The sequence below is a fragment of the Acinetobacter sp. ESL0695 genome (assembly GCF_029392135.1).
In the GTDB taxonomy this organism is placed as follows: domain Bacteria; phylum Pseudomonadota; class Gammaproteobacteria; order Pseudomonadales; family Moraxellaceae; genus Acinetobacter; species Acinetobacter pollinis.
Genome location: NZ_CP113932.1, coordinates 749,729 through 980,414 on the forward strand (window position 1 = coordinate 749,729; position 230,686 = coordinate 980,414).

The following is a 230,686-nucleotide window of genomic DNA, read 5'->3' on the forward strand; positions in this document are numbered from 1 at the left end:
ATGTACGTAAAAAACCAACCAAAGAATTTCAAGCCTCTGGTGGAATAAGTTATGGCTCATGGGATACTCAACGCTATGAAGCTGATATTTCTGGGCCACTTACCCAAGATGGTCGTGTACGTGCGCGTTTGGTCGGGTATGAAAAAGCAGGAAATTCGTATTTAGATAAATACTCAGAAGAAAAAAATGGCGTACAACTGATTGTAGATGCTGATCTTACAGATTCAACAACTGCTTCTGTAGGTTATTCAAGAACAAATCAATTAACCAATGGTTCACAGTGGGGTGCGCTACCACTGACTAACTCTGCGGGGCAACAATTAAGCTATGCACGTAGCTATAACTATGCTCCTTCATGGACTTATTATGATTGGTCAATTAACAACTATTTTGCCAGTATAGAACAAAAAATTGCTGGAGATTGGGTTGCTAAGTTTAATTATGATGAGCGTATTTCTAACCTTCAAAACCAAATGCTGTATTTGAGTGGCAATCCAAGTTCAACAGACAATACATCTGGTATTTATCTTTATCCTGAAATTTATAATCAGAAGTTTAGAGATCGCACTTTTAATTTAAATACCACGGGTACATATAGTTTGTTTGGTCGTAGACATGAAGCCAATATTGGTTATTCATGGTCGCAAAACGTCACGCAAAGCAATTATGCTTATGGCAGTAGTTTAGGTGAATATACGACAGATCTTGCAAGTTGGTCACCATCTGCGCAGACATGGGGCAATAGCTTTACTGCACCAACAACGGCTTTAATTTTACGCTCTTTATATGGTGCAACACGTTTACATTTAACGGATGATCTCAAAGTTCTATTAGGTGTGAATTATGCCGAAATTAATTCCCGAGGTAATTATACAAAAAATAAAACACTTCCTTATGCAGGTATTACTTATAACTTTACACCAACTTATACAGGATACGTAAGCTATAGCTCTATTTTTAGACCACAAACGGTCATCGATTCTTCTACAGGAAAAACAGCTGTACCTGTAGAAGGAAAAAGCTATGAAATGGGAGTTAAAAGTGCATGGTTAAACAATAAACTGACGGGTTATTTATCTATTTTTAGAACCGAGCAGACCAATTTTGCTCTTTCACCAACATTTGATTTGTCAGACAATTTGTACCATTCACAACTTGGTACGGTGCGTTCTCAGGGTGTAGATATAGGGCTAGCAGGGAAAGTCACGGATGCACTTGAACTATCTGGCGGTTACACCAAATTTAGTTTGAAAAATCTAGCGAATGGAGTGAATCCACGTCAATATAATCCGACACAAACCTTTAATATTTTAGCAACTTATACTATTCCGCAGTATCCAAAACTCAAAGTTGGTGGCAGTGTAAAATGGCAAAGTGCGATTCATGATCCTGAATCGGTTTCACATGCAGGCTTAATTACGCAAGATGCTTATGCACTGATTGGGTTAATGACCAGCTATGACGTCAATAAAAATCTCAGACTGCAATTAAATGTGAATAACATTACCAATGAAAAGTACCTGACGGGCTTGAAAGATGGCCAAGGCTATTATGGTGAACCGACGAATTATAACTTGTCGGTGAACTTCAAGTTTTAATGTGAGGTAAGTGGGTATGAAGGAACATGCAATGATGTATAGGCTAAGTATCACATGTCGTATATTTATTGCATGTATCTTGGGTTATGTGTGTACACGTTACGCCACATTACTTATTACAGTCGCTTTGGTTAATGTTATGCCACGTGCTGAGTCTATTTTTTTAGCTGCAATGTTTGGCATTTTATTTTTTATTATTTTTTTTCTAAGTATTTTCATTTTTCAGTCAGTTAAGAAGACCATATTATGTAGTGTTGTTATTACATGCATACTCTATGGGCTTGCTCAAATTATTGTGTGATGCAGTATGTATAAATCAGTACGTCAATCAATGGCTTGGTTACACTCTTGGGTTGGATTACTCCTCGGTTGGTTGCTTTTTACAATTTTTCTTTTAGGAACATTGTCATATTATAAAGATAATATAAATTTATGGATGCAACCTGAGTTTAATCAGGCTCAGTTTACGCAAGAGCAAGCCATATATACAGGATTACAATATGCCATAGCACAGGGTAGCGAAAACCAGTCTTGGTATATTCAAGTGGCATCGGATGATCATCCTGTTAACCAAATATTTATTCGAAAAAAAGTAGATGGTTTTATCTTTAAAACACTTCATCCCAAGACAGGTGAGGAAGCACAACTTGCATCTACACAAGGTGGCGAGTTTCTCTATAATTTTCATTTTCAGTTATTTGGTATTCCCATTATTATTGGGCGATTTATTGTCTGTTTTGCCGCATTTATTATGCTTATTGCCCTTATTTCAGGTGTAATTACGCATAAGAAAATATTTACCGACTTCTTTACATTACGTACCTTCAAATCTCAGCGTTCTTGGTTAGATTTTCATAATGTGGTTTCCGTCATTGCGTTACCATTTTTCCTTATGATTACTTTTACAGGGTTAGCGATATTTTTCTATTTATACTTACCATCAGGTATTGAAAAATATTATGGAAAGAAAAAGTTAGATTTCTTTAATGAATTGAATACACCGACAAGTCTCATTGTAAGTAAGGAAAATCCTAAGCCTTCAAATATGATAGGTATAGAAGAGATTCAGTCTAAAATTAATCAGATCTGGCCTGAGCATCCTCCTATTGCAAGTATTGAAGTAAAGCAACCTTACACGACAGTCAGTCAGATTATTATTAAGCAAAAAGAAGATAAAAGTATTACTTTAACACCTGCACAAATCGTTTTATCTGGTGTGAACGGTGACGTACTTTCACAGACGATCCAAAAGAGTAGCGTACAAAAAATTTATGGTGGTATCTATAGTTTACATATGGCGCCTTTTGCTCAGCCCTTGGTACGTATTGCATTATTTATTTCAGGAATCTTGGGTTGTCTGATGATTGCATCGGGCTTATTACTTTGGAGTTTAAAACGCCAGTTAAAAAATAAGCACAATACCTTTCATTTTGGACACTACATGGTAAATCGTTTCAATGTGAGTGCGTTGGTTGGTTTGCCTGTTGCCATACTGGCTTATTTTTATAGTAATCGTCTTTATACATTGTCTCATATGAGTGCTCCAAATTTAGAAATATCTACGTTCTTTTATGTCTGGGCAATAACGTTGATCAGTGCATGTATTGTATCTGAGAAATATTTGTGGCAGGTATACCTCACTGTTTTTATCGTCCTTGCCATGTTTCTTCCTATTGTAAATATTGCATCATTAGTGCATGCAAGTTATATCAGTGGATGGTCTGATTATAGTCATTACGTTGGACTAGATTTAGTGGTGGTATTGATAGGATTTTTTGCATTATTTCTTTTAATGAAAATTAAATTAATTAAGCATCAAGTTTTTAAAAAGTACGCAAAATAGGAAAGAAAATTATATGACTATACTTATTGTATTTTTAGGAATATATATTGGTTTTTATTTTCTCTTTTTATTAAATCATAAAAAACAAAAACCATCATTTGCTTGGGTATATAAGTATCCTAAGGGATTTAAACTTATTTCGATTACCTTATTTCTTCTCTCTTTTTATTTACTTGTATTACGGTATGGTATTTCTGTGGCTTTTGTGAGTTGGTGGGTTTTTGCGACACCCACCATACTTTTACTTATTTTGCTTAACAATCCAATGCGAGCGAAATCACCAAAATAGTTTAGGTGTACTTCAGATATTGAGCGAGATATTGTCCTGTTAAAGATTTCGCTGTACGAATAAGATCTTTAGGATATCCTGAGAAAATGAGCTCTCCACCTTCACGGCCAGCAAATGGGCCAATATCTATAATCCAGTCTGCTTGTGTCATAATATCTAAATTATGTTCAATCGTAATTACGGTATTGCCCTGATCGACCATATAGTTAAGAAGTTCAATAAGCTTAAACGTATCTGAAGGGTGAAGCCCCGTACTTGGTTCATCGAGAATAATAATATGACCATTTTGTTTTAACTCTTTGGTAAGCTTTAAACGTTGTCTTTCACCACCAGATAATGTACTCAGACGTTGCCCAAGTGAAAGGTAATCTAGACCTAAATCAATTAAAAGCTGTAGTTTGTCTTGAATTTTTGTTTCTTGGAAAAAATGGGATGCTTCTTCAACAGTCATTTTCATAACTTCAGTAATATTCTTATTTTGATACTGGTATTTGAACACCTCAGGTTTGTAACCTGTTCCATGGCAAACTTCACAAACAATTTCGATGTCATCTAAAAAAGCGAGTTCAACTTTTTCTATACCTAGACCTTTACAATGAGGGCATGCACCTTCGCTATTATAACTAAAGAGTTTCATGCTTACATGGTTGGCTTGTGCAAACTGATGTCTAATATGATCGGATAAATCGAGATAGGTGAGTAAATTTGAACGAATACTTGCCATGATCGCGGATTGATTAATTAATTTTGCTTCGGGATATTGTGCCAAGAGGACTTTACCAATAAGTGTACTTTTCCCTGAACCTGCAACACCTGTAACAACAGTCAGTACATTTTTAGGGATATTGACGGAAATATCTTTTAAATTAAACATATTGGCATGTTGAATAGAAATGACATCTTTAGAAACTCTTGGATGTGCTTTTAAAGCTTTCTCTTGTGCAAAAAATTGACCAGTGAGTGTATTGGCATATTTGAGTTTTTTAAAACTACCTTCATAAACAATTTCTCCACCATGTATTCCAGATTTTGGCCCTACATCAATAATATGGTCAGCAATTTTAATTAAATCTGGATCATGTTCTACCAGTAAAATTGTATTTCCTTTATCTCTTAACTGCTTAATAATCTGAATAATATTTTCTAAGTCGTGGGGGTGAAGTCCAACACTTGGCTCGTCAAAAATATACATGAGATCGACCAAGCTATTTCCTAAATGTTTGACCATTTTAATGCGCTGGCTTTCACCACCTGACAAAGTTGTGGTGACTCGATCTAGACTGAGATAACTTAAGCCCACCAAAAGTAAATGCTGAAGTTTTTGTTTAATTTCATGAAGTAAAACATCGTATTTAGGTGCGTGAATATCATCTATAAATTGAATTAACTCTTGAATTGAAAGCGAGGTACATTCGGCAATATTTTTATGATGAATTTTACATTTTAAAGTCTGTTGTTTTAATCTTTGGCCATGACACAATGAGCAGGTTTTAGTGTCTATAATTTTATCGAGTCTTGCCTTATATCTGTTTTTTTCTTGTGCTTGACCCCTCATAAAGTTACGTTCAAAACGCGTGACTAACCCTTCATAAAGTGCCGTTTTTTTCCAGTCTTTTGTCGGGTCTTTGGGTTTGTGTTGTGGCGCATATAAAAGTAAATCCCATTCATTTTTTGTATAATCTTTAAGTTTTTTATTTAAGTCAAAATAACCAGAATAGGCATATCTTTGCCACCGCCAAGCTTGAGGTTGATAGGTTGGAAACAAGATGGCATGTTCATTGAGTGATTTTTCTTGGTCTAAAATTTTATAGATATCTAGGGTATTTTCTAAACCAGTTCCTTCGCATTCAGGACACATTCCATCTGGATGATTAAAAGAAAACACTTGAGAGTAACCAACAAATGGCTCTCCCAAACGAGAAAAAAGTAATCTTAAACTGGCATAAATATCTGTTGCAGTTCCTACTGTTGAACGGATACTTCCAGAGAGAGGCTTCTGATCAATAATGACAGGAACATTTAGATTTTCAATTTTATCGACATCGGCATGTCCCATATGCTTTAAACGATTTCTAGTAAAACTGTCTTGTGTCTCGTTAATCTGACGCTGTGCCTCGGCACCAATTGTTTCAAAAACAAGTGAAGACTTTCCTGAACCAGAAACACCTGTAAAAACAACAATTTGATGTTTAGGAATATTAAGTGAAATATTTTTTAAGTTATTTTGGCGAGCACCAAAGATATGAATCATTTTTTTCATAGTTCTATACGGCCAGCAAATTTATTATGATCGGTTTTTAAATATGTATTGTCGATTTTATATAAACATATTTGAGGCGTATTTTTATACAACGAATCTGTTAATTTATGCAAAATAGGTCATACTTACAACTAATTTATAGGTTGTATTACTATAAGTTAGTTGTAAGGATTGAATGTAAACTAAGCAATATAACGAGAAGGTTTATGATTCATTGCAATGATAAAGTTCAAAACAATTGCACCAATAATTGAAATTCCAAGAAGATGCCAGTCTACGAAGAAAGCTGATGCAACAAGAATAGAAATATCGATACCCATTTGTACTTTGCCTGCTGCAATTTTATACTGATTTTGTATAAAAAGAGCCAAAAGATTAATTCCTCCTAAGCTAGAGCGATGGCGAAATAGCATCAGAAAGCTAATACCCATAAGAATATTTGCAACGATTGTGGCATAAAATGGATTTAAGTCTTTAATATGAAAAAACTGAGGAGTAACTTCAGAGAATAAAGAGAGTAGACCTACGGCAATAAATGTTTTAACAACAAGAGCCACTCCCATTTTTTTATATGCAAAATAATAAAATGGAATATTAATTAAGAAAAATACGGTTCCAAATTTTAAACCCGTAATATAGTGAATGAGTAGAGACAAACCCGCTGTACCACCTGTCATAATTCCTGAAAACTGTAATAGGTTTAAAGCAAATGATAAAACAAATGTTCCCATAAGCATGGCAAGAATATCTTCAAACTTTGTATGCTCATCAATGGTTGATAATGGTGCATCTGTAGATGGAATATTTTGATTTGGATGAATTTCATTACTCATAATCAGCCCACTTTGAATAATAGGTAAATATAATTTTGCATATTTCATGCAAAAGTAATGCCATTTAGGGATAGTTATTCATTTTATAATAGTATTTGATTAAGTGTCCTTAGAGCTGGAAATCTGTAAATTTTATAGAAAATATTAAAATTAAGCGATGATTATGATTTATTTTGGTGCATATTAGATTATTTTGAACTATTATGGTGCAATATGGTGGTTTTTAACTTATGCATTGTGATTGTGCATAGTTTCATAGCGAATAGAATTTTCTTTTAATTTTTCTAATACAATAGATGTATTTAGATCGCAAACACAGAACTCATTCGAAGAGAGTTTTGCGATTAATTGACTCATTTCATTAAAGTCTTTAACAGCAACTTTAAAAATAAAATCGTAGTGACCTGTTAATTTGTATATATCTTTGATGCTAGATGTTTTTTGTGCAAAATTAATGAAATTTTCATAATTCTCATGGTTATAGTTTGTAATTTTGACTTCAATAATACCCGTAATAGGCGTTGGATCTGCTACTGGGGATATTTGTGCATAGTATCCTGCAATAATATTTTTTTGTTCTAGTAATATTCGTCTACGAGAGCATTGAGATGTAGATAGACCAATAAGCTCAGCTAATTCTTGATTGGTTAGTCGGCCATTTTTTTGTAGATGGTGGACTATTTTACAATCATATTGGTCAAGATTGATGCTCATCGAAAACCTATTTGTAATATAGCGAAAAATTGCATTCTAGAAGATTTAAAAACCTCTTAGCAAATGATTTGATCTAAAAAGATATACTTATTTACGATTCTGTTTGTAAAATAATCAAAAAATGCTTTTTAATCCTATTTTTTAGCCACTTCAAGCAATAAATGATCATTTTTTGTCATTTTTGGCATGGTTATTGTATTTGTTAAGTAAATTAAATATGTGGGCGAATATGATGAAAAGTACTGAACATCATTTAAAAAAACGGCTAGCTAATCGGCATATTCAACTAATTGCTTTAGGTGGTGCAATTGGTACTGGTCTTTTTCTTGGAATTGGTCAAACCATTCAATTGGCAGGCCCATCTGTCATTCTTGGTTATGCCATTGCAGGCTTCATTGCTTTTTTAATCATGCGCCAACTGGGTGAAATGATAGTAGAAAATCCTGTGAGTGGATCTTTTAGTCAGTTTGCTTTTGACTATTGGGGTAAACTTCCTGGATTTATTTCGGGTTGGAATTATTGGATTTTATATATTCTGGTTGGAATGGCCGAGTTAAGTGCCATTGGCGTATTTATGAATTTCTGGTGGCCAGATTTTCCTAAATGGGCTTCTGCACTTATTTTCTTTACACTCATTAATGTCATTAATTTTGTGAGCGTTAAATTCTTCGGTGAGATGGAGTTTATTTTTTCTCTCATTAAAATTGTTGCTATTCTTTGTATGATTGTCTTTGGAATCTACTTATTGGTAAGTGGTGCAGGAGGCGAGCACGCAACAGTAACAAACTTGTGGGCATTGGGTGGGTTCTTCCCAAATGGTATGCATGGTCTGATTATGGCAATGGCAGCCATTATGTTCGCATTTGGTGGGTTAGAGTTATTAGGTATTTCAGCAGCAGAAACGGCTTCACCTGAAAAGACATTACCAAAAGCAATTAATCAAATTGTCTATCGTGTACTTATTTTTTACGTTGGTTCTATCGCTGTTTTATTAAGCTTGTACCCTTGGAATAAAGTTGCAGAGGGTGGTAGTCCGTTTGTTATGATCTTCCATTCACTAAATAGTGATTTAGTGGCAGGCATATTAAATTTTGTCGTACTTACAGCAGCAGTATCTGTTTACAACAGCTGTGTATATAGCAATAGCCGTATGCTGTTAGGATTGGCGAAACAAGGAAATGCTCCTAAAATATTAGGAAAGATTAATCGTCGTGGTATTCCAGTACAAGCCTTGGTTTTCTCATCGCTATGTACAGTGGGCTGTGTTGCAATTAATTATTTTGTTCCTGATCAGGCTTTTTCTTTACTGATGCTATTGGTTGTGGTTGCGATTATGATTAATTGGATGATGATTTCTCTAATTCATATTAAATTTCGTAAAGCAAAGGCTGCACAAAACTATACATGTAAGTTTCAGAGCTGGGGTTATCCATTTACGAACTATTTAACAATTGCTTTTATGGTAGGAATATTAGCCATTATGCTATTTTCTGATGGAATGCGTACAGCAGTAATTATGCTACCAATATGGCTGGTTGTATTATCTATTGCATATATAATAAAAGAGAAAAAGCAGAAAAGCGTTTCAAAAGAAGCAATTATTCATACAACGAATCATGACTAAAACACAAAAAAGACCAATCTAGAGATTGGTCTTTTTATATTTAAATTAAAGCTGAATGTAGCGTTGCATTGCTGTACGTATTTGTTTTAGATAGCCTGTAAAAAAGTGGTTGGCACCTGGGAAAATCGTAATCGCATGTTTTTGCGGTTTCGCCCATACAATTGCATCTGAAAGTAAGGTTACTTCATCTGCCTCACCATGAATGAGCAGAATATCTCCACTAATTTCTGGTGTTTTATAATGTCTTAAGCCTTGAACGGTTGCTGTTGGTAGACCGCATAAAATAAGCTGTTCAGGTTTTAGAGGTAATTCTAATGCATGGTATGCTTTTGCCATAACATGTGCGCCAAAACTAAATCCACCCGCAAAGAAGCGTAGATTAGAGTGTTGTTGGCGAGCATATTCAATCACTGACAAAATATCTTCTGTTTCACCAAACCCTTCATTGTGAGTGCCTTCACTTTGTCCTGAACCTCGAAAGCTTGGACGATAGACAACACAACCACGTTCTTTTAAAATTTGTGCCATAAGGGCAGGAACTTTGTGATGTGGTGTACCACCTTGTAAAGGGTGAGGATGACATACAACGGCAAATCCTTTTGCAGTACCTTCTGGATAGTCTACAAATACTTCGATTTTACCTACGGGGCCATCTAAAAAGATTGTATCTGTCATAAACTTTGTATGTGTGTTTGAAAGTAAACGCTTATGATACCGATAATTGTCATTAAAAACACAAATTAGCTTTCAAAATAACGTACTGTTATAGTTATATAAGAGAAAATAATCATTAAGGTATACTATGTTAGCGCTCGTTTCACCTGCAAAAACATTAGACTATGAAACTCCATTACCAACAGATCAGTTCACTCAACCTAGATTAATAGATCAGTCTGAGCAATTGATTGAAGTATGTCGTCAGCTTTCTGCATCGCAAATTGCAAGTTTAATGGGAGTGAGTGAGAAAATTGCTCAATTAAATGTTGCACGTTTTAATGATTGGCAAACTCACTTCGATTTTTCAAATGCACGTCAGGCTATTTTTGCATTTAAGGGTGATGTTTATACTGGGTTAGATGCTTATCATTTATCTGAAGCCGATCTTAACTTTGCACAAACGAATTTTAGAATGCTTTCGGGGCTATATGGCTTATTACGTCCATTTGATTTAATGATGCCTTATCGCTTAGAAATGGGGACACGACTCAAAAATACACGTGGTTCTAACTTGTATCAATTTTGGGGCGATCATATTACGCAATTGATTAATCACGATCTTGAAGAATCTAATTCAAAGCTTTTATTAAATGCTGCATCGGATGAGTATTTTAAAGCAGTAAAAACAGAAAAAATAAATGCAGAAATTATTAAACCTGTATTTCTAGATCAAAAAAATGGTCAATATAAAGTAATTAGCTTTTATGCTAAAAAAGCCAGAGGTTTAATTACACGTTTTATGTTAGAGAATAAAATAGATCAAGCAGAAGGTTTAAAATCATTTAATGTCGATGGTTATTATTTCGATGCAGTGAACTCGAATCGGCATGAACTTGTCTTTAAAAGAGATGAGCAGAAATAGTAAAGTGCGTGAGTAGGGTAAACGCTTTACTCACGCAATACTTTAAATATTTTTAAATGCAGCGAGTGCACGTGCTCGACTAGACTTTAAATCTACGATAGGTCGCGGATAATTTTCTATATGTTCTTTTGGCGCATGAATTTGTTTATGATCTAGCTGTTTTAGCTCAGGTACCCATGTTCGAATATATTCACCTTGAGGATCAAAGCGTTGTGATTGGGTAACAGGGTTAAATATTCTGAAATAAGGAACAGCATCTGTTCCTGTGGAAGCTGACCACTGCCATCCACCATTGTTTGCTGCCAGATCTCCATCCAATAGGTGTTGCATAAACCACTTTTCACCAAGCCGCCAGTCAATCAGTAGGTTTTTACTGAGAAACATCGCACAAATCATGCGGACGCGATTATGCATCCAACCTGTCTGTTGCAATTGGCGCATACCAGCATCCACAATAGGAATACCAGTTTGTCCAGTTTGCCACTTCTTAAGGTCTTCTTCACTATTACGCCATTGAATCTTTTGCGTTTCTTTTTTAAAAGGAAGATGTTTGCAAATATGTGGAAAATCGACCATCACGTGTTGATAAAACTCTCTCCAGAGTAATTCATCTATCCATGTTTGTTGTCCTTTACTCTGAATAGAAAAGATATAGTCATTGTCTTTGAGTACTTCCTCTAAACATTGACGTACTGAAATGATACCGATATTTAAATAAGGCGAGAGTTGGCTTGTTCCATCTATATTTGGTATATCTCTTGTTTGATCATAGTTGTTCATTTTAGATTTAACAAAATCTTTGAGTTTGTCCTGAGCAGTTTTTTCACCCACTTCAATTTTGAAGGCCGAACTTGATGTGTCATATTCAAACTGAGAAATAAGATCGTTCAGAGATTCGTTTTCTATATCTTTGATCACAATTGATTTTTGTTTTGATGGAGAAGGGTAAGCTCTAGGAATAGATATACTCAAGCGTTCGTAACATGTTTTTTTAAACGCAGTAAATACTTTGTATGCCTCACCTGATTTATTACGAATGCTTTGTGTTGGAAAAAGTGTGCGATCTTCGAAAAGATGAATATTTTTTTTATATTTAGAGAGAGCTTCTTTGACTTGATCGTCTCTACGTTTCTCATTCGTTGCTAATTCTACATTTGCATAAATATCTTCAATTTCGAGCTTTTTACATAGTGAAGTTATATATTCAGGAACATTACTCCAAGACTGAATCGTTTTTATAATAAGTGGAATATTTAGGTGCTTTAGATCTTCTTGAATTTCTTGAAGCTGTCTTAAATAAAAAAATATTTTACTAGGTGCATCATGGTGATGTTTCCACTGTTCTGGAGAGATAATAACTAAAGCAACACACTCTTCATTGTGTTGGGTGGCATGCCATAGCCCCACATTATCTTCTAATCTTAAGTCCTGACGAAACCAAAATAAATTTCTAGCCATTTGAGTATAATTATTTTTAAAAAGAATGCTGTCAGTTTATGCCTACTCATAAAAAAAAAGCAAAGCTTTCGCTTTGCTTTTTAACAAGAAACCAACTTAGTGTTGGTGACCGCCTGCACCGTGTACATGGCCGTGGTCAATTTCTTCTTGAGTTGCGTCACGTACGTCTGCAACTTCAACATCAAAAGTAAGATCTTGACCTGCTAGAGGGAAGTTTGCATCTACAAGTACTGTATCGCCTTCAACACCTTTTACAGTTACGATTTGTACGCCGTCATCTGTTTGTGCTTGGAATTGCATACCTGGCTCGATGTTTTCTACACCTTGGAACATTTGAGCAGGAACTTGTTGTACTAAATCTGGGTTGTATTCGCCATAACCTTCAGAAGCAGGAACAGTAATTTTGAATTTATCGCCAGCTGTTTTGCCTTCTAAAGCTTTTTCTAGACCAGGAATGATGTTACCTGCACCGTGCAAATATGTAAGTGGCTCACCTTGAGATTTATCAAGTGTTTCACCCTCAGCATTTGTTAGTGTGTAGTGGAATGAAACCACGTGGTTATTTGCAATAGCAGTCATATTGTCTATCCAATTTGTGTTTTAAGTAAATACTTCATCATAAAAAGTGAGACAGTACAAGGTTTGTCTGCCTTTTCTTTGATGAGTTTGTATTGCTCATTTAATATAATAGTATGGGGCTGATTCATAAAAAATCAATGAAACAATGCTTTAAAAGTGTACAACCTATGTTTTTTAAAGCAATATTAAGAGCATAGGTTGCTTTTTCATCAATTATTTTAGTAAAGCTTAATCTTAGGACCTACGCGGCGCGTCACAAAATCTTTAGTCATCATTAATCCAGCTTGCGTATAGCCATGAATATTGGCTTGATGGATACGGTATAAAGAAGCATACATTGAACGTGCAAGCGCACCATGTACTTTAACCTGTCCTAAAATTTGACCAATTGCTTTATGGCGACTTAATGAAACTAAAGAACCTTTGTCGGTAAAAGTGAACATGGGCAATTGAGAGCCACGTAATCGTGCAGCAAGGGCTTGGGTTAGAAAAGTCGCCTGTTGACTTGCAACTTGTGCTCTTGGCCCTAACGGTGGTTCTTTTGCATCGGGTTGGCAATGCGCACAATCACCAAAAGCAAAAATATTAGGATCAGTCATGGTTTGTAATGTTGCATAGACTTTCAGACGATTAATACGATCTTTTTCAAAGTCTGTAAACTGCTCAAGTACCTCTGGTGCTTTCACGCCAGCAGCCCATACTTTCATTGTTGCAGGGATAATTTTACCATCTGCAAAAACAATAGAATCGGAGGTAACTTCACTTACTTTATGATTGGTTAGTACTTCAATCCCCATTTTTTCTAATGTTTTTTGGGTTTGTGCAGAAATAGATTCTGAAAGTGCAGGAAGTATGCGTGGTGTAGCTTCAATGAGTGTAATTTTAACCAATTTAGGGTCTATTTTATTTAAACCATATTGATGAAAATTCTCTTTGGCATCAATAAGTTCTGCGGCAAGCTCTACACCTGTTGCTCCAGCACCAATAATGGCAATATTTAAAGCAGAGACGGTTTGATTATTTTGTGCATTTAAATAAAGATGGAAGAGGTCTTGTTGAAAAACTTCAGCTTGTTCTCTGTTATCTAAGAAGTAACAGTTATCTCTGACACCTTTAGTATTGAAGTCATTACAGCGAGATCCGATTGCCATAACGAGAGTATCGTACTGAATATCTGTATAGCCATCTTTGCAGTATTTTTCAGAAAGTTGTGGCGTGCTTATTTGAATATTTTTCTTTTCCCGATCAATTGTTTCAAATTGACCTAGAATGAATTGATAATGATGTTTTTTTGCATGAGCGAAATAGTTCGTTTCTTCAGCATGTGGATTGAGCGTACCCGCCGCAATTTCATGAAGAAGAGGCTTCCAAATATGAGATAAAGATCGATCAATTAAAGTGATCTGTGCTTTTTGGTGTTTACCAAGAGTATTTCCGAGTTGTGTTGCTAACTCTAAGCCCCCAGCTCCGCCACCAACGATAACAATACGGTGTAGCGACTTACTCATAACTTACGTTCGCCTTTATGCTTGAATGATAAAAGATGACATCTCATGTTTATTAATATGTCATCTTTTAATAAATGTAAACGATTACCGTTTATTTTATTGGATAAACGATAGCTTCCGTCGCATTATCAGAGAAAAATGGCAAAATATGCTTTAACCAATGAATAAAACGTTCAAATAAACTTGCACGTTCTAGCTCAACTTTTGCTGACAATGAAAAATCTTCAATTAGTTGATTATTTTGGAAAACTTTAACATTTGCAAGGTTCATTTCCTGATTTAATGGCGCAGTGAGTTGTTTTTGATCAAGTTGGACAGATAACTGAGTTTTTGTTTCTTGTGAAGGTGTAATTGTCTGACCATCAATTGTAATTAAACCACTGGTATTGCTAAAGTTTTTCATATTAATAGGTGTGTTTGAGTCATATAATGATGTCGTGATAATCCTCGATTGATTGGCTTTAAGATTAAAAACATTTTGCTTGCCATTAATGACAGGGAGCTGAGCGATCATTTGATTCGCTTTAATAGCCACTTCATCACGTGTGTAGTTAAAAGCCATGTTCATGAGTTCGTAAGCGACTTGGGCACGTTTGTAAGCACTTTTTGTACCCATGACAACGACAATAAGGCGACGCTCAGGGAAATCTGGATTCATTGCTGGTCTATTTGCGGTGAGGGCAAGATTATAACCTGCTGCTGCGGTATAGCCTGTTTTTAGTCCATCTACGGTAGGATCTTGTTTTAGTAGAATATTCGTTGCATGGTGCGTACGACCATTCCATGAATAACTCGTTTGTTTAGAGTAAGAAAGGTACTGTGGGTATTGTTGAATGAGTGTGTTGGCAAGTTTGGCAAGATCTGCAGCTGACGCATAATGGCCATCCATAGTGATTCCTGCTGGATTCATAAAATGAGTATCTGTCATACCGAGTGCTTTGGCTTCGCTATTCATCATTTCTACAAAATGAGGGATATCTCCACCAAGTTTTTGTGCAAGTGTAACAGCAGCATCATTGGCGGACATGACAATAAGCCCGCTTAAAAGTTGATCTACAGTAATTTGCTGACCTTGTCTAAGAAACATCTGAGATTCATCGGGTTGTACTACATGTACAATATCGGATGCGGTAATGGTATCTGTTGTTTTAAGCTTACCTTCTTGAATGGCTTTTAATGTGAGATAGGCGACCATCATTTTTGTTAATGATGCTGGAGCACGCTGAGCATGACTATTATATTCTGCGATGGTTTGTTTGGACTGAGGATCGTAAATGATCCATGAAGCGGCCTCAACAGAGTCTGGATTAATTGTTAGGACACTGGCATGTGTAATTGTTGTACATAGTAATGCCAAGAAACTTGTGAGGACTAGGGTGAAACGTTTCAAAAGAGCCGCCTTAAGGATAAGCTAGAGGTCGAAAAATACTATATAAAACTTAAAATGAACTAAAATTTAAGGATGTATATAGAATCGGAGCGAAGTATGCGATCTTAGAATAAAAAAGTGCTAAGCTAAACCCTTGCTAAGCGAGATTAGGATTAGAATTCTGACTTATGTTGCACTATCAAATAGAGTTTGACGATTATCAACAGCACCTTATTCATGTAACCTTACGTTTTCTTGCGAATCCTTCACAAGTACTATGGTTGCCGACTTGGATTCCGGGAAGTTATTTGGTTCGCGAGTTTGCAAAGCATATCGAGTCGGTAAAAGCATATGATGAAGCGGGTCGTCTTCTAACAATAACAAAATTTGAAAAAAATAAATGGCGTTTACACAATACAGATCATGAACTTATTACAGTTGAATACGATGTCTATGCCTATGATTTATCTGTGCGTGGTGCATATGTAGATCAGCAACGTTTGTATGTGAATCCTGCGTGTGTATGTTTAGGTCTAGAGCAACAAGAAAATATTGCTTGTGAAGCTGAAATTTTTGTGCCTGAAGCATTACAGCATTTTTCAATAGCGACGGGCTTGAAAACCAAAAGTCTAGTGGCAGGGCGGTATACGCTCTATGCAAAAGATTATATGCAGTTTATTGATAGTCCTTTTGAACTTGCAGTGCAAGATCGTTTTACATTTAATGTCGAGAATATTCCACATGAGTTTGTAATTTCAGGAAAGCACACAACCAATTTAACTCGCTTGCAACAAGATATTGAAAAAATTTGTCGAACTGAAATTCAAATGTTCGGTTCAGCACCATTTTCAAATTATGTATTTATGACGATTGCAACAGGTAGTAGTTATGGTGGATTAGAGCATCCTAATTCAACCAGTTTAATTACACCGCGAGATGATTTGCCCCAACTCAATGAACCTGAAGAACCATCGTCAGCATATCAACGCTTTTTAGGGCTGTGTAGTCATGAGTATTTTCACTCGTGGTTAGTTAAATATATTCGACCTGAAAATTTTGCTCATTACGATTTGAATAAAGAAGGTTATACGTCACTACTTTGGGTTTTTGAGGGCTTTACCTCGTATTATGACGACCTAATTTTGTTACGTAGTGGTGTTATCTCTAAGGCAAGTTATCTTAGTCTGCTTAAAGCACAGATTGATCGATATTTACAAAATCCAGGTCGCCGTATTCAATCGGTAACTGAATCAAGCTTTGATACATGGATTAAATTTTATAGACCTGATGAAAATACAAACAATGCAGGCACGAGTTACTATAACAAAGGTGCTTTGGTTGCACTGTGTTTGGACTTAAGTTTGAGAAATCATGGTTCTAGTTTAGATGCTTTAATGCGCTGTCTTTATGAAAATGCGCAACAAGGTAAACAAGTCAATGAAAAAACAATTTTTGAGTTATGTCAGAAATTGACAGGAGAGGACTGGACTGAGCGCTTAAGTTTTCTAATTCATACGACTGAAGAGCTGCCTATAGAGGAATTACTCTCTAGTATGGGGGTTTCTTATCAATTAAAGTCAGAGAAAAACTTACCTTTTGGTCTGAAAACAGTCGAGAAACCTGAAGGACTACTCATTCAGCAAGTTCGTCGAGAAAGCGCTGCTGCTCAAGCGGGTTTGTCTGCACATGATGTGATTATTGCGATTGATGGTATTAAAGCGACGGATCAGCAATTAACACGTTATGCTCAGAAAGAGAGTGATGTAGACATACATCTATTTAGAAGAGATGAGCTTCTTACATTTTCTTTAAAAAGTATAAATGTTGCACTCGATACGGTAGAGCTTAAAGTTATAGATGAACAAAAAATAAAGAATTGGCTGTCATAAGGAAAAAGAGGCATGAATATGCCTCTTTTTTTAATCTATAGCTTTATACGTTGAATAGCCATATTGGCTAATATTTAATGGAATTTGATAGTGGTCTGTACTGCCATCAATCACAAATATAACAGGAATTTCTGCATAAAAAGCACGCTGATTTTTGTTTTTAAACCAATCACCTGTTTTAAAGGTAACTTTATAAATTCCTTTATCTAAACTTGGTTTTGTATTCGGATAAAGTGTATCTAAACGTCCTTTTTCATCTGTTGTTCCTTCTCCAATTTTAACCCATGCGTTGTTTTGTTGTGCTTCTAATTCAACACTCATTTGGGTTGCAGGTGTACCTGTCTCGAGATTTGTAACTTGAACGCCAATAGGTGCAATAGCAAAGGCAATATGAGAACAGATTAATCCTGTAACTAAAGTAATTTGTTTTTTCATTGTTATCCTCTTTATTGTACGACTTGATCCGTTACATATTTTGAAGAAAATATACAGAGATTCAAGTCGCTTATATGATGGTGCCAAGAGAAACTATTTTCTTGATCTACCTTTTTTTAGATTAGGTCGAGTGGTTCCATTGGTAATACGACGTGGTCTTTGTGCATCTGTTTTAAAAATTGCAACAAGAACTTCTTCACGTTTTTTATTTTGTTTTCTCTTTTTAGGATCTTCACGTTTACCTGAGGTTTTTTTAGGTGCCTTGAGCTTCTCTACGACTGCCTTATATTCAGGATAGAACAGTGGTTCTATAGCACGTTTTTCGCCCGGCATTAAGCCCAATTGAATGAGATCAATCGAACCAATTTGAGTGCGAATAAGGCGTAATGTTGGAAATCCAACAGCGGCAGTCATTCGACGTACTTGTCGATTACGCCCTTCAGAAATTTTAATTTCTACCCATGTAGTTGGAATACTTGCACGATAGCGAATAGGTGGATTTCTTTCCCATAACCATGTTGGCTCTTCGACTACCCTAACCTCGGCAGGTCGTGTAGGACCATCTTTAAGGACAACACCTGCTTTTAGTTTTTCAATAGCTTCTTGGCTTATTTCACCTTCAACTTGTGCTAAATATGTTTTATGTTGTTTATTTTTTGGATGTGTAATTAGCTGATTTAGGCCACCTTGGTCAGTAAGTAATAGTAGACCTTCTGAGTCATGATCGAGACGGCCAGATACACGTAAATCAGGATCCGTAATAAACTCAGCTAATGTAGGGTGTTTTTCATCCTCTCTAAACTGCGAGAGAACATTAAATGGTTTATTTAATACAGTAAGTTTCATGGGAAGATCTGCTTTAACAAATGTGACGTATTGTATTGATTTCTTAAATGTAGATTATTTCTAAGCTAAATAACATATAGTGTATATTTACTTTAGAATAGCTACACATTTAAAAAAATGAAAAATTGTCTGAAAGACAATAACGTAGTTCGCCAAATATAAAAGGGAGCCTGGCAAATGGGTTATGAAAAGATTGTTGTACCAACCAGTGGTGACAAGATTACCGTAAATGCAGACCGTTCATGGAATGTTCCGAATCATCCAATCATTCCCTTTATTGAAGGTGATGGTATTGGTGTAGATATTACACCTGCCATGAAAGAGGTAGTCGATGCCGCGGTAGAAAAGGCTTATGGTGGCGAACGCTCTATTGAATGGATGGAAGTATACTGTGGCGAGAAAGCAAATGCTAGCTACGGCACGTATATGCCAGAAGAAACCTTCGATGCAATTCGTGATTTTGTTGTTGCAATTAAAGGCCCATTAACTACACCAGTCGGTGGTGGTATTCGTTCATTAAACGTTGCATTACGCCAAGAACTTGATTTATATGTTTGTTCTCGTCCAGTACGTTGGTTTGAAGGTGTTCCTTCACCAGTGAAGCATCCAGAACAAACAGATATGGTTATTTTCCGTGAGAACTCTGAAGATATTTATGCAGGGATTGAATGGAAAGCAGATTCTGACGAAGCAAAAAAAGTAATTAAGTTCCTACAAGAAGAAATGGGTGTGAAAAAAATCCGTTTCCCAGAGGATTGTGGTATTGGTGTTAAACCTGTATCAAAAGAAGGTACGCAACGCCTTGTACGTAAAGCAATCCAATTTGCAATTGATAATGATAAGCCATCTGTGACATTAGTACACAAAGGCAATATCATGAAATATACAGAAGGTGCTTTCAAAGAGTGGGGTTATGAGCTTGCACAACAAGAGTTTGGTGGTGAGCTGATTGACGGTGGCCCATGGGTAAGCATTAAAAACCCAAAAACTGGAAAAGAGATCATCATTAAAGATGTAATTGCAGATGCTTTCTTACAACAGATTTTAATGCGTCCTGCAGAGTATTCAGTGATCGCAACATTAAATCTAAATGGTGACTATGTTTCAGATGCATTGGCTGCACAAGTAGGCGGTATTGGTATTGCACCAGGTGCAAACATTGGCGATGCAGTATCTGTGTATGAAGCAACACACGGCACAGCACCAAAATATGCAGGTCAAGATAAAGTAAACCCAGGTTCAATTATTTTATCTGCTGAAATGATGTTACGTGATATGGGATGGACAGAAGCCGCTGATTTAATTATTAAAGGTGTATCTGGTGCGATTTCTCATAAGACAGTGACATATGACTTTGAACGTTTGATGGACGGAGCAGAACTTCTTAGTTGCTCAGCGTTTGGTAAAGCGATTGTAAAGAATATGGACGCTTAAATAAGTTATAAATAGTTGAAAAGCCTCATCATATGATGGGGCTTTTTATTGCTTTATTAGAATTTAAACTAAGCTTATTCAGAAAAAAGAATACACTATATTTTTTTAGTAATTATATGATTTTTATTGTAAAAATAACAATATGAAAAGCAGTGCTATGGTTATCGAAAAAATGAAGAAGAGAATGGGTCTTGTTGGTTATCTATTTACTTTATAATAAACGTTAATTATATCTTATTTTTAGAATAGCCTTTGGGCTAGGAGTTGCAATGAGCATGCCACTTATCATAAACATTATCGTGTTTGTGGTTCTACTACTTGTACTTGCACAAACTCGTAAAACAAATTGGAGCCTATCCAAAAAAGTACTTTCTGGTTTGGTTCTTGGTGTGGTGTTTGGGCTAGGTTTGCACTTAGTATACAACACAGGCGATCAAGTTCTGAATGATTCAATTAGCTGGTTTAATATTGTCGGAAATGGTTATGTAAAACTTTTACAAATGGTTGTTATGCCATTGGTTTTTATTTCTATTTTAAGTGCAGTGGCAAAACTGCATTCGGCAACTTCGTCGTTAGGAAAAATTAGCTTTCTGAGCATAGGAACGTTATTGGTTACTACATTTATTGCAGCTTTAGTTGCAGTTTTTGTAACACGACTTTTTGGTTTGACTGCAGATGGTCTGGTGCAAGGTGCTGCTGAAACGGCTAGATTGAGTGCACTTCAGTCTGATTATGTAGGAAAAGTCACAGATTTAAGTGTTCCTCAATTTATTTTGTCTTTCATTCCAACGAATCCTTTTGCTGATTTAACTGGTGCAAAACCAACGGCAATTATTAGTGTGGTTATCTTTGCAGCATTTTTGGGTGTTGCTGCACTTAAATTGCTTAAAGATGATGAAGTAAAAGGGAAGTATGTTTTAACTGCAATTGATACTGCTCAGTTATGGGTAATGAAACTTGTCCGCCTTGTAATGACATTGACGCCGTATGGTGTTTTTGCCTTAATGACAAAAGTCGTTGCAAGCTCGAATATGGCAGATATTCTAAAGTTAGGTGGTTTTTTGGCGGCTTCCTATGTAGGTATTGCGATTATGTTTATTGTTCATGCCATTATTTTGGCAGGTTCAGGTATTAATCCAATACGCTTCTTTAAAAAAGTATGGCCTGTTATTACCTTTGCTTTCACGAGTCGATCTAGTGCGGCAAGTATTCCTATGAATATTGAAGCACAAACAAATCGTATTGGTGTACCAGAATCAATTGCAAGTTTTTCAGCTTCTTTTGGTACAACAATTGGACAAAATGGCTGTGCAGGTTTGTATCCTGCTATGCTTGCGGTAATGGTTGCACCAACAATGGGGGTAAATCCTCTAGATCCTCTATGGATTTTAACATTAGCTGGCATTGTCACAATGAGTTCTATTGGTGTCGCTGGTGTAGGTGGTGGTGCAACGTTTGCAGCATTAATTGTACTACCTGCTTTAGGTTTTCCAATTACATTAGCTGCACTTCTTATTTCTATTGAGCCTTTAATTGATATGGGAAGAACCGCACTAAATGTAAATGGCTCTATGACAGCAGGAACATTTACTAGTCAGGTCATGGGTCTTACCGACAAAAGTAAATTTGAGCAAGAAAATGACAAAGATCTCGTAAATAGCTGATCAATTGAAGTATATTAAAAGAGCATATGCTAAAGCATGTGCTCTTTTTTTTGAGGAAATAATAATGAAGATGTACCAAGTTGATGCATTCACAACACAATTATTTAAAGGAAATCCTGCTGCAGTTATTATTTTAGAAGACTGGTTAGATGAAGCGCTAATGCAACATATTGCATTAGAAAATAATCTTTCTGAAACTGCCTTTGTAAAGAAAAATACACTCAATAATTATGATATTCGTTGGTTTACACCAACAGATGAAGTGCCATTTTGTGGGCATGCAACGCTAGCGAGTGCGTTTATTTTATTTCAGCAGATTGAAGGCTTGGAATATATTGAATTTGAAACACAGCAATTGGGTACATTTTATATTCGACAAAAAAATGAAAAGATTGTCATGAATTTCCCAATATTAAAAGCATATCCTCTTTTAGATTATCCTAAAACATTGGAAAGTGCCTTTAATATTCCATTTAAAGCGGTTTATTTAAATGATCAGGCTTATGTCGTTGAATATGAAAACGCACAACAGGTTTTAGATGTACAACCTGATTTTTTTAAGCTGAAAGAAGTGAGTATTGATTCAAAAAGAATCTATGGCAAAACCCGAGATATTGTGATTACTGCGCCAGGAAAAGATCACTACGATTGTATTAGTCGTTATTTTGCCCCTGCTATTGGTGTAAATGAGGATCCTGTAACAGGCTCTATTCATACAGCAGTGATTCCACTTTGGTCAGAAAGACTAGAGAAGGATCTGATTACGGCTTATCAGGCTTCTTCAAGAGGTGGTTGGTTATACGGTGAAATATTACCGAATGATCGTATAGAAATTTCAGGCCAAGCTAAACTCTATATGGTTGCAGATATTCATATATAACAAAAAGGTAAAATTCTAATGGAAGATGTGGTGTTGCCAGTTGCTCAGAAAGGTGAAGAAGTTTTAAATTTAGTCGCTACGAAAGTCAGTCCAAGAGAATTTGGCTCTTTATGGCTACATCAGCTTTCTCAAGCGATGCAAACGACGATGAAATATCATCATGGTGTAGGCATTGCAGCACCACAAGTTTATGTTTCTAAAAGAATTATTATTGTTGCATCTCGTCCTAATCCACGATACCCAGATGCCCCAGATATGCCTGAGATTGTCATGGTCAACCCAGAAATTTTAACGGCATCTAGTGAAAAATGTTTGGGTGAAGAAGGCTGTTTGAGTGTAAAAGGTGAGCGAGGACGAGTGCTGCGTGCACAAAAAATTGTTGTAGAGTACTACACAGTGATGGGAGAGCGAATTCAGCAAACGTTTTTTGGTTTTCCTGCCAGAATTGTTCAACATGAAATAGACCATTTAAACGGAATCCTATTTGTGAGTTATTTATAGTTTTTTAATGATTCTGAAATATTTCTCATGCAAATTAAGCGATATGTTTTAAATAAGTGGAATGAATTGGTCTAGCTAAAATATTTTATTTAAATAAATGAATGTTAAATTTTAAAGCTGTACTTATTGTAGTGCACTTTTTGCTCTAAAAAGAAGCAAAAGGTGGGCTTTTTTTCGCATAATAAATGTTGTGTCATATAACTGTCATAATTAAATTAAACAATATGGACACCTAAAAGTATCATCATAGATGGCAGCATGAAAATGAATACATCTTCTAAACAAGAGCCAATACCTCCTGGTGCCGTAGAAGGTAAAAATGTAAATGTTCCTACACCGAAATTTTTTATGCCGGTGTTTCTTACAATTATTATTTCTACACTTGTTTATATTGGATTGCAGCTAAATGCTGATCTTGCGAATGTTCCACCTTTAAGCCTTTATTCAGTAATTTTGCTTTCTACAGCACTATTCATTGCTTTAGGTTTTGAATTTGTGAATGGTTTCCATGACACAGCAAATGCAGTTGCAACGGTTATTTATACCAATGCACTTCCAGCACCTATTGCAGTCATGTGGGCAGGTTTTTGTAATTTTCTCGGTGTACTGCTAGCAAGTGGTGCTGTTGCATACGGCATTATTGCATTATTACCTGTAGAAATGATTATGAATGTAGGAAGCAGTGCAGGTTTTGCAATGGTATTTGCATTACTCATTGCAGCCATTCTATGGAACTTAGGCACATGGTTCTTTGGTATTCCTGCTTCAAGTTCACATACTATGATTGGTTCTATTTTAGGTATTGGTATTATGAACCATATCTTAAATACTGCTGCTGAAGCGGGAACTAGTGGTATTGATATGGAGCAAGTCATTAAAGTTGGTAAAGCATTACTGTTTTCCCCACTTATTGGTTTTGCATTTGCTGCCGTTGTATTCTTATTGGTGAAATTTTTATTTAGAAAGCAACTCGAGCTCTTTAAAGCACCTGAAGGAAATAAACCACCGCCATTGGTGATTCGTGCCTTGCTTATTTTTACATGTACAGGTGTAAGCTTTGCACATGGTTCGAATGATGGTCAAAAAGGAATGGGGCTAATTATGCTTATTCTGATTGGTCTTGTTCCTTTAGCATATTCACTTAACAAGAATATAGACAGTAATCAATTACAGTCTTTCAAAGGTTTGTCCGAAGAAGCAGCTGTAGTAATTTCTGCAGAAAATACACAAAAATATAATCGTGTAGAAGCTAAAGAGATTTTAACGCGTTACATTCAAGAGAAGAAAGTAACCCCAGAAGTACTTCCTGCATTAGCTAGTATGACATATGGTTTAAGCCAAGAATTGGCACCGTATTCTTCTTTGAAAAATATTCCTGAACAAAGTGTTAGTGATATTCGAAATGAAATGTATTTAAGTACAGCGACATTTAAAGCATTAGGTAAGCAAAAAGCATTACCGACTTGGAATGAAGCTGAACAAAAAACGATTAAATCTTATCAAAAAGGTTTAGATGGTTTCTTACAATATATTCCAAACTGGGTGAAAGTTGCTGTTGCATTGGCACTAGGCCTAGGTACTATGGTTGGTTGGAAGCGTATTGTTGTGACTGTAGGCGAACGAATTGGTAAAGATCATATGACGTATGGTCAAGGCTTATCTGCCGAGCTTGTTGCAATGACAACCATTGCTGCAGCCGATGGACTTGGAATGCCAGTATCAACTACACATGTTTTAAATAGTGCAGTGGCAGGGACAATGGTTGCCAATAAGTCTGGGTTACAGTGGTCAACAATTAAAAGTATTATCTCGGCTTGGGTGCTCACACTTCCAGTGACAATTGCACTTTCGGGTGGTTTGTATTGGCTGTTCTTACATATATTTTAATTATGAATTAAACAAAAAAGGGCTTAAGAAATAGCCCTTTTTTTATTTTTGAAATTGCCATAAAGAGCAGCCATAGGTAATACGGTACGTGTTGTATAGTTAGTACGCCATAACCCACCATGATTTGCTCCTGATGAGATTAAATCTAATGGATGAGTCAGTGTAATATTTGGTTGAGAGACAGCCTTAGGGTAGCGTAAATCATGTACCCACATTGCTGCCATAATTGCATTTGTTGTTTCTGGTGCAAAAGCTTCTACGCCAAATAAAGAAGCACCATTGAAAGCAGATTGGAGTAGGGGATTTTTAATTACAGATTGTGTTGTCGTTGATGGAGAAACATTAATAGAAACACATTGCCCTTGGTGTCTTGCCACCAAAGCACGCCATTGTTGAAGCCTTTTTGCCAAGGCGTAGTTAGGGCCTTGCTGTAGTACTAATCCGTCATAAATCGTATATTTTTCTGAATAATCTGTAAAAATTGTCTTGTGTAGTATTTTTTTACATGAAAATTGACTAATGAGTTGAGTCATTGATTTTTCTAACAATGAGCGTTGGCGTTGTTGTTGTTCTATTTCTTTTTTAAATGATATAGGCAGTGCGTATATATCTGTTGGTGTGCTCATAAACATGAGAGATGTATTTTTATTCTTCTCGCTGACGGATTGCATGATTGCATCCATGGCAAGTGCAACTCGTACATGCTTTTCTCCATCTAAATAAGCCAGTGCAGCAATATCTAGGTTTTGATTAAACTGATTTAGCCACTTCACAATTTCTGGTGTTTGCGTTAGTAAGTCTGCACCTAATTCTTTATTATTTTCTAAAAAGGGTGCATATAACGTCGCATTACCTTTTTCAATGGTTTGACGAATCAGTGTCCATTTAGGTAGATGAGCGATATCGATGGCAATAATGTTTGCCTTCCACTTGGCAAGCCAAGAAAGTGGTCCAATCTCTGCACCCGCACCTAAAAGCACCATTGTTCTATCTGAGAGATCAAGCCATTCTGGGTGCTCATAAACCTTCCGTAAAGCCTCGGCATGCGAAGGTTCTATAATCTTTTTTTCTTGCCATAGCTGAATTTGGTTAAGTAAGCTTTGGCCTTTTAATTGTTTACCTTTATAAGGGATATACCACTCTGGAAGGCTATTACTTTTCCCAATAATTTGATGGGTTTGTAGCTTCTCAAAAGGCTGTGAAATTGCATTTTTAAAAGAAGTACTTAAACCATGACGATAAAATCTAAAATGTTCATGGGCAGTTTTAAGACCACTTTGGGCGATAGTAATCGTATCCTTTGTATTTTTTAAACTTAACTCAAGTGTCTTTTTAATATGGATAGGGTAGTTTTTTCGCCAAGTGGTTTCATTACGCATGGTCTCTGCACAATGAGGGTCTATCGATTGAATGGCAGTGCTTAAGATATACTTCGCACTTGCTGTGGTACTTATTTTTTTTGTAGATGCTACGATCGGAAACTGTATACCTTTAATGATATCTGACATAGAGAATATCCTTTCGTGGTTTTAAACTGAAATAGATATAATCTCTATGACAGATGTAATGTATTTACTAAGAGTGAATAAAATTAAAAAGGTAATTTAGTTAACTGATTTAAAAAGTGAGGAATAATTTTAGGTTCCACAATAATAGTCATTAAAATACCATAAGCTGCACCCCACAGATGGGCACTATGATTAATATTGCCTACGCTACGTTTATTTGACCAAATAGTGTATCCAATATAGAGAATTGCAAAAATAATGGCAGGTACGGGTATAAAGAAAACGAAGATAAGATTCCACGGTTTAAAGAGAATATAAGCAAATAGCACAGCCGATACAGCACCGGACGCGCCTAGGCTTGCCCATTGAAAGTCATTTTTATGTTTTAGATAACTTGGTAAAATAGAAATAATGAGGCCGCCTAAGTAAAATAGAACAAATCCCATATTGAACGCATATTGTCTATAAAAAGTCTCAATCGCACTCCCGAAGAAGAACAACGTGATCATATTAAATAGAAGATGAGCACCATCTGCATGCACAAATCCGTGGGTGATAAAACGGTCGAATTGCCCTTTTTGCATGGCTGGTGGCCAAAAGATTAAGCGATTCATCACTTTTTGATTTGAAAAAGCAATGAGTGAAACAATAACAGTAATAATAATAAGTGTAATACTATGATTAAATGGCAGGTCTAGCATAATATGACAAAGTAATAAAAAATAAACTTTATCATGACATAAAATGAAGAAGATAGAAAAATAAATAAATCTGACAAAATAAGTTGATTTTTGGCAATTACCCCATATCTTCAGTTAAACTAGGTACTTCAGGTTGAGGAAAGATACGATGTCTATGGAAAACGACAACATGACTCAGACAGCAAATGAAGAGATGCCGAATCTCTTAATCACTCCGTCTGCGCAAGAGTACTTGGGTGAATTATTGGCTAAGCAAAATACGCCTGGTATTGGGGTTCGTGTATTTGTAGAAAATGCAGGAACACCGCGTGCTGAATGTTGTATGGCATATAGTGCTCCTGATGAAGTTGTAGAAACGGATTATCGACAAGAATACCCAGATTTTCCAGCATTTATTGATTCGCCATCTATTCCATATTTAAGAGATGCGGTCATTGACTATAATAAAGACCGTTTTGGTGGGCAACTTACCTTTCGCGCACCGAACTCTAAAGTGCCTCGTGTTGGGCCAGATGCTTCAATGGAAGAGCGTATTACTTACGTACTACAATCGGAAATTAATCCAGGTTTGGCAAGTCATGGGGGTAATTGTAGTCTCGTAGCTGTTAAAGACGATGAAACACATGGTCTAACTGCAATCTTGAAATTTGGTGGCGGTTGTCAAGGATGTTCGGCAATTGATGTCACTTTGAAGCAAGGTGTTGAAACGACACTACGTGAATATATTCCAGAATTGCAACGTGTGATTGATGAGACTGACCATTCACAAGCTGAAGGTGCATACTATAAATAAGAAAAAGGCGCATAAAGCGCCTTTTTTATTGAATTTGTTTTAGACATGCTTGTACATCATCTTGTGCATAAAAAGCCTCCAAAATAGGGTAGAGGCGTGATTTTAAATAGCCATCGTTAATTAATTTTTTGACGACTGGTGTAATAATCATGATTATTTCGGTCTGTATCGCTTGATGGTTTAACCCTAAAAGGTTAAAAAAATACTCTAATTTTTGTGTTTTATGTAGTTCATACCATTGGTAGATATGATCAGAGATGACTGTATTGAAATAGTTTGTTTCGCGTAGACCATTCCAAAAATCATTGATGATAGAAATCAGTTCAGGATAATCGTTCGAATTTAAGAATTCATTTAACTCAACTAATTTTTTTTCTTTTATTTGGTGCCATAATTCAGCTTGTAAATGATAAACACGTTCATTCGTCAAGTGGTTAGCAAGTACGTATTCACTTAATTGCCTAATTTTAGGAATATTTTTTTCTATGTATTGCATAATCGTTTTTTCGAAAGTTGCATCTGTCATATTTTCAAACATAGATTTCCCCATTTTCATAAACCGATTCACATGAGAAGGGGTTTTTGAAGCCAATGTTTCTTCAAAATAATTTTGAATGGCATGGTTGAGAAGCTCAGACATAATTGTTGAAAATGACTGATGATGAACCATAAAGTGAATAATGGATGATCTTAGGTGTGTTTGTTCTGAAATAAAAGACGCTAAACGGTCAATAGCCATGACTTGAATAACTTCTTGGATTTGAGACTCTTCATTGAGTGTATGTGTTGCACATAATTGCATTTGCTTTGCAAAATGCATTAACAGATCATGAGGAATAGGATTTTTTAAAAAACACTCTCGAATATAACGAATAATTTGCTCATCAGTTAAAAAATCTTGCAGTTGCTTTTGTGACAACCATTGATATAAGTGTTCACCTTCTGTTTGAATTGAACTGTGATTTTTACAGAATTGCTCTAAAAAAAGAATTTGCGATTGAATAAGCTGTTCAATCATAGGATGTTTAGGAGATTGCTTCATATCGCTATTTTGTTGTAAAGACCATGTATAGAAGTATACATGAGGCAAGAAAATATTTTTTTAATTGAATTTACTATGGCGACGTTTTTAGTCAGTGACAAGTTTCATAGTGCGCCCTAGAATACAAATCATTAATTATTTTGATAACGAAATAGGAAAAATCATGCTTACAGCTCAAGAAGCATTGGACCGTTTAAAACAAGGGAATCAGCGTTTTGCAAATGGTAAGTCATCTATTCCAGATTTAATTTCTCAAGAACATCGCTCTCAATTAACAGCAGACCAAAATCCATTTGCGATTGTACTTGGCTGTTCTGACTCACGAGTACCTGCAGAAATCATTTTTGACCAAGGGTTAGGAGATCTTTTTGTAATTCGTGTTGCAGGAAATATTGTAGCGCCATCTCAGGTAGGCAGCGTAGAGTTTGCAGCAGAACGTTACGACTGTGCAGTGGTTGTTGTTTTAGGTCATAGTCATTGTGGTGCAATTAAAGCAACGATTGATACTTTGCGTAATCCAAATCAGCCACCATCTAATAACTTAATGTCTATTGTAAATCGTGTTCGTCCATCTGTTGAAATTTTGATGCAAACAGAATTAAAAGATGATTTACCAAAGCTATGCGAACATGCCGTGCGTTCTAATGTATTTGCATCGGTTAATCAATTGCGTCATGGTTCTTCAGTACTAGAGCATTTAATTGCCCAAGGTAAATTAAAAGTTATTGGTGCAGAGTATTCTTTAGAGACAGGTGAAGTCACATTCTTTGATTTTTAGTAAATTAAATCACTAAATTTTATAATTTATTGAAATGGGTGGTTATTTAAAATATCCATCCATAATAAATAGATATCCTTTAACTTATATTCACAATATAAATAAATCATTAAATTAAGTAATATTCCAAATATAATACCTATAATAAGTTTTAATGAGGTGTTTTTTCTCTGAGAAAAATACCAGATGAGACTGAGTATAACCCCCATAAGAATTCCACCAATATGTGCCATGTTGTTAATATTTGGGGTAATAAAACCTACCGATAAATTAATGAGCATGACCCAAAGTAATACTTTTTTACTCAGAATAAATGGTTGCTGAGGAGCAGGAGGAAAAAAAGAAAGAATAGTAAGTGCGCCTCCAAGACCCATAATTGCACCCGATGCACCACCATTAACTGTAGGTAATAAATCGACAGAGAACACATGTAGCAGATGGTAGCTATTTTCTATAGTTATCCAGTTACTTAGTAAACTGCCTGTCAGCCCAGCAAGAAGATATAAACAAATATAATAAAAACGACCATAAATTTGTTCTGCAATTTTTCCAAAAATATAAAGAGACCACATGTTTAAAGCCAAATGGATGAAGCCAAAATGAAAAAACATGCATGTAAATAAGCGATAGGGTTCATAAATTAAGGTTAGCGGTGGATAATCAGCACCCCATCTAATCGCATCTAACAAACTTGGGTTGCTACTATTTACACCTGCTGTAATTTGTAGAAGATATAAACCAACATTGACGATAATGATAAATGCAGTTGCCCACCAAAGTTGTAGATCTAATTTACTTTTGTAAAATAAAGGTTGTTGCATTTTAGACGTGCTATTCTTGGAAAATTTTTCAATATCAGCTTAACAGAACCTGTGGTTTGGAGAAAGTTACATTCATGAAACGTATCTTATCGCGTATGCTTAAACTCTTGTTTGTTCTTTTCTTTTTAATACAGATTTGTGTGTTTGCTGCATTATTTTGGTGGAAATTCAATCCTGTAGAAACCACGATGTTAATGATTGTAAATTCTTGGCAAAATACTGAAGAAGCACAACATGAATGGGTGAATTATAAAAATATGAGCCCTTATATAAAGCAAGCTGTCATCGCGGGTGAAGATGGTAAATTTCTTGAACATCATGGTTTTGATTGGGACGGTATGCAATATGCGCTTGAGCGCAATGAAAAGAATGAAACTATTGTTGCAGGTGGTTCAACGATTTCTCAGCAGTTGGCAAAGAATTTATTTTTATTTAATCAGCGTTCTTATGTGAGAAAATTTGAAGAAGCTATTATTACAGTAATGATGGAAAGCCTTTGGTCAAAGCAACGTATATTAGAAGTATATTTGAACTCTGTAGAGTTTGGTGAAAATATATATGGTATTGAAGCTGCATCACAATATTATTTTCATAAAAACAGTCGTAATTTAACGAAACAGCAAGCGATTTTTCTAGCAGCTTTATTACCTAATCCAAAATATTTTCAAAATCATCCAAACCATCCAAGACTACATTTTAGAGAACGTTTTATTCGAAAATATATTGACTCAAGTCCAATACCATAATAAATAAAATAGATGTATTATTTGTTTAGGAATTATGCATTTATTTATCAAATTGCCATAATTATAAAGGACAATTGAATAAGAACATCGCATAATGTTTGTTATGGAATAATGTATGAATATAGAGGCGCATGCAGTGGACGGTCACGCAGAAGATACGAATCTCCCTGAATATACGTATAATGAACGATATATTAATCGTGAGTTATCCATTTTAGATTTTCATTTACGGGTCTTAGAACAGGCTGTTGATCCGCTTCATCCGCTTTTAGAAAGATTAAATTTCTTACTTATTTTTTCTCGCAATATGGATGAATTTTTCGAAATTCGTGTTGCAGGTGTGATGGAGCAGTTAACCTTAGGAAATGACAGCTATACACCAGATGGTCTTACACCAAAACAAGTCTTAGAACAAATTTCTAAGACAGCGCATGAAGCGATTGAGCGTCAGTATAGAATTCTAAATCAGGAAATCTTACCTAAACTTAGAGAAGAGGATATTTGTTTTTTACGCCGTGGAGAGTTGTCACCTGCACAAACTGCATGGGTAAAGAAATATTTCCATGATCAAGTTGCACCTGTTTTAACACCGATTAGTTTAGATCCTGCACATCCATTTCCACGATTGGTGAACAAAAGCTTAAACTTTATTGTGACATTAGAAGGCAAAGATGCTTTTGGTCGCCAAATTGATTTAGCTGTTGTCCCTGCACCAAGGTCTTTACCACGTGTCGTGCGATTACCTGATGAATTGACAGATGGAAAAGAGCATCATGTGATGCTGTCTGCGATTATTCATGAGCATGTTTCTGATTTATTTCCTGGTATGACGGCAACTGGTTGCTATCAATTCAGAGTTACACGAAATGCCGATTTAGAGCTTAATGAAGATGTTGAAGACCTCGCAATTGCATTAAAAGGCGAGCTTAGTTCTCGTCGCTTTGGTCGTGCTGTACGTTTAGAAGTAACACAAAGCTGTCCAAAGCATATTTATCAGTATTTACTGAATGAATTTGAGCTACATGAAGAGCAATTATATAAAGTTGATGGTCCTGTAAACTTAGCACGCTTGGTTTCAAACTTTAAACGCCCTCATTTGAAATATGCGGCATATACACCAGTGATACCAAAAGTTCTTCGCAAGTCAGAAAATATTTTTTCTGCTATGAAGAAGCAAGATATTTTACTTCATCATCCTTTTGAGTCTTTTGCACCAGTAATTACATTGCTTCGAGAAGCTGCACGTGATCCAAAAGTATTGGCTATTAAGCAAACATTATATCGAAGTGGTCCTGATTCTGAAATTGTACAGTTGCTTGCTGAAGCCGCTAGAAATGGTAAGGAAGTAACGGCTGTTATTGAGTTAAGAGCACGCTTTGACGAAGAGTCGAATATTGCGGTAGCAAATGTTTTACAAGAAGCGGGTGCTGTGGTGGTGTATGGTATTGTGGGTTATAAGACACATGCCAAAATGATTTTAGTGATCCGCCGTGAGAATAATAAACTTGCACGTTATGCACACTTAGGTACGGGAAATTACCATGCAGGTAATGCACGTATGTATACAGACTATGGTCTGTTAACAACAGGCAAAGAGTTATGTGAAGATGTACATCGTATATTCCAAGAGCTGACAGGTATGGGGAAAATGGCAAAGCTTAAAAAGTTATTGCATGCACCGTTTACCTTGCACAGTCATTTGCTTGGCTTTATTGACGATGAAATTGCACATGCTCGAGCAGGCAAAGATGCACATATTATTGTTAAAGTGAATGCACTGACCGAAGTTCAACTTATTAATAAATTATATGAAGCATCTCAAGCAGGTGTAAAAATTGATTTAATTATTCGTTCGATCTGTTGCTTACGCCCAGGATTACCAGGTTTATCTGAAAATATTCACGTACGTTCTATTGTTGGTCGTTTCTTGGAGCATACACGTGTATTTTATTTCAGCAACGACGGTCATCCACGGGTATATGGGTCTAGTGCGGACTGGATGAATCGTAATCTATTTAATCGTGTTGAGGCATGTTTTCCAATTGAAGACCCGACTTTAAGAAAATATATTTATCAACAAGGTCTGTTAAATTATCTCAAGGACAATGAGCGTGCTTGGGTGTTAAGTGGGGATGGATCTTGGACACGTGTACAGAGACCTGAAAATGAGCTTCCACATAATGCTCAGCAAGTCCTAATTGAATCATTTCGTTAAATAGTTCAGCTCTATGCATCAACTGCTTTTTAAAAAGCAGTTGATTTTATTCAATGTCCCAGTCTATCAGTTTTATAAAATTCCAAAAATTTTCTAGCTCTATATTTAGTCTCGTATTATGCCGATAGAGGTAAATCTCTACAGGAAGTACAGCATTTTTTAGTGGAAGAATTGAGAGGGTCTGATGTTTTAATTCCTCTTGAATACTATAATTGGGTAACCAACCTACGCCGTATCCATGTTTTATCATGTCTTTGAGTAAGGTACTCATGGACGATACAAAATTGGTGTCGAAGTGATGAGTTTGCTGTGTTTGTAAAAACTGATTAACTTGCTTGCCCATGTAACTCTCATCTGTATAACTCATGAAAGGAAAACTTTCGTCTTCTAAAGAAAATTTGGGAAAACCAGATGTATCTGTACCTGTAACGAGGTAGAGCTTTGCAGAAAATAATTGATGACATAAAAAGTTTGAGTTCATTAAACTCGGGTCATAAAATGACATAATAAAATCACACGTTCCATTTTTTAAATAATCCACCGTTTGATTCACATCAATCGCTTCTACATAAAATGTTTTATCTGTATAGTTCTTTAAATTTTTCAATATCTTGGGAAACAAATGACCCGATAACGAATGTGCTGAAGCAATTTTAATTTTACTTCGAAGGTCACTGGTTCCTTTAATTTTCTCAATATTGTATTCAAAATCACTGAGTAAATTTCTTACATTTAAAATAAATAATTTACCTTCTTCAGTAAGTTGTAGTGGAGAAGTCTGCCTATCAAAGATATGAAAACCCAACGATTTTTCTAATGTCTGAATTCGTCTACTTAGCGATGATTGTGAGACATGTCTAAGATCTGCTGCAAGCGTAAAGTTGCGATGTTTTTCTAGCGTCAATACGTCATATAACCACTTTAATTCAATATTTTGTATCATGTTTTAACCATTAAGGATTATTGATTTTGATAGAATTGAATTGCATTTTTAACTAATATGTCCGTAGTGTCGACAAAAGATTTTGGTTTTTCTAACATGATTTCTTCTAATATAAGAGGTATCTCTGTGCAAGCCAGTAAAAACTTTTCACCTTCTGATATTGCGTAATGCTGGATAATTTCCTTCATATTTTGCTTAACGAGATCATGCTGTCCTGACTTATATTGGTAAATATTTTTCATAATTTTTTGCTGAACTTCTTCCGAAGGAACTTCATATTCAATGTGCTGTTCGGCCAATTTTTTTTGATAGAGCTGCGCGTGAATGGTTGCTGAAGTTGCCAAAATATATACTTTCTTGGTGTTGGTATTTTTCAAATGAGTAATCGTGGCTTCTATAATACTAATCATTTTAATAAGTGTTTGTTTTTGAAGATCGTCAAACCAAAAGTGTGCAGTATTACACGGAATAATAATACAACCTACATGCGTGGCTTCTAAAATTTTTAGATAAGAAATCATTTTTTCCAAAGGCTTATTGTTTTTTAAAAAGATAGATTCTGTACGATCTGGAATATCGGGAATTGATACTGTAATTGTAGGAATATGCTCTTGGTCACAATGAGCAGAAGTATTTTTAATGATTTTATTGATTGTATCGACAGTCGCTTGAGGGCCCATACCGCCAAGAATTCCAATAGCTGGTTTCATTACTAAACCCTCTAAACTGTAAAAGATGATTTAGTATGGGTAAGTTTTAAGTCTATGAAATGCAAAAAATAGATAACATATTTGTATTAGGCATAGCTAAAAATAGTTTATGCACCGAAATACTATAGAGGAATGCTTTAGCGTTATTTTTCTGCATCATTTATGCAATTTTTGCATCGTATATTATCTTTTATGCAGTCTAATATAGGCCAGTATTAATAATAAAACACTCGTTACACTTAAAAATAAAAGCTTAGGGATTACAATTGCAACAGGTACCCCCATTTGATTGAGTTGAACAAACATTTGAATTGCATGTGTTGAAGGTAGGCAAAGACTAAACCATTGCAAAAAGAGTGGCATAGATTGAAGTGGCCAAGATGTACCACTTAATAAAAAAAGTACAATAGATGTAGGAACAAGCACATGACCAACACGCTCAGGCATATCGAAAAACGTGGCAATAAACATGCTTAACCCAATGACACACGTTATAAATATAGGTACAGCAATCAGCATACCTAAAAAATTACCACCTCTTGGATAGTCGTATAGCCAAAATATAAAACCAAATAAATAAAAGCATGCCAAACAACCAATCGTGAAAATTGCTGTAAAGAAACCAAAAAACTCACTTGGTCGGGGTTTCCAAATAAACTTTTCTCTGTAGCCTGCTATAAGCATACCTACACCGAGTAAAATAGTTTGATGGATAATTAAAGGCGCTACCGAAGGAAAAATATAACTTCCATAACCTGAAAGTGTATTAAATAACGGAATTTGATGGATAGGCAATTCAGGGCGGAAATGACTAATTTTGCCAAACTGTTCTATATGGTTTTGTATGACATCTTCTAAAGAGACAGCTAATCCTGATGCAATTTGCTTTACACGAATTAAATATGCCGAACTAAGATAGAGGCCGATGCCAGTACTTTTAGGATTTGCCAATAAATCGGAAGATAGCTTTTCTGGAAGAAGTAAAATTGCATCTGCTTTTTGAGCTTGAACATGTTGCTGTGCTTCTAAAAAGTTGGAGGTCACTTCAGTAATTTGAATATTAGGATTAGAGCGGATCGTACTAATAATTTGATTTGTTAAGACACTCTGATCTTGATCTACAACGATAATCGGTAAATTTTCAGCCTGTTGTGCTTTATATGCTGTTGGATAAAAGAAACCGTATAATATCGAACCAAGCACCAATGTTGTAAACACGGCAGAGAAGCCTTTTATATCTTTAAACGTTTTAAAAAAGTAAAAAATAAATGACTTCATATTTCAGCCTGCTTGCTTATTTTTTTTAAGCAGAATAAAGAGAGTATATAGCCGATAAGACAAAAAAGAATAAGTAGTAAAAAGGGAGGGATGGACACTTGTATAGGGCTACCAACAACCCATTGTTCGGTTTGTAATTTTACGTATGGTGTATAGGGAATTAAGTTTGACCAAAATTGCGTAAAGAGTGGTGCATTATTTAGAGGGAGGGTAACACCAGCAAAACTTAAAGAAGATCCTCCATAAATTGCAATCGCGCCAAATGTGCGTGTTAAATCTTTTAAGATGAGTGTTACTGCAGTAATAACGAGTGCATAACTCAAATAAAGCAAAAATAAAGCACATAATAAAAGTAATACATTACCAGCAATAAACCAGCCACGAATAACGGTAAGCCAGAATAACCAAACGAGTGACCAAGCAAATAAAATGGTGGTATGGACAAGAGATTTAGCAAAAATGGCTTGGCTCAGTGAGGTTTGATCTAACCATTGTTTTATGGTTTTAAACTTCATCTCTTGTCCTACAGAAAATGCAATAGAGCAACAGATAATAAGGTGAAGAAGTGCAGGAATAAGAAAAGGTTCTAAAAACAATTCATAATTTAATGTTGGGTTAAATAGTGGAGAAATTTTAATATGAGGTGCAGAAATATCTAAGTAAGGAATATTATTTCTAAGATGATTATTTTTAAGAAAATCTAGGCTTGCCTCAGCTGTAGATTGAAGCATTGCCGATGATATAGTATTTCCAATACTAAAAAAAGACTGATTATAAGTGATGGCAATCTGGGCATCTTGTCCTTGTACTAAACGCTTTTCTGCACCATCTGGAATAAGAACATAGCCCCACACCTGTGTTTTATTTAGTGCATCTTCAGCTTCATTTTGGTCGTTTGTTTCTAGTTGTATATGCAGTGAATGATTTAATGCTAAATAATCTGTAATTTTTCTGCTCAGTTGACTATGATCTTGATCAATAATTGCAATAGGGAGGTGCTCTGGCTTACCTTCCATAAGCATACTGCTAAAAATGATAATAATAAGCAGGGGTGCAATGGTTAGCATTGAGAGATCCCACGGGTGGGTCTTTAGATAAAACAGCTCTCTCCAAATTGCTTTAAACATTAGTGACCCTCTTGTACTTTAAAAATTACACTCATACCTTCTTTGAGAGGAATATCACGATTTTCAGGGATGAGATGAAGTTTAAAGCTACGAATATCGTACCCACCTGTTTGGCGCGTTGTCTTAATCGTTGCAAAGTTACCTTGAGGATCTATATTTTCAATTTTAAAGCTCATGTTTTGGTTAAGGGCAGGTACATATCCTTCAATATTATTTTTTTTATAAATATTTGAATATTGATCTTCACGGATGTTTAAACTTACCCAAAGGTGAGCAGTATCTATGATATCAATGACAGGGACACCTGTAGCAACAAGTTCAGAGGCATTGCCATAAATATTTGAAATTGTTCCACGAATGGGAGAGCGTAACTGAGTTTCAGATTCTAAGGCATTAACTTCATTGACAGCAGCTTGAGCAATTTCAACTTGTGCATCTGCCATTGATTTCTGTTCAGTTGTACTGCCGTCTTTTGCACGTTTATATTGTTGATAGGCAGCTTCAGTCATTTGTGCAGATGATTGCTGTGCAGCATACATTTCATCTCGACGCTGTCTAGAAATAACACCTTCTTTATAAAGGTTTGCACCACGTTCATAAGTCGTGTGTGCAAGTTGTTGTTGAGCTTTTAAACTTTGCCAGTTTGCATATAGGCTAGCTAGATTTTCTTCGCGTGTGCCACGATTTGTAGTGGCCTGTAAGGCCAAAGCAGATTGTAAAGATGCCATTGCTTGCTGTTTTTTTGCATCAATTTCTGGACTATGTAAACGGGCAAGAGGTTGGTCTTTTTCTACGACTTGACCTTCAGAAACATAAATCTCATCAATACGGCTAATTAATTTTGTACTGACATGAATCACTTCTGCTTGTACACGACCTTGAACGGAAACCTGTTCAGGTTGATAAGCTTTCCATAAACCAAAGCCAATAAGTATTAAAAGGAGTAAGATAATAATAATTAAAATAAATATCTTGAGTAATTTTTTAGATTGCTTTGTTTCTTTTGCAGGTTTCTCTTCTGATCTGTGCTCAGTCGGAGCATTCTTCTCATTGTATTGTTGGCTCATGAAATTCTCTTAAATATATTAATGAATAAATATCGTATTTGATTGATTGATATATTGGGGAAACTGCTGAATAGAGCCATTCGCTTGTAAAAGTGCCGCAAGTGCTAAAATATATTTATAAGCATTCATTGCAGATTCTGCTTGCATGGCATGATAGATATTTTCTGCATCGACCACTTGAGTGGCGGTTCCCATATTTTCTTTAAAAGATAGTGTTTGAATACGCAGATTTTCTTGAGCGGCCTGCATGTTTTCTTGTATTAAACGGTGCGTATGTTGTGCACCTTCCATGGTAGTATATGCTTTAAAAATTAAATTCTGTAATTCTTGCTTAGCGCGTTCTGTTGCAAGTGTGCTTGAATCTCTTTGCAGCGCTGCTGCTTGAACTTGTTTTTTATGGTCTATGCCTGAAAAGAGATTATATTTTGCTGCAATACCAACGACCCAGTTTTCTTTATTGTCAATAACGTACTCTCCAAAAGCATAAAGGGTTGGTTTTTGTGAGGCACGTTGAATTTTAATATTTTGATCAGCCAGTTGGGTATCCATTTGCATTTTTTTGAGTAAAGTAGATTTCTGTTCAAGTTGATTATATAAAACGGTTAATGGTTGACTCATTGAACTATTGATAAAAAGTGGTGTAGTTAAATGAAAAGATTGTGTATTTTGAAGAAGTTGTTGTAATGCAAAATGACTTTGTTTAAGTTGAATTTCTAAATTATCTAATGTTCTTAATGAATTATTATATGCCACTTCAAATTGCATGCGTTGTCCTTTACTAATAAACCCTTGCTGCTCAAGTTTTATTGCATTGTTAACGTGTTTTTGCATCGCATCTGCATTAAATTGTGCAATATCGACTAATTTTTCTTGTAATTGAACATTAAAATAATTTTGTATAATTTCGAATCGTTGATTGTCTTCTTGCTGTTGTACAGTAATCTCCCCACGTGTTGCTTGCAAAGCCGCTAAATTCTTAGTGGCTGAGATGAGGCCACCTGTATACAGTGGCATAATGATAGAAATGGTTGGGCGAATATCATGATCTTTTACCACAAGGTTGGTTTGATCAGGAATGAGGTTATTTATTCCATCGGAGATATTCTGGTCTGCAGTTTGGCTAATTTGTGCAATCGCGTCTTGATTTATTCCAAGTTGTGAGCCAACTGTCGAAATTTGGCTATTTAAATTTTGAGAAATACTTTGATTAATATTGTTTTTAAGCGTCGTCAAAGGAATATTTTGTTCAGCACGAAAAGCATAAGCGCGTACGTTGAAGTTAATATTTGGTAGTCCAGCATGTTTAACTGCTTCAGCATTTAGTTGCGAAGCGTGCTGTAAATTCTGGCTTGCTTGTGTAGTATAACTTTCATGCAATATTTGTTGTTCAGCTTGTTGATAGCTTAAGTCATAAGCAAAACCATGCTGTAAATACGTTACTCCTAAAGCAAATAAAAAATATTTAGAAATCTTGTGGCCTAAGTCTGTTTTATTTTTTGGCATAAATTTTAAGAAATAGAAATTTTGCATAGGGTCATAGGTCTTTAGTTTTGATCGTTATTTTCCTGTTGTAGCAGAGAGTATAGTACATTCACTTATGAAGTGAACAAAGTTTATTATGGTAAGTGAGAATATTGGAAATTTAAAATTGAAGTGCGTAAAATCGAACTTCGTTACCATTTGCACCTGAGGCATGTATGCGAGGACTTTATCTCATTACCAATGATGATCCTTTTCCTATTCTTTTTGAAAAACTAAAAGTTGCTTTAGCAACAGGTCAAATTGCAATTTTACAATATCGACGTAAAAAAGTAAGTTTTGAAATACAACTTGAAGAAGTTGAAAGAATTAAAATATTGTGTGAGCAGTATCAAACCCCATTTGTTATTAATGATAATCTTGCCCTCGCTGTAAAATTTGATTTAGGCGTACATTTAGGGCAAGGAGATGGAGAAATTGTTGATGCTGTTCGACAGTTACCAAAGCATCAAATTATCGGTAGAACGTGCAAAAACTCTTTAGATTTTGCAGAATCTGCAATTGCTGAAGGTGCTACCTATGTGGCTTTTGGCGCTATTTTTGCGACAGCGACAAAACCCGAAGCAGGGAATTTTGGTATTGAGACTGTAAGACAAGCACGAAAAATATTTGATGTACCTATTTGTGCAATTGGTGGTTTGACTGTAGAAAATGCACAACCTGTGATTGATGCAGGTGCGGATCTATGCGCTGTCATTAGCGATGTATTGGGAAGAAATATTCAAGATATTCCTGCACGTATTGATACATGGACAAAACGATTTCATATTGAGGAAAAGTGAGCAAAAAATGGGACTTTCTACGAAACAAGTACAACTCTTTGAACAAGCAAGTAAACATATTCCAGGTGGTGTAAATTCGCCTGTACGTGCTTTTAATGGTGTGGGTGGTACACCTGTATTTATTGAGAAAGCAAAAGGTGCATATCTTTGGGATGTCGATGGTAAAAAATATGTCGACTATATCGGTTCTTGGGGACCAATGATTTTAGGGCATGCACATCCAGACATTATTCATGCTGTACAAACAGCAGCAGAAGATGGTTTAAGTTTTGGTGCACCGACAGTGCATGAAACAACACTTGCAGACATCATTTGTGAAGTCGTACCTTCAATTGAAATGGTACGTATGACAAACTCTGGTACAGAAGCAACAATGTCTGCAATTCGTCTTGCACGTGGCTATACTGGGCGCGACAAAATCGTAAAATTTGAAGGTTGCTATCATGGTCACTCAGACTCATTATTGGTGAAAGCAGGCTCAGGCTTACTAACATTGGGCGAGCCAACATCGAAAGGCGTGCCAGCCGACTTTGCAAAGCACACAATTACACTACCTTATAATGATATTGAAGCACTTCATGCATGTTTTAAGGAATATGGTTCAGAAATTGCTGGGGTTATTGTTGAGCCTGTTGCAGGAAACATGAACTTAGTTAAGCCGATTGCGGGCTTCTTAGAAGCCATTCGTGAAGTATGTGATACATATCATTCAGTATTTATTATTGATGAAGTCATGACAGGTTTTCGTGTCTCTTTAGGAGGTGCACAGGCATATTATGGTGTAACACCAGATTTAACCACACTTGGAAAAATTATTGGTGCAGGCCTGCCTGTGGGAGCGTTTGGTGGTAAACGTGAAATTATGGAGTGTATTGCACCTTTAGGTGGTGTATACCAAGCAGGTACGCTTTCTGGAAACCCGCTTGCAATGCGTGCAGGAATTACCATGTTTAAGCATCTACGTGAACCTAACTTTTATAAAAATTTGACTGAAAAACTCACTCAGTTATTAAAAGGTTTACAGCAAGTTGCAGATGAAGTAGGCATACCGTTTAAGACTGAACAGGCGGGTGCAATGTTTGGACTTTACTTCACCAATCAATCTGAAATTACAAGTTTTGATGATATTCTGAAATGTGATGCTGAAGCATTCAAAGTATTTTTCCATGGCATGCTAGATCGTGGTGTAAATCTTGCGCCGTCGGCATTTGAAGCTGGTTTTATTTCTGCTGCCCACACAGATGAAGATATCGACTTTACAGTAAAAATGGCGAAAGAAGTCTTTTTAGAAATGAATAAATAAGTGGGATATAGTTAGGTGAGGGTAGTCTAGCTATCCTCACCTATAAAAAAGAATTTAAAACTCTTTAAGTAGTTTTGCATGAATTGTTGCGAAATACTCTCTAAACCAAAGGTTATATCTTGTAAGTAAGGGGGTTGAGGCACTGACCATATACATGTTCGTATAACCTTGTTTTTCTCCAATTGCTTTTGAGCGAGGTACATGAAACTCGCTAGTCACTACAGCTAAAGACATTTCTTTTGTAATATGGTGTTTTTCCATCACAATCGCACTATTTTTAAAATTTGTAAAAGTACTCGTACTCTCATTTTCTAAGATCATACGATTATCTGGAATATGATAATTCTCTTTTAAGTACGCAGCCATCACTTGTGCTTCACTATAACTTGGATCTGTTGTGTATCCACCTGTGAGGATAATATGTGTATGAGGCTGTTGTATGGCAATCGCTGCTGCACGGTCTAACCGTTGTTGTAATGTTGGGGTGGGTTTACCATTCATAGCGCCACAGCCCAAAATCATAATGTTTTCTACATGTGGTACATGTTTTGTTGCCGATACATTTTGCTGTATTTTCCAAAAAAATATACCTAATGTAATAAGCCAAACGAAAAAGAAAAGCCATGCAAGTCGCCATGCTCTTTTTGCATAAGGGTGCTTTGCAAGAAAGGTTTGTATGGGCTCCCAGACAATACTTAATATAATAAATACCACTCCTAAAATGAATGGTGCAAGAATACTTAGATCTCGTTTCTGTAGAGAAAGGAGATAGCTATTTGCTGTAACCAATACAACACCTGCAAGCATTAGAGGAATTTGGCTATAGATTAGGTTTGATTGTTTTTTGAAAATTTTCATTAGTTTGAACAATTTTGTAAAGAAAAAGAATAAACATAAAACGGTGAAAACAGTAGAATACTTTATCAAATTTTTTAAAGAATGTTCTGTAGTTATTTTATATGAAAATATGGATGCTGATATCGACGTACTTATTGCTATTTTCTACAGTGGCTTATACTCAAGTGGTGCCTACAGATCATACTCAACAGATTGAAAATGCTGAAGATCGACCGAGTTTTTACAATTTCTTTGATGAAAAAGAGAAGACGCATAAGCCAGTTGTTGCCCTTGTTTTGGGAAGTGGTGGGGCTAGAGGCTATGCACATATTGGTGCAATTGAAGCTTTAGAACATCAGGGAATTCGACCTGATTTTATTGTGGGCACCAGTGCAGGGAGTATAGTTGGTGCAATGTATGCAAGTGGCAAAAGTCCTGAAGAAATTAAAAATATTGCGTTAAATATGAAGGTGAATGATGTACGTGAAATTACCTTCACGAAAAAGGGTTTTTTAGATGGTGAGAAAATTTCCAATTTTGTAAATAAGCAAATAGATAACTTACCTTTAGAGCAAATGAAAATTCCCTTATATATTGTTGCAACCGAGTTGAAAACAGGTCAAAAAACAGTATTTAATTACGGAAATGTAGGTCAGGCAGTTCAAGCATCAATTGCTATTCCTAGTATGTTTATCCCTGCTAAAATTGCAGGCAAAGAATATGTAGATGGGGGGTTAGTGAGTCCTGTACCGGTTGAGGTTGCACGCCATTTAGGTGCAGATGTAATTATTGCAGTGGATATTTTGCAACAACCCCAATATACGGAAACAACAAATATGTGGGGGCTTTTTAATCAAAATATTAACATCATGCAACAGCACTTATCTCAGAATGAATTAAAAAATGCAGATGTTGTTATACAGCCTGATATTCGTGAAAAAGCACATATTTTTGATGTTAAAGCACGTGATAGCACTATCTATGCGGGTTTAATTGCTGCCCAAGCTAAGATGAATTTGCTTAAAAATATCATTCAAGAAAAGACATTGATGTTAAAATAATAAACCAATTGGAGAAATTAAAAGCAAGGGCTGAGCGAAAACAATAATTCGTTCAATAATATAATGATGAGAGTTGCTGTAATTACGCCGTATTACAAAGAGCCATTGGAACAATTGATACGCTGCCATCAAAGTGTATTAATTCAAAAGGCAAATGTTACACACTTTTTAGTTTCAGATGGTTATCCAAACGCTGTATTAGATCAATGGGATTGCGAACATATTCGATTGAGTCATCATAATGATTATGGGGATACACCTAGAGGTATTGGTGCAGCATCTGCATCTGCTCAAGGTTTTGATGCAATTTGCTTTTTAGATGCAGATAATTGGTATGAACCTCATCATTTAGAAACAATGATTTCAACTTTCAAGCGTTATAGAGTACCTGTGGTGACAACATCACGAGCTTTATATACAAACGATGGCCAATATTTAGGTCAATGTAAAGAGTCTGACGGCATACACTTTGTCGATACCAATTGTTATTTTTTTCATAAATCAGCTTTTGAATTATGTTCAGCATGGTTATTTAAACCTAAAGGTCAAAGCATTGTTGGAGATAGAATACTTTGGAAAAGAATTAAAGATGCTAAAGTTCCGTATGTACATCATAGGGGTATAACTGTAAATTATGTCACTGACTTTGCAGTGCACTATCAAATGTTTAATTTAACTCCTCCTTCGCAGAGTCGAGTATATTGTAAAAATCAGTGTAAATTTATCTCCTATAAGAGGTTTGTAGAGCAATCCTATTCTACTGAATACTAGTTTGCTCTACATGAACAGGTTCTACTTATAATTTGATGGTAGCTGAATAATTAACTCAGCACCCTTTTTTAAATTGTAATAAGGGGCAGCGCCTTGACCAAATACTTGTACAGGTGGTTTATTTACTTTGATAATAATTTGATTTGCTTTCTTAATAAAAGGTAGTTCGATATCTAGACCAAGATAGTTGTTAAATATATTGGCCATTTGGCGTTTGGTATCAATAGTTATTGCAGTGGTACTTATGGCTTTTTGCTGTTTATGTGTTACCTTATCATAGATGTTTATCTTGGTATTTCTTAGAAGAATTTCCTTATCACCTGTATTTTTTATAGTGCAACTTTTTGCATTAACAGCAGTTAAAGCAGCTTTGTTAACAGGATATCCACCTGGTTCACGATCAACTATAAAGTTATGAAAAGTTGCTTTACAATGTTGAGTAGGAGCAGCGAGAACCAAAGATGGTAGAAATAATGCTGTGAATGCAATAGATTTTAGGCTGAGCATATTTTTTCCTTAAGACGTAGTGTGTGAATATTCTATATTCTCTATATAAATAATATTTTCTATTGGATGAAACTACATATATTTTGTAGTGGCTTAGTTAGTCATCTTTAAGTTACTGGCTGACAAAGTGATCGAACCTGTGACAGAGTAAGAATTATTTATATATCTAAACGTATAGAAGAAATTTTCTATAAAATAAAAAAATGAAAGACTTAGATTGAATCTGTATTTTTTGCACTGATCTGTAGGTTAAGCGATCTATGGTTAGGCATTTAATTATGTAAAAGATCATATATAATAAAAGCGAAGCTACTTTAGTCAAGGATGGAGAGCATGCCCCAATTAGATGAGAAAATTGTACCTTCATCAGAAGATCAGTCTGAACTGACAATGACCGTTTTAATGACGCCAGATATGGCTAACTTTTCTGGAAACGTTCATGGTGGAACAATTTTAAAGCTATTGGACCAAGTTGCTTATGCATGTGCAAGCAGATACTCAGGAAGCTACGTGGTTACTCTTTCAGTAGACCAAGTAACATTTAAAGAACCTATACACGTTGGTGAGTTGGTCACTTTCCTTGCTTCCGTAAATCATGTGGGTAGAACCTCTATGGAAATAGGTATTAGGGTTGAAGCTCAAAATATTCGTACGCGTGCACAGCGACATACAAACAGCTGTTATTTTACAATGGTTGCTGTAGATGAGGCTGGAAAACCTCAAATTGTGCCTCAATTAAATATTGAGAATGATTGGCAGCGTTGTCGATTTGAGGCGGCTCAAGAACGCAAGAAAATGCGTTTGCACCATCATAAAAAGAAATCATGTAGCTTGACATACAAAGATAAAGACTAGTATGACAGAGGCTATTTATTAAGGAGCGTATAAATAGCCTGAATTATGCGATGCATCAATAATGAATTGTTTGAGTTTTGGGTAAATAACCTCTTGGATCTATTCCATGCGAAGCACCATTTAGATGATATTGTATTGCTTTGGGATCTGGCGTAATGACATGCGGAAAATCGATCGATGAATCATGATCATGAGCGGTTGTAGATATAATTGGATGAGGTACTTCTGTACGATATGTTAAGTATTGATGTGCGAGTGCATTCATGGCTGAAAATGTTGAAGGAGTTGCAAATATATCTTTTACTTGTTTCATATGATCTCTCCAAAACTATTCGGACAAATACGTGCTTTAAGGCCGTAATCTATAGTTCATACTAATCATTAAAATGAATTTTTTTGAATTTCTGACAAAAGAAAACGGTTAATTAACCTTCAATGTACGTAGTGGATTCTTTTGTACTGCTGCTGTGAAAGAAGATATCTTCGATGTAAGAGAGCATATCTGGTGTGTTAATATTTAGTATATATTTTAACCAATTGGTTTACATTTAATTTACACTCCATAGACTGAAGTAGAAATTTACTTGTATGAGATATCTAAAATATCTGAATTCCTTTATCATATAGCAACTTGAAAAGCAGTTGAGTAAATTTGTAAATGCTTGAAATTATAGATATTAAGTTGGGAAGTGGTAAAGAAGCTGTGAAAGGCGCTTTAATTACAACACATTATACTGGTTGGTTAGCAGATGGAACAAAATTCGATTCCTCTATCGATCGTGGTCAATATTTTGAATGTGTGATTGGAACAGGTCGCGTCATTAAAGGATGGGATCAAGGAATAATGGGAATGAGAGTAGGCGGGAAAAGGAAATTGGTTGTACCTGCTCATTTAGCTTATGGGGAAAGGAAAATTGGAAAGATTATTCCTGCTCATGCAGATCTAACGTTTGAAATAGAATTATTTGATGTAAAAACAAGAGATGATTGAAAAAATACGTTTGTATAATGTAAGTCTCTATACAATTTTCACTACTTTAGTGAAGCAAAGTAGTGGAGTCGTGTAATCTCATATTGTAAGTTATTTTAATCGCAAATATATTATCTAACGGTAGATTAATTTATGTACTTTTAATCGATATTAAAGATAAAAAAAGTATAGATAAAGTTTATATTTTCCTAGCTTATTCACATAAATTCGTTACAATCTCGCCTACCATACGATCATGAACTGGAGATGGAGGTTATCGCCATTTTAAGCTCAAATTCAGTTTAGCTTTTGACAATATATTAAGATGGCTGATTAAAAAAACATGTCCAATCCTGACATTATAGATAAACGCATTTTTGTGCGTATCTCCTCATCAGTATTATGAAAATTTTCAATGGAACTCATATGCTTACTCGTTTTTTAGGTTCAGTCGTTGCCGGCTGTGTTAGTTTAGCCATGTTAGGCATTTCTCCGTCGTTGTATGCAGCGAAGAAACCTCACATTCAGCCAACAACCCTCACGGTCATTGGATATCATGAGGTAACCAACCAAGCAAATGATGCATTAATTCCATTTTATGCGGTAACCACAGAAAACTTTGAAAAACAAGTTAAATGGTTACAACAAAACGGCTTTCACTTTATATCAGTAAATGACTTGCTTAAAGCCCATGCAGGTAAATATACCTTACCTGCAAAACCAGTTTTATTAACGGTAGATGATGGCTATGAATCGTTTTATAGCAATATCTATCCGTTTGTTAAAGAAAATAAGATTCCTGTCGTTTTGGCCGTCGTTGGTGCATGGGTAGATACACCTGCAAACCAAGAAGTCCACTTCGGTGATGAGCTTGTAGTACGTAACAAGATTCTAACGTGGCCACAAATTAAAGAAATGAGTGACAGTGGTTATGTTGAGATTGCCAGTCATAGTTATGACTTACACCATGGTGTAATTGGTAATCCACAAGGCAACTCAGAGCCTGCAGCAACAACACGTATTTATAACCCCAAGACTAAGAAGTACGAAGGGGATGGTGAGTATAACCGACGTATCTATAACGACTTAAAGAAAAACAACGAAGCGTTTAAGGCCAATGGTGTACCTGTACCTCGAGTAATGGTGTGGCCTTATGGTCGTTATAATATGGAAACTGTACGTATAGCCAAACAATTGGGTATGCCTGTGACCATTACGCTTGATGATGGCCCTGCTTATTTGAAGAAATCGTTAGGTGCGCTTAACCGTATATTGGTTGAGCATGACATGACTTTGGATGATTTAGGACGAGAAATTGAGAGCCGAGAAAAGAATCTAGGCGATAACTACCGTCCACAAAAAATCATGCATGTAGATTTAGATTATATCTATGACAAAGATCAGAAGCAGGAAGAAAAGAATTTAGGCGCGTTGCTTGATCGCATTCAGAAGATGAATGTGACGACAGTTTACCTACAAGCTTTCTCCGATCCAGATGCCAATGGTTCAGCGGACATGGTGTATTTCCCAAACCGCTACATTCCAATGCGTCAGGATTTATTTAACCGCGTGGCTTGGCAGATTTCCTCACGTACGCAAGTACAACGCATTTATGCATGGATGCCTTTATTGGCATGGGAGCTTCCAAAGTCGAATCCTGTGTCTAAAGACCTTGTGGTGACGCAACAGCCGAAGAACAGTGATCACTTAAATATGGGTTACATTCGTTTGTCACCATTTTCAGCACCAGCGAGAAAGATTATTGAGGGGATTTACCAAGATTTAGGTAAGTCGGCAACAATTGATGGTGTGTTATTCCATGATGATGCGACATTATCTGATTATGAAGATGCGAGTCCGGCTGCATTACAGGCGTATAAAAAGGCAGGTTTACCGACAGACTTAGAAGCCATACGTAAAGATGACAAGAGTCTACAAAAGTGGACATCATTTAAAACAAATTACTTAGATAACTTTGCGTTACAATTGGCAGGAGAGGTTAGACAATACCAACCTGCATTGTTAACAGCACGTAACATGTATGCACAAGTTGTACTTAACCCTTATGCTTCAACGTGGTACTCACAATCGTTAGAAGAGTCATTAAACAAATATGACTTCACTGCGATTATGGCGATGCCATATATGGAGCAGGCGAAAGATCAGAAGAAGTTTTATGCAGACATTGTGAAACGTTTGAAACAATATCCAAATGGTATTCGTAAATCTGTTGTTGAATTACAAGCGGTTGATTGGAGACAAAACAGTAAGCCTATTCCGACACAGGAGTTAGCAGATACGATTAAATCTTTGTATCAGCAAGGTGTGATGCATGTGGGATATTATCCGGATGATCCAATTACAGGTAATCCTGATCCAGCAATCATGCGTAAGGCATTCGATTTAAAGCCAAAGCGTATAGAGCCTTAGGAGTTTTACAGCATGACAGCATTAGAACACTTTTGGAAATCAGCTTTAGCATTCGTCTTTTATTATCCACTATTCATGTCTTATTTGTGGATGATTGGTGCGATTATTTTTTATTTGAAAGAAAAGAAAGAGCCACCATATACACAACCAAAGCCATTGGCTGAGTATCCGAAAGTTGCGGTCTTAGTTCCATGTTTTAATGAAAGTGATAATGCAGAGGAAACCATTAGTCATGCATTACAGCTAGACTATCCGGACTTTGAAGTTATCGCCATTAATGATGGAAGCTCAGATAATACTGCTGAAGTATTAGATCAATTGGCAATGAAATATGACAAACTACGAGTTGTACACCTTGCACAAAACCAAGGTAAAGCTATGGCACTACAAGCGGGGAGTCTTGTAACCGAAGCTGAGTATTTAATTGGTATTGATGGGGATGCATTGTTAGATAAGCATGCAGCAACTTGGATGGTTCGTCACTTTTTAGCAGACCCAACCGTAGCTGCTGTAACCGGTAATCCTCGTATTAGAACACGTTCTACGTTATTAGGACGTATTCAAGTTGGAGAGTTCTCTTCGATTGTTGGCATGATTAAACGAGCACAGCGTGTCTTTGGTCGTTTATTTACAGTATCTGGCGTGATTACCGCATTCCGTAAGACGGCTGTTCACGAAATTGGCTACTGGTCTCCAGATATGCTTACAGAAGATATTGATATTACGTGGAAACTGCAAAGAGCAGGGTGGGATGTACATTTTGAACCGAACGCACTGGTTTGGATACTTATGCCTGAAACACTTAAGGGCTTGTATAAACAGCGATTGCGTTGGGCAATGGGCGGAGCACAGGTTTTAATCAAAAACTTTGATGTTCTTTTTAAGCCAAGTCTAAACTTTTTATGGCCATTAATGATTGAGTTGTCACTGACACTTATTTGGTCGTATCTAATGTTAATTATGGCAAGTATTTGGTTATTTAATTTAATAGTACCTAACCATGTACTTCCTGCAATGAGTTCACCATTTTTCCCTGATGGAGTTGGAATTTTACTTGGTGCAACATGTTTATTGCAGTTTATTCTCAGTAAATGGATGGATAGCCGCTACGAGCCTCGACTATTCAAAAACTATTATTGGATGATTTGGTATCCATTTGTATTTTGGCTCATTACCGTAACAGCCAGCATTATTGCTTTTCCGAAGGTGCTAGCGAGACGCGATGGAAAACGAGCACGTTGGGTGAGTCCCGACCGTGGTGTTCGTTCTAAGTCCTAATATCTAATATTAAAGGTTTTTTCCATGAATACTCGATCATTGATTATAGATTTACGTGAGCAGTTACCTTGGCATAGACGTTACATGTCTACGACAACAACAGCACTTTTATGGGGTTGCTGGTTTTTACTGTGGCGTCCTATTTTATTGGTTGTGATGTTTTTAATGTATAGCACGCCTTATGGAATTAATAAGTTGTGGAATGCATTTTGGCTTGGTTTACAGGCAGATATGTTCTCATTACTTTTGTGTGCTGGTGGTTTGTGCTTATGGTGTAAGCTCATTCCTGCACGCACAGTAAAACAAACATCTGTGAAGACAACGGAAGATTATGCTCGGCACTTTGCACTCTCAGAAAGAGAAGTTGTCTACAGCCGTCAAAAGAAAATTACGACGGTATACCACAATGAACAAGGGCAAATTATTCGTGTTGAGTAAGCTGTAGTTTAATTTTTTAAATGGTTCGTAGGGATTGTGTTGCTTTGCTTGCAACTGACACAAGTCTATTTATTATGCTTTAGTTTTTTAGTTACACTTTCCCTATGGCTAAATTAAATGCTGCTGAAAGTATACGTGGATTAGCCTGCCTTGCTGTTGTGTTTTCGCATCTCAGCCTCAGTTTTTATCCATATTTACATCGTTTTTCTCCTGAGGATCACGCACGTGGTTCTTGGGATTACGCAATTCACCATTCTCCGTTTGCATTTTGGTATTCTGGAACAGCAGCTGTATTTGTTTTTTTTGTACTGAGTGGTTTCGTTCTAAGTTATGCCATTTTAAAAAATGCAAATGTACCAAGAAAGGTTTTGGAAATGACGATCAAACGTTACCCACGTTTGGCGATACCTGCTTTCTTTTCATGTATTTTGGCATGGATTGCTTTATCTTCGACTGATATTAATAGTGACTTGGTGAATAGTTGGTTGCAATCCTATGCAACAGAAACAATTACTTTCAAGCAAGCAGTGTATGAAGGGAGCATAGGTGCTTTTTTCTTTGCAAATAGTACAACGAACTGGGTACTTTGGACTATGCAAATAGAGCTTATAGGTTCGCTCGTACTTTTCATTTTATTGGTTACCTATCATTATAAAAAATCGCTTTTTTTTATTGCATCTATTTTTCTACCATGTATTACGCTAGGTATGGGCGAAAGCTTTTTTTTAGGAATTTGTAGCTTTGTTATCGGTTGTTATTTTTATCTTTATGCAAAAAAAGTTTCTTTTCCTGTTGGCATAGTATTACTGGTTGTCGGACTCTATTTTGCAGGTAGTCATAATACGAGTCATGCATACCACTGGTTATATAAAATATTAGGTGAACGAACCTATGAGTATGGGAACTTTATTTCAGGTATGCTCATTGTGTATAGTATTTTAATGACGCCCCAGATTGGAGATGCATTAGATAAAAGACCTTTAGTCTATTTAGGGAAGTTGTCCTTTTCTATTTATTTATTGCATATGATGCTCATTTATCTAACGTGTATTCCTGTTTTTAATTATTTAAGACATTTGCACTGGGGCTATAATATTTCAGCTTTGTGTGCGGTGTTGGTGTGTTTGTTTGCAATTGTATGCTGTTCAATGCTTTATAGCCGATATGTAGATGACTTTTCAGTAAAATGTAGTAATTACCTTTCTAAAAAACTATTAGGTACATCAAAATAAATAGATTGATTGTGATGGTCACAAACTTTAGCATAGTGACCATTCTTTAACTCTAGTTACTTATATGTCTACTTTAGAAATATTTGCGGTGATTATTAGTATTATTGGTGTGGGTTTAACTATACTTAGACATATGTGGTGTTGGTTCTTTAATTTTCTTGCATATATTTTATATGGTTACTTATTTTATACCTATCAACTTTATGGTGAAGTCATTTTACAATTCATTTTTTTAGCTATGAATTTTTATGGATTGTATTTTTGGTTGAAAACAAAACAACAAGAACATGAAATACGTATAGAAACACCTATAAAAAGTCATCTTTTATATCAAATCATTTTAACGGCAATTTTAGGTCTATTTTTTGGTATAAGTCTGAAATATTTTACCAATGCTGCGGTTCCAATGTTAGACGCTCAGTTAGCTGCTTTTAGCTTGTTGGCAACGTACTGGACCAGCCGTAAATATATTGCTACATGGCCACTGTGGGTTGTGGTAGACATTATTTATGTGGGGATGTTTCTATATAAAGATTTGTATTTAACTTCGGCGCTATATGCGATGTTTGTAATTATGGCATTTTACGGCTGGAAGAAATGGAAAGTGACTAAACAAAATCAATCTAGCAATATATTAGCTTAAAATAGCACATTCATTAAAACGAGATATTATAAAAAGGGCATCATAATGGGCTTAACATTTTATATGTTTCTACTCATGAAACTGGTCATTGCATTTACAATTATTATTTCCTACATGAATTTTATTGGTAAAACGCAACTTACACAGTTTACTGCTGTAGATTTTTTTGGAAACTTTATTTTTGGTGCGGTTGTCGGTGGGTCTATTTATAATAATAATCTGAAAATTACAGAGTTTATTCTGCTTTTATCCATCAGCGTTCTATTCATGTATTTTCTAAATTACTTATCTCATCGTATACTCAGATTCAGAACTATTGCTGTGGGTGAGTCTATCCCTGTAATTAAGCATGGTAAATTTCTGCTGAGTGACATTGAGCAAAAACGCCGAAAAATTGATATGCTTAGAGTATTATCGCAACTTCACTGTATGGGTTATCATTCATTTCAAGAAGTGTATTATGCTGAAATTCAGCCTGATGGCCAATTGGCAGCAGTAAAAGACACAGCAATACCACCTTCTGAGATTTTTATATTACGTGGGCAAATTTTCGATATTTTGGTTCAAGAGCAAGGAATTGAGAAAAAAAATTTAGAAGGGTTTTTATTAAACCATCATCTTGATTTATCAAATATATTTTTAGCTGAATACTATAATGACCAACTTTTTATTACATTTAGAGATGGAAGTGAAAAATCTTTTGATTTAACGGCTATTAAATAAAAAAGAGAATCGAGAGCTGAGATCTTCAGCTCTTGATAACTTAGTGTTTATGATGATGGAAGTCTTCACTTTTTCTAAATCTTAAATAGTTTTCAAATTGTTCACAGTATTCTTCAAAATTATCGTCTAACATCATTTGAAACTGTTGCATTAAATAAGAAGTCACTTGATCTTTAGCAGCACGCATTTCTTCTCCATTTTTAAATGTGTTTGCTGCAACCCATGTATTAAACCTTGCGCTAGCAAACAGTAGAGATGCACTTACTTCATTTCTAAGGTCTGATGGAGACTGTGATTTACCAGATGGTTTACAGAACTCATTTGCAACTTTAATAAACTCATCTGCACGTTCAAAAAAAGCTGCATTTAATACTTCTTCTTCTGTAATATCCGTGGCGCTAATTTTGTCTGTCATTTTTATATCCATTTAAAACTGAAAGTTATTATAGGCAAATACTTGCTTAAACAAAACCTTTAGATTACGCTGAAATAGCCTAGGTATGGTGTATTTAAGATGTCAGATGCAATTGAAATACAAAACTTGAAACAAGAAATTCAGCTTTTAAGACAGCAGGTATGGCCACCTCAAGATATAGAGTTTGTTGAAGGTTTACCTATTTATTATGCTTCACAAGATCAAGTGGAGCAGTATTATCAACAGTGGAAGCCACTTATTCAAAGGGCCCGGCAACTATGTACACCTTTTATGGAAGATGAACCATTAGATGCGCTTCATTTACCTAGCCACTTAAATTTACCTTTATTCTTTTTTCATGTTGATCGTATTCGTATTAATAAAACAAGAGCGAAAGAATCTAAAACGTTTAGAAATGCCTTAAGTTTAGTTGATAAGTGTGGACAGTTTACAGATGCTGAACTTGCAGCAATGAAAGCTTGGATAGATAGCGACGATACAGCTGCATTGGTTGCTCATCGAGAGTTTGTCGATTTAAGAACATATGTTTTTCAGCATAATCATCCTGAATATACAAGAACACGTTTTTACGTTAATGGTATTATTTTAGGTGTTGAAAAACACTTTAAATTGGTTGATGCGAGAGATAAACCAAGAAAGCAGCGCAGTGATAGTTACAGTGACCCTATAGCAGACAATGGTATCTGGAAAGTATTTGGTAAATATCGTTAAAACTTTAGGGCTTTTAAGCAACTTTCACTTAAAAGCCCGAGTCTTATTTTATTTTTAATTTACTCATCAGCTTAGAGTAGCGTTTAAAAATTTTATCTTCTCTTGCTGAAATCCAACCTAATAAAAAGAATTGCTCTGTTTTAATTGCTTTAATATTTCTTAAAACAATATCTTTACTCAATAAATGATTTTTATATAAATCATACACTTCAGAGAAATATGATTTATCCATTTGTTGTGCTAATAAGTACTTATGTGAATGATTTAAATAATACTGAAATTGAGAGATAAGGCCGAAGAGACTTGGGTCTAAAGGTGTTTCTAGTTTTTCACATAACTGTTGTTTAATTTGTGTATATTGCTCGGTCAGCAGTTTTTCGAAGCGAGGTGTTTCATCTTTCTTTTTTTCGTCAGTTGGTAAACTGAATTTGAGTAATTCTAAAATGAGTAGCGTAAATTGAGGAGAGGTGACAGCTTTAGAGAAATCTAACTTATATTTTTCTAAAACACGACTTATGTTTTTGAAATCATAGTTTTCAGTTGACGTATATGTTTGATGTTGCAATGTATAAAGATGATTAAAATCTAAAAGCATTTGATTCAAATCTTTGAGAATATTGCTTTGATCAAGTATAGATTTAGGAATATAAGCTGAAAGTAAATCTAAGCTATGGCAGATATTTTCTATACACAGTTGTGTGGTTGTAAAGTGTTTAGATTCAGCGACTTGATCTGCAATCACTGCAATATTAGGAAGTAATTGCTGTATATAATGCGAAACAATATGTTGGCTCGCTTGATGGCAGGAAAGTTTTTTATCTAAAGATACGATTTTGAAAGTTTCTGCAATGCTTGCATCTAATTGTCGTGCAATTAAGTGCCCGCGTTCTGCTTTGCTACGAACATCTAACCAAATGTGATATTTCTTAACCCAACTTTGAACAAGTTCAATTAAATCTTGTACATTTCCATGTTTAAGCTCGAACTCTAACTCATAAATTTCTTGTTTTTTGTATTGTTCATTGCCGACACTTCCTATATCTAGACATACTTCTACTTGGGTATTTTCATGGTTTAATATTTGGAATTTTCGTTCGACAATGGTTTCAAATTTAATTTCTAAAAGCTTATTTTTATTGTCTTTACTAAAAATATTTGAGAGTAATTTTTGGGCTTTTTTATCATTTTTATATAAGTCTAAAGCAATTTTAGGTGCATGTTCTGATATTCCTCGATCTATCTCATTTTCATAACGTGACAGTGTATTGTTTCCAGCCTTTAATGTTTGTACCCAGTTCTGATTTTCTTTACGTAAGCGTAAGGCAGCATAGTGTTTAGAGAATGCAAAATCGGGAGTGTCAAAATATTGTGCATGTAAAGAAATAGCGTCTGGCGAAAGTTTTTGAATGGCATTTTTAACTATTGTTCTCTTATGTGTGGGTACTTGTAGTTTTAATTCAACTTCATGCATGTGAAGATCCTTGGCAAAAGATAGTTAAGAAATAGTGTACTGAGTTTAAAAGATGAATAGATAAAAAAGGCAAACTTAGCTTACAAAAGATTACATTCCTGATGCTTTTGATTAAACTTTGTTCAATCGGTAATTTAAAAAGAAAGAATAGATTAGAGCTAAAACTTTAATAAATCATATATTTTTAATGGAATCGGATATTCTTATTTTCTAAATCAGAAAAAATAGATTGAAAATTAAAGTAAATATTCTAATAATTTGCGTAAGTTTTTATTGCTTTTATGCAATGCATTTAATTTTGGATATGAATGATCATGAATAAACTCGCTCAAATTATTATTCCGGCGACGCTACTTGTAGCAAGTGCAACGACTTATGCAGAAACAAGTGATGGTAAGACATTAGCAGTTTCTGCAGGCTGGGCACACATTATGCCGCAGGGAAGTAAGCAAGGTGTTTATTCTACGAGTAATAACCGTGCCGTAAGTGCAACAGGCTTTACGTCAGATGCTGGTTTTGACTTAGAACATACAGATACAGCTGAGTTTAAAATCGATTATCTTGTAAATGATAATGTAAGTTTAGGACTAATTCTTGGCGTACCTCCTCGTTTGGATATTAAAGGTGAAGGTTCTCTCTTAGGTGGTAAGCTAAATCTAGATAAATTTAGCAAAGTGGGTGATATTAAAGTCTATAGTCCTGTGATTACAGGTAAATATCATTTTGGTGCGGTAACGAATAAGTTTCGTCCATATGTGGGTGCGGGTTTAATGTATGCACATTTTTCTGGATTAAAACTTGATTCAGGTATTCAAAATGATGCGTTACTAAAAGCAACTCAAGGTTCAATTACCAATGTTAAAGTAAGAGATGCAATTGCTCCGGTTGCTTTCTTGGGTGCAGATTACAGTATTAATAAAGACTGGTTTGTTACGGCATCTGTAAGCTATGTGAAACTGGATACACATGCAAGCCTAGATGTTTCTGGAAAACATCCACTTGCTGGGGCTTATACGGTTAAAGGCGATACAAAAATTGAAATTAACCCAATCGTGACTTACTTAGGGGTGGGTTTCCGCTTCTAAAATAAACGAGATAGCTGATGCATCTTTATATTAGGGTGCATCAGTACTGCTTAGATTAAAAATGTTTAAAAAGAAATGTATTTTCGCGTCATTATCGTTTATATATAAGAAGCTAAATTAGATGGGTTTATAGAAAACTCATTGTTCTATTAAACACTTTCGTATTGAAAATATAAAAGGAAATCTTATGCGCGCGTACAATTTCTGTGCTGGACCTGCTGCATTGCCCACTGCTGTCTTAGAGAAAGCTCAAAGTGAGTTATTAAATTGGCAAGGTAAAGGTGTCTCCATCATGGAAATGAGTCACCGCAGTAAAGACTATATTGCTGTTGCTGAACAAGCAGAAGCAGATCTTCGTAATTTATTAAATATACCAAACAATTATAAAGTATTGTTTTTACAAGGGGGTGCGAGTTTACAATTCTCTGCAATCCCATTAAATTTACTCGGTAAAAACAATCAGGCAGACTATGTTCATACAGGAATCTGGTCAGATAAAGCCATTAAAGAAGCTAAGCGTTACGGTAATATTCATACTATAGACGCTACTTATGATGTAGAGGGGAAGATGGCAATCCGTCCAAGTCAGGATTGGCAACTTTCAGAAAATGCAAGTTATGTACACTACTGTGATAATGAAACAATTGGTGGCATACAGTTTGGTGAAATTCCAACAACAACAGCACCTCTTGTTGCTGACTTGTCATCAAGCATTTTGTCTGCGCCTTTAGATATTTCTAAGTTCGGTTTGATTTATGCAGGTGCACAAAAAAATATTGGACCTGCAGGTCTGACTATTGTCATTGTACGTGATGATTTACTAGATCAAACGAAACCTGAAATTCCATCTTTATTAAAGTATTCTGCGCAAGCTGACAATGCGTCTATGTTAAATACACCAGCTACTTATTCTTGGTATTTGGCTGGTTTAGTATTTGAATGGTTAAAAGAGCAGGGTGGTGTTGAAGCAATTCATAAGATTAATCTTGAAAAATCAAATCTATTATATGGTTATATTGATCAAAGTGATTTTTACGCGAATCCAATTGCTCAACCTAATCGTTCTATTATGAACGTACCATTTACGCTTGCAGATAGTTCTTTAGAAAAGCTGTTCTTACAAGAGGCAGAGACTGCTCATTTACTTAATCTTGCAGGACACCGTTCTGTAGGAGGCATGCGTGCAAGTATTTATAATGCTGTACCTTTAGAGGGTGTGCAAGCACTGGTTGATTTCATGGATCATTTTGCAAATAAGCACGGCTAATCGAGGTATAAAAATAAGAAGCACTACTCAATATTATGGAGTACAGTGCTTCTTATTTAATAAATTGAATGCAGTAAAAATGCAACCATAAAAATACCAAGAAAGAAAAAGCAAATTCCACCAAGGTCAATCTTAAGTTTAGGCTGTGTGTGTTGTACGAGCGTATTTATTTGTTCTGGAGCGGTCTTCATTCATCAGTTCCAAATCATATAATATAGATTATATGGTTATTATTTGCTCTTAATTGTAGAGTAAATATTTGCTTGAATCCATATGTTGCCGCGAATATATTCCCCTATTTCATAATTCTTATACAAAGTATCTTTCGTAATAATACGAATAAGGGTTGATTCTGCATTATCTTCCAATATTAAGGTGACATCGTATAGTGTGTAATCTTCATTCATGAAGCTTAATTCACTTTTACCAACGACTTTACCTTGAAACCAAGCTTCATCTTCCTGTCCTAGGTTTTCACCGTATAAATACGCAACCATTTTAGAAAAGTCGACAGTAACAGGGGCTTTATCATCTTCTGTTTTAGGTTGCCATTGATCAATCAGTTCTTGTAAGTTTGATGGAGCAATGCCATTGTGTTCTGCCAAAATATCATTTAATGCACGGTGGTGTTTAATTGAAGCAGGGTCGTCAACTACAATGTGTTCATTTGGGTTGACTGTATTGAGTTCATAAGCCCAAGCCGTCAAGCTAACGCTATAGGTCTGAGTGGTATCATATTGTGCATGATTGACAGCATATAAACTATCGAATGCATAAACTGTCGCATTATGACCTATGTTTAAACGTAAAACAGCTTGGCTATTATTTTGACTACGAATAATACGTTCGACTTTAGCAACTGTTTTGAAAGGACTTTCAAAAATAGGAAAGGCTGTTTTTACAGATTTAGGCTGATTATTTTCAACAGCAATGACCTGAGTCACTTGAATTTTGGATTCTTCTGGCCCTTGAATGAGCCAACAGCTTTCATCCATATCTTGTTCTGTACCGCAGAGTCCCATAGGCATAACAGGTGCATTAAGTGCTTGACCTAACCATTGCGGTACAATCTCTGAAGGATTATTGGTGAGAAGATTCCAATGTTCAACATGACTACCAAATATTTTGTCTTCAACAGTAATTGTTTCAGGTCTATTTTTTTGCATATTTATAAGCACACTAAGTTTTGTCCCATTGATGTCCTATATCGTGCATTTTGATGTATTTTTCAAGTCAATGATGTGAAAAGTTCGTAAAATTTATTTATTTATGTGTCTGCTAAACGCATTTTACGATTTAATTTAAATAATCGCTGAGGCATTTATAGAGGGATATTGTTAAAATGACTTAAATTGTTAAATGACCTATTCATGTGCTAAATTTTAAATTATGGGTAGATGCAGATGCGCTACCAAGAATCTATCGAGATATTATTTTTAAAGCATCTGACCGTTACTTGCTTGAAGTAATTTTTGTTGCTAATCAGCCATTAGGAATTACTCCTTCTGTACGCATTAAATCATTACAAGTCATGAGTGGTGCAGATCAGGCTGACAAAGAAATTGTTCAGCAAATGTGTGCAGGCGATATTGTGATTACTCAAGATATTCCACTTGCTGCCGATGTGATCGAAAAGGGAGGTGTGGCGATTCACCCCAGAGGTGAGATCTATACCATAGCGAATATTAAAGCGAGATTACATTTACGTGACTACATGGATACATTACGTGGAGCAGGTGTACAAACTGGGGGGCCTAAACCTCTAAGTGAAAGAGATAAGCGCGAGTTTTCGAGTGCTTTAGATCAAACCATTCAAAAACAAAAACGCCGTAAACTCTAAGAAATTTTCATAAAATCTCATCAGGTAACATGCTTTGTACAATTGAATGTCAGAACATATCCCTAATGAGGTTTAATTTTTGTGAAAATAAAGATAAGATTTTGCCAATTAATTGATCTTTTTAAATTAATCGTTAAGTCCACGATATACTTATACAATCGTTTGACTGAAAGATGAAATAAGAAATTATGAGTATCTTTGAGAGATCGATATTCTTATAAAAGATTTGATGATTAAATCTTAAAAACAGTTACGATTATTGTGGCTGTATTTGTTCATAAATACTCGGATTTAGGTCGTATGTTTAAACCCATCTCGCTGTACATCGGTCTGAGATATACTCGCGCTAGGCGTAGTAATCACTTTATTTCTTTTATTGCTCTTGTTTCTATGATTGGGCTCACATTAGGTGTTGCTGTATTAATTACAGTGCTTTCAGTCATGAATGGATTTGACCGAGAGCTAAAGACACGTGTGCTTGGAATGGTGCCACAGGCAACAATCTCCTCTAATGAAATTATTACCAATTGGCCAAATTTAGCGGATAAAGTGTCTAAACAAGCGCATGTAACAGGCGTAGCTCCTTTTACACAACTACAAGGTATGCTTACGGCGCAGGGACAGGTTTCAGGTCTTATGGTGACGGGTATTGATGCTAAATATGAAAAAAATGTATCTATTATCCAAAATCATATGGTGGCAGGAAGTATAGATAATTTAACCAAGGGTAGTTTTGGAATTGTTATTGGGAAACAACTTGCAGATTCATTTGGCTTAGGGTTAAACGATAGTGTGACATTGGTTTTGCCTGAAGCAACACCTTCACCTGCAGGGGTTGTGCCTCGATTTAAACGTTTTAAGATCGTTGGTATATTTAGTATTGGTGCAGAAGTTGACTCAAGCATGGGTTACATTAATTTGTATGATGCATCCACTCTCTTACGTTTACCAGATGGTGCACAGGGAATCCGTTTAAAATTAGATAATTTATTCTTAGCACCTCAGGTGAGCCAAAACATTATTCATCAATTGCCACAAGGGTTCTATGCATCTGATTGGACGTATACCCATGGAAACTTATTTAGTGCTATCCAAATGGAAAAAGCAATGGTAAGCCTCTTGCTGTTTTTAATTGTATTGGTTGCTGCATTTAATATTGTATCGTCATTAGTTATGGTCGTTACGGATAAAAAATCAGATATTGCAATTTTAAGAACTTTGGGTGCATCACCTACTACGATTACGCGTATTTTTATGGTTCAAGGGACAATTATTGGCGTTGTAGGTACGATTGCTGGTGCTGTATTGGGTGTGATTCTTGCCACAAGTATTAGTAATATTATTGATTGGTTGAATACTCGTTTAGGTTGGCATTTATTTGATGCTTACTTTATTAACTATTTACCGTCTTACTTGCGTTGGCAAGATGTTGTTCTTATTGTGAGTGTATCTTTAATTTTAAGCTTCTTAGCGACGATTTATCCTGCATTGCGTGCATCTAAGGTGCAACCTGCGGAGGCATTACGTTATGAGTAATATTGTATTAGAAGCAAAAAATATTTCGAAAACTTTTAGTGATGGGAAGTCACATGTTGATGTGCTCAAGGGGCTTTCTCTTGAGGTACATGCTGGAGAGTTTGTATCTATTGTGGGTTCAAGTGGTTCTGGTAAAAGTACGCTATTGCATGTTTTAGGTGGTCTAGATCGACCAACAGAAGGTGAAGTTTTTCTAAATGATCGTCGTTTTGATAATTTAAATGAAACACAACGAGGCAATTTACGTAATATTCATTTAGGGTTTGTTTATCAATTCCATCATTTATTACCTGAGTTTAGTGCACTTGAAAATGTTGCCATGCCACTAATGTTACGCAGTAACACGCAATACAAAGAAGTGAAAGAAAAAGCAGAGTATTTACTTGAGCGAGTAGGGTTGTCGCATCGATTAACGCATAAGCCTGGTGAGCTTTCAGGCGGAGAGCGCCAACGTGTGGCTTTGGCGCGTGCATTGGTAACCACACCGCAGGTAATGCTAGCAGATGAGCCAACAGGTAATTTAGATCGACATACTGCTAAAGGAATTTTTGAACTTCTAGAAAGTCTAAAAGCAGAGTTTAACATGGCAATGCTTATTGTGACTCATGACGAAGGTCTAGCTCAATCTGCCGATAAGATTTTGCACATGCAAGATGGTATTTGGATATAATATATAATAATTAGAGCTCACGATGTGAGCTTTAATTTTATGTGTCTGATCTAGTTTTAATGCGATATTTTTTACTTTCTGCGTGGGTTTTGGGGCATATTGGTGTTAATACATACTTTATTAAGCCAATGTCATATACGATACTTTTGGCTGTAACTTTCGTATTCTTATGTATTTTCTGTATTATCCAGTCGAGCATAGATTCACTCAAACCCTATCAAAAAACTATTTTTTATATAAGTCGTCTTGTTTGTGCATCTGGTATGGTTTTTTTATTTGCACAAACGAATATGCACTATTCATTTCAGGAGCGGTTGAAAAATCGTATTTTGGAGAAAGCGAATGTTAAAGTACTTGTATATATTGATCAGCTCGATCAGATAAAGGATCAATTTATACAACAAGACATACAAGTTTTTACACCAAATTTAGCTTCAGAAATCAGCTATTGGCGAACAACATTACCTCTAAAAAAGTATAAACATAATCCATTAAAGTTAGGGAATTATTATTGGTTAGAAGGGGATGTAGATCGGATACATGGTTATGCAACGCCGTATGCCTTTGATAAGGAAAAATGGTCTACTTCTCAAAATATTATGGGCACATTTCGTATTACAAAGATTAGCCCTATCACTGAAAGTGAATTGAAGCCTACTTATGAATGGTTCACTCAATCTCAGAACAATTGGTATGCACATTGGCGAGTGAATATTGAGAAGAAGCGACTTGATTATCGTGAGCAGATTGCAAAATCTTCATTCAAATATTCAGGGCTTTTGCTCGCCCTTCTGACAGGGGATGAAAGCCTAACTCCGAATAGTATAAAGACACAGTTTCAATATTTGGGTATTAGTCATTTATTGGCGATTTCAGGCCCTCATATTCTTATCTTTTCTGGAATACTTACCTGGGTATTACATTCCTTAATCTGTTTAATCGTTCCAAACTTATATTTAAGAATTCCTAAGCAATATGTTTTAGCGATACCTTTTTGGCTAGGGGTCTTGTTTTATTGTGCATTTGTTGGTTTTGAAATCCCTGCAGTTCGTACGCTCGTTACAGTAACGACAATTACAATAAGTTTATTTATAAGACAAAAAGTATCTGCTTTTTTAATTGTTTTATTTAGTGCAAGTGTGATGCTGTGGTTTGATCCTTTAAGCGTACTTTCTGCTGCATTTTGGCTTTCCTATGGTGCATGTTTTGTACTTATACGCATTTATCAAATTGCACAAAAGAAAATACATTTAAATTTTTTTAAACGTATTGTAGTGCCGTTTATTGTTTCGCAATGGCAAGTGTTTATTGCTTTATTGCCGTTAACAATTATATTTTTTCATCAAATTTCATGGTTTGCGCCATTGAGTAACTTAATTGCGATTCCTCTATTAGGCGCAGTTGCTGTGCCTCTTATTATTGGGGGAGCTATTTTTAATGAGATGTCACCATTATTAGGTAATTATATTTTTCAGCTTGCGGACTATACTTTAAGTTTTTTACTTATATTACTGAATTATTTAGAAAAGTTACCATTCAATTTAAGCTATATTCCATTTAATTATTTGCAGATTACGCTATTGGTACTTTCATTATTTATATTATTTCTCCCTAAGAAAACGATACCGAAAGCTTGGTCATTTATTTGTCTCTTACCGCTTATTTTACCGCTCAAACATGAAAATAATTTTCATTTTTATGTACTTGATGTTGGGCAGGGACAGTCTATTTTTATAGAGTATAGCGACTACTCTTTTCTTATCGATACAGGTGGAAATTTTAATGAATCACAATTTAGCTTAGCACAGGCTGTTTTACTTCCATTTTTAAATAAAAATAGCATATCACAACTCGATCATGTCATTCTCTCTCATTTAGACCAAGATCATAGTGGTGCATTTTCAACACTTAAACGGCATATTCCTATAAAACATGTCATGAGTAATATTGAACCTAATGATTTAGAAGGGATTCAAAATTTCGCACAGTGCCATGAAGGGCAGTTCATGCGTTATGATCATTTGGAATTACGTGTTCTATCTCCTGATGCAAATGGCTTGCGAAAGGCAAAAGATAATTCGAATGAGTATTCTTGTGTTGTATATGTGTCTTATAAAAATGAAAAAAAGAATGATGTACCAGCATTAAATTTTTTGATTATGGCTGATGCAGGTCAGGAAACAGAACAGCGTTTAATCGATGCTTATCCTAATTTAGCGGTAGATGTACTGGTGTTAGGACACCATGGAAGCAGATATAGTTCTTCTGAAAATTTTTTAGCGCACTATCATCCTAAAATTGCGATTGCATCTGCAGGCTATCACAATCGTTATGGGCATCCACATATGGAAGTTCAAGATAGGCTGACACGATTGGGTATTCCTCTTTGGGTAACCAGTGAAAAAGGTACGATTCAAATTTCCACAACTGATGATGGTCAAATGACGTCAAAGTCCTATCGTAACTGACGGAGGCTTTGAATATTCTTGAGTGCTTCTGTTTGCGGAATATCATAAATATTATGTAATTGAGGATGTGCTTTAAAGCGTTTATAGCTCCAATGATAATGTTCAGGATGTTTTTCTATAAGGGCTTCAATCATGCGATGAATTTTTTGTGTCCCCTCTATATCCGAACATGTATAAATAGAAGAGTGCACTGGTTGAATGACCATATTAAACCCAAAATTCTCATTGCGAATTGCATAGAGAAAAAGTGCACGTGCTTTAGTTTTCTGAATTAATTTTGCAGATAGTGTGCTCGATGCTAAAGGAATATTAAAGTAGTCCACCATAGTCCCACCGATATGTGGCGTATGGTCGGGCAAAATAACAGTAGTTCCACCTTGTTTTAATGCTTTAAAAATTTGTCTAACACCCGACTCATCTGTAGGTACTAATGTTGCACTCTCACGACTTCTTGCTTCTCGTACAAAACGGTCTGCTTCAGAATTTTTAATTGGTTTGTACATAATGGTCATATTGGTATATTGTGCAAACCATGCATTCATAATTTCCCATGTACCAAAATGTGGGACAATCAGAATTAAACCTTTATCTTCTGCTAACGCTTCGTGAAAAAAGTGTTCACCTTCGACATGATGAATGCGCTGAATATTTTTCTGATTTGTTGCACCCCAAATATTGAAGAACTCGAAATAAGAGATCATTTCATTTTTAATGGCTTGTTTTATAATAATACGTCTTCGTTCTTCCTCGAGATGAGGGAGTGCAATTTTTATATTTAAATGGGCTGATTTTGCTGTTTTAGAAACATGAATATGGTTTGCAATGGTTGCAAGACACTGGGCAAATGCACGTGTGAAATACAATGGCTGTTTACTAATAAATTTAAGTATACGATAGGTAGAGGAGCTGTCTGCTTTATGGTTTGACATTAGATCAGGATAATGTATTCAGAATTCTTGTGCATATACAGAATTATAAGTGAAAATGTAGAAATTAGACAGCATTCATCAATTGAGTGTATATAATACAGTAATTTTAACGATTCGGGGTGTTTATAAATGTCCGATTGGCCACCAAAACCAACAAACCAATCTCATCATCAGCAAGAAAATAAAAGTAATGAATGGGATTTACTTGAAAAAGTTGTCTTGTCCTCTGTTGATGAGCAAAAAAAGACAAGAAAGTGGGGAATCTTCTTCAAAAGCTTAACATTTATTTATCTTTTTATTATTCTTTTCTTTTTGGTCAAAGGTTGCTCTATCTCTAAAGATGGAGAAAGTGAAAAAGCTGTAGGTGATCATTTAGCAGTTGTTGATATTCAAGGAACGATTGGTTCAAGCAGTAAAGATGTTAATAGTGCAGATACCATTAAAGCATTAAAGGCAGCTTTTAAAGCAACTACAAGTAAGGCCGTTGTTCTGAATATTAACTCCCCAGGAGGATCGCCAGTTGAATCAAATAATATTTGGCAAGAAATTCGTTATTTAGAGAAAGAATATCCAGATAAAAAAGTCTATGCAGTGATTGGTGATATAGGGGCTTCGGCTGCTTATCATATTGCTTCGGCTGCAAGTGAAATTTGGGTAAATCCTTCAAGTTTTGTCGGCTCAATTGGGGTAATTATGCCAAATTATGGCGTAACAGGTTTAGCGCAAAAGCTAGGTGTGGAGGATAGAACACTGACTGCTGGTACAAATAAAGATATTTTGAGCATGACTAAACCTGTGAATCCAGCCCAAAAAGCGCACGTGCAGGGTGTTTTAGACGATGTACATCAACATTTTATTGATGCTGTTAAAGAGGGACGAGGCGATCGTCTAAAAAATGCAGATCCTAGTGTTTTTTCTGGTTTATTCTGGTCTGGTAGTCAAGCAATAAAAATTGGTATTGCTGATAAATCTGGAAATATTGAAACGTTAAAACGTACTTTAAAGATTTCTAAAACAGTAAATTACACGGTAGAGCATAATCCATTGGAATCTCTTTTAGGTAAAATGGGTGCACAAGTTGGACAAGGTTTTGCATCATCTTTAACAAAAGAGCTTGAAACAAAACAAGAAATTAACTTACAGTAAAAACATAAAAAAAGCGCATCATTTTCGATGCGCTTTTTTATAAAAGCTTTATTAAATTGAACACATTTGAACAGGTTTTGTTAGTTTTTTTGCATCTAGCTCGATGTGGTGAGCATCTTTGTAGACTAACTTTCCTGTACAGATCCATTCGGTAACGATCGGATAGATCATATGCTCAAGTTTATGAACCCGATTTGCCAATATGTCTGCTGTATCATTGTGCATTACATGCGTTACACCTTGTGCAATCGCTTGACCTGCATCTAACTCTGACGTTACAAAATGAACAGTACAACCATGAAGATGGTCTCCTGTTCTAAGCACACGCTCATGTGTATGCATGCCTTTGTAAGCGGGTAGTAGAGAAGGATGAATATTTAACATTTTTCCTTCCCACTTTTCGACAAAATCGGCACTTAAAATACGCATAAAGCCGGCTAAAATGACAAGATCTACATTCCAGTTACAAAGCTGTGTATGCATTGCATCATCAAAGGCTTCGCGACTTGAATAGTTACAGTGTTCAATAACGTGGGTTGCAATATTGGCTTGGGCAGCACGTTCTAAAGCATATGCATTTGCTTTATTTGAAAGTACGCCAACAATTTGACCTGATAGGTTTGCATCAATAAGGGCTTGCAAGTTACTGCCATTGCCGGAAACTAATACTGCAATTTTTTTCATTCGAAAATCACACGAATTTTTTCATCAGCACCTTCAACTGAAGCTTCATTCTCTTGAATGTAGCCAATTTCCCATGCTTTTTCACCGTGTGCATTTAAAATTTCAATTGCTTTCGCTGCATTGTCTTTAGCAAGCGCAATAACCATGCCTACGCCACAGTTAAAGGTACGGTACATTTCAAATTGTTCAACATTTCCTTCACGTTGAAGTAATTTGAACAGTTCTGGCCATTCCCATGATGATTCATTGATGACAGCTTGAGCCCCATTAGGAAGTACACGAGGTAAATTTCCTGGTAAGCCACCGCCTGTAATGTGTGCCATTGCATGGAGGTCAACTTGCTTATAAAGCTCTAAAATTGGTTTTACGTAAATGCGAGTAGGTTCCATAACAACATCTGATAATGGACGACCATCTACAGTCTGATTTAAATCGACATTTTTAACATCTAAAATTTTACGTAAAAGTGAATAACCATTTGAATGTGCACCAGATGAAGCAATTCCAATAAGGACATCACCTGACTTAACTTTAGAACCATCAATGATTTTACTTTCTTCAACAACGCCTACTGAGAATCCAGCAAGATCGTAATCTTCACCTTCATACATACCTGGCATTTCTGCAGTTTCACCACCAACAAGGGCACAACCTGCAAGTTCGCAACCTTTACCAATGCCTGTCACAACATCAGCAGCGACATCTACATTTAAGTGTCCTGTTGCATAGTAGTCTAAAAAGAAAAGCGGCTCTGCACCACAAACAAGTAAATCGTTTACACACATTGCAACGAGGTCTTGTCCGATAGTGTCATGCTTTTTAAGGTTAAGTGCGAGGCGTAGTTTTGTACCTACGCCATCTGTACCAGATACAAGTACAGGCGATTCATAGCCTTTTGGAATTTTGCATAGTGCGCCAAAGCCACCAAGCCCACCCATTACTTCTGGGCGAGTTGTACGCTTTGCGACTGATTTAATGCGACCAACAAGGGCATCACCTGCCTCAATGTCTACGCCTGCATCTTTATAACTTAAACTGGTATTTTGGTTAGAAGTTGAGTTGCTCATGTATGAAGTCTCCGCTTTGCCCGCACAATTATAACCTATATACGAAACTGTTATGTTATTTATCCAACAAAATGTTATCTTTAAGTGCATTATCCTTATAAATATTTCAAAATTCTAATAGGCGAGTCGCAATGGTTGATCGTACGTTGAGTCGAATTTTTATATTGGCTGGATTAGCGCTATTTGGTTGGTTAATTTTTATACTCAAACCAGTGGTTATTCCGTTTATTGCCGCTTTTGTAATTGCATATTTATTTAGTGGTCTTGTTGGAAGACTGGCTAAAATGGGATTACCACGGTGGTTGGCCACAAGTATTGTATTTATTGGTATAGGTGTAGGCGTATTTTTTGCAACTTGGTATATTATTCCTGTACTTTGGAAACAGGTTATTTATGCACGAGATGGCATTCCAAATGTTATTCATTGGATTAATCATACGGTTTTACCATGGACAACGAAAACATTTCGTTTAGAACCAATGTCTATTGATACAAACCAAATTACCGATACAATTATGCAGTACGTGCAAACGAATTATAGTGTAAATAGCATTCAGAGTTTAGTACTGAGATTGGCACAATCTGGTTTGAATTTTATTCAGTTGGGGGGGACTGTCGTTCTTATTCCAATTATTTCATTTTACTTTTTGCTAGATTGGAACAGAATGCTAGAACAAATGCATCGCTTAATTCCACGGCCTTATGAGCGTGTAACCTTACAAATTGTTAAAGAATGCCATAGTGTACTAGGGGCATTTGTTAAAGGACAATTTCTAGTGATGTTTTTACTCGGATTAGTTTATGCCGTTGGCCTTCAACTCATTGGTTTAGAAGTTGGATTAATGATAGGAATGATTGCAGGTTTAGCAAGCATCATTCCTTATTTGGGTTTTGCTGTGGGTATTATCTCAGCAGTTGCTGCAACTTTTTTCCAATTCGGGGTGGATTGGATGCAGCTTATTTTTGTGGGAATTGTATTTATGATTGGTCAAGCGATCGAAGGGTATATCCTACAGCCATTCCTTTTGGGCGATAAAATAGGTCTATCACCTGTTGCTGTTGTATTTGCTGTTCTTGCTGGAGCACAGCTTGGTGGCATTTTAGGTATGTTGATCGCGTTACCTGTCGCTGCAATTTTAGTTGTTTTATTAAAACATGTGCGTGACTTTTATGAAGATTCATCACTCTATGGACAAAAACATGACTTTATGGATATGTCTTCAGATCATGCTATACATATACAATCTGAGGATGTTGAAATTAAAGTTCGTCCAAATGCTGAAAAAAATAAAAAGTCTTCAGAGAATGAGTAGGTCATATCTAAATGCGTCAATTACAGTTAAATATTGAACCTCAATTAGATGCAAAAATTAGTGACTTTTCTGGTCCTAGTTGGAGTGGTGTAATTGACGCAGTGCGTCAATTACACACAGGGTTAATACAACAATTTTATATTTACGGAGATGCAGGTATTGGGAAAAGTCATTTATTGTCTGCAATCTGTGACTCTTATTTAGAATTGGGAAAATCTGCAATACATGTGTCATTACTTGAATTGCTCGATGCGCCTATAGAAGCCATTACTTCCTTGGAAAGATACGATCTTGTTGCTTTAGATGATATTGAAACAATTAGTGGGGTAAAGCATTGGCAGAAGGCTGTATTTCATTTAATTAATTACAATAATCAAGAGGGTGGGCAACTCATTTTTTCTTCTAGAAACTTGCCTATAGAACTTAAATTAGAACTTCCAGATTTACAGTCACGTTTAATGCAAGCTGTAAGTGTAAGATTACCCGATGGAAATTTATACGAAGATCGTGCTGCATTAATTCAGTCAGTTTTAAATCGCCGTGGGATTCTTCTAGATCATCAGATTGTCGAATATTTGCTCGATTATGGTCCACATAAAACAGCATTACTTTTGCAAATTTTAGAAAGGTTAGAAAACTTATTAAAAGGTGAAAAGACAAAGTTATCGAATGCAACACTTCGTCAAATCTATGCCTTTATTGATGAGTATAAGTCAAATTAATTACTCTCTGTGGGCATAGACGCTGCATCTATATCATTTTGCTCTGTGGAAGGTCTATATTTGCGAATATATTCCTCTCGAATAGTATCTCTTTCTTCTTTTGTCTTTGCTTGTTGCATAAGCATACGCATTTGTTTTCTCTCTTGGCTATTCATTTGCTGCCAAGCTTCCCGCATTTTTTGTTGTTCCTCTTCAGGAAGTTGTGTAAACCAATCCATTTTTTGCTGTAACGCAGTACGTTGACTCTCTGAAATATCTTTTATACTTTGATAGCGCTGTAAGAGTGTTTCTTGTTGCTGTACCGTAAGCTCATTCCAGTTATCGTCTGTAGGTGTTGGTATATGGTTTTTCTGTGAAAACGGCCAAAAGTGATCAAAACTAGCAGAACTGGTTTGTAAAAATAAAAATGTACTGCACATCAGTACAACTTTTTTAGCTTCCATGTGAGTGAGTGTCCTCGCCAAAAACCATGACCATTTCTAAGTCTTCCACCATTTGAGGTGAAAGTTTAGTCGTATTCGTATTCATCATTGTTTGAGTGTTCTGTCCCTTTGTAGACAACGTTGTAACATTTGGGAATACTAAGAAACCTGTTACCACCGCAGCCAATGCGAATCCAGTCATTTTCCATATAGGCGTGATACGTTTTGTTGGTCGCTCTATCTGTGTAAAAACATGTTGCATGACACGGTGTTTGTTCTGATGTGAGTGAGCCAGTTGGTCTAATTTTTTACTCACATTTTTTGCAAAATCATCATTATTATTCATGTGATGATCCTCCATGTACTGGATGTAAATGGGATAGTGTTTGGCGCAAGCCTTGTATTGCACGATGGTAGTGTGTTTTGACGCTACCTTCTGAGCATTGCATAATTTGAGCGGTGGTTTGAGTATTAAATCCTTCCCACGCACGCAGCATAAACGCTTGTTGTTGTCTTATTGGCAAGTGTTGGATAGCCTCTTTAATCTCTTCAATTGTTGCAATTTGAACCAATTCTGTAGAAGGCTCAATTTGATGCTCATCGGGAATATTTATTTCTTCATCTATTTCATCTTCCGAGCTAGATTTCTTAAAGAAAGAAAATAGGCTGCTTTGGCGTTTCTCTTTCCTGCGCCAGTCTTGTAGTTTATGATTCAAAATTGTATAAAACAGTGGGTACCATTCATCAAGAGTTCGATCTGGATAAGCACGATGCAAAGCAATAAATGCTTCTTGTACTAAATCCATTGCGATTCCTTGTTGATTTTGCGTCGCAGTTTCCATCATGACAAGTGCACGACCTGTGACATCTTGCATAAAAAACCTTAAACGTTGTTCAACAGATGCACCTTGCTGTAATTCACATTTTTTAGTCTCATTTGGTGTTCGGTCCATAGAGATGGAGTATCCCGTCATTTATACCCATCCTATTTTTAATATTAAACACTTAACTATATAACGTTAAATAGATAGGATAGGTTGACATGCTATAGAAATATTTTTTCTATTTTAAATGAATTCCAAATATGGTAAGTATATTTTATACAATAAATGCACGAATTTATTGACGTTGTCGAACCATTTCAAAAAAACAAATCGAACCTGCAATCGCAACATTTAGTGACTCTTGACCTCCAGGTTGTGGAATGGTTACGGCTTGAGCATGCTTGAGTGCATAGTTCGATGCCCCTTGTCCTTCATTACCTAAAATCCATGCACAGGGTGTTGTCAAATCTTGCGCATAGAGGCTTTGAGGTTCATGAGAGCTTGTGACATAAACAGGAATTTTAAAATTTGAGATCACATCTTGAAGATCAATATTTTCAAAACAATGTAAAGCAAAGTGTGCACCCATACCTGCACGTAATACTCGAGGTGACCAGATAGAGGCTACACCTTTTGTACAAATGATTTGCTTAATATTTGCAGCTGCAGCCGATCTTAGGAGTGTGCCCACATTTCCTGGATCTTGTACATCATCTAAAATAAGGGTATCGATATTAAAATTAATACTTTGATCTAGTTTTGGAGTATCGATAACAGCAATACAAGGTAGGGTAGTACCTAAGGTGCTAAGGTCACGATAGAGTACTTCACTTAGAATGAAGATATGACCTGAGTAGAGTTGTTGTATTTTTTTTAAGTCGATATGTTCTAGAGCAGACTCAGTTGTGAATAAAGAAGCGATTTTATGACTGTGTAACCACGCAAGGCATAAATGTGTTCCCTCTAAAATAGTCTGTCCGTGTTTTTTACGATAGTTATTTAATTCAATTAAAGCTCGAAGATGCTTAATTTTGGCATTATCTTTAGATTCAAGGTAAATGATGGACATAGCAAGCTGCAACTTAGATGTAAAATATGACCTATTTTACATCTAAGTTTTAAATTAGAAAGATCAGTGATAGCTTTCTACAAGTTGTACTTCATCTTTTGCACCTAAAATAACCGGTACACGTTGGTGAAGACCTGTAGGAACTACTTCCATAATTCTCATGCGACCTGTCGATGCGATACCACCTGCTTGTTCAATAAGCATACTCATTGGGTTTGCTTCGTACATAAGGCGAAGGCGTCCAGGTTTTTCAGGATTTTTCAGATCATAAGGATACATAAAAATACCTCCACGACTTAAAATACGATGAATATCACCTACCATGCAGGCAATCCAACGCATGTTAAAATCTTTACCACGGATACCTGTTTTTCCTTCTAAAAGTTCATTTACATATCGTTGAACGGCAACTTCCCAGTGGCGCTGGTTAGATGCATTAATTGCAAACTCTTGTGTTTGTGCAGGAATAGTGACATTTTCTTGTGTAATAACGAATTCTTTTAAATCGATATCGTATGTAAAGAGAATGACACCATCACCAAAGGTGAGTGCAAGCATTGTTGATGGACCATACATGACATAGCCTGCAGCAACTTGTTCAGTTCCAGGTTGCATGAAATCTTCTAAGTCTGGAATGCTTTTTTTAGCAGGAAGTACAGAAAAAATTGTACCAACACACATGTTGATATCGATATTGCTTGATCCATCTAAAGGATCAAATAATACTAAATATTCACCATTTTCTTGGGCAGGTGTGAATTCTTCAAGCTCTTCAGATGCAAAAGCACCCACATTTGGGTGCTTTTGTAAAGCATCAATGAACTGCTGATTAGAAAAGATATCTAACTTTTTCTGTGTTTCGCCTTGCACATTTTCATGTTCTGCACTTCCAAGAATACCGGCAATCGCACCTTGTTGTAAGTTGTAGTCGATCACTTTGCAACACTGCGCGATTGAATCTATGACACTTGCCAATTCTGGTGTTAAAGTTCCCGTTTTTTGTTTTAAATAGTGGGAGAGGGTTGTGTTTGACATAATGCGAATGCTCCAAAAATTGTGCAATTTTTTCTTGGCTAAATAAAAACTTGGCTATTTTAGATGAGATTGAGGAAAAAGAAAATTTTTCTTCGTCATATTACCAATTTTTTATACTTACAAGCTTTAAATAACGTGCTATGTTAACAGAGAATAGTCATTTCCTAGCGAGGAAACAGTCATGACAACAAAAAAATTTGATGAAATGCCAACACCGTCTGAAGCTATAGACTTACATGAAATTTCAGAAGAAAGTATAAAGCTTGCTTGGGAAGGTTATGCTGTAAAACCCGAGTATAAAAATTTTAATAAACATGATCTCATTGAATCAGTTCAATCTTGCAAAGAGATGAAACTAATAGATAAAGCCACTGAATTAGACTAAAAAGCGCTCAAATGTGAGCGCTTTTTTATTATTAACGTAATAGTGGTGGAACAGCTTCGTAGTTAATTTCTACTCTACGGTTCTCAGACCATGCTTCAGGGGTATGTGCAGGGTTAATAGGCATTTCTTTGCCATAGCTTACAGCTTCAAGTTGATTTGGAGCCACACCAATTGAAACTAAGTAACTTTGTACAGCTTTTGCACGACGCTCACCTAATGCCATATTGTACTCACGTGTACCACGCTCATCGGTATGTCCTGTAAGTGCAACATGTGATGTTGGATTTGCTTGTAAGAATTGCGCATGAGCTTGGAGGGTTTGATAATCCTGTTGAGAGATTGAGCTACTATCAAAGTCGAAATGTACAACACGATTTGCAAGAAAAGCTTTATTTTCTGCAGTAACACCCTTAGATGAAGCACCTGTGAGATTCTTTGCATCTAATGCTGCATCATCACTTAAACCGTTGGTATTTACAGGAATAGGTGCAGCTGTAGAGGGATTTTGTGTTGTTGTTGATTCTGTAGCTGGTTTACGACTTGCACAACCTGTAAATAGTAGTGCAGAAGCAATTACGGGGATAATTAGATATTGAGCTTTCATATTATTTTCCATGTCTTTAGATTGGTCGTCATCATGTTATTTAGGTGCCCAAGCAGGCTCGCGTACTTCTCCTTGTTCGCTTGGCAAATTCATACGAAATTGCCCATTCAATGAAACGATAGATAGTAATCCACGGCTTCCTTCTTGAGTCGCATAAACAACCATTTGTCCATTTGGAGAAAAGCTTGGCGACTCATCAAGAGTCGTTGGTGTAAGAATGTTTACAACACCACTGGTTAGATCTTGAACTGCTATTTTGTAATCACTACCTGTTGGTCGACTTACCATAGCTAGACGTTTTCCATCCGCACTTAGGGTACTACGTGCATTAAATGCACCTCTAAATGTAATACGCTTTGTTGAACCATCTGCAAATGTATAGCGGTAAATCTGTGGAGAACCACCACGATCAGAAGTAAAGATAAATGATTTACCATCTGGTGCATATCGTGCTTCTGTATCAATGGCTGTATCACGTGTTAAACGTTCAATCGCATGTGTTGCAAGGTTCATTTGATAGATTTCAGGATTACCATCCATTGAACCTGTAAATAACATTGATGTACCATCTGGAGAGAAGCTTGGTGCTCCATTAAGTCCTTGGTAGTGGGTCAAGACTTGGCGCTGACCTGTAGATAAATCTTGTAGATAGATACGAGGACGCTTTGTTTCAAATGAAACGTAAGCAATCTTTTTACCATCTGGTGTCCATGTTGGAGAAAGAATTGGGTAGTGAGAAGACAGAACAGTAAATGGCCTTTCGCCATCTGTATCGGCAATTTGTAAGGTGTAACGTTGCGCAGGCGTAGCAGAATTTCTTAGAACATATGCAATTCTGCCACTAAAGCTTCCAGGTACACCAGTCAAAGCTTGATAAATTGCATCACTAATAGCATGACCTGCCTGACGAGTACGAGAAGCAGGTGCAGTAAGTACTTCATTGAGTAAATATTTCTGATTATTTACATCATAAAGTTGGTAGTGTATTTGGTTGGTATTTGCATCGATAGCAGTAACTTTACCAACAACAACATAAGGAATATTGGCATTTTTCCAGTTATCTGCGTTGATTTGCCCAAGCTCTGCCGTTGCAGGTAGGTTTTGAGATGCACTCGTGAAGCGTCCTGAGTGGTTTAAATCATTTTCAACAATTGGATAAATTGTTTGATCTGTAGAAAAGGGCACAATTGCAATTTTAGGTGCAGACTCTGGCGCTTTTGCAATTTCTAAATGTAATTGTGCGGATGCTGTTTGTATAAAAGCAGGGCTACAAGATGCTGCTAAAATGACTAAAGCCAATACTGATTTACGATTCATTTCCATAATTATTGTGCACATATAATGAGGTTTTGAATAAATGATCTAAGAGTAACATCATTTTATCTTTAAGAATTTAAATGATGTTACACCAATAAACTATTGTTTTGCTGTAAACGTTGCACTAAATGATCTCGCATCGCGTCTTGCATCGGGGTCACTTGGCATTGGGTAAGGGGCAGCTTGACGAATAGCAGCTTCTACACTCGCTTTTACATCTGGATCACTTGAATTTACGAGTACAGAGGTGACGCTACCACTATCACTGAGTGTTACTCTTACACTTGCAGTTTTTCCTTTTGAACCACTAGGGACATCCCAGACTTTCTTAATTTTATTTGTAAACTCACTTTTTGCATTAGATGCAATTTTACGAGATTCTGCCTTTTTGTTTGCAGCATCTTCAGCAGCTTTTTGCTTGGCTTCTGCTGCGGCTTTTTCTTTGGCTTCTGTAGCTTTTTGCTTAGCCTCTGCTGCGGCCTTTTCTTTGGCTTCAGCGGCAGCTTTTTGTTTTGCTTGAAGCGCTTCTTGATGTTTGGCCTCAGTAGCTTTTTGCTTAGCCTCTGCTGCGGCCTTTTCTTTGGCTTCAGCGGCAGCTTTTTGTTTTGCTTGAAGCGCTTCTTGATGTTTGGCTTCAGTAGCTTTTTGCTTAGCCTCTGCTGCGGCCTTTTCTTTGGCTTCAGCGGCAGCTTTTTGTTTTGCTTGAAGCGCTTCTTGATGTTTGGCCTCAGTAGCTTTTTGCTTAGCCTCTGCTGCGGCCTTTTCTTTGGCTTCAGCGGCAGCTTTTTGTTTTGCTTGAAGCGCTTCTTGGTGTTTGGCTTCAGTAGCTTTTTGCTTAGCCTCTGCTGCGGCCTTTTCTTTGGCTTCAGCGGCAGCTTTTTGTTTTGCTTGAAGCGCTTCTTGGTGTTTGGCTTCAGTAGCTTTTTGCTTAGCCTCTGCTGCGGCCTTTTCTTTGGCTTCAGCGGCAGCTTTTTGTTTTGCTTGAAGCGCTTCTTGGTGTTTGGCTTCAGTAGCTTTTTGCTTAGCCTCTGCTGCGGCCTTTTCTTTGGCTTCAGCGGCAGCTTTTTGTTTTGCTTGAAGCGCTTCTTTGTGTTTGGCTTCAGTAGCTTTTTGCTTAGCCTCTGCTGCGGCCTTTTCTTTGGCTTCAGCGGTAGCTTTCTCTTTAGCTTCAGCTTCTAAAGCTTCTTTCTGTTTGGCTTCAGCGATAGCTTTTTCTTTAGCTTGCAAAACTTCTTTCTTTTTTTCCTCAATCACTTGCTTAGCTAAAGCAGATTTAGCCTGTTCCGCAGCTAGATCTTTGTTTATATCGATGGGTGTGGGTGTATTTTCTGCTACAGGTGGTGCAGTCTCTGTTTCTTTTACAGTTTGACTACTTTGTTCGTTATTTATATCTGCAATCTGATCGGCACTAACTAAATAGGTTTTTAGTTCTTTAGGTGGTTTTGGTGGGGGAGTCATACCCAAATAAAGTAAACCAATCAAGGCTATCGCATGTACACCTAGTGTAAATCCAATAGCCTTTGCTTTTTGTTGATCAAATGGCTGTTTATCAAATTTTTTCATATTACTTAGCAGGGTCTGTAAGTAGGCCGACTTGGGTTAAGCCTGCTTCTTGTAAATTTGCCATGAGTATCACAACCTCACCATATGGACGTGATTGTGTACCATTAATCAGAACGCTCAGTTCTTGCTGTTGGTCTTGAGCAGTTTTTTGTGCATCGGCTAACGTTTGTTTGAGTTCTTCCAGATTCATTGCTTCATCTTTATGCTCGTGATAACGCAGTAAATAATTACCTTCAGCATCTAAAGTAACAATTGCTGGTGTGTCTTTCGATTGAAATGGAGAGCTTTTTGCTTTAGGAAGATCGACCTTTAAACTACTTGAAATCATGGGTGCGGTCACCATAAAAATGACCAGCAAAACGAGCATAACATCGATGTAGGGAACAACGTTCATGTCACTTTTAAGAGGTTTCTTTATACGTCCGAAACGTCCGCTACGCTGTATCGCCATATTATTCTGACTCCTGAGCAGAGCCTATAGATTGACGTTGAAGTAATGTAACCATCTCTTCTGCAAAAAGTGCGCGATCAGAGTAAATACTTTCGCTTTTCGCTGTAAAGTGGTTAAAGGCCAGTACGGCTGGAATTGCTGCAAACAGACCAATTGCGGTTGCAATGAGTGCCTCGGCAATACCCGGAGCAACAGTAGCGAGAGTGACTTGTTCTACGCCTGCAAGACCAATAAAAGCATTCATAATACCCCAAACTGTACCAAATAAACCTACGTAAGGTGCTACAGATCCAATACTTGCTAGACTGTTTAAACCAGATTCAAGTGTGCTTTGATCTCGGCTTAACCCTACACGCAAAATTCGTTCTGTTCCATCTATACGCTGCGTGGTTGTCGCTTGGCGTTTTTTAAGTTTGAGATATTCAGAGTATCCTTCGTAGAAAATATCTTCTAGGCCACGACGCTCTGAATTGAGTTGAGCATTATTATATAATGTTTCTGTTTCAGCGCCTGACCAAAACATTTTTTGAAAATGTTCATCTTGTTTATGTGCTTTTTTAAAGCCCATAGAGAGTTTGGCAATTACATACCAACTGTATATAGAAGCTAAAAAGAGTAAAAGCATGACCAGTTGTACTACAGGGCTCGCTTGTAAGATTAAATTGGTTATATGCAGTGTTGTTTCTACGTTTTGAGTGGTCATATCTAAAAAGCCATTGATGCCTAATTTTGTTCCATTTCTTTTTTAAGCAATGAACTAATTTCTTCTGGAAGTCGGCGTGGTAGCATATCTATACTTAAACATGCTAGCTCGACTTCACCCGTTGCAAGCAAGATTTCACCACGATAAATATTCTGTTGCAATACAAATGACGCGGCTTTACAAGAAATAACACGAGCGGTTACAGTAATAAGGTCATCCATTAAAATTGGTTTGAGGTATTTGAGCTCGATACCACGGACAACAAAGTGATAATCTTTTTGATGCCAATAGTGATCTATACCTGAGGCACGCAACCATTCTGTTCGGGTTCTTTCCATGTATCGAATATGATTGGCGTGATAAACGATACCACCTGCATCTGTATCTTCGATATAAACGCGGATTTGAAATTTAAAATGGTTTGCCATGAGGAAAATCCTTATACAGCTACAGCAGGGAGTAGGGGGAATTTGAATAAACAAAATTTCATATACACTGTCATATCGCTTGGAGTGTAATTTTTTGAAATTTAAGGTTTGTATTTTCCTGTTTTAAAAGGAAATAATGAGATTGCATGCATCTCTTGATAAAACTATAAGATGTACTCGTGGCGCAAAATTTTAACAGAATGTTTTCAATCTAAAATGGCACAAGGTATCAATTCATAGGGTAAGGAATGATAGTAATTTTTTTAAATACAATATTAGGCCACTGAGTAAATGCAGGCATTTAATGTTTTGTGAGTATGAGTACCTGCAAATCAGCTTCAATCAGTTTGGTCAAATTAACTTAATATGGGACACTATTTAGACGGTAAGCCCCATTGATTTTTTTCCGACTTTGTATTTGTGAGAAGCCATACTAATAAGATGATTGACCCAATAAATGGTATTAATGAAATAAGAATCCACCATCCTGATTTATTAATATCATGTAAACGTCTAACAAGTACTGCAAGTCCAGGTATAAATAATATTAAAGTAGAAATATTAAATATCGTCTCATCTAGAAGTCCTGTGATTATAGATATGATGAGTTGCCCTAGCACAAAATACCAATATTCTTTTCTTCTAGCTCGCCCTGAAAAATTTGCATAATTTTTTAAACTCTTTACAAACCAATCTATCATATTGAAATTTTCTTCTGCTTGATTTGTATTAGAGATTTTGTCCAAATACTTAGAAAAACTTTCTAGGGGATTAACTTTATTTTCTAAAGATAGATATACTTGTATTGCATTACCTTCATTGTCTAGATCGAAATCAACCTTATTACCTCTATTAGGTATTTCTGTTGATTTCCACTCTATACCTTTAAAATAGTAGCGATTGTTATCATCCCCTGAAATAATACCGATATTCGTTTGAATTGAAAAATCTAGAATTTGGCCTTTCACAATATATTCTCTATGGTTCTAAAAAATCTCTGATCATTTAAAGGTATTTCCCTTAATTTAAGGTATTATAAATTAAAATTATATATTTATTTTGAAAATGTAATATTTAGTGTCTGTGTTTTAGTTTTGATAGATAAAATATATTAAAATTAGCAAGATTATAATTGTTTTACGTCTTGGCTGATGTCGCATTCAGAAAAGATCATCTAAAGCGATGCAATGAAAAAATAAACGATATATTTGACGGAATATTCAACATGTTATTGATGAGTTTGCTGCTATGAATTCAGAAAGATTCATAGCAGCATGGGTATTTAAGATAATTTTGGGTCTTCAGGTGGAGTGAGGCCAAATTGTAAATACGATTGTGTCGTTGCAATTCGTCCACGTGCTGTACGCATGACATAACCCTGCTGTATAAGGTAAGGTTCAATCACATCTTCAAGTGTGCCACTGTCTTCGGCCATTGCGGCAGCCAGTGCTTCTACACCTGCAGGGCCACCATCAAAACGCTCTAAAAGCATGGTTAAATAACGTCGATCTAGGGTATCTAACCCTGACTTGTCTACATTTAACATATCTAAAGCGCGTTGTGCCATGTCCTGCGTAATTTCTCCTGTTCCTTTAACCTGAGCATAATCACGTACGCGACGTAACAATCGGTTAGCGATACGAGGTGTACCGCGAGAACGTCGTGCAATTTCTTGTGCACCGCTACTGGTAATACCGACATCCATCAGACGAGATGATCGTTCAACAATGTAAGTTAAATCTTCAACAGAATAAAATTCTAAACGTTGTACAATCCCGAAGCGATCGCGAAGGGGAGAGGTGAGTAAGCCTGCACGAGTGGTTGCTGCAACAAGCGTGAAAGGAGGAAGATCTAATTTAATAGAACGCGCCGCAGGACCTTCACCAATCATAATGTCTAACTGGTAATCTTCCATCGCAGGATACAGAATTTCTTCGATAACAGGGGAAAGACGATGAATTTCATCAATGAATAAAACATCTCCTTCTTCCAAGTTGGTCAGCAATGCCGCTAAGTCACCTGCCCGTTCCAATACTGGTCCAGAGGTAGATTTAAGACTTCCACCCATTTCACGAGCAATAATATTTGCAAGTGTTGTTTTTCCTAAGCCGGGTGGACCAAAAATAAGTGTATGGTCTAATGCTTCACCACGGCCACGGGCAGCGCCAATAAAGATTTCCATCTGCTCACGTACAATGGGTTGACCAATGTAATCACTTAATGTGGCAGGTCGAATCGCGCGATCAATTTGGTCTTCAGGTTTTTCATGACCATTAATGAGTCTGTCTTGCATAACTTATGATTTCATCATTGATTTAAGTGCAGCGCGAATAATGTCTGCAACTTCTGTATGTTGATCTTTTACACTTGCTACGACTTTCTTAGCTTCCTGAGGTTTGTAACCTAAAGATTGGAGTGCAGCTTCAGCCTCAGCAACTGCTGAGTTACCAGATTGCTGTAAAGGTATTGAGGTGTTATTTGAATGGTGAGGAGCATCTTGTTGAAGTGCTTTAACACGATCTCTGAGTTCTATGAGTAAACGTTCTGCTGTTTTTTTACCGACACCGGGCACTTTCACAAGCGTATTAATATCGTCATGTTCAATCGTTTGAATAAGTAGATCTGCACTTAAAGTAGATAATATACCTAATGCCATTTTAGGACCAACGCCATTGACCTTGAGTAAAGTTCTAAAAAAGGTTTTTTCACGTAGGTCTAAAAAACCATAGAGCAATTGTGCATCTTCTCTTACAGCTAAATGTGTCCATAAGGTGATTTTTTGGCCTTTTTGTAGCTGGCAGAATGTCGAGAGTGGAGTGTCCACTTCGTAGCCAATACCATTGACATTTAAGATGACAGTAGGAGCCTCTAATGCGAGGACTTCACCAATGAGGCAACCAATCATTTAGATTTCCTATGAAGTAAATGCAGGGCGATGACCCTGTAATATTTGTGCAAGATGATATGCTTGATGATCTGAGAATTTACCAACAATGTCGAGTACTTGCATAATGTTTTGGTAGTGATTGTCGCCAAAGTGAGCACCAGATTGCTCTAGCATGAGCATCAGTTTACGATCTTTATAGCTCGTAATTTTATTAGGAGTGGTTAGTGGCATGAAAGCATCTAAAATGTGTTGTAGGCTCATATGAGCAATTACTTCTAAATCTATTTTTTGTCTGTGTCCAAAAATCTTTTGTCGTGCTAAGTTCTTTGCTTCTTCTATACCTGCTGAGATATCTGTCGGGCAGTATTGAAGTAGTGTACCTTGAAGCTGTCCCATTAAAATGGTTGTTTGGTGTCGTGAAAATGCATTTGTTACCTCTTCGACGAGTCGTTTCATTGCACGACCACGTAATGCTGCAATTTTCTGTTGCCACGTTGTCCACGGCAATGACAATTCGTTTGGAATGCCATAGTCTGCAATTAACTTAATGAAGATAGGCTCAACTTCCTCATAAGTTAAAATATTTAAGCTAATCGCATCTTCAAGATCAATGAGTGCATAGCAAATATCATCCGCTGCTTCTAAAAGATACGTAAGTGGATGACGACAGTAATGATATTCGCCAAGCTCAATGAGCCCTAGACGGTTAGCAACTTCTGAAAGAATACTTTTTTCGCTTTGATAGCAACCAAATTTAGCTCGATGTTGAGCAGATTCATTCTCTTGAATGGGTTTGGATAACCAAGGATATTTTAGATATGCGCCCAGTGTTGCTGCAGTTAAACGCATGCCACCATCTTCAGGATGATGGTCTATACGTGTAAGCAGGCGCAATCCTTGAGCATTACCTTCAAATTGGCGAACATCTGCAGATTCTTCAGATGAAAGCGCCTGAAGAAAATTATTTTGTGCAGCAGCATCAAACCATTCACGAATGGCATATTCACCAGCATGCCCAAAAGGCGGGTTACCAATATCATGTGCTAAACAAGCTGCCTGTATAATAGCGCCAAGATCTGTAGGTGAAATCCAAGCTGGAAGATCATCCTTAATTTTCTCTGCAGCAAGCATTCCCAAAGAACGACCAACACATGATACTTCTAAGGAATGGGTGAGGCGTGTATGTACGCCGTCATTTTGTGTGAGCGGATGTACTTGTGTTTTACGATTGAGTTGTCTAAAACTTTGCGAAAATATAATTCTGTCATAGTCTTTATGGAATGGGCTTCGACCAAGCTCATTTTGGTTTTTTTTACTTCCTAAACGGGTCGCTGAAAGTAACTCTAACCAGCGCATTTCTTTCATTCTTTATAAAATCAACTGTTAAATTTTATCCATCATGCCAAAAAAATTGGAGTTTCTCTAGTCAGATACGTCAAAGGTTGTCGTTTCAATTGTGACGAAATCGTAATTTTTTTAGCATTTCACACCGTTTAAAAGCACGCTACAATACGGATTATAAAAGATGATAAGTAGAAAAAAATATGTCTCTTCACTCTCATCATGAAGAAAATCATTATACCGAACGTTCAGGATGGCTTCGAGCAGCAGTGCTTGGAGCAAATGATGGCATTATTTCAGTTACTAGCTTGGTTGTGGGTATATCTGCAAGTGGAGCGACGGTTCATACGCTTTTAATTACATGTATTGCGGGCGTTATTTCTGGTGCTGTATCTATGGCCGCAGGTGAATTTATTTCTGTGAAATCTCAGCAAGACATTGAAGATGCCGATTTAAGAATGGAAGCCAAAAGTTTAGATCTATCTCCTGATCTAGAATTATTAGAGTTAACGAAAATTTATATTCATCGGGGGTTAGATAAAGAGCTAGCTTTTGAAGTTGCTCAACAGTTAACTGCGCACAATGCACTTGCTGCTCATGCCAGGGATGAAATAGGAATTAATGAAGAAACAGCAGCACAACCCTTTCTTGCAGCTTTTTCATCCGCAATTTCTTTTGCTTTAGGTGGTGCGTGCCCATTATTGGCTATCTTGTTGTTGCCAAGAAATTACCTTGAATATGGAATTATTATTGTTGGTGTAGTTTCGCTGGGTGTACTGGGCATTGTTTCAAGCTATGCAGGCGGTAGTAATATGATTAAAGGGGCTATCCGTGTCATGTTGTGGGGTATTGTTGCTATGGCATTTACTTTCTGGATTGGTTCTTTATTTAATGTTTCTGTATAAAGAATCGCTTTAACAATAATTTAGTTTTTATGTAAAACTGGTTCTATATATTTATATTTTGTCTATTAGATATTTGTCTTAAATAATTGTATAAAGTTTAATTTTTATCTTCTGGTAAAAAATATTTTGTTATTTAAATTTTTGATTTGAAATGATTTTTTAACAGTAATGGTTGCTTTTTTAGAGTTTGTTATATTTTTGTGTTAGAGTCTGCGCCCACATATGAGCTTAATGCTTATCACAAAGTGATTTGAGCGATGTAAGAGCAATCTTTCTAATTCAATACAGGGTGTTTAATGCAAACAGCAACTGATAAAAGTAATGAAGTGGGGCTCGATGATATCAATATTGTCGAAAGTGCCAAAACAAAAAAAGCAATTACCGCAGCCGCACTAGGTAATACCATCGAATGGTTCGATTTCGGTGTATATGGCTATGTTGCATATGTATTAGGAAAAGTTTTTTTTCCTAATACATCTCCAAGCCTTCAATTAATTGCAACGCTCGCAGCGTTTTCTATTCCTTTTGTATTTCGCCCAATTGGTGGAATTATCTTTGGTTTCCTTGGTGATAAATACGGTCGTAAGCATATTCTTGCCATTACAATCATGATTATGACCTTAAGTACTTGTGGTATTGGTCTAATTCCAAGCTATGACAGTATTGGTATTTGGGCACCTATTTTATTGCTCATTGTAAAAATTGCACAGGGTATATCTGTTGGTGGTGAATATGCAGGTGCAGCCATTTTTGTTGCAGAGTATTCTCCAGACCGAAAACGTGGATTTATGGCGAGCTGGTTAGATTTCGGTTCAATTGCAGGCTTCTTAATTGGTGCAGGGACAGTTTCATTTATCAGTTCAATGGTGGGTGAACATAACTTTGCAGAATGGGGGTGGCGTATTCCATTTCTACTTTCTTTACCGCTAGGGTTAGTAGGAATGTATTTACGTAATGCATTAGAGGAAACACCTGCATATAAAAAAGCCACTGAAAATGCGGAGAAGAAAATTCCTTTTAGGGAAGTACTCACCACACACAAACGCAGTCTTTGGGTCTGTGTGGGCATTGTTGTAAGTACCGATGTTGTTTATTACATGCTACTGACGTATTTACCAAGTTACTTTACGCATAACTTGCATTATCCAAGTAATCGTGGGGAAATGGTGACCATTGGTGTGATGTTTGGCATGCTGTTTTTACAACTCTTTATTGGTTGGTTGAGTGATAAGATTGGTCGCCGTCCATTTATTTTTGCAGGTAGTTTTTCACTTATATTCTTGTCTTATCCTGCATTTATGCTCATGACATCTGGCGTTGAGTCTTTAATGTTTGCGGGACTTTTTATTTTGGCGCTTTCTGTAAATATGCTATTGGGTATTATGGCTGCGACAATTCCTGCATTATTCCCAACCGATATTCGTTATTCTGCACTTGCTGCTGCATTTAATATCTCAATTGTATTTGCAGGTTTAACACCGACAGTAACAGCAGCACTTGTAGAAAATACAGGTAATCTTATGATTCCTGCTTATTATCTTATTGTTTTTGGTTTTGTTGGTTTAATCACTGCTTTTTATTTTAAAGAAACTGCAAATAAGCCATTATATGGTACTGCGCCAATTGCAGAAGACCGTCAAGAAGCAAAAGAGCTTTTAGAAGTTTTTCATGAAAATATTGAAGAAAAAGTTCAAAAAATTGATGAAAAAATGGATGAGCTGAGTCAAAAGCGTGAGAAGTTAGTCAGTCAGCATCCTGAACTAAAATAACCTATTTTCTAAATAAATATTTTGACCGATCTCATTTAAAAATAGGTGAGGTCGGTTTTTATTTGGTTGTAAATTAAGATTATCTTTATTAATTTTAACAATTTTTTCATATATCTTTTCGATTATGCTTGTTTGAACTAGCTCAATAGACGAATAAGCAGTATTATAGACGCTCTTCTCAAAGTCACATTGCGGTAAGGTGTTAAGACTTACCCGTGGAGCCAAAATCAACATGTTTATCGTGGCCGGTGCGGTAGCACATTCTACTTTCAAAAAAACTCAACTATTATCACGTTTATCGTCTCTTAGTTCTGTTCAATCAATCGAAAGCCAGTGGGTTTATCTGTTTGATCAAGCGCTCAACGAACAAGAATTACAAGCAGCTCAACAGTTATTGAATGATGGTTCAAGTTTTGAACTTCACCAAGCTGCAAGTGATGAAGTACAAATTTTAGTAACACCACGTGTGGGTACAATTTCACCTTGGTCTTCTAAAGCTGTCGATATTTTTAAAAACTGTAATACGCCTGTTCATCGTGTGGAACGCGGTATTTTGTATACGCTAAAAGGTGTAAATACGGTAAGCGATGCGGTAAAAGCAATTTTACATGATCGTATGACTGAAAATGTATTTAGTCAGGTAAATGATGCACACGTATTATTTAGTGAAACTTCGCCAAAACCATTAAATACGATTGATGTGCTTGGTCAAGGCAGGTCTGCACTTATTCAAGCAAACCAAGAGTTTGGTTTTGCACTTTCTGAAGAAGAAATTGACTACTTAGTGGAAGCATTCACTCAGTTACAACGCAATCCAAACGATATTGAGCTAATGATGTTTGCTCAAGCAAACTCAGAGCATTGCCGTCATAAAATCTTTAATGCAGAATGGACAATTGATGGTGAAAAGCAACCGTTATCATTGTTCAAAATGATTAAAAATACGTATAAAGAATCTCCAAATGATGTATTGTCTGCATATAAAGATAATGCATCGGTAATTGTAGGCTATGACACAATGCGTTTTTATCCGAAACCGGATGAAAATGGTCATCATGTGTATAAATATAAGAGTCAAGCTGCCCATATTCTCATGAAGGTGGAAACACACAACCACCCAACAGCAATTTCTCCATTTGCTGGGGCTGCAACAGGTTCTGGTGGTGAAATCCGTGATGAAGGTGCAACAGGTCGTGGTGGTAAGCCAAAAGCAGGCTTAACGGGCTTTACTGTATCTAACTTAAATATTCCTGGTTTTGAACAGCCATGGGAAGAGCAGTATGGCAAACCATCTCGTATGGCATCACCATTACAAATTATGATTGATGGCCCACTGGGTGGTGCTGCATTCAATAATGAATTTGGTCGTCCGAACCTAAATGGTTATTTCCGTACATTTGAACAAAATGTAAATGGCGATGTGAAAGGTTTCCATAAGCCAATTATGATTGCAGGTGGTTACGGTAATATCCGTCCAGATCATGTGGAAAAAGATCCAATTCAACCGGGCGATTTACTCATTGTGTTGGGTGGCCCTGCGATGCTAATTGGTCTAGGTGGCGGTGCTGCATCATCTGTAGATAGCGGTACAATGGGTGAAAGCTTAGACTTTGCTTCTGTACAGCGTGAAAACCCAGAAATGGAACGCCGTTGCCAAGAAGTTATTGATACTTGCTGGCGTTTAGAAAATGAGAACCCAATTGTTTCTGTACACGATGTGGGTGCAGGTGGTGTTTCGAATGCAATGCCTGAGCTTGTGAATGATCATGAGTTAGGGGCTGTATTAAACTTACGTAAAATTCCATCTTTAGAGCCGGGTATGTCTCCAATGGAGATATGGTCGAATGAAGCGCAAGAGCGTTATGTTTTAGCGATTCGTCCAAGTTCTTTAGCTGAATTTGAAGCAATTTGTGAACGTGAACGTTGTCCATTTGCGGTGTTAGGTGAAGCGACAGAAGCACGTCACTTAACTGTAGAAGACCCATTATTTGAAAATAATGCGGTAGATATGCCAATGCAAGTCATGCTTGGTGGTACACCACGTATGCAACGTAGTTATGAAACGACTGAACGTGTTGGTAATGCTTTTGATACTGCGAAAATTGATCTTAAAGATGCAATTTTCCGCGTATTAAAAAATCCAACAGTTGCCTCAAAATCGTTCCTTATTACGATTGGTGACCGTTCGATTACGGGTATGGTTGCACGAGATCAGCTTGTTGGTCGTTGGCAAGTGCCTGTGGCAGATGCTGCCGTAACCACAACCAGCTTAGAAGGTTATACAGGTGAAGCAATGGCAATGGGTGAGCGTCCACCTGTCGCATTGTTAAACCCTGCTGCATCGGCACGTTTGGCAGTTGCAGAAGCAATTACCAATATTGCATCGGCAGATATTGAACAGTTAGGTGATATTAAATTATCTGCAAACTGGATGGCTGCTGCGGGTCAAGAAGGTGAAGATCAAGCATTATTTGAAGCAGTAAAAACTATTGGTATGGAAATTTGTCCTGCATTAGGTATTGCGATTCCTGTAGGTAAAGATTCATTGTCAATGCGTACGACGTGGCAAGATGAGGGTGAAGATAAGTCTGTAACATCTCCAATGTCGTTGGTGATTACTGCTTTTGCACCAGTGAATGATGTGCGTAAGACTCTAACGCCTGAACTTAAAGCGATAGATGACAGTATTCTTGTACGTATCGATCTTTCTAAAGGTCAACACCGTCTGGGTGGTTCGATTCTTGCGCAAGTTTACAAAGCCATTGGTACAACTGCGCCAGATGTAGACAGTTTTGATGATCTAAAAGCCTTTTTTGCCTTAATTCAAGATTGGAATACACGTGGACTTATTCAGGCTTACCATGACATTGGTGATGGTGGCTTACTTGCGACTGTGAGCGAAATGATGTTTACAGCACGTCTAGGTGTAAACTTAGAAGCGCTTTCTGTAGATAGCTTGTTCTCTGAAGAAATTGGTGCTGTTGTTCAATTAAAAGCTTCTGATTGGGAAAATCTAGCGAGTGAAATTGCTGAATCTCCATTAAAAGATGCAATTGAAGTTGTGGGTCAAGTAAATACATCTGATGTATTGACTGTAAATGGTCTTACATTGAGCCGTACAGAGTTACAACAAGCATGGTCTGAAGTATCTCACCAAATTCAACGTCTACGTGATAATGCAGAAACAGCTGATCAGGAATATGCCTTAATTGCAGATCAAGCGCATAAGGGCTTAATTGCAGAACCAACATTTGACTTAAATGAAGAAATTGAAGCACCTTTCTTAAATTTACGCCGTCCAAATATGGCAATTTTACGTGAGCAAGGTGTAAATGGTCATGTAGAAATGGCAGCAGCTTTCGATAAAGTTGGCTTTAATACAGTTGATGTGCATATGAGTGATCTACTTGCAGGCAGAATTAGCCTAGAAGACTTTGAAGGTCTGGTTGCATGTGGTGGTTTCTCGTATGGCGACGTGCTTGGTGCAGGTGGTGGCTGGGCGAAGTCAGTTTTATTTAATGAAAAACTACGTGACCAATTTGAGCGTTTCTTTAACCGTAATGAAACCTTCAGTCTAGGTATTTGTAATGGGTGTCAGATGTTATCGCAACTTGCACCACTTATTCCGGGTGCAGAAGCATGGCCTCGTTTCCATCGCAATACCAGTGAAGTATTTGAAGCACGTAGCATTAACGTGAAAATAGAAAAATCTAAGTCTGTATTATTACAAGATATGGAAGGTTCTATTTTACCAATTGCTGTTGCACATGGTGAAGGTCGAGTGGTTGCGCCTGAGCAAACAATTGCTAACTTAAATGCGAATGATCAAATTATCTTACGTTATGTAGATAGTCATGGTCAGCCAACGCAGCACTATCCAATGAATCCGAATGGTTCGCCTGAAGCAATTGGTGGTGTAACATCTACAGATGGTCGTGCAACGATTATGATGCCTCACCCAGAGCGTAACTTCCGTGCACTACAGCACTCTTGGTCACCTGAATCATGGGATAAAGATGGTGCTTGGTTACGTATGTTCCGTAATGCACGCAAATTTATTGGTTAATTTCTAAGAATACCTTGCTAAAAGCATACCTTCGGGTATGCTTTTTTTATGTCCATAATAAAGTATAAATAATATGATCAAACTATATACCACAGCACTTTCGGGACACGGCCATCGTGTAGAGCAGCTCTTAAAATTATTGAAACTTGATTACGAAAAAATAGATGCGCCACATGAAGTACGAATAACGACAGAATTTTTGGAGATTAACCCACTTGGGCAAATTCCTGTACTCGTTGATAATGATGTCGTTTTAAGTGACAGCAATACAATCTTGTTATATCTCGTACAAAAGTATGATCGTGCCTGTATTTGGTACGCGAAGGAGATAATAGAACAAGCAGAAATTCATAGATGGTTATTTATTGCATCTGGTGAAATTGCATTTGGTCCAGCATTAGCAAGAAGAACTAAGCTGTTGAATGGTGATGCAAGCCTAGAAGAAGCACAGGCACGTGCACATAAAATCTTAAACTTTATGAATAATCATTTGAAAAAGTATACTTGGCTTGCACTCGATAAGATAACGATTGCCGATTTGGCTTGTTACCCTTATGTGGCTGTTGTAGAGGAGGGTGGTGTTTCTTTAAACGAGTATGAAAATGTAAAGCATTGGCTCGCAAATGTCGAATCTGTTGAAGATATACAAGCCATGCCAAGAATGACTACATGATTTCTCAAAATTGGGAAATGTAGTAGTTGCGTACAATCTAAGATGCATATATTGATTTTCTTTATAAAGCCCTCATATTATGAGGAATATTCATAAAATTCATTAGGGGAATGTATGTTATTCCAACTGCCTAAGTTACCAGCAGAAATTCATATAACACATTTAAATACACGTTTGAATGAACAAAAGAAAAAGTTGGACGCTCAGAAAACAGGTACTAAATTTTCAATTGGCAGCTTAATGAAAGCAGCAAAAGGGCGAAAAAAGGCTAAAGAAAAAATTTATGTAATTGATTTTAAAGGTGATGTTCAAGCCTCGGCAGTTGCAAATTTACGTGAAGAAATTACGCTTATTATTGCAGCAGCAGATGCAAATAAAGATAAAGTCGTTATTCGTCTAGAGAGCCCTGGTGGAATGGTACATGGCTATGGCCTAGCAGCAGCGCAAATTGTTCGCTTACGAGATGCCGGCTTCTATGTGACAATCTGTGTTGATAAGGTTGCTGCAAGTGGTGGATACATGATGGCTTGTATTGCAAATCAGATTATTTCTGCACCTTTTGCAATTTTAGGTTCTGTAGGTGTAGTTGCTCAAGTGCCAAATTTTAATCGTCTTTTAAAAGAACATAATGTTGATTTTGAACTTTATACTGCTGGGCAATATAAACGCACTGTCACCATGTTTGGTGAAAATACAGATGAAGGAAAAGCGAAGTTTGAAGAAGAGCTTCAGCAAACCCATCAATTATTCAAGCATTTTGTTGAAAAATACCGACCTCAATTGAACGTAGAGCAAATTGCGACAGGTGAGCATTGGTATGGTGAGGACGCTGTAGAGCTTAATCTTGTCGATAAAATACAAACTTCAGATCAGGTTATTCTAGACTTAATTCATGATAATGATGTCTATTTGATTAGTACACGCCGTAAGCCCACGGTTGGCGAAAAGTTAGGTTTGCAAGCGGCACAGATTGCTGATCATGTAATTCCAACAGTCTTAGATAAGCTGACGCAATATGCGACTAAGACAAATCAATCATTAATTCAACTGAAAGATCCTAAAGCCTAATAAATAAAAGCCAGCAATTGCTGGCTTTTTAAAAACTAAGACCACTAATTCAAAGGCTTATCCCATGCTTTTAAATGGTCTTTACTCCATGTGCCATAACTTGAGTTTGGCAACACAATCCAATCTTTTCCGAAATGTTCTCGATTGTTTAATACGGCTTGTTCACGTTCAGCCTTACTTTGTTTAGTCGTAAAATCGCTTGAAAAATCGGGTAGGCTATCACCAAGAAGCATAATAATATGGTAGTCCTTGCTAATTTTCTCTCGACGCTGTTGTTTCGATGAATCGTAAAGTAATACGTTTTCTGCACTAACTTGTGGTAACTGAAGTGATTTTAATGTTGAAAGTGTTGAGGATTTATTTTCTTGGCTACGATCGGAGACATAAAAAATTTTGATACCGCGTTCATTGAGGAAATTAAAGAAAGCAAGGCTACCAGGAATAAGGCTTGGATTTCCTTTTTGTTCCCACTCATTCCATGTGTCCCAGCTTGTCCAATCGTGGCACTTCTCTGTATCACGTGCCAGTAGAGCACTGTTATCAATAACGGTTTCATCTAAATCTGTTACAACAGCAATATCTTTGGTATTGGGATGTTGTTGTAAATATTGTTCGATACGCAATGTGGCAAGGGTATAACTTTGAAGCTGTAAAGCATGAATCTCAGCAGACTGTTGCTGATATTTGAGTCCCATAGTGTACTGCTGTATTTTTTCACACTGATGAGATATTGAAGATTTTGCATTTATTGTCGTTGTAAAAAGTGTTGATAATAGTAAGGATACAATTATTTTTTTTACTTGGATTACATTGTGCATGTAAGACTCCATATTTTCAAATGCTTATATAAAAATAAGCCCAGAATATTCTGGGCTTATAAAGAATAATAACGATAGATTATTCCAAGAATTTGACAATTGTACCCGATTTAACTTTTCTGCCAAGGTCATTGGCATCCCAGTTGGTTAAACGTATACAGCCGTGTGATGCTGTTTTGGATACTAAAGAAGGGTTTGGTGTACCATGGATACCAAACGACTTTTTGCTTAAACCAATCCAAATATTACCCACTGGTGCATTTGGACCTGGTGGTAGTGATAGAGGTTTTAAGTTATTACCTTGTACAAAGTTACTTGGTGAATAGCTATACCAAGGATTTGGTGTTACACCAACAACTTTATAAGACCCTGTTGGAGATGGTGTATCTGAACTTCCAATTGTCGCTGGGAATGATCCAACCATTTGATTTTGCGAGTTGAATAAGTAGAGCTGTTTAGCTCCTTTATGAGCAACAATTAGATGAATATTTTCGGGTAAATTATTGCGAACGCTTGTAACAATAATCTTCTGACCAATTTGGTTGAAATTTGCTTTTGGATTGAGCTGTTTCAAGAAAGCTTCATCCATATGGAATTTTTCACCGAGCATTTCTGGAACACTTGTATAATACAAGCCTTTCATCTTTGCTTGTAAGGCATAGTCGTGTGGAATTTCTTTTGCATAAGGACCTTTAAGATCCTCTGCTGAAATTGTATATTCGATGTAAGCTGGCTTATCTCCTTGAGATGCCATTAATGCATTCCAAGTATCTTCATCTAAAATGCCCGTTGGTTGCAATCCGCGCATTTGTTGAAAGGAAGCAATTGCTTTGAGCGTATTTTTACCACTAGAACCATCAATGGCTCCAGGTGAAGCATGTGCATTGTTTAGCATAACTTGTGCACGTGCATAAATAGGAAATTGCCCACGACCAATATTACTATACCACTCGACACTATTTAGATTATCTAGTGTCCAAGCAGTTTTGGAAAATTTTGTTGCAGTTTTTGTATTTGATTTTTCTGGTGAATTATCAATATTTTTAACTGTCTTCGCGACATCGTTTAAGTTATTTTGCTCTTGTGGCGTCATTTGAGCTTCTGATGTGGCAACGACATCTGAAGCAGATGAGTCAGCAGCACCAGCCATGATTTCAGATGCGCTTTTATTGTCTAATGATAGTGGATCGATTGGATCTGCTACGGGAGCTGATGCAACTTGTTCAGATTGATCTGTAGGGGCTGATTGCGCTACATCTGAAGCGGCAAAAGCACTATTGATCATCAAGTAGCTTAAACTCACAGCGAGTAATGAGCGAACAAACATTGTGGTAAACCTTAGAATTATATTGTTGTTAAACGCATTTAGTATTACAGAATTTATTATTTTGTGCATTAATTATTTCGTAATGTATAGTTTCAATCATGACAATCGAGATGCTCTGTTATCTTCTAGATATGCTTTTTTGTTATAATTACACACTAAACAAATAATTAAATGATTGGGATAGGTATGACGGCTTTAAAAAATGATCGTTTTCTTCGAGCCTTATTAAGAGAATCAGTAGATACAACACCAATTTGGATGATGCGACAAGCTGGTCGTTATTTACCTGAATATCGTGAAACACGTGCAAAAGCGGGTGATTTCTTATCGTTATGTAGAAATACCGAGTTTGCCTGTGAAGTCACGTTACAGCCTTTGCGTCGTTATGATTTAGACGCTGCTATTTTATTCTCAGATATTTTAACTGTTCCCGATGCTTTGGGGCTTGGTCTTTATTTCGAAACAGGTGAAGGGCCAAAATTTAAAAAAACAATTCGTACAGAAAAAGATATTCAAGATTTACCCAAAATTAATGCTCAAACAGATTTAGACTATGTAATGAATGCAGTTACTGCAATTCGTTCAGCTTTGGGTGGCAGTGTTCCACTAATTGGCTTTTCTGGAAGCCCTTGGACACTAGCAACTTATATGATTGAGGGTGGGTCTAGTAAAGATTATCGTTATACTAAAGAGATGCTCTATAAAACACCTGAACTCTTACATGCTTTGCTTGATCATTTAGCTGATGCTGTTATTGACTATTTAAATGCGCAAGTTGAAGCAGGAGCACAGGCGATTCAAATATTTGATAGTTGGGGCGGCGCATTAGCTCATCGCGAATACATTGATTTTTCACTGAATTATATGCAGAAAATTGTAAAGGGTTTAATTCGTGAAAAAGATGGTCGTCGTATCCCTGTAATTTTATTTACTAAAGGTGGAGGACAGTGGCTAGATGTTATGTTGGATACAGGCGCAGATGCATTTGGTTTAGATTGGACTACGCGTTTAGATGAAGCTCGTAAACTTGTTAATGGTCGTGCTGCCCTGCAAGGAAACCTAGATCCTGCAACATTGTATGGCTCAACTCAAACTATAGAACGTGCTGTCAAATTAATGCTTGACGATGCATATGCAAATGGTGAAAAAACTGGGTATGTTGCCAATTTGGGTCATGGAATTACTCAATGGGTAAACCCTGATATGCCAAAAATATTTGTAGATACAGTGCATGAATATAGTGCGAAATATTTATAATACATAAATGAATCATTTTAAGCATGACTTATGTCATGCTTTTTTTTACAGAAAAATGCCTTTATCAAGCTGAGTACTATATGGCTTTTAACTCATTACTATCGCTATTTAATAATAAAAGAAGGCTTTAGGTGGGACCGGAAAGATCGCTGTATTCTGCTGTAAAAAATTAAAGTAACGCGTCTGTTTTATATTGTTATAACCTTAATTTTAATTAAACATTTTTAAATATATTTTTAGTTTAAAGACAAAAAAGTAGATTACTTCTAGTTAATTTATAGCAGTAATTCTGAGATAAAAAGCCAAGCCTCTTGTATCACGGATACAAGAGGCTTATAGATTAATAGCTTTCAGGCACAGCACTTAAAAACTCACGGCGTGACTCAGTATTGGTTTTGAACTCGCCAACAAATGACACAGTACGTGTTGTTGAGTTTTGTTTGCCGACACCACGCATCATCATGCACATATGTGCAGAGTCGATGACTACAGCAACACCGCGTGCACCTGTAATTTTTTCTATCGCTTCAGCAATCTCTTGGGTAAGATTTTCCTGAATTTGTAAACGGCGAGCAAACATTTCAGTAATACGCGCAAACTTTGAAAGACCTAAAACCTGTCCTTCAGGAAGGTAGGCAATATGTACACGACCATAAAAAGGCAGTAAATGGTGTTCACATAGAGAATAAAATTCAATGTTTTTGACTAAGACCATTTCGCGGTTATCTGATGGAAAAACCGCATCATTCGTGACTTCTTCGAGTGTTTTATTATAGCCTGACGTCAAATACGAAAATGCTTTTGCGGCACGTATAGGCGTATCTTTGAGACCTGGGCGTTCAAGGTCTTCACCAACGGCTTCAAGAATATTTTCGTAGGATTGCTGCATAGACATAACAGGTGTTCACTTACACAAATTGAGCAAGGGCAGTATTGTAGCAGAAATTTATCTTTCTAAAACATTTAATGTACATATCTAAGATTGCTGTTGATATTTTGGATTTTTTTCCGCACGTTTTAGAAGGACCAATACTGCTCCTGTACCGCCTTGGTTTTCAGGGGCACTGACAAAAGCAATCACATCTCTATGTTGACGAAGCCAACCATTTACATAAGTTTTTAAAATTGCTTCAGGGCCTTTCCCATGCACAATTTTAATTACATTCTGATTTTCATCTTTCGCCATTTGTATAATCTGGAGAACAGCTTGACGTGCTTCCTCAACAGTACAACCATGTAAATCTACTGCTTCAAACCAACGAAGTTTTCCTGTTTTTAAGTCCTCAAATACTCTATGTTGTAAGGTCGCAATACGATAATTTAAAGTTTGTTGGCTACCTACAGGGTTTAATGCAGCTTGTGTATCTGAAAGTTCTGCGTGTTCTTGTGTATGATCTCCTTCAGCAGCGACACGTTTTGCCAAAAGTTGTGCATCTAGTTTTTTAGGTTTTGATTTAGAAATTTGTGCAATATTCCCAGAATCTAATTTCTTTACGCCTTGAACAGCCTGTTGAAAGAGGGCAATTGAGTCGTCTACTTTTTCTTGATCATTTGAAGAATTTACGACTGTAGATACGTCTTTATTAGATGAGTCTATTGCAAGATGAGTTTGAGGTTGTCTGATTTGTTTGCGAAATTGTTTTAATAGACGTTCTTGTTCTTTGGAAAGAAAACTATCCGATTTACTCATAACGACTTCCTGTATAGCAATAGAATAAAAAGGCAGTCTACAGACTGCCTTTTGAAAGTAGAGGGTAATTATATAAGAGAAGGCTTTCCAAACAAGTCATAAAATGCTTGTTGAGGATTCTTCTGTTTCATAAAGCTTTCGCCAACCAAGAAATGGTTAATATTGTTGCTTTGCATCAGTGCAATATCTTCAGGGGTGGCTATTCCACTTTCCGTAATTAATAGTCGCTCAGGGCTAAGTAAATTTTTTAAACGAATGGTATTGTTGAGATCAACTTTAAAGGTTTTAAGATCTCGGTTATTGACACCAAGTAAGCAACGATCACTTAGTTGTAGTGCGCGTTCTAATTCATTTTCATTATGCACTTCAACCAATACATCTAAACCATATTCAAATGCTGTTTTAGACATTTCTTCAAGCTGTTGGTTGGATAAACAAGCCACAATAAGTAAAATACAGTCAGCATGTAAGGCACGTGCTTCTACCACATTATATGGGTCTATCAGAAAATCTTTTCTAAGTGCAGGCAAATTACAGTTTTGTCGTGCTAAGTGAATATTCTCATCGGCACCCTGAAAAAAATCGACATCAGTGAGTACGGATAAACAAGCAGCTCCAGCATTTTCATATTGTTCAGCAATTTCTGCTGGATCAAAGTTTGCACGAATGACTCCTTTAGAGGGAGAAGCCTTCTTAATTTCAGCAATAACCCCCGGTCTTTTTTGACGTAATGCTTGAGCAAAAGGGCGAATGGCACTTGCATTCTTTGTAAGTTGTTCTAGGTCATATAACGTATGTTGCTTACGACGTATGGCAAGTTCTTCAACTTTTCGGTCAATAATTTTGCCTAAAATAGTATTTGCGATATCCATAGTCTTACTCAGTTGTTGATTCAACAAGTTTTAATGTTTTTGTGTATTCGGCAAACACACTCATTTTTTCAAGTGCTTGTCCACCATCAATAATGTCTTGTGCGAAAGCAACACCTTGTGCATAGTCTTTGGCAAGTCCTGAAACATATATGCCTGCACCAGCATTGAGTGCAATCATATCGGCAGCTTTTTGCCCAAGATCAGATTTTTTACGACCAAGTGCATCTTTAATGAGTTTTAGACTATCTTGTGAGCTATTGACACTTAAACCATTCAATGCCTGTGCCTGAATGCCGACATGCTCAGGAGAAATTTGCCAAGTCTTAATTTCACCATCTTTTAACTCTGCAACTGTTGTTTGAGTTGCAAGACTAATTTCATCTAGACCATCTTTTGAATGTACAACCATGACATGGATGGCACCCAAATTTTTCAAAACCTCTGCAATTGGAAGACAGAGCTCTTCTGAAAATACGCCCACAACCAGACGTTGAACACCAGCAGGATTGGTTAATGGCCCTAATAGATTAAATATAGTGCGGATTCCAAGCTCTTTACGTGGTGCAATCGCATATTTCATTGCTTTATGATGGTTAGGGGCAAATAAAAATCCAATACCCATTTCATTTAAACAGCGCTCAGTTTGACTCATTGATAAATCTAACTGAATCCCTGCTTTTTCAAGCAAGTCTGAAGAACCTGAATGACTTGATACCCCACGGTTCCCATGTTTAGCAACAGTTGCACCTGCTGATGAAATGACAAAACTCGATGCTGTAGAAACATTAAAGAGATTCTGACCATCTCCACCTGTACCAACAATGTCAATCAGGTGTTCAGTGCTCTCTGGTTTAACGTGAATTGCAAGTTCACGCATAACCTGAGCAGCAGCTGTGATTTCTTCTATGGTTTCACCCTTTAAGCGTAAACCCATAAGAAACGCACCAATTTGGGCATTGGTTGTTTCACCTTGCATAATACTGTGCATGACCGCTTTCATTTGTGTTTCAGTCAAATGAATATTCTTGGTCATATTTTTTATTGCTTGCTGAATATTCATAATGTCACTTATATGTTTCCAAGAAGTTATTGAAAATTTTATGCCCGTGTTCACTTAAAATTGATTCAGGGTGAAACTGTACGCCCTCTATAGGAAGAGTTTTGTGTCGTACACCCATAATTTCTTCTATAGTTCCATCGGGTTGATTGGTCCAACAAGTCACTTCTAAACATTCAGGAAGACTATTTTGATCGATGACAAGCGAATGATAGCGTGTTGCTGTAAAAGGTGATGGTAGATGAGAGAAAATACCTACGTCTGTATGATACATTTCTGAAAGTCTACCGTGCATCACTGTTTTAGCACGAACGGTCTTGCCACCAAATGCTTGACCAATACTTTGATGCCCTAAACACACACCCAGTATTGGAATTTTTCCAGCAAAGTGCTGAATAGCAGCAATTGAAATACCTGCCTCGGTTGGAGAACATGGTCCTGGTCCAATGACAAGGTATTGAGGCTGCCATCGTTCTATGTCCTCTAATGATACTTGGTCATTGCGAACAACTTTAACCTCTTGGTCTAACTCGCCAAAGTATTGGACGATGTTATAGGTAAAGCTATCGTAGTTATCAATCATTAAAAGCATTTTAATGGCAACCTTTTGAAAGTTAATTAATTAATTTATTTAAGTGAATTGATTATCACAGAAATAAAAGTTTGCATTTTTATGCATAAATAAAAAAGCCACTCTTAAGTTACTACTTTATCAGAATTTAATCGATTTGTGACGACATCATTCATATAAGAGTAAAGCCAGATTTTTATATTCTATTTTTACCTTACAGTGGATTGAATTTTACATGCACATCTAAAGGGGGATTCAAGTGAATCATTTATGTAAGCTATAAGAGAGGCAGTATAAAAATCAAGAGAATAATAGTGTTACTTTAATAACACAAAAATATTAAAATGTGATTTATTTAATATAATAATATGCCGACGCTGTTTATTTATCGTTTTAATAAGTATTAAGGATTGTCAGTGTTTAGTTTTGAAAGAAGAATAATGCGCGTAGTAGTTTTTTTATTTGCTATAAACATTTTAGGTTTTACGACGGTATATGCTCAGCCGGGTTATAGAATATGTATTGTGTCTGGTGATGATGAGAGCAATCTTAATTTTTTAGAAAAGGGGTTAGCTGTAAAAGTAGCAAATGGAAATGGAAATAATACTTGTGAAAAAAAGATGAATTATATGACTAAGTACTATTTGTATGCCTATCCTGAAGATAAGTTAACCTTTATAAATGCAATGGGGATGGCTGAGTGCGAAAAAGTAAGTCGTTTAATTGGGGCTGACTCTAATATTTGTAAATCGATGAAAGTAAATAAAATTTATAAATATAGTTCAAGATACGGTGAAGATGCTGTAGCGAATCCAAATGCAACTTTTTGGCATAATTAAATGTAGTTCAAGAAAACCATCTTCGGATGGTTTTTTATACTTTTAAATATTCATTCAATAAATACAAAAATATGTAATAGATATGAAAGAATCAGGGTTGATTCAATTTTTTGAAATTCCTTTCTTTGAGCATTGGGTTCAACTTTATAGCGATCATTTTATATTTCAGGCATTTAATGAATGCTCAAACTATAATTTTGATATAAGTTGGTGCAATAAAAGCATGCGAAAGCTTGAATGTGCTAATTTGGTGCAATTAATTTTTGTTATATGCTAGAAATTTGAATGTAATTTCTACATACTCAATTAGAGATGTGCATAAATTGTTTTATTCTAGTGCGATGACTGGCATCTACAACGTAATTATTCTATTGTTATTTAAAGTAAGACAGGGCAATGAATAAGAAATCGAATGACAATGAAAGATTTGACCTGAAGTTGGCATGAGGTTTGCATTCTAAAGCCTAACTGCAAGACGCACTGCATAAGTGCAATAAAACACTTCATATTGGAGCAAAGAGCATGGCGAACAAGGTTCTAGAACTCATTCAGGCAACTGGTGCTAAGTGGGTTGATTTTCGCTTTACAGATACAAAAGGGAAAGAACAACACGTCACTTATCCATCACATTCTGTGGATGAGGATAATTTTGAAGACGGTAAAATGTTTGATGGTTCTTCAATTGCTGGTTGGAAAGGCATTGAAGCATCAGATATGATTTTACGTCCAGATGCAGAGAGTGCTTTTATTGATCCATTCTTTGCTGAACCGACTGTTGTTGTGACTTGTGATGTTGTAGAGCCAGCGACAGGACAAGGTTATGAACGTGATCCACGTTCAATTGCACGCCGTGCAGAAGAGTATTTAAAATCTACAGGAATTGGTGATACAGCATTTTTTGGTCCTGAACCAGAATTCTTTGTATTTGATGAAGTGAAGTGGGACATCGATATGTCTGGCGCGCGCCATACATTAATCGCTGAAGAAGCTGCTTGGTCTACAGGTAAGGACTTTGATGCAGGTAACTCAGGCCACCGTCCACGTGTGAAAGGTGGTTACTTCCCAGTTCCTCCAGTAGATTCTCATCATGATATGCGTGCAGAAATGTGTGCAAAACTAGAAGAAGTGATGGGTGAAGGCCGTGTAGAAGTACATCACCATGAAGTGGCATCTTGCCAGTTAGAAATTGGTGTAAGTTTCAATACATTGGTTCGTAAAGCTGATGAAGTGCAACAATTTAAATATGTAATTCATAATGTTGCACACCAATATGCAAAAACAGCAACCTTTATGCCAAAACCAATGGTGGGTGATAATGGTTCAGGCATGCATGTACATATCTCTATCTCTAAAGATGGCAAAAACTTGTTTGCTGGCGATGAGTATGCAGGTCTTTCAGAAACAGCACTTTACTTTATTGGTGGTGTCATTAAGCATGCTCGTGCATTAAATGCTTTAACAAACCCATCTACAAACTCTTATAAGCGTTTGGTTCCTCATTACGAAGCACCAATTATGCTTGCTTACTCTGCACGTAACCGTTCAGCGTCTATTCGTATTCCTTATGTTTCTAGCCCGAAAGCAAAACGTATTGAAGCACGTTTCCCTGATCCAGCAGCAAACCCGTACTTAGCATTCTCTGCATTATTAATGGCAGGTCTTGATGGTATTCAAAATAAAATCCATCCGGGTGAAGCAGCAGATAAGAACTTATATGACCTTCCTCCTGAAGAAGAAGCAAAAATCCCAACAGTGGCGCACAGTCTAGAAATGGCTTTAGATGCGTTAGAAGCGGATCAAGAGTTCTTGTTAAGAGGCGGTGTATTCACGAAAGATATGCTAGACGCATACATCGAATTAAAAACTGAAGAAGTTCGTCGTTTAAATACGACAACTCACCCAGTTGAATTTGACATGTACTACAGCGTTTAAGCGTTAAATAAAAAAGCCTGCATAAGCAGGCTTTTTTATATTTATGATTAAAAATACTTTTCTTTATCAATAAAAAGAATATACAAATATTATTTTATTCTAATGTTTTGCTGTTCAGCGTTCATCAAACTCAATAAAATGCAAAAAATTATAGTAAACCTCTATTTTTATTAGGATGTCTTTTGAACTGGCAATATATTTATAGTGTCGCACCTCAATTTGGACATGCGATATTAACAACTTTAAAAATTTCATGCATTAGTATTATTTTAGCTATGCTTGTGGGGTTGCTGTGCGCAGTTGTTGTGACGTACAAAATACGTGTTTTAGGCACAATTGCAAAAATTTATATTCAGCTTTCTCGTAACACACCTTTATTAATTCAGCTCTTCTTCCTTTATTATGGTTTACCTAAGGTAGGAATTAAGTTAGAAGGATTTACATGTGGTGTCATTGGTTTAACCTTTTTAGGTGGAAGTTATATGGCAGAGGCATTTAGAGCAGGCTTACAGGCTGTATCTAAAGGGCAAATCGATGCAGCCAAAAGTATTGGTTTGACACCAATCCAAGTATTTATGCATGTTACATTTCCTCAAGCATTCGCAATTTCTGTGCCCTCAATTGGTGCAAACTGTCTATTTCTTATTAAAGAGAGTTCTATTGTCAGCGCTATTGCTGTGGTCGAGTTGCTATTTGTCACGAAAGACTTAATTGGTATGGACTATAAAACCACTGAAGCATTGTTTCTATTAGTAAGTTCTTATTTGATTATTTTATTACCTGTTTCCTTAATCACAAGTTTTCTAGAGTATCGCAGTCGTAAGGTGAGTCATGGGGTTTGAGTATTTATTTCAACCAAGTCACCTTGAACGGTTGATGTTTGGTTTATTTGAGACCATAAAGATTTCATTCATTTCAATCTTCTTTGCAGCTATATTGGGTGCAATATTTGGAATTGTAATGACATCCAATAATCTAATTGTTCGTAGTATCTGCCGTATTTATTTAGAATCAATTCGTATTATTCCTATATTGGTGTGGTTGTTTATTTTCTATTTTGGCTTTGCAACATGGTTTAACTGGCAGCTTTCTTCTTTTAGTGTTTGTATTGTGGTTTTTGTGATGTGGGGAACTGCAGAAATGGGCGATCTTGTTCGAGCTGCGATTTCTTCGATTGATAAGCATCAACGTGATACAAGTTATGCGTTAGGTATGACGCAGTGGCAGACGCTGTACTACATTGTTTTACCTCAGAGTTTAAAGCGCGTGACACCGGCGAGTATTAATTTGTTTACACGCATGGTGCAGACAAGCTCTTTGGCTGTTTTAATTGGTGTGGTTGATGTTATTAAAGTGGGACAACAGTTAATAGAAAACTCCCTATTGGTTGTTCCAAATGCATCACTATGGGTGTATGGATTTATTTTTATTCTATATTTTGCAATTTGCTACCCATTGTCAAAGTTAGCTACATATTTAGAAAAAATTTGGGAGTAGGCAAATTATGGCTTTATTATCCATCCAACAATTACAAAAAGCTTTTGGTGAAACACCTGTATTAAAAGGTGTAGACCTAAATGTACAGCGTGGAGAGGTTGTTGTTATTTTAGGCCCATCTGGCTGTGGTAAAAGTACACTATTACGTTGTGTCAATGGTCTAGAGACAATTCAAGGTGGTGAAATTGTTTTAGAGGGCAGTGGTGTATTAGGTAAAGATATACGTTGGGAAAAAGCCCGTGCTAAAGTGGGTATGGTATTTCAGAACTATGAATTATTTGGTCATATGACCATTTTAGATAATATTTTGCTGGGTCCTGTAAAAGTTCAAAATCGAAATGCAAAAGACGTTGAAAAAATTGCAGATGAACTACTCACTCGTGTGGGGCTTATGCATCGAAAGAATGCGTACCCTCGAGAGCTATCAGGTGGTCAAAAACAGCGTATCGCAATTGTGCGCGCGTTGGTCATGAATCCAGAAGTCATTCTTATGGATGAAATCACAGCAGCACTCGACCCTGAAATGGTGAGAGAGGTTTTAGATGTTGTACTTGAGCTTGCACAGCAAGGTATGACAATGCTGATTGTGACACATGAAATGTCATTTGCGCGAAAAGTTGCAGATCGTATTGTATTTATGGATCAAGGTCATATTATCGAGGAAGCATCGCCAGAGGAGTTTTTTGAACATCCAAAAACAGAGCGTGCACGTAACTTCTTAAATATTTTGGCATATTAATGCTAAGAATATAACATGTGAAAGGTATAACTATGGGATTTATTCGTGGTGCCAAAGTATTGGTTGCAGCATCATTACTCGCAATGGGGCTGACAGCATGCAGTAAGCAGGAACAATCTACAGATGCAAACTTGTCATCGATCGATCGTATTAAGAAGAATGATGTCGTTCGTATCGGTGTATTTACTGATAAACCACCATTTGGTTATCTAGATGAAAAAGGCAATAATCAAGGTTTTGATGTTGAAATTGCAAAACATGTAGCAAAAGATTTATTGGGTGATGAAAAGAAAGTCCAATTCGTTCCTACTGAAGCCGCTAACCGTGTTGAATATCTAAAATCGAATAAAGTCGACATTATTTTTGCAAACTTCACCATTACGCCTGAACGTAAAGAAGTGGTAGATTATGCAAAACCATATCTTAAAGTTGCTTTAGGCATTGTTTCTCCTAAAGATCATCAAATTACCGATTTGACGCAGCTGAAAGATAAAATCTTACTTGTGAATAAAGGCACAACAGCAGATAATTTCTTCACTAAGAATCATCCTGAGATTAAGCTACAAAAGTATGAGCAAAATACTGAAACGTTTGATGCTTTAAAAGATGGGCGTGGTGCTGCACTTGCACATGATAACTTGTTAGTACTTGCTTGGGCAAAAGAGAATCCAAACTTTAAAGTGGGTATTCCAACACTAGGGCAACATGACTTTATTGCTCCTGCAGTGAAGAAAGGCGATACTGCTTTATTGAATTGGCTTGACCAAGAAATGGATAAGCTGACGAAAGAAGGTGTAATGCAACAGGCATATGAAAAAACACTGAAACCTGTATATGGTACAGATATTTCAGAAAAAGAATTACTTATTGAATAATCTATAGTTCCTGCACTATTAGAAAAGTCCTTGTCTTGTATAAGGGCTTTTTTGTATGTGAAGATGGTATACAAATATAATTTTCGTTTTGTAGTAAACTGATCAATTAGATTGGATAAGTAGAGTGGGTGAAATGATGTTTGAACAAGATGAATTATTAAAGTTAGATAACCAGTTTTGTTTTGCCGTCTACTCTATGAACTTGTCTCTAAATCAGACTTATAGAAAATTACTTTCGCCGTGGGGATTAACCTATCCACAGTATTTGGTTTTATTGGTTTTGTGGGAAGAAGATCATTTGACAGTTTCAAATATCGGTAAGCGGTTATTTTTAGAGTCTTCTACACTTACACCACTGTTGAAAAGACTAGAGGCTTTAAAATGGGTGGTACGTCATCGTTCAAAGCAAGATGAAAGGCAAGTACTTGTTTCTTTAACGGATGAAGGGATGCAGTTAAAAGCAAAGATGAAGGATATTCCTAATCAAATACAATGTGCTTCAGGTTGTGAATTACAAACAATGATAGAAATAAAACAACAATTAAATGAATTGCGTGATAGGTTAAATCAGAAGTAAGAAAAATAATATCAAAAGGCAGTTGACGGATAATTTATATCGTGTACGATATAATCGTAAACAATCATTATTAACGGTGGAGTAATAACAATGTCATTGGAACAAGTCGTTTATACAGCAAAAGCAAAAGCAACGGGTGGTCGTGATGGTCGTGCAACATCAAGTGATGGTGTACTAGATGTTAAACTCGGTGTACCAAAAGAAATGGGTGGTGCAGGCGGTGAAGCAACTAACCCAGAACAACTTTTTGCCGCAGGCTATTCTGCATGTTTCCTAGGGGCAATGAAGTTTGTATCGGGTCGTGACAAAATTGCGATGCCAAAAGATACCTTTATTGAGGGTGAAGTAGGTATTGGCCCAATTCCAAATGGTTTTGGTATTCAAGTGACATTAAATATTCATTTGCCAGAGATGGAGCAAGAAGCTGCTCAGAAATTGGTAGATGCTGCACACATTGTATGCCCATACTCAAATGCAACTCGTGGCAACATTGATGTAACACTAAATATTGTCGCTTAATGATTTAAATTTAAATTAAAGTACCCACCATTATGGTGGGTATTTTTTTAGGGGTATTATGGCTTTGTCTTCAGTTTAGTATGGCTGATTTCATATATATGGCGGACAGATGTCAATATTAGTTTTCAGGCTTTTATAAGAAAAGTTAAGAGCTATATAGTTTAGAAGTTAGGCTTTACCACCACTAGGAATAATGAACATAAAGATTGAAAATGCTGCAGCAACTACAATGCCAGCATTTAAATTACAAAAACAACCAATAATATTTTTTAAAAATAAATAATTAATTTCTTCTAGCTTATTAAAAAGAATCTCAAAGACTTTTCCTAAAATTGCACAACCTATTCCCATTTTGAAATTAAAAGTACCAATATCACTAACTATATATACTCCTTTACTTTTCATGCTTATGAGATATAAGATTCCACCCCAATAAGAAAACATGCCTAAAATTAAAAATAAACTATAATAACTTGGATTGTTATCTGATAATTCTTTTTTCATTCAGTTGCTCTTTAGATAAATTTTTGCTTAAAGCTATATTTTGAAGAGTAAAAGATAGAATTTAAAGTATAAGTTTCTTCAAGAGAGTATTGATTTACAAGTAACTGTAATAAGTGAAGGAATGCAGAGAGGTAATAATGATTCAATGGATAGCTTTATAACCAAAATGCAGTTTTAATTTTATAGTTTTACGTGTCATAGAGTGATGTCATTCCTCTTTATCTTTGGTTGCTCAAAACAAGTTTTTGAACACGTTGGTTTTGTTCCTTATTAGAATGTACTTTCAACGATACTTGTATATAAACAATAAAATTGTAGATGGCGATCACATAATTTTCAGTTACACTAATAGCGTTTAAAATAATATGTAGTGATATGCAACAGAAGCGTCGTATTGGTCAAGCTCAAAAACGGCTAAAGAATATTCCTCCTTATTTATATGATTGGTTATACGCTTCGGGCTCTTTAACTCAGCAGTTAACACGCCTTGCACATGGACAATTTCATGTTCAACCAATACAGTCATCTTTTGAGCGATTAACATTTAAAGATAGTCAATGGTTGAATATGCCAAGCTCACATACATCATGGGTAAGAGAAGCTTTCTTATTTGGGTGTGAGGATGAGCCATGGGTTAAAGCTACAAGTATTTTTCCCATATTAAGTTTACAAAGGAAAGCTCGTATTTTTAGATATTTAGGAAAAAGACCAATAGGTTTCTTCCTATTTCAACGTACTTTTCCTTTATGCGAACGTCGCGTTATTTATTTAAGTGAAGGATGGACAAGACAAAGTGCATATACTTGGCATGGATGTAAGTTTATTGTACAAGAGACATTTTTACCCACATTTGAACAGTTCATTCAAGATATGAGTATAGTAAGGCCGAGTAATAGTGAATAAAGAAATAACATGGGCAGAGCGCCTAAAAGCATATTATTACTTATGCCGTTTTGATCGACCAATTGGTACAGAGTTGGTACTTTGGCCAACCCTGTGGGCGTTATGGGATGCAACAGGTGGTATTCCAAATTTTAAAGTACTTTTACTGATGGTGCTTGGCGCCATTTTTATGCGTGCAGCGGGTTGCGCTATTAATGATTTTGCAGATCGGAAGGTAGATGGCCATGTTGAAAGAACCAAAAACAGACCTTTAGCCACAGGTATAATTACACCTAAAGAAGCAGTAATAGTTTTTATCCTGCTTGTTCTAGCAAGTGCTTGCTTATTATTATTTTTGCCTATTGCAACGTTTTACTGTTCTTTTGGTGCATTATTTTTAGCCTTTATCTATCCATTTATGAAGCGTTATACACACTTACCACAAGTGGTTTTGGGTGCAGCATTTTCTTGGTCTATTCCTATGGCATTCACCGCAGTAGGTCGACCTCTAGATTTAACCTGTTGGCTTTTATATTTTGGAAATCTAACATGGACGGTTGCATACGATACCCAATATGCAATTACCGATCGTGTGTATGACTTGAAAATTGGTGTAAAGTCTACAGCCATTTTATTTGGTCGTTATGACGTGCAAATCATTGCATTGTTACAAGTAGTGAGTTTGTTTCTTATTGGTTGGGCTTTATTTCGTGATGATATTTTGCACCCATATGGTACGATAGCATTGTTCTTGGTATTTATTGATTATCTTTATCAGTGGTATCAAATTAAGGACCGTGATCCACAACGCTGTTTTAAAATGTTTTTGCATAACCGTTGGGTGGGAATCTTGGTTTTTGCTGGTATTTTTATGAGTTTGCTGTAAGGGAGTAGGAAGTGTGAGCGAAGATGTACGTACAAGAAACCGTAAGCGTTGGATAATTTTTTCCGTTGCTTTACTTGTTCCTATTTTACTTGTATTACTTTTATTTGTAGCTGCGTCACAGGATGCAAAAACCAGTAAAAAATATGCTGCAGAGAGAGCAGGGTATGCAGAAAAATTTGCTAAGCAAGATGAAGAGCGTAGTTTAGCTTCTGACCCTGAAGCAACAACGAGCAGTAATCAAACTCGTTAATGTATTCACAAAAATGCTTTTTATTTTAAAAGCATTTTTTATAATTTATGCTCAATAAAAAACCCATATATTAAAAATAATATATGGGTTTTTTAGAATCTTGGCTCTCCAACCTGGGCTCGAACCAGGGACCTGCGGATTAACAGTCCGTCGCTCTACCGACTGAGCTATTGGAGAATCTGATACGCATTCTATGTTCGATTTTAAATATCGTCAAGTCTATATCATCAAAGATCTAGTTAAGTGATCTAAATTTAAACGTTTTCCTTGTGAAATAAGATATTTTATTTTTTAAATTATAGGTATGATCTAAGTTATTCCTCATTTTTTATCAAAATAATAAAAAGTCTGGTTTTTTTAATAATGGTATTTACAGTAAGAACATAATTACTTCATGAAATTATTGAATAATATCGTTAAATCGTTTATTTGAAACATGACTCTGTTTTAATTTGTGCAGAAAAATATTTTAACTCTTCCAAGGTTGTACTATGTCGCGAAAACTTAAAAAGATTTTTATATTCTTAATCTTCATTGTTGTTATTGTAGCGGCTTATTTTTATATTCAATCAAAATTTTCTAGTCAACCTCGCAGTATGCCTCAGTCTGAAGGAACACCAGTTCAGGTAGGTGTCGTTACGACACAGGATGTGCCTGTGATTGTGAATGCACTTGGAACCGTAACGGCAAATAAAACAGTAACAGTTACGAGTAGAATTACAGGTAATTTGCAATCGGTGTATTTTAAAGAGGGACAGTACGTTCATCAGGGGGATTCACTGGCACAGGTTGATGTCAAACCTTCACAAGCGACATTAGAACAATATGAAGGCACACTTTCTCAAAATCAGGCTCAATTAAAAAATGCACGTTTGACCCTAGAAAGATATCAAAGATTATATGAGAAGGATTCTATTTCTAAACAAGATTTAGATACGCAAACAGCGACAGCTGCACAATATGAAGGCGCAATTAAATCTGTACAAGGGCAAATACAAGCTGCCAAACTTAATATTGGCTATGGTCGAATTGTTGCACCAATCTCAGGGTATATCGGTTTAAGAAAAGTAGATATTGGTAATGCTGTGAGTGCAGATAGTACCGCAATTGCAGTTATTACCCAAACCAGGCCTATTACTGTGGTTTTTAGTATTCCTCAATCTGAAATTGCCGATATTGTGAAGCCATTAAGAGAAGGAAAGCCTCTGGTTGTTCATGCTTATGATCAAAGTGGTAAAACCCAGCTTGCTGAAGGTAAAGTTGCGGTTATTAGTAATGAAATTGATAGCTCTACAGGAACCATTTCGTTAAAAGCAGTATTTGAAAACCAATCAGATGAATTGTTCCCGAATCAGTTTGTAAATGTACAATTAACAACAAAAACATTAAGTCATGCGTTGGTTGTTCCAAGCGCAGCCGTACAATTGAGTGATGCTGGTAAGTATGTATTTACAGTAAATAATCATTCAACTGTGAAAAAAGTAATGGTGAAAACTGGTCCAGAAACAAATGATGGAAAAGTTACTATTCTTGAGGGTGTTCAAAATGGCGAGCAGGTTGTCACTACAGGTGTAGACTCACTGGGTAATGGTGCAAAAGTAAAAGTTGTTACACCTGAAAAAGTAGATACACGTATTTTAGACAATGCGCCTGCACCTCGTCATCATGGACCACGCTAAAAGACTATGAATCCATCTCGTATTTTTATAGATCGACCGGTTGCAACATTACTGTTAATGATTGCTATTATCTTAAGCGGCATTTTAGCTTATAAGAACTTATCCATTTCTGCCTTGCCTGAAGTGGACTATCCAATTATTCAAGTGACAACTGAATTCCCCGGTGCAGGGCCAGAAGTAATGACCAGTGGGGTGACAGCACCCTTAGAAAGACAGCTTGGACAAATGGCTGGTTTAAAACAAATGTATTCCACCAGCTCAGGCGGTGCATCTGTTATTACACTTAAATTTAGTTTAGATATGTCACTTGATGTTGCAGAACAAGAAGTACAGGCAGCGATTAATACGGCGGACTCTTTATTGCCTAGTGGATTACCGAATAAACCTACCTATAAAAAGGTGAATCCTGCCGATGCGCCGATTTTAACAATTGCTGCGACTTCAGATACGTTACCTTTAATTAAAGTACAAGATATTTTGAATAACCGAGTTGCATTAAAGTTATCTCAGATTTCTGGTGTGGGTTTAGTGAGTCTTGCTGGAGGACAGCAAACTGCAGTACGTATTCAAGTCAATCCTACAGCGCTTACCAATCACAGTTTAACGCTTGCTAATATTTCTACAGTAATTAGTAATTCGAATGTGAATGGTTCAAAAGGCGGATTTGATGGTCCCAGTAAGTCCGTAACTATTGAAGCAAATGATCAACTCAGAAGTATAGATGACTATAAGAATCTGATTTTGAAGTATGAAAATGGTAGTGCAATTTATCTACGAGATGTGGCTACAGTAACTGAAGCGCCACAGAATTTGTATCAGTCAGCTTCTGCCAATGGGAAACCTGCCATTATTATGAATGTGCAACGTCAACCTGGTACAAATGTAGTTTCAATTGCAGACGATATTAAAGCGCAATTACCAGAAATTCAAAATAGTTTACCTGCTTCGATCCATTTAGAGGTATTGTCAGACAGAACTCAAACTATTCGTTCTTCTATTCATGATGTCCAGTTTGAGCTCATCTTGGCCATGTGTTTGGTCGTTATGGTTTCATTCTTATTTTTGCGTACCTTTGCTGCTACATTTATTCCCAGTGTTGCTGTGCCGCTATCTATTATTGGTACTTTTGGGGTGATGTATTTGTCTGGTTTTTCAATTAACAATCTCACCTTAATGGCATTAACCATTGCAACGGGGTTTGTGATTGATGATGCTATTGTTGTTGTTGAAAATATTCAGCGCCATATTGAAAATGGTGAACCACCAATGCAAGCCGCTTTAAAAGGTTCGCGAGAAATTGGCTTTACTATTATTTCACTCACAATTTCTTTGGTCGCGGTACTGATTCCATTGTTATTTATGGGTGATGTGATTGGACGTTTATTTAGAGAGTTTTCAATTACTTTAGCCGTTGCAATTTTTGTATCTATGTTTGTGTCATTAACTTTGACACCAATGTTGAGCGCTTATTTGCTAAAACATATCCCAGAAGAAAAGCATAATGTGGTTGCACGTAGTTTTGGACGTGGATTTGATCGTGTATTGCATGTATATGAGCGTTGTTTAAAGGTTGTATTTCGCCATCAGGGAATTACCTTAATTGTCGCCATTTTAACACTGGTATTGACGGGACTTTTATATGCATGGATACCAAAAGGTTTCTTTCCATCGCAAGATACAGGAATGATCCAAGGTATTTCTGTGGCGCCGCAAAATGTTTCTTTTGCGGAAATGTCTAAGAGACAACAGGCATTGGTTCAGGCATTACAAAAAGATCCAGCAGTTGCTTCTATCTCTTCAATTGTGGGCATTGATGCTGCAAACAATACAACGTTAAATACTGGACGTTTGCAGATTAGTTTAAAAGATTTTTCTGAGCGTGATAAAGCAGATATTGTAATTCAACGATTAAAAGCAGAAGCTGCACAGGTGGCAGGCATTCAGTTATATGCAATTAAAAATCAAGATTTAAGTGTAGATGATCAAGTAACACCAAGTCAGTATCAACTTACTTTAGATACTCCAGACCAAAAAGATTTAGAATTATGGTCACCTAAGTTAGTTGAAGCCATGCAGAAGAATCCAATTTTTTCTGCAGTTAATCAGAATCTTCAAAATAAAGCCAATATCGCATACTTAGAAATTAATCGTACAGAAGCAGGCCGTTACGGTATTACAGCAAGTGATATAGATACGGCCTTATATAATGCTTTTGGTCAGCGTTTGATTTCTACGATTTATACACAAGCAAATCAGTACCGAGTGGTTTTAGAAGTTGAACAGCCATATCGTCAAGACTTATCTGCCTTTTCACATATTTATGTTTCTGGTACAGCTTCAACGACAACAAACTCAGATGGCACAGTGACAACGTCATCAACCTCAATGGTACCTTTGAGTAATTTAGTGACTGTTTCTGAAAAGATAGGCTATCAAGGCTATACTCGAATTAACCAGACACCCGCTGCAACACTCTCTTTTAATGTAAATCAAGGGTATACCTTAGAAGAAGCAAAAGCAGCATTTGAACATATTCAACAAGAGGTGGGTTTACCTAAAACTATTAATGTGAAGTATCAAGGTGCTTTACTTGCTTATAGTACTTCTGGTTCAAATACTTTATGGCTTATTTTAGCAGCTTTGCTAACCATGTATATTGTATTGGGTATTTTGTATGAGAGCTGGATTCATCCAATTACTGTGCTTTCTACTTTACCCTCGGCAGCAATAGGGGCTCTCCTTGCATTACGTTTAACCAATACTGAGTTTTCTCTTATTGCATTGATTGGTGTAATTTTACTTATTGGTATTGTAAAGAAAAATGCCATTATGCTCATTGATTTTGCACTAGATGCGCAAAGAGAGGGAAAAACTGCCACAGAGGCAATGTATCAAGCGTGTCTATTACGTTTTCGCCCTATTTTAATGACGACATGTGCTGCTTTACTTGGCGCAGTTCCATTGATGTTTGCTGTAGGCTCAGGATCTGAATTACGTCAGCCCTTAGGTTTGGTCATTGTTGGTGGCTTATTGCTCAGTCAGGTTTTAACTTTATTTACAACACCTATTATTTATTTGGCCTTTGAACGACTTGTGCATGGTAAACAAGCGGTAGGTAAAGGGGAATAAATTGAATTTTTCAAAGATATTTATTCTTCGCCCTGTTGGTACATTACTGATTAGTTTTGCATTGACATTGTTAGGCATTCTTTCATTTTATTTAATGCCTGTTGCACCAATGCCCAAAATTGATACTCCTACTATTATGGTTCAGGGTAGTCTTGCTGGTGCTAGTCCCGAAACTATGGCTGCTACTGTTGCAACGCCGTTAGAGCGAGCGTTGGGGCAAATAGCAGGCATTACCGAAATGACTTCTACCAGTGGTCAGGGGTCTACCAGTGTTATTGTTCAATTTGATTTAGACAAAGATATTGATAGCGCGGCAAGAGAAGTACAAGCGGCGATTAATGCGGCAAGAAGTTTGCTTCCAAGTAGTATGAAAACACTTCCTACTTATCGAAAAGCGAATCCTTCTGATGCTCCAATTGTTATTTTATCTTTGACATCATCTCGTTTTAATCGTGGTCAGTTATACGATTTAGCATCGAGTAAGCTCCAACAGAAATTATCTCAAGTACAAGGGGTAGGACAAGTTTCTATTCGGGGTAGTGCTTTACCTGCTGTACGGGTTGCCTTACAACCTAAAAAGTTAGAAAGCTATGGTATTTCATTAGATACAGTACGTGCAGCCATTAATAATGCCACAACCAATACTCCACGTGGTCAACTAAATGGGAATGCCTACAATTTATGGATTGAGGCCAATGGTCAGTTAACCAAAGCCAAGGAATATCAAGAAGTTATTATTGCATCTCGTAATGGTGCTGTGGTTCGTTTAAAAGATGTCGCATTAGTGTCAGACTCTGTGCAAGATATTTATGCTGCAGGTTATTTGAATAATGAGCCTGCAGTCATGATTTCAATTACCCGACAAGCCAATGCAAACATGCTCAAAACCATTGATGCAATTAAAGCTGAGATGCCTGTTTTAAATGAAATGTTGCCTGCAGATACTCAGCTTACATTTACGATTGATCGTTCTACTTTAACGCGTAGTGCATTGCATGATACGGAAATGACGCTCGTAATTGCTATACTTTTAGTCATTGCCGTTGTGTTTTTATTTCTTAGAAATGCACGTGCCTTACTTATTCCAGCAGTTGCACTACCTATCTCAATTATTAGTACATTCTCTGCTATGTATGTACTTGGATATACGCTCGATTCGCTTTCAATGTTGGCATTAATTATTGCCACTGGGTTTGTCGTCGATGATGCCATCGTTGTATTAGAAAATATTAGTCGTCATCTAGAAATGGGTAAAAAGCCAGTTCAGGCAGCATTAGATGGAAGTCGTGAAATTGGTTTTACAGTACTGTCAATGACAGCATCTTTAATTGCTGTATTTATTCCTCTGTTATTGATGGGAGGAATGCTTGGACGATTATTTCGTGAATTTGCTGTGACATTGTCAATTTCTCTTGTGTTCTCAATGTTCTTGTCGTTAACCCTAACTCCGATGTTATGTGCAACTGTACTTAAACCGCATATGCATGGAGAAAATAAAAACAATAAATTTTATTCTTTTATTGAACGATGCTTAAACGGTATACATCGGGGATACATCAAAAGTCTTTCTGTAGTGATGCGACATAAACGACTTACCGTACTTACACTTTTGATTACTATTATATGTAACGTCTATCTTTATACTGTAGTACAAAAAGGATTCTTTCCAAACCAAGACACTGGCATGCTCATGGGAATGGTGAGAGGAGATCAGAATACCAGTTTTCAAGCATTTGAACCCAAATTAAAGGAAGTGGCCCATTCTTTAATGCAAGATCCAAATGTGAAATATGTGATGTCCTCTACAGGTGGCGGAGGATTTGGTGCACGAAATACAGGTACTTTCTTTGTTCGTTTAAAAGATTTAAGTGAGCGTAAACAATCTGCTATGCAAATTGCAAACTCACTGACCATGAAAAATAAAAATATTGCGGGTGCTTCAGTCTTTCTTATGCCTGCACAAGATTTACGTATAGGTGGGCGTAGTGCAAATGCAACTTATCAGTACAGTTTACAAAGCGATGATCTGAGTCAGTTACGTGAATGGGCTCCCATCGTATATGCGGCTTTAAAACAGTTACCACAATTGACCAGTGTTGATACAGATTCCCAGACAGGTGGGCAAGAAGTGAGGGTTGTTATAGATCGTGTTGCCGCTAAGAGATATGGTCTAGATGTAAATGATATTGATACATTTTTAAATAATGCGTTTAGTCAACGGCAAATCGCAACCCAGTACAAAATGTTGAATCAGTATTATACAATTTTAGGTCTAGCACCTGAGTATACTGCCGATCCAAATATCTTAAATCAACTTCATGTACTCACAAGTAATAATGAAGTCGTTCCTATTTCTGCATTTGCAAGCTTAAGCTATGGCAATACCTCTCTCTCTGTTGCTCATCAGGATCAAATGGCGACAACTACAATTGCATTTAACTTGGCAGATGGTGTCTCATTAGAGCAAGCTCAGCAAGCCATTAATGAAACTGTTGCAAAAATTGGTGTACCAGATACGATTCATGGCGGATTGCAGGGCACTGCAAAAGCTTATGAAACATTGGTAAAAAATATTCCATGGCTCGTATTGGCTGCTTTAGCTACGATCTATATTTTATTGGGTATGTTGTATGAGAGTTGGATTCATCCAATTACAATTTTATCTACATTACCCTCTGCAGGTGTAGGTGCACTTATACTTCTCATTTTAACAGGCACTCAATTTACAGTTATTGCTTTTATTGGCATTTTGCTACTTATTGGCATTGTAAAGAAAAATGCAATTTTAATGATTGATTTTGCTTTAGATGCTGAAAAGAATCATCAGCTTACACCTGAACAAGCAATAGTCGAAGCATGTTCAAAACGTTTTCGTCCAATTTTAATGACAACACTGGCTGCTTTCTTTGGTGCATTACCATTGATTTTAGAAACTGGGGGAAATGCAGAATTACATCGTCCTTTAGGTTATGTTATTTGTGGTGGGCTTGCATTAAGTCAAATACTTACACTTTATACGACACCAGTGATATATGTTTACTTAGATCGTTTCGGTGCATGGGTCAAGCGACGGTGGCATGTGTTATATCGCCCAACTTCTAATATTACAGATGAGTCATAATATGTTTAAAAGTAAGTTATTTTGGTCAATTGTTATTTTTTTACCTGTTATGACAGGCTGTACTGTTGGGCCAAACTATCAGAAACCTGTGATTACAAGCCCAGTTCAATTTAAAGAGGCGAAAGGTTGGAAGGTGGCTACACCGAAAGATGCACAGGCGAAAGGTGAATGGTGGGAGGTTTACAACGATTCCATATTAAACCAGCTTGAAGCACAAGTGGTTATCTCTAACCAGAATGTTGCGCAGTATGTGGCAAAATACCAACAAGCAGTCGCATTGGTTAATCAATCGCAAAGTAGTTTATTTCCTAATGTAACTTTAGGGCCAAGTGCAACACGCTCTGGAAAAACATCTGTAAGTAATAGTTATACAGCGAGTTTAAGTGCATCGTGGGAGTTAGATCTATGGGGGCGCTTAAAAAGGCAAGTTCAAGAAAATACAGCAAGTACACAAGCCAGTTTTGCAGATTTAGCAAATGCGACATTAAGTGCTCAAACCACTTTGGCACAGAACTATTTTGCATTGCGTGTACTTGATCAAAGAATTCATTTGTATGATCAAACGATTCAGGTTTATCGTAAATATGCGACTGTTTTAAATGCGAAGTATACCGAAGGTATTATTGCAAAGTCAGATTTAACACAGGCTGAACAATCTTTGCATAGTAGTATTGCATCGAGAGAGGATTTGATTTGGCAAAGAGCGCAGTATGAGCATGCGATTGCTGTACTGGTGGGTAAAATGCCCGCAGATTTTAATTTAGAAACACGTAATCAAACGCTTTATATTCCAAATATCCCGATTGAGTTGCCGAGTGAACTCTTAGAAAGACGAGCAGATATTGCAGCAGCTGAACGCCGTGTAGCAGCCGCAAATGAAGCCGTAGGGATTGCCATTGCAGGCTATTTTCCAAGTTTAAGTTTATCTGGAAGCGCAGGGTATAGCAGTAATCACTTATCTGAGTTGTTTTCTGCGGCTACATCTATTTGGTCTTTAGGTGCATCTGCAACACAGAGTATTTTAGATTTTGGTGCCAATAAAGCAAAAGTTGCTTCTGCACGTGCTGCTTACGATGAAACTGTCGCTAGCTATCGCCAAACAGTTTTAGACGCGATGCAGAATGTAGAGGATTATCTAGTTAAGTCGACAAGCTTAGAAAAAGAATTTTCTGCACAACAAAAAGCATTGGTTGCAGCCACAGAGTCAGCGAGGATTATTCGCAATCAATATGAAGAAGGTGTTATTGATTACACCAGTGTGGCAACCACAGAGGCGACACGTTTAAGTAGTGAACAAAGCTTGTTGCAGTTGCAGTCTACTCAATTACAAAACAGTGTTGCTTTAATTAGTGCCTTAGGTGGTGGTTGGTCCAACACTAAATAGACGAAGTGCCATGTTGTACTCTGGCATGGCTTCGTTTTTGAACAAGCAGGCATTAAAAAACCCTCAAAGATTCGTACACTTTGAGGGTTAGTATTTGGCTCTCCCACCTGGGCTCGAACCAGGGACCTGCGGATTAACAGTCCGTCGCTCTACCAACTGAGCTATGGGAGAATAGCTGGCTCTCCAACCTGGGCTCGAACCAGGGACCTGCGGATTAACAGTCCGTCGCTCTACCGACTGAGCTATTGGAGAATCTGATGCGCATTCTATGTGGGATATAAAAGATCGTCAAGGATATATTGAAATAATTTGATTCTTTTGTATTATTTGTGATCTAAATCAGGATATTAGTTATATTTTTAACCAAATGAGTGATGTCCTACAGTGAATGTAGGACATCTTTTAAATATTATTTTTCAACGCCAGCAGGTTCACCAGCAAGTTTTGCATTTGCATAATCCCAGTTCACTAAGCTTTCTAGGAAAGTTGAAATGTACTTCGGACGTGCATTACGGAAATCGATATAGTAAGCATGTTCCCATACATCAATCGTTAATACAGCAATTTTGCCATGTGCAAGTGGCGTATCAGCATTTGATGTTTTTAAAATAGAAAGGTTACCATTAATTTCATCTGCAACTAACCATGCCCAACCTGAACCAAATTGTGTTGCAGCAGCATTTGCAAACTCTTCTGCAAATTTTTCATATGAACCGAAAGCTGCATTAATTTTTTCAGCAACAGCACCTGTAGGTTGACCACCACCATTTTTCTTTAAACAGTTCCAATAAAATGTATGGTTCCATACTTGCGCTGCATTGTTAAATACGCCTGCTTTAGAACTATCATTTGCAGTTGCAACAATAATTTCCTCAAGCGTTTTACCTTGTAAGTCAGTACCTTCAATTGCTTTGTTTAAGTTAACAACGTATGTGTTGTGATGTTTATCGTGGTGAAACTCAAGTGTTTCACGACTAATATGAGGTGCTAAGTCGTCATAACCATATGGTAATTCTGGTAAAGTAATCGTTGTCATGTTTTTCGTTCCTTGCGTTATGCTGGGTTAGAAAGTTTTATGTTATTTCACATTGAAGATGCATGTTGTGCATGGCACCGTATACATAGTATGTAAAAAAAATAAATATTCAAATGTTTAAACTGGGTTATCTTGTTCGAAATAGTGATATGTGATTCCAAATTGCTCAGCTATTGCTTTCCCAAGTCTTTGCACGCCATAACGTTCAGTAGCATGATGACCACAAGCAAAGTAGTGGACATTTAACTCTTTAGCCTCATAAAAAGTTCTTTCGCTGACTTCTCCTGATATATATGCATCACACAGTTGTTCAGAAGCTTTGCTAATAAAATCTTGTGCAGCTCCTGTGCAGTAACCTATGCGTTGAATCATCTCTCGTTGAGCAGATAAATGAAGAATATTTGGATTAATATTATTTTTTAAAAGTGTTTGAAATTCTGAAACTGAGATGGATGACTTTAACGTTGCAACATTACCGATAGGGTGTTTGTCATTGAAGTCGAGGGGCTGAATATTCTCTAATTTAAGCAGTTCGGCAATTGCTGCATTATTACCTAATGAAGGATGGGCATCGAGTGGTAAGTGATAGGCAATAAGAGAAATGTCATGTTGGATCAGTTTCTTAATGCGTTCTCCACGCATACCTGTAATTGGGTACGGTTCGCCTTTCCAAAAATAACCATGGTGTACCAAAAGTACATCAGCACCTTCAGCGATACATGCATCAATAGCATCTTGAGAGGCTGTAACGGCACACAAAATTTTTTTTACGTCTTGTTTACCTTCTATTTGTAATCCGTTTGGTGCATAGTCTTTAAATTCTTGAGTTTTTAAGGTCTGATCACACCATTGAATAATGTCATTAAGATTGGCCATAATTATCCTAAATAAGTAAATGAAATAAAAAATAGGTTATGTATTAACTAAAGCTAGACAAATTCATGTTAACTTTTAACGTCTTCAAAGAAAATTATGATTACAATAACGCATAAATTTTTTTTGACATCAATGAATTAAAGTATTTTACAGAGGGATGGCAACGTGCGTAAAGCATTGATATGGTTACCTTGGGGGTTGCTAGTTATAGTAGTTATCACTTTTCTAGGGTGGCAAAGGATTAACCAAACAGATCATACAATTATACCTAAAAAAGTGGCTCCTCAAGCACCGATTGCTTCTGATGGCGTTAAAATGCCTGCCGAAAAAGTTGAGCCTTTGGTAAATGCAAAAGCAGGTGCATTTGACTCCTATAGTGATGCAGTAAAAGCAGCTGCACCCGCAGTAGTTAATATTTTTACAACTCAAAAAATAAAAAGAAATGGTAAAGACCTTTCGAATTCAGATGCGCTGAGAGAGTTTTTTGGGAGCCAATCTCCAGAATTAAAAAGTCGCAATGAAAATAATTTAGGGTCAGGTGTTATTGTTCGATCCGATGGTTATATTTTAACGAATAATCATGTCATTACACAGGCAGAAAAAATTATTGTTGGTTTAAATGATGGTAGAAGGGCTGTAGCGAAAGTAATTGGTACTGACCCAGATACAGACCTAGCTGTTATTAAAATTGATTTAGATAATTTGCCAGTTTTACCTTTTAAATTGAGTGGCAATCAAGTTGGAGATGTTGTTTTAGCCATAGGTAATCCTTTTGGTGTGGGTCAAACAGTAACTCAAGGTATTATTTCAGCACTTGGGCGTTCTGATTTAGGTATTAATACCTATGAAGATTTTATTCAGACAGATGCTGCAATTAATCCTGGTAATTCAGGAGGTGCTTTAATTGATGTTGCGGGGAATCTAATTGGTGTAAATACTGCTATTTTTTCTCAATCTGGTGGTTCACTAGGAATAGGTTTTGCAATACCTGCGAAGATTTGTCAGCATGTGTTTAATTCGATTTTAAAAGATGGAAAGGTTACTCGTGGTTGGTTAGGGCTTAGTCTTTTACCACCCAAATATAGTGATGATGTGAATACTGTACCGAGTGGTGTTGTTATTGCAACTATTCTTCCTAACGGACCTGCCGCAAATGCTGGGTTAAGAAATGGAGATCGGATTATTAAGGTGAATAATACAGAAATGAATTCGGCATCCCACCTGATTAACTATGTTGCTTTACAGTCGCCAAACAGTACAGTGAAAGTAGATGTTATTCGAGATAATCAATCTCTCGTTCTTGATGTAACAGTAGGAGAGCGTTCGCCTCAGCGTCGTAATACTCAGTATATTCCGTTACCTAATAGTTCTAGATAAGTCTTGAAGCACGTCCTTTTATAGGAAAAAGGGCGTGCTTTAGCTATATTGCGTAAGTAATTTTTGTTTATTGTGATAATAATAAGAAGAATCATAGCTTTTAAGGTTGGTTTAATACTTTGGTCTACCTTTTTGTAAAAAAATATGAGACTGGCTTTTTTTTCAGCAGAAAAATAGATATGATAAAAAGTATAAAAAAACAGCGAAACAATCACAACAATAGACATAAGTGGTATTAAAAACTACTTCAAACCAACCTAGGAAGAGAAGAATTATGCCAAATCAACAAACATATCAACTTACAATAACAACACTGAATCATCCGTATACCATTACAAAAAGTGCAGAAGCTTTAAAAGCATTTTATGTAAATGGAGAACAGGAAATTGAGTGTATAGATAAAGAATATAAAATCTTGTTAAAGCTTAAAGCGACACGTGATGGTGATATCGCAAACTGGCATAAAAACTGTGCACGTATTAAGAAGTTACTTGCGAAAGAACATATTCCTTATATTTTCGATATTCAACTCGTAGGAGGAGATAACGTAATGAAATATAAGAAAACGACACTAAACACTCAGCTAAGTAAACAACAATGTATAGAGGCAGAGTATCATTTTACTCAGCAAGACGAAGATGGCTTCTTACAATTTTATAAGACCATTGCTTAAATATAAAAAAAGCCAGTCCTGAGACTGGCTTTTTTCTAATGTGTTTTTAGTTTTCGACTTGAATACCTGCAACAATCCAATCTTGTTGAGAGTTAACAGGTTTTACAAAATGCCAAACTTCAGAGAATGGTTTTGCAGTACTGTTTAAGTCTTCTGAAACCATACCTGTAAAGCGAACACTTGCGATGTACTGACCATTTTCAGTCGTACTATCGACTAAGGTTGCAGTTAGATTTTCAAACTCAGCAACATCTTGCTCTTGGTTAGCCATGATGTCTTGATACATTGAGTTATATAAGTCATTTGTTAAATAACGACGAATTTCTTCAATGTTACTTGCGCTATTAATGGACTGAATATGATTAAAACGCTGACGTGCAACACGTAAGAAAGCAGCCTGTTCAGTGCCATCTGGTAACTGATTACCATTGTTTGTAAAAGGTGCTTGCGTATTCATGTTTGTACCACCACCAACGCTTTGTCCAAAAATATTTGTATCATTGTTGGATGTGTTTGTTGTCGTTGAGTTTGAACCAAAAGATGGTGAACCATTGTTTGGTGCATAAGGGTTGTTGTTACCCTCCGACTTTTTTTTTGCACTCATTTTACGGAAAATGAAGAACGCTGCACCTGCGATCAAAATAATCCACAACCACGGTAAACCACCTGATTTTTTCTCTGCAGGTTGTTCAGCTTGTTGTTGAGGTGCTGTATTTTGTGTTGCAGTTGCTTCATTTGCTGTCGCAGTACCAGTATTTGCGTTATTTGTCGCATTATTATGGTTGTTGTCTGCAAGCGCATGTGTTGCTAATGCACCAACAGCAGCACCAGCGGCACCAGCAGCAACCATTTTACCAATACCAGAACCTTGTTTTTGCTGAGGTTGAGGTGCTGTATTGTTGTAAGTTGGGGCAGGCTGTGGTCTAACACGTTGTTGCTGTTGACTAGACTGACTTGGTGCGATTGAACGTTGCATACCTTGGCTTTTGCCGTTGCCTGCACGTTTTGCATCGACCAACGGTGAAACCACCAAAGTTGCCATTAAGATACTTGCAACTAAGCCACGTTGGCGTAATTTCATTAATTTTTCCTATTAAAAATTAAAGTGAGTTACCTATTTATGAAGGCAAAGTGAAAAAAATTCAATAGCTAAGTGTAAATTTTATTATAACAAATGAAACCTATACGATAGACAAAGATCTAAGTACTTATTGTAACTAAATAATATATTTAAAAAATAAGTGAAAGTGGGGAGGCGTTTTTAATAAAAGTACTAAAAACGCAATAAAAAATTAATTTTCTAATTGAAGTGCTTCTGATAATGCTTCGTGAAGTCTTGCAACTGCAATGACTTTAACCCCAGGAATTGGCTTTTGAGGTGCATTGGCTCTAGGCAAAATAATATATTCAAAGCCGTGTTTAATCGCCTCTTTCAGTCGCTCTTGTCCATTTGGTACGGGACGAATTTCCCCAGATAAGCCAACTTCACCAAATACAGCAAGTTGCTGTGGGAGTGATTTGCCACGTAAACTGGATGCACATGCAAGAAGTACTGCTAAATCTGAACCTGTTTCTGTAATTTTTAAACCACCTACAATGTTTACATACACGTCTTGCCCTGTGGTCTGAATACCACCGTGTCTATGCATAACGGCCAGCAGCATATTCAATCTGTTTTGATCAAGTCCTAAAGAAACTCGTCTTGCCTGTCCATGTGCATCATCGACTAAGGCTTGTACCTCTACCAAAAGAGGGCGTGTACCTTCGCGACTAATCATTACAATAGAACCAGGAATTGCTTCATCATAACGACTGAGGAAAATCGCAGAAGGATTAGATACTTCTTTAAGTCCCTTATCTGTCATGCCGAAGACACCAAGTTCATTCACTGCACCAAATCTATTTTTTACAGCACGTATCATCCGGTAGCGAGAATCTGACTGTCCTTCAAAATAAAGTACACAGTCCACCATGTGCTCAAGGACACGTGGACCTGCCAGAGCACCTTCTTTTGTAACATGACCTACAATAAATAGTGCTGTTCCACTATGTTTTGCAAATCGTGTTAAAAGAGCAGCAGACTCTCGTATTTGTGATACACCACCCGGTGCAGACTGTAAAGTTTCGGTGTAAAGCGTTTGAATCGAATCTAGTATTGCAACTGCTGGTCTTTCTTGTGCTAAAACCTCACAAATACGCTCAACACATGTTTCTGCCATAACTTTCAAGTGAGTGGTAGGTAGATCAAGTCTTTGGGCGCGTAAGGCAACTTGAGATAAAGATTCTTCACCTGTAACGTATAAAGCAGCACGTTTTGTGTCTGCCATGTGCGTCGCTGTTTGCAGTAAAATTGTAGATTTTCCAATACCTGGGTCACCACCAATAAGTACTACTGAACCAGTGACTAGACCTCCTCCGAGTACTCTATCGAATTCGCTGATGCCAGTTGGAAGACGTGATTCATGAGAAATAGAAACATCTTTGAGGGTAGTCACACTTGATGCCTGACCTGCGTAACCACCACTGACTTTAGGGCGGGCACGGTGTGGCGTTGCTGTGTCTAGACGAACCTCAAGTAAACTGTTCCATTCACCACATTCACTGCATTGACCTGCCCATTTGGAATGATCTGTACCACATTGTTCACAACGATAAACCGTTTTGGCTTTGCTCATAGAGTAAATTTACCCACACCTAAAGTTCTTTGAAAAGATAAATATTAAAGTAACAAGTGATTATAACACCGATCGAGATACCTCAGAAACGTTGAAATTTGATGAAATAAAGTACTCATTTTTTCGTATTTATAGTTAAAATAGGCATTTTTTATAATATTTTTTCTAAAAATAACATTTTATTTTTATTTTTATTCGAATTTACGGTAACTTTGCTCAATCGTTTTTAAAAGCTAGTAAGTCATGTCTAATCAGAATATCCATGATTCTCAGCATGGTGGAGAATTACAAAAAAGTTTATCCAATCGACATTTACAATTGATTGCTATTGGTGGCGCTATTGGAACAGGTCTATTTATGGGTTCTGGTAAGACTATTTCTTTAGCTGGACCTTCTATCTTATTTATTTATATGATTATTGGTGTCATGGTGTTTTTTGTCATGCGCGCTTTAGGTGAACTGTTACTATCAAATTTAGAATATAAGTCATTTATTGATATTGCGACAGATTTAATTGGCCCTTGGGCAGGTTATTTTATTGGTTGGACGTATTGGTTATGTTGGATCTCTATAGGTATTGCCGATCTTTCAGCAATTATTAATTATTTGCAGTTCTTTAATCATGGTGTGCCGTTTAGCCCGCAGGAAAGTGCACTTATTTGTGTGGCATCTATCTTTTTTATTATGGGATTAAACCTTGTTACTGTAAAACTATTTGGTGAAATGGAATTTTGGTTTGCCCTAGTTAAAATTATTGCAATTGTTGTATTGATTGCGGTAGGGCTTTGGATGGTATTTACAGGATTTACCTCTACCTCTGGAGATATTGCTTCTTTTACACATTTATGGGCAAATGGTGGCTTGTTTCCTCAAGGGCTAAATGGATTTCTCGCAGGCTTTCAAATCGCAATTTTTGCATTCGTCGGTGTGGAATTGGTTGGAACAACTGCTGCGGAAACACAAGATCCTGAACGCAACTTACCTAAAGCGGTAAATTCGATTCCTGTACGTATAATAATCTTTTATGTACTTTCTTTGACTGTCGTAATGTCTGTTACGCCATGGAATCATGTAAATCCAAATATGAGTCCATTTGTCAGTTTGTTTAGTCAAGCAGGCATCGCGGCTGCTGCAATTATTATGAATTTAGTTGTGCTTTCATCTGTAATGTCATCTATGAACAGTGGTGTCTTTTCGACCAGTAGAATGCTTTTTGGTTTATCAAGAGAAGGGCAAGGGCCGAAATTATTTGGTATTTTAACTTCACGCCATGTTCCTGCAAATGCCTTATATTTCTCCGCATTATGTTTATTGGGTGGTGCTGCATTACAGTACTTTGTACCCGATACAATTAAAGCATTTACCTTAGCAACGACATTGTCAACGATATTATTTATTTGTGTCTGGCTAATGATTATTTGGAGTTATATGGTCTATTATAAAACACGGCCAACACTTCATGCACAGTCTAAGTTTAAGATGCCAGGTGGTTTAGTAACTTGCTGGATCGTCATTTTATTTTTTGTGATGATGTTATATGTCTTATCGCTTGAGCCAGATACGTTTCAAGCTTTAAAGGTCAGTCCAATTTGGTTTGTACTTTTAGTGGTTGGATATTTTTTCTTAAAACCAAGAAAAAAGTGAGCATATTTTAAGCTATATAAAAGCTTGAAAGCCATAATCTAAGATACAAAAGCGTTTTGCATCAATGTATACTGCTTTAAAATATGAAAAAAGGTAAGTTTATGCGCAATTTAGTGGGCGTAATTGGCTTGATGTTAGTCGGAAGCTTGGTCGGTTGTGGCCAACCAGGTGCATTGCAACTTACAAGTGATCCGAATCTAGACAAAAGACCAAAATATTTACTTTGGCATCATAAGCAAAGTGCTGAACAAACAGATCCGGCAACATCTCAGTCTGTTTCTGAGCCAAATACAACACAGAAAGATTAATTTTTTAAGGATTTTATGATGACATTTGACCGCATTCAAGGGGTTTTGCATGCAGAGCATTGCTCATTAGAGCAAGTTGCACAAGAGTTTGGTACGCCACTATATGTATATTCAAAAGCTGCTTTTGAAAAACATTATAATGAATTGGACAAGGCGTTTTCTTATATAGATCATCAAATTTGCTATGCAGTAAAGTCAAACTCAAATCTCGCGGTTTTAAATGTATTATCCAAGCTTGGTGCTGGTTTTGATATTGTAACTGGAGGGGAGCTTGCACGTGTGATTGCAGCGGGTGGTGATCCTAAAAAAGTTGTTTTTTCAGGACTTGGTAAATCTGAAGCAGATATTCAAAAGGCTTTGGAAGTCGGTATTGCATGTTTTAATGTGGAATCTCATGCCGAACTTGATCGTATAGAAAAAGTGGCAGCTAAACTTAATGTGAAAGCACCAATTTCACTACGTGTAAATCCAGATGTCGATGCCAATACTCACCCTTATATTTCTACAGGTTTAAAAGAAAATAAGTTTGGTATTCAAAGTGATGCTGTATATGAGACTTATGAGTATGCTAATCAATTACCACATTTAGATATCATTGGAATTGACTGTCATATTGGTTCACAGTTGACCGAGACTCAACCATTTGAAGATGCGCTTGCACGTTTAATGGTCATGATTGAAAAATTAAAAAAAATGGGTATTGAGCTTCAACATATTGATATTGGTGGTGGATTAGGGGTTGTCTATAAAGACGAAACACCTCCTACAGCGAAACAGTTTGCCAATGCACTTCAACCTGCGCTTGAAAAACTCGGGCTTAAAGTGTTTATGGAACCAGGTCGAAGCATTAGCGCAAATGCGGGTGTGCTTTTAACTAAAGTTGATTTATTAAAACCAACCAGTCATCGTAATTTTGCAATTGTCGATGCAGCTATGAATGATTTGATTCGTCCGTCATTGTATCAAGCGTGGATGGATGTACAGCCTGTAACTGAGCTGAAGAAAACCAAAGCTAAAGTATGGGACATCGTGGGTGCAATTTGTGAAACTGGTGACTTTTTAGCAAAAGATCGTAAATTATCTCTTAAAGAAAACGATACACTTGCTATATTTGGTGCAGGTGCTTATGGATTCGTGATGAGCTCAAACTATAATACGCGTGGTCGTGCTGCTGAAGTTATGGTTGAAGGTCATAAAGCACATTTAATCCGTGAGCGTGAAACCATTGAGTCATTATGGGAAAGAGAACGTTTATTGCCTGAGGAATAAAAAGTGTTACTTGAATTTACAAAAATGCATGGTCTTGGGAATGACTTCATGGTCGTTGATCTGATTAGTCAAAAGGCTGAATTAGATACACTCACTATTCAGCGTTTAGCAGATCGGCACTTTGGCATAGGTTTTGATCAACTTCTTATTGTTGAGCCACCAGATTTACCGAATGTAGATTTTAAATATCGTATTTACAATGCGGATGGCTCAGAGGTAGAACAGTGTGGCAATGGCGTGCGTTGTTTTGCACGGTTTGTCCATGATCGTCAACTTACACGCAAAACCAAAATTCGAGTACAAACTCAGTCTGGTATTGTTGAACCCGAACTAGGCCCGAATGGTTGGGTGCGTGTAAATATGGGCCTACCTAAATTTTTGCCACATGAAATTCCTTTTGCTGCTGAAGAACAAGAGGAACTTTATGATTTATCTCTTGCAGATGGATTAATTGTAAAAATTGACGTGGTTAATATGGGGAATCCGCATGCGATTACTGTTGTACCCGATGTTTTAAATGTAGATGTTCCATTGCTTGGTCCTCAGATTGAAAAGCATATTCGCTTTCCTCAACGTGTGAATGCAGGTTTTTTACAAATTTTAGATGAGAAGCATGCTCGACTACGTGTATTTGAACGTGGTGTAGGTGAAACGCTCGCGTGTGGTACAGGTGCATGTGCAGCAGCAGTAAGTGCTATGCGCCGTGGCCTTTTATCAAGTGAAGTTGAAATAGAGCTTGCGGGTGGTCGTTTACACATTGCTTGGAAAGAGGGTGGTGTGGTATGGATGACAGGTCCGACATCTACCGTTTATGAAGGACGTTTGGATCTACGTTATTTCCAAGGCTAAGTTCATCTATTGAAAAAGCACCAACTGCGAGTGCTTTTTCTTAAATCTGGGACATCAATGTGAATACAGTATGGGATTGGTTAGAGAATTGGTTGATTTCGCGTAGAAATCAAAATCAATCCGTGCAAACTATTCAAGCCTATTCACGAGATGTCACAGACTTTCTTAAGTTTTGTGAAAATAAGGCATTAGATCTTCACTCTATAGAAACATCTGATTTACGTGAGTTTTTGACCTTTAAGGTAGAACAAGGGCGTTTGAGTCGTAGTAGCTTACAACGTCAACTCAGTGCCATTCGGCAATTTATGAAATGGGTAAGTGAGAATCATCTGATCGCTCAAAACGTTACTAAAGATTTTCAACTTAAACGTCATGCGCGGCCATTACCTGGACTGGTCGACCCTGAAACTATTATTCAGATTTTAGATCAACCTGCGCCCAAAAATCATATTCAACAGCAACTTTGGATAAGAGACAAAGCTTTACTTGAACTATTATATTCTAGTGGCATTCGTCTATCTGAAATTCAAGGATTAACTTTTAAAGATATTGATTTTCAAAGAAAACTCATTCGCATTACAGGGAAAGGAAATAAAACTCGAATTGTACCGTTTGGAGAGAGTGCAAAAAATGCGATTCTGACATGGCTTCAAGTTTATCGTGTATGGAAACGTGAATTTAAATCTGATGATGCTGTATTTATTTCACAACGGTGCGGTGAGCCACTAGGTGCTAGACAAATTGAAAAACGTGTCAAATTTCAAGCACAACGTGCAGGTGTAAATGTTGACCTCCATCCACATTTATTGAGACATTGTTTTGCAAGCCATTTACTCTCTGGTAGTGGAGATTTACGCGCTGTACAAGAGATGCTTGGTCATAGTAATTTATCTACGACACAAATTTATACACATTTAGACTTTGACCGATTGGCTTCTGTATATGATCAGGCACATCCACGTGCACAAAAGGTCAAAGTAGAATAGTTTAGAAACTATTGATATTTTGATAATAAATCTAAGAGATGTGCATGTACATTGGCCCATTCTCCAACAGTAATGCTATACATTACTGTATCTCGAACTGTACCATCTTTCCTTAATGCATCACCTCGAATAATACCGTCTCTTTTAGCCCCGAGTCGTTCAATCGCTTTTTGACTTTTGAAATTAAAAATATCTGTACGTAACCCCACAACATTGCATTGTAAGGTTTCAAAAGCATGTTTCATTAAAAGTAATTTACATGTTGTATTAACATGGGTGCGTTGTACAGATTGTGCATACCAAGTATAGCCAATTTCAACACGTTTTACGGATGCTAAAATATCGTGATAGCTGGTGGTTCCTAAAATTTTTCCAGATGTTTCATCGATAACCACAAATGCAAATCTTGAACCTTCTTGGCGTTGTTTTTGTGCGAGTTCGATATATTCTTTGACTTGGGTAAAGTGAGGTGTAGAAGTAATTCTAAGTTTCCAAAGCTCCCCATCTTTACATGCTTCAATTAATCCTGTCTCATGTGAAAAGTCTAAAGGTTCAATTCGGATATTATTCATACAAAGTTGAACAGGGGATACAAAACTCATGATTTATCCTTTTATATATTTATAAGGGCAATTGGTAACTTTGTTTAATAATTTGACTTGGTAAATCGGTTTTGACGCTTGTAATGCCATTTTTCTTAGTGAGATGTCCAGATTGAAATTTACGGTAACTTTCTAAATCGGGTACAACAACTTTTAGCATAGCATCACACTCACCTAAAATAATATAGCACTCCATGACTTGTGGGAGTTCTTTCATTGCTTCGATAAAAAGATCGATGGTTTCTGCATCTTGTCCAATAAGCCATATGCGTGAAAACAGAATGAGCTGTAAACCGACCTTTTGCGGATCTACTAGAGTGGTATAGCTTTGAATAATGTTGGCTTCTTCTAAAATTTTAACGCGTCGTAAGCAAGAAGATGGTGAAAGCCCAACATGTCTGGCAAGGTCATTATTTTGAATTCTGCCATTCTCTTGTAGATGCCGAATAATATTTTTATCGATTCTATCTAAGCTTACTGAAATATTTGATGATTTAACTTTCATTTTTTCACAGATAATTCTAAAAATATGAATAATTATAGAATATTTGCAATCCTATTTTATAAAAAAATTTAGATAATACGCCCATTCGGTAGTAACGGTTTGGGGGGCTAAATGTCTGATCTAGTTTTATTTACGCTAACAATAATTCCATTGGTATTTACACCGGGTCCAGATATGATTTTTATTTTATCTCAAGTGGTTGGAAAAGATGCTAAAGCAGGGGTTATGGCTACGCTTGGGGTATGTCTTGGCTACCTTATTCACTCCATATTAGTGGCTCTCGGAGTATCTGCAATTATTATTGCTTATCCCTTATTATTCGATGCAATTCGATATATTGGTGTTGCATATTTATTATTTTTAGCCTTTCAACTGTTTAGAACAGCTTTTTCAAATAATGAGGCATTAAAGCTGAATAAAAAAGTGGTAAAAAGCCCGATCAAAAAAGGTTTTTTTACAGCATTACTTAATCCCAAAGGAATGCTTATTTATTTTGCTATTTTACCTCAATTTATGAATCAAACGGGCAACACGATTGTACAGGGATTAAGTTTGTCTTTTATTTTTATTGGCTTATGCTTTGTCGTATATTCGGGTTTAAGTCTATTGGTTGGTAAATTCGTGCGCCGTACACATTTCGATGCAAATAAACAAAAATGGGTAGATGTGGGCTCAGGTACAATGATTATGCTCGCAGCAACTTGGCTTATTACACATTAATCTAGCACGTTATGCCCCTTGGCGAGGAATGCAAGCTTCAAGGGGTATATTTGTACGTTGAATTGTTTTTATGTTTTATATCAGTAAAATTGATGTAATATTTGTCTGATCACTTGGTATTTGTTATTTAAACATTTGTTTTTCATATGAAAAAATAGAATGATCCAATTTAATTCATGAAAATAATTATTTTTTATGCAATTAAATGTATGTTTTTTTACCCAAAACCCGCTAAGAAGAAGAATTGTGACTTGACCAAAAGATAGCGCACAATGCAAGATAGGCACGTAAAGATAAATTAAAAAAGCATTTTGCTTTTTCCCTCCATATCATTAAACATAGCCGAGGATTACATGAAGGCTCTTGTTGCTGTCAAACGTGTCGTAGATGCCAATGTAAAAGTTCGCATTAAGTCGGACAACAGTGGTGTTGATTTAACTAACGTTAAAATGTCAATTAATCCATTTTGTGAGATTGCTGTCGAAGAAGCAGTACGCCTTAAAGAAAAAGGGGTTGTTTCTGAAATTGTAGTTGTTTCTGTAGGAGCGAAAGAAGCTCAAGAACAATTACGTTCATCTATGGCACTTGGTGCAGACCGTGCAATTTTAGTTGAAACAAATGATGAAATTGGTGCTTTAGAAGTCGCAAAAGTATTGAAAGGCATCGTAACTGAAGAAAAACCTGAATTGATATTACTTGGTAAGCAAGCGATTGATGATGATTCAAATCAAGTCGGTCAAATGCTTTCTGCCTTAATTGGTTCAGGACAGGCAACTTTTGCATCTCAAATTCATATTGAAGATGGAAAAGCACAAGTTACACGTGAAATCGATGGTGGTTTACAGACGATTGAACTTTCACTTCCAGCAGTAATCACATCAGACTTGCGTTTGAATGAACCACGTTATGTGAAGCTCCCTGACATTATGAAAGCACGTAAGAAACAGTTAGATGTAAAATCACCTGCTGACTATGGTGTGGCGACGGGTACAAAACTAAAAACCATTAAAGTTGAAAATCCACCTGAGCGTAAAGCTGGCGTGCAAGTATCTTCAGTAGATGAGCTTGTAGAAAAGCTTAAAAACGAAGCGAAAGTGATCTAATACAAGGGATAGAACATGAGTATTTTGGTAATCGCTGATCATGACAACAAAGCACTTGGTGGTGCGACTTTAAATGTTGTTGCAGCGGCACAGAAAATTGGTAGTGATATTACTGTTTTAGTTGCAGGTCAAGGCGTAAGTGCGGTAGCAGAACAAGCTGCAAAGGTTGCAGGTGTAACAAAAGTTATTCTTGCTGATCAAGCTGTATATGCTCATCAACTTGCTGAAAACGTAGCAGCATTGATTGCTAAAATTGCAAAAAATTATTCACATGTTTTGGCTGCTTCTACAACAACAGGTAAAAATATTTTACCGCGTGTAGCGGCACTTCTAGATGTAAGCATGGTTACAGATATTATTGCTGTTGAATCTGCAAATACATTCAAGCGTCCAATCTATGCGGGTAATGCTATTGCTACAGTGCAATCTGAAGAAACTGTTATTTTAGGTACTGTACGTACAACAGCATTTGAAGCAGTTGCATCAGATGCAGGAAATGCATCTGTTGAAACCATTACAGATGTAGAAGATGCAGGTTTATCTAAATTTATTGCTGAAGAGATTATTCAATCTGAGCGTCCAGAGCTTGCAGCAGCACGTGTTGTGGTTTCAGGTGGTCGTGGTGTTGGTTCTGCAGAAAACTATCATGCAGTACTTGACCCTCTAGCGGATAAGCTAGGTGCAGCGCAGGGTGCTTCTCGTGCAGCAGTAGATGCAGGCTTTGTACCAAACGATATGCAAGTGGGCCAGACAGGTAAAATCGTTGCTCCTGAGCTTTATATTGCTGTTGGTATTTCAGGTGCAATTCAGCATTTGGCTGGTATGAAAGATTCTAAAGTCATTGTTGCAATTAACAAAGATGAAGAGGCACCAATAAATGCTGTCGCTGACTACTGGTTAGTAGGCGATTTAAACGAGGTTATTCCAGAGCTCGTTTCAAAAATTTAGACCTCGAATGCGTAAAAATGCCTCATTATGAGGCATTTTTTATTTTTACCTTGAATAAAATATAAGCCTAAGAAAATGATCAATTTTTTTTGTAAAAAATATTACATTTTCTCGCCAAAAAAATAGATGAACTTTAACTTTCATCACACAAATAAAATGGCAAATATGTTAAAATTAAGCGTTATATTTTTTAATTTTAGTTTGAGCTTTTGAACTCAATTCTATCTGATTTTTGAAGATTTATGATTAGCATGACTAATCAAAAAAACAAGGAGTATGCATGAGCGTATCGGAAATAAGACCGATTGCCATTGAGGATGAACTCAAGCACTCGTATTTAGATTATGCCATGAGTGTGATTGTTTCTCGTGCATTGCCAGATGTGAGAGATGGCCTTAAACCCGTTCATCGTCGTGTGCTTTTTGCTATGCACGAGTTGGGCAATGACTATAACAAAGCCTATAAAAAATCTGCACGTGTGGTAGGTGATGTTATTGGTAAATATCACCCACATGGTGATTCGGCTGTTTATGAAACTATCGTACGTATGGCGCAAGACTTTAGTTTACGCTATCAACTGGTTGATGGTCAGGGAAACTTTGGTTCTATAGACGGTGACAGTGCTGCTGCGATGCGTTATACAGAAGTACGTATGACGCGCCTTGCACATGAATTATTGGCCGATTTAGAAAAGGATACGGTCGACTGGGAAGATAACTATGATGGTTCGGAGCGTATACCACAGGTTTTACCGACACGTATTCCAAACCTATTAATTAATGGAGCTGCAGGTATTGCTGTTGGTATGGCAACCAATATGGCACCTCATAATATGACAGAAGTCATTCATGCTTGTCTTGCTTATGCAGATAATCCAAATATCTCTGTAGAAGGATTAATGGAGCATGTAACAGGCCCCGACTTCCCAACAGGTGGTATTATTTATGGTAAGTCGGGTATTGTAGATGCTTACCGCACAGGTAAAGGTCGTTTACATATTCGTGGCAAATACCACTTCGAAGAAGACAGTAAAGGGCGTACAACAATTGTCTTTACTGAAATTCCATATCAAGTTAATAAAGCAAGAGTGATTGAGCGTATTGCTGAACTTGTAAAAGAAAAGAAAATAGAGGGAATTTCAGAACTTCGTGACGAGTCAGATAAAGAAGGCATGCGTATTGCCATTGACTTAAAACGTGGTGAAAATGCAGAAGTTGTTGTTAATAATCTATTTTTAAATACTCAGCTTGAGAACTCCTTTAGCATTAACATGGTTTGTCTAGATAATGGTCAGCCTAAGTTAATGAACTTAAAAGATATTATCGCAGCGTTCATTCGTCATCGTCAGGAAGTGGTTACACGTCGTACGATGTTTGAATTGCGTAAAGCACGTGAGCGCGGTCATATTTTAGAAGGCTTAACTGTTGCACTTGCAAATATTGATGCAGTTATCGAAACGATTCGTTCGTCTGAAAACCCTGCTCAAGCACGTGAACGTTTATTAGCAAATGAATGGGCAGCTGGTAGTGTTGTTGCCCTACTGGAGAAAGCAGGTTCAATTTCTGTACGTCCAGAAGTGATCGAAGGCGAAGATCTTAGCCGTCCATTTGGTTTAGCTGAAGATAAATATCGTTTGTCACCTGCACAAGTGAGCGCAATTTTAGAATTACGTCTACATCGTTTAACTGGCCTAGAGCAAGATAAACTTCATGCGGAATATAGCGAAATATTGTCACAAATTGCTGAGTTAACCGCAATTTTAAATGACTTTAACTTGCTGATGGCAGTTATTCGTGAGGAGCTTGCACAAGTTCTTCAGCAATATGGAGATGCGCGTCGTACAGATATTGTAGAGTCACGCATTGACTTCTCTCGTGAAGATTTAATTCCTGAAGAACAAATTGTACTGACTGTTTCTCAAACAGGCTATGCAAAAACACAACCACTTTCAGACTATCAGGCACAGCGCCGTGGTGGTCGTGGTAAATCTGCAACATCAATGAAAGATGATGATATTATTCAGCATCTTATTGTCACATCAAATCACTCAACAGTGTTATGCTTTACAAATGTTGGTAAAGTCTATCGCTTAAAGGCATTTGAAGTACCGCAAGCTTCTCGCGGAGCAAAAGGTCGCCCAATGGTAAATTTATTGCCGCTTGAGCCAAATGAAACCATTACTGCGATTCTACCTGTTAAGGATTTCCCAGAAGATCATTACGTATTTATGGCAACTGCCTCAGGTACGGTAAAACGTGTCGATCTTTCACAATTTAGTAATGTACGTTCAAATGGTTTGCGTGCAATTGAGCTAAATGAAGAAGATACGCTTATAGGTGTTGCAATTACCGATGGTCAGCAACAGATTATGTTGTTCTCTAATGAAGGGAAAGCAATCCGCTTTGCAGAAACTGATGTACGTGCCATGGGACGTACAGCACGCGGTGTACGAGGCATGCGTGTAACACTTGCTAGTACAGCTGATGCGGATGATGCAGATTCAGATATTGATGATTCAAATGATGAAAATGCAGATGATGCTGGTGATTTGAACCTTATTAGCCGAATTGTTTCGCTTGTGGTTGTACCAGAAAATGGTGAAGTCCTTTGTGCATGTGCACATGGTTATGGTAAACGTACACCTGTAGATGACTTCCCAACGAAGAAACGTGGCGGTAAGGGAATTATTGCAATCAAAACCAGTGAGCGAAATGGTGAGCTGATTGGTGCAGTTTCCATTGATGAAAGTAAAGAAATGTTACTTATCTCAAATGGAGGTACTTTGGTACGTACACGTGCTTCTGAGGTTGCAACAACGGGAAGAAATGCACAGGGTGTTCGTCTTATTCGCTTACATGAAGAAGTTCTAGTTGGTGTTGTCTCTATTGAAGCAGTAGCAGAAGATGAAGAAGAGCTGACGGATGAGCAAGCTGAAGTTGTTGAAAGTGTAGAAGCGATCACTGAAACTAAGTCTGAAGAGTAAGATAATCTATTATAAAAAAAGGAAGCTTAGCTTCCTTTTTTTATGTTCTTATTTAGTCATGTTCACGTGTAATCTTTTGCAAGATACGTGCGAGGACATCAAACTCGTTATGCAATGGTGTACTTTTACGTGTAACAAGAGAAATCGTTCTATTTGGTGCATTCTCGATACGTTTAACTTGTAAATCTGGATGATATTGTAAGATATTTCGGTTTAATGAAATTTCTGGAAGGAGTGTATACCCAAGATTTGAAGAAACCATTTCAATCAGCGTTGGTAACGAACTGGCTTTTAGACGATGATCTGACTTACGGTCGCCAATAGGGCAAACACTAAGTACGTGGTCACGTAAGCAATGTCCTTCTTCAAGTAACATTAAGCGTGACATTTCAAGGTCATCCAGTGAGTTTGCTTGTGCACATGCTTTATCTTGTTTGTTATAAACCAAAATAAGATCTTCTTGAAAAATTTCAGCAACTTTTAAGCCACGTGTATCGAATGGTAAAGCCAGAATAATCATATCTAGATTACCATGCTCTAGCTTCTCAACGATTTTCTCACTCTGTGCTTCGTGTAGATGTAACTGAATTTTTGGAAGATGCTGATGAACTTCATCTAATAGTTTAGTCAGAATAAAAGGAGCAATGGTTGGAATAATTCCGAGATGTAAATCTCCAGTAAGAGGTTCACTCATTTCACGACTGAGGCGCATTAAATCTTGTGCATCTGCAAGTAAAACGCGTGCTCGTCCAACGACTTGTTCTCCAAGCGGGGTTAAACGAACATTTTGTCGATCTCGCTCAACTAAGACACCACCAAGAAGGCGCTCTAGCTCCATAATGCCACCAGACAGTGTAGACTGTGTAACAAAAGATCTGCGCGCAGCTTCGGTAAAATGTAATGTTTCAGACAGGGTGACTAAGTAAGAAAGCTGTCTTAAAGAAGGTAATGCAGCCATAATGTCCTAATATTTTTTTAAGATTTAAAGTGGTGTACAAATAGTTTACTTAACTGTGGGATAAGCTCAGTAGGAATATCATGCCCCATTCCTGAAATTAATTCAAACTTTGCGCCGTTTATTGCTTTTGCAACAGCTTTTCCATGCTTTGGCGGAAGTAGCTTATCACATGCGCCATGGATAACGAGCGTGGGTTGTGTAATTTTCTTATCCCATTTCAGTAAGGAGCCAGTACATAATATTGCTAAAAGTTGTTGTAATACACCGAAAGGCGCATAAGAACGCTGATAAGCAATTTTAGATATTTTACGTATATCTGTAACGTTTATATAGCTCGGAGAGCCAATATTTTTTGCAATCTTGATGTTATGTTGTACGACATCTTCTTCTTTTGCTGATTTTGCTCTAGTAAAGAACATTTGTAATTGCTTAATTCCAGGATTAGGAAGAAAACGTGCGTTATTGCTTGTAAATAATAAGCCAACACGTGCAACAAGTGAAGGGTGTTTTGCAGCTAAAATTTGAGCAATCATACCTCCCATAGATGCACCAATGACATAACAAGTTTTTATATGGAGTTGTTTAAGAATAATAAATGCATCATCTGCCATATCTTCAAGTGTATATGTCACAGGTGTATTTTTAAGGCCAATTTTAAAGCGGATCATCATCTTCAAAAGGTTTTTTTGTATGTGCGTAACTTCAGTTTTTGACGAAAGGCCGATATCTCTATTGTCAAATCGAATGACATAAAATCCTTGTTGAATAAGTGTTTCGCAAAACTGATCAGGCCAATGAATCATTTGTCCGCCTAAACCCATAATAAGTAATATACAGGGATGGTCTGGATTACCACCCACTTCGACATGTAATGAAAGCCCATTTGGTGTTTCAATAACTGCTTCTTGCATAAAACGACTATAGGGCGAGGGTTGAAATGATGGCATAGTTTTCATCTCGTTTTATGATGTTTTTATCGTAAGTTGAGGTGCAATCAAGTCTGGTATAAGTTTTGTTAAAGACATGCGTTGCTTTGCGGCAGTTGCACCAAACAAAATAAAACCACGCAAGGTATTTTCTGAATCTATTGCGCTTGCAATAAGTCCATCTTCTAAAATTTCATCATGCCATGTCACTGTTATATTTTGAGGAGGGAGAAGTACAGTAAGTGGTGCTGTTGGAGTTTTAATGGCAACTGGCATGGCAGGATAATGTAGATGCGTAGGTTCACCCAAGAGTGTTTTTGCTAAAGATTTTGCCTGTTGCATTAAAGGCATGACGTACGGAAGAATTAACTCATTCACCTCAACACAATCGCCCAGTGCATAAATATCTGGCTGATTCGTTTCTAATAGAGTATTCGCTATAATACCTTTATTTACCTTAATACCACTGGCTTGTGCAAGTTCGGTATTAGGTTTTAAACCAATTGCACATAAAATACTATCGTAAGGAATCTGCTGATTTGACTGTGTTGTAATATGGTGATCATTTATCGCTTTCACGGTCGTATCACATAAAAACGATATACCTAATAGAGATAATTTGTCTTGAAATAATTTAGCGATATGCTGAGGCAATAAACCTGAAAGTGGGTAGGCGCTCTTTTCGAGAACTGTAATGTCATAACTTGAAGCTTTTAGATCGTGTGCAAACTCACAGCCTATTAGGCCACCACCAACAATAACAATTCTTTTTTCAGGTTTCGTTTCTATGAACGATCTAAAGGTGACGTAATCATGTAAGTTATTAACACTAAAAACTGAAGGATGATCTTTTAGTGGTTCAGGAACTATAGGGGTTGCACCGAGTGCTAAGACCAGTTTGTAGTATTTCAAATCTGTTTTTTGCCCATTTTGCATATAGCTAATTATTTTATTTTTAGAGTCAATGTTTACCACAATAGCGTGGCTATTTATTAATATATTTAATTGTGTTGCCATTTTTGTTGCATCTGCAAGTGCGATGGTATTCGGTTGTTTTTTAGTGGCATATGCATTAGATAGTGTGGGTTTGGCATAATTTTGTGCATCATCAGCACAGATCATTATTAATGCTTGTTCTTTATTTTGTTTTCGTATTTCTCTTGCTAAAGTATATCCGGCCATACCTGAGCCGATAATGATAATAGGATGTTCCATAGGTTAATCTCAGTGTAAGACCAAAAGAAAAGACCATGTAAGTACATGGTCTAGAAAAAATTATTCAACTTCAATCATTTCAAAATCGACTTTAGTCACACCACAGTCAGGACAAGTCCAATCATCTGGGATATCATCCCATTTTGTGCCTGCTGCAATACCATCCTCTGGCCATCCTTCTGCTTCGTCATAAATAAAGCCACAGACGATGCATTGATATTTTTTCATGAATTTCTCCAAGTGCTGATGGGGGAGTTAAACAAGTGCCTGTCAGCAAATTGTCGTACAGTTTAACAATTATAACGTGATGTATTATAAAAGAAGCAGGAGATTTTTGCTGGCTTTAGTGAAAATATTCAAATTGATGTTTTATTTTTTAGCATCTGTAGTTTAAACAGTCATTTAAAAAAAGAATTGAAGAAAATATATGAAAATAACCACGAATAGATAGTTTTTTATAAAGAGGAGACATAAAATTGCATAAATTAAGTCGCTTTATGAATGGTTATGAAACTTACAGAAATGCTTTGGTCACATATACGAACTGTTCCAGATTTTCCACGAGAAGGAATTTGTTTTTATGACCTTACCCCTTTATTTTTAGATCAAATTAATGCTTTGACTGATGCATTAATTGAAAGCATACCTGATCAATACTTAAAGGATGTGGATAGTTTTATGGCAGTCGAAGCGAGAGGATTTGTATTAGCCAGTTTTTTAGCACAGCGTTTAAATAAAGGTTTAATTTTAGTGCGTAAGGCTGGAAAGCTTCCACCACCAGTAGTGGGTGTTGAATATAGTTTAGAGTATGGTACAGACAAATTAGAATTATCTGCGAGCATTCAACCTCAGAAAGTAATTTTAGTAGATGATGTATTAGCAACTGGTGGAACTTTAAGAGCGACACAAAAATTGGCTGAAAAGAGTCATCTGGATGTGCTTGGAACATCTGTATTGTTAGATTTAGAGTTACTCGATGCGCCGTTAGATATGAATATTTGGTCAGTTTTACAAGAAAGTACAAAAGGTTAGATATATTATAAACATGCCGAACAATGAGTCGGCATGTTTATAGATTATAATTGTTTTGTAAGAATGCTATGAGTTTATTGATATTCTCTGGGTGTTCTAATCGGTGGTATCCTCCCATATATGTTTCGATAAACATAAAATGCTCTAAAAAACGCTGTGTTTTATGCATGTCTACAAGTTCATCTCCTAGTTCTAAATATGCAACCTGCGGAATATCGTGGTTTAAGTCGACTTCTTCAAGTTTAGGATAATCAGCTCTAAATGTAGGCGTTAAGCTTGGGTTTGCAACAATAGTCGGTAACTGAAAGAGATAAGACATTTTTAATGCCCAATAACCACCTATACCATGGCCAATCAGTAAGTCTGGTTTAATTTTTTGGATGGTGTCTTGGTAGAAATATTGCACAGTTTCAAAGTTCAAATTTCTGTAGTCAACGTTAATACAAAATTTATTTTTAGATGCAATGGTGTGAAATTTCGTTGACTCTTTTGACGAATCCAATCCGTGTAAGAATAATATTTTAATATCGTATCCCTTCATTGATAAATACATCTGATTTGGATATAGGTGACCAACTTTATTTCCTGCCATCGTTGGCCGTGTTTTGTTTTATTCTAGAAAAGTTTTTTGCTTTTGGAAGCTAGCAAATAGTCTAAAGAAAGATGAAAAATGAATATTTTTTGCATTCTTAGCGAAGAATAGATTAGAAAAGAAAGTGAATTCTGCTATTCTATGGGACTTCTTTTTTATTATTTTTTTAGAGGCAGAGATGACGCAAAAAAACGCTCAGTCGAGTTCTGAACAAACCATTTCCGAAAACGATTTAATTGCACAGCGTCATGCCAAGTTAAAACAGATTCAAGAGCAAGCCAAGGAAAATGGTGTAAGCCCTTGGCCAAATAGTTTTAAACGTGAGCACTATGCAGCTGATCTACAAGAACAATTTGAGAATAAAGATAAAGCTGAAATTGAAGCATCTGAACAAGTCCATGTGAAAGTTGCAGGTCGTATCATGTTAAACCGTGGTTCTTTTATGGTTTTGCAGGACATGACAGGTCGTATTCAACTTTATGTAGATCGCAAAGGTTTACCAAAAGCGCAATTAGATGCAATTAAAAGTTTGGATTTAGGCGATATTGTTGCTGCGACTGGTTATATTGGTCGTTCAGGCAAAGGTGATTTGTATGTACATTTGCAAGAATTTGAATTACTTACAAAATCTTTACGCCCATTACCAGATAAATTCCATGGTTTAAATGATACGGAAGCAAAGTATCGTAAGCGTTATTTGGATTTGATTGTAAATGACGAAACACGTAAGACATTTGAAATTCGTGCACAAGTTGTTGCAGGTATTCGTCAGTATTTGATTGCTGAACGCTTTATGGAAGTTGAAACACCAATGATGCATATCATTCCGGGTGGTGCTTCTGCAAAACCATTTGTGACGCATCACAATGCATTAGATATGGATTTATTTCTTCGTATCGCACCTGAGCTTTATTTAAAGCGTCTTGTCGTAGGTGGATTTGAACGTGTGTTTGAGATTAACCGTAACTTCAGAAATGAAGGGGTATCTACACGTCATAACCCAGAATTTACAATGATTGAATTCTATCAGGCATACGCAGACTACAAAGATTTAATGCAACTGACAGAGAATATGCTCGAAAAACTCGCATTAGATATTTTGGGTTCTACAGACTTACCATATGGTGATGAAGTATATAGCTTTAAAGGGCCATTCAAAAAAATATCAATGTTTGATGCTATTTTAGAGCATAATCCAAGCTTTACGGCTGATAACGTTGCAGATCGTGAATTTCTTGCAAACTATGTCCGTGAAACATTAAAAGAAGAAGTAAAACCAAGCTTTGGTTTAGGCAGATTGCAAACTATTGTCTTTGAAGAAACTGTTGAGACTAAACTAAGACAGCCAACATTCATTACAGAGTATCCTGCAGAAACGTCACCACTTGCACGTCGTAATGATGATAATCCACATGTGACAGATCGTTTTGAATTTTTTGTGGGCGGTCGCGAACTTGCAAATGGTTTCAGTGAGTTAAATGATCCGATTGATCAAGCGGAACGTTTCCAAGCACAAGTTGAAGAAAAAGATGCTGGTGATGATGAAGCAATGCATTATGATGCTGACTTTATTGAAGCACTTGAATATGGTCTACCACCAACTGCAGGGCAGGGAATTGGTATTGATCGTCTCGTAATGCTTTTTGCAAATGCACCGAGTATTCGTGATGTATTGTTATTCCCACATATGCGTCGTAAAGATAGCTAAGTTGTAATAATGAATAAAAAGCTCTCATTTGAGGGCTTTTTATTTGCTTACCCGATCATAATAATAAAAACATTCGGTTTTATCATTAATTTAACTTTATATATGATGTTTTTTATTTAAGTTAGCCATCAAATGATTAAGACAATACAATCACTGAATAAAATTTTAACTGAAATGCAATTACCTGATCATTTTTTACAAGATGATTTTCATTCAGAAGAAGCTATGGAGATGAAAAGCTTTATAGATGCTCTTCATCTATTACAACAACAATGGCACTAGAACTATTCTTGAGGTTCAGAAGGCTCTTTAGGAATAAGTATAGGAATATCCATAATACGTGTTACTAAGAGTTGATCAATTTTATAGTGATCTACATCCACAACCTCAAATTTAAAGCCATTAAACTCAACAAAATCTGCTGGACGAGGTACTTTTCTAAGTTTGTACATCATAAATCCAGCAACTGTTTCATAGTTTTCTTCGTCAGGCATTTCATCAATATCTAAAGAATGCTTCATATCTTCGATTGGTGTACTTCCTTCAATCAACCAAGAGCTACTATCACGTTTAATAATTTGTTGCTCTTCATCCATTGGAGTTACCCAATCACCCATTACAGTACTCATAACATCACTGAGAGTAATGACACCTACTACCCAAGCATATTCGTTAATAACAACAGCAAATTTTTCTTTGCTTGCACGGAAGCGATCAAGTAACTCTGAAAGCGTTAGTGTATCTGGAATAGTCAGTACTGTACGAATAGTAGATTCATTCAACTGATTAATCTTTTGATGATTTAAAATTCTTACCAGAATATCTTTTGTGTCTACATAACCAATGACTTGATCAATATTTTCATTGCAGACTAGAAATTTAGAAAAAGGGTATTCAGCAAGTTTTTGGCGAATACTTTCTTCAGATTCATTGAGAGTAAAAAAGACGACGTTTTCTCGAGTGGTCATGCTTGATGGGACGGTACGTTCCTCAAGTTCAAATACATTTTCGATGAAATGATGTTCTTGTTTTTGTAGAACACCTGCTTGTGCACCTGCTTCCATCACGGCTGCAATATCGTCGAAAGTAATGTTATCTTCACGGATGGTATTGACTTTAAATATTCTAAATAAAAAGTTTGTAATCGAGTTAATAATCCAAGCCAGTGGCTTACATATTTTGATATAAATTAAAGTTGGATTGATGACTGACATTGCAATTTTTTCAGGTGCAATCATGGCCAAACGTTTTGGCATGAAGTCTGCAAAAAGAATAAAAGCAAGTGTTACAAATAAGAAGGATAAACCGAAGGCTGCATTTTCAATCCAAGCACCTTCAAAAAAGTGATTTAAAATTCTAAGCGATAATTCGCGAAAGGCTGGTTCACCAACAATACCACCTAAAATTGCAGCTGCATTTAAGCCAATTTGAGATGCAGCAAAGAAGTCGGCAGATTGCTCCTGAATGTCTAGAACCTTTTTAGCGCGCTCATCTCCAGCTTCTGCTAAAATTTTTAGTTTTACTTTTCGTGCACCCGCTAATGCGATTTCTGCGAGGGCTAAATAACCACCACCTACAATGAGGATGATGACAATAATCATACTTTGAAAAAAGCTCACAATGCACCTGTGCTTATAAGTTTGGCATTATTTAGTTTATTTTTAACACAAAATCATACAGGTTGGTATGTATTACCAACCTAAGAAATTATTAATAATGTAAATTTTGGCTATGGTTTGGATAGAGTTCACGGCCTTCCTCTTCAACCATTTGACGAGCAACATATAAAATCAATTGTCGTAACCAACGATGAGCAGGGTGATGATGTAACAGCGGACACCATGCCATTTTAAGCTCAATATCTGGAATATAAAAAGGTGGGTCTTTAATAATTAAGCCCTGATGTTTTGCTTGTTGTCGTGCAATTCGCGTTGGTAGAGTGGCGATTAAATCTACATTTTTTGTCAATAAAGCTGGCATTTGATAATGCCGTGTAAAAATAGATATTTTACGCTTTTGCCCAATTCTTTCGAGTGCTTGGTCAATCCAACCTAAACCTGCTTGTTTATCTGGATTAACGCCAAAACCAATGCCCATTCCTGTTTTAGATACCCAAATATGATGGGCATCTAAGTAATTTTTTAAATTAAGGTTGTGTATATTTGGATGATTTGGGTTAAGTAAGCAAGAAAAGCTATCACGCCATACTAAAATCTGGTGAAAACTTTGAGGAATTTCATTAAAACGATTAATTGCTAAGTCGACTTTTCCTTGTTCCATATCTCGATAAGACACATCACTTGGCGTTAAAAAGTCTAAAACAACATTGGGCGCTTCTGCGCGTAATGCTTTGACCAATCTGGGTACAAGTGTGGCCTCAGCATAATCAGAAGTCATAATTCTAAAGACGCGATTACTTTTATAAGGTCTAAACTCTGTTCGAGGTTCTAAGATCATTGATAAATCTGAAAGTACATCTCGAATACGGGGTTGTAGCTCTAAGGCGCGTTCAGTTGGAGTCATACCCTCTGAAGAGCGAATTAATAAAGGATCATTAAAAAGTGTTCTAAGTCTGCGTAGAATATTGCTCATTGCTGGTTGTGTAACGCCCAACTGTTCAGCGGCACGAGTGACATTTTTCTCACGTAGCAATACATCGAGATAAATAAGTAAGTTTAAATCAACTCGCTCAAGATTCATAAAATAAATACCGCTAATCAAGCCATAAAACTGCTTGATATTATGACACAATTAAGAACTTTTGTGTGAGAAATGGGAAAAGGTGTTGAGTTATTAAAGTCATCTTATACAGATATAGAACAATAAAAAAAATATTAGCTATTGAGGCATGTTAAATTTCTGTCGTTAGTGAAGATATCAATTAGAAGTTAAAAAAAGTGAAAAAAAATCATATTTATTTTATAGATGTTTTAAGAGGAATTTCTATTTTTCTAGTACTTTTACATCATTTTAATATACCTTATAAAATACATTTAGAAGGCTTAGATTGGATAAATATAATATGCCGCAATGGAAATTATGGTGTGACTATATTCTTTGTTATTTCAGGTTTTTTAATTACACAAACCAGTATTAAGCGTTATTCATCCTTATTAAATATTAATATAAAAGATTTTTATATAAGAAGAATAGCAAGGATTTTACCCTGCTTAACGCTATTAATTTTTCTTGTATCTATTTTAGTTTTCTTAAAAATTCCTGTTTTTATCAATCATACTCCAAATGGTGTTTCTGTTTCTTATGCAGAGACCGTTTTAGCTGCTTTAACTTTTTCCATGAATATACTTATCATTCACTATGGTTGGGTAAACTATGTATTAGGGGTGTTATGGTCTCTTTCAGTAGAGGAAGTCTTTTATATCGCTTTTCCAATTATATTTACATTTTTTATAAGTAGTATAAAAAGCATATATCCTATTTTTGTTTTTATTATTCTATACGCGATATATTTTCGTTCACAATTTTATATGGATAAAAATGAAGCCTATTTGTACCATTATTTTTCAAGCTTTGATGCTATTGTAATAGGGTGTATGTTAGGTCTTCTTTATAATAATAAAAAATATGTACGCTGTTTATATCAATTGAGATATATGACGATTATAGTCTTAATATTTTTATATTGTTATAAACCTATTCATGATGTGAGTACTTGGAGTATGACAGTATTTGCTTTATTGATAGCTATACTAATTTATAGCTATCAAGATAAATATAAAATAATGTTTAAGCCTCTTATTTATATGGGACAAAAAAGCTATGAAATATATCTTTTTCATCTTATTGTTTTGGGTTTTATTAAACTGATATTTACTCCTTCGGCAACTTCATATTTTGAAAAAATATTACTTTGTGGAGTTTATCTGATCATCAGTGTTATTTTAGGAAATTTTATCGCAAAATATTATTCTAATCCACTCAACCAGAAGATAAGAAAGCGTTTTTTAATTTAAAAGAAAGTTTGTTAAGTCGAAGATCTTTGTCCTCGACTTAAGTAATTAGACCGTATTTAAAGAAAATTTAAATTTTCATTATTAAACTTATTGAGCATATCGTTTTTCAAAGTTTTGTATTTTTATACAGTAATTTGTACTTATTTTAGCTACCTTTATGGGAAAAACTAAACACCTTGTGTATATTTTGTTTTTTGTGTAGGAATGAGTTCAGGCTGTGAAATAATGCGATCGACACTTTCAATTGCCTTAAAAGTCGCGGAGCATTCCACATTGCGGCACTGATAGTAGATTTCTTTCATAGTATCAGTAATATATCGGCTTGTTCTAGTGTGTGCGGCGTGTTTACAAACAGGGCATTTCATCATTTTATTATCTCACTTCATCATAGTTATGGTTAAACAGCTTCTTATAAACTTATATGTATATCGTTTATGCATTCAACAATAAACAAAATGTTTACTCGTGGCAAGCCTTTTGTTTATTTTTATTTGTTTACTTATGTGTGTGAATCAGGAATAATATTAACAAAGCATAACAAACCTATAGTTGAGTAAGAGAAAAAATGCATCCTTCTTTAGCGCGATTACTTCAAGTAAGTGGTCAATTAAGTCAGGAAGAGCTTGCAAAAAGAATTGGAGAGCTTCCACAAACGATTACAAACTGGAAAAGACGAGGAGTGTCGAAACCTGGTGCGTTAAAAGGTGCTGCAACTTTTGGAGTCTCTGCCAATTGGATTTTAAATGGTGGAGAAACACAAGGAAAAGTTGACGTTGTACAAGTAAAAGGGTGGGACTCAACCACACCTGTTGATGATGATGAGGTCGAAATTCCATTTTATAAAGATGTGCTGGTTTCTTGTGGTCATGGTACTTTTTCAGAAATTGTTGGTCATGAAACAAGGAAATTACGTTTAAGTAAATCTACACTTCGTAGATATGGGGTGTCTGAGTGCAATGCATATGCGTTGACGGCTTTTGGCGACTCAATGTCACCGATTATTAATAGTGGTGCTATTGTATATGTTGATGTCGGGCGTACAAATATTACAGATGGTAAGATTTACGCGATTAGTCATGGCGGTCTGTTTAAATTCAAATTTCTTTACCGTATGCCTAAGGGAGGTGTACGTATAGTCAGTGCAAATAAAGAGGAGTATCCAGAAGAGTCACTTACAGCTGAAGAAATTATGGACCAAGAATTTTGCGTCGTTGCTTATGCATTTAACGTTCAAAACCCATTGCCATAGTGTGTTTTTTATCACATATTTTTATTAAATGTTCGATTATTGTTCATTTAAATTTTATGGGAAGTTTACAATAATTTCCCATGTTAGAATTATTTTTTTTAAATTCCATTTTAAGTGATTGAATTTTATTCATAAAATAAAAACCAATGCTATATCTTCTCTATTTTGCTGATATTTATCCAACATTTACGAAATATTAAAATAATATATAATTTAATTACTTTATTTTTATTTTATTTTTGGGGAATGTTTTTATGGCAATTCAGTTACATGTGCTTAGTGAAGATATCAATGGATTCGTTGCCGCTTCACTTGTAGATAGTGAAAGTGGCTTAGCACTTGCTACCGAAGGAATGGGAATTGACTTAGATATTGCTTCGGCGGGAAATACAGAAATTCTTTTAGCTAAACGTAATACCATGCAAAATTTGGGAATTGATGATGATGTTGAAGATATCCTAATTACGCTAAGTCATCAGTATCACTTAATTCGCCCTTTAAAAAATAATCCAGCACTTTTTTTGTATGTTGTTCTTGATCAAAATAAAGCAAATTTGGCAATGGCGAGACATATGCTAAAGAATTTTGAAAATAATCTCGATTTTTCTTAATTCAAATAAAGATCAAATCGGATAGGGGATCCGATTTGATCTTTTGCTTATTATTTAAGTTTAATGTTTTGTAGTGTTGTAAATAAATACTGTTGATCTGATTTCGTAAGATGATTAAATTTCACGTCGTGCATAAAACGTCTTGAATTGCATATGCTCTTATCTTTTGTTTTTAAAGAAACTGCAATTTGTTTCATCATTTCAACGGTTAAATTAGAAATGTGTACACGTACAGCATCTAGGCTTTGTGGGTTGAGCTGAATATTAGGTTGAGATAGCCAGTCGGCAATATAACGGTACTGTATTGCCTTCGCAACATTCATTTGTGCAATAACAAAAGGTTTTACACTGTCGGCATCCAATCCTTCCTGATCTGCAATACTTAATGTTCTTTCTAAAACTTTTTGTTCTTGTTCAAGAACCTCTACAGGTTGATGTGTGAGGTATTTATTTGCTGCCACATCTGGCATAAATGATAACCTTTGATTCATTAAATTAAATAAATTGTTATTTGATGCTGAAAAGGCATGAACCGATATAAAAAAAGAACATAGAAGAAAAAATATTTTACGCATTTTGACGTGCTCAATATGAAAAGAAAGCAATATATCAAAATATTATTTTGAATTGTGTCACATATTTATTTAATTTTTTGATTTTTAATGCATATTGATAAGGCAGTGCGATGTCTGCCTTATCATTCTTTTAAAATTTAGTGAAAACGGCTTAAATCTTCTTCTGGACGTGGTGTTAAAATTTCAACACCTGTATCTGTAACGAGAAGTGTATGTTCATATTGTGCAGATAACTTATGATCTTTTGTGACGACAGTCCATTTATCGCCTAAAGTTTTAGTCTGCCAGACACCTGCATTCACCATAGGTTCAATTGTAAATGTCATTCCAGCCTCAAGACGCATCCCTGTATTTTTCTGGCCATAATGAAGAATTTGAGGTTCATCGTGGAACGTCGTTCCAATACCATGCCCACAATACTCTCGAACAACGCTAAATCGTTCAGATTCTACATATTTTTGAATAACCGCACCAATATCACCTACGTATGTACCTGGTTTAACCACTTCAATACCACGATAGAGCGCCTCTTGAGCAACTTTACATAATCGATTTGCTAAAATTGAAGTTTCACCACCCACGACATACATCATGTTGGTATCTCCGTGGTAACCATCTTTGATCACTGTTACGTCAATATTTAAAATATCACCATTTTTTAATTTTTTATTTTCAGATGGTATTCCATGACAAACAACATGGTTGACTGAAGTACAAATAGAGTGTTGGAATGCTGCACGTCCAGGCGCTGCGCCATATCCCAAGCATGCTGGAATTGCATCTTGTACTTTAACTATGTAGTCGTGACAAATTTGGTCTAATTCAAGTGTGCTTACTCCAGCTTTGATATGAGGTTTAATCATATCCAGCACCTCAGCTGCTAAACGTCCCGCCACACGCATTTTCTCAATTTCATCTGGTGTTTTGATGAGTCGACGTGGAGCTTCGTAAGTACTATTCATGATCTCTAAAAACTTTTGGTAATTTGTGTATGACTATGGTATAAATACGCACCCGTTTTATCAAATGCTTTTCGTGAATAAATTCATTTAGCGAAAGTAATTGTAAAAGCGTAAGACAAAAATCCGCACATATGTCGACACATTACTCTGGGTGCCCAAAGTTGGGTGGAGAATGAGGACGTATGGAGGCCTAACCCAAGTTAAAGGTATTAAAATGGCAGATTATAACGTAGGTATGCGCGACCTTCTTCAAGCAGGCGCACACTTCGGTCACCAAACACGTTTCTGGAACCCAAAAATGCGCCAATACATTTTTGGTGCACGTAACAAAATTCATATCATTAACCTTGAGCATACAGTTCCTGCGTTAAATGATGCTTTGAACTATGCAAACCAATTGGCGAGCAAAAAGAACAAAGTTTTATTTGTGGGTACAAAACGCGCTGCTGCAAGCATCATCCGTGAACAAGCTCAACGTGCTGGTCAACCATATGTAGATCACCGTTGGTTAGGTGGTATGTTGACGAACTGGAAAACACTTCGCCAATCTATCAGTCGTTTAAAAGATCTTCAAGTTCAATCACAAGACGGTACTTTTGCTAAGCTTACTAAGCGCGAAGCATTAGAACGTACACGTGAAATGGAAAAACTTGAGCGTGCTTTAGGCGGCGTGAAAAACATGGGTGGTTTACCTGACGCATTATTTGTAATTGACGTTGATCACGAAGCAATTGCAATTAAAGAAGCTAAAAACCTTGGTATTCCTGTAATTGGTATCGTTGATACAAACTCTAACCCAGATAATGTTGATTACATTATTCCTGGTAATGATGATGCGATCCGTGCAGTAACACTTTATGCTTCAGCAATGGCTGATGCGATTATTGCTGGTAAAGAATACGCGCAAACTCAAGCGAATGCTCAAGCTAAAAACGAAGAAGCAAAAGAAGCTGCTTCAGAGGCTTAATGCGTTTTGACGCAAGCTTGTCATTTTTGCGACATGTAATAGTGGCAAATTAAACGTCGAGAAAAAGCAAACGGCCCATTATCCTTGGGCCGTTTTTCTTCAAAGATTTATTTTCTACCTTATTTAGGAGAATAACATGACTGCAATTACTGCAAGCATGGTAAAAGAATTACGTGACCGTACTGGTCTTGCAATGATGGAATGTAAAAAAGCTTTAACAGAAGCGAATGGTGATATCGAAGTTGCGATTGATAACCTTCGTAAATCTGGTCAAGCAAAAGCTGCTAAAAAAGCAGGTAATATTGCGGCTGACGGTGCAATTACAATTCTTCAAAATGGTAACAAAGCTGTATTGGTTGAAGTAAACTCTCAAACAGACTTCGTTGCAAAAGATGAAAACTTTGCAAAATTCTCTAATCAAGTTGCAGAAGTTATTTTAGCAACTGGTGAGACTGATCCTGCAAAATTGGCTGAAGCGAAGTTTGACGAAACTCAAACTGTTGAAGAAGCACGTATTGCATTGGTTCAAAAAATTGGTGAAAACATCCAAATTCGTCGTGCAAAAATTGTTGAAGGCGAAAATCTTGCTGTTTACAAGCACGGTCTAAAAATTGGTGTTGTTGTTTCTTATACTGGTGATGTAGATACAGGTAAAGGTCTAGCAATGCACATTGCTGCATTTAATCCTGTTGCTGTAAATGCAGAATCTGTTCCTGCTGAGCTTGTTGCAAAAGAGAAAGAAATTGCTGAAGCTAAAGCAATTGAATCTGGTAAGCCTGCAAACATCGTTGAAAAAATGGTAACTGGTTCAGTTGAGAAATATCTGAATGAAGTTACACTTGAGCGTCAAATGTACGTAATTGACAACGATAAGAAAGTTGCTGATGTACTTAAGTCGACAGGTACAACTGTTACAGAATTCGTTCGCTTTGAAGTAGGTGAAGGAATTGAGAAAAAAGCAGAATTAAGCTTCGCTGAAGAAGTTGCTGCTGCTCAAGCAGGCGCTAAATAATCTAGCCCTGTGAAAAAAGCCCCTTTTAGGGGCTTTTTTTGTATTCAAGGTAAATTTGATGGAATCTTAAAATGAATAATAAAAACATAATTATATTTATTATTGGAATATTATTTGCGATTTTTGCATACAAGGCATTTCAAAATAAACATCGGGTAGAGCCCTATTCTAATATTACGTATCAGTCACCTCAAAAACAGGCTATACAATCTAATCAAGCAATTCAAAACGCGTATCAAAACCGTCAGAGTAATATAGCTGTTCAGGGAGAAGGCATCGTAAGAAAAATTTTACCAACCGACCAACAAGGTATACGACACCAAAAATTCATTTTAGGAATAGGAAATATAACAGTTTTGGTGGCACATAACATTGATCTTGCGCCAGAAGTTCAAAATTTAAGTGTGGGGAGTATTGTTCAGTTTAAGGGTGAATATGAATATAATGATAAAGGAGGGGTTCTTCATTGGACACATAAAGATCCTCGTCATAAGCATGAAGATGGTTGGTTAAAATTTGCAGGAAAGCTATATCAATAATTCTAAGTAAAATAAAAGCCACAATAATGTGGCTTACGTTGTCAAATAGAGGAGATGATTCTTCTAGTATTTTTTTTATTTTACGAGTCTGGTCCATCTACACGTTCGATACTTACTTTAGCCGTACCTTCATTTGTAAGGCCTATACGTTTTGCTGCACCGTACGAAAGATCTAAAACACGATTTCCATGGAAAGGGCCTCTGTCATTTACTTTTACTACAACACTGCGACCATTATCTTTATTAGTCACACGGATATAACAGTTCAGTGGAAGACTACGGTGAGCGGCAGTGAGTGCATTCATATCGAATGTTTCACCATTTGCAGTTTTTCTACCATGGAACTGTCTTCCGTACCATGAGGCAATACCCGTTTGTGTAAAGCGACGTACGGTATTTGACGCAACTGTATTTAAGCGATCAATCATAGATGGCTCATCTTTAGGTACAGTTACTTTAGAAGCTAATGTTTGATTACGAATTCTATCTTCTGAATTTGGAAAATTATTAAAAGATGGAACATAGCGATTTGAGTCATTATCGCGATTAACGACACGTGCTGCTAAGTTACTACCTTCATTGTCATTGGTATTAAATGACGATTGAACTAAATCTGCTTGAGTTTGTGACAGTACTAACCCGAAGGTCACTGCCACGAGGGCTTTCACATGGAAGCGCATGAATAATCTCCTAGAAGAGTTTTATTTTTCAATAAATAAAAAATAACTTATTGAAAAATAATAACATCTGTCTATAAATAGACTTCTGCTACTGTATTTGACGTAGCATGAATCATATGCGTGATATATAGACAGTGTCTACCTAAGAGAGGAGTACAGTTACAAAAAGGCTGAATACGCATGTGCTTTAGTTGTTTTTTTAACCAATTTTGTAAAAAAATATTTCAAAATTGGTTAGGTTTATACTAAAAGGTTAATTTTGGACCTCTTCACCTAGTTGCCAAACTGCAGTCGCATACATGCGACTTCTGTTATAGGTCGTAATAACTTGGAAATTAGGATATGTAATATAATAAATTGGTCCATTCTCTCCTTGAAGCTGTATTAAGTTTACAAGTTCGAAATCATCAATTTTTATTAATGGGTCTAATGGTGTAACGCCTTGCTCTTTTAATAGTCCAAATGGAACAGGCTTATTTAAATCTTGTGATATTACTGTTTCAGGCGTTGTGCCAGTATATCTTGCTGCAAAACCAATTGGTCTATCTTTTTGCCAACCTTGTTTAGCTAAATAATTTGCAATTGATGCAATCGCATCTGGTGCAGAGTTGCGTAGATCAACATGACCATTACCATCATAGTCAATGCCATATTTTGCAATATTACTTGGCATAAATTGGGGATAGCCTACGGCTCCAGCATATGAGCCTGTAATAGACTCGATGGGGTCGCCATCTTTATATGTCCACGCAATGAGTGCTGCGAGTTCATCGCTAAAGTATTCCGCACGCCTTGGATAGCCAAAAGCAAGTGTCGCTAGAGCATCACGTGTGCTAATAGAACCTTTATTGCTACCATAACCAGTTTCAACTCCAAGTATGCCCAAAATGACGGCTTGTGGTACGCCAAACTGCTGTTCAGCTTGCTGTAACACGGCAGAATATTGATTCTTAAACTGTATACCTTTTTGAATGGTATATGGTGTCAGAAACATACTCTGATATTGATACCAAGGTTTACTTTCTCCAGGGCGTTGCATAATGTTGAGAATATTTGGTTTCGATTTTGCACCTGCCATGGCTTGATCGATCTGACCAGACGTTAAGCCATACTTTTGCATGGCATTTTGTTTGAACGCATCGTAGTTCGGAGCACTCACAAAGTCATTTGCCTGACAAGATGAAACACAGATGAATGCTGTACTCAAAATGGTAATGTACTGACCAATTTTATTTAATTTTTTTAGCCACATAAGAAGTCCAATATATTTATCGATGTGTATGTATAGACATTACAATTCCGAAGGTCGTCATGAGTGTGATGATTGCTGTCCCACCATAGCTCATAAAAGGTAGAGGTACGCCTACTACTGGTAAAATACCACTAACCATTCCAGCATTCACAAATACATATACAAAAAATGACAAACCATAGGTGCTTGCAAGTAATCTGCCATAGTTATGAAAAGAATTCATACCAATTTGGAATGTTCTACAAATAATCGCAAAATAAAGTAAAATGAGTAGGGTAACCCCAATGAGGCCAAACTCTTCTGAATATGCAGCGATAACAAAGTCTGTATGTCCTTCAGGTAAAAAATGTAGATGAGATTGAGTACCTTGTAAAAAACCCTTTCCAGAAAACCCACCTGATCCAATTGCTGTTTTGGATTGAATAATATTCCAACCAGTACCCAAAGCATCTGCTTCTGGATTTAAGAGAGTAAGAACTCGCTGTTTTTGATAATCATGTAAAAGAAACTCCCAAGCAATAGGAATAACAATGCCTGCAGCGGCGACTGCAGCGACAATTAACTTCCAAGATAGACCACTTAGAAATAATACAAATATTCCACTACCAAGTACGAGAAGCGATGTACCTAAGTCTGGTTGTTCAGCAATAAGAATGAACGGTACAAAAATTAAAATAAGGGTAATAAATACACTTTTAAAACTTGGAGGTAATGGGTAGCGTGTTAAAAACCAAGCTGCCATCATAGGCATACCAATTTTCATAAACTCACTGGGTTGAACACTACCTATACCTGGAACATCAAGCCATCTTTGTGCACCCAAACGAATTTCGCCCACTGCTTTGACAGCACCTAAACAAATGATCCCAAAAATATAAAAATAGGGGGAAAAGGTTTGAAATACTTTAGGTGGGATTTGTGCGATTGCAATCATAACCACAAAACCGATACTGAAACTGATTGCTTGTTTGGTAACAAGTCCAGTGTCTTGTGCCGATGCACTATATAGCACAACCAGTCCTAAAGTGGCGCAAAGAAATAAAAATAAAAAGAGCCATGGATCAACATGAATTTTTTGCCAACGAGATGGTTTCATGGCTGTGCTGAGGCCATCACGGGGAGCTTGTCGTAAGAATTTATATTGTGAGCTTGGTGGCATGATATTGTCTTAATAGATGATGGTCAGCAGGGCTGAATGCTAACATATTCAAGATATTTCTTATCTAGCGAATACAAAAAAATAGTATATTCGACTCAGGGTTCATTAAAGAACAATTTGTCATGATGACTGGCTATAATTTTTAATTCTTCTTTATTTAATCTAGGAATAATTTTATCAATAGCGATATGAACTGCTTTTCTAATGGCAGTGCATCCCATATCTGCTATCTTTTTCTTAATCATACCTAAGTCTAAAGTTTGATAAAAATCATGCATATAATATCGAATGGTTTCATCTGCAAATAGCTTATAGTGTTCTGATAAAAGTATGAGGTCTACTTTTTTACCTTGTTGAAGTTGGTTGAAGTTTTCTTTAAGATTTATCGTAATGTGTGATTCTAAATGTTGGCCTACGTGGTAAACATTGTCTTTCTTAAATAAGCTTTTTTTAGAGAACTGAATGGATTGCTGAACAGTTTTATTGGGCGCTTTTCCAAGGAGCTGTTTGAGAAGGGTCGCTACACTCGATTCAATAAATTGAGCAAGTTTTTCCGCAGTCTCTCTTTTTTCGCTTTGAGGGAAGTCGGCAATAACACGTGTGAGTAATACTTGAATAATTTCTTGATTTATAAGTAGCGCAATTTCATCTCGAAGGGGATAAAGCGCTTCGCTATGATTTTTTTTTTGAATAATTTCTTGGATTTTTATCAGTAAATGTTCAGACGGAACAAAACCAAAGTGTGCCATAAATATCTCACTATGTTAGGCATATCGCATTTGTATTTTAGAGTATGTTACATCTTTATCAAAGGCTGTGATGTACTTTATAGTACATCACAATAGTTTTTTTATTGTCTCGAAAGACGAAATGGTTTTTCAGGTTTCCAAGACAAATCAGAAACACGACAAGGATTAATATCTAAACCACCTCTACGCGTATAGGCAGCATAAACCATCAGTTTCTTAGGTCGTAACGTTTGCCAAATTTCAGCAAATATTTGTTCTACACATTGTTCATGAAAGCCATTGTGCTGTCTGAATGAAATAATATATGCCAAGATACTCTCTTTAGATATTTTTTTGCCTTCATACCGAATAAAGACAGTTCCCCAATCCGGTTGTCCAGTTACAGGGCAATTGCTACGTAATAAGTTAGAGTAGAGTAACTCTTCAGTTTCTTCTTCAGTTTCTTTATCGAACTCAAGAAGTGTCGCGTCTGGTTCTGAAGACATTTTATTGGGAGAAAATTGATCTAAGCATATACCTTGAGGTTGATCTACCATAAGGCTATTTGCATCAAGTAACTCAAGTTTAACTGATGCTTGTGCTGCATGTGAAAGATCTGTTTCTACAGTATCTATAAGATTCTTTTGATCTGCAAAACATGTGAAATTTAAACTATTAAAATATAACTTTAGAGATTTAGACTCAATTAAAAATTTTGAGTTTGCTGGAATGCTTAGACGACCAATTGCAACTTGAGGAATGTGCTGGGTGTTGAGCCATGAAAGTTCAAAAACATGCCACCAGTCAGTACCTTGTGCAACATCGGAGATAGATGCATAAGCTATACGTGATGGTTCACGTGGAATTGGAAATAAGATATCTGGTTGATATTGTGTTGGATACTGGGTTTCTTTGCCCAGTAAAGATTGTTCGACACTCATTCACGTATTCCTGAACCACGAGATAATAAATAGTAAGCAAATGCATAAAAAACTGCGCAGAATAGTGTAATGACAATTAGTGAGGTTGTCACGTTTACATCACTATGTCCTAAAATGCCGTAACGAAAAGCATTAACCATATATACGATTGGATTAATCAGAGATAACTTCTGCCAAAAAGGGCTTAAAGTACTAATGGCATAAAATACACCACCTAAATAAGTGAGAGGTGTAAGTACAAATGTAGGTACAATTGAAATATCATCAAATGAACGCGCATAAACTGCGTTAATAAACCCTGCAATTGAAAATAAAAGGCTTGTAATAATAACGGTATAAATAGTAATGAACATATTGTGAATTTCTAGATGGGTGAAAAATAAACTCACGAGCGTAACAATAACGCCCACTAATACACCACGACAAATTCCACCAATTACATATCCCCAAAGCACAAGAGAGAGGGGAACTGGACTTGTAATTAATTCTTCAATACTTTTTTGAAATTTTGCGCTAAAAAAGCTTGAGCAAACATTTGAGTAACTATTCGTGATCACTGACATCATAATGAGGCCAGGAACGATAAACTGCATATAACTAAAGCCACCCATGTCACCAATTCTAGAGCCTACTAGATTGCCAAAAATGACAAAATACAAGCTCATAGTAATTGCTGGTGGAAGTAGGGTTTGTGGCCATATGCGCATAAAACGGCGGACTTCTTTTGTAATGAGTGTCCATAACGCAATATTGAGCTGACTCATATTCATGAAGAAGCTCCTTGTAAGTTTTTTTCTACCATTTTAACAAAAAGTTCTTCGAGTCGATTTGATTTATTTCTCATACTTCTAACTTGAATACCTAAAACTTCAAAAAGTTGGAAAAGCTCGTTGATTGCATGCGCTTTATCCATAGTAACCTCTAGAGTAATAGGATCAACTAAGTTAAATTGCATACCGATAATATCTAATGAAATTGGTTCTATCGGCTGTTCTAGATCAAAAATAAAAGTTTCTTCATTCAATTGACCTAAGAAGCTTTTCATAGAGGTATCTTCTTTAATTATGCCATGGTCAATAATTGCAATTCGCCTGCAAAGCATTTCTGCTTCTTCTAGATAGTGAGTCGTCAGAATAATAGCTGTACCGTTATCATTCATTTCACTCAGAAAATCCCACATAGAGCGGCGTAACTCAATATCTACACCTGCTGTAGGCTCATCTAAAATGAGTAGTTTAGGCTCATGCATCATGGCACGGGCTATCATGAGTCGACGTTTCATACCACCCGAGAGCATACGTGCTTGAGTATTTCGTTTAGACCATAATCCTAGTTTTTCAAGGTAGTGTTCTGCGCGGTTTTCCGCTATTTTTTTGGGAATACCGTAATAACCTGCCTGAGTAACTAAAATATCGAACGTCTTTTCAAAGTGTCCAAAATTAAATTCCTGAGGAACTACACCTAAGCATTGTTTTGCATTGGATGGGTGACGGTCTAGGTCATGACCAAAGATTTCTATTTTTCCTGATGTTTTTTTTGTCAGTGAACTAATGATGCCTATAGTTGTCGATTTTCCTGCGCCATTTGGACCTAAAAGCGCATAAAATTCACCTTCAGGTACGTTCAAATTGACACCTTTGAGTGCTTGAAAACCATTTTTATAAGTTTTCGACAACTCGTGAAGCATTAAAGCATCAGTCATGAAGTTCTCACGTATAGTTAGATAGATATATTGTGATGGATTCTTTTCAAGAAACCAAGTGGTCATCTTGTAATTCAGCTTCCTAATCATGGGACGCTTAAATGATAAGCATAAAAATTTCACTTTCAGTGATTAGGCTTTATTTTATTGTGTTTTTTGCTATGATGTGCTGAAAATAAGTCATGCGCCTATAGCTTAACTGGATAGAGTACAGGTTTCCGAAGCCTGTGGAGTGGGTTCGAGTCCCGCTGGGCGTACCAGTACAACGAATAAAATCAATAACTTGTATGATGTTTGGCGTAAAGGCTAAAAAAACCTATGCTCAAAAAAATAAACCTCGCTAAATTTTGCAAAGTCTACTATCTAACTATTTAGAAATCGTTTCTAAATTCCATCTTCTGTCTTTTGGTGGGGAAAGTCCACTTAAACAAATCAGATGACTCTTAAAATAAGCCAAAGAATAATCCCTTTGACCAGACAGATCAAGGGAATTGACGCTCAAGCCTATATTGTTAGCTTTGAAGGATTATAGAAAAGAAAAGGCATACAAATAAAAAAACCTAATGATGACCAAAGTAGAATAAGAAATAAAAATAGTAACTTTGGGATTTGTTCTAGAGAATTTCATTACTAAATTATTAGAGCAACACAAGATACTAAAACGGCTACAGAGGTAAAAGCTATCAAAATAACTGATAGCGTTGTAAAGGCTACTAAGTAATGTAAGAAAACTCTTATTGATCGCCACCAGCTGCAAATTATATAGAACGACTTAAAGAGGATAGAGCAAATAATATGGATTTTAAATTAAAATGTATTCAAGACATATTCCCTTTAAAAGAGTTGGGTAATCATCGTTCATTGCTGGAATGTGATTTTTATGATACTCACTATAGATATTTTGATGAGATTGATGATGAGTATTTGTCTGCAATAAACCTTTCTGCTGAAGATTTAATTTTAGCATATAATATGGATTACCCTGATTTTTATGAAAAAGTTGGTATTGCAGCCAGTATTTCACGTAGTAGACCAAGTGAAAATATAAAAACATGGATAGATGTAAGTTATAAGTATTTATATTATTTTGGTGAATCATGTAGCTATTTAGATTCAGAAGGTTTTAAGTTTTTTCTTCCTTCTGCAATCTATTATGTTTCACTCGAACCAGAAAAAAATAATAGTTTCATAGACTACTTTGTTTACAGACTAGAGTTTCGATGGGATATTGACAGTCATATTTTTAATAGTGACCAAAAAAGATTAATTAGATTATTTATAAGTGAATATATTAAGAGAGATTTCTTTTGGATTGTTTAACCCTACATTTAGTATTGATCTAGTTAACTAGGGTTTATGGATTTTAATAATGAACAAAGAAGACTTACTGGTACAGATCAGTCAAGAGTTTAAAAATGTTACTTTAGGTGATGCTTATACGCTTGTCGAAGAGGATTATTATGATACAGCTCATTGCCATTTTGATGAAGCATGTCCTTTATATTTCATGTCCCAAGAAGAGTGGGATAAAGAAGAAATTGAAGGAATGACAAGACATAGTTGGTGGCTACCTGAAGAAATTGAAGAAGCGATTAAAGCTATTAAAGAAAAAAGGAAAATATCTAATAGATTCCCCAATCCATTAGACATACCCTACAAGTACTTAGAAGCATATGGAATGGGTTTTTTCTTTTTAAAACCTCAGGCGTATTTATTTTATACACCATCTATGATGATTCATATACTATGTAACTCTGAAGGTGTATACCACGGACTTGGTTTTGGTCGGTGGTTAGGTGTGTTGCAATTTGGAAAAGAAGATGAGCTTAATTCTTTATTGAGTCATTTTAGTAAAAAACAGTTCAATCTATTAATTAACTTCTTAGAGCATTTAATAAACTTAGATACTATTGATGAGTTTGATAAAAAGGATACTCAAATAGTTCTGAATAAAATTCAGTCATTCAAATCTAAATAATCCTTTTTAAGAACCAAAACCTTACTTGTGTCATGGATTTGACCGAGTAGGGCTTCTCTTTGTAGTAAAGACCACCTTCGGGTGGTTTTTTATGAGTAAAAATTATGAGAGATAGTTTATATTCAAGTCTGACTTAGATGGTAACTCAAATATCCAAATCTGTAACACGCAGTCTAATCTGTTTATGAGCAACATGTTACAGTCGAATTATTAATGGGCTGTGTGAAAAGGTGCAATTTTAGCGATTAAAGCACTCTTTGATGATTATAGGGGGCAGAATCTACCCGTACTGTTGAGTCAAAACACAGATACGAGTTATACACCAAATGGTAAATGTTAACTCTATTTGAACAGCAGTTTTAAAATCAAATCAGAGAATGCATCGATACGTGCTTTTTATAAGCCAACCATTCAAATGATGAAGGCTTTGGCGCTCCATAATAATATTTACTTGATCATTAAATATGCGTATTGTTTAAGGCTTGTTTTAAATAAGGGTCAAGTTCAGATTGCTTGAGTAGCCATTGCACATAATCCTGTGGTAAATCTTTAATGGCTGTACCTTTGTGTTTACCAAAGTTTAGTATTTTAGGTATACGTGCTTCTTCAGAGGCAAAGTAGAGTTCTTCAATATTTTTTACACCAGTATGAGCAATAATATGCATCAAAATATTTGCTGTTAAAATAATATCGGCATCTGCTCTATGTGCACCTTTTAATAATTCTCTTGCTTTTTGACTACCATGACTAATTTGATAAATTAATGCAGAGATATTATGCGCTTCAGCATGTGGCCAAACTGCTCGAGCAAGTGCAAGTGTACAAATTGGTTTAATTTGACTGACATCTACACCACAATGCGCGATAGTTTTTATATCGTAGTCTATGTTGTGACCAATAATATAGACTGTTTCTTTAGGGAGTTGGAAGTCTGTATAAAAAGGCTGTCCCTCTAAATCAGCTTCTAAAATATGATGCACTGCCATAGAAGCATAAGAAATGGCTTCACCGACTTGATAGCATTGATCAAAAATTTGATCCTTATGTAAAGTAAGCTTACCCTCATTTAATTCAATAGGTGCATAAGCAATTTCAATAGGTAAGCCGTTTAGGGTGTGGGTTTCGGTATCTAAAATAATACTTTGCATATCATTGAATATTCTAAATGTATCGGTCGTAAATGCTAACATTTTATAGAAACGTTAAACAGTAACATTTCTATGGGAGATCGAAAATCTTTTGAAAAATAATTACTTTGTTAAAATCAAGCAGGACTTAAAAAAGTGAGTTCTAAATATAAAATATTGTAGATTTTAATAATTTTATTGCATGTTGATGAAAGTTCATGCCAAAAACCACAAAACTTCGTGTTAGAATGTGTTTCGATTTTAGCACGGCTTAAAAGCCCTAATTTATAGGACCCTCGCTAATGTTTGACAACATCTCTATTTCTGCATTTGACCCAGAATTAGCAAAAGCAATTTCTTCTGAAGATGCTCGTCAAGAAGCTCATATTGAACTTATTGCATCTGAAAACTACTGTTCTCCAGCTGTTATGGAAGCACAAGGCAGTAAATTAACAAATAAATATGCGGAAGGTTATCCAGGAAAGCGTTACTACGGTGGCTGTGAGTACGTAGATGTCATTGAACAACTAGCGATTGATCGTGCAAAAGAACTTTTTGGCGCAGACTATGCAAATGTTCAGCCTCATGCTGGTTCACAAGCAAACTCTGCTGTTTACTTAGCACTTTTAAATCCAGGCGATACAGTATTGGGTATGAGTCTGGCCCATGGTGGTCACTTGACACATGGTGCTAAGGTAAGCTTTTCGGGTAAAACATATAATGCTGTACAATATGGTTTAAACCCAGAAACAGGTGAAATTGATTACGAAGAAGTAGAACGTCTTGCGCTAGAACACAAGCCTCGCATGATTGTTGCTGGTTTTTCTGCATATAGCCGTATTGTCGATTGGCAACGTTTCCGTGATATCGCTGATAAAGTAGGTGCTTACTTATTTGTCGATATGGCACATGTTGCAGGTCTAGTTGCTGCTGGTGTTTATCCTAACCCGGTACAAATTGCAGATGTGACAACAACAACGACTCATAAAACACTTCGTGGTCCACGTTCTGGTCTAATTCTTGCAAAAGCAAATGAAGAAATTGAGAAGAAGCTTCAATCTGCTGTATTCCCAGGTAATCAAGGCGGACCGCTTGTTCACGCAATTGCAGGGAAGGCTGTTTGTTTTAAAGAAGCAATGACACCTGAATATAAAGCGTATCAGCAACAAGTTGTAAAAAATGCCCAAGTAATGGGTAATGTGCTTGTTGAACGTGGTTATGATGTTGTATCTGGTGGTACAGACAATCATTTATTATTGGTATCTTTGATTAAACAAGATTTAACAGGAAAAGAAGCAGACGCTTGGTTAGGCGCAGCTCATATTACTGTAAATAAAAACTCTGTTCCAAATGATCCTCGTTCTCCATTTGTCACTTCAGGTATTCGTATTGGAACACCTGCAGTAACGACACGTGGTTTTGGTGAGTCAGAAGTTCGTGAACTTGCACATTGGATTGCTGATATCTTAGATAGCAAAGGTGATGAGAGTGTTATTGCCGCGGTAAAAGATAAAGTCTCAGAAGTTTGTGCAAAATTCCCTGTATATACAAAATAAAATCTTTGCAATATAAAAAAAACGGTCTGCTAAGACCGTTTTTTTATGTCATTTTCATGGATGTTGTGGTGTTGGTGGTGTAAAAGCAAGTGCGCATTTACCTACAAATGTTTTACCTGCAATATTTACACTCTTAGATGAAGGTTCACTGCTACATACACTAGATAACTCAGGTTCATTACCCTTTAAGGCTTTAGTTGGTTTTGTTGGAATAAACTGTGTTTGGCAAGTACCATTCCAAAGCGCACCATTTGCGGCGAATGATACTGGAGCTCCTGCTGTTTTACCCTTACATACTTGAGAAAACTTATGAGGGTTATAATTATTATCTTGGTGCTCATGTGCTTGAGCAATAGTTGCCATACCTAATCCTAAACTTGCACATAGCATTGTAGTTAAAAATTTATTTTTCATTACTATTCTTCCTTATATGATGTGTTTTAGTTGAATTATCTAAGGTGTGTCATAAGTATAAAAAATAATCAGATGTGTATCATGCTTTTTAGGTAAATTCACGATGCTAGTTTGTGAAGATTTGCTATGGAATGAAACTTTATATCTATTTATGTCAAATGGATAAAATATAGAACAGCAAAAGCAACCTGAGATGTGCATATTTTAAATAATATTTCTGATATAATATTGGGTCTTTTTTATTTCTGACGTAAATATTATGCATTATCCTAAAGTTTACGATGTTATCGTTATTGGTGGTGGTCACGCTGGTACGGAAGCTGCGTTAGCTGCTGCGCGTATGGGACGACAGACGTTGCTACTAACTCATAATATTGAGACTTTAGGGCAGATGAGCTGTAATCCTGCTATTGGTGGAATTGGTAAATCACATTTAGTTCGTGAAATTGATGCTTTAGGCGGCTCAATGGGTTTGGCTGCAGATAAGGCTGGTATTCAATTTAGAATATTAAACTCTAGAAAGGGTGCTGCTGTTCGTGCAACACGTGCACAGGCAGATCGTATTTTATACAAAGCTGCAATTAGAGATACGTTAGAGAATCAGCTAAATTTAGATATTTTTCAGCAAGCAGCTGATGATATTATTGTAGAAGGCGATACTGTTAAAGGTGTTATTACCCAAATGGGTATTCGTTTTGATACTAAAACGGTCGTTTTGACTACAGGTACATTCTTAGGCGGTGTCATTCATATCGGGTTACAAAAATCTAGCGGTGGTCGTGCGGGCGATCCTCCATCAATTGCACTGGCTGATCGCTTAAGAGAGTTACAACTTCCAGTGGGTCGACTCAAAACAGGCACACCGCCACGTATAGATTCGCGTTCAGTCGACTTCTCTGTGATGACAGCTCAGCCTGGGGATTTTCCATCCCCAACCATGTCTTTCATGGGAAATGCTTCAATGCATCCCGAGCAAGTGAATTGCTATATTACGCATACGAATGAACAAACGCACGATATTATTCGCAGTGGTTTAGACCGCTCACCAATGTATACAGGTGTAATTGAAGGAGTGGGCCCACGTTATTGTCCATCTATTGAAGATAAGATTCATCGCTTCTCAGATAAAGATTCTCATCAGGTATTTATAGAGCCTGAAGGTTTAACAACACATGAACTTTATCCAAACGGTATTTCGACCTCTTTACCATTCGATGTACAATTTAAGTTAGTTCGTTCTATTCGTGGAATGGAAAATGCGCATATTCTTCGCCCAGGTTACGCAATTGAATATGATTACTTTAATCCACAAGCACTTAAGTTTACTTTAGAAACTAAAGCAATTCATAATTTGTATTTTGCGGGTCAAATTAATGGAACTACAGGATATGAAGAAGCAGGTGCACAAGGATTATTGGCAGGACTAAATGCTGCACGCCGTGCGTGGGAACAAGATGAATGGACTCCAAAACGTGATGAAGCATATATGGGTGTCTTGGTTGATGATTTAATTACACTGGGTACAAAAGAGCCTTATCGTATGTTTACTTCACGTGCAGAATATCGTTTGATGTTGCGTGAAGATAATGCAGACCAACGTTTAACTGCAATCGGTCGTGAACTAGGATTAGTTGACGATGAAAGATGGGCAGCTTACTGTACGAAAATGGAAGCTGTTGAAACAGAAACAGCACGCTTACAGCATTTATGGGCGGCACCTAATAATCCGATGGGCAAAAAATTTGTTGAAATGACGGGTGCAGATTTAAGTAAAGAGTGTAGTGCAATTGATTTGTTAAAGCGTCCACAGGTGAATTTTAAGCATATTGCTGAACTTACAGGTTCAGAAGTAACTGAACAAGTAGGCGAGCAAATTGAAATTGCTGTGAAATATGCAGGCTACATTAATCGTCAGCAAGATGATGTTGCCCAATTAAAACGCCTTGAAGAAACAAAAATCCCTCTTGATTTTGACTACGATATTGTTTCTGGTCTTTCAAGAGAAATTACACAAAAACTTAAAGCAGTGCGTCCAGAAACATTAGCACAGGCAAATCGTATTCCTGGGGTAACGCCTGCGGCGGTTCAGCTAATTATGATTACAGTTCGAAAAAAGAATATGTCCCGTAAAATTGCTTAGTAAAAAGAAACCTGCCTTATAAGCAGGTTTCTTTTTTATTCTGTTTCATAAACTTGCTGTGCGAGTACATAAGGTTCAATGTGTAATATTTTTTTCCCAAAGCTTCTTAGCCACCAAACAAGCTGAGAGGTAAAAGGCACAGTTGCTGAAACTTCAACAACATTTTCGTCAATATTCTGAATATCCTGATCTAGGCTTAATTTACTTTCATAAAATGTTTGAGCTGTATTTTCAGTCATCTTAAGCTTAATTTGAATATTTTGAGTGGGTTGGTCATAATCCACTCTAAAACCTAGTGCACCAGATTCTATATAATCATCAATATTAAAATTAGCTGGATGAAGAGCACGGCTATCTAATACAGTCGCCGATTTAAAACGATGTAATGCAAATGTTCTTACATCTGATTTATCATGACGCGTACAAATAAGATAGATAATGGAGCCCTTTTGTACCAATGCTAAAGGATTAAGCGTATACGTTTTATTTTCACCTTGGTTTGTTCTTGCTTTATAAACGCACTCTAACTGCTTATCTTGAAGTAAGCCTTCGTAAATTACTTGTTGTGCCACTTTGTTAACGACAGGTGGAATAAGTGGTTGTGATGCAGGTACAATGCGTACCCTATTAATCCACTGACGTACATTATTTTGTGTAGAGAGGCTATGACGAGCTAAATCGAACCAAGGATTCATTTCCTCAATCAGGCTTTGAGGTAAAAGATGTCTTAAATGTTCTTCTACCATCATGAAAGTCACGGCCTGTGAGCTTGTCATATGGGGTAGGCTTTGAATAGGTGCATTTGCTTGCCAACGCCAACCTTGAGGTGTTTCGCCATTATTCTCAATAGGGAAGCGTTGTGCAATCTGGTTTAAGTCACGTTGAATTGTACGTAGACTAATAGAAATACCTTCTCTTTCAAGCGTTTCTTGCAGTTGTCTTGTTCCTGTCCAAGTTCCAGTAGTTAGACGGGACAAAATCTGCCATTGACGATATAGGCTATTCGAGGTTTCTTTTTCTTGTATAGACATAAATAGAAATAAATCAATAAAAGGCAAAGTGAATTGAGCGAATATTACGCTAAAACTTGTGGATGATGCTAGCCTTTTATAGGGTATGGTACCAATTCTATACCATACCTTGTATTGGATTAATCCTATTCTTCATCATCGAATTGGTTGTAATATTCAGGAGATAAATTACTAAATCTTGTATATTGTCCTTCAAAGGCAAGTCTTACAGTACCAATAGGTCCATTACGTTGTTTACCGATAATAATTTCTGCTGTCCCAGCCTCTTTGGATTCTTTATTGTAGACCTCGTCTCGGTAAATAAACATAATTAAATCTGCATCTTGCTCAATTGCTCCAGATTCACGTAAATCTGACATAACAGGTCTTTTATTTGGCCTATTTTCTAAGCTACGGTTTAACTGAGAAAGTGCAACAACAGGACAATTCATTTCTTTTGCCAGAGCTTTTAAACTTCTAGAAATTTCTGAAATTTCACCAACTCGGTTATCTCCCATACCAGGGACTTTCATTAGTTGAAGATAATCGACCATAATACAACCTAATTTTCCTCCATGCTGTTTTGCAATACGTCTTGCACGCGCTCGAAGTTCTGTAGGTGGTAGAGCAGATGAGTCATCAATATATAAAGATTTTTCTTGTAACTGTAGGATTGTGCCAGTAACTTTTGACCATTCATCGCTGTCGAGTTTACCTGAACGTAAATGTCCTTGATGGACTTTTCCGTAAGAGGAAATTAAACGCATTGCAATTGAATCTGCGGGCATTTCCATAGAGAAAACTAAAGCAGGTAAATCGGAATTAAATAATACACTCTCAATTAGATTCATTGCGAAAGTCGTTTTCCCCATAGAGGGACGTGCGGCAACGATAATAAGGTCACCAGCTTGCATACCCGATGTTTTGTTATCAAGTTCCAAGAAACCTGTAGATAAGCCAGTGATGCTTCCTTCCATTTGAGACAGTTCACTCAACTTATTAAATACATCAGATACCACTGAAGTAATGGGCTGTGGCCCAGCACTTTTTTTATTACTATTATGTTGTTCAGCGATAGAAAAAATATTAGTTTCTGCAAGATCTAAGATATCGGAAACACTGCGTCCTTTTGTATCATATGCATTGAGTAATATTTCATTACTTGCTTTAATCATGCTACGTAAAGTTGCAAACTCTTTAATTTTATGTGCATATGTTTCAAGATTATAGAAGCTAGAAGGCGAGTCTGCCATTAGCTGCATTAAATAATCTTCACCACCAATGGCATCGAGTAAATTTTGTTTCGTGAGCCAGTCATGTACCAGTACAGCATCGTATGGGGAGTTCTCTTTGGCAAGTTTATCAATTGCACGAAAAATATATTTATGACGTGTTGCATAAAAATCATTTTCAGTAAGTGTATCACCAACTTGTTCAAATGACTCTGCGACCGTCATTAATGCGGCAAGTACAGCTTGTTCAATGGATAAGTTATGCGGTGGTGTGCGAAACTCTTTAAGCTGATTTTGCTCAGAAGTGTTTTTACTATCCTGATCTAATGATTTTGGTGCAACTTGGGCATTCGCCTGAGACATAAATAACCTTAGCGTTCAGTTTGATAAAGCAGAGACTTTAATATGGATTTAAGCGAGTTATTCTAACGGTAAACAAAGAAAAATTATAGGACTATAAAAACAAAAAGAGCATGCAAACGCATGCTCTTTTTTATGCAGAGAAATTACTCAGAAACAATAGTTACGAGAACTTCTGCAACAACATCATGGTGCAATTGAATTGCGATGTTGAATTCACCAGTGTGGCGAAGTGCGCCATTTGGTAAACGAACTTCTGCACGGTCAACATTTAGACCTGCATTTGTTAAAGCATCAGCAATATCGCGAGTACCGATAGAACCGAATAGTTTACCTTCGTCACCAGCTTTTGCTGTAATAACGATGTTCACTTCGTTTAATTGGTCAGCACGTGCTTGAGCAGCAGCTAAAACTTCTGCTTCTTCTTTTTCAAGTTCAGCACGACGAGCTTCAAAAGCAGCAGTATTTGCTTCAGTTGCAGCAACTGCTTTACCTTGAGGAATCAAAAAGTTACGACCATAACCAGCTTTAACAGCTACTTTGTCGCCTAGTTTACCAAGGTTTTTAATGCGTTGTAATAAGATAACGTCCACAGCTCACCTCACTTATGGTTGTCAGTGTACGGAATCAAAGCCAAGAAACGAGCTTGTTTAACAGCAAGCGCTAATTGACGTTGATAACGTGCTTTTGTACCAGTGATACGGCTAGGAACGATCTTGCCGTTTTCAGTGATATACTGTTTTAAAGTATCGATATCTTTATAGTCGATGTATGCAACATTCTCAGCTGTAAAGCGGCAGAACTTGCGACGACGGTAAAAACGTGCCATTGATGTTCTCCTTAAGCTTCAGCAGATTCTTGAGTTGCTTGTTGTGCTTCTTCACGTTGAGCTTTACGCGCACGTTTTTCTTCAGCACTTTTAGCAAGTAAAGATTCTTCAGTAATTGCGTTATCACGACGGATAACTAAATTACGAATGATTGCATCATTGTAGCGGAATAATTCGTTTAATTCGTCAAGCGTAGATTGACCACATTCAACATTCATTAAAATGTAGTGCGCTTTATGAATTTTGTTAATTGGGTAAGCCAATTGGCGACGGCCCCAATCTTCTAAACGGTGAATTTGACCTTCAGCTTCTTTGATGTGAGAGATATAGCGTTCAACCATACCTACCACTTGATCGCTTTGGTCTGGGTGTACCAGAATTACGATTTCGTAGTGACGCATTGTCAGCTCCTTACGGTTTATACAGCTTTTAATATGTTTATTCACATTAAAAGCAAGGAGTCATATTGTGATTACAATATGTCGCAAAAGCGAGTTGAGAATTCTATAGAAATTTAAATAGAATTTCAAGGCAAATTTGCTTTAAGAGAGCGTGTTTTAAATTCACCCTATCTTAATTAAAATAGGGGAAGAAATGGTGCTGGAGACTGATAGCTAAAGCTAAAACTAATACTTAATGCTGTAATTAGAATGACAGAATATAAGAAATACCGTTTTGCCCAGTTTTTTTCACCTTCTGGATCCGTTATTTTAAAACCAATCACAGATAGATAAAGCCAGTAAGCACAGAGCGCATTAAATGTAATTAAAAAGAAAATATTTGTATAGTGGAAGCAATACAAACCATTTAATACAGCTGTAAAGAGAATCACATAAATAAGCGACTCTACTTTCGTTCTTAAGATCGAGCGTGCAACAGGCAAAATAGGAATACCTGCGCGTTTATAGTCATCGAAACGATAAATTGCAATACCCCAAGAGTGTGGCATTTGCCATAAGCCATATGCCAAAAAAACAAGGAGGGCGGCAATATCAAACTGATGGGAGACGGCTGTATAACCAATTACTGGTGGGCAAGCACCTGAAATACTACCGATAACAGTCTGATGTATAGATGTTCGTTTAGACCATAAACTATAGAAGAATACGTAAACAACGAAACCAAGTATTGCAAAACTAAATGCATATACGTTTGTGAAATACCAAAGTATTGCAAGTCCGATACTACCTAATATAAACGCAAAACATAAAGCGGTATTCGGTTGAATAACTTTAGTAACTAACGCGCGATTTTGCGTACGTTGCATTCTAGGATCAATATCTTGGTCAATGTAGTTATTTACAACACAGCCAGAAGCAACAACTAGCGTTGTTCCTATGAGTGTGAGTAGAAGTAACAGGATATTCACAGAGCCTTGGGCGGCTAGAAAAAAGCCGCCCAAGGTGGTAACGAAGTTACCAAATAGAATCCCTGGTTTTGTCAGGAATAAGTATTGCTTCAGCATGACAATCAGTTTAGATCATCATGTTGTAATGTAGATAGTTCATTACCCAAACTGAACCAATAAGCAGAATAGCAATGGTTAAGATGGTATAAATAAATGCAATCACATTCCAGCGTTGTTCTTCAGATGAATTCATATGTAAGAAGAAAATCAACTGTACAAGAACCTGAACAATACCAGTAATACCTACTACTGAAAGAAGTAGTGAGCGGCTAAATCCACCTGTCATTACCATTCCAAAAGGAATAACAGTTAAAATGATAGAAAGGATAAAACCAATACTGTACTGTTTTAAGCTGCCGTGTGAACCGCTGTCTGAGTGGTGACCATGACTCATGAGATAGCTCCCATTAAGTAAACAACACTAAATACGCAAATCCAAACGATATCAAGGAAGTGCCAGAACAAACTTAAGCATGCAAGACGACGTGTATTTGGGAGAGTCAAACCATCTTTTTTAATTTGACAAATTAATACGATCATCCACACAAGGCCAGAAGTAACATGGATACCATGTGTTCCAACGAGTGTAAAGAATGCAGATAAGAATGCGCTGTGACTTGGTCCATGTCCTGCCATTACTAGGTGATGGAATTCATTAATTTCCATACCAATAAAAGCAGCACCGAATAACCAAGTAACGACTAACCAAGTAATTACACCATTTGCATTGTTCTTGTAGCGAGCAAGAACAGCAAATCCAAAAGTTACAGATGAAATCAAAAGTGCAAATGTTTCAACAAGAACATAGCTTAATGATTCACTAAATAACTCTGCTGGGCCCGGAGTACCAGCTGGAATATGCGAATGTAAAACAATGTAGGCAATGAAGAGTGTCCCGAATAATACGAGGTCACTCATTAAATATGTCCAAAAACCAAAGACAGTGATGTCAGTATCATCATGGTGGTGATGATCATCGTGTCCATGACCTTGTTGATGAAGTACTTCAGCCATTGTTTTAGTCCTTCTTCAAGTGTTTTTCTAAAATGGCATAACGTTCACTTTCAATACGCTCAACTTCTGCAGCAGGAACGTAGTAGTCAACTTTTTTGGTGTAAGAACTTCGAATTAAAGTAATGATTGTTGCAGCAAAGCTTACAAATACCAACCACCAAATATGCCAGATGAGTGCAAACCCTAACACTGTAATTAGTATTGCCATAACAAAACCAGCCGCACGATTCGTTGGCATATGAATATCTTCATATTTTTCTGGTTTGATATAAGCAACGCCATTTTCTTTATCTAACCAGAAGCGATCGATATGCTCGCCATCTGGAATATAGGCAAAGTTATAAAATGGAGCAGGAGATGATGTAGCCCATTCAAATGTACGGCCATCCCATGCGTCGCCAGTATAGTCAATGTTATTTTTACGTTGTAAGAAACCAACTACAACTTGCATAATAAAGCAAAGAATACCGATAGCAACGAGGATTGCACCAACCATAGCAATTGCTAGATATGGCGTCCATTCTGGGTTGTCATATGTATTTAAGCGACGTGTCATACCCATGAAACCAAGGATATAAAGTGGCATAAATGCAAAATAGAAACCGATGAACCAGAACCAGAATGATGCTTTGCCCCATGCTTCATTTAGCTTCCAGCCAAACATTTTTGGCCACCAGAAGGTAATTGCAGCAAAGAGACCGAATACAACACCACCAATAATTACGTTATGGAAGTGAGCAATAAGGAATAACGAGTTATGTACAAGGAAGTCAGCAGGTGGAACCGCCATAAGTACACCTGTTAAACCACCAATACCGAAAGTCACTAGGAAGCCTAATGTCCAAAGCATTGGAGACGTAAAGGTAATACGACCTTTGTACATGGTAAATAACCAAGAGAAAATTTTAACCCCAGTAGGAATTGCAATAATCATGGTCATAATACCGAAGAATGCATTTACATTCGCTCCTGCACCCATAGTGAAGAAGTGGTGTAACCAAACGATTAATGAAAGTACTGCAATTGCAACAGTGGCATATACCATAGTTTTATAGCCAAACAGTGCTTTACGTGAGAAAGTAGGAACAATCTCAGAGTAAACACCAAATGCTGGTAATACTAGGATATATACTTCTGGGTGACCCCATGTCCAAATTAGGTTTACGTAGAGCATTGGACTGCCGCCAAGGTCGTTCGTAAAGAAATGGAAGTCAAAGTAACGGTCTAAAGTAAGCATTGCTATAGTAGCAGTTAACACAGGGAATGTTGCTACGATTAATACACATGTACATAAAGCAGTCCATGTAAAAATCGGCATATCCATGAGTTTCATGCCAGGCGCACGCATTTTAATAATTGTTACAAGGAAGTTAACCCCTGTAAGCAGTGTACCTAAACCTGATATCTGTAATGCCCAGATCCAATAGTCAACACCCACGCCAGGAGAGTATTGAATGCCAGAAAGAGGAGGGTATGCTAACCAACCTGTTGCAGCAAACTCACCGAGTACAAGTGAGACCATGATCAAGCCAGCAGAGCCTGCAAATGCCCAGAAGCTAAATTGGTTCAGGAGTGGAAATGCAACGTCACGTGCGCCAATTTGAAGTGGCACGATAACGTTCATTAAACCAACAACAAGACCCATAGCCACAAAGAAGATCATGATTACACCGTGCGCAGTGAAGATCTGATCATAGTGGTCTGGATGTAAGTAACCAGGGTTACCATTGCTTGCAAGGAATAATTGAAGTCGCATCATAAATGCATCTGCAAAGCCACGAAGTAGCATGATTACAGAAACAAGAATATACATGATACCAATTTTTTTATGGTCTACAGATGTAGCCCATTCTTTCCAAAGGTATCCCCACTTTTTGAAATAAGTAATACCTGAAAGAACTGCAATAGCACCAAGCGCCATAATAATTGCAGTAACAATTACAATTGGCTCTTTAGGGATGGCGCCCCATCCAATCTTACCTAATAGCATGTCCATATCTTATTCTCCTGCCGAAGCCATATGTTGCATGTTAGCGTGAGAAGAATCAGCTTTTTCTGCACCATGATAATTGCTCATGTACTTGTCGATGACTTTTCTGAACAATTGCGGTTCAACTGAAGAATAGTATGTTACTGGATGTGGCTTTGTAGGGTATGGACCCATACGTTCAGCTTCTTCAGCAATTGCTTTTTCTTTAGGTGTTTTTGCATCAGCAAGCATGCCTTCGATTTGGTGTGTAGAACGTTCACCATCACGTAAGCCTTGTAATGTTGCAAAATCTAAAGTGCTCTTTTGAATCGCAGTAGAATTATCCTCAGTGCCTTTTCCAGCTTTCACATTGCTTACCCATTTGTCAAAATCTGACTGAGTTACGCTATGCGCTTTAAAATGCATTTGAGAGAAGCCATAACCACTATAGTTAGCGGAGAAACCACGGAAGATACCAGTTTCGTCTGCAAGAACGTGTAGGTGGGTTTGCATACCTGCCATTGCATAGATCTGACCTGCTAACTGTGGAATGAAGAACGAGTTCATTGTGAAGTCAGAGGTAATGTGGAAATGCACCGGAGTTTGTTCAGGGAAACGGATTTCATTAACTGTTGCAATTTGTTGCTCTGGATATACAAACACCCATTTGTATGGTTCCGCAATCACTTGAATATCGAGTGTCTTTTTATCAGACTCTGCATTCAATGGACGGTATGGGTCATATTGGTGAGAACCCCACCAAGCAATCCACGCTAAAATAGCAATAATAATGATAGGAATACCCCAAACAACAATTTCAATTGTCGTTGAGTGAGCCCATGTAGGCTTATAGTCTGCATCTTTATTTGACGCGCGATATTTCCAACCAAACCAAAGTGCCATGATGATAGATGGAATCACCACCAATAGCATAAGGTAGATCGCAGTCATCATGAGGCCGCTAAGACCTTCTGCAACTGGACCTTTTGAGTTTAGCAGTACTAAATCACCACCACACCCCGTAAGGAGCGTAGAAATCGCAGATAAAGACAATACAGCTAATATCGTTTGTCTCATTTTACAACCTCGGTGAAGAGTCCCATTTATGTTTTGTGAGAATGGGATAGCGATTATAGTGACGGATGCCCTAATAGTTGTACTAAAAGTCTGTGACACCGCTACTTTATAAGGCATTATGCCCTATATTCGGGAGGTGCGCCACATTTACGAGACTTAAAAAAAGGCAATTTAAACCCAACATAAAAAGTTGGATTTAAATTAAAAATGTTAAAAAAGTGATATAAAATAAAGTGTTATTGTATATTTTTGTGTTTTAAATACTTCTTTTTGTTGGCTCTTTTTTATACGTTTTTATGATTTTTTTATGACTTTTGTTTTTGCTAAACGATCATGTAATGTCTGTCTGTTACGACCAAAGCCAAGTGCATAGTCTAAAATTGTTATTACAGGCATTGCGAACATATTTAATAGGATAAAAACTATACTTCTAATCAGAAATATTCGGGTTAGATTGACACGGCCCTCTGTCTCTAAATCTACAATTTTAATTTTAGTCAGCAATTTACCGATACTTTGTCCTTTTCTGTTCATGAGAATTGCTTGAATGACTAGCATGACAACAATATAAACCATCATTGCTTGCCAAGCTTGTGCAGGAATAATATGAAAAATTTGCTGTTGTAGTTCTGGATTAAATGTCGATCCTTGAAATTTCTCAAGCTGACTGGCTGATTCTTTATCTAAGAAAAAAGAAGGTAACATAAAAGCAGGAAACCATAAAAGTAAATCTATGATTTTGGCTAAAGCACGCGCTTGAATGCTTGCTAGTGTTGTAGAGGGTTTTGACTCCTGAAAAGGTTTTTGTGTAGGTATAGAAGATGGACTTGTATATCCTTCAGGTTCATACTTTAATTTACCCTGAGTGAGCTCACCGAGTGGATGCCATTCATTTAAACCAGTGTGCCAAACCAGATCTGTCAGTAATACTTGCTGATTTGCAAGCATTTGATTCACTTGTTCTAACGTATAAGGCCCAGCCTGTTGGTTGTTACGTGCTAAATAAATTTGCATAAAATGATCATCTCAAAATAAAAAGACCCTATAAAGGGTCTTTTTAACATGTTTTTAAGCTAACTAAAAGTTATTTAGTTTTCTCATCTGATAAGAAGAACCATGTATCTAGTACAGAGTCTGGATTTAATGATACAGACTCAATGCCTTGCTCCATTAACCAACGTGCTAGATCTGGGTGGTCTGATGGGCCTTGACCACAAATACCGACATATTTTCCAGCTTTACGACATGCTTGAATAGCCATTGAAAGTAGTGTTTTTACCGCTTCATCACGTTCATCAAAGAGTTGAGATACGATACCTGAGTCACGATCTAGGCCAAGTGTTAATTGTGTTAAATCGTTTGAGCCAATTGAGAAACCATCAAAGTGTTGTAGGAACTGGTCAGCCAATAATGCATTTGTTGGTAGTTCACACATCATAATGACTTTGAGGCCATTCTCACCACGTTTTAAACCATTTTCTGCAAGTAACTCAATGACACGTTCAGCTTCTTTGACTGTACGTACAAATGGAATCATGATTTGAACATTGGTTAATCCCATTTCATCACGAACTTTTTTCAGTGCGCGACATTCTAGTTCAAAGCAATCACGGAAATTATCTGAAACGTAGCGACTTGCACCACGGAAACCTAACATAGGGTTTTCTTCTTCAGGTTCGTATAATTTACCACCAATAAGGTTAGCATATTCATTTGACTTAAAGTCAGACATACGAACGATTACAGGCTTATCACCAAAAGCAGAGGCAAGGGTAGCAACACCTTCTACGATTTTTTCAACATAAAATTCTACAGGAGAATTATAACCTGCTGTACGTGTTGCAACTGCTGCACGTGTTTCACGTGGTAAGCTGTCAATATTAAGTAAAGCTTTAGGATGCACACCGATCATGCGGTTAATAATGAACTCAAGACGTGCAAGACCAATTCCTTCATTTGGAATTTGTGCAAAGTCAAAAGCACGGTCTGGGTTGCCTACATTCATCATAATTTTGAATGGTAGCTTTGGCATAGACTCAATTGAATTACGTTGGATTTCAAAATCCAACTGACCTTCATAGATAAATCCTGTATCACCTTCAGCACATGACACGGTTACTGCTTGACCATCTTTGAGTAGTTCAGTTGCATTACCACAGCCAACAATTGCAGGTACGCCAAGTTCACGTGCAATAATTGCAGCATGGCAAGTACGACCACCACGGTTAGTAACAATCGCAGCAGCGCGTTTCATTACAGGTTCCCAGTCAGGATCTGTCATGTCTGAAACGAGTACATCACCTGGCTGTACTTTATCCATTTCATCAATAGATGTCACGATACGCACTTTACCTGAACCAATACGTTGACCAATAGAGCGACCTTCTGCAATCACATTACCTTTTTGTTTAAGAAGGTAGCGTTCCATAGTATTTGCATTTTGACGGCTTTTTACTGTCTCTGGACGTGCTTGTACAATATAGAGACGACCATCATCTCCATCTTTTGCCCATTCAATGTCCATTGGTGAGCCGTAATGTGACTCAATGATCATTGCTTGTTTTGCAAGCTCATGTAGTTCTTGGTCTGTTAAGGAAAATTGTTGACGCTCTTGTTTTTCAACTTCGACAATAGATACAGATTTTCCTGCAGAAGCATCTGAACTATAAATCATTTTTTGGTGTTTAGAACCAAGATTACGACGAACGACTGCATGTTTTTCATTTTTTAATAATGGCTTAGATAAATAGAATTCATCTGGGTTTACAGCACCTTGTACAACCATTTCTCCAAGTCCGTATGATGATGTAATAAATACAACATCTCTGAAACCTGATTCTGTATCTAGTGTAAACATAACACCTGCAGCACCAGTTTCTGAACGTACCATACGTTGGATACCTGCTGACAATGCAACAAGTTTATGGTCGAAACCTTGGTGTACACGGTAAGCAATTGCACGATCGTTAAATAAAGAAGCAAATACTTCTTTAATAGCAATTAAAATATTATCTATACCACGAATATTTAAGAAGGTTTCTTGTTGTCCTGCAAATGATGCATCTGGTAAATCTTCAGCAGTTGCAGAAGAGCGTACAGCAACAGCAATATCTGGGTTACCACTAGAAAGTGCAGCGAATGCTTCACGAACATCTTTTTCAAGAGCTTCAGTTAAAGGTGTATCAATGATCCATTGACGAATTTTTGCACCTGTTTCTGCTAAGGCAACGACATTATCAACATCTAGTTGCTCAAGCTCTGCTTGAATTTTTGCATTTAGGCCACTTTGTTCAAGAAATTCACGATATGCTGCAGCAGTTGTGGCAAAACCACCTGGTACAGATACACCTGCATTAGAAAGGTGGCTGATCATTTCCCCTAAAGATGAGTTTTTCCCACCTACGAGTTCAACATCATGCTTTCCTAATTTTTCTAGACCAATTACGCGCGATTCCAAAGTAGTCTCTCCACTGCTGCAGTATGTGATTTGTTATCTGCTCATGTTAATAACATAAAAGAGCTTAGCTTTTTGATGTGAAGCAAGCCATTGTTATGTAAGATGGCTTACTATAAAGAATATAACGGCTTAAGACAAATATTTGAGGAGTTTTTTGATGCCTGAAAGTAAACAAATTGAAAGAAGTGTGTTTTTTATTTCCGATGGCACAGCAATTACAGCAGAAACTCTAGGACATTCACTTTTAGCACAGTTCCCTAATGTCGATTTTGATGTACGTATTATTCCTTATATTTCTTCTGAAGAAGCCGCTTTAAGAGTTGTTGAAGAAATTAATGCTTGTGCGCAGGAAAAAGGCAAATTGCCTTTAGTTTTTGATACTTTGGTTGACCCAAACGTTAGAAATATTATTAATACTGCAAATGCGGTTAATTTAGATGTATTTGAAGGTTTAATTAGTAAGCTTGAGCAAGAACTAGAAACCTCGCCAACCACTTTAATTGGTCAGACGCACGCTGTGACGGATACAGAGTATTATAAAGCACGTATAGATGCAGTTCATTTTGCATTAGATAATGATGACGGTGCAAGAACAAGACATTATGACAAAGCTGATATTATTCTGATCGGTGTTTCTCGTTCAGGAAAAACACCGACATCGGTTTATCTATCTTTACAGTTTGGTATTCGTGTTGCAAATTATCCACTTACAGAAGAAGATCTAGACGATAACCGTTTGCCTAAAGTGTTAAGAGAGCATAAGCATAAACTGTTTGGTTTAATGATTGATGCAGATCGTTTGGTTGCAATTCGAACAGAGCGTAGAGCAGGAAGTCGTTATGCAAGCTATAACCAATGTCAAATGGAGCTACGCGCCGTAGAAGGGATTTATATTTCTGAGGGAATTCCTTATTTGAATGTTTCAGAAATGTCTATTGAAGAAATCTCAACGCGTATTTTACAAATTACAGGTTTAAAACGCCGTATTAGTTAAGCTTCTTTAAGCGTTATTTCGTCCAAATAGGCGACAGCATTGTGAGAGTGTAGGCTCTCTTGGTGCGTAACTTTGATATTCCATCCTTCATAGTTTTTAGATGCTAACGCATGGCCAATACGTCGTGCGGCATCTTCTACAAACATAAGATTCTCTCCATTTCTTTGGGCAAAAGCCTGTTCATCTGCACGTTTTACAGCCGTTTGAGTTGCTGTTTGTAGAGTTTTTTCAATGAGATCAATGATGGTCATAAAATCTAGATGATTGTTTAACGTAATAGATGCAATACTTCTTTGACTATGAGGGGTGGCAATAGAGCCATTTTTTTCTAGCCATAATGCAACATCTTGAGGATTTAAGTGCGAGTTTTTTGAAAAATCATTGCAAAATTGTTCTTTGAGTAATTGGCGTGATAAAGATGCAGAACATGGACATGTTGATGAATAATCGATATCTATAGAGGCAGTCATAGAAAAAACATTTGCTTTAAGGAGAGCTGTTAGTTGAATTTTGTAGTATTTCCACCCTGATAAACCCTCTGTTTTTATAGAGATCCGTTGAAGAGGAAGATTAAACTGCATATTTAGGCGAACCTCATTTGTATTGCAGTCTTGATGTGTAGTTTGAATGTCTTGCAATGTTTTTTGTAGGCTGGCTTGATCTAAATGTCGAAGTTTTTGTAACTCCAAATAGAGCCGAGACATATGAATGCCTTTAACCTTGGCCTTTGGTAAATTAATATGAATATCTATAAGACATTCAATAGGTATATCTAAATAAGTTAAAGGCAGTGCAATATTTTCCATACCTACCCAAGTCAATGGGTAAGTATGTAGTGCAAGATGGTTTTTAGAAATATCTGGAAGAGGCATAAGGCGATATAAATGTTATTGATATGTTATAATATAACACAATTGGTTATGTCGTCATATCTTAAGGGATAATCTCTCCGCATAATGAACTACGCCATGAATGGCTATAACCCCATGTGCGATATCCAATAGTATCAATATGAATTTGACCAGATTCATATACACCTAAGCCCATATTAAAATCTTTACCATATTGCTGCCAAAAGCGACATAATTTCTTTTTGCTTTCTAGAATTGCAAACTCATCTTCTGGTGTGGGTTGTGGTGGCCCAATTCTAAAATCAATAGCAGCATTGCGAACATGGCTAGAAGCTTTTGCACCTCCTGCGCATTTATTTAAAAATGGAGATCTATAGCTAGAGGTCACTTCTATGTTTGAAATAATACCTTGTTGGCGTAAATATCTAAGTAATTGCAAAGTAGGTACAGCGTTTTGCCAAACTTCAGGAGGTGGAACCTCATACTCTGTATAGTTGCATTGTTGCCAATCTCTTGCTGAACGAAGCATTTGATAATCTGGAACAATGAAATCTGCTTGATTCCTACTTAAAAATGCTTTGTATGAATTTAAGAGTTGTTGATTATCTGCTTGGTTTAGCCATATGAGGTAAGTTTCTGGTGTAGGCTGTCGAATTGACTTTTCTATAGTAAGCGTTGGTATTTTTTCAATTGGCTGAGGAATGAGTGGTACAGATTGTACAGGTGCTTTTTGTACTGTTTTAACAGGAATAGTGGTCTGCTGAGATACACAACCGCCAAGAATGAAAAAACCCAAAAAAAGACTATACGTGTTTAGGTGTTTAATTTTCATTGGACAATCTAAAGTGAAATATTATCAATCATAGATTCGTTATACTATAACGCAAGCAAGTTTGCAGTGTATTTGTGTGTTATTTTTACAAGAAAAGGTATAGAAAAATTAACCAACATAAAAGTACGATAAATAAGCACTTTTGATGTCATGTAAATGATATAGTATAATCTCATAAAATAACAAATGATGTTATAATTCATCGCTTTAAAATAAATATATTCATTGCCAACCCAACCCACTTGAATAGGTTGATTACCCTATGCCAGCTTTTAAAATGTTGAATAGAAATTTTTTGTCTAAAACGCCTGTACAGCGTCGGGCAACTCGGCTCAGTTTTTTTAATTTGGGTTTTGCAATGGCCTCATGGGCGCCACTTATTCCTTTTGTAAAACATCGTTTAGGACTTGATCATGAAAGTCTTGGGCTACTGATTTTGTGTATTGGAATTGGTTCTATGTTGGCAATGCCACTCGCTGGTATGATGATCCAACGTGTAGGCTGTCGTTTTATTATTTCACTTGCATCTATTATTTTTGTGCTTTCTTTACCATTAATTGGTGGATTAAATAATATATTTGCAATGGCTGCTGTGCTTACAGTATTTGGTATGGCTTCTGGGGCGACCGGTGTTGCTATTAATTTACAGGCAGTTTTAGTTGAAAAGAAAAGTATTAAACCATTGATGTCAAACTTTCATGGAATGTGTAGTTTAGGTGGACTCGTTTCAGCCTTAACGATGACAGGATTACTGTCTATTCATCTAAGTGCATTACATAGTGCTTATGTATTAAGTGTTTTAGTTGCACTTATTGCTTTATTTTCTGCACCGGCAGGATTGACCCATGTTGCAGACAATAGTGACAAAGACAATGATGAGGTCCCTAAGAAAAAGAAAAAAATTGGTATTCCTCATCCTATAATTTTAGTATTAGGAATGATGTGTTTCATTACGTTTTTAACAGAAGGAGCTGCACTTGATTGGAGTGGTGTTTATTTAACTACCAACTATCAAGTACCACTATCTATTGCAGGCTTAGCATATGGTTTTTTTGCCATTACTATGACAATCGGACGTTTCTCTGGTCATCATATGATGAGATGGTTTGGAGAAAAGAATTTAATTCTATTTAGTTCTATCTGTGCCACTTTAGGAATGACTATTGTGGTTATTGCGCCAGTTTGGCATTTGGTTTTATTGGGATATGCTTTGGTCGGATTAGGTTCTTCAAATGTTGTGCCTGTACTTTTTTCAAGAGTGGGGCGTCAGAACTATATGCCTAAAGCGCAAGCATTGTCTTATGTTTCAAGTATTGCTTATTCAGGTGTGCTTTGCGGGCCAGCACTCATTGGGTTTGTTGGACAGCATGTGGGTCTTACTTTTGTCTTTTCGGGCATTGCGATTTGCTTATTAAGCATCGCAATTTGTAATAAATTTACCATGGTGGAAGAAGCAAAAGCGCATTAAAGCACCGCTATTTTAAAATTGAAATGTGGTTGTGAGCCGCTTTCACTGCGTATTTTGATAATTCTATGATTTTTGATGAAGAATCGTTAAACTATGCGCAATGAAATAATGTTTGTGTATGGCTCTCCATCACATTTTGATTTGAGATTGATAGATAATGAAAGACTCGTTACGTCTACGATTAGAACAACTTTCTGATAGACACGAAGAATTAACTGCACTGTTAGCAGATGCTGAAGTCATTTCTGACAATAAGCGTTTTCGTCAATTGTCACGTGAGCATAGTGATTTAACCGAGTTAACTGAGGTTTGGCACAGTTATTGTCAGGCTGAGGAAGATATCAAAACTGCTGAAGAAATGTTATCTGATCCTGACTTTAAAGAAATGGCTCAAGAGGAAATTAAAGAGAATCAAGCAACGATTGCAGACTTGGAAGATCGTCTAAATATTCTCATGATTCCTAAAGATCCAAATGATGCAAATGCTGCCTATTTAGAAATTCGTGCGGGAACAGGTGGTGATGAAGCCGCGATTTTCTCTGGTGATTTATTTCGCATGTATACTAAGTATGCAGAAACCAAAGGCTGGAGAGTTGAAGTTCTTTCAGAAAATGAGGGAGAGCATGGTGGTTATAAAGAGGTCATTTGTCGTGTAAATGGTGATGGAGTTTATGGCCGTTTGAAGTTTGAAAGTGGTGCACACCGTGTTCAACGTGTTCCAGCAACAGAGTCACAAGGCCGTGTACATACTTCTGCATGTACTGTAGCAATTTTACCTGAAGTGGATGTGGATACTACTGTTGAAATTAATCCTTCAGATTTAAGAATTGATACTTATCGTGCATCTGGGGCAGGTGGGCAGCATATTAACAAGACAGATTCAGCTGTGCGTATTACACATATTCCGAGTGGGGTTGTTGTTGAGTGTCAAGAAGAGCGTTCACAACATAAAAATAAAGCAAAAGCTTTGGCTTTATTGGCTTCACGTTTAGAAAATGCGAAACGCCAAGCACAAGAAAATGCAACATCAGAAATGCGCCGTGATTTAGTTGGTTCTGGAGATCGCTCGGAGCGTATTCGTACTTATAATTACCCTCAAGGTCGTATGACGGATCACCGTATCAATTTAACACTCTATAAACTTGAAGCAATTGTAGAGGGTGATTTGAACGAGTTATTAGACAGTTTGCATAGAGAGTATCAGGCAGATCAATTGGCCTTACTTGCACAGCAAAATGGTGGCTAAGTCATGAAGATTGCACAAGCACTTCTACTTTACGGAGAAGCAGATAGTTATGAGCGCCAAGAAGCAAGTTGGTTGCTTGAGCATATCTTAAAGTTGAATGCCTTTGAATTAAAAATCCACTCAGATAACTGTTTAACTGATTCGCAAATCGTTTTATATAAGCAATCATTAAAACGGTTAGCTCAAGGAGAACCTTTAGCTTATATTATAGGTTCTCAACCCTTTTGGACTCTTGATCTAAAAGTCACTCAAGATACTTTGGTTCCAAGACCCGATACTGAAGTTGTTATTGAAACTATATTAAGCTTAAATTTACCTAAGACTGCTTCAATCATAGACATGGGAACTGGATCAGGGGCAATTGCACTATCTTTAGCGTACGAACGACCTGATTGGTTTGTACTGGCAACAGATATATATGCACCCACACTTGAAGTTGCACAAGAAAATTCACAAAAACATGCGCTTAAAAATGTCACATTTTTGTGCAGTGAATGGTATGCATCCATTCCTAAACAAAGGTTTGATCTAATTGTTTCAAATCCTCCTTATATTGCTGAAGATGATGAGCATTTAGTGGGTTTAGAAACAGAACCCTATCGCGCACTTGCAAGTAGCGAAAATGGTTTGGCAGATTTGTTTGAAATTATTGCGGGTGCATCATTATGGCTTTATAACGGAGGATGGCTTGTGCTTGAACATGGATATGATCAAGCAAAAGAAGTACAAAGTTATTTTAAAGATGCCAAATTTTCTAATGTTTCCACTGTTAAAGATTACGGTGGTAATGATCGAGTAACGCTTGGGCAGTATTTGGTTTAGAACATGATTTATTAATGATCTTTTAATCAAACCAAATTATATTTAAGTTGTTATTTTTAAATTGAATTTAAAAAACATGAAGAAGAAATTACATGCTTCACAAGTTTTATTTTCTAGACTTATGATATACTTACACAAGTAATACATTTGCCGTTGAATGATCATTAGGCATTTTATCGGAAGAATGAGCTGCATCTTGCAGCTTTTTTTAATGAGACAGTGCGCCTATAAAAATTCATTCTGCCTAAATGGCGTTTACACTTCAGATGGCATCAATTTTGCTATGCAATAAGCAAGTTCGTTTCGTAACTGAATGACAATTCACAGTGTGAAACAAGTAAAATTTAACAGAGGCTTTTTATGGCGACTCCTCAACCTTCCGCCGGTTTACTTGAGCGTTTTTTTAAACTTACCGAGAATAACACATCTGTAAAAACAGAAGCTGTTGCAGGTATCACAACATTCTTAACCATGTGTTATATCATTATTGTGAATCCTCTTATTCTTTCTGCAACAGGTATGGATCATGGAGCCGTATTTGTTGCAACATGTATTGCCGCAGCAACGGGTTGTCTCGTTATGGGCTTACTTGCAAATTATCCAATTGCACTTGCACCAGGCATGGGGCTTAATGCTTATTTTGCTTATTCTGTATGTCTAGGGATGCATATTCCATGGCAAACTGCGCTTGCTGCAGTATTTATGTCGGGAATCGTATTTATTGCAATTAGTTTAGTTCGTGTACGTGAAATTATCGTCAATGCGATTCCTATGTCATTAAAATTTGCAATTGGTGGCGGCATAGGGCTCTTTTTAGCGCTTGTTGCACTGAAAAATGCAGGTATTATTGTTGCTAATCAGGCAACCACTGTAGGTTTAGGAGATGTAAAAGATCCTAAAGCATTACTTGCAATGCTAGGACTCTTTCTTATAGTTGCAATGCACCATTTTCGTGTTCGCGGTGCAATTATTATTAGCATTTTGGTCGTCACGGCAATTTCTACCTTTATGGGCTTAAATCAATTTAAGGGAATTGTAGGTGCGATCCCATCTATTACACCAACATTACTACAAATGGATTTTTCAGGGCTATTTAGTGGTACATTAATTGGCGTTATTTTTGTATTTTTCTTGGTAGATTTATTTGACTCTACAGGGACTCTTGTGGGGGTTGCCCATCGCGCGGGAATTATTAAAGATGATGGTAAAATTCCACGTCTGAAGAAAGTACTTATGGCAGATTCTACAGCGATTGTAGCAGGCGCTGCACTAGGTACATCTTCTACAACACCTTATATTGAATCTGCATCTGGTGTAGCAGCAGGCGGACGTACAGGTTTAACAGCCGTAGTCGTTGCCCTATTATTTTTAGGGTGTCTATTTTTATCTCCACTTGCGCAATCTGTACCTAGCTTTGCAACAGCGCCTGCACTTTTATTTGTGGGTGTTTTAATGATCCAAGGGATTACAAAGATTGAGTGGAATGACGTAACAGAGGCTGTACCTGCCTTTTTAACAATAGTATTTATGCCTTTTGCATATTCAATTGCAGATGGTATTGCAGTCGGTTTTATTAGCTATGCAGTGATTAAACTCTTGACAGGAAAAGCAGCATCTGTACATTGGATGGCATGGATTATTGCTGGCTTGTGGGTATTGAAGTTCGCTTTATTTGGTGGCTAATACTTAGTTGAAGTACGCAATAGGGTGTAATTGTGATTACACCCTTTTTTATTATGAGGGTTTTTAATGAATCAACAAAACTTAATTCAAGCATTGCCAAAAGCAGAGTTACATGTACACATTGAGGGAACATTTGAACCTGAATTAATGTTTGAAATTGCTCAGAGAAATGCGGTAAACATTCCTTATAAAACTGTTGATGAAGTTAAACAAGCATATAATTTTCATAATTTACAATCATTTCTAGATATTTATTATGCTGGTGCACAAGCTCTGATTTATGAAAAAGATTTTTATGATTTGACGTGGGCTTATTTTCAGAAATGTAAAGAAGACCATGTAGTACATACAGAAATATTTTTTGACCCTCAAACGCATACCGTGCGTGGTATTTCATTTGAAACTATTTTCAATGGTATTTTTAAAGCATGCCAAGATGCAAAGGAGCAGTTAAATATTTCCTCTGAGCTTATCATGTGTTTTTTAAGACATCTTAGCGAAGAGGATGCTTTTGTTGTCTTAGAACAAGCATTGCCATTTAAAGATCATATTATTGGTGTTGGACTAGACTCGAGTGAGTTAGGACACCCACCTGTGAAATTCGAACGAGTATTTCGTAAAGCAAAAGATGAGGGTTTTTTAATCGTTGCTCATGCGGGAGAAGAGGGGCCTGCAGAGTATATCTGGCAAGCTCTCGATCTACTAAAAGTTAATCGTATTGATCATGGTGTTCGATCTGAAGAAGATCCTCAACTATTAAAGCGTCTTATTGAGGAAAGAATGCCTTTAACAGTTTGTCCTTTAAGTAACCTAAAACTGTGCGTTATTCAGAATATGAAAGAGCATAATATTAAGAGATTATTGGATTTAGGTCTATGTGTAATGGTGAATTCAGACGATCCAGCTTATTTTGGTGGTTATCTAAATGAAAATTTTTACGCTATTGATGATGCTTTAGATCTTGGTGAAACAAGAATTAAGCAACTCGCAATTAATTCATTCGAAGCGTCATTTTTACCAGAAGCACAGAAGCAAAAATGGATTGAGAAGATTCAATCGCTTTAATATAAAATAGAAAAAAGGCACTCTCAATGAGTGCCTTTTTTTTAGTCTTTGGTTTGTTGAGAGGTCATACTTCTAAGGACATTATCCCGATCTACGAAATGATGTTTTAAAGCAGCAAGAATATGTACAACAATCAGCAATCCTGCGAACCACGAAAGATAGACATGGATCGGTTTTACAATTGCAGTAATTTGTGGGTTAGGCTCAATGAGCGTTGGTAAGTTAAATAAGTAAAGTACTGGCGCTGGATGACCTGCAGACCAACTAAATAAACACCCTGTAATAGGAAGTGCTAATAGAATAAGATATAGAATCCAGTGAATGACGTGTGCCATTTTTTTCATTGGTGCAGACATATTTTCTGGAAGAGCAGGTGTTGGGTGCGTATATCGCCAAAATATGCGTATTACAATTAAAAAAAGGATTGGTGTCGCGATGTTTTTATGCAATGTAATTACATTACCTTTGAATGCCCCGTCTGTATCATAGTTTAAAAAATTGCCACTATAGAAACCAATAAACCATGCAGTAATAAAAATTGCGGCCATAAGCCAATGTAAAATTTGTGCCGTACGTGTGTAATATTGCGGTCTGGCAGACATTTGAAATTCTCTAATAAGGAACAGAAATAATAGTCTGTATACAATATAAATGGTGCAATTTAATCACAACATACAAATATACAACGGTGTGTTGCAGAATTTGCAACGATAAAGTTCTCTAGTTTGGCTTAAATATGCTCGAACTACATTGATAAGTGTATTTTATTTTTGTAGATTTCTTCAAAATAGATGATCTGATAATAGGGTAAAACTGATGAATAAAAAATTACTGTGCTTGGTGCCAATGGCTCTTATGTTGAGTGCATGTGTTACGGGTACTGGAGGCTCATCTAGCGGATCAGATACATCGACTGCACAAGGCATGACACAGCAAATTGGTATGACAGCACTTAAAATAGCCATTGACGCAAAATGTGTAAATGAAATGAACAAAATGCAAGCATGGCAAGTTGCAAGTAAGGTTATGAGTACCTCACAGCAACAAACTGTCCAAAACAATACATGTGGATGTGTAAGCGATCAGGCTCCACAAAGTGTAACGGTTATGGATCTTGCTAATGCGGCCTTAGATCAAAGCGCACGAGCAACACTGGCACATCAAGTCATTGAAAAAACAATCACATCTTGTATGGCAAAAGCCTTAAAATGATGATTATTGCTGGTGTAGATGAAGCGGGTAGAGGTCCATTGGTAGGTTCAGTAGTTGCAGCTGCAGTTATATTAGATCCAAAAAATCCAATTGTGGGCTTAAACGATTCCAAGAAATTAAGTGAAAAGAAACGCGAAAAATTATTTGTTGAAATTCAACAAAAAGCACTTGCATGGTCAATTGCAGAAGCAACGCATGATGAAATTGATGAAATAAATATTTTACAAGCTACCTTCTTGGCAATGCGTAGAGCAGTTGATGGGCTAACTCATGCTCCTCAACAAGTTTGGGTGGATGGTAATCAGATGATTAAGGGGCTAGATATAGAATGTCACCCAATTGTAGGGGGAGATCTTTTATATCCTGAAATTAGTGCTGCAAGTATTCTTGCAAAAGTGACACGCGATCGGCAGATGGTGGAGTTAGGTGAGCAATATCCAGAATATGGGTTTGCTAAACATAAAGGATATCCGACAAAAGCACATTTACTTGCAATTGCGGAACATGGCATTATTGAAGCGCATAGAAAAAGCTATGGCCCAATAAAGAAACTACAAGTTCAACAATAAATAAAACATTAAAAGCGGCTTTCTAAAGTCGCTTTTAATGTTTAGTTAACCGTTGAATATTAGCGATTAAATTTGTCTTGATTATATTCATCGAAGTAGGATGGTTGATAATCTTGATCAATGTGTTGAAGATGTTCATGCATCGCGCGCTCATGTTGAATTCTCTGATAGATTTCCTCACGATGAACAGACACTTCTTTTGGTGCATTTACACCAATACGTACCTGGTTTCCCTTTACACCAAGCACTGTCACACTGACTTGATCCCCAATCATTAAAGTTTCTCCGACACGTCGAGTCAGAATCAGCATGTTTATCTCCTTGCTAAGCGCTAAACCTGCAGCTATTTCACCTACGAATATAGGAAAAGAAAACTACAACCTCTAGGACTTATTTTGTCATTCGAATTTATAATGAAATATTATAATTTATGGCAAAATATTTCCAAATATATTTATCTAATATAACAGAGCCACTCTATATAAAATAGAGTGGCTCTAGAAAATTATAACAATTCTTATTACAACGAGATCACTAATTGTTTAGAAATTATGCACGAGCACTACTTTCGCCGTGCTCACGATCTAAACCGAAAGCAGTATGTAAACAACGTACAGCAAGCTCTAAATAGTTTTCTTCTATAAGTACAGACACTTTAATTTCTGAGGTAGAAATCATAAGTATATTGATGCGTTCGTCAGCTAAAGCTGTAAACATTTTGCTTGCAACACCTGCATGTGAACGCATGCCAACACCAACAATTGAAACTTTAACAATGTTATCTCGACCAGAAACTTCACGTGCTTTAATATTTTGAGCAATTGTTTCTAAAATATTTTTTGCTTTTGCATAGTCAACGCGGTTTACAGTAAAAGTAAAGTCAGTTGTTCCATCTTCTTCGATGTTTTGAACAATCATATCTACTTCAATATTTGCATTGCTAATAGGTGATAAAATTTTTGAAGCAATTCCAGGTTCATCAGGAACACCTAAAATTGTTAATTTTGCTTCATCACGGTTAAATGCAATACCAGAGATAATAGGTTGTTCCATGTTGTCTTCTGCCTCAGTTGTAATTAATGTACCTACGTTTTGTTTGAATTCATCATCGAAAGCACCATCATTTTCATTATCGAAACTTGATAATACACGTAATGGTACCTGATATTTTCCGGCAAATTCAACAGAGCGAATTTGTAATACTTTTGACCCCAATGATGCCATTTCAAGCATTTCTTCAAATGAAATACGATCAATTTTTTTCGCTTTAGGTGCAACACGAGGATCTGTGGTGTATACACCATCGACATCGGTATAAATTTGACACTCGTCTGCCTTTAAAGCTGCAGCTAGTGCAACACCTGTTGTATCTGAGCCACCACGACCAAGTGTTGTTGTATTGCCATCAGCATCAATGCCTTGGAATCCTGCAACTACAATTACACGCCCTTTATCTAGATCAGCAGATGCTGACTGAGTATCAATAGATTCAATACGTGCTTTTGTGAAGGCATTATCTGTTTTTATACCAACTTGACGGCCTGTATACGATTTAGCTTCAACACCAATAGAGTTAAGTGCCATAGCTAACATGGAAATTGTCACCTGTTCACCGGTAGAGACCATCTGATCTATTTCACGCGGATCAGGTGTTTCGGTAATGGCTTTCGCGAGAGAGAGTAGGCGGTTCGTTTCACCACTCATTGCTGATACGACTACCACCACTTTGTGGCCATGATCGTGCCAACGTTTCACACGACGAGCAACATTTAAAATGCGCTCGGGAGTACCCATTGAAGTACCACCATATTTTTGAACGATTAATGCCATAATGATTCCATATAAGCCATGACCCTGATAGGCATTCAGGGTCAGTTACACAAAAGTAAAGTCTTAACGTTGGTCAAACCATGCAGGTAAGTCTGCAATGACCTGATTAAACTTCTCGTTCAGTGGCGCGCCACCTTGTGCTAAGTCAGGTTTACCACCACCTTTACCACCAAGTTCAGATGCTAAATGTTTGATAATATCGCCTGCTTTTAAGTTAGTCGTGTATTGCTTTGCAACAGATGCGAGTAAGCTTACTTTATCATCTTTTGTACCTGCTAAAACAATAACAGCATTGTCTAACTTAGATTTTACACTGTCATGTAAATGACGAAGTGATTTTGCATCTACATTTTCAAGTGAAGCAATTAAGGTTTGGCGACCTTGAATCTCTTTCACATGTTGTAGAAGTTCTACAGCTTGCAAATTTGCAAGTTTTTGATTGAGTTGTTCAATTTGTTTTTGCAAGTTTGTGGCATGCTCTACAGTTGCTTGAACTTTCTCAATAGTTTGGTCTTTTTGTGCTTTAAGCAGTCCATTAATGTGGTGAATGGTGGTATCTGCTTTTTGCATATTCACAATTGCTTTATTGCCTGTGACTGCTTCAATACGTCGAACACCTGCTGCAACGCCACCTTCAGATGTAATTTTGAATAAACCAATTTGCCCTGTATAGCCAACATGAATACCGCCACATAGCTCGATAGAGAAAGGTTTTTCATCATGTACTGTACCCATAGTAAGTACACGTACAGTTTCACCATACTTTTCGCCAAAAAGCATCATCGCACCTTTCGTTTTAGCTGTTTCAATATCTAAAACTTCAGTAACTACAGGTGTATTGGCAATAATTTCTTGGTTAACAAGGCGTTCAATTTCTTGAAGTTGCTCAAATGTGACAGGTTGATCATTTGAAAAATCAAAACGTAAAATATCGGATGCAACCAATGAGCCTTTTTGCTCTACATGTGTACCTAGAATTTTGCGTAATGCTGCGTGAAGTAGGTGTGTCGCAGAATGATTACGAGAAATGGCTTGACGTAATTTTGCTTCGACATTGGCATTGACTTGCTGATTTACACATAGATGACCTACAGTAATCACACCTTGATGTATAAAAGCAGTTCCAGATTTTTGTGTGTCTAGGATTTCGAAAATACCTGTATCATTTTTGAAGATACCTGTATCGCCAACTTGACCACCACTTTCTGCATAAAATGGTGTGTTATCTAACACAATAAGTGCTTCATCACCTTCTTGGACTTCATCAACTTGTTGGCCATCTTTATAGATCGCAAGAATTTTCCCTTGACCTTGAGTCGCTTGATAGCCTTCAAATTGAGTAGGTGTATCAACTTTTACAATATTGTTATAGTCTACTTTAAACTTACCAGCATCACGTGCACGTTGACGTTGTGCTGCCATTTCAGTTTCAAAGCCAGATTCATCAATGGTTAAATCACGCTCACGTGCAATATCGGCAGTTAAATCTGCTGGGAAGCCGTATGTGTCGTAAAGTTTAAATACAACTTCACCTGGAATAAGGTTACCTTTAAGTTGTGCAAGTTCACCTTCAAGTACTTTAAGTCCTTGTTCTAGTGTTTTTGCAAATTGCTCTTCTTCTTTAATGAGAGCATTTTCAATGCGGTCACGATTTTCAACTAACTGAGGGTAAGCATCTCCCATGACATCAATAAGTGGTTGAAGCATCTTGTAGAAGAATGTACCCGTTGCACCAAGTTTATGACCGTGGCGAATTGCACGACGTATGATACGACGTAATACATACCCACGACCTTCGTTACCAGGCAATACACCATCTGCAATTAAGAAACTACAAGAACGGGCATGATCTGCAATGACACGTAATGAAGGTTGTCCTTCATCTTTAATACCAACAATTTCTGCGGCAGTTTTTAGAAGATGTTGGAAAATGTCAATTTCATAGTTTGAATTTACGTGTTGAAGTACTGCAGCCACACGTTCCAAGCCCATGCCAGTATCGACTGATGGGGCAGGAAGGGAGTGTAGTTCACCGTCGGCAGTACGGTTAAACTGCATGAATACAATATTCCAAATTTCAATAAAGCGGTCGCCATCTTCTTCAGGTGTGCCAGGTAAACCACCCCAAATGTGATCGCCATGATCGTAGAAAATTTCTGAACATGGTCCACAAGGGCCTGTATCACCCATTGTCCAAAAATTATCAGATGCATATTTTGCACCTTTGTTGTCACCGATACGAATAATTCGGCTGCTTTCTATACCGACTTCTTGGTTCCAAATATCAAATGCTTCATCATCTGTATGATATATAGTGACGTAGAGGCGATCTTTTTCTAGTTTTAAAACTGACGTTAAAAATTCCCATGCAAATTGAATTGCATCACGTTTAAAGTAGTCACCAAATGAGAAGTTACCCAGCATTTCAAAGAATGTATGGTGACGTGCGGTATAACCAACATTGTCAAGGTCATTGTGTTTCCCGCCTGCACGTACACATTTTTGTGCAGAGGTAGCGCGTGTATAGCCTCGATCTTCCAGTCCCAATAAACAGTCTTTAAACTGATTCATTCCTGCATTATTGAACAGCAATGTTGGGTCATTGGCGGGAACGAGAGAGCTCGATGCGACACGTGTATGACCTTTTGTTTCAAAGAAATGCAAAAAGGCTTCACGAATTTCAGCAGACGTCATACGTGTACTCACAACAAGTCACTCCATTTAGTTCTATAGTAGAGCCATATCGTTTAAGCAGTTTGCTTGGTGCGATATCGCTGTTAAATTTTTCAAAGGCATAAAAGTATAACTAAAAATACCTATATGACCAATGCTTTTGCAATGAAAGGGTTATAAATATGACAATAAGTAAAATAACTTGATTCATTATAAGAAAAGTTGCTTTAACATAACCCTGTTTTTAAATGATTGAATGATAAGGGTAGGTCATGCAACGAATCGCAATTAATGGGTTTGGACGAATTGGACGTAATGTTGTGAGAGCATGGTTTGAAAATCCAAAGCATTTTACATTTGATATTATTGCGATTAATGATATTGCAGATGTTGAAACATTGGCACATTTGTTTAAATACGATACTACGCATGGGACATTTAAGGGTTGTGTTCGTATTATTCGTGAGCAAGATGCCACATATTTAAACGTAGAATATTTAGATCAATCGTTGCGCATCCGATGCCTAAACATTAAAGAACCAGAAGCTTTACTTTGGAATAGCCTAAGTATTGATGTTGTTTTGGAATGTACTGGCTTATTTCGTTCTCGTGAAGGTGCTCAAAAACATCTCAATGCTGGTGCAAAACGCGTAATTATTGGTGCAGCACCGTTTGATCATGTTGATGCTGCAATTGTATACGGAGTAAATCATCACGATGTGAAAGTTTCTGACCAAGTAATTTCAAGTGTATCTTGTACGACACAAGCTTTAGTTCCACTTGTAAAAATTTTAGACGATGAGTTTGGTATTGAAAGTGCATTGATGACTGAAATACATGCCGTGACAACAGATCAAGCTGTACTCGATCATGCTCACCGTGATTTACGCCGTGCGCGCGCGTCTGGACATAATATTATTCCAACCACTTCAAGTGCGCTCGGTGCACTAAAACAAGTTTTACCTAAAATGGAAAATCGTATAGAAGGGTATTCCATTCGAGTACCAACTTTAAATGTTGCTGCAATTGATTTAACATTTGTTGCGCAGTCTGAAATTACTGTAGATGCTTTAAATGAAGCTTTTAAGCATGCAGCATGTGAAAAATATACTGAAATTATGTCTTATACAGAAGATTATTTAGTATCGAGCGATTTTAATCACTTACCTTATTCGCTGGTAGTCGATTTAACACAAACCATGGTGGTTGGGCGTCAGGCCAAAGTTTATGCGTGGTATGACAATGAATGGGGTTATGCAAATCGGTTACTCGATTTATGTGATTCTTTTAATGCGCATTGAAATATGGGGCAGAACGATGCCCCATAATCTATTTATGAAACTAGGATGAGCCTGAGCAATGCGGTTGAGACCATACTAATAACAACAGTTGGTAAAAGTGAAAAGCGTGTTGCTGCGAAAACAGTAATAATAATAGCAAGCATATCTGAAATATGGCTACTTACGAAATAAGGTGCAATGACAGAAATAAGCACACATCCAGGCACAATGTCTAATACCTTTTTTTGTCTTGGCGTTAATGTACGATTTTTTAAGACTACATAACCAAGAACGCGTGTTAAATAAGTGGTTGCAGCGATCAGGAGAATTGCTATAATTGTTGTACTATGAATCACTTTTCATCTCCTGTCATAATAATGGCAGCCACAATTCCAGAAATCGCACCTATAGGAACATACCACCCCTGAGGTAAATACATGTAGGCGAAAATAGCACCCACTAAACTAACAAGCCATGGTATGGCATTTCGCACACCTGTCCACATGCCTCGAAGTAGTACCAAGAACACTGCTGGAAATGCCATATCAAATCCCCAGCGAGTAATATCTCCTAATACAGAACCAATGACACCACCAAAAGTAGTGAAGACCACCCACATGATGTATAAAGAAAAACATAAACCAGCATAAAAAGAAAAGTTGAAGGCATCTTCAATACGGCCTCGATGATTCCGCTTGGCATCGGCAATGCTTAAAGCCCAGCTCTCATCACACATAAAAAATAATGCCGGTAAAACTTTTTTATTTGGAAGGTGCTTTAAATACGGAACCAAGCTCGCACCCATTAAAAGATGCCGGCTATTAACTAAAAAAGTAATAAAAATAAGCATCATGATTTGAGGTGGATTTGTCCACATTTCTAAAATGGCAAACTCTGAACCGCCTGCGAAGTTCAGTCCTGTAAGTAGTGGAATTTCAAGCGTACTGAAACCTTTTTGCGCCGCTTGCGTTCCTAAAACCAGTGCAAAAGGAATAATCCCCAATAAAATAGGGATAGACATTTTTATTCCTCGTTTAAAGGAAACAAAGTCAGAAGTTTCGTAAATGGTTTGACTTGTATTTCTGAATATGAACATGGTGTTTTAGGATGCATGAAAATTTTATTTGAAACTCTATTTTATGTTTTAATTAAAGATATTTGTCGCTTAAATTAGCTTTTAAAAACGCTAAAATGGTATATTATTTTAATAATAATTTAAATTTTAGCATTTTATGCTTAGGGGTTAATGTGGATAAAACAGATATCAGAATTTTACGGGTATTACAAGAGGAAGGGAAATTACAAAATAATGAGCTTGCGATAAGAGTTGGCTTGTCAGCATCACCTTGTTTGCGCCGTGTTAAACAGTTAGAAGACGATGGAATAATACAGCGATATGTTGCATTAATTGAACCTCTAAAAGTAAATTTAGGTTTGACGGTATTTGCAAGAATTTGGTTAAAGGGGCAAGATGAAAAAACTGTAGATCAGTTTGTGGATGCAGTGAAGAATTTACCTGAAGTGGTGGAGTGTCAGCTTATGTCCGGAGATTGTGACTTTTTTTTGAGAATCGTCGTGGCAGATTTAGATGCTTATCGTAAGTTTCAAATTCAGCATTTAAATAAAATCTCAGGCATTCAAAATGTAAAAACTGAGATTCCATTGCAAAAAATTAAACATACAACGGCATTACCACTTTAGTTCAGGTTAAAATTGTAAAATTCTCAGGTGCATGCTGAAAAGTATCATGTTACACTTGAAAAAATCGGGTGCGTCCCGGTTTTTTTATGTGGATTCGTTCCGCCCTGCACAGAATTTAGGTTTGAAGCATGTCAATTTCAGAGACTTGGTTGCTACCAGATGGGGTAGCAGATGTATTACCAGAACAAGCACAAGTTATTGAGTCACTTCGTCGACATTCATTAGATTTCCTCGCAAGTCGTGGTTATCAGTTGGTCTATACACCATTTATTGAATATATCGAATCTCTTTCTTCTTTATCTGAAGCGAATCAGGACTTAGATCTTGTTAGCTTTAAAGTAATTGACCAGCTTTCTGGGCGTTTATTGGGTGTACGTGCAGATATGACGCCTCAAGTTGCACGCATCGATGCGCACGTACGACCTATTGAGGGAATTGCACGTTACTGTTATTCAGGAACAATTCTACATACAAAGCCTCAAAATTTTAGCGAATCGCGTACACCACTCCAGTTGGGTGCGGAACTTTACGGACATCAAAGCATCGAAGCAGATGTGGAAATGATAGACGTTATGTTAGGGCTATTAGAGACGACATGTGGTTTAGAAAAAGCGCATTTAGATCTAGGTCATGTTGGATTATTTAAAAGTTTAGTAGAACATGCCAAACTTGATAAAAATAATGAACATTTATTGCATGATTTATATCAGCGTAAAGCATTACCTGAATTAGAAGAAGTAACAAAGACACTTCCTTACGGACAAGATTTTTATAACTTAGGAAGATATTCAGGTAACCTGTCTTTATTAGAACAACATCTAAGTAATGATTTACTTAAAGATACGCATTTCCAAGCTGCATTTGATGGTTTAAAAACAACTGTTAAAGAAATTCAAAAGCGTTGGCCAAACTTATCTATTGGTTTAGATGTCGTAGAGTTACGCAGTTATCATTACCATACGGGTTTAATGTATGCTGTATATGCACCAAATCATGCAGCACCACTTGCACAGGGTGGCCGTTATGATGGTATTGGTGAGCATTTTGGTCGAGCACGCCCTGCAACAGGTTTTAGCTGTGACTTATATGCGCTATGTGAAGGCCAGTTTAGTGAAATTGAAACAATTGTTGCACCTAAAGGCATGCAACCAGATTTAGTAAGCGCAATTGCACAGGCACGTCAGCAAGGTTTGAGTGTTGTACAATTGTTAGGTAATGATGATCTAAGTTCTATACCATCTGCAACGCATCAATTTGTATTGCAAGATGGGGTATGGAGCATTGAAAAAATTGAGTCTATTGCAAAATAGATTTGTGATTTTAACAGCATGATGTAATGAGGCTATTATGGGCAAGAATGTTGTGGTACTTGGTACCCAATGGGGCGACGAAGGTAAAGGTAAAATCGTCGACCTGCTCACTGATCAGGCGGCTGCGGTTGTACGTTATCAAGGCGGTCACAACGCAGGACATACTCTTGTGGTAGGTGGTAAAAAAACTGTATTACACCTCATTCCATCAGGGATTTTACGTGAAAACGTTTTATGCCTTATTGGGAATGGTGTTGTACTTTCACCTGCAGCTTTAATTGAAGAAATGGCAATTTTAGAAAAAGAAGGTGTTCCTGTAAAAGAGCGTCTACGTGTTTCTCCGAATTGTCCATTAATTTTACCAAATCATATTGCATTAGACCAAGCACGTGAACATAAACGTGGTAATGCAAAGATTGGTACAACAGGTCGTGGTATTGGTCCTGCTTATGAGGATAAAGTTGCACGTCGTTCTGTTCGTGTAGCCGATGTCGTTCGTGGCGGTGAAGCACTTGAGCAGTTGCTTAAAGAAATGCTTGATCTACATAACTTCCAGTTAACTCAGTACTATGGTGTAGATGCTGTTCAATTTGAAGATGTATTGGCGCTTTGCAAAGAGTGGAAAAAAGTACTTGAGCCACTTGTGATTGATGTGACTGAAACATTGCACCAATTCCGTAAAGCTGGTAAGCCAATTATGTTTGAAGGTGCGCAAGGTTCATTACTCGATATTGACCATGGTACATATCCTTACGTAACAAGCTCAAATACAACAGCGGGTGGAGTAAGTTCTGGTTCTGGTATGGGGCCTTTACACTTAGACTATGTATTGGGTATTACCAAAGCATATACGACTCGTGTTGGAAGTGGGCCGTTCCCAACTGAGCTTGTGTATGACGCTGCAAATGATACAGGTGATGCTGTTGGTAAACACCTTGGTGTTGTAGGGCATGAGTTTGGTGCTTCAACAGGTCGTCAACGTCGTTGTGGTTGGTTTGATGCAGAAATTTTACGTCGTTCAGTAGATGTAAACTCATTAACAGGTATTTGTCTTACTAAGCTTGATGTTTTAGATGGTCTAAAAGAAATTAAGATTTGTGTAGGTTACGAAGCTGTTGATGGTGGTTGTATTGGTTCATCTGATGCGATCGCATTTGAACAATTAAAACCAATTTATGAAACTTTGCCAGGTTGGGAAGGTTCAACAGTTGGTTTAACCAGCGTGGATCAACTTCCAGAAAATGCTTTGGCTTATGTAAAACGCATTGAAGCACTTGTGGGTTGTCCTGTTGATATTATTTCAACTGGTCCAGACCGTGACGAAACAATTATTTTACGTCATCCATTCTCTGCATAATAAAATATGTCATAAAAAACCGTAGCTTCAGCTACGGTTTTTTATATTTAAAATGAAATTAATTAATGGTATTTTTATCCCAATAGGCATACCTAACTTGAGGCATCGCATTGAGTACTTCAAGTATTTTGAACATATCTTGTTGTTCAATAGATGTTGAAATTAAGGTAGTTTCAATTTCTACATCTTGTTCACCAAAAGGTTCAATTTCAATGTCTTTTGCAGGGTAGTTATACTGCTTAAGCGCAATGTTAATTTGCTCTATCACTTGTTTGCTACGCAAACGGTCACAAACAACATAAATAACATTTAGTAGTTCAGTTTCTACATCTAATGGACGACGATCCATAAAGTGTACGATAGGTCTAAGCAGTGTGTTTGCTGCAAGAATAAATAGAGTTACAATAATTGATTCTAAAATCAGATCCGATCCTGCTGCTGCACCAATTGCAGCAGAACACCAGAGGGTTGCAGCGGTATTTAAACCTTGAATATTGCCACCCTCACGCATAATGACACCTGCGCCTAAAAAACCAATTCCTGAAACAACATATGAAATTACTCTGACAGCACCCGAGCCATGATCCAATAACATGGCTGTATCAACGAAGGCAGCAGAACCGAGGCAAACAAGTACATTGGTTCTTAAGCCTGCTGTTCGTTGTCGATATTGTCTTTCAAACCCGATAAGCCCACCTAACACAAAAGCAGTAGTTAGGCTAATGAGTGTGCTCACTAAATTTTCTGTGTGAAGGTAGCTTGAGTTTTGCATCATAAATTACAGCCATCCATAACGTTTAACATAGAACTTCTTAAGGAGTTGGGTAAGTACCATGTATGCCAATAAAATGATTGGTAGGTAAATGAAATAGCTAAGCGGTAAAGGTTGTAAAGAGAAGTAACTTGCAAGTGGTCCCATTGGTAAGAAGATACCAATCATAATAATAACTGCTGTCATCACCAGTAGTGGTAAGGCTGCACAACTTTGAATAAATGGAATTTTTTGTGTACGAATCATATGTACAATAAGGGTTTGCGTGAGTAATCCTTCAATAAACCAACCAGACTGAAATAGTGTTTGTTGTTCTGGTGTATTTGCTTGAAAAATAAACCACATAAGTAGGAATGTTGTCACATCAAAAATTGAGCTAATTGGACCAAAGAAAATCATAAAGCGCCCTAGTCCGTTAGCCTCCCAGCGTTGCGGTTTTTTAAGTGCTTCTTCATCGACATTATCGAAAGGAACTGCAATTTGTGATACATCATAGAGTAGGTTTTGTACCAGTAAGTGAATTGGAAGCATTGGAAGAAATGGGATAAATGCACTCGCAATAAGAACAGAAAATACATTTCCGAAATTAGAACTTGCTGTAATCTTAATATATTTCAAAATGTTGGCAAAGGTACGACGACCCTCAATAACACCTTCTTCAAGTACCATTAAGCTCTTTTCAAGCAAGATTAAATCTGCAGATTCTTTTGCTATATCAACTGCAGTATCAACAGAAATACCAATATCGGCAGTACGCAGTGCAGCAGCATCATTAATGCCATCTCCAAGAAAACCAACCACATGATCATTCTCTTTAAGCTGTGTCACGATGCGTTCTTTATGCATAGGATTAAGCTTTGCAAAGATTTGATATTTTTCTACAGCTTCTTTGAACTCTACAGGTGACATATCATCAATGTCTTCACCAAGTACAATATGTTCGTGAGGTAAACCAATTTCTTGACAAACTTTCTGAGTGACGAACTCATTGTCGCCAGTGAGTACTTTTACTGTTACCCCGTAATCGTGAAGTGCTTTAATTGCTTTTACTGAACTATCTTTTGGAGGATCTAAGAACGTAAGAAAACCTGCAAGTGTTAGACCTTGCTCATCTTTGATGCCATAAGTCTTGTTTTCTTCAATTTCACTGTCTCGATAACCAATAGCAATGACACGTAGACCATCTTTATTATAGTTTTGACTATTCGTCAGAATAGTTTTTGATAGCTCGGAAGTAAGAGGCACAATTTCATGATTAATCTCAACGTGACTACAAATGTTGAGCATTTCTTCGACTGCACCTTTGGTAATAATACGTGCTTGTTTCTTTGGTGTTTTTACGACGACGGACATACGGCGTCTGTTAAAGTCGAATGGAATTTCATCAAGCTTATTATAGCTGAGTTTTTCCATCTTTATTTCAGATGAGGCGTGCTCTAAAATTGCTAAGTCTAATAAGTTTTTTAATCCTGTTTGATGGTAGCTGTTGATATAACCAAGCAATAATACTGGTTCAGAAATTTGTCCCATCACGTCGGTATGTTTAGATAGAATAATTTTATCTTGCGTTAGCGTACCTGTTTTGTCTGTGCATAAAACATCCATGGCACCAAAATTCTGAATAGCATCTAAACGCTTTACAATAACTTTTTTACGAGACAGAAATACTGCACCTTTTGCAAGTGTGGATGTCACAATCATAGGTAACATCTCTGGTGTTAAGCCAACTGCAATTGAAAGTGCAAATAAGCATGCTTCTGTCCAATCTCCCTTGGTAAAACCATTTAAGAGAAGAACAATTGGTGCCATTACCATTGTAAAGCGAATAAGTAACCAACTAACGTTATTTACCCCCTTTTGAAAAGAGGTAACTACTTGATCATTATCCGTAACACGTTTTGCAAGCGCACCAAAATAAGTTTGGTTTCCTGTGGTGAGTACAATTGCTGTCGCAGTTCCTGAAACAATACTGGTGCCCATAAATACAATATTGTCTAAAGCCATCGTATCATTTGCATTTTCGCTTTCATGTATAGCGAACTTTTCAACAGGCATAGACTCACCAGTCATTGCTGCTTGAGATACAAAAAGATCTTTTGTTTCAATAAGACGGCAATCGGCTGGAATAAGGTCACCTGCTGAAAGTTTAATAATATCGCCAGGGACAAGATATTTTGTTGGTATATCGACTAGATTTTTATTTTCTTTAGTATTGTAAATAGCATCGTCGTTTTTTATAAATTTTGAGCCTGAGTTTCTTCTAAATACAGATGCTTCATTACTCACCATAGATTTAAGGGCATCTGCAGCTTTATTGGATTTGGCTTCTTGCCAAAATCTTAGAATAGTTGAAATGACAACCATTGTAGAAATAACAATTGTACCTTTCATATCATCTGTAGATGCACAGATAATAGCCAAAAGTGTGAGCAAAATATTAAATGGATTTTTATAACAGTACCAAAGGTGTTGCCACCATGCTAAAGGCTTCTCCGATTGTAGTTCATTCAGCCCATAGTGTTTTTGGCGTATTTCAGCTTCTTGCTCATCAAGTCCTTCAATATGTGATTTTTTCTCTAAAACTAGTTCATCAACAGAACACTTTGAAGCATGTTTCAGTGTCGTTGTGAGTTGTTCACCAACCTGCTGTGCATAGCTTGTTTGTTGTAACTCATCAAATGAAGCAGATTTTGAAAAGTAACGTGTAAGATGATATTTTTTCAAAAACCGTGAAAATAGCTGTTCCCAGAGATTACGAATCATATGGGGTCTCCTTATTTTAGACAGCAGCTGTCTGTAAGGCTTAATTTTTTATTTAAGCCCTAAGATAATGTGAAAAGTGTGACGTTTGAATTAAATTGCGAAACTTAAACCGATGCCGAACCAATGAGATACTGATGATCGAATGCTTTGACCATAAGATAAGTACAAACTGGTTTTATCTGGAACAACATCTATGCTCCAAACGGCTTGAATTTTTTCCTGTTCAGGGGGTTGTTTATAATATTCCAAACCAATTTTTTGTCTTTCAGTAATTGGTTTCGTTGCAGCGATTGACCAAGAGAGATCGCCTTGGTGATGATTTTCTTGATACCAACCAATATTTACATCGAGCTGAAGATCGCTATAAACGTGATAAAAAGAAAGAGGAAGATTGACTGTCCAAAGGGATGTCAAATTATATTGAGAGGGTTGGTACATTCCACTCATTGCAATACCGAAAGTATCTGACAAATAAAGTGGATGTTTTAGCTGGGCAGCATAAAGCGTATCTTTCCCGTCATAAGTAATGGGTAAAGATAGTTCAACATTTTTGAATGTACATGCTGGATTTAAAATAAATTGAGTATCAGAGGTATTGAATAGCTGGTTCATTTCGAACTGGCATGACTTTTCTGATGTGATTTGTGCATCATCTGTATTGTACAAAGGCGTTGCTTGCGCAAAGCGTGTAGCAACTGCAATACCTATAATGCATACATATAGCGATATTGTAAAAATGTAATGAAACATTGCCTAGTCCCCATGACTGAGGCGGAATGTGACCTAAGTGGTTGTGATTAATTAATTTAAATATTGTATAAACGCACAGAATCTATATCTATCGAATATAGCTGCTGTAAGTTCTATTTAACTTAAATGAATTAAATATGATTTAGTAATATTTTTGATCATGCTATCTCATTGCAAGATAGCATTTACCCTAAGAGAGGTAGTGTTGCTATACTTACAAGATTAGTGAATCAATGTGTAAAAATTACACCTAAACCTCGAACAACTTCCCACTGAGGGTCTCCGCGTCTCTAAAAATTGCGTAAAGTATACCGTGTATAAAAAATTATACAATAGTATTTTTTTAAATTTTTTTATTATATTTTTTATGCGTAAATATTTTAATAAAATATTTATTTGTCATTTTATTTTAATATTTTTTTTGTATTTTAATATTTTTTTAATTCTATTATTTTTATTTTTTTAATAAAAAGTTGAATTTAAATAATGACTTATTTTTAATATTTATTTTTTGTAATGTAATTTTAGCTTATTGTTCTTATTTTAATATTGTTTTAATTTTAATTGGGTGTGTTTAAATTTTTTGAATAAAATTTATTTTAATTAAATCAATAATTATTATTATTTTAATATCTCTTTAAGAATTGTATTATTTCTTATGGCTATATTCCAAGATATAATCTAAAAAAATAGAGTATGGAATACAGACGATGTATAAAAATATAAAAGAGATTGGGTTGGTATCTTGTATCGTATTATTGAGTGGATGTACGACCATTGCCGATATGTCTGGAGCAGATTCAGCAACTTTAAATGCGAGTTCGGCACAGAGCTTCATAAAAATGCAACAAGAGGCTCAACAAAAAGGTGTATTGGATACTTCATCTGTGACCTATCAACGTATTCGTACTGTTTTACAGAGAATGGAACCTTATGCAAATCAGATGAATCAAACAGGTCAAGCCTTTCAATGGCAACTTGCTGTACTTAAGTCCGATACTTTAAACGCATATGTGGCACCTGGTGGGAAAGTTGTTTTCTATACAGGTATTGTGAATAAGTTAAATCTAACTGATGCAGAAATTGCCGCAATTATGGGGCATGAAATGACACATGCCTTAGAGGAGCACTCTAAAAATAAAATTGGAGCAGATGCTTTAACAAATTTAGCTGTTAATTTAGGAAAAAGTTATGCAGGTCAAAGCTTGGGACAATTTGGTTCAGCCGCGTTAGATTTAGGAAGTCAGGTAGGTGTAGGCTTACCTTATTCAAGAAGCTTAGAAACAAGAGCTGACTATGGCGGTTTAATTCTGATGGCGAAAGCAGGGTATAACCCTCAAGCTGCAATTACTTTATGGCAAAAAATGAATAAATTAGAAGGGCAAGGTGGTGTAAGTTTCTTATCTACGCATCCATCAAATGTTCAACGAATTGAAGCAATGCAAAAGAACTTACCCGCAGCTATGGCAATTTATAATCAGCGCATACAGCAACGTTAATGAGTAAAGATGATATTCATCTTTACTCAAAGAGGAGGTTATGGAGCAGGGTTAGGCTGTTGTTTATGAATTTGCTCAATCTCTTCTAAAATTTCTGGACTTAGGTCGACAGAAAATGCACTAATATTTTCTTTAAGTTGATCTAAGTGAGTGGCACCAATAATGGTACTGGTGACAAAAAACTGTTGTTTAATAAAAGCAAGTGCCAATTGTACTAATGAAAGTCCATGCTTTTCTGCAAGTTGAGCGTATTGTTCAGTTGCCCATTCACACTGCGGGTTCGTATAGCGAGTAAAGCGTGAAAACTCGGTAATTCTTGCTCCAGTAGGTCTTGCTCCATGTCTGTACTTACCTGAAAGCATTCCAAACGCCAAGGGTGAGTAGGCTAAGAGGCCTACATTTTCATATTTCGCAATTTCAGACATACCGACTTCATATGTACGGTTTAATAAGCTATAAGGGTTTTGTACGCTGACAAATTTTTGTAAATTTAATTTTTCAGCAATTTGTAAGAACTTCATAGTACCCCATGGGGTTTCGTTAGATAGCCCAATATGACGGATACGACCATGCTTGATTTCTTGTTGTAATGCTTCAAGCGTTTCAGTAAAGGCTGTGATTTGTGCTTCACTTTCTGCAAGTGTATTGCCGTACCCGAGTTTACCAAAGAAATTCGTTGTACGTTCTGGCCAGTGTAATTGATACAAGTCAATATAATCTGTCTTTAGCCTATTCAGAGAGCCATCTAATGCATTTGCAATATCTTTTGCATTGAATTTGGTTTCTCCATGACGAATATGACTCCCACCAAAGCCAGGTCCTGCAATTTTTGAAGCTAAGAATATATTTTCTCTGTTCTTATTTTTTTTAAACCATTCTCCAATAATTTCCTCTGTTCTACCTTGTGTTTCTATTTTTGGAGGAACAGGATACATTTCAGCAGTATCCCAAAAATGTACATCTTGGCTAAGCGCATAATTTAATTGTTCGAAAGCTTCTTCAAGTGTATTTTGTTCACCAAAAGTCATTGTACCTAGACATACTTCAGGAAGTTTTACGTGGGTATCTGAGAGTGGGTTGAACTTCATATTAAACCTCTGATGCACTTAAATATAAGAGAATAAAAAAGCAAATCCTAAGATTTGCTTTTTTGTCTTAACTTTCTTTGTGTTGTGGCTCGCTTGAGCTTTCTAAAGCACTGTCGTAAATTAGAATAGCTTTGCCTTCTGTTTCAATCATACCTTGCTCTTCTAAGGTTTTAAGAACACGTCCAACCATTTCACGTGAACAGCCGACAATACGACCGATTTCTTGACGTGTAATACGAATTTGGCGACCATTTGGCAATAGCATTGCTGCTGGCTGATGGGCAAGATCGATAAGACAACGTGCAATACGACCAGTAACATCAATAAATGCTAGATCAGTCATTTTACGTGTTGTATTTTTGAGTCTACGAGTGAGTTGCTCAAAAATGGCATAATTAAGGTCAGGGTATTCTTTCGTTAACTCTGTAAAGTGTTCATATGAGATTTCAGCAATCTCAGATACTTCACGTGTACGAACCTCAGCTGTTCTATGAGACTCATTGTCAAATAGACCCATTTCACCAAAGAAGTCACCTGCATTTAAGTATGCAATGACGATTTCACGTTCATCATCTTCACGAAGAACAACTGACACAGAACCTTTTAAAACAAGGTAAAGCGATTTAGACTCTTTACCTGCTTCAATAATCGTTGTGCGTTTTGCATAGCGGTTAATATAAGCGACTTTTAGTAAGGCCTTGATAGATTCAGGGAGCTGGTTGGGAGAGAGTGCATCGTTTGCAAATGGACGAAAATTAGCTACCATGATTGTTTATTCCGATATTTAGTATAATAGACACATCGATGTCTTTCACTCATAACTGAGTGTGTGGAAACTCCTTGTGCGTAAAGTATGTTAATATACTTTTGAACACTCATGTAATTTATAATTTTTTTTAGGTAGTTGCAATGCAGTCAACAGTTCAATGGCTTGGGAATGTTGCATTTGAAGCCAAATCTCAAAGCGGTCACACTATAATTATGGATGGTGCACCAAGTTACGGTGGAGAAGACCGCGGTGCTCGTCCAATGGAATTAATTCTAATGGGATTAGGAGGATGCGCATCATTTGATATTGTGACGATATTAAAAAAATCCCGTCAAGATGTGGTTGATGTCAAGTGTGAACTACAGGCAGAGAGGGCTGAGACAGTTCCTGCTGTGTTTACAAAAATACACTTACATTTTGTGGTAACTGGGACATCCGTCAAAGAAAAACAAGTTGCTAAAGCAGTCGAACTTTCTGCCGAGAAATATTGTTCTGCAAGTAAAATGCTTTCAGACGGTGGTGTCGAAATTACGCATGATTTTGAGATTATCGAAACTCAAATATAAAAGTAGCCAAAGGCTACTTTTATGGGGCTAAGAAAAGCTGTGGGTCGACTCGCGCATCATTTAAGCTCATACCCCAATGTAGGTGAGGGCCTGTAACACGGCCCGTTTTTCCGACTTTTCCTATTTCTTCACCTTGTTTAACCACTTGTCCTTTATGTACTTCAATTTGACTTAAATGACAAAACATACTAATTAAACCTTGGCCATGGTCAATAAGAATTGTATTACCATTAAAGAAGTAGTGACCTATACCAACCACTGTCCCATCCGCTGGTGCAATTACTTTTTGTCCGATTGGTGCTGGAATATCTAAACCTGAATGTGGTGCTCGTTCCTCATTATTAAAAAAACGTTTTCTTCCAAAGGAGTTGGTAAACTTTCCTTGAGTTGGTGTAATAAATTGTGGAAGTGTTTTCCATTTACTTTGGCTAAAAGACGTATAAATTAAGTTTTGCTCTTGAGCTTCTGTTTTATAACGTGCTAATTGGTCACTTGATGGTTCTACGAAATGCTGATCTTTAAGTTTGATATGCTGTTCTGCATAAGGATAAGATTGAATATCTAAAGGAATAATTTCTTGATCTACTTTGATGTTTATTGTACCGACAGGTGTTGAAAGAGGAATTCCGACAACAGCATATTTCTTGTTATTTTCTTCAGTGATTAAAACACGATGATCTTCATAGGAAACATGTTGTACTTGGTCTGTTAAGGGGATAATAGCTATACCGCCTGGACGAAGTGAGCTTTCAGGAAGCGCAGCGAATGATGTGTTCGTGTATAGTATAGTAAGAAATGAAAGGGCAATGAGCTTGTGCATTTTTTATAAGATAAAATAATGATTAACTTTTATTTAACGATAATTTATAAGTTTTGTCTAAAAATTTTAGTATTAAATTGTTATGTATAAGTGGGATTGCGATGAACAAAGGCCATCGCAATCTTGATGTTTTATTAAAACTCGTAATTCAATCTGACTAAGAAGTTACGAGGTGTACCTGGCATAGCGACAGAGCGCCAGTAAGATTTGTTTGTGAGATTGTTTACAGCTGCAGTAACACCCCAACGTTCATTTTTATAACCAACAGCCGCATCTAAACGATTAAAGCCAGGAATTTTAATGACGTTAGTAATTCCTGTGTATTGCGAACCCATATAAGTAACGCCTGTTTCAACATATACATTATCTGTAGGTAAGTAGCGAATAAATAAGTTTCCTGTGTTTTTTGCAACCAACGGTAATCTATTACCTACATTTGTTGGTGTTGCTTTATCTTTTTTCACTTTTGCATCGGTGTAACCATAGCCACCACGCACAAAGACGTTATCGATTAGACGACCAATAAAGCTAAACTCTAAGCCTTTAGATTCATGCTGTCCAGCAACAGCCCAGTAGTCTGGTTGGTTTTGAGAATCTGGCTGGTAACGGATATTGTTCTTACGAATGTCATAGATAGAGAATTGAGTATTTAAGCGATGATTAAACCATGTGCTTTTAACACCCATTTCATATTGTTCATTGTATTGCGGTGATGAATCTAAGGCAGCAGTTTGGCTAGATGGCACAGCACTTACAGCCATTGAGCCACCAAATGGTGCAAAGCTCTTGCTGTACGATGCATAGAAACTTTGGTTTTCCGTAGGTTGCCATACAAAACCGATATTTGGACTGGTTGAACCATTCGTTTCGGAGCGATGTTCCGAAATAGGAATAATTTTTCCGCTTTTGTCTTTACCAATATATTTATCAGATGAAAAATCGTAGTAATCGTAACGTAAACCAAGCATTACTTTGAACTGATCATTGAATGAAATCAGATCTTGTATAAATACGCCGTAGGTCGTACCTTCGTTATAATTATGCGTGTTATATTGTAGGTCACCTGAACCGCGTGAGCTGAAACGATCACCTGTGAGTGGATTTACAAAACCATAAATTAAAGAGCCATCTTTATTGGTATTTGCTAGGTACGGTTCACGTTGTTCGTATGAAATATCTGAACCAATGAGTAAATTATGTTTAATACTTCCTGTATTAAATTCACCTGAAATATCAAATGTATTGGTGGTGGTTTTATTGTTAGTTTTTTGCCAGTAATAAATTTGTTTAACATAGCCTTGGTAACAGCCTGCATTGGTTGCTGTTGGTTTTGTCGTTGTGGTACACATAGAGCCTGCATAAAAATGATCGAAATTCTGTTTGGCTTCTCTATAGCTTAATGCCCAATGAAACTTCCAATTGGGTACAAATTCATATTTTAAATCGGTTCTTACGGTTTGTAATTCATCGTCGACGTAGTCGCCATTTTGTGCATAAGCTGTCTTAATGGATGTGCCTGCAGGTAAAATTGTAAAGTCTGGGCCACGATCTGGAATACGATGTAATTTGTCATACGTATATTGGGTTGTCCATTTTAATGTCTGATCATCATTTTGGTATGTCACACTAGGTGAAACCATGACTTGGCGGTTATGAATGCCCTTACGAAAACTATCTGTTTCTGAGTATTCACTGGTTAGTCGTGCCGCCCAGTTATCATTAATAATACGGTTTAAGTCTAAAGTAGTTCCTCTGTTGTCCCAAGAACCACCATAGATACCAATTGTACTTTTAGACTTAAAGTTGGCTTCTTTACTGACCATGTTTACCACACCGCCACCTGCGCTGCGACCATATAGTACAGAAGCAGGACCTTTTAAGATTTCAATACGTTCTATGTTTGCTGTACTACGTCTAACTTGTCCACTTTCGCGAATACCATCGCGGTAAATATCGCCTGTATCTGCATTGAAGCCACGAATCGTAATACCATCACCACGCATGTCGTAGTTAGTCGAAACGCCTGGTGTACCCTGCAACATAACACTTAAATCGTTGGTGCCGTAGATCTTATATTTTTGTACATCAATCGTATCTATTGTTTGAGGAATGTCTTTTTTCTTTAACCCATTACGAGAGACATTTGCTTCATCATAATCGATATAACTTTTTACAGGATCAAGCTCACTCATTGCTTCAATTTTTATTGTAGGGAGAGTTGAAGTCGTATTAGGTTCAACCTCAGTTGCCCATGTCATTTGAACTTGAGAGATGAGTAAAGCAATCAGGCTCATTTTAAATAGAGGTGGATGGATAGGCGACATGCGAACTCCTAAGGTTAATATTAATGCTAATAATTCTCATTAGACATATTTTTGTGTCGCAGATTATATTCATAATTAATTCATATTTCATCTACTTTTTAAGAATAATTTAATATTCAATTATTTTTTGGTGAAAATATAGATTTGAACTTGAAAAATGAACCCAATGCACAGATATCTATATAGTCCTTTATTTTTATTAAAGGTAAAATTATTTTATTGAAATATAAAAAGATATTGAATTTTTTAAATGAGACCCTATATAGAAGTTAATTGAAAATTTGTGAGGATAAAAACAATGCAGTTCGAGAAGTTCACAAAAGGTTTAACCCATGCTTTAACTACGGCTCAGTCACTTGCGACAGGCAAAGATCATACGGCAATAGATGCCATTCATATACTTGCTGTGTTGCTAGAAGATTCTGCAAATATTAGCCTTTTACAACAAGCAGGGGCACGATTACCTGAGCTTAAAGAGAAGCTAACGCAGGCACTAAATAATGCACCAACAACGAATACACCTACAGGTGATGTGAACTTAAATCCAGATGCAGTAAAAGTTTTGAACTTGGCTGATCGGCATGCACAAAAAGCAGGCGATGGATTTTTGTCGACAGATTGGGTATTGCTTGCCATGACGGAAACAGCATCAACAAAGTCAATTTTGTCAGATGTTGGTGTAAAAACAGCACAGCTACGTAGTGTAATTGAACATATTCGAGGAAATGAAAAAGTTATGAGTGACAACTACGAAGAACAACGTGACTCATTAAATAAATATACGATTGATTTAACAGAGTGTGCATTGGCAGGCAAACTTGACCCTGTAATTGGTCGAGATGAAGAAATCCGTCGTACTGTACAAGTACTTTCACGTCGTACTAAGAATAATCCTGTTCTAATTGGGGAGCCAGGCGTTGGTAAAACTGCAATCGTTGAAGGCTTGGCACAGCGCATTGTCAATGGTGAAGTACCCGAAGGTTTGAAAGGTAAACGTGTACTGTCTTTAGATTTAGGTGCGTTATTGGCTGGTGCAAAATACCGTGGTGAGTTTGAAGAACGTCTTAAAGCGGTTTTAAATGATCTTGCTAAACAAGACGGTCAGGTTATTTTATTTATAGATGAATTGCATACACTGGTTGGTGCAGGTAAAACAGATGGTGCAATGGATGCAGGTAATATGCTTAAACCTGCACTTGCACGTGGTGAGCTTCGCTGTGTGGGTGCAACAACGCTCGATGAATACCGCCAATTTATTGAAAAAGATGCAGCATTAGAGCGTCGTTTTCAAAAAGTATTAGTCGATGAGCCAAGTGTTGAAGATACGATTGCAATTTTACGTGGTTTAAAAGAGCGCTATGAAGTCCATCATGGTGTAAAAATTTTAGACTCTGCTATTATTTCAGCAGCAAAAATGTCGCACCGTTACATTACAGATCGTCAGTTGCCTGATAAAGCAATTGATTTGATTGATGAAGCTGCATCACGCATTAAAATGGAGATTGATTCTAAACCTGAGTCTTTAGATCGTTTGGATCGTCGTATTATTCAGTTGAAAATGCAACTTGAAGCAGTTAAAAAAGATGAAGATGCGGGAAGCCAAGCAGAGGTAAAATTACTTACAACACAGATTGATGACTTACAACGTGAGTATGATGATTTAGAAGAAGTTTGGCGTAAAGAAAAAACACTTGTCGAAGGTACAAAGCAGGCTCAAGTGAAACTTGATCAGGCACGTATTGCACTTGAAAAAGCACAACGAGAAGGGAATTGGGCTGAGGCAAGTCGTTTGCAGTACGGCGAGATTCCTGAACTTGAAAAAGCACTTGAGCAAGATGAGGTTATTGAAGAAAATGAAGAACCAAAACTCATTCGAACTAAAGTCACGGAAAATGAAATTGCAGAGGTTGTGAGTGCGGCAACTGGTATTCCCGTAGCTAAAATGCTTCAAGGGGAGCGTGAGAAATTACTACAGATGGAAACCTTCTTACATAATCGTGTAGTTGGGCAGGATGAGGCAGTACATGCAGTCTCAAATGCAGTTCGTCGATCTCGTGCAGGGCTATCAGATCCAAACCGACCAAGTGGTTCTTTCTTGTTTTTAGGACCAACAGGGGTAGGTAAAACCGAATTGACCAAAGCATTAGCAAATTTCTTATTTGATAGTGACGATGCAATGATTCGTATCGATATGAGCGAATTTATGGAAAAGCATTCTGTAAGTCGCTTGGTCGGTGCTCCTCCAGGGTATGTAGGTTATGAAGAGGGCGGTGTTTTAACAGAAGCTGTACGCCGTAAACCTTATAGCGTTATTTTGTTTGATGAAGTCGAGAAAGCGCATCCAGATGTGTTTAATATTCTCTTGCAGGTATTAGATGATGGTCGTTTAACAGATTCGCAAGGCCGTATTATCGACTTTAAAAATACGGTTATTGTGATGACATCTAATTTAGGCTCGCAAGATGTACGTGAGCTGGGTGATCATGCTTCTGAAGATGAAGTGCGAACAGTAGTGATGAATGCGGTAAGTCAGCATTTCCGTCCTGAGTTTATCAATCGTATCGATGAGTTGGTGGTTTTCCATTCATTGAAAAAATCACAAATTCGTGGCATTGCAGACATTCAATTGTCTCGTTTACGTTCACGTTTAGAAGAGCGTGAGATTGGTTTAACAATAGATGATACAGCTTTTGATGTATTGATTGAGGCTGGCTTTGATCCAATTTATGGTGCACGTCCACTAAAACGTGCGATTCAACAGCAAATTGAAAATACATTGGCGCAGAAGATATTAGGGGCCGACTTCCAAGCGGGTGATAATATTGTTATTCGTGGCGAAGATGGTCATCTTATTTTCGATCGTATGAAACTCAGTTAATTATTTTAAAAATCCCACTTCATTGTAAGTGGGATTTTTTATGGTCTATTCTCATTCAATAAAGAAAAAAACGTAATTATGATGATTGTGTTACACTGAAGGAATCCAAAGACAGCAACAATAAGAGATGGACATGGATAATATTTCATCTGAGGTTGACCGTTTTATAAAAATAAAAAACTTACTTAATACGTTTATAGAAAAGAATGATTTTCGCCGTGTAAACCAGTATTACCAAGTCATCTATCAAAATAATCTACGATCTATTGAAAAATATGACATTCCATTATATGAAGATGCTGTGTTACTTAGGAATTTCAAGACATTATATTTAGATTCAAATGTTAAAGCACAGTCTTATATAGAAATACTAAATCTTTGGTTAACCAATGATGAAGGTTTCTTAATTTATATCTTACTTGGAGATTATTGGGCCGAAGTTGCATTACAATATGATTTAGATAACCCTGAGTTTTCTGAGTTGATTCAGCTATTTACTCATGTGAGTACATATTGGTATTTGCGTGCAATCGCAGATACAATTCACGCGCCAGATATTTATTTGGCACTCATGCACTTATATGAAAAAACCAATCAACATTGCGATTTAAATCTAGTATGTCAACATTACAGGTTTGATCCCAGCCAATATAGTGCACAAGCATTAAATATTTTTTATCAACAAAATGGTGTACTACCTCCCCAAGAAAAAATTAGTTTAATTTTAAGGGTGCCCACTGAAGCCGAAAAGGTGAAGCCATGTCTTTATTGGTTTAACCTGAGTATAGAGCGTCAACCTTCTGTGATGGCGTTTTCAAGTTACTGTAACCATTTATTAGATAAATATGATAGCTACGAGGAAATTGATAACTTTTTATATAGCTCGGTTTGCCAAGAGCAATCTCACTTACTACTACAGCAATTATATTACTTGCGTTACATGCATGAGTTTAAGGCTCTAATATACGAAACAGAAAAAAATTGGCAAGAAAAACGAGAGAATGGTCAGGAGTTAATTTGTTACTTTAATACATTGGTTTTGAATAAAAAACTGATGGCAGACTGTTATATACAACAGATTCTATTTTTTTGTTCTCTTTTAAGCGAAATATCTACATTTGATTCGAAAAATGAATATTTAAAAATACAAGAAAATATTTTCCAATTAATTCAAAGTATTCTTCAAGAGTATTCAACTGAATTACAGAGTAATATTGATATTCATCATACATTTTTTAAAGCGGTAATTTTATTTTTTGCAGATAATAGATTTCCTTTTATTGATAAGACATACATACGAGGAAAAATACTTGCTTTGATGAGTGTGTGGAACAATGATATTAGTTTTGCAGTATTACTCTATGCACTTAGATCTTCAGATGAATGGCAAATCTCTGAGGAAGCAGCTTCATATATCACACTGGATAATATCTGGGAAAAAAACGCATGTTCTACTTTTGATAGTCAAGTTTTTCAAGCCTATGATTATCTTTATTTAAGTTGTGAATACGATATTCTGATTGAGTTGTTAGAGAAATTTGCGAACTATGGCCATACACCAAGTATGATGTATTTGTTTAAGATCTATTCTGGATCGAGTGACCATAAAAATTTAAATCAATATATACAGATCGATCATGCAGAACCATGGCTTGCACGCGCTTTAGCATTAAAAAATGTTGAGGCGTTATTGGTGCAAGGGCGAAGATTGTTGACGCAGAGTTTAAATCAAAGTAATGAGCAAGAACAGAAAGACTTAGCACGTAATGCACAAGGACTTCTTGAGCAGACCTTTTGTAAAAAGTCGGTACAAGCCGAAATTAGTTATGGTTATGCACAGTTTTTGATGGAAGAGAGTCAGACAAAACAAAGTGAAGTTCTTCGGCTATATTTTCCTATGTTGATGGAAAATAATAAGTTTAATAAAAAAATGTTGGCTGAGATTGCATATATTTATGCTTTTGCAAGTTATTATGGTAAAGGGATAGAAAAAAATTTATACCTTGCTTATTACTGGGGAAATAATGCAATGTCACTTGATCCTGATGAAGATCGGTATAAAACATTATATGAAGATTTGATTAAACCGAAAACAGGTTGGTTTATTCAGAAAATACAGTATAAGAAAAGAATTAGAGTTTCTAGAGAACATTTACCTGAATGGATGAAAAAGACCATTCCACTTTTCGAGAGGCATTTGGTCTTTGAGTAATTTATTTAAAAAAGCCGAATCATCTGATCCGGCTTTTTAGATTATACGCTATGGTGTTTTATTTGCCATGAGCGATGAATCTTTTGATTACGTTTAAAATCTGGCCCAATGGTTTCTTGGGTAATTTCAACCACATCAAACATGCCTTCGATCTCTTCACTCATTTCAAAGCCACGATAGTTATTTGAGAAATATAGTGTTCCATCTGTACTTAAACGGTTCATTGCACGCTTGAGTAAAGAAAGATGGTCACGTTGTACGTCAAATGTACCGTAAAACTTTTTTGAATTAGAGAATGTAGGTGGGTCAATAAAAATTAAGTCATATTGTTCATGACCTTCTTTGAGCCAGTCAAAACAATCACTGGCAAAGAACATATGTTGTTCATCTGCATGATCTACAGTAAGGCCATTTAAAACAAAGTTTTCTTTAGACCAATTTAAGTAGGTATTTGAGAGATCTACACTTGTTGTACTGGCAGCACCACCTAGCGCAGCATGTAAGCTAGCGGTTGATGTATAGCTATATAAGTTAAGGAAGTGTTTTCCCTTAGCCTCTTGTGCAATACGTAAACGCATTTGACGATGGTCTAAGAACAAACCTGTATCTAGATAGTCTGTTAAATTGACTAAAAGATTGGCACGGCCTTCTTTAACTACAAAACGTTTGGATGCAGTACTCTGTTTCTCATATTGTGTTTTACCAGACTGGCGTGCACGTGTTTTAATGAAGATAGCATCACGGTTAAATCCAGTAACTGCACGGATAGCAGCGAGTGCAAGGTTAAAGCGTTTTTTTGCTTTTTCAGGGTCGATTTGTTTTGGTGGTGCATATTCTTGAACGTGCAGACGATCACCGTATAGATCAACGGCAACATTGAAGTCTGGTAAGTCTGCATCATATAACCGTAGACAGTAGATTCCTTCATTTACCGCCCATTTTTTCAATGCTGTCATATTCTTTTGTAGGCGGTTAGCAAAATCTTGTGCGCCTTCAACTTCAACAGGTTGACTTGTCCATCTAGCAAGAAATGGTTGACTATTGAGCAATGGCTTAATAACACCAAAACGAATATAAATTGGCAGTTTACCATTCATTAAACGTAATGTTTGTGTTGCGTCAAATGCAAGCACATCAGCTTGTTCAATTTGAGCTGCAATGACTGCTGCATGTTGGTGAGGGAAGGTCTTTTGAAGTAAAGCAGAAATACCCAAGTACAGTGCACGATTTGATGCCTTGTCACCTAAGCGTTCGCCGTAAGGAGGGTTTGTAACAATAAATGCTTTTTCATCGGCTTCTAAATTAAACGCAGGCCAGTCTGCGAGTGTACGTTCTTCAATTTTTATGTTGTCTAGAATGCTTTCAAAACCTGCAGCAATCAGGTTTTGTCGAGTTGCTTTTACTGCATCCCAATCTGCATCGTAAGCATAAAATTTAGGTAATGGTTTTGCCAAAGCATCTTGGTGTCTTTGAGCAGCTTCTGCTTTTAGGCTCATCCAAAGTTCATGGTCATGACCATGCCAGCCATTAAAACCAAATCGACGAACGAGCCCCGGTGCTCGGTCAGTCAGTATCATAAGAGATTCAATAATAAATGTGCCTGAGCCACACATTGGGTCAAGTACAAGTTTTGGCTGAAGCGCTTGTAATTTTGACTTATGTAAAATTGCTGCAGCTAAGTTTTCTTTAATAGGTGCTTCAGTCATGACTTGACGATAGCCACGTTTATGCAGAGAGTCACCAGATAAATCTAGACAGTAGTGATGTGTTGTTTTACCTGCAAGAATATAAAGTGTAATTTCAGGTTGTTTGATGTCGATACTTGGACGGCGACCCACAGTTTCCATAAAACTATCAACCACACCGTCTTTGACACGTAGCGTCGCGAATTGTGTATTTACCTTAATATCACGTTCTACGTGAAGGCGTATGGCAAATGTACTTTGTGGTGCAAAAATTAAAGACCAGTCAAAATTAACCGCACCTTCATATAGCTCTTCTGCCACATCACGTACATCATGCGAATGTTCAATCGCATGTTCATAAATTGGCATAACAACGCGAGAAGCAAGGCGTGACCACATACAAATACGATAAGCGGTTTCTAACGTTCCTTTGAAAATTAAACGACCAGCTTTACGTTCTACATCGGTCGCACCTAATTGAGCAATTTCTTCTTCTAATAACAGCTCTAAGCCATCGGCACAAGTAACCCAATAAGTAGATAAACGTTGCGGTGAATTCATGCAAACTTCCAAACCAAAACAAGCAAACGAGGATTTTAACGCATTTTGACCCTCTTTGGCTTGTGTTATTTGTGGCTTTTTTACATGGAGATGACTGCGAATTATTCTTATTTTCCGATACAATATGTCAACTTAGCGCAAGACAAAGGAATCATTGATGCATTTCGCAAAATTGCATACTCCAAGTCAGATTCAACTTAACCAACATGGTCACTTGAAACACTTTGTAACGATCGAAGGGCTATCCAAAGAAACTTTAACTCAAATATTGGACACCGCAGAAACCTTTATTAATGAAAATAACCAGTTAATTACTTCTCCCGTTTTAGAAGGTAAAACGGTGATGAATCTTTTCTTTGAAAACTCTACAAGAACAAGAACAACGTTTGAAGCCGCTGCTAAGCGTCTTTCTGCCAATGTACTGAATATCGATATCGCACGCTCAAGTACATCTAAAGGTGAAACATTAAGAGATACGCTTTGGAATTTACAGGCGATGGCTGCGGATATTTTTGTTGTGCGTCACTCTTCATCGGGAGCGGCGCATTTTATTGCTAAAGATGTCTGTCCAACGGTTGCGATTATTAATGCAGGTGATGGACGTCACGCGCATCCGACACAAGCAATGCTTGATATGCTGACTATTCGTAGAGAAACGAAAAAATCATTTAGTGAGTTAAGTGTTGCAATTATTGGCGATATTAAACACTCACGTGTCGCACGTTCTGATGTGGCTGCATTACAAACGCTTGGGTGTCGTGATATTCGTGTAATTGCACCAAATACATTATTACCATATGGATTTGAAGAATATGGGAGCGAAGTGCGTTTATTTAATAATATGGATGAAGGTGTGAAAGATTGTGATGTCATTATGACATTACGTATCCAAAATGAACGAATTGACTCACCAGCACTCGCTTCTCAGCTCGAGTTTCATAAAATGTACGGTCTCAATGATACACGTTTAGCTCTAGCGAAACCTGATTGTATTGTAATGCATCCGGGACCAATGAACAGAGGTGTAGAGATTACTTCAAAAATTGCCGATGGTTCGCAAGCAGTGATTCTAAATCAGGTAACCAATGGTATTGCTGTACGTATGGCTGTACTTGCATTGTCGATGCAAGGGCAACTTCAAGAGCAAGGTTTAATTGATTCAATTGCACTTTAAGGAAAAAAGACATGACTACCGTAAAAATTGAAAATGTACGTGTTCTAGATCCTGTAACACAAACCGATGCAATTGAAACCGTATACCTTAATAATGCGAAACGTGTTCCTCATTTGGATGAAGTTGCACATGTCATTAATGGGCAAGGTCAGTGGCTCATGCCAAGTATGGTCGATTTATGTGCCCGTTTAAGAGAACCTGGCCAGCAACAGCATGGAACACTTGCTTCTGAAGGAAATGCGGCACGATCGGCAGGAATTTTACATATTTTAACGCCTCCAGACTCAAAGCCAATTGTGCAAGACAATGGTGCATTAATTCATGGTCTTGTTGAAAAAGCATGGAATGATGGCAAGATTCATCTTGCAATTATGGGAGCCCAAACGCAAGGCTTGCAAGGTAAGCAACCTGCAAATATGGCAGGGTTGAAAAAGGGTGGGTGCCGCTTTGTATCTAATGCAAATGCACCTTTTGCCGATGATGATGTTGTATTGCGTACGCTTGAATATGCAGCGGGCTTAGATTTAACTGTTGTGTTTTATCCAGAAGAGCCACAAATTGCAAAAGATGGGTGTGTCCATGAGAGTTTTGTGGCATCCCGTCAAGGTTTGCCGATGATTTCTCCTTTGGCAGAAACTGTTGCTGTTGCAAAATACTTATTAATGGTTGAAGCAACAGGTGTACAAGCACATTTTAGCTTGTTGTCTTGTGGTGCATCTATAGATTTAATTCAAGCTGCAAAAGAGAAAGGCTTACCTGTTACTGCCGATGTTGCAATGCATCAACTACATCTTATTGATGAGTTAATTGATGGTTTTAATTCTTTAGCACATGTACGCCCACCATTGCGTGCGTTGAAGGATCGTGAAAAATTAAGAGAAGCAGTGAAAACTGGGGTGATTGATGCAATTTGTACGCATCATGAACCTTTAAGTGGTTCTGCAAAATTAGCGCCGTTTGCGGAAACAGAAGCAGGCATTAGTGCTTTTGATACCTATTTACCACTTGGTATTCAATTGGTTAAAGACAATGTTTTTACAGCACTTGAATGGGTAGAAAAAGTGACACTTGCTCCTGCGGTCGTATCAAAGATGGTTGAACAGTGGCAAGCAGAAGCAGGTTGGATTTTATTAGACCCAGCTTTATCTTGGGAACTTACAGAAGACTCAATGCTTTCTCAAGGAAAGAATACACCTTTACTTGGACAAACGATGACAGGTCGAGTCATTGAGACCTTTTATCCTACCATTTAAGATGACTGAGGCTTGCACTACTTATGTGTAGTGTGAGTCATTATGTTGCTTTACATTGTGCTTTAATTGCAAAAGCACGTTTATTTAAAATAGACTTTTTTGAATATTGTAAACTTTTAGTGCGATATTCTTATTTTATATTGAGATTTTTTGGTGCAAATGTATCTTATTTGAGCATTTTATGATTAGTAGTCATTAACCCTTATTTTAATGAAACTTCCTAGTCGTTTTAAAAAGACATTCCTCCACTAAAATTATTTTTTTAATACTAAGAATAAGTCATTTTTCGCTATACGATTTTTTTGTACTGAAATACTGTAAATTTCATGCATAGTCTTTATAAAATTATCATTCTATTTTTTTGAAAATCCTTTCCATACGCAACAAATTTTGAAATTAAAAAAGTTGGTCTGTTTATTGCACTGACTAGATCAGTTCATCAATTTTATCTCAGTCATTGTACTTGAAGGAGTCAGTATGAGAAATGTTTCAAAAAAATCAGTCGTTGTTGCATTAACAGCTCTACCTATAATGTTTCTTGCTGTATCTCAAGCAAATGCTGCAGATACATTGGCTAAAATTAAGAGCAAAGGTGTCCTTGTGATTGGTCACCGTGAATCTTCTGATCCAATTTCATATGTTGCAGATGGTAAAGCAGTTGGTTATGCGGTAGATATTTGTAAGAACGTTGCAGACCAAGTAAAAAAAGAATTAAACATGCCAAATTTAAGAGTGGAGTATAAGGCCGTTACTTCATCTACGCGTCTTCCTGAATTACTCTCTGGCAATATTGATATGGAGTGTGGTTCAACGACAAACTCTAAACAGCGTCAAGAACAAGCTGCATTCTCAACCAATTATTATGCAACTGAAGTACGTATGGCGGTCAAAGCCAATTCAAATATTAAAAGCATCGCAGATCTTAATGGTAAAGCAGTTGTAACCACACAAGGTACGACTTCTGATAAATACATTAAAATGAGTGAGCGTGGTCAGAAAGTGAATGTAAATAATATTTATGGTAAAGACCATGCCGATTCTTTTGCAATTTTAGCTTCTGGTCGTGCTGCAGCTTTTGTGATGGATGACAATATCTTAGCTGGTCTAATTGCAAAATCTGCAAATCCTAAAGATTTTGCTATTGTAGGACCAGTTTTATCTTCAGAGCCGTACGGCATTATGCTTCCTAAAGATGATCCGAAATTTAAAGCATTAGCTGACCATGTGGTCACAAATATGTGGAAGTCGGGTCAAATGGAAAAACTCTACAAGAAATGGTTTGAAGCACCAATCCCACCAAAAAATATTAATTTACATATGCAACCAAGTGGTTCATTTAAGAAGTTACAAGCACATCCAAACGATACGGGTGTTTAAGACCAACGTTCAGTATATGTTGCACTCTCTTCAAGACAGTGCAACTTTAAATAGTTTGTCTTTATTCTTGGGGGCATTATGTCATTTGGTTCATTGAATTGGACGTCTTTTTGTTTACCATCAAATGAATATGGCTTAGATAAGTCCCAGTGGGCAGAATCTGTATGTAAAGCCATAGGTGGACAAAGTTATTCTCCTGCAGCTGATGCACCGACTTGGTTACAGATGCTTGGTCATGGTGTATTTACCATGGTTTGGACGGCCTGTGCTGCTTTTGTTATTGCATTTTTTTTAGGGTCTTTGTTTGGTATTTTGCGTACGGTTCCACATAAAGGACTGGCCGCAATTGGAAATGTCTACGTCGAAGTATTTAGAAATATTCCTTTAATTGTTCAGTTATTCTTTTGGGCATTCGTATTTCCTGAATTTCTGCCACATAGCTTGAGTGATGGTAGTGGTGAAGTAGTTGCTGGAGGATGGTGGAAGAATTTATTAAATACCCAGCCTGCTATTATTGGTGTTTTTGCACTGGGACTTTATACCGCTGCACGTGTTTCAGAGCATATTCGTGCAGGAATTTTAACAGTATCTCGCGGGCAAAAATTTGCAGCATCTGCATTAGGGTTTACCGTGTGGCAAAGCTACCGTTATGTGGTTTTACCAGTTGCTTATCGTACTGTATGGCCAACCATTACATCAGAAGCGATGAATGTATTTAAAAATTCAGCGGTATTGTATGCATTAAGCGTCATGAATTTCTTTGCATACAGTAAAGTGATGCGTGAAGAAACTTCACAAGATATTGTCATTTTAGTTTTATCTACACCTGTTTATTTAATTGTAACTTACGCTATTAAGCTCATTATGGTCTGGATCGAACGCCGTATGGCTGTTCCTGGTTTAGGCTCAGGAGGTAAATGATGGATTTTTCATTACTCCAACAAGCAGATATTTATCAGGCTTTACTTAAGGGACTTGGTTTTACTTTATGGGTCACTGTACTTGCAATGATTGGTGGAATTTTAATTGGTACACCACTTGCAATGATGAGATTATCAAATAATGCTTTTGCGCGTAATTTTTCTAAAATATACGTAGATTGTTTTCGTGGTATACCTTTAATTCAAGTCATTTTTATTTTTTACTTTTTATTGCCTAAAGTTTTTGAATTTCAGTCAGATACATATTGGGGACCCTTGTTCTCAAGTGTAATTACTTTTGCTGTTTTTGAAGCAGCATTTTTTGCCGAGATTGTACGCTCGGGAATTCAGTCAGTTTCAAGAGGACAGGTTTTTGCAGGTTCTGCACTTGGTTTTACTTATGGGCAGTCAATGCGTTATGTAGTGCTACCTCAAGCATTTCGAAATATGATACCTGTACTTCTTACCCAAACAATTATTTTGTTCCAAGACGTTTCTTTAGTTTATGTAATTAGTGCACCAGATCTATTAGGCAAGGCAGATACACTTGCCAATACATATGGGTCGCAAACCAAACCAACATTTTATTTAGTGGTTGCTATCGTATATTTCTGTAGTTCATTCTTTCTCTCAAAACTTGTCAAAAGACTGCAAGAAAGAATTGCCATTATTCGTTAATAGGGGATTAAAATGCCAATGATCGACATTCAACATATCTCTAAATGGTATGGTGATTTTCAGGTACTTACAGAGTGTAGTACAAGTATTGAAAAAGGTGATGTTGTGGTTGTATGTGGGCCATCAGGTTCAGGAAAATCTACACTCATTAAAACTGTGAATGCCTTAGAACCTATTCAAAAAGGCGATATTATTGTAGACGGCACTTCTTTACAAAATAAGAGTACGAATCTTGCAAAATTTCGTTCAAAAGTTGGAATGGTTTTTCAACACTTTGAATTATTTCCACATATGACTGTTTTAGAAAACTTAACTATTGCACAGGTAAAAGTGCTCAATAGAAATGTTGCAGATGCACAGAAAAAGGCAAAGCAATATTTAGAGCGTGTTGGCCTATTTGCACATAAAGATAAGTTTCCAGGTCAACTTTCTGGTGGTCAGCAACAGCGTGTAGCGATTGCACGTGGATTATGTATGGATCCAATTTGTATGTTGTTTGATGAGCCTACATCTGCTTTAGATCCTGAAATGGTGGGTGAAGTCCTCGATGTTATGGTGCAGCTTGCCAATGAAGGAATGACCATGATGTGTGTTACTCATGAGATGGGATTCGCAAAGAAAGTCTCAAATCGTCTAATTTTTATGGATGAAGGGAAAATTTTGGAAGACTGTCCAACAACAGAATTTTTTGAAAATATTGATGCAAGACACGAGCGTGCAAAGATATTTTTAGAAAAAATACAAGCAGTGCATTAATATCTATACGGGTATTGATTGAGATCAATACCCGTATGAATTTATTACTTAGGAGATTTCAACGTTTTACGACGTATTGAATTCTCAGTAACGACAACATCTTTTTCTTTGGTATTTTTCTTAGTATTTTTCTTTTTCTTTTTAGGTTTTTCTTCTTCAACCTCACCATCTTCGATAGCTTGCCAATAATTGAGTTGTTCCATGACCGCTGCATAGATCGACCCTTTGGTATATTCACCTTTTTTATCGAGCTGTCCAACAGGTTCAGCCATCAATATTTCCAGTGCTTGATCTATCGTTTCAATCGCATGAACATGGAATTTTCCTGCTTTAACATCATCGATAATATCTTGGCGTAGCATAAGGTGCTGCATATTTTGCCAAGGAATAATAACCCCTTGTTTGCCTGTAAAACCTTGCAAGCGACATGCATCGTAAAAGCCTTCAATTTTTGCATTGACACCACCAATTGGCTGAACTTGCCCCAATTGGTTCATTGAACCTGTAATCGCCCATGATTGATCAATAGGTAGCTGACTAATTGCAGAAATAAGCGCTGATAGCTCCGCAACAGTGGCGCTGTCTCCATCGACTTGACCATAGCTTTGCTCAAAAGCAAGTGCAGCCGAGAAATGAAGTATTTGTTCACGTCCGAAATGTGCTTTTAAGAAGCTAGACATAAGTAAAACGCCTTTAGCATGTAATGAGCCGCCAAGTTCGACACTTCGCTCGATATCTAAAATATCTCCACCACCTTGATATACGGAGGCAGTTAATCGTGACGGTAGGCCAAACTCTACATCTGCATAATGAATAACAGACAGTGCATTGATTTGACCTAAACGATGTCCTTGCGTTTCGATGAGTTGTGTACCACGTGTGAGATCTTGCCAGTAAAGTTCACGTAAATAACCTAAGCGATATTGGCGATGTTGTAATGCGGTATTGATATGTTCACTAGTCACAATCTTTTGATCAGCTTGTAAAGCATGATGATGTGACTCACGGATTAAGTCGCCCAATGTAGAAGCATGTAATGAAAGTGAACTTTGATCTTCTGCTTGTCGACTAGAGTCTGTTAGTAAAGCAGCAAGTGCAGAGCGATCAAAAGGAAGAAGTTTATCGACTTGAACATAGTCTGCAATCAGTTGCATATATGCTTGTTCGTTGTCTTCATTACGCTCTAGGGTATCTGTAAAATCGGCACGTATTTTAAATACACTTCCTAGTTCAGGCTCTGCTTCTAGAATTTCATAATAGATTTCAGGTTCTGCCAAAAGAACGACTTTTAGTTGTAGTGGAACGGATTCGGGTTCAATTGAAATGCTTCCTGTAAGGGTGAGCATGTGCTCTAAAGAAGACAGTTTTAGTTGTCCTGACTTTAATGCACGTTTAAGACCTTGCCATGCATAAGGTTGTTCCAATAAATGTTCAGCTTCTAAAATAAGGAAACCACCGTTTGCACGGTGTAATGCACCTGAGCGAATGAGTGTAAAGTCTGTAGTAATGGTGCCATTTTGTGTCAATTGTTCGACATGCCCAAGCAAATTATAATGAGTAGGGAAGTCTTCAAAGATGACAGGCGCACCGCTGTTTGGTGTGTTACTCACAATGACATTGGCTTGGTAACGTGCAGGAATACGACTAAATTGTGCAGGTGCAAAGTCGTCTTCGTTTTGCTCTAGAATGAGTTCTACATGATCAATAACATCATTTGCATAATGCTCTAGGTAATGATGCAGTCCTTCTACCTGCTTATATTTTTTAAATAACTGTTCAATTTTTGGAATAACAATTTCTTGTGCGACTTCTTTATTTAAATCTGAAACGCGATCTCTCGCATCGTCTTCAAGATCACCTAAGTGTAGTCCAAGTCGCTCAAGTTTTTTATCCATATAACGGATATTTGTTGAAATTTCAGCGCGTTTTTCATGACTTAAAGCATCAATGTCTACTTGAGTCATTTCTTGTAAACTATCATCTTTAAGGTGGACAGGTACAAAGCAATTTTGGTCATTACGTGAAACGAGCTTTACACCCATTGTTTCACCCTCTTTAGTCAGCTCTATTAAAGCCTCTTGCTGTTCTCGACCTGTTTGTTGACGTATTTTTTCAATCGATTCTCTGTAGTTTTCAGAGCTAAAACGACGTTCTAAGTGTTTTAACATCGTTTGCCAAGCTTCTTCTAACTGCTTTTGAAATTTAGTGGCTTGACCAGCAGGAAAACGTAAAACAATAGGCTGTCTGGCATTTTCAAAATTATTTAAATAGACCCAATCATCTGGCGTTGGCATGGTCTTCGCGTGTTGTTTGAGTAAGCGTTTAATCATTGTACGCTTACCTAAACCTGCTGTACCTACAGCAAAAATATTGTAGCCTGAGTACGGCAATGCAATGCCTGCTTCTACAGAAGCACGTGCACGGTCTTGTCCTAGAAAATTGTTAAGAGGCTTAATGCGTCTTGTTGATGCTGGAATTTTATTTAATTTTGGAATATGCGTCAGTTGTTCTGGTTTTAAAGCCGTCTTTTTTAGTGTTTTTTGAATACTAGGTTGGTCAAAAGCGGATTTCAATGGATGTTGAAGTTCTGAGTTTTTTGTCACTGAGTTTACTGGTAATACTGAATTCATCTGATCACATCTATGAGTAAGTAAGAAATCCAAAACTAAACATGAATTGGTTTGATTAAAGGTATACAGATTTTATCTTAAAGATCAAGAAAACGAAGTGAAAAAAATAAATTTAACAATTGTACGGTTGCAACACCTAGTAGAAAAGTTTTGAATATCAGTTTTATATACTAAATATTACTGATAGATACAATGAAGACTTCTAGCCAAGACTGGGCTCAGGCCTTTCGGGCATTTCTTGATCGCCGTGCTTTAATTATGCTTTTTTTGGGATTTTCGGCAGGCGTTCCAATTTTATTAATTTTTTCGAGCTTATCATTGTGGTTGGGAGAGGCAGGAGTAGATAAGAGTGCAGTTACTTTCTTTAGTTGGGCTGCGCTTGGATACTCATTTAAATTTGTATGGGCACCTTTAATCGATGAACTTCCTGTTCCTATTCTTACAAAAATTTTAGGGCGCCGTCGAGCATGGTTGCTGATAGCACAATTGTTAATTATTGCTTCAATTGTTGTGATGGCATCTTCAGATCCTTCGTTAGGCAATAGCTATTTAATTCAGATGGCTGTGGGTGCGGTCTTATTGGGGTTTTCAGCAGCAACGCAAGATATTGTAATTGATGCGTATCGTATTGAGCTAGGTGATACGCAAATGCAAACAGTCTTGGCATCTACATACAATGCAGGTTATCGCATAGGTATGATTGTGGCGGGTGCAGGTGCACTATTTCTAGCAGGATGGTTAGGAACATCTAAAGGAAATTATATTTATAATGCTTGGAAATATACCTATTTAATCATGGCATGTGTCATGGTGGTGGGAGTAATTACGACTTTATGTATTCGAGAGCCAAATGTAACGCGGAAGAATAAAAACTATCATGCTGTGGATTATTTGCGATTAGTATTTGTTTTTTTTATTGCTGTTTCAGCATTTGTTATTAGTTATATTTATTTTGGTCAGATCAGCGAATATTTAGAAAAAGTATGGCTTGTTCAAGATGGCGCATTATTATTTTTATTTGAAATGATACGTTTTATTGTTGCCATATTCTGCGCAGTATTCATTGGAACATGTCTTGTCAAATTTGGTGCTGTTGAAAAGAAAATGGCTATAGACATTTGGATTAGCCCTGTACAAGACTTTTTTCAACGATATGGGATTAAGCTTGCACTATTTTTATTATTACTTATTGGGTTTTATCGTATTTCTGACATTATTGCAGGTGTTATTTCGAATGTTTTTTATCAAGATTTAAACTTTACCAAAGCCCAAATTGCAGAGGCAGTTAAAGTTTATGGCGTTATTTTCTCACTGTTAGGAGGGTTCTTAGGAGGACTGTTGGCTCAGCGTTTTAACATTATGAAATTAATGTTTATTGGAGCTGTATTTGCCAGTGCAACGAATTTAATGTTTATTGGACTGGTGAAGTCGGGAGAGCCTTTAAGTCCAGTGAGTATCTCTCTTGGGGATAAGCAGTTTACAGCACAACCTGATGATGTCGGATACTGGCATGTAGATATTCCTGTTCAAGATTTTAATGATTTAAATAAGGTCTTAATTCAGAGTTCATATAGTACGCAACCACAAGAGTATGTGCGTACCGAGGTTCCTTTTCTATCTAGTGATAACCAGAAAAAGTTAGAACTTATTCCTTTCAACCATCAAAATACACTGAGTTTAGATACACTATCAAAAGAAGTAGTTATCAGAGGGCAATATGCTTCTTTTGAAGTACCTCTTCGTGAAAAAGATGCTGTACTTGTGTATGTGGGTGGAAAAAGTTTTCCTGCAAAAATAGAAGCATCGGGTAACTTTTCAGCAGTCATAGAAAGTAAATTATTGTTATCTCAAACTGATCATAAA

213 protein-coding genes and 4 tRNA genes (2 of these 217 cut by a window edge) are annotated in these 230,686 nt (G+C 36.8%); 107 read left to right on the forward strand and 110 right to left on the reverse strand.

Annotated elements, in window-relative coordinates:
• The 3 genes in view from OZX61_RS03565 to OZX61_RS03575 are tightly spaced (at most 16 nt apart) and all read left to right on the forward strand, a layout consistent with a single transcriptional unit that may run on beyond the window.
• Positions 1 to 1,598, forward strand: partial view of a TonB-dependent siderophore receptor gene (locus tag OZX61_RS03565; protein WP_277095340.1) — the 3' portion only. 514 nt of this gene lie to the left of the window's left edge; the window shows 1,598 of its 2,112 coding nt (coding positions 515-2,112); the start codon falls outside the window, past its left edge; its stop codon occupies positions 1,596 to 1,598.
• A gap of 16 nt (positions 1,599 to 1,614) precedes the next feature.
• A complete protein-coding gene (locus tag OZX61_RS03570) occupies positions 1,615 to 1,899 on the forward strand; it encodes a hypothetical protein (protein ID WP_277095341.1) in 285 nt (94 codons plus the stop codon).
• Between the two features lie 6 nt (positions 1,900 to 1,905).
• Positions 1,906 to 3,441 carry a PepSY-associated TM helix domain-containing protein gene (locus OZX61_RS03575; RefSeq protein WP_277095342.1) on the forward strand — a complete coding sequence of 512 codons (1,536 nt, stop codon included), beginning with the start codon at positions 1,906 to 1,908 and terminating at the stop codon, positions 3,439 to 3,441.
• Positions 3,442 to 3,731: 290 nt separating this feature from the next.
• Here the strand turns inward: OZX61_RS03575 and OZX61_RS03580 are convergent, their stop codons facing one another.
• The 3 genes from OZX61_RS03580 to OZX61_RS03590 form a co-directional block, all read right to left on the reverse strand.
• Positions 3,732 to 5,990 carry an excinuclease ABC subunit UvrA gene (locus tag OZX61_RS03580; protein ID WP_277095343.1) on the reverse strand — a complete coding sequence of 753 codons (2,259 nt, stop codon included), beginning with the start codon at positions 5,988 to 5,990 and terminating at the stop codon, positions 3,732 to 3,734.
• 182 nt (positions 5,991 to 6,172) lie between these two features.
• Positions 6,173 to 6,823, reverse strand: coding sequence for a YitT family protein (locus tag OZX61_RS03585; RefSeq protein ID WP_277095624.1), 651 nt, complete (start codon positions 6,821 to 6,823; stop codon positions 6,173 to 6,175).
• Between the two features lie 228 nt (positions 6,824 to 7,051).
• Positions 7,052 to 7,537 (reverse strand): Lrp/AsnC family transcriptional regulator, encoded by a 486-nt coding sequence (locus OZX61_RS03590; RefSeq protein ID WP_277095344.1) that lies wholly within the window; start codon positions 7,535 to 7,537, stop codon positions 7,052 to 7,054.
• A 229-nt stretch (positions 7,538 to 7,766) separates the two neighbouring features.
• Here OZX61_RS03590 and OZX61_RS03595 point away from each other — a divergent pair, with 229 nt between their 5' ends.
• A complete protein-coding gene (locus OZX61_RS03595; RefSeq protein ID WP_195772122.1) occupies positions 7,767 to 9,161 on the forward strand; it encodes an amino acid permease in 1,395 nt (464 codons plus the stop codon).
• A 45-nt stretch (positions 9,162 to 9,206) separates the two neighbouring features.
• Here the strand turns inward: OZX61_RS03595 and OZX61_RS03600 are convergent, their stop codons facing one another.
• Positions 9,207 to 9,836 (reverse strand): alpha/beta hydrolase, encoded by a 630-nt coding sequence (locus OZX61_RS03600; protein ID WP_277095345.1) that lies wholly within the window; start codon positions 9,834 to 9,836, stop codon positions 9,207 to 9,209.
• 127 nt (positions 9,837 to 9,963) lie between these two features.
• Between OZX61_RS03600 and yaaA the strand changes: the two genes are divergently transcribed.
• Entirely contained in the window at positions 9,964 to 10,740 is a 777-nt protein-coding gene (gene yaaA / locus OZX61_RS03605) for a peroxide stress protein YaaA (RefSeq protein ID WP_277095346.1), read from the forward strand.
• Between the two features lie 42 nt (positions 10,741 to 10,782).
• On the opposite strand, the gene phrB is transcribed toward yaaA, so the two are convergent.
• The 4 genes from phrB to OZX61_RS03625 form a co-directional block, all read right to left on the reverse strand.
• Complete coding sequence (gene phrB, locus OZX61_RS03610) at positions 10,783 to 12,198, reverse strand: deoxyribodipyrimidine photo-lyase (protein ID WP_277095347.1); 1,416 nt, start codon at positions 12,196 to 12,198, stop codon at positions 10,783 to 10,785.
• Between the two features lie 96 nt (positions 12,199 to 12,294).
• Positions 12,295 to 12,777, reverse strand: a complete 483-nt coding sequence (locus OZX61_RS03615) for a peptidylprolyl isomerase (protein WP_195772126.1) — start codon at positions 12,775 to 12,777, stop codon at positions 12,295 to 12,297.
• Positions 12,778 to 12,995: 218 nt separating this feature from the next.
• On the reverse strand, positions 12,996 to 14,285 hold the full coding sequence (locus OZX61_RS03620) for an NAD(P)/FAD-dependent oxidoreductase (protein WP_277095348.1): 1,290 nt from the start codon (positions 14,283 to 14,285) through the stop codon (positions 12,996 to 12,998).
• Positions 14,286 to 14,376: 91 nt separating this feature from the next.
• A complete protein-coding gene (locus OZX61_RS03625) occupies positions 14,377 to 15,675 on the reverse strand; it encodes a D-alanyl-D-alanine carboxypeptidase family protein (RefSeq protein ID WP_195772128.1) in 1,299 nt (432 codons plus the stop codon).
• 167 nt (positions 15,676 to 15,842) lie between these two features.
• Between OZX61_RS03625 and OZX61_RS03630 the strand changes: the two genes are divergently transcribed.
• Positions 15,843 to 17,543: a PDZ domain-containing protein gene (locus OZX61_RS03630; protein WP_277095349.1), complete on the forward strand. Its 1,701-nt coding sequence runs from the start codon at positions 15,843 to 15,845 to the stop codon at positions 17,541 to 17,543.
• A 30-nt stretch (positions 17,544 to 17,573) separates the two neighbouring features.
• Here the strand turns inward: OZX61_RS03630 and uraH are convergent, their stop codons facing one another.
• Together uraH and OZX61_RS03640 are read right to left on the reverse strand one after the other, a co-directional pair.
• The gene (gene uraH, locus OZX61_RS03635; RefSeq protein WP_195772130.1) at positions 17,574 to 17,978 is read right to left on the reverse strand and encodes a hydroxyisourate hydrolase; all 405 of its coding nucleotides are present in this window, start codon (positions 17,976 to 17,978) and stop codon (positions 17,574 to 17,576) included.
• Positions 17,979 to 18,071: 93 nt separating this feature from the next.
• On the reverse strand, positions 18,072 to 18,824 hold the full coding sequence (locus OZX61_RS03640; RefSeq protein ID WP_195772131.1) for a pseudouridine synthase: 753 nt from the start codon (positions 18,822 to 18,824) through the stop codon (positions 18,072 to 18,074).
• A 177-nt stretch (positions 18,825 to 19,001) separates the two neighbouring features.
• Between OZX61_RS03640 and icd the strand changes: the two genes are divergently transcribed.
• The 5 genes from icd to OZX61_RS03665 all read left to right on the forward strand — a co-directional run bounded on the left by icd (position 19,002) and on the right by OZX61_RS03665 (position 25,190).
• Entirely contained in the window at positions 19,002 to 20,258 is a 1,257-nt protein-coding gene (gene icd, locus OZX61_RS03645; protein WP_277095350.1) for an NADP-dependent isocitrate dehydrogenase, read from the forward strand.
• Positions 20,259 to 20,527: 269 nt separating this feature from the next.
• A complete protein-coding gene (locus OZX61_RS03650; RefSeq protein ID WP_195772133.1) occupies positions 20,528 to 21,922 on the forward strand; it encodes an L-cystine transporter in 1,395 nt (464 codons plus the stop codon).
• Between the two features lie 64 nt (positions 21,923 to 21,986).
• A complete protein-coding gene (locus OZX61_RS03655; protein WP_277095351.1) occupies positions 21,987 to 22,802 on the forward strand; it encodes a PhzF family phenazine biosynthesis protein in 816 nt (271 codons plus the stop codon).
• Between the two features lie 18 nt (positions 22,803 to 22,820).
• Positions 22,821 to 23,303: a peptide deformylase gene (gene def, locus OZX61_RS03660; protein ID WP_277095352.1), complete on the forward strand. Its 483-nt coding sequence runs from the start codon at positions 22,821 to 22,823 to the stop codon at positions 23,301 to 23,303.
• Positions 23,304 to 23,567: 264 nt separating this feature from the next.
• Positions 23,568 to 25,190 (forward strand): inorganic phosphate transporter, encoded by a 1,623-nt coding sequence (locus OZX61_RS03665; RefSeq protein ID WP_277095625.1) that lies wholly within the window; start codon positions 23,568 to 23,570, stop codon positions 25,188 to 25,190.
• A gap of 23 nt (positions 25,191 to 25,213) precedes the next feature.
• On the opposite strand, the gene OZX61_RS03670 is transcribed toward OZX61_RS03665, so the two are convergent.
• Together OZX61_RS03670 and OZX61_RS03675 are read right to left on the reverse strand one after the other, a co-directional pair.
• Entirely contained in the window at positions 25,214 to 26,698 is a 1,485-nt protein-coding gene (locus OZX61_RS03670; RefSeq protein ID WP_277095353.1) for a hypothetical protein, read from the reverse strand.
• Between the two features lie 83 nt (positions 26,699 to 26,781).
• The gene (locus OZX61_RS03675; protein WP_195772138.1) at positions 26,782 to 27,399 is read right to left on the reverse strand and encodes a rhomboid family intramembrane serine protease; all 618 of its coding nucleotides are present in this window, start codon (positions 27,397 to 27,399) and stop codon (positions 26,782 to 26,784) included.
• A gap of 154 nt (positions 27,400 to 27,553) precedes the next feature.
• Between OZX61_RS03675 and nfuA the strand changes: the two genes are divergently transcribed.
• On the forward strand, positions 27,554 to 28,192 hold the full coding sequence (gene nfuA / locus OZX61_RS03680; protein ID WP_195772159.1) for a Fe-S biogenesis protein NfuA: 639 nt from the start codon (positions 27,554 to 27,556) through the stop codon (positions 28,190 to 28,192).
• 25 nt (positions 28,193 to 28,217) lie between these two features.
• On the opposite strand, the gene OZX61_RS03685 is transcribed toward nfuA, so the two are convergent.
• A complete protein-coding gene (locus OZX61_RS03685; protein ID WP_277095356.1) occupies positions 28,218 to 29,234 on the reverse strand; it encodes a hypothetical protein in 1,017 nt (338 codons plus the stop codon).
• Positions 29,235 to 29,397: 163 nt separating this feature from the next.
• On the opposite strand from OZX61_RS03685, the gene OZX61_RS03690 reads away from it, so the two are divergent.
• Positions 29,398 to 30,012 (forward strand): carbonic anhydrase, encoded by a 615-nt coding sequence (locus tag OZX61_RS03690; protein ID WP_277095357.1) that lies wholly within the window; start codon positions 29,398 to 29,400, stop codon positions 30,010 to 30,012.
• A 26-nt stretch (positions 30,013 to 30,038) separates the two neighbouring features.
• Here OZX61_RS03690 and OZX61_RS03695 read toward each other — a convergent pair whose 3' ends face one another.
• On the reverse strand, positions 30,039 to 30,833 hold the full coding sequence (locus tag OZX61_RS03695) for a rhomboid family intramembrane serine protease (RefSeq protein WP_195772141.1): 795 nt from the start codon (positions 30,831 to 30,833) through the stop codon (positions 30,039 to 30,041).
• Positions 30,834 to 30,907: 74 nt separating this feature from the next.
• On the opposite strand from OZX61_RS03695, the gene mtgA reads away from it, so the two are divergent.
• On the forward strand, positions 30,908 to 31,579 hold the full coding sequence (gene mtgA / locus OZX61_RS03700) for a monofunctional biosynthetic peptidoglycan transglycosylase (RefSeq protein ID WP_195772142.1): 672 nt from the start codon (positions 30,908 to 30,910) through the stop codon (positions 31,577 to 31,579).
• Positions 31,580 to 31,694: 115 nt separating this feature from the next.
• Complete coding sequence (gene ppk1, locus OZX61_RS03705) at positions 31,695 to 33,794, forward strand: polyphosphate kinase 1 (protein ID WP_277095358.1); 2,100 nt, start codon at positions 31,695 to 31,697, stop codon at positions 33,792 to 33,794.
• A 46-nt stretch (positions 33,795 to 33,840) separates the two neighbouring features.
• Here the strand turns inward: ppk1 and OZX61_RS03710 are convergent, their stop codons facing one another.
• From OZX61_RS03710 to OZX61_RS03735, 6 genes are all read right to left on the reverse strand, one after another.
• Positions 33,841 to 34,737: a LysR substrate-binding domain-containing protein gene (locus OZX61_RS03710; protein ID WP_277095359.1), complete on the reverse strand. Its 897-nt coding sequence runs from the start codon at positions 34,735 to 34,737 to the stop codon at positions 33,841 to 33,843.
• A gap of 17 nt (positions 34,738 to 34,754) precedes the next feature.
• Positions 34,755 to 35,447, reverse strand: a complete 693-nt coding sequence (locus OZX61_RS03715) for an amino acid racemase (protein ID WP_195772145.1) — start codon at positions 35,445 to 35,447, stop codon at positions 34,755 to 34,757.
• A gap of 183 nt (positions 35,448 to 35,630) precedes the next feature.
• On the reverse strand, positions 35,631 to 36,725 hold the full coding sequence (locus OZX61_RS03720; protein WP_277095360.1) for an ABC transporter permease: 1,095 nt from the start codon (positions 36,723 to 36,725) through the stop codon (positions 35,631 to 35,633).
• Positions 36,722 to 37,852: an ABC transporter permease gene (locus OZX61_RS03725; RefSeq protein ID WP_277095361.1), complete on the reverse strand. Its 1,131-nt coding sequence runs from the start codon at positions 37,850 to 37,852 to the stop codon at positions 36,722 to 36,724. The genes OZX61_RS03720 and OZX61_RS03725 overlap by 4 nt, the downstream gene beginning before the upstream one ends.
• Complete coding sequence (locus OZX61_RS03730; protein WP_195772147.1) at positions 37,852 to 38,919, reverse strand: efflux RND transporter periplasmic adaptor subunit; 1,068 nt, start codon at positions 38,917 to 38,919, stop codon at positions 37,852 to 37,854. Before OZX61_RS03730 ends, OZX61_RS03725 begins: the two co-directional genes overlap by 1 nt.
• An 18-nt stretch (positions 38,920 to 38,937) precedes the next feature.
• Positions 38,938 to 40,449 carry a TolC family protein gene (locus OZX61_RS03735; RefSeq protein ID WP_277095362.1) on the reverse strand — a complete coding sequence of 504 codons (1,512 nt, stop codon included), beginning with the start codon at positions 40,447 to 40,449 and terminating at the stop codon, positions 38,938 to 38,940.
• A 167-nt stretch (positions 40,450 to 40,616) separates the two neighbouring features.
• Here OZX61_RS03735 and thiE point away from each other — a divergent pair, with 167 nt between their 5' ends.
• Entirely contained in the window at positions 40,617 to 41,240 is a 624-nt protein-coding gene (thiE, locus tag OZX61_RS03740; RefSeq protein WP_277095363.1) for a thiamine phosphate synthase, read from the forward strand.
• A 7-nt stretch (positions 41,241 to 41,247) separates the two neighbouring features.
• Positions 41,248 to 42,543, forward strand: a complete 1,296-nt coding sequence (gene hemL / locus OZX61_RS03745) for a glutamate-1-semialdehyde 2,1-aminomutase (RefSeq protein WP_195772150.1) — start codon at positions 41,248 to 41,250, stop codon at positions 42,541 to 42,543.
• 54 nt (positions 42,544 to 42,597) lie between these two features.
• Here hemL and OZX61_RS03750 read toward each other — a convergent pair whose 3' ends face one another.
• Positions 42,598 to 43,401, reverse strand: a complete 804-nt coding sequence (locus OZX61_RS03750) for a YdcF family protein (RefSeq protein ID WP_277095364.1) — start codon at positions 43,399 to 43,401, stop codon at positions 42,598 to 42,600.
• 113 nt (positions 43,402 to 43,514) lie between these two features.
• Here OZX61_RS03750 and OZX61_RS03755 point away from each other — a divergent pair, with 113 nt between their 5' ends.
• Together OZX61_RS03755 and OZX61_RS03760 are read left to right on the forward strand one after the other, a co-directional pair.
• Positions 43,515 to 44,441, forward strand: coding sequence for a patatin-like phospholipase family protein (locus OZX61_RS03755; RefSeq protein WP_195772152.1), 927 nt, complete (start codon positions 43,515 to 43,517; stop codon positions 44,439 to 44,441).
• Positions 44,442 to 44,504: 63 nt separating this feature from the next.
• The gene (locus OZX61_RS03760) at positions 44,505 to 45,212 is read left to right on the forward strand and encodes a glycosyltransferase (RefSeq protein ID WP_277095365.1); all 708 of its coding nucleotides are present in this window, start codon (positions 44,505 to 44,507) and stop codon (positions 45,210 to 45,212) included.
• Between the two features lie 21 nt (positions 45,213 to 45,233).
• Here the strand turns inward: OZX61_RS03760 and OZX61_RS03765 are convergent, their stop codons facing one another.
• Positions 45,234 to 45,719, reverse strand: a complete 486-nt coding sequence (locus OZX61_RS03765) for a hypothetical protein (RefSeq protein ID WP_277095366.1) — start codon at positions 45,717 to 45,719, stop codon at positions 45,234 to 45,236.
• A 333-nt stretch (positions 45,720 to 46,052) separates the two neighbouring features.
• On the opposite strand from OZX61_RS03765, the gene OZX61_RS03770 reads away from it, so the two are divergent.
• Entirely contained in the window at positions 46,053 to 46,574 is a 522-nt protein-coding gene (locus OZX61_RS03770) for an acyl-CoA thioesterase (RefSeq protein ID WP_195772155.1), read from the forward strand.
• A gap of 55 nt (positions 46,575 to 46,629) precedes the next feature.
• Here the strand turns inward: OZX61_RS03770 and OZX61_RS03775 are convergent, their stop codons facing one another.
• Complete coding sequence (locus OZX61_RS03775) at positions 46,630 to 46,887, reverse strand: hypothetical protein (protein WP_195772156.1); 258 nt, start codon at positions 46,885 to 46,887, stop codon at positions 46,630 to 46,632.
• Between the two features lie 345 nt (positions 46,888 to 47,232).
• On the opposite strand from OZX61_RS03775, the gene OZX61_RS03780 reads away from it, so the two are divergent.
• From OZX61_RS03780 to OZX61_RS03810, 7 genes are all read left to right on the forward strand, one after another.
• A complete protein-coding gene (locus OZX61_RS03780) occupies positions 47,233 to 47,565 on the forward strand; it encodes an FKBP-type peptidyl-prolyl cis-trans isomerase (RefSeq protein WP_277095367.1) in 333 nt (110 codons plus the stop codon).
• Between the two features lie 405 nt (positions 47,566 to 47,970).
• Positions 47,971 to 49,974 (forward strand): poly-beta-1,6-N-acetyl-D-glucosamine N-deacetylase PgaB, encoded by a 2,004-nt coding sequence (gene pgaB / locus OZX61_RS03785; RefSeq protein WP_277095368.1) that lies wholly within the window; start codon positions 47,971 to 47,973, stop codon positions 49,972 to 49,974.
• A 12-nt stretch (positions 49,975 to 49,986) separates the two neighbouring features.
• Positions 49,987 to 51,252 (forward strand): poly-beta-1,6-N-acetyl-D-glucosamine synthase, encoded by a 1,266-nt coding sequence (gene pgaC / locus OZX61_RS03790; protein WP_277095369.1) that lies wholly within the window; start codon positions 49,987 to 49,989, stop codon positions 51,250 to 51,252.
• A gap of 24 nt (positions 51,253 to 51,276) precedes the next feature.
• Entirely contained in the window at positions 51,277 to 51,690 is a 414-nt protein-coding gene (gene pgaD, locus OZX61_RS03795; protein ID WP_277095370.1) for a poly-beta-1,6-N-acetyl-D-glucosamine biosynthesis protein PgaD, read from the forward strand.
• Between the two features lie 104 nt (positions 51,691 to 51,794).
• Positions 51,795 to 52,922, forward strand: coding sequence for an acyltransferase (locus OZX61_RS03800; RefSeq protein ID WP_277095372.1), 1,128 nt, complete (start codon positions 51,795 to 51,797; stop codon positions 52,920 to 52,922).
• Between the two features lie 64 nt (positions 52,923 to 52,986).
• The gene (pnuC, locus tag OZX61_RS03805) at positions 52,987 to 53,565 is read left to right on the forward strand and encodes a nicotinamide riboside transporter PnuC (protein WP_277095373.1); all 579 of its coding nucleotides are present in this window, start codon (positions 52,987 to 52,989) and stop codon (positions 53,563 to 53,565) included.
• Positions 53,566 to 53,610: 45 nt separating this feature from the next.
• On the forward strand, positions 53,611 to 54,288 hold the full coding sequence (locus OZX61_RS03810) for a YetF domain-containing protein (RefSeq protein WP_277095374.1): 678 nt from the start codon (positions 53,611 to 53,613) through the stop codon (positions 54,286 to 54,288).
• Positions 54,289 to 54,328: 40 nt separating this feature from the next.
• On the opposite strand, the gene OZX61_RS03815 is transcribed toward OZX61_RS03810, so the two are convergent.
• On the reverse strand, positions 54,329 to 54,703 hold the full coding sequence (locus OZX61_RS03815) for a DUF3144 domain-containing protein (protein WP_277095375.1): 375 nt from the start codon (positions 54,701 to 54,703) through the stop codon (positions 54,329 to 54,331).
• A gap of 99 nt (positions 54,704 to 54,802) precedes the next feature.
• Here OZX61_RS03815 and OZX61_RS03820 point away from each other — a divergent pair, with 99 nt between their 5' ends.
• A complete protein-coding gene (locus tag OZX61_RS03820; protein WP_277095376.1) occupies positions 54,803 to 55,435 on the forward strand; it encodes a hypothetical protein in 633 nt (210 codons plus the stop codon).
• 43 nt (positions 55,436 to 55,478) lie between these two features.
• Here OZX61_RS03820 and OZX61_RS03825 read toward each other — a convergent pair whose 3' ends face one another.
• Positions 55,479 to 56,906 carry a CYTH domain-containing protein gene (locus tag OZX61_RS03825; protein ID WP_277095377.1) on the reverse strand — a complete coding sequence of 476 codons (1,428 nt, stop codon included), beginning with the start codon at positions 56,904 to 56,906 and terminating at the stop codon, positions 55,479 to 55,481.
• A gap of 314 nt (positions 56,907 to 57,220) precedes the next feature.
• Here OZX61_RS03825 and OZX61_RS03830 point away from each other — a divergent pair, with 314 nt between their 5' ends.
• Entirely contained in the window at positions 57,221 to 57,991 is a 771-nt protein-coding gene (locus OZX61_RS03830; RefSeq protein WP_196337882.1) for an OmpW family outer membrane protein, read from the forward strand.
• Positions 57,992 to 58,178: 187 nt separating this feature from the next.
• Positions 58,179 to 59,258, forward strand: a complete 1,080-nt coding sequence (gene serC / locus OZX61_RS03835; RefSeq protein WP_277095378.1) for a 3-phosphoserine/phosphohydroxythreonine transaminase — start codon at positions 58,179 to 58,181, stop codon at positions 59,256 to 59,258.
• A 56-nt stretch (positions 59,259 to 59,314) separates the two neighbouring features.
• On the opposite strand, the gene OZX61_RS03840 is transcribed toward serC, so the two are convergent.
• Both OZX61_RS03840 and OZX61_RS03845 read right to left on the reverse strand, forming a co-directional pair.
• Entirely contained in the window at positions 59,315 to 59,449 is a 135-nt protein-coding gene (locus OZX61_RS03840; protein ID WP_266096409.1) for a hypothetical protein, read from the reverse strand.
• A gap of 39 nt (positions 59,450 to 59,488) precedes the next feature.
• Positions 59,489 to 60,430, reverse strand: coding sequence for a hypothetical protein (locus OZX61_RS03845; protein ID WP_277095626.1), 942 nt, complete (start codon positions 60,428 to 60,430; stop codon positions 59,489 to 59,491).
• Between the two features lie 194 nt (positions 60,431 to 60,624).
• Here OZX61_RS03845 and OZX61_RS03850 point away from each other — a divergent pair, with 194 nt between their 5' ends.
• The 4 genes from OZX61_RS03850 (at position 60,625) to OZX61_RS03865 (ending at position 65,772) form a co-directional block, all read left to right on the forward strand.
• Complete coding sequence (locus tag OZX61_RS03850; RefSeq protein ID WP_277095627.1) at positions 60,625 to 61,098, forward strand: YaiI/YqxD family protein; 474 nt, start codon at positions 60,625 to 60,627, stop codon at positions 61,096 to 61,098.
• 300 nt (positions 61,099 to 61,398) lie between these two features.
• Positions 61,399 to 62,634 (forward strand): lipoprotein-releasing ABC transporter permease subunit, encoded by a 1,236-nt coding sequence (locus OZX61_RS03855; protein WP_196337884.1) that lies wholly within the window; start codon positions 61,399 to 61,401, stop codon positions 62,632 to 62,634.
• On the forward strand, positions 62,627 to 63,304 hold the full coding sequence (gene lolD, locus OZX61_RS03860; RefSeq protein WP_195772471.1) for a lipoprotein-releasing ABC transporter ATP-binding protein LolD: 678 nt from the start codon (positions 62,627 to 62,629) through the stop codon (positions 63,302 to 63,304). The genes OZX61_RS03855 and lolD overlap by 8 nt, the downstream gene beginning before the upstream one ends.
• 41 nt (positions 63,305 to 63,345) lie before the next feature.
• Positions 63,346 to 65,772 (forward strand): DNA internalization-related competence protein ComEC/Rec2, encoded by a 2,427-nt coding sequence (locus OZX61_RS03865; protein WP_277095379.1) that lies wholly within the window; start codon positions 63,346 to 63,348, stop codon positions 65,770 to 65,772.
• Here the strand turns inward: OZX61_RS03865 and OZX61_RS03870 are convergent.
• Positions 65,760 to 66,701 carry a lysophospholipid acyltransferase family protein gene (locus tag OZX61_RS03870; protein WP_277095380.1) on the reverse strand — a complete coding sequence of 314 codons (942 nt, stop codon included), beginning with the start codon at positions 66,699 to 66,701 and terminating at the stop codon, positions 65,760 to 65,762. The two genes, OZX61_RS03865 and OZX61_RS03870, sit on opposite strands and share 13 nt — an antisense overlap.
• 129 nt (positions 66,702 to 66,830) lie before the next feature.
• Between OZX61_RS03870 and OZX61_RS03875 the strand changes: the two genes are divergently transcribed.
• Positions 66,831 to 67,847 (forward strand): S49 family peptidase, encoded by a 1,017-nt coding sequence (locus OZX61_RS03875; RefSeq protein ID WP_277095381.1) that lies wholly within the window; start codon positions 66,831 to 66,833, stop codon positions 67,845 to 67,847.
• A 51-nt stretch (positions 67,848 to 67,898) separates the two neighbouring features.
• Here the strand turns inward: OZX61_RS03875 and purN are convergent, their stop codons facing one another.
• Positions 67,899 to 68,531 carry a phosphoribosylglycinamide formyltransferase gene (gene purN / locus OZX61_RS03880; RefSeq protein WP_277095382.1) on the reverse strand — a complete coding sequence of 211 codons (633 nt, stop codon included), beginning with the start codon at positions 68,529 to 68,531 and terminating at the stop codon, positions 67,899 to 67,901.
• Positions 68,528 to 69,598 carry a phosphoribosylformylglycinamidine cyclo-ligase gene (purM, locus tag OZX61_RS03885; protein WP_277095383.1) on the reverse strand — a complete coding sequence of 357 codons (1,071 nt, stop codon included), beginning with the start codon at positions 69,596 to 69,598 and terminating at the stop codon, positions 68,528 to 68,530. The genes purN and purM overlap by 4 nt, the downstream gene beginning before the upstream one ends.
• Before the next feature lie 131 nt (positions 69,599 to 69,729).
• On the opposite strand from purM, the gene OZX61_RS03890 reads away from it, so the two are divergent.
• Both OZX61_RS03890 and hda read left to right on the forward strand, forming a co-directional pair.
• A complete protein-coding gene (locus OZX61_RS03890) occupies positions 69,730 to 70,911 on the forward strand; it encodes an AI-2E family transporter (protein WP_195772477.1) in 1,182 nt (393 codons plus the stop codon).
• A gap of 11 nt (positions 70,912 to 70,922) precedes the next feature.
• Positions 70,923 to 71,633, forward strand: coding sequence for a DnaA regulatory inactivator Hda (gene hda, locus OZX61_RS03895; RefSeq protein ID WP_195772478.1), 711 nt, complete (start codon positions 70,923 to 70,925; stop codon positions 71,631 to 71,633).
• Here the strand turns inward: hda and OZX61_RS03900 are convergent.
• The 5 genes from OZX61_RS03900 to OZX61_RS03920 all read right to left on the reverse strand — a co-directional run bounded on the left by OZX61_RS03900 (position 71,630) and on the right by OZX61_RS03920 (position 74,983).
• Positions 71,630 to 72,076, reverse strand: a complete 447-nt coding sequence (locus OZX61_RS03900) for a DUF3106 domain-containing protein (RefSeq protein WP_277095384.1) — start codon at positions 72,074 to 72,076, stop codon at positions 71,630 to 71,632. The two genes, hda and OZX61_RS03900, sit on opposite strands and share 4 nt — an antisense overlap.
• Positions 72,066 to 72,401, reverse strand: coding sequence for a hypothetical protein (locus OZX61_RS03905; protein WP_195772480.1), 336 nt, complete (start codon positions 72,399 to 72,401; stop codon positions 72,066 to 72,068). Before OZX61_RS03905 ends, OZX61_RS03900 begins: the two co-directional genes overlap by 11 nt.
• Positions 72,394 to 73,029, reverse strand: a complete 636-nt coding sequence (locus OZX61_RS03910) for an RNA polymerase sigma factor (RefSeq protein WP_195772481.1) — start codon at positions 73,027 to 73,029, stop codon at positions 72,394 to 72,396. The genes OZX61_RS03905 and OZX61_RS03910 overlap by 8 nt, the downstream gene beginning before the upstream one ends.
• A 145-nt stretch (positions 73,030 to 73,174) precedes the next feature.
• Positions 73,175 to 73,948, reverse strand: a complete 774-nt coding sequence (locus OZX61_RS03915) for an RNA methyltransferase (protein WP_277095385.1) — start codon at positions 73,946 to 73,948, stop codon at positions 73,175 to 73,177.
• Positions 73,949 to 74,011: 63 nt separating this feature from the next.
• Positions 74,012 to 74,983 carry a class 1 fructose-bisphosphatase gene (locus tag OZX61_RS03920; protein ID WP_195772483.1) on the reverse strand — a complete coding sequence of 324 codons (972 nt, stop codon included), beginning with the start codon at positions 74,981 to 74,983 and terminating at the stop codon, positions 74,012 to 74,014.
• A gap of 181 nt (positions 74,984 to 75,164) precedes the next feature.
• Between OZX61_RS03920 and OZX61_RS03925 the strand changes: the two genes are divergently transcribed.
• On the forward strand, positions 75,165 to 75,368 hold the full coding sequence (locus tag OZX61_RS03925; protein WP_195772484.1) for an NF038105 family protein: 204 nt from the start codon (positions 75,165 to 75,167) through the stop codon (positions 75,366 to 75,368).
• 31 nt (positions 75,369 to 75,399) lie between these two features.
• Here the strand turns inward: OZX61_RS03925 and pal are convergent, their stop codons facing one another.
• The 10 genes from pal to OZX61_RS03975 all read right to left on the reverse strand — a co-directional run bounded on the left by pal (position 75,400) and on the right by OZX61_RS03975 (position 84,686).
• Entirely contained in the window at positions 75,400 to 75,972 is a 573-nt protein-coding gene (gene pal, locus OZX61_RS03930; protein ID WP_195772485.1) for a peptidoglycan-associated lipoprotein Pal, read from the reverse strand.
• Positions 75,973 to 76,008: 36 nt separating this feature from the next.
• Entirely contained in the window at positions 76,009 to 77,295 is a 1,287-nt protein-coding gene (tolB, locus tag OZX61_RS03935) for a Tol-Pal system beta propeller repeat protein TolB (RefSeq protein WP_195772486.1), read from the reverse strand.
• Positions 77,296 to 77,388: 93 nt separating this feature from the next.
• Complete coding sequence (tolA, locus tag OZX61_RS03940; protein ID WP_277095386.1) at positions 77,389 to 78,852, reverse strand: cell envelope integrity protein TolA; 1,464 nt, start codon at positions 78,850 to 78,852, stop codon at positions 77,389 to 77,391.
• 1 nt (position 78,853) lies between these two features.
• Positions 78,854 to 79,303 carry a protein TolR gene (gene tolR / locus OZX61_RS03945; protein ID WP_195773122.1) on the reverse strand — a complete coding sequence of 150 codons (450 nt, stop codon included), beginning with the start codon at positions 79,301 to 79,303 and terminating at the stop codon, positions 78,854 to 78,856.
• Between the two features lies 1 nt (position 79,304).
• Positions 79,305 to 80,006 carry a protein TolQ gene (gene tolQ / locus OZX61_RS03950; protein ID WP_195773121.1) on the reverse strand — a complete coding sequence of 234 codons (702 nt, stop codon included), beginning with the start codon at positions 80,004 to 80,006 and terminating at the stop codon, positions 79,305 to 79,307.
• A 20-nt stretch (positions 80,007 to 80,026) separates the two neighbouring features.
• The gene (ybgC, locus tag OZX61_RS03955; RefSeq protein ID WP_195773120.1) at positions 80,027 to 80,434 is read right to left on the reverse strand and encodes a tol-pal system-associated acyl-CoA thioesterase; all 408 of its coding nucleotides are present in this window, start codon (positions 80,432 to 80,434) and stop codon (positions 80,027 to 80,029) included.
• Positions 80,435 to 80,808: 374 nt separating this feature from the next.
• A complete protein-coding gene (locus tag OZX61_RS03960; protein WP_277095387.1) occupies positions 80,809 to 81,402 on the reverse strand; it encodes a DUF805 domain-containing protein in 594 nt (197 codons plus the stop codon).
• A 314-nt stretch (positions 81,403 to 81,716) separates the two neighbouring features.
• Positions 81,717 to 82,727: a Holliday junction branch migration DNA helicase RuvB gene (gene ruvB / locus OZX61_RS03965; protein WP_196337905.1), complete on the reverse strand. Its 1,011-nt coding sequence runs from the start codon at positions 82,725 to 82,727 to the stop codon at positions 81,717 to 81,719.
• A 3-nt stretch (positions 82,728 to 82,730) separates the two neighbouring features.
• The gene (ruvA, locus tag OZX61_RS03970) at positions 82,731 to 83,339 is read right to left on the reverse strand and encodes a Holliday junction branch migration protein RuvA (protein ID WP_277095388.1); all 609 of its coding nucleotides are present in this window, start codon (positions 83,337 to 83,339) and stop codon (positions 82,731 to 82,733) included.
• Between the two features lie 9 nt (positions 83,340 to 83,348).
• Positions 83,349 to 84,686 carry a deoxyguanosinetriphosphate triphosphohydrolase gene (locus OZX61_RS03975; RefSeq protein ID WP_277095389.1) on the reverse strand — a complete coding sequence of 446 codons (1,338 nt, stop codon included), beginning with the start codon at positions 84,684 to 84,686 and terminating at the stop codon, positions 83,349 to 83,351.
• A gap of 179 nt (positions 84,687 to 84,865) precedes the next feature.
• On the opposite strand from OZX61_RS03975, the gene OZX61_RS03980 reads away from it, so the two are divergent.
• The 5 genes from OZX61_RS03980 (at position 84,866) to sohB (ending at position 93,143) form a co-directional block, all read left to right on the forward strand.
• Positions 84,866 to 85,567: a VIT family protein gene (locus OZX61_RS03980; RefSeq protein ID WP_277095390.1), complete on the forward strand. Its 702-nt coding sequence runs from the start codon at positions 84,866 to 84,868 to the stop codon at positions 85,565 to 85,567.
• 296 nt (positions 85,568 to 85,863) lie between these two features.
• Positions 85,864 to 87,336: a glycine betaine/L-proline transporter ProP gene (proP, locus tag OZX61_RS03985; protein ID WP_277095391.1), complete on the forward strand. Its 1,473-nt coding sequence runs from the start codon at positions 85,864 to 85,866 to the stop codon at positions 87,334 to 87,336.
• A gap of 232 nt (positions 87,337 to 87,568) precedes the next feature.
• Positions 87,569 to 91,402, forward strand: a complete 3,834-nt coding sequence (purL, locus tag OZX61_RS03990) for a phosphoribosylformylglycinamidine synthase (RefSeq protein ID WP_277095392.1) — start codon at positions 87,569 to 87,571, stop codon at positions 91,400 to 91,402.
• A gap of 73 nt (positions 91,403 to 91,475) precedes the next feature.
• The gene (locus OZX61_RS03995; RefSeq protein WP_277095393.1) at positions 91,476 to 92,075 is read left to right on the forward strand and encodes a glutathione S-transferase; all 600 of its coding nucleotides are present in this window, start codon (positions 91,476 to 91,478) and stop codon (positions 92,073 to 92,075) included.
• A gap of 114 nt (positions 92,076 to 92,189) precedes the next feature.
• Complete coding sequence (sohB, locus tag OZX61_RS04000; RefSeq protein WP_277095394.1) at positions 92,190 to 93,143, forward strand: protease SohB; 954 nt, start codon at positions 92,190 to 92,192, stop codon at positions 93,141 to 93,143.
• A 44-nt stretch (positions 93,144 to 93,187) separates the two neighbouring features.
• On the opposite strand, the gene OZX61_RS04005 is transcribed toward sohB, so the two are convergent.
• The gene (locus tag OZX61_RS04005) at positions 93,188 to 93,961 is read right to left on the reverse strand and encodes a 5'-nucleotidase, lipoprotein e(P4) family (protein WP_277095395.1); all 774 of its coding nucleotides are present in this window, start codon (positions 93,959 to 93,961) and stop codon (positions 93,188 to 93,190) included.
• Between the two features lie 79 nt (positions 93,962 to 94,040).
• Entirely contained in the window at positions 94,041 to 95,288 is a 1,248-nt protein-coding gene (locus tag OZX61_RS04010; RefSeq protein ID WP_277095396.1) for a L,D-transpeptidase family protein, read from the reverse strand.
• A gap of 186 nt (positions 95,289 to 95,474) precedes the next feature.
• Here OZX61_RS04010 and hemE point away from each other — a divergent pair, with 186 nt between their 5' ends.
• Complete coding sequence (gene hemE, locus OZX61_RS04015; RefSeq protein ID WP_277095397.1) at positions 95,475 to 96,545, forward strand: uroporphyrinogen decarboxylase; 1,071 nt, start codon at positions 95,475 to 95,477, stop codon at positions 96,543 to 96,545.
• Positions 96,546 to 96,885: 340 nt separating this feature from the next.
• On the opposite strand, the gene folE is transcribed toward hemE, so the two are convergent.
• From folE to OZX61_RS04040, 5 genes are all read right to left on the reverse strand, one after another.
• On the reverse strand, positions 96,886 to 97,434 hold the full coding sequence (folE, locus tag OZX61_RS04020; protein ID WP_195772589.1) for a GTP cyclohydrolase I FolE: 549 nt from the start codon (positions 97,432 to 97,434) through the stop codon (positions 96,886 to 96,888).
• A gap of 87 nt (positions 97,435 to 97,521) precedes the next feature.
• The gene (locus tag OZX61_RS04025) at positions 97,522 to 98,235 is read right to left on the reverse strand and encodes a Smr/MutS family protein (protein ID WP_277095398.1); all 714 of its coding nucleotides are present in this window, start codon (positions 98,233 to 98,235) and stop codon (positions 97,522 to 97,524) included.
• Between the two features lie 68 nt (positions 98,236 to 98,303).
• Entirely contained in the window at positions 98,304 to 99,107 is an 804-nt protein-coding gene (trpC, locus tag OZX61_RS04030) for an indole-3-glycerol phosphate synthase TrpC (RefSeq protein WP_277095399.1), read from the reverse strand.
• Positions 99,108 to 99,111: 4 nt separating this feature from the next.
• Positions 99,112 to 100,167 carry an anthranilate phosphoribosyltransferase gene (gene trpD, locus OZX61_RS04035; protein ID WP_195772576.1) on the reverse strand — a complete coding sequence of 352 codons (1,056 nt, stop codon included), beginning with the start codon at positions 100,165 to 100,167 and terminating at the stop codon, positions 99,112 to 99,114.
• A 4-nt stretch (positions 100,168 to 100,171) separates the two neighbouring features.
• A complete protein-coding gene (locus OZX61_RS04040) occupies positions 100,172 to 100,756 on the reverse strand; it encodes an aminodeoxychorismate/anthranilate synthase component II (protein WP_195772575.1) in 585 nt (194 codons plus the stop codon).
• A gap of 395 nt (positions 100,757 to 101,151) precedes the next feature.
• Between OZX61_RS04040 and OZX61_RS04045 the strand changes: the two genes are divergently transcribed.
• The 8 genes from OZX61_RS04045 to OZX61_RS04080 all read left to right on the forward strand — a co-directional run bounded on the left by OZX61_RS04045 (position 101,152) and on the right by OZX61_RS04080 (position 107,713).
• On the forward strand, positions 101,152 to 101,574 hold the full coding sequence (locus OZX61_RS04045; RefSeq protein WP_277095400.1) for a hypothetical protein: 423 nt from the start codon (positions 101,152 to 101,154) through the stop codon (positions 101,572 to 101,574).
• Between the two features lie 522 nt (positions 101,575 to 102,096).
• Positions 102,097 to 103,506, forward strand: coding sequence for a type I glutamate--ammonia ligase (gene glnA / locus OZX61_RS04050; RefSeq protein ID WP_237411224.1), 1,410 nt, complete (start codon positions 102,097 to 102,099; stop codon positions 103,504 to 103,506).
• Between the two features lie 182 nt (positions 103,507 to 103,688).
• Positions 103,689 to 104,348: an amino acid ABC transporter permease gene (locus OZX61_RS04055; RefSeq protein ID WP_211140209.1), complete on the forward strand. Its 660-nt coding sequence runs from the start codon at positions 103,689 to 103,691 to the stop codon at positions 104,346 to 104,348.
• On the forward strand, positions 104,338 to 105,003 hold the full coding sequence (locus OZX61_RS04060; protein ID WP_277095401.1) for an amino acid ABC transporter permease: 666 nt from the start codon (positions 104,338 to 104,340) through the stop codon (positions 105,001 to 105,003). Before OZX61_RS04055 ends, OZX61_RS04060 begins: the two co-directional genes overlap by 11 nt.
• Positions 105,004 to 105,010: 7 nt before the next feature.
• On the forward strand, positions 105,011 to 105,742 hold the full coding sequence (locus OZX61_RS04065) for an amino acid ABC transporter ATP-binding protein (RefSeq protein ID WP_277095402.1): 732 nt from the start codon (positions 105,011 to 105,013) through the stop codon (positions 105,740 to 105,742).
• Positions 105,743 to 105,774: 32 nt separating this feature from the next.
• Positions 105,775 to 106,617, forward strand: coding sequence for a cysteine ABC transporter substrate-binding protein (locus OZX61_RS04070; protein ID WP_195771795.1), 843 nt, complete (start codon positions 105,775 to 105,777; stop codon positions 106,615 to 106,617).
• A gap of 136 nt (positions 106,618 to 106,753) precedes the next feature.
• On the forward strand, positions 106,754 to 107,194 hold the full coding sequence (locus OZX61_RS04075) for a MarR family transcriptional regulator (protein WP_195771818.1): 441 nt from the start codon (positions 106,754 to 106,756) through the stop codon (positions 107,192 to 107,194).
• 90 nt (positions 107,195 to 107,284) lie between these two features.
• On the forward strand, positions 107,285 to 107,713 hold the full coding sequence (locus OZX61_RS04080) for an organic hydroperoxide resistance protein (protein WP_195771794.1): 429 nt from the start codon (positions 107,285 to 107,287) through the stop codon (positions 107,711 to 107,713).
• A 168-nt stretch (positions 107,714 to 107,881) separates the two neighbouring features.
• On the opposite strand, the gene OZX61_RS04085 is transcribed toward OZX61_RS04080, so the two are convergent.
• Complete coding sequence (locus OZX61_RS04085; protein WP_277095403.1) at positions 107,882 to 108,217, reverse strand: hypothetical protein; 336 nt, start codon at positions 108,215 to 108,217, stop codon at positions 107,882 to 107,884.
• A 375-nt stretch (positions 108,218 to 108,592) separates the two neighbouring features.
• On the opposite strand from OZX61_RS04085, the gene OZX61_RS04090 reads away from it, so the two are divergent.
• The 3 genes from OZX61_RS04090 to OZX61_RS04100 are packed head-to-tail and all read left to right on the forward strand — an operon-like array spanning position 108,593 to position 110,235.
• Positions 108,593 to 109,120, forward strand: a complete 528-nt coding sequence (locus tag OZX61_RS04090; RefSeq protein WP_195771792.1) for a chorismate lyase — start codon at positions 108,593 to 108,595, stop codon at positions 109,118 to 109,120.
• Positions 109,110 to 109,985: a 4-hydroxybenzoate octaprenyltransferase gene (ubiA, locus tag OZX61_RS04095; protein ID WP_195771817.1), complete on the forward strand. Its 876-nt coding sequence runs from the start codon at positions 109,110 to 109,112 to the stop codon at positions 109,983 to 109,985. Before OZX61_RS04090 ends, ubiA begins: the two co-directional genes overlap by 11 nt.
• 13 nt (positions 109,986 to 109,998) lie before the next feature.
• Entirely contained in the window at positions 109,999 to 110,235 is a 237-nt protein-coding gene (locus tag OZX61_RS04100) for a hypothetical protein (RefSeq protein WP_195771791.1), read from the forward strand.
• A gap of 101 nt (positions 110,236 to 110,336) precedes the next feature.
• On the opposite strand, the gene OZX61_RS04105 is transcribed toward OZX61_RS04100, so the two are convergent.
• Positions 110,337 to 110,412, reverse strand: a tRNA-Asn gene (locus tag OZX61_RS04105).
• Between the two features lie 314 nt (positions 110,413 to 110,726).
• On the opposite strand from OZX61_RS04105, the gene OZX61_RS04110 reads away from it, so the two are divergent.
• The 4 genes from OZX61_RS04110 to OZX61_RS04125 are packed head-to-tail and all read left to right on the forward strand — an operon-like array spanning position 110,727 to position 119,548.
• Positions 110,727 to 111,914, forward strand: coding sequence for an efflux RND transporter periplasmic adaptor subunit (locus tag OZX61_RS04110; RefSeq protein ID WP_277095404.1), 1,188 nt, complete (start codon positions 110,727 to 110,729; stop codon positions 111,912 to 111,914).
• A 6-nt stretch (positions 111,915 to 111,920) separates the two neighbouring features.
• On the forward strand, positions 111,921 to 115,043 hold the full coding sequence (locus OZX61_RS04115) for an efflux RND transporter permease subunit (protein ID WP_277095405.1): 3,123 nt from the start codon (positions 111,921 to 111,923) through the stop codon (positions 115,041 to 115,043).
• A 1-nt stretch (position 115,044) separates the two neighbouring features.
• Complete coding sequence (locus OZX61_RS04120) at positions 115,045 to 118,164, forward strand: efflux RND transporter permease subunit (RefSeq protein ID WP_277095406.1); 3,120 nt, start codon at positions 115,045 to 115,047, stop codon at positions 118,162 to 118,164.
• Position 118,165: 1 nt separating this feature from the next.
• Complete coding sequence (locus tag OZX61_RS04125; protein WP_277095407.1) at positions 118,166 to 119,548, forward strand: efflux transporter outer membrane subunit; 1,383 nt, start codon at positions 118,166 to 118,168, stop codon at positions 119,546 to 119,548.
• A 95-nt stretch (positions 119,549 to 119,643) separates the two neighbouring features.
• On the opposite strand, the gene OZX61_RS04130 is transcribed toward OZX61_RS04125, so the two are convergent.
• The 4 genes from OZX61_RS04130 to OZX61_RS04145 form a co-directional block, all read right to left on the reverse strand.
• Positions 119,644 to 119,719 (reverse strand) — tRNA-Asn (locus tag OZX61_RS04130).
• Between the two features lie 5 nt (positions 119,720 to 119,724).
• Positions 119,725 to 119,800, reverse strand: a tRNA-Asn gene (locus tag OZX61_RS04135).
• A gap of 157 nt (positions 119,801 to 119,957) precedes the next feature.
• Complete coding sequence (locus OZX61_RS04140; RefSeq protein WP_277095408.1) at positions 119,958 to 120,584, reverse strand: superoxide dismutase; 627 nt, start codon at positions 120,582 to 120,584, stop codon at positions 119,958 to 119,960.
• A 117-nt stretch (positions 120,585 to 120,701) separates the two neighbouring features.
• Positions 120,702 to 121,460: a Nif3-like dinuclear metal center hexameric protein gene (locus OZX61_RS04145; protein ID WP_277095409.1), complete on the reverse strand. Its 759-nt coding sequence runs from the start codon at positions 121,458 to 121,460 to the stop codon at positions 120,702 to 120,704.
• A 165-nt stretch (positions 121,461 to 121,625) separates the two neighbouring features.
• Between OZX61_RS04145 and OZX61_RS04150 the strand changes: the two genes are divergently transcribed.
• Both OZX61_RS04150 and OZX61_RS04155 read left to right on the forward strand, forming a co-directional pair.
• Positions 121,626 to 122,837 (forward strand): trypsin-like peptidase domain-containing protein, encoded by a 1,212-nt coding sequence (locus tag OZX61_RS04150; RefSeq protein ID WP_277095410.1) that lies wholly within the window; start codon positions 121,626 to 121,628, stop codon positions 122,835 to 122,837.
• Between the two features lie 274 nt (positions 122,838 to 123,111).
• Complete coding sequence (locus OZX61_RS04155; RefSeq protein ID WP_277095411.1) at positions 123,112 to 123,510, forward strand: hypothetical protein; 399 nt, start codon at positions 123,112 to 123,114, stop codon at positions 123,508 to 123,510.
• Between the two features lie 46 nt (positions 123,511 to 123,556).
• On the opposite strand, the gene OZX61_RS04160 is transcribed toward OZX61_RS04155, so the two are convergent.
• Positions 123,557 to 124,591, reverse strand: coding sequence for a Tim44-like domain-containing protein (locus OZX61_RS04160; RefSeq protein WP_196337805.1), 1,035 nt, complete (start codon positions 124,589 to 124,591; stop codon positions 123,557 to 123,559).
• 211 nt (positions 124,592 to 124,802) lie between these two features.
• Positions 124,803 to 126,185 (reverse strand): DNA repair protein RadA, encoded by a 1,383-nt coding sequence (gene radA, locus OZX61_RS04165; protein ID WP_195771781.1) that lies wholly within the window; start codon positions 126,183 to 126,185, stop codon positions 124,803 to 124,805.
• A gap of 243 nt (positions 126,186 to 126,428) precedes the next feature.
• On the opposite strand from radA, the gene OZX61_RS04170 reads away from it, so the two are divergent.
• The 5 genes from OZX61_RS04170 to OZX61_RS04190 all read left to right on the forward strand — a co-directional run bounded on the left by OZX61_RS04170 (position 126,429) and on the right by OZX61_RS04190 (position 131,241).
• Positions 126,429 to 127,829: an amino acid permease gene (locus OZX61_RS04170; protein WP_195771780.1), complete on the forward strand. Its 1,401-nt coding sequence runs from the start codon at positions 126,429 to 126,431 to the stop codon at positions 127,827 to 127,829.
• Between the two features lie 101 nt (positions 127,830 to 127,930).
• Positions 127,931 to 128,137: a hypothetical protein gene (locus tag OZX61_RS04175; protein WP_195771779.1), complete on the forward strand. Its 207-nt coding sequence runs from the start codon at positions 127,931 to 127,933 to the stop codon at positions 128,135 to 128,137.
• A gap of 18 nt (positions 128,138 to 128,155) precedes the next feature.
• Positions 128,156 to 129,406 (forward strand): diaminopimelate decarboxylase, encoded by a 1,251-nt coding sequence (lysA, locus tag OZX61_RS04180; protein WP_277095412.1) that lies wholly within the window; start codon positions 128,156 to 128,158, stop codon positions 129,404 to 129,406.
• Between the two features lie 3 nt (positions 129,407 to 129,409).
• On the forward strand, positions 129,410 to 130,255 hold the full coding sequence (dapF, locus tag OZX61_RS04185) for a diaminopimelate epimerase (protein WP_195771777.1): 846 nt from the start codon (positions 129,410 to 129,412) through the stop codon (positions 130,253 to 130,255).
• A gap of 59 nt (positions 130,256 to 130,314) precedes the next feature.
• Complete coding sequence (locus OZX61_RS04190; RefSeq protein WP_195771776.1) at positions 130,315 to 131,241, forward strand: tyrosine recombinase XerC; 927 nt, start codon at positions 130,315 to 130,317, stop codon at positions 131,239 to 131,241.
• Positions 131,242 to 131,249: 8 nt separating this feature from the next.
• On the opposite strand, the gene OZX61_RS04195 is transcribed toward OZX61_RS04190, so the two are convergent.
• Both OZX61_RS04195 and OZX61_RS04200 read right to left on the reverse strand, forming a co-directional pair.
• Positions 131,250 to 131,843: a GNAT family protein gene (locus tag OZX61_RS04195; RefSeq protein WP_277095413.1), complete on the reverse strand. Its 594-nt coding sequence runs from the start codon at positions 131,841 to 131,843 to the stop codon at positions 131,250 to 131,252.
• 19 nt (positions 131,844 to 131,862) lie between these two features.
• Complete coding sequence (locus OZX61_RS04200) at positions 131,863 to 132,348, reverse strand: Lrp/AsnC family transcriptional regulator (protein WP_195771774.1); 486 nt, start codon at positions 132,346 to 132,348, stop codon at positions 131,863 to 131,865.
• Between the two features lie 111 nt (positions 132,349 to 132,459).
• On the opposite strand from OZX61_RS04200, the gene OZX61_RS04205 reads away from it, so the two are divergent.
• From OZX61_RS04205 to gyrA, 4 genes are all read left to right on the forward strand, one after another.
• Entirely contained in the window at positions 132,460 to 133,068 is a 609-nt protein-coding gene (locus OZX61_RS04205) for a LysE family translocator (RefSeq protein WP_277095414.1), read from the forward strand.
• Between the two features lie 353 nt (positions 133,069 to 133,421).
• On the forward strand, positions 133,422 to 134,171 hold the full coding sequence (locus OZX61_RS04210) for an electron transfer flavoprotein subunit beta/FixA family protein (RefSeq protein WP_277095415.1): 750 nt from the start codon (positions 133,422 to 133,424) through the stop codon (positions 134,169 to 134,171).
• A 15-nt stretch (positions 134,172 to 134,186) separates the two neighbouring features.
• Positions 134,187 to 135,119 (forward strand): FAD-binding protein, encoded by a 933-nt coding sequence (locus tag OZX61_RS04215; RefSeq protein WP_277095416.1) that lies wholly within the window; start codon positions 134,187 to 134,189, stop codon positions 135,117 to 135,119.
• Positions 135,120 to 135,399: 280 nt separating this feature from the next.
• Positions 135,400 to 138,102, forward strand: a complete 2,703-nt coding sequence (gene gyrA / locus OZX61_RS04220) for a DNA gyrase subunit A (protein ID WP_195771770.1) — start codon at positions 135,400 to 135,402, stop codon at positions 138,100 to 138,102.
• A gap of 52 nt (positions 138,103 to 138,154) precedes the next feature.
• Here gyrA and oxyR read toward each other — a convergent pair whose 3' ends face one another.
• From oxyR to rubA, 4 genes are read right to left on the reverse strand one after another with little or no spacing between them, the layout of a single operon-like run.
• Complete coding sequence (oxyR, locus tag OZX61_RS04225) at positions 138,155 to 139,060, reverse strand: LysR family transcriptional regulator OxyR (RefSeq protein WP_195771769.1); 906 nt, start codon at positions 139,058 to 139,060, stop codon at positions 138,155 to 138,157.
• Positions 139,061 to 139,077: 17 nt separating this feature from the next.
• Entirely contained in the window at positions 139,078 to 140,007 is a 930-nt protein-coding gene (locus tag OZX61_RS04230; RefSeq protein WP_277095417.1) for an alpha/beta hydrolase, read from the reverse strand.
• Between the two features lie 15 nt (positions 140,008 to 140,022).
• A complete protein-coding gene (locus tag OZX61_RS04235; RefSeq protein WP_277095418.1) occupies positions 140,023 to 141,201 on the reverse strand; it encodes an FAD-dependent oxidoreductase in 1,179 nt (392 codons plus the stop codon).
• Between the two features lie 60 nt (positions 141,202 to 141,261).
• Positions 141,262 to 141,429 carry a rubredoxin RubA gene (gene rubA, locus OZX61_RS04240; protein ID WP_195771766.1) on the reverse strand — a complete coding sequence of 56 codons (168 nt, stop codon included), beginning with the start codon at positions 141,427 to 141,429 and terminating at the stop codon, positions 141,262 to 141,264.
• A gap of 273 nt (positions 141,430 to 141,702) precedes the next feature.
• Between rubA and OZX61_RS04245 the strand changes: the two genes are divergently transcribed.
• Positions 141,703 to 142,233: an adenine phosphoribosyltransferase gene (locus OZX61_RS04245; RefSeq protein ID WP_277095419.1), complete on the forward strand. Its 531-nt coding sequence runs from the start codon at positions 141,703 to 141,705 to the stop codon at positions 142,231 to 142,233.
• Positions 142,234 to 142,270: 37 nt separating this feature from the next.
• On the opposite strand, the gene OZX61_RS04250 is transcribed toward OZX61_RS04245, so the two are convergent.
• Positions 142,271 to 142,774, reverse strand: coding sequence for a YqiA/YcfP family alpha/beta fold hydrolase (locus tag OZX61_RS04250; RefSeq protein WP_277095628.1), 504 nt, complete (start codon positions 142,772 to 142,774; stop codon positions 142,271 to 142,273).
• 229 nt (positions 142,775 to 143,003) lie between these two features.
• Here OZX61_RS04250 and lysS point away from each other — a divergent pair, with 229 nt between their 5' ends.
• Together lysS and OZX61_RS04260 are read left to right on the forward strand one after the other, a co-directional pair.
• Positions 143,004 to 144,533 carry a lysine--tRNA ligase gene (gene lysS, locus OZX61_RS04255; RefSeq protein ID WP_196337807.1) on the forward strand — a complete coding sequence of 510 codons (1,530 nt, stop codon included), beginning with the start codon at positions 143,004 to 143,006 and terminating at the stop codon, positions 144,531 to 144,533.
• Between the two features lie 132 nt (positions 144,534 to 144,665).
• On the forward strand, positions 144,666 to 144,815 hold the full coding sequence (locus tag OZX61_RS04260) for a hypothetical protein (protein ID WP_195771763.1): 150 nt from the start codon (positions 144,666 to 144,668) through the stop codon (positions 144,813 to 144,815).
• Between the two features lie 2 nt (positions 144,816 to 144,817).
• Here OZX61_RS04260 and OZX61_RS04265 read toward each other — a convergent pair whose 3' ends face one another.
• Together OZX61_RS04265 and OZX61_RS04270 are read right to left on the reverse strand one after the other, a co-directional pair.
• The gene (locus OZX61_RS04265; protein WP_277095420.1) at positions 144,818 to 146,152 is read right to left on the reverse strand and encodes a hemolysin family protein; all 1,335 of its coding nucleotides are present in this window, start codon (positions 146,150 to 146,152) and stop codon (positions 144,818 to 144,820) included.
• A 91-nt stretch (positions 146,153 to 146,243) separates the two neighbouring features.
• Entirely contained in the window at positions 146,244 to 147,233 is a 990-nt protein-coding gene (locus OZX61_RS04270) for a LysR family transcriptional regulator (RefSeq protein ID WP_195771761.1), read from the reverse strand.
• A 197-nt stretch (positions 147,234 to 147,430) separates the two neighbouring features.
• Between OZX61_RS04270 and OZX61_RS04275 the strand changes: the two genes are divergently transcribed.
• Positions 147,431 to 148,507, forward strand: a complete 1,077-nt coding sequence (locus OZX61_RS04275; protein WP_277095421.1) for an acyltransferase — start codon at positions 147,431 to 147,433, stop codon at positions 148,505 to 148,507.
• Between the two features lie 167 nt (positions 148,508 to 148,674).
• Here the strand turns inward: OZX61_RS04275 and OZX61_RS04280 are convergent, their stop codons facing one another.
• The gene (locus tag OZX61_RS04280) at positions 148,675 to 148,875 is read right to left on the reverse strand and encodes an ogr/Delta-like zinc finger family protein (RefSeq protein ID WP_195772934.1); all 201 of its coding nucleotides are present in this window, start codon (positions 148,873 to 148,875) and stop codon (positions 148,675 to 148,677) included.
• A gap of 197 nt (positions 148,876 to 149,072) precedes the next feature.
• On the opposite strand from OZX61_RS04280, the gene OZX61_RS04285 reads away from it, so the two are divergent.
• Both OZX61_RS04285 and OZX61_RS04290 read left to right on the forward strand, forming a co-directional pair.
• A complete protein-coding gene (locus OZX61_RS04285) occupies positions 149,073 to 149,756 on the forward strand; it encodes a helix-turn-helix transcriptional regulator (protein WP_195772935.1) in 684 nt (227 codons plus the stop codon).
• Between the two features lie 254 nt (positions 149,757 to 150,010).
• A complete protein-coding gene (locus OZX61_RS04290; protein ID WP_195772936.1) occupies positions 150,011 to 150,367 on the forward strand; it encodes a roadblock/LC7 domain-containing protein in 357 nt (118 codons plus the stop codon).
• Between the two features lie 50 nt (positions 150,368 to 150,417).
• Here the strand turns inward: OZX61_RS04290 and OZX61_RS04295 are convergent, their stop codons facing one another.
• Entirely contained in the window at positions 150,418 to 150,942 is a 525-nt protein-coding gene (locus tag OZX61_RS04295; protein WP_195772937.1) for a chorismate mutase, read from the reverse strand.
• A gap of 137 nt (positions 150,943 to 151,079) precedes the next feature.
• Positions 151,080 to 151,904 (reverse strand): type I methionyl aminopeptidase, encoded by an 825-nt coding sequence (gene map / locus OZX61_RS04300; RefSeq protein ID WP_195772938.1) that lies wholly within the window; start codon positions 151,902 to 151,904, stop codon positions 151,080 to 151,082.
• Positions 151,905 to 152,118: 214 nt separating this feature from the next.
• On the opposite strand from map, the gene rpsB reads away from it, so the two are divergent.
• The 3 genes from rpsB to OZX61_RS04315 all read left to right on the forward strand — a co-directional run bounded on the left by rpsB (position 152,119) and on the right by OZX61_RS04315 (position 154,422).
• Positions 152,119 to 152,871: a 30S ribosomal protein S2 gene (gene rpsB, locus OZX61_RS04305; protein WP_195772948.1), complete on the forward strand. Its 753-nt coding sequence runs from the start codon at positions 152,119 to 152,121 to the stop codon at positions 152,869 to 152,871.
• 136 nt (positions 152,872 to 153,007) lie between these two features.
• Positions 153,008 to 153,883 (forward strand): translation elongation factor Ts, encoded by an 876-nt coding sequence (tsf, locus tag OZX61_RS04310; protein ID WP_195772939.1) that lies wholly within the window; start codon positions 153,008 to 153,010, stop codon positions 153,881 to 153,883.
• A 71-nt stretch (positions 153,884 to 153,954) separates the two neighbouring features.
• Positions 153,955 to 154,422 (forward strand): DUF3465 domain-containing protein, encoded by a 468-nt coding sequence (locus OZX61_RS04315; protein WP_277095422.1) that lies wholly within the window; start codon positions 153,955 to 153,957, stop codon positions 154,420 to 154,422.
• An 80-nt stretch (positions 154,423 to 154,502) separates the two neighbouring features.
• Here the strand turns inward: OZX61_RS04315 and OZX61_RS04320 are convergent, their stop codons facing one another.
• From OZX61_RS04320 to OZX61_RS04350, 7 genes are all read right to left on the reverse strand, one after another.
• Positions 154,503 to 155,102 (reverse strand): septal ring lytic transglycosylase RlpA family protein, encoded by a 600-nt coding sequence (locus OZX61_RS04320; RefSeq protein WP_195772941.1) that lies wholly within the window; start codon positions 155,100 to 155,102, stop codon positions 154,503 to 154,505.
• A gap of 253 nt (positions 155,103 to 155,355) precedes the next feature.
• The gene (gene mltB, locus OZX61_RS04325) at positions 155,356 to 156,354 is read right to left on the reverse strand and encodes a lytic murein transglycosylase B (RefSeq protein ID WP_195772942.1); all 999 of its coding nucleotides are present in this window, start codon (positions 156,352 to 156,354) and stop codon (positions 155,356 to 155,358) included.
• A 16-nt stretch (positions 156,355 to 156,370) separates the two neighbouring features.
• Positions 156,371 to 157,513: a rod shape-determining protein RodA gene (gene rodA / locus OZX61_RS04330; RefSeq protein ID WP_277095423.1), complete on the reverse strand. Its 1,143-nt coding sequence runs from the start codon at positions 157,511 to 157,513 to the stop codon at positions 156,371 to 156,373.
• A gap of 95 nt (positions 157,514 to 157,608) precedes the next feature.
• Positions 157,609 to 158,262 (reverse strand): hypothetical protein, encoded by a 654-nt coding sequence (locus OZX61_RS04335; protein ID WP_195772944.1) that lies wholly within the window; start codon positions 158,260 to 158,262, stop codon positions 157,609 to 157,611.
• A 101-nt stretch (positions 158,263 to 158,363) separates the two neighbouring features.
• Positions 158,364 to 159,182, reverse strand: a complete 819-nt coding sequence (gene queF / locus OZX61_RS04340; RefSeq protein WP_277095424.1) for an NADPH-dependent 7-cyano-7-deazaguanine reductase QueF — start codon at positions 159,180 to 159,182, stop codon at positions 158,364 to 158,366.
• Positions 159,179 to 159,952 carry an ABC transporter permease gene (locus OZX61_RS04345; protein ID WP_277095425.1) on the reverse strand — a complete coding sequence of 258 codons (774 nt, stop codon included), beginning with the start codon at positions 159,950 to 159,952 and terminating at the stop codon, positions 159,179 to 159,181. The genes queF and OZX61_RS04345 overlap by 4 nt, the downstream gene beginning before the upstream one ends.
• On the reverse strand, positions 159,949 to 160,884 hold the full coding sequence (locus OZX61_RS04350; RefSeq protein WP_277095629.1) for an ABC transporter ATP-binding protein: 936 nt from the start codon (positions 160,882 to 160,884) through the stop codon (positions 159,949 to 159,951). Before OZX61_RS04350 ends, OZX61_RS04345 begins: the two co-directional genes overlap by 4 nt.
• A gap of 184 nt (positions 160,885 to 161,068) precedes the next feature.
• On the opposite strand from OZX61_RS04350, the gene OZX61_RS04355 reads away from it, so the two are divergent.
• The 3 genes from OZX61_RS04355 (at position 161,069) to OZX61_RS04365 (ending at position 162,862) form a co-directional block, all read left to right on the forward strand.
• Positions 161,069 to 161,144 (forward strand) — tRNA-Arg (locus OZX61_RS04355).
• A 535-nt stretch (positions 161,145 to 161,679) separates the two neighbouring features.
• Positions 161,680 to 162,204 (forward strand): hypothetical protein, encoded by a 525-nt coding sequence (locus OZX61_RS04360; protein WP_277095426.1) that lies wholly within the window; start codon positions 161,680 to 161,682, stop codon positions 162,202 to 162,204.
• 49 nt (positions 162,205 to 162,253) lie between these two features.
• Positions 162,254 to 162,862, forward strand: a complete 609-nt coding sequence (locus OZX61_RS04365; protein ID WP_277095427.1) for a hypothetical protein — start codon at positions 162,254 to 162,256, stop codon at positions 162,860 to 162,862.
• Between the two features lie 458 nt (positions 162,863 to 163,320).
• Here the strand turns inward: OZX61_RS04365 and OZX61_RS04370 are convergent, their stop codons facing one another.
• Positions 163,321 to 164,010 (reverse strand): exonuclease domain-containing protein, encoded by a 690-nt coding sequence (locus OZX61_RS04370; RefSeq protein ID WP_277095428.1) that lies wholly within the window; start codon positions 164,008 to 164,010, stop codon positions 163,321 to 163,323.
• A gap of 281 nt (positions 164,011 to 164,291) precedes the next feature.
• Between OZX61_RS04370 and glyA the strand changes: the two genes are divergently transcribed.
• A complete protein-coding gene (gene glyA, locus OZX61_RS04375; RefSeq protein ID WP_195772193.1) occupies positions 164,292 to 165,545 on the forward strand; it encodes a serine hydroxymethyltransferase in 1,254 nt (417 codons plus the stop codon).
• A gap of 54 nt (positions 165,546 to 165,599) precedes the next feature.
• On the opposite strand, the gene OZX61_RS04380 is transcribed toward glyA, so the two are convergent.
• Entirely contained in the window at positions 165,600 to 165,959 is a 360-nt protein-coding gene (locus OZX61_RS04380) for a hypothetical protein (protein WP_195772192.1), read from the reverse strand.
• Between the two features lie 259 nt (positions 165,960 to 166,218).
• On the opposite strand from OZX61_RS04380, the gene mnmG reads away from it, so the two are divergent.
• Complete coding sequence (gene mnmG, locus OZX61_RS04385; protein WP_277095429.1) at positions 166,219 to 168,099, forward strand: tRNA uridine-5-carboxymethylaminomethyl(34) synthesis enzyme MnmG; 1,881 nt, start codon at positions 166,219 to 166,221, stop codon at positions 168,097 to 168,099.
• Positions 168,100 to 168,134: 35 nt separating this feature from the next.
• Here mnmG and OZX61_RS04390 read toward each other — a convergent pair whose 3' ends face one another.
• From OZX61_RS04390 to ppsA, 12 genes are all read right to left on the reverse strand, one after another.
• The gene (locus OZX61_RS04390) at positions 168,135 to 169,130 is read right to left on the reverse strand and encodes a WYL domain-containing protein (protein ID WP_211140221.1); all 996 of its coding nucleotides are present in this window, start codon (positions 169,128 to 169,130) and stop codon (positions 168,135 to 168,137) included.
• A 125-nt stretch (positions 169,131 to 169,255) separates the two neighbouring features.
• Positions 169,256 to 170,704: a replicative DNA helicase gene (dnaB, locus tag OZX61_RS04395; RefSeq protein ID WP_195772190.1), complete on the reverse strand. Its 1,449-nt coding sequence runs from the start codon at positions 170,702 to 170,704 to the stop codon at positions 169,256 to 169,258.
• Positions 170,705 to 170,847: 143 nt separating this feature from the next.
• Complete coding sequence (gene rplI / locus OZX61_RS04400; protein WP_195772189.1) at positions 170,848 to 171,294, reverse strand: 50S ribosomal protein L9; 447 nt, start codon at positions 171,292 to 171,294, stop codon at positions 170,848 to 170,850.
• A gap of 8 nt (positions 171,295 to 171,302) precedes the next feature.
• Positions 171,303 to 171,530: a 30S ribosomal protein S18 gene (gene rpsR, locus OZX61_RS04405; RefSeq protein WP_023271761.1), complete on the reverse strand. Its 228-nt coding sequence runs from the start codon at positions 171,528 to 171,530 to the stop codon at positions 171,303 to 171,305.
• Between the two features lie 11 nt (positions 171,531 to 171,541).
• A complete protein-coding gene (gene rpsF, locus OZX61_RS04410) occupies positions 171,542 to 171,931 on the reverse strand; it encodes a 30S ribosomal protein S6 (protein WP_195772188.1) in 390 nt (129 codons plus the stop codon).
• A 176-nt stretch (positions 171,932 to 172,107) separates the two neighbouring features.
• On the reverse strand, positions 172,108 to 172,995 hold the full coding sequence (gene cyoE, locus OZX61_RS04415) for a heme o synthase (RefSeq protein ID WP_195772187.1): 888 nt from the start codon (positions 172,993 to 172,995) through the stop codon (positions 172,108 to 172,110).
• Positions 172,996 to 173,005: 10 nt separating this feature from the next.
• Entirely contained in the window at positions 173,006 to 173,332 is a 327-nt protein-coding gene (gene cyoD / locus OZX61_RS04420; protein ID WP_195772186.1) for a cytochrome o ubiquinol oxidase subunit IV, read from the reverse strand.
• Complete coding sequence (cyoC, locus tag OZX61_RS04425; protein ID WP_195772185.1) at positions 173,329 to 173,952, reverse strand: cytochrome o ubiquinol oxidase subunit III; 624 nt, start codon at positions 173,950 to 173,952, stop codon at positions 173,329 to 173,331. Before cyoC ends, cyoD begins: the two co-directional genes overlap by 4 nt.
• A gap of 4 nt (positions 173,953 to 173,956) precedes the next feature.
• Positions 173,957 to 175,948 (reverse strand): cytochrome o ubiquinol oxidase subunit I, encoded by a 1,992-nt coding sequence (cyoB, locus tag OZX61_RS04430; protein WP_277095430.1) that lies wholly within the window; start codon positions 175,946 to 175,948, stop codon positions 173,957 to 173,959.
• Positions 175,949 to 175,951: 3 nt separating this feature from the next.
• Positions 175,952 to 176,998, reverse strand: coding sequence for a ubiquinol oxidase subunit II (gene cyoA / locus OZX61_RS04435; protein ID WP_195772183.1), 1,047 nt, complete (start codon positions 176,996 to 176,998; stop codon positions 175,952 to 175,954).
• Positions 176,999 to 177,292: 294 nt separating this feature from the next.
• On the reverse strand, positions 177,293 to 178,012 hold the full coding sequence (locus OZX61_RS04440; protein ID WP_195772182.1) for an RDD family protein: 720 nt from the start codon (positions 178,010 to 178,012) through the stop codon (positions 177,293 to 177,295).
• 70 nt (positions 178,013 to 178,082) lie between these two features.
• Positions 178,083 to 180,455 (reverse strand): phosphoenolpyruvate synthase, encoded by a 2,373-nt coding sequence (ppsA, locus tag OZX61_RS04445; RefSeq protein ID WP_195772181.1) that lies wholly within the window; start codon positions 180,453 to 180,455, stop codon positions 178,083 to 178,085.
• Between the two features lie 157 nt (positions 180,456 to 180,612).
• Between ppsA and OZX61_RS04450 the strand changes: the two genes are divergently transcribed.
• A complete protein-coding gene (locus OZX61_RS04450) occupies positions 180,613 to 181,449 on the forward strand; it encodes a pyruvate, water dikinase regulatory protein (RefSeq protein WP_195772180.1) in 837 nt (278 codons plus the stop codon).
• Here OZX61_RS04450 and folE2 read toward each other — a convergent pair.
• Together folE2 and OZX61_RS04460 are read right to left on the reverse strand one after the other, a co-directional pair.
• On the reverse strand, positions 181,446 to 182,321 hold the full coding sequence (gene folE2, locus OZX61_RS04455; RefSeq protein WP_277095431.1) for a GTP cyclohydrolase FolE2: 876 nt from the start codon (positions 182,319 to 182,321) through the stop codon (positions 181,446 to 181,448). The two genes, OZX61_RS04450 and folE2, sit on opposite strands and share 4 nt — an antisense overlap.
• A gap of 61 nt (positions 182,322 to 182,382) precedes the next feature.
• Positions 182,383 to 183,132: a D-Ala-D-Ala carboxypeptidase family metallohydrolase gene (locus tag OZX61_RS04460; protein ID WP_277095432.1), complete on the reverse strand. Its 750-nt coding sequence runs from the start codon at positions 183,130 to 183,132 to the stop codon at positions 182,383 to 182,385.
• Positions 183,133 to 183,394: 262 nt separating this feature from the next.
• Here OZX61_RS04460 and OZX61_RS04465 point away from each other — a divergent pair, with 262 nt between their 5' ends.
• From OZX61_RS04465 to OZX61_RS04485, 5 genes are all read left to right on the forward strand, one after another.
• The gene (locus OZX61_RS04465; protein ID WP_195772177.1) at positions 183,395 to 184,600 is read left to right on the forward strand and encodes an MFS transporter; all 1,206 of its coding nucleotides are present in this window, start codon (positions 183,395 to 183,397) and stop codon (positions 184,598 to 184,600) included.
• A gap of 157 nt (positions 184,601 to 184,757) precedes the next feature.
• Positions 184,758 to 185,846, forward strand: a complete 1,089-nt coding sequence (gene prfA / locus OZX61_RS04470; protein ID WP_277095433.1) for a peptide chain release factor 1 — start codon at positions 184,758 to 184,760, stop codon at positions 185,844 to 185,846.
• A 3-nt stretch (positions 185,847 to 185,849) separates the two neighbouring features.
• Positions 185,850 to 186,668: a peptide chain release factor N(5)-glutamine methyltransferase gene (gene prmC, locus OZX61_RS04475; RefSeq protein ID WP_277095434.1), complete on the forward strand. Its 819-nt coding sequence runs from the start codon at positions 185,850 to 185,852 to the stop codon at positions 186,666 to 186,668.
• 360 nt (positions 186,669 to 187,028) lie between these two features.
• Positions 187,029 to 188,351: an NCS2 family permease gene (locus tag OZX61_RS04480; protein ID WP_277095435.1), complete on the forward strand. Its 1,323-nt coding sequence runs from the start codon at positions 187,029 to 187,031 to the stop codon at positions 188,349 to 188,351.
• A gap of 66 nt (positions 188,352 to 188,417) precedes the next feature.
• Positions 188,418 to 189,416 carry an adenosine deaminase gene (locus OZX61_RS04485; protein WP_277095436.1) on the forward strand — a complete coding sequence of 333 codons (999 nt, stop codon included), beginning with the start codon at positions 188,418 to 188,420 and terminating at the stop codon, positions 189,414 to 189,416.
• 41 nt (positions 189,417 to 189,457) lie between these two features.
• Here the strand turns inward: OZX61_RS04485 and OZX61_RS04490 are convergent, their stop codons facing one another.
• A complete protein-coding gene (locus tag OZX61_RS04490) occupies positions 189,458 to 190,018 on the reverse strand; it encodes a cytochrome b (protein ID WP_195772172.1) in 561 nt (186 codons plus the stop codon).
• Between the two features lie 214 nt (positions 190,019 to 190,232).
• Here OZX61_RS04490 and OZX61_RS04495 point away from each other — a divergent pair, with 214 nt between their 5' ends.
• Both OZX61_RS04495 and rnhB read left to right on the forward strand, forming a co-directional pair.
• Entirely contained in the window at positions 190,233 to 190,628 is a 396-nt protein-coding gene (locus OZX61_RS04495) for a hypothetical protein (RefSeq protein ID WP_195772171.1), read from the forward strand.
• A complete protein-coding gene (rnhB, locus tag OZX61_RS04500; RefSeq protein ID WP_277095630.1) occupies positions 190,628 to 191,197 on the forward strand; it encodes a ribonuclease HII in 570 nt (189 codons plus the stop codon). The genes OZX61_RS04495 and rnhB overlap by 1 nt, the downstream gene beginning before the upstream one ends.
• Before the next feature lie 59 nt (positions 191,198 to 191,256).
• On the opposite strand, the gene csrA is transcribed toward rnhB, so the two are convergent.
• From csrA to alaS, 3 genes are all read right to left on the reverse strand, one after another.
• Positions 191,257 to 191,508, reverse strand: a complete 252-nt coding sequence (gene csrA / locus OZX61_RS04505) for a carbon storage regulator CsrA (protein ID WP_195772170.1) — start codon at positions 191,506 to 191,508, stop codon at positions 191,257 to 191,259.
• Between the two features lie 238 nt (positions 191,509 to 191,746).
• A complete protein-coding gene (locus OZX61_RS04510) occupies positions 191,747 to 193,027 on the reverse strand; it encodes an aspartate kinase (RefSeq protein ID WP_195772169.1) in 1,281 nt (426 codons plus the stop codon).
• Positions 193,028 to 193,090: 63 nt separating this feature from the next.
• Positions 193,091 to 195,721 (reverse strand): alanine--tRNA ligase, encoded by a 2,631-nt coding sequence (gene alaS, locus OZX61_RS04515; protein WP_277095631.1) that lies wholly within the window; start codon positions 195,719 to 195,721, stop codon positions 193,091 to 193,093.
• Positions 195,722 to 195,972: 251 nt separating this feature from the next.
• Between alaS and OZX61_RS04520 the strand changes: the two genes are divergently transcribed.
• The gene (locus OZX61_RS04520; protein ID WP_277095437.1) at positions 195,973 to 197,001 is read left to right on the forward strand and encodes a type I glyceraldehyde-3-phosphate dehydrogenase; all 1,029 of its coding nucleotides are present in this window, start codon (positions 195,973 to 195,975) and stop codon (positions 196,999 to 197,001) included.
• A gap of 32 nt (positions 197,002 to 197,033) precedes the next feature.
• Here the strand turns inward: OZX61_RS04520 and OZX61_RS04525 are convergent, their stop codons facing one another.
• Positions 197,034 to 197,336, reverse strand: a complete 303-nt coding sequence (locus OZX61_RS04525; RefSeq protein ID WP_277095438.1) for an AzlD family protein — start codon at positions 197,334 to 197,336, stop codon at positions 197,034 to 197,036.
• A complete protein-coding gene (locus OZX61_RS04530) occupies positions 197,333 to 198,076 on the reverse strand; it encodes an AzlC family ABC transporter permease (protein WP_277095439.1) in 744 nt (247 codons plus the stop codon). The genes OZX61_RS04525 and OZX61_RS04530 overlap by 4 nt, the downstream gene beginning before the upstream one ends.
• Before the next feature lie 152 nt (positions 198,077 to 198,228).
• Here OZX61_RS04530 and OZX61_RS04535 point away from each other — a divergent pair, with 152 nt between their 5' ends.
• The 3 genes from OZX61_RS04535 (at position 198,229) to OZX61_RS04545 (ending at position 201,348) form a co-directional block, all read left to right on the forward strand.
• Positions 198,229 to 198,681 (forward strand): Lrp/AsnC family transcriptional regulator, encoded by a 453-nt coding sequence (locus OZX61_RS04535; protein WP_195772165.1) that lies wholly within the window; start codon positions 198,229 to 198,231, stop codon positions 198,679 to 198,681.
• A 128-nt stretch (positions 198,682 to 198,809) separates the two neighbouring features.
• Positions 198,810 to 199,991: an ATP phosphoribosyltransferase regulatory subunit gene (locus OZX61_RS04540; protein ID WP_277095440.1), complete on the forward strand. Its 1,182-nt coding sequence runs from the start codon at positions 198,810 to 198,812 to the stop codon at positions 199,989 to 199,991.
• A 37-nt stretch (positions 199,992 to 200,028) separates the two neighbouring features.
• A complete protein-coding gene (locus OZX61_RS04545) occupies positions 200,029 to 201,348 on the forward strand; it encodes an adenylosuccinate synthase (protein WP_277095441.1) in 1,320 nt (439 codons plus the stop codon).
• Between the two features lie 58 nt (positions 201,349 to 201,406).
• On the opposite strand, the gene OZX61_RS04550 is transcribed toward OZX61_RS04545, so the two are convergent.
• From OZX61_RS04550 to OZX61_RS04560, 3 genes are all read right to left on the reverse strand, one after another.
• Positions 201,407 to 202,120 (reverse strand): MgtC/SapB family protein, encoded by a 714-nt coding sequence (locus OZX61_RS04550; protein ID WP_195772196.1) that lies wholly within the window; start codon positions 202,118 to 202,120, stop codon positions 201,407 to 201,409.
• Between the two features lie 6 nt (positions 202,121 to 202,126).
• Positions 202,127 to 204,883, reverse strand: coding sequence for a magnesium-translocating P-type ATPase (gene mgtA / locus OZX61_RS04555; protein ID WP_277095442.1), 2,757 nt, complete (start codon positions 204,881 to 204,883; stop codon positions 202,127 to 202,129).
• Positions 204,884 to 204,973: 90 nt separating this feature from the next.
• On the reverse strand, positions 204,974 to 205,633 hold the full coding sequence (locus OZX61_RS04560) for a hypothetical protein (protein ID WP_277095443.1): 660 nt from the start codon (positions 205,631 to 205,633) through the stop codon (positions 204,974 to 204,976).
• 710 nt (positions 205,634 to 206,343) lie between these two features.
• Between OZX61_RS04560 and OZX61_RS04565 the strand changes: the two genes are divergently transcribed.
• A complete protein-coding gene (locus tag OZX61_RS04565) occupies positions 206,344 to 207,132 on the forward strand; it encodes a M48 family metallopeptidase (protein ID WP_277095444.1) in 789 nt (262 codons plus the stop codon).
• Positions 207,133 to 207,170: 38 nt separating this feature from the next.
• On the opposite strand, the gene OZX61_RS04570 is transcribed toward OZX61_RS04565, so the two are convergent.
• Together OZX61_RS04570 and crp are read right to left on the reverse strand one after the other, a co-directional pair.
• The gene (locus tag OZX61_RS04570) at positions 207,171 to 208,220 is read right to left on the reverse strand and encodes an NADP(H)-dependent aldo-keto reductase (RefSeq protein ID WP_277095445.1); all 1,050 of its coding nucleotides are present in this window, start codon (positions 208,218 to 208,220) and stop codon (positions 207,171 to 207,173) included.
• 67 nt (positions 208,221 to 208,287) lie between these two features.
• On the reverse strand, positions 208,288 to 208,986 hold the full coding sequence (crp, locus tag OZX61_RS04575; RefSeq protein WP_195771870.1) for a cAMP-activated global transcriptional regulator CRP: 699 nt from the start codon (positions 208,984 to 208,986) through the stop codon (positions 208,288 to 208,290).
• A 143-nt stretch (positions 208,987 to 209,129) separates the two neighbouring features.
• Between crp and OZX61_RS04580 the strand changes: the two genes are divergently transcribed.
• Positions 209,130 to 209,555: an OsmC family protein gene (locus OZX61_RS04580; RefSeq protein ID WP_195771871.1), complete on the forward strand. Its 426-nt coding sequence runs from the start codon at positions 209,130 to 209,132 to the stop codon at positions 209,553 to 209,555.
• Positions 209,556 to 209,574: 19 nt separating this feature from the next.
• Here the strand turns inward: OZX61_RS04580 and OZX61_RS04585 are convergent, their stop codons facing one another.
• Positions 209,575 to 210,375 carry a peptidoglycan DD-metalloendopeptidase family protein gene (locus OZX61_RS04585; protein ID WP_277095446.1) on the reverse strand — a complete coding sequence of 267 codons (801 nt, stop codon included), beginning with the start codon at positions 210,373 to 210,375 and terminating at the stop codon, positions 209,575 to 209,577.
• 134 nt (positions 210,376 to 210,509) lie between these two features.
• A complete protein-coding gene (locus OZX61_RS04590) occupies positions 210,510 to 212,699 on the reverse strand; it encodes a TonB-dependent siderophore receptor (protein WP_277095447.1) in 2,190 nt (729 codons plus the stop codon).
• A 298-nt stretch (positions 212,700 to 212,997) separates the two neighbouring features.
• Between OZX61_RS04590 and clpB the strand changes: the two genes are divergently transcribed.
• Together clpB and OZX61_RS04600 are read left to right on the forward strand one after the other, a co-directional pair.
• Positions 212,998 to 215,577, forward strand: a complete 2,580-nt coding sequence (gene clpB / locus OZX61_RS04595) for an ATP-dependent chaperone ClpB (protein WP_277095448.1) — start codon at positions 212,998 to 213,000, stop codon at positions 215,575 to 215,577.
• Between the two features lie 133 nt (positions 215,578 to 215,710).
• Positions 215,711 to 217,789, forward strand: coding sequence for a hypothetical protein (locus OZX61_RS04600; RefSeq protein ID WP_277095449.1), 2,079 nt, complete (start codon positions 215,711 to 215,713; stop codon positions 217,787 to 217,789).
• 41 nt (positions 217,790 to 217,830) lie between these two features.
• On the opposite strand, the gene rlmKL is transcribed toward OZX61_RS04600, so the two are convergent.
• On the reverse strand, positions 217,831 to 220,035 hold the full coding sequence (gene rlmKL, locus OZX61_RS04605; RefSeq protein WP_277095450.1) for a bifunctional 23S rRNA (guanine(2069)-N(7))-methyltransferase RlmK/23S rRNA (guanine(2445)-N(2))-methyltransferase RlmL: 2,205 nt from the start codon (positions 220,033 to 220,035) through the stop codon (positions 217,831 to 217,833).
• 157 nt (positions 220,036 to 220,192) lie between these two features.
• Here rlmKL and OZX61_RS04610 point away from each other — a divergent pair, with 157 nt between their 5' ends.
• The 6 genes from OZX61_RS04610 to OZX61_RS04635 all read left to right on the forward strand — a co-directional run bounded on the left by OZX61_RS04610 (position 220,193) and on the right by OZX61_RS04635 (position 226,193).
• A complete protein-coding gene (locus tag OZX61_RS04610) occupies positions 220,193 to 221,209 on the forward strand; it encodes an aspartate carbamoyltransferase catalytic subunit (RefSeq protein ID WP_277095451.1) in 1,017 nt (338 codons plus the stop codon).
• Positions 221,210 to 221,220: 11 nt separating this feature from the next.
• A complete protein-coding gene (locus tag OZX61_RS04615; protein WP_277095452.1) occupies positions 221,221 to 222,462 on the forward strand; it encodes a dihydroorotase in 1,242 nt (413 codons plus the stop codon).
• 531 nt (positions 222,463 to 222,993) lie between these two features.
• Entirely contained in the window at positions 222,994 to 223,839 is an 846-nt protein-coding gene (locus OZX61_RS04620; RefSeq protein WP_228284774.1) for an amino acid ABC transporter substrate-binding protein, read from the forward strand.
• Between the two features lie 78 nt (positions 223,840 to 223,917).
• Complete coding sequence (locus OZX61_RS04625; protein WP_195771879.1) at positions 223,918 to 224,760, forward strand: amino acid ABC transporter permease; 843 nt, start codon at positions 223,918 to 223,920, stop codon at positions 224,758 to 224,760.
• Positions 224,760 to 225,437, forward strand: a complete 678-nt coding sequence (locus tag OZX61_RS04630; RefSeq protein WP_196337655.1) for an amino acid ABC transporter permease — start codon at positions 224,760 to 224,762, stop codon at positions 225,435 to 225,437. Before OZX61_RS04625 ends, OZX61_RS04630 begins: the two co-directional genes overlap by 1 nt.
• Positions 225,438 to 225,449: 12 nt before the next feature.
• Positions 225,450 to 226,193, forward strand: a complete 744-nt coding sequence (locus OZX61_RS04635; RefSeq protein WP_195771880.1) for an amino acid ABC transporter ATP-binding protein — start codon at positions 225,450 to 225,452, stop codon at positions 226,191 to 226,193.
• 44 nt (positions 226,194 to 226,237) lie between these two features.
• Here OZX61_RS04635 and OZX61_RS04640 read toward each other — a convergent pair whose 3' ends face one another.
• Entirely contained in the window at positions 226,238 to 228,823 is a 2,586-nt protein-coding gene (locus tag OZX61_RS04640; RefSeq protein ID WP_277095453.1) for an ATP-binding protein, read from the reverse strand.
• A 192-nt stretch (positions 228,824 to 229,015) separates the two neighbouring features.
• On the opposite strand from OZX61_RS04640, the gene OZX61_RS04645 reads away from it, so the two are divergent.
• A protein-coding gene (locus OZX61_RS04645; RefSeq protein ID WP_277095454.1) for an MFS transporter crosses the window boundary here: on the forward strand, positions 229,016 to 230,686 show its 5' portion. Its footprint extends 489 nt past the window's final position; only the first 1,671 of its 2,160 coding nucleotides appear in the window; the start codon lies at positions 229,016 to 229,018; the stop codon falls past the right edge of the window.

Coding starts and splice junctions, on each gene's coding strand:
- OZX61_RS04315 (WP_277095422.1), top strand. CDS start 153,955: ATGAATAATAAAAACATAATTATATTTATTATTGGAATATTATTTGCG.
- crp (WP_195771870.1), bottom strand. CDS start 208,986: ATGGTAGCTAATTTTCGTCCATTTGCAAACGATGCACTCTCTCCCAAC.
- OZX61_RS04080 (WP_195771794.1), top strand. CDS start 107,285: ATGTCATTGGAACAAGTCGTTTATACAGCAAAAGCAAAAGCAACGGGT.
- OZX61_RS04005 (WP_277095395.1), bottom strand. CDS start 93,961: ATGCACAATGTAATCCAAGTAAAAAAAATAATTGTATCCTTACTATTA.
- OZX61_RS04520 (WP_277095437.1), top strand. CDS start 195,973: ATGCAACGAATCGCAATTAATGGGTTTGGACGAATTGGACGTAATGTT.
- clpB (WP_277095448.1), top strand. CDS start 212,998: ATGCAGTTCGAGAAGTTCACAAAAGGTTTAACCCATGCTTTAACTACG.
- thiE (WP_277095363.1), top strand. CDS start 40,617: ATGCGAGGACTTTATCTCATTACCAATGATGATCCTTTTCCTATTCTT.
- OZX61_RS03840 (WP_266096409.1), bottom strand. CDS start 59,449: ATGAAGACCGCTCCAGAACAAATAAATACGCTCGTACAACACACACAG.
- OZX61_RS04270 (WP_195771761.1), bottom strand. CDS start 147,233: ATGAATCTTGAGCGAGTTGATTTAAACTTACTTATTTATCTCGATGTA.
- OZX61_RS04075 (WP_195771818.1), top strand. CDS start 106,754: ATGTTTGAACAAGATGAATTATTAAAGTTAGATAACCAGTTTTGTTTT.
- OZX61_RS03905 (WP_195772480.1), bottom strand. CDS start 72,401: ATGAATAATAATGATGATTTTGCAAAAAATGTGAGTAAAAAATTAGAC.
- OZX61_RS03675 (WP_195772138.1), bottom strand. CDS start 27,399: ATGCTAGACCTGCCATTTAATCATAGTATTACACTTATTATTATTACT.
- OZX61_RS03620 (WP_277095348.1), bottom strand. CDS start 14,285: ATGAGTAAGTCGCTACACCGTATTGTTATCGTTGGTGGCGGAGCTGGG.
- OZX61_RS03750 (WP_277095364.1), bottom strand. CDS start 43,401: ATGAAAATTTTCAAAAAACAATCAAACCTAATCTATAGCCAAATTCCT.
- OZX61_RS04450 (WP_195772180.1), top strand. CDS start 180,613: ATGCCTGAAAGTAAACAAATTGAAAGAAGTGTGTTTTTTATTTCCGAT.
- lysA (WP_277095412.1), top strand. CDS start 128,156: ATGACATTTGACCGCATTCAAGGGGTTTTGCATGCAGAGCATTGCTCA.
- OZX61_RS03830 (WP_196337882.1), top strand. CDS start 57,221: ATGAATAAACTCGCTCAAATTATTATTCCGGCGACGCTACTTGTAGCA.
- prmC (WP_277095434.1), top strand. CDS start 185,850: ATGAAGATTGCACAAGCACTTCTACTTTACGGAGAAGCAGATAGTTAT.
- OZX61_RS04125 (WP_277095407.1), top strand. CDS start 118,166: ATGTTTAAAAGTAAGTTATTTTGGTCAATTGTTATTTTTTTACCTGTT.
- OZX61_RS04625 (WP_195771879.1), top strand. CDS start 223,918: ATGTCATTTGGTTCATTGAATTGGACGTCTTTTTGTTTACCATCAAAT.
- rpsF (WP_195772188.1), bottom strand. CDS start 171,931: ATGCGTCACTACGAAATCGTAATTCTGGTACACCCAGACCAAAGCGAT.
- folE2 (WP_277095431.1), bottom strand. CDS start 182,321: ATGCCTCTTCCAGATATTTCTAAAAACCATCTTGCACTACATACTTAC.
- OZX61_RS04565 (WP_277095444.1), top strand. CDS start 206,344: ATGTATAAAAATATAAAAGAGATTGGGTTGGTATCTTGTATCGTATTA.
- OZX61_RS03710 (WP_277095359.1), bottom strand. CDS start 34,737: ATGATACAAAATATTGAATTAAAGTGGTTATATGACGTATTGACGCTA.
- cyoD (WP_195772186.1), bottom strand. CDS start 173,332: ATGAGTCATGGTCACCACTCAGACAGCGGTTCACACGGCAGCTTAAAA.
- OZX61_RS03815 (WP_277095375.1), bottom strand. CDS start 54,703: ATGACAGACAAAATTAGCGCCACGGATATTACAGAAGAAGAAGTATTA.
- phrB (WP_277095347.1), bottom strand. CDS start 12,198: ATGGCTAGAAATTTATTTTGGTTTCGTCAGGACTTAAGATTAGAAGAT.
- yaaA (WP_277095346.1), top strand. CDS start 9,964: ATGTTAGCGCTCGTTTCACCTGCAAAAACATTAGACTATGAAACTCCA.
- nfuA (WP_195772159.1), top strand. CDS start 27,554: ATGGAAAACGACAACATGACTCAGACAGCAAATGAAGAGATGCCGAAT.
- OZX61_RS03995 (WP_277095393.1), top strand. CDS start 91,476: ATGATCAAACTATATACCACAGCACTTTCGGGACACGGCCATCGTGTA.
- OZX61_RS04195 (WP_277095413.1), bottom strand. CDS start 131,843: ATGAGTTTTGTATCCCCTGTTCAACTTTGTATGAATAATATCCGAATT.
- OZX61_RS04480 (WP_277095435.1), top strand. CDS start 187,029: ATGGCGACTCCTCAACCTTCCGCCGGTTTACTTGAGCGTTTTTTTAAA.
- mnmG (WP_277095429.1), top strand. CDS start 166,219: ATGCATTATCCTAAAGTTTACGATGTTATCGTTATTGGTGGTGGTCAC.
- OZX61_RS03640 (WP_195772131.1), bottom strand. CDS start 18,824: ATGAAACTTACTGTATTAAATAAACCATTTAATGTTCTCTCGCAGTTT.
- OZX61_RS04640 (WP_277095453.1), bottom strand. CDS start 228,823: ATGAATTCAGTATTACCAGTAAACTCAGTGACAAAAAACTCAGAACTT.
- def (WP_277095352.1), top strand. CDS start 22,821: ATGGAAGATGTGGTGTTGCCAGTTGCTCAGAAAGGTGAAGAAGTTTTA.
- gyrA (WP_195771770.1), top strand. CDS start 135,400: ATGAGCGTATCGGAAATAAGACCGATTGCCATTGAGGATGAACTCAAG.
- OZX61_RS03695 (WP_195772141.1), bottom strand. CDS start 30,833: ATGCAACAACCTTTATTTTACAAAAGTAAATTAGATCTACAACTTTGG.
- tolR (WP_195773122.1), bottom strand. CDS start 79,303: ATGGCGATACAGCGTAGCGGACGTTTCGGACGTATAAAGAAACCTCTT.
- trpC (WP_277095399.1), bottom strand. CDS start 99,107: ATGGATATCGCAAATACTATTTTAGGCAAAATTATTGACCGAAAAGTT.
- rpsR (WP_023271761.1), bottom strand. CDS start 171,530: ATGGCACGTTTTTACCGTCGTCGCAAGTTCTGCCGCTTTACAGCTGAG.
- OZX61_RS04350 (WP_277095629.1), bottom strand. CDS start 160,884: ATGACTGATGCTTTAATGCTTCACGAGTTGTCGAAAACTTATAAAAAT.
- OZX61_RS03570 (WP_277095341.1), top strand. CDS start 1,615: ATGAAGGAACATGCAATGATGTATAGGCTAAGTATCACATGTCGTATA.
- oxyR (WP_195771769.1), bottom strand. CDS start 139,060: ATGGCTGCATTACCTTCTTTAAGACAGCTTTCTTACTTAGTCACCCTG.
- OZX61_RS03975 (WP_277095389.1), bottom strand. CDS start 84,686: ATGAAAGAAATGCGCTGGTTAGAGTTACTTTCAGCGACCCGTTTAGGA.
- OZX61_RS04245 (WP_277095419.1), top strand. CDS start 141,703: ATGGTTATGAAACTTACAGAAATGCTTTGGTCACATATACGAACTGTT.
- OZX61_RS04140 (WP_277095408.1), bottom strand. CDS start 120,584: ATGACAACGATTACTTTACCAGAATTACCATATGGTTATGACGACTTA.
- OZX61_RS03655 (WP_277095351.1), top strand. CDS start 21,987: ATGAAGATGTACCAAGTTGATGCATTCACAACACAATTATTTAAAGGA.
- rubA (WP_195771766.1), bottom strand. CDS start 141,429: ATGAAAAAATATCAATGCATCGTCTGTGGCTTTATTTATGACGAAGCA.
- OZX61_RS04580 (WP_195771871.1), top strand. CDS start 209,130: ATGCAGTCAACAGTTCAATGGCTTGGGAATGTTGCATTTGAAGCCAAA.
- OZX61_RS03900 (WP_277095384.1), bottom strand. CDS start 72,076: ATGGAAGCTAAAAAAGTTGTACTGATGTGCAGTACATTTTTATTTTTA.
- cyoB (WP_277095430.1), bottom strand. CDS start 175,948: ATGGACATGCTATTAGGTAAGATTGGATGGGGCGCCATCCCTAAAGAG.
- csrA (WP_195772170.1), bottom strand. CDS start 191,508: ATGCTGATTCTGACTCGACGTGTCGGAGAAACTTTAATGATTGGGGAT.
- OZX61_RS03910 (WP_195772481.1), bottom strand. CDS start 73,029: ATGACGGGATACTCCATCTCTATGGACCGAACACCAAATGAGACTAAA.
- OZX61_RS04230 (WP_277095417.1), bottom strand. CDS start 140,007: ATGCCATCATTTCAACCCTCGCCCTATAGTCGTTTTATGCAAGAAGCA.
- OZX61_RS04235 (WP_277095418.1), bottom strand. CDS start 141,201: ATGGAACATCCTATTATCATTATCGGCTCAGGTATGGCCGGATATACT.
- OZX61_RS04585 (WP_277095446.1), bottom strand. CDS start 210,375: ATGCACAAGCTCATTGCCCTTTCATTTCTTACTATACTATACACGAAC.
- OZX61_RS04155 (WP_277095411.1), top strand. CDS start 123,112: ATGCCAAATCAACAAACATATCAACTTACAATAACAACACTGAATCAT.
- OZX61_RS04615 (WP_277095452.1), top strand. CDS start 221,221: ATGACTACCGTAAAAATTGAAAATGTACGTGTTCTAGATCCTGTAACA.
- OZX61_RS04175 (WP_195771779.1), top strand. CDS start 127,931: ATGCGCAATTTAGTGGGCGTAATTGGCTTGATGTTAGTCGGAAGCTTG.
- OZX61_RS04170 (WP_195771780.1), top strand. CDS start 126,429: ATGTCTAATCAGAATATCCATGATTCTCAGCATGGTGGAGAATTACAA.
- rpsB (WP_195772948.1), top strand. CDS start 152,119: ATGGCAGATTATAACGTAGGTATGCGCGACCTTCTTCAAGCAGGCGCA.
- hemL (WP_195772150.1), top strand. CDS start 41,248: ATGGGACTTTCTACGAAACAAGTACAACTCTTTGAACAAGCAAGTAAA.
- OZX61_RS04390 (WP_211140221.1), bottom strand. CDS start 169,130: ATGTCTATACAAGAAAAAGAAACCTCGAATAGCCTATATCGTCAATGG.
- OZX61_RS04215 (WP_277095416.1), top strand. CDS start 134,187: ATGAGTATTTTGGTAATCGCTGATCATGACAACAAAGCACTTGGTGGT.
- OZX61_RS04060 (WP_277095401.1), top strand. CDS start 104,338: ATGGGGTTTGAGTATTTATTTCAACCAAGTCACCTTGAACGGTTGATG.
- OZX61_RS03650 (WP_195772133.1), top strand. CDS start 20,528: ATGAGCATGCCACTTATCATAAACATTATCGTGTTTGTGGTTCTACTA.
- pgaB (WP_277095368.1), top strand. CDS start 47,971: ATGCTTACTCGTTTTTTAGGTTCAGTCGTTGCCGGCTGTGTTAGTTTA.
- OZX61_RS03770 (WP_195772155.1), top strand. CDS start 46,053: ATGCCCCAATTAGATGAGAAAATTGTACCTTCATCAGAAGATCAGTCT.
- cyoC (WP_195772185.1), bottom strand. CDS start 173,952: ATGGCTGAAGTACTTCATCAACAAGGTCATGGACACGATGATCATCAC.
- OZX61_RS04550 (WP_195772196.1), bottom strand. CDS start 202,120: ATGCAAAACTCAAGCTACCTTCACACAGAAAATTTAGTGAGCACACTC.
- OZX61_RS03870 (WP_277095380.1), bottom strand. CDS start 66,701: ATGTCAAACCATAAAGCAGACAGCTCCTCTACCTATCGTATACTTAAA.
- hda (WP_195772478.1), top strand. CDS start 70,923: ATGCGTCAATTACAGTTAAATATTGAACCTCAATTAGATGCAAAAATT.
- OZX61_RS04600 (WP_277095449.1), top strand. CDS start 215,711: ATGGATAATATTTCATCTGAGGTTGACCGTTTTATAAAAATAAAAAAC.
- trpD (WP_195772576.1), bottom strand. CDS start 100,167: ATGAATATTCAGCAAGCAATAAAAAATATGACCAAGAATATTCATTTG.
- OZX61_RS04010 (WP_277095396.1), bottom strand. CDS start 95,288: ATGTTTGTTCGCTCATTACTCGCTGTGAGTTTAAGCTACTTGATGATC.
- OZX61_RS04465 (WP_195772177.1), top strand. CDS start 183,395: ATGCCAGCTTTTAAAATGTTGAATAGAAATTTTTTGTCTAAAACGCCT.
- OZX61_RS04365 (WP_277095427.1), top strand. CDS start 162,254: ATGAACAAAGAAGACTTACTGGTACAGATCAGTCAAGAGTTTAAAAAT.
- sohB (WP_277095394.1), top strand. CDS start 92,190: ATGTTATTCCAACTGCCTAAGTTACCAGCAGAAATTCATATAACACAT.
- OZX61_RS03730 (WP_195772147.1), bottom strand. CDS start 38,919: ATGAGCCAACAATACAATGAGAAGAATGCTCCGACTGAGCACAGATCA.
- OZX61_RS04065 (WP_277095402.1), top strand. CDS start 105,011: ATGGCTTTATTATCCATCCAACAATTACAAAAAGCTTTTGGTGAAACA.
- OZX61_RS04090 (WP_195771792.1), top strand. CDS start 108,593: ATGCAACAGAAGCGTCGTATTGGTCAAGCTCAAAAACGGCTAAAGAAT.
- OZX61_RS04210 (WP_277095415.1), top strand. CDS start 133,422: ATGAAGGCTCTTGTTGCTGTCAAACGTGTCGTAGATGCCAATGTAAAA.
- OZX61_RS03720 (WP_277095360.1), bottom strand. CDS start 36,725: ATGAAGTCATTTATTTTTTACTTTTTTAAAACGTTTAAAGATATAAAA.
- tolQ (WP_195773121.1), bottom strand. CDS start 80,006: ATGACCACTCAAAACGTAGAAACAACACTGCATATAACCAATTTAATC.
- OZX61_RS04370 (WP_277095428.1), bottom strand. CDS start 164,010: ATGCAAAGTATTATTTTAGATACCGAAACCCACACCCTAAACGGCTTA.
- cyoE (WP_195772187.1), bottom strand. CDS start 172,995: ATGCTGAAGCAATACTTATTCCTGACAAAACCAGGGATTCTATTTGGT.
- OZX61_RS03595 (WP_195772122.1), top strand. CDS start 7,767: ATGATGAAAAGTACTGAACATCATTTAAAAAAACGGCTAGCTAATCGG.
- pnuC (WP_277095373.1), top strand. CDS start 52,987: ATGTCTACTTTAGAAATATTTGCGGTGATTATTAGTATTATTGGTGTG.
- OZX61_RS04485 (WP_277095436.1), top strand. CDS start 188,418: ATGAATCAACAAAACTTAATTCAAGCATTGCCAAAAGCAGAGTTACAT.
- OZX61_RS03665 (WP_277095625.1), top strand. CDS start 23,568: ATGAATACATCTTCTAAACAAGAGCCAATACCTCCTGGTGCCGTAGAA.
- OZX61_RS04630 (WP_196337655.1), top strand. CDS start 224,760: ATGGATTTTTCATTACTCCAACAAGCAGATATTTATCAGGCTTTACTT.
- OZX61_RS04025 (WP_277095398.1), bottom strand. CDS start 98,235: ATGAGTAAATCGGATAGTTTTCTTTCCAAAGAACAAGAACGTCTATTA.
- queF (WP_277095424.1), bottom strand. CDS start 159,182: ATGAGTGTCGAACAATCTTTACTGGGCAAAGAAACCCAGTATCCAACA.
- OZX61_RS03775 (WP_195772156.1), bottom strand. CDS start 46,887: ATGAAACAAGTAAAAGATATATTTGCAACTCCTTCAACATTTTCAGCC.
- OZX61_RS04295 (WP_195772937.1), bottom strand. CDS start 150,942: ATGCGTAAAATATTTTTTCTTCTATGTTCTTTTTTTATATCGGTTCAT.
- purN (WP_277095382.1), bottom strand. CDS start 68,531: ATGAAAAAAATTGCAGTATTAGTTTCCGGCAATGGCAGTAACTTGCAA.
- glnA (WP_237411224.1), top strand. CDS start 102,097: ATGGCGAACAAGGTTCTAGAACTCATTCAGGCAACTGGTGCTAAGTGG.
- glyA (WP_195772193.1), top strand. CDS start 164,292: ATGTTTGACAACATCTCTATTTCTGCATTTGACCCAGAATTAGCAAAA.
- OZX61_RS04530 (WP_277095439.1), bottom strand. CDS start 198,076: ATGTTCATATTCAGAAATACAAGTCAAACCATTTACGAAACTTCTGAC.
- OZX61_RS03810 (WP_277095374.1), top strand. CDS start 53,611: ATGGGCTTAACATTTTATATGTTTCTACTCATGAAACTGGTCATTGCA.
- OZX61_RS04545 (WP_277095441.1), top strand. CDS start 200,029: ATGGGCAAGAATGTTGTGGTACTTGGTACCCAATGGGGCGACGAAGGT.
- OZX61_RS03590 (WP_277095344.1), bottom strand. CDS start 7,537: ATGAGCATCAATCTTGACCAATATGATTGTAAAATAGTCCACCATCTA.
- OZX61_RS04570 (WP_277095445.1), bottom strand. CDS start 208,220: ATGAAGTTCAACCCACTCTCAGATACCCACGTAAAACTTCCTGAAGTA.
- alaS (WP_277095631.1), bottom strand. CDS start 195,721: ATGACGTCTGCTGAAATTCGTGAAGCCTTTTTGCATTTCTTTGAAACA.
- rnhB (WP_277095630.1), top strand. CDS start 190,628: ATGATTATTGCTGGTGTAGATGAAGCGGGTAGAGGTCCATTGGTAGGT.
- purL (WP_277095392.1), top strand. CDS start 87,569: ATGTTTATCGTGGCCGGTGCGGTAGCACATTCTACTTTCAAAAAAACT.
- OZX61_RS03585 (WP_277095624.1), bottom strand. CDS start 6,823: ATGAGTAATGAAATTCATCCAAATCAAAATATTCCATCTACAGATGCA.
- map (WP_195772938.1), bottom strand. CDS start 151,904: ATGAATAGTACTTACGAAGCTCCACGTCGACTCATCAAAACACCAGAT.
- OZX61_RS03925 (WP_195772484.1), top strand. CDS start 75,165: ATGACAACAAAAAAATTTGATGAAATGCCAACACCGTCTGAAGCTATA.
- mltB (WP_195772942.1), bottom strand. CDS start 156,354: ATGTGGCTAAAAAAATTAAATAAAATTGGTCAGTACATTACCATTTTG.
- OZX61_RS04320 (WP_195772941.1), bottom strand. CDS start 155,102: ATGCGCTTCCATGTGAAAGCCCTCGTGGCAGTGACCTTCGGGTTAGTA.
- OZX61_RS03580 (WP_277095343.1), bottom strand. CDS start 5,990: ATGAAAAAAATGATTCATATCTTTGGTGCTCGCCAAAATAACTTAAAA.
- ybgC (WP_195773120.1), bottom strand. CDS start 80,434: ATGGCAAACCATTTTAAATTTCAAATCCGCGTTTATATCGAAGATACA.
- tolA (WP_277095386.1), bottom strand. CDS start 78,852: ATGAAAAAATTTGATAAACAGCCATTTGATCAACAAAAAGCAAAGGCT.
- OZX61_RS03670 (WP_277095353.1), bottom strand. CDS start 26,698: ATGTCAGATATCATTAAAGGTATACAGTTTCCGATCGTAGCATCTACA.
- OZX61_RS04200 (WP_195771774.1), bottom strand. CDS start 132,348: ATGAAAGTTAAATCATCAAATATTTCAGTAAGCTTAGATAGAATCGAT.
- OZX61_RS04290 (WP_195772936.1), top strand. CDS start 150,011: ATGGCAATTCAGTTACATGTGCTTAGTGAAGATATCAATGGATTCGTT.
- OZX61_RS04260 (WP_195771763.1), top strand. CDS start 144,666: ATGATTAAGACAATACAATCACTGAATAAAATTTTAACTGAAATGCAA.
- OZX61_RS03980 (WP_277095390.1), top strand. CDS start 84,866: ATGTCTCTTCACTCTCATCATGAAGAAAATCATTATACCGAACGTTCA.
- OZX61_RS04460 (WP_277095432.1), bottom strand. CDS start 183,132: ATGAAAATTAAACACCTAAACACGTATAGTCTTTTTTTGGGTTTTTTC.
- OZX61_RS04560 (WP_277095443.1), bottom strand. CDS start 205,633: ATGTTTCATTACATTTTTACAATATCGCTATATGTATGCATTATAGGT.
- OZX61_RS04040 (WP_195772575.1), bottom strand. CDS start 100,756: ATGCTTTTAATGATTGATAACTACGATAGCTTTACCTATAACATCGTC.
- pgaD (WP_277095370.1), top strand. CDS start 51,277: ATGAATACTCGATCATTGATTATAGATTTACGTGAGCAGTTACCTTGG.
- rlmKL (WP_277095450.1), bottom strand. CDS start 220,035: ATGAATTCACCGCAACGTTTATCTACTTATTGGGTTACTTGTGCCGAT.
- pal (WP_195772485.1), bottom strand. CDS start 75,972: ATGAAAGCTCAATATCTAATTATCCCCGTAATTGCTTCTGCACTACTA.
- OZX61_RS04345 (WP_277095425.1), bottom strand. CDS start 159,952: ATGAATATGAGTCAGCTCAATATTGCGTTATGGACACTCATTACAAAA.
- OZX61_RS04145 (WP_277095409.1), bottom strand. CDS start 121,460: ATGGCCAATCTTAATGACATTATTCAATGGTGTGATCAGACCTTAAAA.
- OZX61_RS04280 (WP_195772934.1), bottom strand. CDS start 148,875: ATGATGAAATGCCCTGTTTGTAAACACGCCGCACACACTAGAACAAGC.
- OZX61_RS03800 (WP_277095372.1), top strand. CDS start 51,795: ATGGCTAAATTAAATGCTGCTGAAAGTATACGTGGATTAGCCTGCCTT.
- OZX61_RS03765 (WP_277095366.1), bottom strand. CDS start 45,719: ATGCTCAGCCTAAAATCTATTGCATTCACAGCATTATTTCTACCATCT.
- serC (WP_277095378.1), top strand. CDS start 58,179: ATGCGCGCGTACAATTTCTGTGCTGGACCTGCTGCATTGCCCACTGCT.
- tsf (WP_195772939.1), top strand. CDS start 153,008: ATGACTGCAATTACTGCAAGCATGGTAAAAGAATTACGTGACCGTACT.
- OZX61_RS03735 (WP_277095362.1), bottom strand. CDS start 40,449: ATGCAAAATTTCTATTTCTTAAAATTTATGCCAAAAAATAAAACAGAC.
- radA (WP_195771781.1), bottom strand. CDS start 126,185: ATGAGCAAAGCCAAAACGGTTTATCGTTGTGAACAATGTGGTACAGAT.
- OZX61_RS04070 (WP_195771795.1), top strand. CDS start 105,775: ATGGGATTTATTCGTGGTGCCAAAGTATTGGTTGCAGCATCATTACTC.
- OZX61_RS03755 (WP_195772152.1), top strand. CDS start 43,515: ATGCTGATATCGACGTACTTATTGCTATTTTCTACAGTGGCTTATACT.
- OZX61_RS03920 (WP_195772483.1), bottom strand. CDS start 74,983: ATGTCAAACACAACCCTCTCCCACTATTTAAAACAAAAAACGGGAACT.
- OZX61_RS03855 (WP_196337884.1), top strand. CDS start 61,399: ATGTTTAAACCCATCTCGCTGTACATCGGTCTGAGATATACTCGCGCT.
- OZX61_RS03760 (WP_277095365.1), top strand. CDS start 44,505: ATGATGAGAGTTGCTGTAATTACGCCGTATTACAAAGAGCCATTGGAA.
- OZX61_RS03915 (WP_277095385.1), bottom strand. CDS start 73,948: ATGTCCATCATTTACCTTGAATCTAAAGATAATGCCAAAATTAAGCAT.
- OZX61_RS04205 (WP_277095414.1), top strand. CDS start 132,460: ATGTCTGATCTAGTTTTATTTACGCTAACAATAATTCCATTGGTATTT.
- OZX61_RS04490 (WP_195772172.1), bottom strand. CDS start 190,018: ATGTCTGCCAGACCGCAATATTACACACGTACGGCACAAATTTTACAT.
- folE (WP_195772589.1), bottom strand. CDS start 97,434: ATGCAGCAATCCTACGAAAATATTCTTGAAGCCGTTGGTGAAGACCTT.
- cyoA (WP_195772183.1), bottom strand. CDS start 176,998: ATGAGACAAACGATATTAGCTGTATTGTCTTTATCTGCGATTTCTACG.
- ppk1 (WP_277095358.1), top strand. CDS start 31,695: ATGAATATAGAGGCGCATGCAGTGGACGGTCACGCAGAAGATACGAAT.
- OZX61_RS04590 (WP_277095447.1), bottom strand. CDS start 212,699: ATGTCGCCTATCCATCCACCTCTATTTAAAATGAGCCTGATTGCTTTA.
- OZX61_RS04440 (WP_195772182.1), bottom strand. CDS start 178,012: ATGCAAATTTATTTAGCACGTAACAACCAACAGGCTGGGCCTTATACG.
- proP (WP_277095391.1), top strand. CDS start 85,864: ATGCAAACAGCAACTGATAAAAGTAATGAAGTGGGGCTCGATGATATC.
- OZX61_RS03820 (WP_277095376.1), top strand. CDS start 54,803: ATGTCAGATGCAATTGAAATACAAAACTTGAAACAAGAAATTCAGCTT.
- ruvA (WP_277095388.1), bottom strand. CDS start 83,339: ATGATTGGTTGCCTCATTGGTGAAGTCCTCGCATTAGAGGCTCCTACT.
- OZX61_RS04285 (WP_195772935.1), top strand. CDS start 149,073: ATGCATCCTTCTTTAGCGCGATTACTTCAAGTAAGTGGTCAATTAAGT.
- uraH (WP_195772130.1), bottom strand. CDS start 17,978: ATGAAAAAACAAATTACTTTAGTTACAGGATTAATCTGTTCTCATATT.
- dnaB (WP_195772190.1), bottom strand. CDS start 170,704: ATGTCTCAGGCGAATGCCCAAGTTGCACCAAAATCATTAGATCAGGAT.
- rodA (WP_277095423.1), bottom strand. CDS start 157,513: ATGCCACCAAGCTCACAATATAAATTCTTACGACAAGCTCCCCGTGAT.
- mtgA (WP_195772142.1), top strand. CDS start 30,908: ATGAAACGTATCTTATCGCGTATGCTTAAACTCTTGTTTGTTCTTTTC.
- OZX61_RS04110 (WP_277095404.1), top strand. CDS start 110,727: ATGTCGCGAAAACTTAAAAAGATTTTTATATTCTTAATCTTCATTGTT.
- OZX61_RS03725 (WP_277095361.1), bottom strand. CDS start 37,852: ATGTTTAAAGCAATTTGGAGAGAGCTGTTTTATCTAAAGACCCACCCG.
- ruvB (WP_196337905.1), bottom strand. CDS start 82,727: ATGCAAGACAGACTCATTAATGGTCATGAAAAACCTGAAGACCAAATT.
- OZX61_RS04510 (WP_195772169.1), bottom strand. CDS start 193,027: ATGGCATTAATCGTTCAAAAATATGGTGGTACTTCAATGGGTACTCCC.
- lolD (WP_195772471.1), top strand. CDS start 62,627: ATGAGTAATATTGTATTAGAAGCAAAAAATATTTCGAAAACTTTTAGT.
- OZX61_RS03575 (WP_277095342.1), top strand. CDS start 1,906: ATGTATAAATCAGTACGTCAATCAATGGCTTGGTTACACTCTTGGGTT.
- OZX61_RS03715 (WP_195772145.1), bottom strand. CDS start 35,447: ATGAAACCAGCTATTGGAATTCTTGGCGGTATGGGCCCTCAAGCGACT.
- OZX61_RS04250 (WP_277095628.1), bottom strand. CDS start 142,774: ATGAAGGGATACGATATTAAAATATTATTCTTACACGGATTGGATTCG.
- OZX61_RS04610 (WP_277095451.1), top strand. CDS start 220,193: ATGCATTTCGCAAAATTGCATACTCCAAGTCAGATTCAACTTAACCAA.
- OZX61_RS03780 (WP_277095367.1), top strand. CDS start 47,233: ATGCTTGAAATTATAGATATTAAGTTGGGAAGTGGTAAAGAAGCTGTG.
- OZX61_RS03630 (WP_277095349.1), top strand. CDS start 15,843: ATGTTGCACTATCAAATAGAGTTTGACGATTATCAACAGCACCTTATT.
- OZX61_RS03875 (WP_277095381.1), top strand. CDS start 66,831: ATGTCCGATTGGCCACCAAAACCAACAAACCAATCTCATCATCAGCAA.
- OZX61_RS03615 (WP_195772126.1), bottom strand. CDS start 12,777: ATGACTGCTATTGCAAATAACCACGTGGTTTCATTCCACTACACACTA.
- OZX61_RS03600 (WP_277095345.1), bottom strand. CDS start 9,836: ATGACAGATACAATCTTTTTAGATGGCCCCGTAGGTAAAATCGAAGTA.
- OZX61_RS04160 (WP_196337805.1), bottom strand. CDS start 124,591: ATGAAATTACGCCAACGTGGCTTAGTTGCAAGTATCTTAATGGCAACT.
- icd (WP_277095350.1), top strand. CDS start 19,002: ATGGGTTATGAAAAGATTGTTGTACCAACCAGTGGTGACAAGATTACC.
- OZX61_RS04360 (WP_277095426.1), top strand. CDS start 161,680: ATGGATTTTAAATTAAAATGTATTCAAGACATATTCCCTTTAAAAGAG.
- purM (WP_277095383.1), bottom strand. CDS start 69,598: ATGAGCAACTCAACTTCTAACCAAAATACCAGTTTAAGTTATAAAGAT.
- OZX61_RS03825 (WP_277095377.1), bottom strand. CDS start 56,906: ATGCATGAAGTTGAATTAAAACTACAAGTACCCACACATAAGAGAACA.
- prfA (WP_277095433.1), top strand. CDS start 184,758: ATGAAAGACTCGTTACGTCTACGATTAGAACAACTTTCTGATAGACAC.
- lysS (WP_196337807.1), top strand. CDS start 143,004: ATGACGCAAAAAAACGCTCAGTCGAGTTCTGAACAAACCATTTCCGAA.
- hemE (WP_277095397.1), top strand. CDS start 95,475: ATGACGGCTTTAAAAAATGATCGTTTTCTTCGAGCCTTATTAAGAGAA.
- OZX61_RS04495 (WP_195772171.1), top strand. CDS start 190,233: ATGAATAAAAAATTACTGTGCTTGGTGCCAATGGCTCTTATGTTGAGT.
- OZX61_RS04540 (WP_277095440.1), top strand. CDS start 198,810: ATGTCAATTTCAGAGACTTGGTTGCTACCAGATGGGGTAGCAGATGTA.
- mgtA (WP_277095442.1), bottom strand. CDS start 204,883: ATGATTCGTAATCTCTGGGAACAGCTATTTTCACGGTTTTTGAAAAAA.
- OZX61_RS03890 (WP_195772477.1), top strand. CDS start 69,730: ATGGTTGATCGTACGTTGAGTCGAATTTTTATATTGGCTGGATTAGCG.
- OZX61_RS03685 (WP_277095356.1), bottom strand. CDS start 29,234: ATGAAGCAATCTCCTAAACATCCTATGATTGAACAGCTTATTCAATCG.
- OZX61_RS04635 (WP_195771880.1), top strand. CDS start 225,450: ATGCCAATGATCGACATTCAACATATCTCTAAATGGTATGGTGATTTT.
- OZX61_RS04380 (WP_195772192.1), bottom strand. CDS start 165,959: ATGAAAAATAAATTTTTAACTACAATGCTATGTGCAAGTTTAGGATTA.
- OZX61_RS04115 (WP_277095405.1), top strand. CDS start 111,921: ATGAATCCATCTCGTATTTTTATAGATCGACCGGTTGCAACATTACTG.
- OZX61_RS04620 (WP_228284774.1), top strand. CDS start 222,994: ATGTTTCTTGCTGTATCTCAAGCAAATGCTGCAGATACATTGGCTAAA.
- OZX61_RS04085 (WP_277095403.1), bottom strand. CDS start 108,217: ATGAAAAAAGAATTATCAGATAACAATCCAAGTTATTATAGTTTATTT.
- tolB (WP_195772486.1), bottom strand. CDS start 77,295: ATGGAAATGAATCGTAAATCAGTATTGGCTTTAGTCATTTTAGCAGCA.
- OZX61_RS04335 (WP_195772944.1), bottom strand. CDS start 158,262: ATGGCACACTTTGGTTTTGTTCCGTCTGAACATTTACTGATAAAAATC.
- pgaC (WP_277095369.1), top strand. CDS start 49,987: ATGACAGCATTAGAACACTTTTGGAAATCAGCTTTAGCATTCGTCTTT.
- OZX61_RS03690 (WP_277095357.1), top strand. CDS start 29,398: ATGCTTACAGCTCAAGAAGCATTGGACCGTTTAAAACAAGGGAATCAG.